The 225,040-nt window shown below is 62.8% G+C and carries 206 protein-coding genes, 2 tRNA genes and 11 pseudogenes (2 of these 219 running past the window's edge); 87 read left to right on the plus strand and 132 right to left on the minus strand.

The window, feature by feature from the left end:
- The 4 genes and pseudogenes from AC56QP_RS03955 to AC56QP_RS03970 form a co-directional block, all read left to right on the plus strand.
- Positions 1–345, plus strand: partial view of a flagellar basal body-associated protein FliL gene (locus tag AC56QP_RS03955; protein WP_489860853.1) — the 3' portion only. 318 nt of this gene lie to the left of the window's left edge; only the last 345 of its 663 coding nucleotides appear in the window; its start codon lies beyond the left edge, outside the window; its stop codon occupies positions 343–345.
- Between the two features lie 65 nt (positions 346–410).
- Positions 411–2,486, plus strand: coding sequence for a bifunctional DedA family/phosphatase PAP2 family protein (locus tag AC56QP_RS03960; RefSeq protein ID WP_489860852.1), 2,076 nt, complete (start codon positions 411–413; stop codon positions 2,484–2,486).
- 369 nt (positions 2,487–2,855) lie between these two features.
- Positions 2,856–3,622: pseudogene (locus AC56QP_RS03965) on the plus strand (alpha/beta fold hydrolase); the annotation flags it as partial.
- The gene (locus tag AC56QP_RS03970) at positions 3,507–5,207 is read left to right on the plus strand and encodes an ATP-binding protein (protein ID WP_489860851.1); all 1,701 of its coding nucleotides are present in this window, start codon (positions 3,507–3,509) and stop codon (positions 5,205–5,207) included. The pseudogene AC56QP_RS03965 and the gene AC56QP_RS03970, both read left to right, overlap by 116 nt.
- Positions 5,208–5,240: 33 nt before the next feature.
- Here AC56QP_RS03970 and AC56QP_RS03975 read toward each other — a convergent pair.
- The 7 genes and pseudogenes from AC56QP_RS03975 to AC56QP_RS04005 form a co-directional block, all read right to left on the minus strand.
- Positions 5,241–5,822 (minus strand): annotated as a pseudogene (locus AC56QP_RS03975) (transposase); the annotation flags it as partial.
- 129 nt (positions 5,823–5,951) lie between these two features.
- Complete coding sequence (gene istB / locus AC56QP_RS03980; RefSeq protein WP_489858710.1) at positions 5,952–6,680, minus strand: IS21-like element helper ATPase IstB; 729 nt, start codon at positions 6,678–6,680, stop codon at positions 5,952–5,954.
- Positions 6,681–6,685: 5 nt separating this feature from the next.
- Positions 6,686–8,179: pseudogene (gene istA, locus AC56QP_RS03985) on the minus strand (IS21 family transposase); the annotation flags it as partial.
- 115 nt (positions 8,180–8,294) lie between these two features.
- Positions 8,295–8,465, minus strand: a pseudogene (locus AC56QP_RS03990) (helix-turn-helix domain-containing protein); the annotation flags it as partial.
- An 82-nt stretch (positions 8,466–8,547) separates the two neighbouring features.
- Positions 8,548–11,173, minus strand: a pseudogene (locus AC56QP_RS03995) (bifunctional diguanylate cyclase/phosphodiesterase).
- A gap of 297 nt (positions 11,174–11,470) precedes the next feature.
- Complete coding sequence (locus tag AC56QP_RS04000) at positions 11,471–12,337, minus strand: class I SAM-dependent methyltransferase (RefSeq protein ID WP_489863229.1); 867 nt, start codon at positions 12,335–12,337, stop codon at positions 11,471–11,473.
- A gap of 915 nt (positions 12,338–13,252) precedes the next feature.
- Complete coding sequence (locus tag AC56QP_RS04005; protein ID WP_489860848.1) at positions 13,253–13,909, minus strand: ThuA domain-containing protein; 657 nt, start codon at positions 13,907–13,909, stop codon at positions 13,253–13,255.
- Positions 13,910–14,146: 237 nt separating this feature from the next.
- Here AC56QP_RS04005 and AC56QP_RS04010 point away from each other — a divergent pair, with 237 nt between their 5' ends.
- The gene (locus tag AC56QP_RS04010; protein WP_489860847.1) at positions 14,147–14,647 is read left to right on the plus strand and encodes a VOC family protein; all 501 of its coding nucleotides are present in this window, start codon (positions 14,147–14,149) and stop codon (positions 14,645–14,647) included.
- Positions 14,648–14,671: 24 nt separating this feature from the next.
- On the opposite strand, the gene AC56QP_RS04015 is transcribed toward AC56QP_RS04010, so the two are convergent.
- The 5 genes from AC56QP_RS04015 to AC56QP_RS04035 form a co-directional block, all read right to left on the minus strand.
- The gene (locus AC56QP_RS04015) at positions 14,672–15,472 is read right to left on the minus strand and encodes an IclR family transcriptional regulator (RefSeq protein ID WP_497100775.1); all 801 of its coding nucleotides are present in this window, start codon (positions 15,470–15,472) and stop codon (positions 14,672–14,674) included.
- Positions 15,473–15,681: 209 nt separating this feature from the next.
- Complete coding sequence (locus AC56QP_RS04020; RefSeq protein ID WP_489860846.1) at positions 15,682–16,485, minus strand: ABC transporter permease; 804 nt, start codon at positions 16,483–16,485, stop codon at positions 15,682–15,684.
- Between the two features lies 1 nt (position 16,486).
- Positions 16,487–17,398 (minus strand): ABC transporter permease, encoded by a 912-nt coding sequence (locus AC56QP_RS04025; RefSeq protein WP_489860845.1) that lies wholly within the window; start codon positions 17,396–17,398, stop codon positions 16,487–16,489.
- Positions 17,399–17,400: 2 nt separating this feature from the next.
- The gene (locus AC56QP_RS04030; protein WP_489860844.1) at positions 17,401–18,453 is read right to left on the minus strand and encodes an ABC transporter ATP-binding protein; all 1,053 of its coding nucleotides are present in this window, start codon (positions 18,451–18,453) and stop codon (positions 17,401–17,403) included.
- A 54-nt stretch (positions 18,454–18,507) separates the two neighbouring features.
- Positions 18,508–19,554 (minus strand): ABC transporter substrate-binding protein, encoded by a 1,047-nt coding sequence (locus AC56QP_RS04035; protein ID WP_489860843.1) that lies wholly within the window; start codon positions 19,552–19,554, stop codon positions 18,508–18,510.
- A gap of 216 nt (positions 19,555–19,770) precedes the next feature.
- On the opposite strand from AC56QP_RS04035, the gene AC56QP_RS04040 reads away from it, so the two are divergent.
- The 6 genes and pseudogenes from AC56QP_RS04040 (at position 19,771) to AC56QP_RS04065 (ending at position 26,356) form a co-directional block, all read left to right on the plus strand.
- A complete protein-coding gene (locus AC56QP_RS04040) occupies positions 19,771–20,166 on the plus strand; it encodes a hypothetical protein (RefSeq protein ID WP_489860842.1) in 396 nt (131 codons plus the stop codon).
- Entirely contained in the window at positions 20,159–20,803 is a 645-nt protein-coding gene (locus tag AC56QP_RS04045; RefSeq protein WP_489860841.1) for a 4-carboxy-4-hydroxy-2-oxoadipate aldolase/oxaloacetate decarboxylase, read from the plus strand. Before AC56QP_RS04040 ends, AC56QP_RS04045 begins: the two co-directional genes overlap by 8 nt.
- Before the next feature lie 65 nt (positions 20,804–20,868).
- A complete protein-coding gene (locus AC56QP_RS04050; RefSeq protein WP_489860840.1) occupies positions 20,869–22,506 on the plus strand; it encodes a GMC family oxidoreductase in 1,638 nt (545 codons plus the stop codon).
- Positions 22,493–23,680, plus strand: coding sequence for a serine hydrolase domain-containing protein (locus AC56QP_RS04055; protein WP_497100774.1), 1,188 nt, complete (start codon positions 22,493–22,495; stop codon positions 23,678–23,680). Before AC56QP_RS04050 ends, AC56QP_RS04055 begins: the two co-directional genes overlap by 14 nt.
- A 314-nt stretch (positions 23,681–23,994) precedes the next feature.
- Entirely contained in the window at positions 23,995–24,615 is a 621-nt protein-coding gene (locus AC56QP_RS04060) for a hypothetical protein (RefSeq protein WP_489863689.1), read from the plus strand.
- 56 nt (positions 24,616–24,671) lie between these two features.
- Positions 24,672–26,356, plus strand: a pseudogene (locus tag AC56QP_RS04065) (hypothetical protein).
- Between the two features lie 42 nt (positions 26,357–26,398).
- Here the strand turns inward: AC56QP_RS04065 and AC56QP_RS04070 are convergent.
- Complete coding sequence (locus AC56QP_RS04070; RefSeq protein WP_091577621.1) at positions 26,399–27,085, minus strand: D-lyxose/D-mannose family sugar isomerase; 687 nt, start codon at positions 27,083–27,085, stop codon at positions 26,399–26,401.
- A gap of 292 nt (positions 27,086–27,377) precedes the next feature.
- Between AC56QP_RS04070 and AC56QP_RS04075 the strand changes: the two genes are divergently transcribed.
- Together AC56QP_RS04075 and AC56QP_RS04080 are read left to right on the plus strand one after the other, a co-directional pair.
- Complete coding sequence (locus tag AC56QP_RS04075) at positions 27,378–28,436, plus strand: D-TA family PLP-dependent enzyme (RefSeq protein WP_489863688.1); 1,059 nt, start codon at positions 27,378–27,380, stop codon at positions 28,434–28,436.
- A 146-nt stretch (positions 28,437–28,582) separates the two neighbouring features.
- On the plus strand, positions 28,583–28,873 hold the full coding sequence (locus AC56QP_RS04080; RefSeq protein WP_091577505.1) for a hypothetical protein: 291 nt from the start codon (positions 28,583–28,585) through the stop codon (positions 28,871–28,873).
- 57 nt (positions 28,874–28,930) lie between these two features.
- Here the strand turns inward: AC56QP_RS04080 and AC56QP_RS04085 are convergent, their stop codons facing one another.
- The 9 genes from AC56QP_RS04085 to hutI all read right to left on the minus strand — a co-directional run bounded on the left by AC56QP_RS04085 (position 28,931) and on the right by hutI (position 47,212).
- Positions 28,931–29,689: a heme ABC transporter permease gene (locus tag AC56QP_RS04085; protein ID WP_489860838.1), complete on the minus strand. Its 759-nt coding sequence runs from the start codon at positions 29,687–29,689 to the stop codon at positions 28,931–28,933.
- Positions 29,690–29,796: 107 nt separating this feature from the next.
- Positions 29,797–31,578 carry a glucan ABC transporter ATP-binding protein/ permease gene (locus AC56QP_RS04090; RefSeq protein WP_489860837.1) on the minus strand — a complete coding sequence of 594 codons (1,782 nt, stop codon included), beginning with the start codon at positions 31,576–31,578 and terminating at the stop codon, positions 29,797–29,799.
- 517 nt (positions 31,579–32,095) lie between these two features.
- Positions 32,096–40,684 carry a glycoside hydrolase family 94 protein gene (locus AC56QP_RS04095; RefSeq protein WP_497100773.1) on the minus strand — a complete coding sequence of 2,863 codons (8,589 nt, stop codon included), beginning with the start codon at positions 40,682–40,684 and terminating at the stop codon, positions 32,096–32,098.
- 267 nt (positions 40,685–40,951) lie between these two features.
- Positions 40,952–41,539, minus strand: coding sequence for a HutD/Ves family protein (locus tag AC56QP_RS04100; RefSeq protein WP_489860835.1), 588 nt, complete (start codon positions 41,537–41,539; stop codon positions 40,952–40,954).
- A gap of 12 nt (positions 41,540–41,551) precedes the next feature.
- Positions 41,552–43,225, minus strand: coding sequence for a urocanate hydratase (hutU, locus tag AC56QP_RS04105; protein WP_489860834.1), 1,674 nt, complete (start codon positions 43,223–43,225; stop codon positions 41,552–41,554).
- Positions 43,222–43,596 carry a hypothetical protein gene (locus AC56QP_RS04110; protein WP_489860833.1) on the minus strand — a complete coding sequence of 125 codons (375 nt, stop codon included), beginning with the start codon at positions 43,594–43,596 and terminating at the stop codon, positions 43,222–43,224. Before AC56QP_RS04110 ends, hutU begins: the two co-directional genes overlap by 4 nt.
- Before the next feature lie 27 nt (positions 43,597–43,623).
- Complete coding sequence (gene hutG / locus AC56QP_RS04115; protein ID WP_489860832.1) at positions 43,624–44,442, minus strand: N-formylglutamate deformylase; 819 nt, start codon at positions 44,440–44,442, stop codon at positions 43,624–43,626.
- Positions 44,442–45,983: a histidine ammonia-lyase gene (gene hutH, locus AC56QP_RS04120; protein WP_489860831.1), complete on the minus strand. Its 1,542-nt coding sequence runs from the start codon at positions 45,981–45,983 to the stop codon at positions 44,442–44,444. Before hutH ends, hutG begins: the two co-directional genes overlap by 1 nt.
- On the minus strand, positions 45,980–47,212 hold the full coding sequence (hutI, locus tag AC56QP_RS04125; RefSeq protein ID WP_497100772.1) for an imidazolonepropionase: 1,233 nt from the start codon (positions 47,210–47,212) through the stop codon (positions 45,980–45,982). The genes hutH and hutI overlap by 4 nt, the downstream gene beginning before the upstream one ends.
- 98 nt (positions 47,213–47,310) lie before the next feature.
- Between hutI and AC56QP_RS04130 the strand changes: the two genes are divergently transcribed.
- Both AC56QP_RS04130 and hutC read left to right on the plus strand, forming a co-directional pair.
- Positions 47,311–48,663, plus strand: coding sequence for a formimidoylglutamate deiminase (locus AC56QP_RS04130; RefSeq protein ID WP_497100771.1), 1,353 nt, complete (start codon positions 47,311–47,313; stop codon positions 48,661–48,663).
- Positions 48,660–49,400 (plus strand): histidine utilization transcriptional repressor HutC, encoded by a 741-nt coding sequence (gene hutC, locus AC56QP_RS04135; RefSeq protein WP_489860829.1) that lies wholly within the window; start codon positions 48,660–48,662, stop codon positions 49,398–49,400. Before AC56QP_RS04130 ends, hutC begins: the two co-directional genes overlap by 4 nt.
- A 36-nt stretch (positions 49,401–49,436) precedes the next feature.
- Here the strand turns inward: hutC and AC56QP_RS04140 are convergent, their stop codons facing one another.
- Positions 49,437–49,781, minus strand: coding sequence for a RidA family protein (locus tag AC56QP_RS04140; RefSeq protein WP_091577489.1), 345 nt, complete (start codon positions 49,779–49,781; stop codon positions 49,437–49,439).
- Positions 49,782–50,007: 226 nt separating this feature from the next.
- Here AC56QP_RS04140 and aztA point away from each other — a divergent pair, with 226 nt between their 5' ends.
- The 6 genes from aztA to AC56QP_RS04170 all read left to right on the plus strand — a co-directional run bounded on the left by aztA (position 50,008) and on the right by AC56QP_RS04170 (position 54,092).
- Positions 50,008–50,829: a zinc ABC transporter ATP-binding protein AztA gene (aztA, locus tag AC56QP_RS04145; RefSeq protein ID WP_489860828.1), complete on the plus strand. Its 822-nt coding sequence runs from the start codon at positions 50,008–50,010 to the stop codon at positions 50,827–50,829.
- Positions 50,829–51,704 (plus strand): zinc ABC transporter permease AztB, encoded by an 876-nt coding sequence (gene aztB / locus AC56QP_RS04150; protein ID WP_489860827.1) that lies wholly within the window; start codon positions 50,829–50,831, stop codon positions 51,702–51,704. The genes aztA and aztB overlap by 1 nt, the downstream gene beginning before the upstream one ends.
- Before the next feature lie 32 nt (positions 51,705–51,736).
- Entirely contained in the window at positions 51,737–52,678 is a 942-nt protein-coding gene (gene aztC, locus AC56QP_RS04155; RefSeq protein WP_489860826.1) for a zinc ABC transporter substrate-binding protein AztC, read from the plus strand.
- A 143-nt stretch (positions 52,679–52,821) separates the two neighbouring features.
- Entirely contained in the window at positions 52,822–53,244 is a 423-nt protein-coding gene (locus AC56QP_RS04160) for a YeeE/YedE family protein (RefSeq protein ID WP_489860825.1), read from the plus strand.
- Positions 53,245–53,248: 4 nt separating this feature from the next.
- Positions 53,249–53,686 carry a DUF6691 family protein gene (locus AC56QP_RS04165; protein ID WP_489860824.1) on the plus strand — a complete coding sequence of 146 codons (438 nt, stop codon included), beginning with the start codon at positions 53,249–53,251 and terminating at the stop codon, positions 53,684–53,686.
- Between the two features lie 67 nt (positions 53,687–53,753).
- Positions 53,754–54,092, plus strand: coding sequence for a protein tyrosine phosphatase family protein (locus AC56QP_RS04170; protein ID WP_489860823.1), 339 nt, complete (start codon positions 53,754–53,756; stop codon positions 54,090–54,092).
- 10 nt (positions 54,093–54,102) lie between these two features.
- Here AC56QP_RS04170 and AC56QP_RS04175 read toward each other — a convergent pair whose 3' ends face one another.
- A complete protein-coding gene (locus AC56QP_RS04175) occupies positions 54,103–54,570 on the minus strand; it encodes an Lrp/AsnC family transcriptional regulator (RefSeq protein ID WP_013896076.1) in 468 nt (155 codons plus the stop codon).
- Positions 54,571–54,709: 139 nt separating this feature from the next.
- Between AC56QP_RS04175 and hppD the strand changes: the two genes are divergently transcribed.
- Positions 54,710–55,819: a 4-hydroxyphenylpyruvate dioxygenase gene (gene hppD / locus AC56QP_RS04180; RefSeq protein ID WP_489860822.1), complete on the plus strand. Its 1,110-nt coding sequence runs from the start codon at positions 54,710–54,712 to the stop codon at positions 55,817–55,819.
- Between the two features lie 55 nt (positions 55,820–55,874).
- On the opposite strand, the gene AC56QP_RS04185 is transcribed toward hppD, so the two are convergent.
- From AC56QP_RS04185 to hmgA, 5 genes are all read right to left on the minus strand, one after another.
- Positions 55,875–56,417 (minus strand): DinB family protein, encoded by a 543-nt coding sequence (locus AC56QP_RS04185; protein ID WP_489860821.1) that lies wholly within the window; start codon positions 56,415–56,417, stop codon positions 55,875–55,877.
- Between the two features lie 4 nt (positions 56,418–56,421).
- The gene (locus AC56QP_RS04190) at positions 56,422–56,715 is read right to left on the minus strand and encodes a hypothetical protein (protein WP_489860820.1); all 294 of its coding nucleotides are present in this window, start codon (positions 56,713–56,715) and stop codon (positions 56,422–56,424) included.
- Positions 56,716–56,730: 15 nt separating this feature from the next.
- The gene (locus AC56QP_RS04195; protein ID WP_497100770.1) at positions 56,731–57,744 is read right to left on the minus strand and encodes a fumarylacetoacetate hydrolase family protein; all 1,014 of its coding nucleotides are present in this window, start codon (positions 57,742–57,744) and stop codon (positions 56,731–56,733) included.
- Between the two features lie 91 nt (positions 57,745–57,835).
- Complete coding sequence (locus AC56QP_RS04200; RefSeq protein WP_489863687.1) at positions 57,836–58,690, minus strand: MBL fold metallo-hydrolase; 855 nt, start codon at positions 58,688–58,690, stop codon at positions 57,836–57,838.
- An 11-nt stretch (positions 58,691–58,701) separates the two neighbouring features.
- Entirely contained in the window at positions 58,702–60,015 is a 1,314-nt protein-coding gene (gene hmgA / locus AC56QP_RS04205; protein WP_489860818.1) for a homogentisate 1,2-dioxygenase, read from the minus strand.
- Between the two features lie 121 nt (positions 60,016–60,136).
- Here hmgA and AC56QP_RS04210 point away from each other — a divergent pair, with 121 nt between their 5' ends.
- Complete coding sequence (locus tag AC56QP_RS04210; protein ID WP_091577614.1) at positions 60,137–60,574, plus strand: MarR family winged helix-turn-helix transcriptional regulator; 438 nt, start codon at positions 60,137–60,139, stop codon at positions 60,572–60,574.
- Between the two features lie 82 nt (positions 60,575–60,656).
- On the opposite strand, the gene tdh is transcribed toward AC56QP_RS04210, so the two are convergent.
- Both tdh and AC56QP_RS04220 read right to left on the minus strand, forming a co-directional pair.
- Complete coding sequence (gene tdh / locus AC56QP_RS04215) at positions 60,657–61,691, minus strand: L-threonine 3-dehydrogenase (protein ID WP_489860817.1); 1,035 nt, start codon at positions 61,689–61,691, stop codon at positions 60,657–60,659.
- 52 nt (positions 61,692–61,743) lie between these two features.
- Positions 61,744–62,931, minus strand: coding sequence for a glycine C-acetyltransferase (locus tag AC56QP_RS04220; RefSeq protein WP_091577468.1), 1,188 nt, complete (start codon positions 62,929–62,931; stop codon positions 61,744–61,746).
- 310 nt (positions 62,932–63,241) lie between these two features.
- Here AC56QP_RS04220 and AC56QP_RS04225 point away from each other — a divergent pair, with 310 nt between their 5' ends.
- The gene (locus AC56QP_RS04225; RefSeq protein ID WP_497109022.1) at positions 63,242–65,338 is read left to right on the plus strand and encodes a putative bifunctional diguanylate cyclase/phosphodiesterase; all 2,097 of its coding nucleotides are present in this window, start codon (positions 63,242–63,244) and stop codon (positions 65,336–65,338) included.
- 47 nt (positions 65,339–65,385) lie between these two features.
- On the opposite strand, the gene AC56QP_RS04230 is transcribed toward AC56QP_RS04225, so the two are convergent.
- Positions 65,386–65,814, minus strand: a complete 429-nt coding sequence (locus AC56QP_RS04230) for a MarR family winged helix-turn-helix transcriptional regulator (RefSeq protein ID WP_489860814.1) — start codon at positions 65,812–65,814, stop codon at positions 65,386–65,388.
- A gap of 114 nt (positions 65,815–65,928) precedes the next feature.
- Between AC56QP_RS04230 and AC56QP_RS04235 the strand changes: the two genes are divergently transcribed.
- On the plus strand, positions 65,929–66,336 hold the full coding sequence (locus AC56QP_RS04235) for a hypothetical protein (RefSeq protein ID WP_489860813.1): 408 nt from the start codon (positions 65,929–65,931) through the stop codon (positions 66,334–66,336).
- A 141-nt stretch (positions 66,337–66,477) separates the two neighbouring features.
- Here the strand turns inward: AC56QP_RS04235 and AC56QP_RS04240 are convergent, their stop codons facing one another.
- On the minus strand, positions 66,478–68,523 hold the full coding sequence (locus AC56QP_RS04240) for an oxidoreductase (protein ID WP_489860812.1): 2,046 nt from the start codon (positions 68,521–68,523) through the stop codon (positions 66,478–66,480).
- A 140-nt stretch (positions 68,524–68,663) separates the two neighbouring features.
- Between AC56QP_RS04240 and queF the strand changes: the two genes are divergently transcribed.
- Entirely contained in the window at positions 68,664–69,125 is a 462-nt protein-coding gene (queF, locus tag AC56QP_RS04245; RefSeq protein WP_489860811.1) for a preQ(1) synthase, read from the plus strand.
- Positions 69,126–69,154: 29 nt separating this feature from the next.
- Here queF and AC56QP_RS04250 read toward each other — a convergent pair whose 3' ends face one another.
- From AC56QP_RS04250 to AC56QP_RS04280, 7 genes are all read right to left on the minus strand, one after another.
- The gene (locus tag AC56QP_RS04250; protein WP_489860810.1) at positions 69,155–70,339 is read right to left on the minus strand and encodes a mandelate racemase/muconate lactonizing enzyme family protein; all 1,185 of its coding nucleotides are present in this window, start codon (positions 70,337–70,339) and stop codon (positions 69,155–69,157) included.
- 8 nt (positions 70,340–70,347) lie between these two features.
- The gene (locus tag AC56QP_RS04255) at positions 70,348–70,956 is read right to left on the minus strand and encodes a hypothetical protein (protein ID WP_489860809.1); all 609 of its coding nucleotides are present in this window, start codon (positions 70,954–70,956) and stop codon (positions 70,348–70,350) included.
- A gap of 4 nt (positions 70,957–70,960) precedes the next feature.
- The gene (locus tag AC56QP_RS04260) at positions 70,961–71,440 is read right to left on the minus strand and encodes a DUF3828 domain-containing protein (RefSeq protein WP_489860808.1); all 480 of its coding nucleotides are present in this window, start codon (positions 71,438–71,440) and stop codon (positions 70,961–70,963) included.
- 179 nt (positions 71,441–71,619) lie between these two features.
- Entirely contained in the window at positions 71,620–72,729 is a 1,110-nt protein-coding gene (locus AC56QP_RS04265) for a mandelate racemase/muconate lactonizing enzyme family protein (protein ID WP_489860807.1), read from the minus strand.
- Between the two features lie 99 nt (positions 72,730–72,828).
- Complete coding sequence (locus tag AC56QP_RS04270) at positions 72,829–73,521, minus strand: corrinoid protein (RefSeq protein ID WP_489860806.1); 693 nt, start codon at positions 73,519–73,521, stop codon at positions 72,829–72,831.
- Positions 73,522–73,617: 96 nt separating this feature from the next.
- A complete protein-coding gene (locus tag AC56QP_RS04275; protein ID WP_489860805.1) occupies positions 73,618–75,267 on the minus strand; it encodes an ABC transporter substrate-binding protein in 1,650 nt (549 codons plus the stop codon).
- A gap of 32 nt (positions 75,268–75,299) precedes the next feature.
- Positions 75,300–76,850: a trimethylamine methyltransferase family protein gene (locus AC56QP_RS04280; protein WP_489860804.1), complete on the minus strand. Its 1,551-nt coding sequence runs from the start codon at positions 76,848–76,850 to the stop codon at positions 75,300–75,302.
- A gap of 92 nt (positions 76,851–76,942) precedes the next feature.
- Between AC56QP_RS04280 and AC56QP_RS04285 the strand changes: the two genes are divergently transcribed.
- Entirely contained in the window at positions 76,943–77,845 is a 903-nt protein-coding gene (locus tag AC56QP_RS04285) for a LysR substrate-binding domain-containing protein (RefSeq protein ID WP_256749812.1), read from the plus strand.
- A 73-nt stretch (positions 77,846–77,918) separates the two neighbouring features.
- Positions 77,919–79,808 carry a DNA mismatch repair endonuclease MutL gene (gene mutL, locus AC56QP_RS04290; RefSeq protein WP_489860803.1) on the plus strand — a complete coding sequence of 630 codons (1,890 nt, stop codon included), beginning with the start codon at positions 77,919–77,921 and terminating at the stop codon, positions 79,806–79,808.
- Positions 79,809–79,850: 42 nt separating this feature from the next.
- Here the strand turns inward: mutL and AC56QP_RS04295 are convergent, their stop codons facing one another.
- Both AC56QP_RS04295 and AC56QP_RS04300 read right to left on the minus strand, forming a co-directional pair.
- A complete protein-coding gene (locus tag AC56QP_RS04295; RefSeq protein WP_489860802.1) occupies positions 79,851–80,609 on the minus strand; it encodes a hypothetical protein in 759 nt (252 codons plus the stop codon).
- 117 nt (positions 80,610–80,726) lie between these two features.
- Complete coding sequence (locus tag AC56QP_RS04300) at positions 80,727–81,620, minus strand: DMT family transporter (protein ID WP_489860801.1); 894 nt, start codon at positions 81,618–81,620, stop codon at positions 80,727–80,729.
- A 90-nt stretch (positions 81,621–81,710) separates the two neighbouring features.
- On the opposite strand from AC56QP_RS04300, the gene AC56QP_RS04305 reads away from it, so the two are divergent.
- On the plus strand, positions 81,711–82,637 hold the full coding sequence (locus AC56QP_RS04305; RefSeq protein ID WP_489860800.1) for a LysR substrate-binding domain-containing protein: 927 nt from the start codon (positions 81,711–81,713) through the stop codon (positions 82,635–82,637).
- On the opposite strand, the gene AC56QP_RS04310 is transcribed toward AC56QP_RS04305, so the two are convergent.
- The gene (locus AC56QP_RS04310) at positions 82,634–83,224 is read right to left on the minus strand and encodes a hypothetical protein (RefSeq protein ID WP_489860799.1); all 591 of its coding nucleotides are present in this window, start codon (positions 83,222–83,224) and stop codon (positions 82,634–82,636) included. The two genes, AC56QP_RS04305 and AC56QP_RS04310, sit on opposite strands and share 4 nt — an antisense overlap.
- A 114-nt stretch (positions 83,225–83,338) precedes the next feature.
- On the opposite strand from AC56QP_RS04310, the gene AC56QP_RS04315 reads away from it, so the two are divergent.
- The gene (locus AC56QP_RS04315) at positions 83,339–83,572 is read left to right on the plus strand and encodes a DUF2093 domain-containing protein (RefSeq protein WP_489860798.1); all 234 of its coding nucleotides are present in this window, start codon (positions 83,339–83,341) and stop codon (positions 83,570–83,572) included.
- Positions 83,573–83,628: 56 nt separating this feature from the next.
- Here the strand turns inward: AC56QP_RS04315 and lpxK are convergent, their stop codons facing one another.
- The 7 genes from lpxK to epmA form a co-directional block, all read right to left on the minus strand.
- The gene (gene lpxK / locus AC56QP_RS04320; protein ID WP_489860797.1) at positions 83,629–84,654 is read right to left on the minus strand and encodes a tetraacyldisaccharide 4'-kinase; all 1,026 of its coding nucleotides are present in this window, start codon (positions 84,652–84,654) and stop codon (positions 83,629–83,631) included.
- A 1-nt stretch (position 84,655) separates the two neighbouring features.
- Positions 84,656–85,972: a lipid IV(A) 3-deoxy-D-manno-octulosonic acid transferase gene (gene waaA, locus AC56QP_RS04325; protein WP_489860796.1), complete on the minus strand. Its 1,317-nt coding sequence runs from the start codon at positions 85,970–85,972 to the stop codon at positions 84,656–84,658.
- Positions 85,969–86,760, minus strand: a complete 792-nt coding sequence (locus tag AC56QP_RS04330) for a lysophospholipid acyltransferase family protein (RefSeq protein ID WP_489860795.1) — start codon at positions 86,758–86,760, stop codon at positions 85,969–85,971. The genes waaA and AC56QP_RS04330 overlap by 4 nt, the downstream gene beginning before the upstream one ends.
- Before the next feature lie 5 nt (positions 86,761–86,765).
- Positions 86,766–87,011, minus strand: a complete 246-nt coding sequence (locus AC56QP_RS04335) for a DUF4170 domain-containing protein (protein ID WP_137929775.1) — start codon at positions 87,009–87,011, stop codon at positions 86,766–86,768.
- Positions 87,012–87,087: 76 nt separating this feature from the next.
- Positions 87,088–87,891, minus strand: coding sequence for a 3'(2'),5'-bisphosphate nucleotidase CysQ (locus AC56QP_RS04340; protein ID WP_489860794.1), 804 nt, complete (start codon positions 87,889–87,891; stop codon positions 87,088–87,090).
- Positions 87,878–89,221 carry a TldD/PmbA family protein gene (locus tag AC56QP_RS04345; RefSeq protein ID WP_489860793.1) on the minus strand — a complete coding sequence of 448 codons (1,344 nt, stop codon included), beginning with the start codon at positions 89,219–89,221 and terminating at the stop codon, positions 87,878–87,880. Before AC56QP_RS04345 ends, AC56QP_RS04340 begins: the two co-directional genes overlap by 14 nt.
- Before the next feature lie 165 nt (positions 89,222–89,386).
- Complete coding sequence (gene epmA, locus AC56QP_RS04350) at positions 89,387–90,433, minus strand: EF-P lysine aminoacylase EpmA (protein WP_489860792.1); 1,047 nt, start codon at positions 90,431–90,433, stop codon at positions 89,387–89,389.
- A gap of 112 nt (positions 90,434–90,545) precedes the next feature.
- Here epmA and efp point away from each other — a divergent pair, with 112 nt between their 5' ends.
- Entirely contained in the window at positions 90,546–91,115 is a 570-nt protein-coding gene (gene efp / locus AC56QP_RS04355; protein WP_091577433.1) for an elongation factor P, read from the plus strand.
- Between the two features lie 222 nt (positions 91,116–91,337).
- Here the strand turns inward: efp and AC56QP_RS04360 are convergent, their stop codons facing one another.
- Positions 91,338–92,096: a TylF/MycF/NovP-related O-methyltransferase gene (locus tag AC56QP_RS04360; protein WP_489860791.1), complete on the minus strand. Its 759-nt coding sequence runs from the start codon at positions 92,094–92,096 to the stop codon at positions 91,338–91,340.
- A gap of 150 nt (positions 92,097–92,246) precedes the next feature.
- Between AC56QP_RS04360 and AC56QP_RS04365 the strand changes: the two genes are divergently transcribed.
- Positions 92,247–93,170 (plus strand): class I SAM-dependent methyltransferase, encoded by a 924-nt coding sequence (locus tag AC56QP_RS04365; protein WP_489860790.1) that lies wholly within the window; start codon positions 92,247–92,249, stop codon positions 93,168–93,170.
- A gap of 113 nt (positions 93,171–93,283) precedes the next feature.
- Here the strand turns inward: AC56QP_RS04365 and AC56QP_RS04370 are convergent, their stop codons facing one another.
- The 5 genes and pseudogenes from AC56QP_RS04370 to AC56QP_RS04390 form a co-directional block, all read right to left on the minus strand.
- Positions 93,284–94,138: a patatin-like phospholipase family protein gene (locus tag AC56QP_RS04370; RefSeq protein ID WP_489860789.1), complete on the minus strand. Its 855-nt coding sequence runs from the start codon at positions 94,136–94,138 to the stop codon at positions 93,284–93,286.
- A complete protein-coding gene (locus tag AC56QP_RS04375; RefSeq protein ID WP_489863686.1) occupies positions 94,135–95,430 on the minus strand; it encodes a M16 family metallopeptidase in 1,296 nt (431 codons plus the stop codon). Before AC56QP_RS04375 ends, AC56QP_RS04370 begins: the two co-directional genes overlap by 4 nt.
- A gap of 82 nt (positions 95,431–95,512) precedes the next feature.
- Positions 95,513–96,901 (minus strand): M16 family metallopeptidase, encoded by a 1,389-nt coding sequence (locus tag AC56QP_RS04380; RefSeq protein ID WP_489860788.1) that lies wholly within the window; start codon positions 96,899–96,901, stop codon positions 95,513–95,515.
- A 118-nt stretch (positions 96,902–97,019) separates the two neighbouring features.
- Complete coding sequence (gene rsmD, locus AC56QP_RS04385) at positions 97,020–97,574, minus strand: 16S rRNA (guanine(966)-N(2))-methyltransferase RsmD (RefSeq protein WP_489860787.1); 555 nt, start codon at positions 97,572–97,574, stop codon at positions 97,020–97,022.
- 13 nt (positions 97,575–97,587) lie between these two features.
- Positions 97,588–99,817, minus strand: a pseudogene (locus AC56QP_RS04390) (pseudouridine synthase).
- A 180-nt stretch (positions 99,818–99,997) separates the two neighbouring features.
- On the opposite strand from AC56QP_RS04390, the gene AC56QP_RS04395 reads away from it, so the two are divergent.
- Complete coding sequence (locus tag AC56QP_RS04395; protein ID WP_489860785.1) at positions 99,998–100,447, plus strand: nucleoside deaminase; 450 nt, start codon at positions 99,998–100,000, stop codon at positions 100,445–100,447.
- A gap of 46 nt (positions 100,448–100,493) precedes the next feature.
- On the opposite strand, the gene AC56QP_RS04400 is transcribed toward AC56QP_RS04395, so the two are convergent.
- Complete coding sequence (locus AC56QP_RS04400) at positions 100,494–101,174, minus strand: hypothetical protein (protein WP_091577423.1); 681 nt, start codon at positions 101,172–101,174, stop codon at positions 100,494–100,496.
- A gap of 211 nt (positions 101,175–101,385) precedes the next feature.
- Positions 101,386–104,364 carry an isoleucine--tRNA ligase gene (ileS, locus tag AC56QP_RS04405; RefSeq protein WP_489860784.1) on the minus strand — a complete coding sequence of 993 codons (2,979 nt, stop codon included), beginning with the start codon at positions 104,362–104,364 and terminating at the stop codon, positions 101,386–101,388.
- A 106-nt stretch (positions 104,365–104,470) separates the two neighbouring features.
- Here ileS and AC56QP_RS04410 point away from each other — a divergent pair, with 106 nt between their 5' ends.
- A complete protein-coding gene (locus tag AC56QP_RS04410; RefSeq protein WP_489860783.1) occupies positions 104,471–104,662 on the plus strand; it encodes a hypothetical protein in 192 nt (63 codons plus the stop codon).
- On the opposite strand, the gene AC56QP_RS04415 is transcribed toward AC56QP_RS04410, so the two are convergent.
- The gene (locus tag AC56QP_RS04415; RefSeq protein WP_489860782.1) at positions 104,652–105,458 is read right to left on the minus strand and encodes a MipA/OmpV family protein; all 807 of its coding nucleotides are present in this window, start codon (positions 105,456–105,458) and stop codon (positions 104,652–104,654) included. The genes AC56QP_RS04410 and AC56QP_RS04415 overlap by 11 nt on opposite strands.
- A 194-nt stretch (positions 105,459–105,652) precedes the next feature.
- Here AC56QP_RS04415 and AC56QP_RS04420 point away from each other — a divergent pair, with 194 nt between their 5' ends.
- Positions 105,653–106,207: an HdeD family acid-resistance protein gene (locus tag AC56QP_RS04420; RefSeq protein WP_489860781.1), complete on the plus strand. Its 555-nt coding sequence runs from the start codon at positions 105,653–105,655 to the stop codon at positions 106,205–106,207.
- Positions 106,208–106,222: 15 nt separating this feature from the next.
- On the opposite strand, the gene AC56QP_RS04425 is transcribed toward AC56QP_RS04420, so the two are convergent.
- From AC56QP_RS04425 to AC56QP_RS04435, 3 genes are all read right to left on the minus strand, one after another.
- Positions 106,223–106,549 carry a hypothetical protein gene (locus AC56QP_RS04425; protein WP_489860780.1) on the minus strand — a complete coding sequence of 109 codons (327 nt, stop codon included), beginning with the start codon at positions 106,547–106,549 and terminating at the stop codon, positions 106,223–106,225.
- A gap of 74 nt (positions 106,550–106,623) precedes the next feature.
- Positions 106,624–107,604, minus strand: coding sequence for a bifunctional riboflavin kinase/FAD synthetase (locus AC56QP_RS04430; protein ID WP_489860779.1), 981 nt, complete (start codon positions 107,602–107,604; stop codon positions 106,624–106,626).
- Between the two features lie 6 nt (positions 107,605–107,610).
- A complete protein-coding gene (locus AC56QP_RS04435) occupies positions 107,611–108,471 on the minus strand; it encodes a TIGR01459 family HAD-type hydrolase (RefSeq protein WP_489860778.1) in 861 nt (286 codons plus the stop codon).
- 305 nt (positions 108,472–108,776) lie between these two features.
- Here AC56QP_RS04435 and AC56QP_RS04440 point away from each other — a divergent pair, with 305 nt between their 5' ends.
- Together AC56QP_RS04440 and AC56QP_RS04445 are read left to right on the plus strand one after the other, a co-directional pair.
- Entirely contained in the window at positions 108,777–110,762 is a 1,986-nt protein-coding gene (locus AC56QP_RS04440; protein ID WP_489860777.1) for a TadE/TadG family type IV pilus assembly protein, read from the plus strand.
- A gap of 127 nt (positions 110,763–110,889) precedes the next feature.
- Positions 110,890–111,522 carry a LysE family translocator gene (locus tag AC56QP_RS04445; RefSeq protein ID WP_489860776.1) on the plus strand — a complete coding sequence of 211 codons (633 nt, stop codon included), beginning with the start codon at positions 110,890–110,892 and terminating at the stop codon, positions 111,520–111,522.
- Positions 111,523–111,576: 54 nt separating this feature from the next.
- Here AC56QP_RS04445 and AC56QP_RS04450 read toward each other — a convergent pair whose 3' ends face one another.
- A complete protein-coding gene (locus tag AC56QP_RS04450; RefSeq protein WP_489860775.1) occupies positions 111,577–112,401 on the minus strand; it encodes a DUF2189 domain-containing protein in 825 nt (274 codons plus the stop codon).
- A gap of 288 nt (positions 112,402–112,689) precedes the next feature.
- Here AC56QP_RS04450 and AC56QP_RS04455 point away from each other — a divergent pair, with 288 nt between their 5' ends.
- Positions 112,690–113,202: a CAP domain-containing protein gene (locus AC56QP_RS04455; RefSeq protein WP_489860774.1), complete on the plus strand. Its 513-nt coding sequence runs from the start codon at positions 112,690–112,692 to the stop codon at positions 113,200–113,202.
- 68 nt (positions 113,203–113,270) lie between these two features.
- On the opposite strand, the gene AC56QP_RS04460 is transcribed toward AC56QP_RS04455, so the two are convergent.
- The 5 genes and pseudogenes from AC56QP_RS04460 to AC56QP_RS04480 form a co-directional block, all read right to left on the minus strand.
- Positions 113,271–115,952: an EAL domain-containing protein gene (locus tag AC56QP_RS04460; protein ID WP_489860773.1), complete on the minus strand. Its 2,682-nt coding sequence runs from the start codon at positions 115,950–115,952 to the stop codon at positions 113,271–113,273.
- A 308-nt stretch (positions 115,953–116,260) separates the two neighbouring features.
- Positions 116,261–117,244, minus strand: coding sequence for an isopenicillin N synthase family dioxygenase (locus tag AC56QP_RS04465; RefSeq protein WP_489860772.1), 984 nt, complete (start codon positions 117,242–117,244; stop codon positions 116,261–116,263).
- 137 nt (positions 117,245–117,381) lie between these two features.
- A complete protein-coding gene (locus AC56QP_RS04470; RefSeq protein ID WP_489860771.1) occupies positions 117,382–118,917 on the minus strand; it encodes a DHA2 family efflux MFS transporter permease subunit in 1,536 nt (511 codons plus the stop codon).
- A 307-nt stretch (positions 118,918–119,224) separates the two neighbouring features.
- On the minus strand, positions 119,225–120,403 hold the full coding sequence (locus tag AC56QP_RS04475) for an HlyD family secretion protein (RefSeq protein ID WP_489860770.1): 1,179 nt from the start codon (positions 120,401–120,403) through the stop codon (positions 119,225–119,227).
- Positions 120,400–120,878, minus strand: a pseudogene (locus tag AC56QP_RS04480) (MarR family winged helix-turn-helix transcriptional regulator). The gene AC56QP_RS04475 and the pseudogene AC56QP_RS04480 overlap by 4 nt, the downstream one beginning before the upstream one ends.
- 261 nt (positions 120,879–121,139) lie before the next feature.
- On the opposite strand from AC56QP_RS04480, the gene AC56QP_RS04485 reads away from it, so the two are divergent.
- The 11 genes from AC56QP_RS04485 to AC56QP_RS04535 all read left to right on the plus strand — a co-directional run bounded on the left by AC56QP_RS04485 (position 121,140) and on the right by AC56QP_RS04535 (position 132,874).
- Complete coding sequence (locus AC56QP_RS04485; protein ID WP_489860768.1) at positions 121,140–121,748, plus strand: CDP-alcohol phosphatidyltransferase family protein; 609 nt, start codon at positions 121,140–121,142, stop codon at positions 121,746–121,748.
- A 39-nt stretch (positions 121,749–121,787) separates the two neighbouring features.
- Positions 121,788–123,572, plus strand: a complete 1,785-nt coding sequence (locus tag AC56QP_RS04490) for a bifunctional alpha/beta hydrolase/class I SAM-dependent methyltransferase (RefSeq protein WP_489863685.1) — start codon at positions 121,788–121,790, stop codon at positions 123,570–123,572.
- Positions 123,573–123,577: 5 nt separating this feature from the next.
- Positions 123,578–124,903, plus strand: coding sequence for a phosphatase PAP2/dual specificity phosphatase family protein (locus AC56QP_RS04495; RefSeq protein ID WP_489863684.1), 1,326 nt, complete (start codon positions 123,578–123,580; stop codon positions 124,901–124,903).
- Positions 124,900–125,343: a hypothetical protein gene (locus AC56QP_RS04500; RefSeq protein WP_489860767.1), complete on the plus strand. Its 444-nt coding sequence runs from the start codon at positions 124,900–124,902 to the stop codon at positions 125,341–125,343. Before AC56QP_RS04495 ends, AC56QP_RS04500 begins: the two co-directional genes overlap by 4 nt.
- Positions 125,340–126,002, plus strand: coding sequence for a lysophospholipid acyltransferase family protein (locus tag AC56QP_RS04505; RefSeq protein ID WP_489860766.1), 663 nt, complete (start codon positions 125,340–125,342; stop codon positions 126,000–126,002). Before AC56QP_RS04500 ends, AC56QP_RS04505 begins: the two co-directional genes overlap by 4 nt.
- Positions 126,002–126,937, plus strand: coding sequence for a phosphatidate cytidylyltransferase (locus AC56QP_RS04510; protein ID WP_497100768.1), 936 nt, complete (start codon positions 126,002–126,004; stop codon positions 126,935–126,937). The genes AC56QP_RS04505 and AC56QP_RS04510 overlap by 1 nt, the downstream gene beginning before the upstream one ends.
- Before the next feature lie 334 nt (positions 126,938–127,271).
- Positions 127,272–128,639: a glycosyltransferase family 2 protein gene (locus AC56QP_RS04515; protein WP_497109057.1), complete on the plus strand. Its 1,368-nt coding sequence runs from the start codon at positions 127,272–127,274 to the stop codon at positions 128,637–128,639.
- Positions 128,636–130,312 (plus strand): glycosyltransferase, encoded by a 1,677-nt coding sequence (locus tag AC56QP_RS04520; protein WP_497100767.1) that lies wholly within the window; start codon positions 128,636–128,638, stop codon positions 130,310–130,312. Before AC56QP_RS04515 ends, AC56QP_RS04520 begins: the two co-directional genes overlap by 4 nt.
- The gene (locus tag AC56QP_RS04525; RefSeq protein ID WP_497100766.1) at positions 130,309–131,193 is read left to right on the plus strand and encodes a glycosyltransferase; all 885 of its coding nucleotides are present in this window, start codon (positions 130,309–130,311) and stop codon (positions 131,191–131,193) included. Before AC56QP_RS04520 ends, AC56QP_RS04525 begins: the two co-directional genes overlap by 4 nt.
- Positions 131,184–131,945, plus strand: coding sequence for a glycosyltransferase family 2 protein (locus AC56QP_RS04530; RefSeq protein ID WP_489860761.1), 762 nt, complete (start codon positions 131,184–131,186; stop codon positions 131,943–131,945). Before AC56QP_RS04525 ends, AC56QP_RS04530 begins: the two co-directional genes overlap by 10 nt.
- On the plus strand, positions 131,942–132,874 hold the full coding sequence (locus AC56QP_RS04535; RefSeq protein ID WP_489860760.1) for a glycosyltransferase family 2 protein: 933 nt from the start codon (positions 131,942–131,944) through the stop codon (positions 132,872–132,874). Before AC56QP_RS04530 ends, AC56QP_RS04535 begins: the two co-directional genes overlap by 4 nt.
- 285 nt (positions 132,875–133,159) lie before the next feature.
- On the opposite strand, the gene AC56QP_RS04540 is transcribed toward AC56QP_RS04535, so the two are convergent.
- The 4 genes from AC56QP_RS04540 to AC56QP_RS04555 all read right to left on the minus strand — a co-directional run bounded on the left by AC56QP_RS04540 (position 133,160) and on the right by AC56QP_RS04555 (position 137,792).
- On the minus strand, positions 133,160–134,152 hold the full coding sequence (locus AC56QP_RS04540; RefSeq protein WP_489860759.1) for a substrate-binding domain-containing protein: 993 nt from the start codon (positions 134,150–134,152) through the stop codon (positions 133,160–133,162).
- Between the two features lie 78 nt (positions 134,153–134,230).
- Positions 134,231–135,280 (minus strand): ABC transporter permease, encoded by a 1,050-nt coding sequence (locus AC56QP_RS04545; RefSeq protein WP_489860758.1) that lies wholly within the window; start codon positions 135,278–135,280, stop codon positions 134,231–134,233.
- Positions 135,280–136,797: a sugar ABC transporter ATP-binding protein gene (locus AC56QP_RS04550; RefSeq protein WP_489860757.1), complete on the minus strand. Its 1,518-nt coding sequence runs from the start codon at positions 136,795–136,797 to the stop codon at positions 135,280–135,282. The genes AC56QP_RS04545 and AC56QP_RS04550 overlap by 1 nt, the downstream gene beginning before the upstream one ends.
- A complete protein-coding gene (locus AC56QP_RS04555; protein WP_489860756.1) occupies positions 136,794–137,792 on the minus strand; it encodes a LacI family DNA-binding transcriptional regulator in 999 nt (332 codons plus the stop codon). The genes AC56QP_RS04550 and AC56QP_RS04555 overlap by 4 nt, the downstream gene beginning before the upstream one ends.
- A gap of 361 nt (positions 137,793–138,153) precedes the next feature.
- Between AC56QP_RS04555 and AC56QP_RS04560 the strand changes: the two genes are divergently transcribed.
- Entirely contained in the window at positions 138,154–138,987 is an 834-nt protein-coding gene (locus tag AC56QP_RS04560; RefSeq protein WP_489860755.1) for a GyrI-like domain-containing protein, read from the plus strand.
- 4 nt (positions 138,988–138,991) lie between these two features.
- Here AC56QP_RS04560 and AC56QP_RS04565 read toward each other — a convergent pair whose 3' ends face one another.
- Genes AC56QP_RS04565 through AC56QP_RS04575 form a run of 3 tightly spaced genes read right to left on the minus strand, consistent with a single transcriptional unit; the run spans position 138,992 to position 142,612 of the window.
- Entirely contained in the window at positions 138,992–140,137 is a 1,146-nt protein-coding gene (locus AC56QP_RS04565; protein ID WP_489860754.1) for an alanine racemase, read from the minus strand.
- Positions 140,134–141,414 carry a D-arabinono-1,4-lactone oxidase gene (locus AC56QP_RS04570; protein ID WP_489860753.1) on the minus strand — a complete coding sequence of 427 codons (1,281 nt, stop codon included), beginning with the start codon at positions 141,412–141,414 and terminating at the stop codon, positions 140,134–140,136. Before AC56QP_RS04570 ends, AC56QP_RS04565 begins: the two co-directional genes overlap by 4 nt.
- Before the next feature lie 10 nt (positions 141,415–141,424).
- The gene (locus tag AC56QP_RS04575; protein WP_489860752.1) at positions 141,425–142,612 is read right to left on the minus strand and encodes an MFS transporter; all 1,188 of its coding nucleotides are present in this window, start codon (positions 142,610–142,612) and stop codon (positions 141,425–141,427) included.
- 123 nt (positions 142,613–142,735) lie between these two features.
- Here AC56QP_RS04575 and AC56QP_RS04580 point away from each other — a divergent pair, with 123 nt between their 5' ends.
- Positions 142,736–143,362, plus strand: coding sequence for a TetR/AcrR family transcriptional regulator (locus AC56QP_RS04580; protein WP_489860751.1), 627 nt, complete (start codon positions 142,736–142,738; stop codon positions 143,360–143,362).
- A 9-nt stretch (positions 143,363–143,371) separates the two neighbouring features.
- Here AC56QP_RS04580 and AC56QP_RS04585 read toward each other — a convergent pair whose 3' ends face one another.
- The gene (locus AC56QP_RS04585) at positions 143,372–144,223 is read right to left on the minus strand and encodes an ATP-grasp domain-containing protein (RefSeq protein ID WP_489860750.1); all 852 of its coding nucleotides are present in this window, start codon (positions 144,221–144,223) and stop codon (positions 143,372–143,374) included.
- A gap of 73 nt (positions 144,224–144,296) precedes the next feature.
- On the opposite strand from AC56QP_RS04585, the gene AC56QP_RS04590 reads away from it, so the two are divergent.
- From AC56QP_RS04590 to groL, 3 genes are all read left to right on the plus strand, one after another.
- Positions 144,297–145,094: a class I SAM-dependent methyltransferase gene (locus AC56QP_RS04590; protein ID WP_489860749.1), complete on the plus strand. Its 798-nt coding sequence runs from the start codon at positions 144,297–144,299 to the stop codon at positions 145,092–145,094.
- A 238-nt stretch (positions 145,095–145,332) separates the two neighbouring features.
- Positions 145,333–145,629, plus strand: coding sequence for a co-chaperone GroES (gene groES, locus AC56QP_RS04595; protein ID WP_006203049.1), 297 nt, complete (start codon positions 145,333–145,335; stop codon positions 145,627–145,629).
- Positions 145,630–145,691: 62 nt separating this feature from the next.
- Positions 145,692–147,347 (plus strand): chaperonin GroEL, encoded by a 1,656-nt coding sequence (gene groL / locus AC56QP_RS04600; RefSeq protein WP_091577362.1) that lies wholly within the window; start codon positions 145,692–145,694, stop codon positions 147,345–147,347.
- A 137-nt stretch (positions 147,348–147,484) separates the two neighbouring features.
- On the opposite strand, the gene AC56QP_RS04605 is transcribed toward groL, so the two are convergent.
- Positions 147,485–148,387, minus strand: coding sequence for a LysR family transcriptional regulator (locus AC56QP_RS04605; protein ID WP_489860748.1), 903 nt, complete (start codon positions 148,385–148,387; stop codon positions 147,485–147,487).
- Positions 148,388–148,503: 116 nt separating this feature from the next.
- Between AC56QP_RS04605 and AC56QP_RS04610 the strand changes: the two genes are divergently transcribed.
- Positions 148,504–149,382 carry an EamA family transporter gene (locus AC56QP_RS04610; protein ID WP_489860747.1) on the plus strand — a complete coding sequence of 293 codons (879 nt, stop codon included), beginning with the start codon at positions 148,504–148,506 and terminating at the stop codon, positions 149,380–149,382.
- Positions 149,383–149,404: 22 nt separating this feature from the next.
- Here the strand turns inward: AC56QP_RS04610 and AC56QP_RS04615 are convergent, their stop codons facing one another.
- Complete coding sequence (locus AC56QP_RS04615; protein ID WP_489860746.1) at positions 149,405–150,040, minus strand: TetR/AcrR family transcriptional regulator; 636 nt, start codon at positions 150,038–150,040, stop codon at positions 149,405–149,407.
- 99 nt (positions 150,041–150,139) lie between these two features.
- On the opposite strand from AC56QP_RS04615, the gene AC56QP_RS04620 reads away from it, so the two are divergent.
- From AC56QP_RS04620 to AC56QP_RS04630, 3 genes are read left to right on the plus strand one after another with little or no spacing between them, the layout of a single operon-like run.
- Positions 150,140–151,150, plus strand: a complete 1,011-nt coding sequence (locus tag AC56QP_RS04620) for a zinc-dependent alcohol dehydrogenase family protein (protein ID WP_489860745.1) — start codon at positions 150,140–150,142, stop codon at positions 151,148–151,150.
- Positions 151,151–151,194: 44 nt separating this feature from the next.
- A complete protein-coding gene (locus tag AC56QP_RS04625; RefSeq protein ID WP_489860744.1) occupies positions 151,195–151,659 on the plus strand; it encodes an OsmC family protein in 465 nt (154 codons plus the stop codon).
- A gap of 32 nt (positions 151,660–151,691) precedes the next feature.
- A complete protein-coding gene (locus AC56QP_RS04630; protein WP_489860743.1) occupies positions 151,692–152,060 on the plus strand; it encodes a nuclear transport factor 2 family protein in 369 nt (122 codons plus the stop codon).
- 19 nt (positions 152,061–152,079) lie between these two features.
- On the opposite strand, the gene AC56QP_RS04635 is transcribed toward AC56QP_RS04630, so the two are convergent.
- The 10 genes from AC56QP_RS04635 to AC56QP_RS04680 form a co-directional block, all read right to left on the minus strand.
- The gene (locus AC56QP_RS04635; protein ID WP_256749747.1) at positions 152,080–152,691 is read right to left on the minus strand and encodes a LysE family translocator; all 612 of its coding nucleotides are present in this window, start codon (positions 152,689–152,691) and stop codon (positions 152,080–152,082) included.
- Positions 152,692–152,862: 171 nt separating this feature from the next.
- Positions 152,863–153,246, minus strand: a complete 384-nt coding sequence (locus AC56QP_RS04640; RefSeq protein WP_489860742.1) for a YkgJ family cysteine cluster protein — start codon at positions 153,244–153,246, stop codon at positions 152,863–152,865.
- Positions 153,247–153,250: 4 nt separating this feature from the next.
- Positions 153,251–153,418, minus strand: coding sequence for a hypothetical protein (locus tag AC56QP_RS04645; RefSeq protein WP_489860741.1), 168 nt, complete (start codon positions 153,416–153,418; stop codon positions 153,251–153,253).
- 1 nt (position 153,419) lies between these two features.
- Positions 153,420–153,827 carry a hypothetical protein gene (locus tag AC56QP_RS04650; protein WP_489860740.1) on the minus strand — a complete coding sequence of 136 codons (408 nt, stop codon included), beginning with the start codon at positions 153,825–153,827 and terminating at the stop codon, positions 153,420–153,422.
- Positions 153,827–154,054, minus strand: coding sequence for a hypothetical protein (locus tag AC56QP_RS04655; RefSeq protein WP_256749745.1), 228 nt, complete (start codon positions 154,052–154,054; stop codon positions 153,827–153,829). Before AC56QP_RS04655 ends, AC56QP_RS04650 begins: the two co-directional genes overlap by 1 nt.
- A 343-nt stretch (positions 154,055–154,397) precedes the next feature.
- Positions 154,398–154,607 (minus strand): cold-shock protein, encoded by a 210-nt coding sequence (locus AC56QP_RS04660; RefSeq protein WP_010915421.1) that lies wholly within the window; start codon positions 154,605–154,607, stop codon positions 154,398–154,400.
- A 387-nt stretch (positions 154,608–154,994) separates the two neighbouring features.
- A complete protein-coding gene (locus AC56QP_RS04665; protein WP_489860739.1) occupies positions 154,995–155,777 on the minus strand; it encodes an SRPBCC domain-containing protein in 783 nt (260 codons plus the stop codon).
- Complete coding sequence (locus AC56QP_RS04670; protein ID WP_489860738.1) at positions 155,774–156,094, minus strand: ArsR/SmtB family transcription factor; 321 nt, start codon at positions 156,092–156,094, stop codon at positions 155,774–155,776. Before AC56QP_RS04670 ends, AC56QP_RS04665 begins: the two co-directional genes overlap by 4 nt.
- Positions 156,095–156,162: 68 nt before the next feature.
- The gene (locus tag AC56QP_RS04675; protein ID WP_489860737.1) at positions 156,163–156,915 is read right to left on the minus strand and encodes an SDR family NAD(P)-dependent oxidoreductase; all 753 of its coding nucleotides are present in this window, start codon (positions 156,913–156,915) and stop codon (positions 156,163–156,165) included.
- Positions 156,916–156,998: 83 nt separating this feature from the next.
- The gene (locus AC56QP_RS04680; RefSeq protein ID WP_489860736.1) at positions 156,999–157,652 is read right to left on the minus strand and encodes a glutathione S-transferase family protein; all 654 of its coding nucleotides are present in this window, start codon (positions 157,650–157,652) and stop codon (positions 156,999–157,001) included.
- Between the two features lie 386 nt (positions 157,653–158,038).
- On the opposite strand from AC56QP_RS04680, the gene AC56QP_RS04685 reads away from it, so the two are divergent.
- Positions 158,039–158,227 (plus strand): CsbD family protein, encoded by a 189-nt coding sequence (locus AC56QP_RS04685; protein ID WP_489860735.1) that lies wholly within the window; start codon positions 158,039–158,041, stop codon positions 158,225–158,227.
- A gap of 57 nt (positions 158,228–158,284) precedes the next feature.
- Here the strand turns inward: AC56QP_RS04685 and AC56QP_RS04690 are convergent, their stop codons facing one another.
- A complete protein-coding gene (locus AC56QP_RS04690; RefSeq protein WP_489860734.1) occupies positions 158,285–159,418 on the minus strand; it encodes a metallophosphoesterase in 1,134 nt (377 codons plus the stop codon).
- A gap of 122 nt (positions 159,419–159,540) precedes the next feature.
- On the opposite strand from AC56QP_RS04690, the gene AC56QP_RS04695 reads away from it, so the two are divergent.
- Positions 159,541–160,134 carry a hypothetical protein gene (locus AC56QP_RS04695; RefSeq protein ID WP_489860733.1) on the plus strand — a complete coding sequence of 198 codons (594 nt, stop codon included), beginning with the start codon at positions 159,541–159,543 and terminating at the stop codon, positions 160,132–160,134.
- On the opposite strand, the gene AC56QP_RS04700 is transcribed toward AC56QP_RS04695, so the two are convergent.
- The 3 genes from AC56QP_RS04700 to AC56QP_RS04710 all read right to left on the minus strand — a co-directional run bounded on the left by AC56QP_RS04700 (position 160,115) and on the right by AC56QP_RS04710 (position 163,781).
- Positions 160,115–161,260 carry an NAD(P)/FAD-dependent oxidoreductase gene (locus AC56QP_RS04700; RefSeq protein WP_489860732.1) on the minus strand — a complete coding sequence of 382 codons (1,146 nt, stop codon included), beginning with the start codon at positions 161,258–161,260 and terminating at the stop codon, positions 160,115–160,117. The genes AC56QP_RS04695 and AC56QP_RS04700 overlap by 20 nt on opposite strands.
- Positions 161,261–161,352: 92 nt before the next feature.
- Positions 161,353–162,894, minus strand: a complete 1,542-nt coding sequence (locus AC56QP_RS04705; protein ID WP_489860731.1) for an amino acid ABC transporter permease/ATP-binding protein — start codon at positions 162,892–162,894, stop codon at positions 161,353–161,355.
- A 98-nt stretch (positions 162,895–162,992) separates the two neighbouring features.
- Positions 162,993–163,781 carry an ABC transporter substrate-binding protein gene (locus AC56QP_RS04710; RefSeq protein WP_489863683.1) on the minus strand — a complete coding sequence of 263 codons (789 nt, stop codon included), beginning with the start codon at positions 163,779–163,781 and terminating at the stop codon, positions 162,993–162,995.
- 288 nt (positions 163,782–164,069) lie between these two features.
- Here AC56QP_RS04710 and AC56QP_RS04715 point away from each other — a divergent pair, with 288 nt between their 5' ends.
- Positions 164,070–165,149, plus strand: a complete 1,080-nt coding sequence (locus tag AC56QP_RS04715; RefSeq protein ID WP_489860730.1) for a LacI family DNA-binding transcriptional regulator — start codon at positions 164,070–164,072, stop codon at positions 165,147–165,149.
- Between the two features lie 35 nt (positions 165,150–165,184).
- Here AC56QP_RS04715 and AC56QP_RS04720 read toward each other — a convergent pair whose 3' ends face one another.
- Positions 165,185–165,739: a TetR/AcrR family transcriptional regulator gene (locus tag AC56QP_RS04720; protein WP_489860729.1), complete on the minus strand. Its 555-nt coding sequence runs from the start codon at positions 165,737–165,739 to the stop codon at positions 165,185–165,187.
- A gap of 147 nt (positions 165,740–165,886) precedes the next feature.
- Between AC56QP_RS04720 and AC56QP_RS04725 the strand changes: the two genes are divergently transcribed.
- Entirely contained in the window at positions 165,887–166,675 is a 789-nt protein-coding gene (locus AC56QP_RS04725) for an NIPSNAP family protein (RefSeq protein ID WP_489860728.1), read from the plus strand.
- Here the strand turns inward: AC56QP_RS04725 and AC56QP_RS04730 are convergent.
- Positions 166,672–166,857 (minus strand): alpha/beta fold hydrolase, encoded by a 186-nt coding sequence (locus AC56QP_RS04730; protein ID WP_489860727.1) that lies wholly within the window; start codon positions 166,855–166,857, stop codon positions 166,672–166,674. The genes AC56QP_RS04725 and AC56QP_RS04730 overlap by 4 nt on opposite strands.
- Before the next feature lie 22 nt (positions 166,858–166,879).
- On the opposite strand from AC56QP_RS04730, the gene AC56QP_RS04735 reads away from it, so the two are divergent.
- A complete protein-coding gene (locus AC56QP_RS04735; protein ID WP_489860726.1) occupies positions 166,880–167,056 on the plus strand; it encodes a TetR family transcriptional regulator C-terminal domain-containing protein in 177 nt (58 codons plus the stop codon).
- Between the two features lie 49 nt (positions 167,057–167,105).
- Here the strand turns inward: AC56QP_RS04735 and AC56QP_RS04740 are convergent, their stop codons facing one another.
- Positions 167,106–167,909, minus strand: coding sequence for a glycosyl transferase family 90 (locus AC56QP_RS04740; RefSeq protein ID WP_497100765.1), 804 nt, complete (start codon positions 167,907–167,909; stop codon positions 167,106–167,108).
- 420 nt (positions 167,910–168,329) lie between these two features.
- Between AC56QP_RS04740 and AC56QP_RS04745 the strand changes: the two genes are divergently transcribed.
- Both AC56QP_RS04745 and AC56QP_RS04750 read left to right on the plus strand, forming a co-directional pair.
- Positions 168,330–169,103: an SDR family NAD(P)-dependent oxidoreductase gene (locus AC56QP_RS04745; protein WP_489860724.1), complete on the plus strand. Its 774-nt coding sequence runs from the start codon at positions 168,330–168,332 to the stop codon at positions 169,101–169,103.
- Between the two features lie 117 nt (positions 169,104–169,220).
- On the plus strand, positions 169,221–170,201 hold the full coding sequence (locus AC56QP_RS04750) for a glycosyltransferase family 10 domain-containing protein (protein ID WP_489860723.1): 981 nt from the start codon (positions 169,221–169,223) through the stop codon (positions 170,199–170,201).
- Positions 170,202–170,284: 83 nt separating this feature from the next.
- On the opposite strand, the gene AC56QP_RS04755 is transcribed toward AC56QP_RS04750, so the two are convergent.
- The gene (locus AC56QP_RS04755) at positions 170,285–171,250 is read right to left on the minus strand and encodes a LysR family transcriptional regulator (protein ID WP_497100764.1); all 966 of its coding nucleotides are present in this window, start codon (positions 171,248–171,250) and stop codon (positions 170,285–170,287) included.
- 118 nt (positions 171,251–171,368) lie between these two features.
- Between AC56QP_RS04755 and AC56QP_RS04760 the strand changes: the two genes are divergently transcribed.
- From AC56QP_RS04760 to AC56QP_RS04775, 4 genes and pseudogenes are all read left to right on the plus strand, one after another.
- Positions 171,369–171,848: a cupin domain-containing protein gene (locus tag AC56QP_RS04760; protein WP_489860721.1), complete on the plus strand. Its 480-nt coding sequence runs from the start codon at positions 171,369–171,371 to the stop codon at positions 171,846–171,848.
- A 167-nt stretch (positions 171,849–172,015) separates the two neighbouring features.
- Positions 172,016–173,414, plus strand: a pseudogene (gene fumC / locus AC56QP_RS04765) (class II fumarate hydratase).
- A 107-nt stretch (positions 173,415–173,521) separates the two neighbouring features.
- Positions 173,522–173,944, plus strand: coding sequence for a DoxX family protein (locus AC56QP_RS04770; protein ID WP_489860719.1), 423 nt, complete (start codon positions 173,522–173,524; stop codon positions 173,942–173,944).
- 190 nt (positions 173,945–174,134) lie between these two features.
- On the plus strand, positions 174,135–174,539 hold the full coding sequence (locus AC56QP_RS04775; RefSeq protein ID WP_489860718.1) for a DoxX family protein: 405 nt from the start codon (positions 174,135–174,137) through the stop codon (positions 174,537–174,539).
- Between the two features lie 21 nt (positions 174,540–174,560).
- On the opposite strand, the gene ppx is transcribed toward AC56QP_RS04775, so the two are convergent.
- Positions 174,561–176,096, minus strand: coding sequence for an exopolyphosphatase (gene ppx, locus AC56QP_RS04780; RefSeq protein ID WP_489860717.1), 1,536 nt, complete (start codon positions 176,094–176,096; stop codon positions 174,561–174,563).
- Entirely contained in the window at positions 176,096–178,297 is a 2,202-nt protein-coding gene (locus tag AC56QP_RS04785) for an RNA degradosome polyphosphate kinase (RefSeq protein WP_489860716.1), read from the minus strand. Before AC56QP_RS04785 ends, ppx begins: the two co-directional genes overlap by 1 nt.
- Positions 178,298–178,441: 144 nt before the next feature.
- Here AC56QP_RS04785 and AC56QP_RS04790 point away from each other — a divergent pair, with 144 nt between their 5' ends.
- Both AC56QP_RS04790 and AC56QP_RS04795 read left to right on the plus strand, forming a co-directional pair.
- A complete protein-coding gene (locus AC56QP_RS04790) occupies positions 178,442–178,687 on the plus strand; it encodes a zinc-finger domain-containing protein (RefSeq protein WP_489860715.1) in 246 nt (81 codons plus the stop codon).
- A 20-nt stretch (positions 178,688–178,707) separates the two neighbouring features.
- Positions 178,708–179,958 (plus strand): FAD-dependent monooxygenase, encoded by a 1,251-nt coding sequence (locus AC56QP_RS04795; RefSeq protein ID WP_489860714.1) that lies wholly within the window; start codon positions 178,708–178,710, stop codon positions 179,956–179,958.
- Here the strand turns inward: AC56QP_RS04795 and AC56QP_RS04800 are convergent.
- From AC56QP_RS04800 to AC56QP_RS04830, 7 genes are all read right to left on the minus strand, one after another.
- Complete coding sequence (locus tag AC56QP_RS04800) at positions 179,930–180,595, minus strand: TIGR02117 family protein (RefSeq protein WP_489860713.1); 666 nt, start codon at positions 180,593–180,595, stop codon at positions 179,930–179,932. The two genes, AC56QP_RS04795 and AC56QP_RS04800, sit on opposite strands and share 29 nt — an antisense overlap.
- 116 nt (positions 180,596–180,711) lie before the next feature.
- A complete protein-coding gene (locus AC56QP_RS04805; RefSeq protein WP_031240865.1) occupies positions 180,712–181,461 on the minus strand; it encodes an amino acid ABC transporter ATP-binding protein in 750 nt (249 codons plus the stop codon).
- Between the two features lie 78 nt (positions 181,462–181,539).
- A complete protein-coding gene (locus tag AC56QP_RS04810) occupies positions 181,540–182,697 on the minus strand; it encodes an amino acid ABC transporter permease (protein ID WP_489860712.1) in 1,158 nt (385 codons plus the stop codon).
- 4 nt (positions 182,698–182,701) lie between these two features.
- Positions 182,702–183,889: an amino acid ABC transporter permease gene (locus AC56QP_RS04815; RefSeq protein WP_489860711.1), complete on the minus strand. Its 1,188-nt coding sequence runs from the start codon at positions 183,887–183,889 to the stop codon at positions 182,702–182,704.
- 63 nt (positions 183,890–183,952) lie between these two features.
- The gene (locus AC56QP_RS04820) at positions 183,953–184,981 is read right to left on the minus strand and encodes an amino acid ABC transporter substrate-binding protein (protein ID WP_269903981.1); all 1,029 of its coding nucleotides are present in this window, start codon (positions 184,979–184,981) and stop codon (positions 183,953–183,955) included.
- Positions 184,982–185,415: 434 nt separating this feature from the next.
- The gene (locus AC56QP_RS04825; protein WP_489860710.1) at positions 185,416–186,291 is read right to left on the minus strand and encodes a DUF2182 domain-containing protein; all 876 of its coding nucleotides are present in this window, start codon (positions 186,289–186,291) and stop codon (positions 185,416–185,418) included.
- Between the two features lie 10 nt (positions 186,292–186,301).
- Positions 186,302–186,937 (minus strand): DUF1326 domain-containing protein, encoded by a 636-nt coding sequence (locus tag AC56QP_RS04830; protein WP_489860709.1) that lies wholly within the window; start codon positions 186,935–186,937, stop codon positions 186,302–186,304.
- A gap of 485 nt (positions 186,938–187,422) precedes the next feature.
- Between AC56QP_RS04830 and AC56QP_RS04835 the strand changes: the two genes are divergently transcribed.
- The 5 genes from AC56QP_RS04835 to AC56QP_RS04855 all read left to right on the plus strand — a co-directional run bounded on the left by AC56QP_RS04835 (position 187,423) and on the right by AC56QP_RS04855 (position 191,685).
- Positions 187,423–188,607 (plus strand): cystathionine beta-lyase, encoded by a 1,185-nt coding sequence (locus tag AC56QP_RS04835; protein ID WP_489860708.1) that lies wholly within the window; start codon positions 187,423–187,425, stop codon positions 188,605–188,607.
- 253 nt (positions 188,608–188,860) lie between these two features.
- The gene (locus tag AC56QP_RS04840; protein ID WP_489860707.1) at positions 188,861–189,949 is read left to right on the plus strand and encodes an HPP family protein; all 1,089 of its coding nucleotides are present in this window, start codon (positions 188,861–188,863) and stop codon (positions 189,947–189,949) included.
- 103 nt (positions 189,950–190,052) lie between these two features.
- A complete protein-coding gene (locus AC56QP_RS04845) occupies positions 190,053–190,724 on the plus strand; it encodes an RNA polymerase sigma factor (protein ID WP_489860706.1) in 672 nt (223 codons plus the stop codon).
- 116 nt (positions 190,725–190,840) lie between these two features.
- A complete protein-coding gene (locus tag AC56QP_RS04850; RefSeq protein ID WP_489860705.1) occupies positions 190,841–191,365 on the plus strand; it encodes a DUF4142 domain-containing protein in 525 nt (174 codons plus the stop codon).
- Positions 191,362–191,685, plus strand: coding sequence for a cupredoxin domain-containing protein (locus tag AC56QP_RS04855; protein ID WP_489860704.1), 324 nt, complete (start codon positions 191,362–191,364; stop codon positions 191,683–191,685). Before AC56QP_RS04850 ends, AC56QP_RS04855 begins: the two co-directional genes overlap by 4 nt.
- 85 nt (positions 191,686–191,770) lie before the next feature.
- Here the strand turns inward: AC56QP_RS04855 and AC56QP_RS04860 are convergent, their stop codons facing one another.
- The 4 genes from AC56QP_RS04860 to AC56QP_RS04875 form a co-directional block, all read right to left on the minus strand.
- Entirely contained in the window at positions 191,771–192,625 is an 855-nt protein-coding gene (locus tag AC56QP_RS04860; RefSeq protein WP_489860703.1) for a LysR substrate-binding domain-containing protein, read from the minus strand.
- An 84-nt stretch (positions 192,626–192,709) separates the two neighbouring features.
- Complete coding sequence (locus tag AC56QP_RS04865; RefSeq protein ID WP_489860702.1) at positions 192,710–193,825, minus strand: branched-chain amino acid ABC transporter substrate-binding protein; 1,116 nt, start codon at positions 193,823–193,825, stop codon at positions 192,710–192,712.
- A 52-nt stretch (positions 193,826–193,877) separates the two neighbouring features.
- Positions 193,878–195,200, minus strand: a complete 1,323-nt coding sequence (gene glyA, locus AC56QP_RS04870) for a serine hydroxymethyltransferase (protein ID WP_489860701.1) — start codon at positions 195,198–195,200, stop codon at positions 193,878–193,880.
- A 131-nt stretch (positions 195,201–195,331) separates the two neighbouring features.
- Entirely contained in the window at positions 195,332–196,255 is a 924-nt protein-coding gene (locus tag AC56QP_RS04875; protein WP_489860700.1) for a crotonase/enoyl-CoA hydratase family protein, read from the minus strand.
- Between the two features lie 87 nt (positions 196,256–196,342).
- Here AC56QP_RS04875 and AC56QP_RS04880 point away from each other — a divergent pair, with 87 nt between their 5' ends.
- Complete coding sequence (locus AC56QP_RS04880) at positions 196,343–196,930, plus strand: TetR/AcrR family transcriptional regulator (RefSeq protein WP_489860699.1); 588 nt, start codon at positions 196,343–196,345, stop codon at positions 196,928–196,930.
- On the opposite strand, the gene AC56QP_RS04885 is transcribed toward AC56QP_RS04880, so the two are convergent.
- From AC56QP_RS04885 to AC56QP_RS04910, 6 genes are all read right to left on the minus strand, one after another.
- Entirely contained in the window at positions 196,927–198,153 is a 1,227-nt protein-coding gene (locus AC56QP_RS04885; protein WP_489860698.1) for an anion transporter, read from the minus strand. The two genes, AC56QP_RS04880 and AC56QP_RS04885, sit on opposite strands and share 4 nt — an antisense overlap.
- A 154-nt stretch (positions 198,154–198,307) precedes the next feature.
- Positions 198,308–199,270 carry a glycosyltransferase family 4 protein gene (locus AC56QP_RS04890; RefSeq protein WP_489860697.1) on the minus strand — a complete coding sequence of 321 codons (963 nt, stop codon included), beginning with the start codon at positions 199,268–199,270 and terminating at the stop codon, positions 198,308–198,310.
- A gap of 221 nt (positions 199,271–199,491) precedes the next feature.
- Complete coding sequence (locus AC56QP_RS04895; protein WP_489860696.1) at positions 199,492–200,280, minus strand: GGDEF domain-containing protein; 789 nt, start codon at positions 200,278–200,280, stop codon at positions 199,492–199,494.
- A 276-nt stretch (positions 200,281–200,556) separates the two neighbouring features.
- On the minus strand, positions 200,557–200,778 hold the full coding sequence (locus AC56QP_RS04900) for a hypothetical protein (RefSeq protein WP_489860695.1): 222 nt from the start codon (positions 200,776–200,778) through the stop codon (positions 200,557–200,559).
- Positions 200,779–201,048: 270 nt separating this feature from the next.
- A tRNA-Arg gene (locus tag AC56QP_RS04905) sits at positions 201,049–201,125 on the minus strand.
- Positions 201,126–201,177: 52 nt separating this feature from the next.
- Positions 201,178–201,483 carry an ETC complex I subunit gene (locus tag AC56QP_RS04910; RefSeq protein ID WP_091577283.1) on the minus strand — a complete coding sequence of 102 codons (306 nt, stop codon included), beginning with the start codon at positions 201,481–201,483 and terminating at the stop codon, positions 201,178–201,180.
- Between the two features lie 124 nt (positions 201,484–201,607).
- Between AC56QP_RS04910 and AC56QP_RS04915 the strand changes: the two genes are divergently transcribed.
- Positions 201,608–201,684 (plus strand) — tRNA-Pro (locus AC56QP_RS04915).
- A 382-nt stretch (positions 201,685–202,066) separates the two neighbouring features.
- Here the strand turns inward: AC56QP_RS04915 and hdaA are convergent.
- Genes hdaA through AC56QP_RS04930 form a run of 3 tightly spaced genes read right to left on the minus strand, consistent with a single transcriptional unit; the run spans position 202,067 to position 204,541 of the window.
- The gene (gene hdaA, locus AC56QP_RS04920; RefSeq protein ID WP_489860694.1) at positions 202,067–202,771 is read right to left on the minus strand and encodes a DnaA regulatory inactivator HdaA; all 705 of its coding nucleotides are present in this window, start codon (positions 202,769–202,771) and stop codon (positions 202,067–202,069) included.
- Between the two features lie 47 nt (positions 202,772–202,818).
- A complete protein-coding gene (locus tag AC56QP_RS04925) occupies positions 202,819–204,012 on the minus strand; it encodes an AI-2E family transporter (RefSeq protein ID WP_489860693.1) in 1,194 nt (397 codons plus the stop codon).
- The gene (locus tag AC56QP_RS04930; protein ID WP_489863682.1) at positions 203,984–204,541 is read right to left on the minus strand and encodes a CDP-alcohol phosphatidyltransferase family protein; all 558 of its coding nucleotides are present in this window, start codon (positions 204,539–204,541) and stop codon (positions 203,984–203,986) included. Before AC56QP_RS04930 ends, AC56QP_RS04925 begins: the two co-directional genes overlap by 29 nt.
- Before the next feature lie 170 nt (positions 204,542–204,711).
- Between AC56QP_RS04930 and purM the strand changes: the two genes are divergently transcribed.
- The 5 genes and pseudogenes from purM (at position 204,712) to AC56QP_RS04955 (ending at position 207,668) form a co-directional block, all read left to right on the plus strand.
- Complete coding sequence (gene purM / locus AC56QP_RS04935; RefSeq protein WP_489860692.1) at positions 204,712–205,806, plus strand: phosphoribosylformylglycinamidine cyclo-ligase; 1,095 nt, start codon at positions 204,712–204,714, stop codon at positions 205,804–205,806.
- A pseudogene (gene purN / locus AC56QP_RS04940) lies at positions 205,803–206,515 on the plus strand (phosphoribosylglycinamide formyltransferase). Before purM ends, purN begins: the two are co-directional and overlap by 4 nt.
- 58 nt (positions 206,516–206,573) lie before the next feature.
- The gene (locus tag AC56QP_RS04945; RefSeq protein WP_489860690.1) at positions 206,574–206,843 is read left to right on the plus strand and encodes a type II toxin-antitoxin system ParD family antitoxin; all 270 of its coding nucleotides are present in this window, start codon (positions 206,574–206,576) and stop codon (positions 206,841–206,843) included.
- Between the two features lie 6 nt (positions 206,844–206,849).
- Positions 206,850–207,143 (plus strand): type II toxin-antitoxin system RelE/ParE family toxin, encoded by a 294-nt coding sequence (locus tag AC56QP_RS04950; RefSeq protein WP_489860689.1) that lies wholly within the window; start codon positions 206,850–206,852, stop codon positions 207,141–207,143.
- Between the two features lie 3 nt (positions 207,144–207,146).
- Entirely contained in the window at positions 207,147–207,668 is a 522-nt protein-coding gene (locus AC56QP_RS04955) for a SixA phosphatase family protein (RefSeq protein ID WP_489860688.1), read from the plus strand.
- Positions 207,669–207,712: 44 nt separating this feature from the next.
- Here the strand turns inward: AC56QP_RS04955 and AC56QP_RS04960 are convergent, their stop codons facing one another.
- From AC56QP_RS04960 to AC56QP_RS04970, 3 genes and pseudogenes are all read right to left on the minus strand, one after another.
- On the minus strand, positions 207,713–207,946 hold the full coding sequence (locus tag AC56QP_RS04960) for a DUF680 domain-containing protein (RefSeq protein WP_489860687.1): 234 nt from the start codon (positions 207,944–207,946) through the stop codon (positions 207,713–207,715).
- A 218-nt stretch (positions 207,947–208,164) separates the two neighbouring features.
- On the minus strand, positions 208,165–208,392 hold the full coding sequence (locus AC56QP_RS04965; RefSeq protein ID WP_489860686.1) for a DUF680 domain-containing protein: 228 nt from the start codon (positions 208,390–208,392) through the stop codon (positions 208,165–208,167).
- A gap of 65 nt (positions 208,393–208,457) precedes the next feature.
- Positions 208,458–208,655: pseudogene (locus tag AC56QP_RS04970) on the minus strand (DUF680 domain-containing protein); the annotation flags it as partial.
- Positions 208,656–209,243: 588 nt separating this feature from the next.
- Between AC56QP_RS04970 and AC56QP_RS04975 the strand changes: the two are divergent.
- Positions 209,244–209,912: a response regulator gene (locus AC56QP_RS04975; RefSeq protein WP_091577266.1), complete on the plus strand. Its 669-nt coding sequence runs from the start codon at positions 209,244–209,246 to the stop codon at positions 209,910–209,912.
- Positions 209,902–211,260, plus strand: a complete 1,359-nt coding sequence (locus AC56QP_RS04980) for a sensor histidine kinase (protein WP_489860685.1) — start codon at positions 209,902–209,904, stop codon at positions 211,258–211,260. Before AC56QP_RS04975 ends, AC56QP_RS04980 begins: the two co-directional genes overlap by 11 nt.
- Before the next feature lie 12 nt (positions 211,261–211,272).
- Here AC56QP_RS04980 and AC56QP_RS04985 read toward each other — a convergent pair whose 3' ends face one another.
- The 10 genes from AC56QP_RS04985 to AC56QP_RS05030 all read right to left on the minus strand — a co-directional run bounded on the left by AC56QP_RS04985 (position 211,273) and on the right by AC56QP_RS05030 (position 221,609).
- Positions 211,273–212,151: an ABC transporter permease gene (locus AC56QP_RS04985; protein ID WP_489860684.1), complete on the minus strand. Its 879-nt coding sequence runs from the start codon at positions 212,149–212,151 to the stop codon at positions 211,273–211,275.
- An 11-nt stretch (positions 212,152–212,162) separates the two neighbouring features.
- Positions 212,163–212,972, minus strand: a complete 810-nt coding sequence (locus AC56QP_RS04990; RefSeq protein WP_489860683.1) for an ABC transporter ATP-binding protein — start codon at positions 212,970–212,972, stop codon at positions 212,163–212,165.
- 106 nt (positions 212,973–213,078) lie between these two features.
- Positions 213,079–214,035, minus strand: coding sequence for an ABC transporter substrate-binding protein (locus AC56QP_RS04995; RefSeq protein WP_489863681.1), 957 nt, complete (start codon positions 214,033–214,035; stop codon positions 213,079–213,081).
- A 193-nt stretch (positions 214,036–214,228) separates the two neighbouring features.
- On the minus strand, positions 214,229–215,005 hold the full coding sequence (gene dapB / locus AC56QP_RS05000; RefSeq protein ID WP_489860682.1) for a 4-hydroxy-tetrahydrodipicolinate reductase: 777 nt from the start codon (positions 215,003–215,005) through the stop codon (positions 214,229–214,231).
- Between the two features lie 17 nt (positions 215,006–215,022).
- Entirely contained in the window at positions 215,023–217,116 is a 2,094-nt protein-coding gene (locus AC56QP_RS05005) for an ATP-dependent helicase (protein ID WP_489860681.1), read from the minus strand.
- An 83-nt stretch (positions 217,117–217,199) separates the two neighbouring features.
- Positions 217,200–217,373, minus strand: a complete 174-nt coding sequence (locus tag AC56QP_RS05010; RefSeq protein ID WP_489860680.1) for a hypothetical protein — start codon at positions 217,371–217,373, stop codon at positions 217,200–217,202.
- A gap of 106 nt (positions 217,374–217,479) precedes the next feature.
- Positions 217,480–217,692, minus strand: a complete 213-nt coding sequence (locus AC56QP_RS05015; protein WP_091577256.1) for a hypothetical protein — start codon at positions 217,690–217,692, stop codon at positions 217,480–217,482.
- Between the two features lie 300 nt (positions 217,693–217,992).
- A complete protein-coding gene (locus tag AC56QP_RS05020; RefSeq protein ID WP_489860679.1) occupies positions 217,993–219,159 on the minus strand; it encodes a M20 aminoacylase family protein in 1,167 nt (388 codons plus the stop codon).
- Positions 219,160–219,177: 18 nt separating this feature from the next.
- Positions 219,178–220,404 carry a Zn-dependent hydrolase gene (locus tag AC56QP_RS05025; protein WP_489860678.1) on the minus strand — a complete coding sequence of 409 codons (1,227 nt, stop codon included), beginning with the start codon at positions 220,402–220,404 and terminating at the stop codon, positions 219,178–219,180.
- Positions 220,401–221,609: a diaminopropionate ammonia-lyase gene (locus AC56QP_RS05030; protein WP_489860677.1), complete on the minus strand. Its 1,209-nt coding sequence runs from the start codon at positions 221,607–221,609 to the stop codon at positions 220,401–220,403. Before AC56QP_RS05030 ends, AC56QP_RS05025 begins: the two co-directional genes overlap by 4 nt.
- 105 nt (positions 221,610–221,714) lie before the next feature.
- Here AC56QP_RS05030 and AC56QP_RS05035 point away from each other — a divergent pair, with 105 nt between their 5' ends.
- Entirely contained in the window at positions 221,715–222,194 is a 480-nt protein-coding gene (locus AC56QP_RS05035; protein ID WP_091577249.1) for an Lrp/AsnC family transcriptional regulator, read from the plus strand.
- A 26-nt stretch (positions 222,195–222,220) separates the two neighbouring features.
- The gene (locus AC56QP_RS05040; RefSeq protein ID WP_489860676.1) at positions 222,221–223,408 is read left to right on the plus strand and encodes a flavin-containing monooxygenase; all 1,188 of its coding nucleotides are present in this window, start codon (positions 222,221–222,223) and stop codon (positions 223,406–223,408) included.
- A gap of 24 nt (positions 223,409–223,432) precedes the next feature.
- Here AC56QP_RS05040 and AC56QP_RS05045 read toward each other — a convergent pair whose 3' ends face one another.
- Positions 223,433–225,040 carry the 3' portion of a molybdopterin-containing oxidoreductase family protein gene (locus tag AC56QP_RS05045; RefSeq protein ID WP_489860675.1) on the minus strand. 501 nt of this gene lie beyond the right edge of the window, so the window shows 1,608 of its 2,109 coding nt (coding positions 502–2,109); its start codon lies beyond the right edge, outside the window; its stop codon occupies positions 223,433–223,435.

Below are 225,040 nucleotides of genomic sequence, written 5' to 3' on the forward strand. Positions count from 1 at the left end.
GAGCGTCTGACCCTGGAGCCTTTGAGCCGAGCGCTTGGGATTCCTCTGGATCTGAGATTCAGCGCCAAGGACATAGCAGGCCTTGTTCACGCCATTACGAGCGAAGCCCACGGAAAGTCCGTGCTTATTGCCTGGCATCACGGCACGTTGCCGCAGATCATAGAGGCACTTGGTGGTGACCCGCACGCAGTCCTGCCCGACGGTTATTGGCCGGACAACGTCTTCGACGCTGTCGTGGCGCTTCGCTACGACCATAGTGGGAAATTCGTTCCCGGCTCCGAGCAGCTCATTCACGAAGATTTCGCAAAGCCGCCGGGACGGATCAGGGGAGCGAATTCCCAATGAGCCCCTCCCCCGTAAAAAGCCTCCGCCGGGTGTTCCGGATCGTCGGCCAAAACGAGGGATGATGAATGTCCTTTTTCTCGGCGCTCACTGACTACATCGCTTCGCATCCCCACCTGGCGTATGCGGCGATCTTTCTGCTGGCTCTGTCAGAGTCCGTTCCGGTCATCGGCGCAGTCGTTCCTGGAACGGCCATCATCGTCGGCCTTGCCGCTCTTGTCCCGAGCGGGGTGCTGATGCTGTGGCCGATGTTGATTGCGGCCTTTTTGGGCGCGATCGTCGGCGACGGCCTGTCTTTCTGGCTGGGCCATCGCTACCACCGTGAAATCCTGCTGCGTTGGCCGCTGAACCGTTATCCCGAACTCATCGCGCGCAGCGAGGCATTCTTCGAGCGGCACGGAGGCAAGAGCGTCTTTCTGGCGCGCTTCACGCCAGGCGTGCGCGCGTTCATCCCGCTCGTGGCAGGCATGTTGCGAATGCCGTCCCGCCGATTCTACTACGCCAACATCCTCTCCGCGTTCGTTTGGGCGCCGTCGCACATCCTGCCTGGCGTGTTCGTCGGCGCATATTTCAGCGTTGCCGGCGCTGCCGCAGGCCGGCTCGCGGTGCTCCTTGTCGCACTGATTATTATCCTGTGGGCCATCGTTTGGGTTGTGCGTCACACGGTGCGCCGGGGCATTCCCATCCTTCTAGGCAATCTGGAGCAGCTGCGAGCCTGGTCGGGTGCTCGCGATACCTGGACGAGTCGTCAAATCCGCTCCTTGCTCGATCCGGCCCAGAAGGAAACGAAAATACTCGCGGCGCTGGCACTGTTGCTCGCCGCCGCCGCATGGACCTTCTTCGGCATCCTCGAGGATGTCGTCAGCGGCGATCCTTTGGTGCGTACCGATGCCGCCGTCTACCGCATCCTTCAAGACCTGCGAACGCCCGTGGGCGATTCCTTGATGGTCGGCTTCACTGAACTGGGCGACACGACGGTCGTGGTTGCGATTGCCGTCCTCGTGTTCCTATGGCTGGCCTGGAAGCGCGCCTGGCGCACGGCCGCTTACTGGGTAGCGGCCATCGGCGGTGCCGCAGCAATCAACACGGGCATCAAGGTGGCCCTCCACCGGGCGCGTCCCACCGAGAACCTCTATTCCGGTTGGAGCGATTTTTCCTTTCCCAGCGGCCACAGTACCGAAAACGCCGTCCTGTATGGTTTTCTGGCTTTCCTGGTCGCTCGGCGCGTCCGGCCGGCTTGGGGTCTCCCAGTTGCGGTTGCGTCGGCCGTTTTGGTGGCCTTGATCGCTTTCTCTCGGCTCTACCTAGGTGCCCACTGGTTCTCCGACGTGGTAGGCGGATTGGCTTTCGCGACGGCATGGCTGGCCCTCCTCTGCATAGCCTACTTGCATCATCAACCGTCCGAAAAGGGCGCCGGAGGTCTCCTGGTCGTGGCCTGTGCCGGCCTGGTCGTTGCAGGCGGATATCATGTCTATCGCAACCACACCAAGGACATGGAGCGTTACGCAGTCCAATACGAGGCACCGTCGATCGTCGCGGCGGATTGGTGGGCGCGGAATTGGCAGCAAATGCCTGCGCAGCGGATCGATCTCGCGGGCGAGACCGAGGAACCGTTGACATTCCAATGGGCCGGAAGCCTCGAACGCCTCGAAGCAGATCTGACGCAAAAAGGCTGGCGCCAGCCAGTTCCGTGGACGTTGGCCGGCGCTCTCGCCTGGTTCATGCCGCGCCCCGGTCCGATGGACCTTCCAACGTCGCCCTATATGGAGCGCGGGCGTCTGCCGAGCCTTACGTTGGTACATCCGCGTGACGATGCAGGCGGCACCACTTCGCGCTTCGTGGTTCGCATCTGGGCGATCGACATTGACCTGCGAGACGGCCGTCCGACGGAACTCTGGATCGGATCCGTTGTCGAGGAACAGTTGGGCAATCGCTTCCCGCTCTTCACGGTGGCGCAGGCGCAGCCCGATGCGAACGCGCCCCGTGACCTTCTGGCTGCGTCTCTCGAGCCCAGCCAACTGGTCAGCCGGCCCGATCGTAATCCGACCCCCGTTTGGGATGGCCAAGTTCTGCTCGCCCATGACCGAAGCATTCAAATTGATCAAGATGGCGGAACACTGCCGAGCGGTTCTGCCAGACGGTGATTTCAATACTACTGCCCGTCTGATTGGCCCGGCTGAGAGATGCGACAGGAGCTACGTTGGGACCCATGGCTGTAGGGGTACGGTCTGGCAGAGAAAGGTGGATGACCCGCCCATGACCGCGGAGCAAAATGCCAAATCCGAGGATAGTAGTGGCAGGTGGCAAGGCGAGGATATGTCACACCTGATCCTCCACCGCATGGCCGAATGACCCCGCCACGGTCACGCCTGACGCACGGTGAGGCATTGCTGGGAAAGGGTTGCTTCCACGCGGGGCTTCTGATGCCGCGCCCGGATCAGGGCACGAAATCTGGCTGGAGCGCCCACACAGGTCGTGCGTACTGGGAAAGGTCGGCACGCAAAGGACTAGTCTTGAACATTATGCAGCGCAATAACGTTAAGGTGGTGGGCGCCGGCAGTCGCGCGATGGTCTTCGCCCACGGCTTTGGCTGCGATCAGAACATGTGGCGCTTCGTTTGGCCTCCCTTTTCCGAACAGTATCGCATCGTTCTTTTCGATCACGTGGGCTGCGGAGGATCCGACCTTTCGGCTTACCAGCCGGAGAAGTATGCGTCTTTAGGTGGCTACGCCGCCGACGTCGTCGATGTCTGCCGCGCGCTGGGCGTCACCCATGGTGTGTTCGTCGGACATTCCGTGAGCGCAATGATCGGCGCCCTCGCTTCGCTCAAGGCTCCCGAGATTTTCGACGATCTGATCATGATTGGTCCGTCACCTCGCTACGTCGACGATGGTGACTACACCGGCGGATTCAGTGAGCAGCAAATTCATGAGCTATTGGATTTCCTTGATGACAACCACATGGGTGGTCGCGGGCTATGGCGCCCGTCATCATGGGCAATCCCGACCGGCCGGAGCTCGGGGAAGAACTTACCAATTCGTTCTGCATGACGGATCCAGAGATCGCAAAAAAGTTTGCGCGCGTTACTTTTCTTTCCGACAACCGCAGCGACCTGCCTTCAGTAAAGGCCCGCTGTCTTGTCCTGCAATGTTCGGAAGATGTGATTGCGCCGCAGACTGTTGGCAAGTATGTCGCTGACCGGCTGGCGAACAGCCATTTCATGCTGCTCAACGCAACTGGCCACTGCCCGAATCTCAGCGCGCCTGACGAGACTGTTTCTGTTCGACAATGCTCCATGCGGATATGTCGCCGCTGGCGCAGACGGACGTATCACCAAGGTGAACTGCACGTTTTCGAAATGGCTTGGTCGAGACAAAGCTTCCCTTCTGGGACAACGCTTTCAGGACTTCCTAAATATCGCGGGGAAGATCTACTACGAAACCCACTTTGCGCCGCTGATGCGCATGCAAGGTTTTTTCAACGAGGTCGCACTCGACTTGGTGCGAGTCGATGGATCGCCGCTTCCAGTTCTCGTCAATGCGGTCGAGCGGCGCGATGAGGCGGGTGACCTCCTCTTCATTCGCATCACCATCTTCAACGCTTCCGATCGCCGGCGTTACGAGCGAGAGCTTCTCGAAGCCCGTCGAGCCGCGGAGCAGGCGAGTGCTGAACTCCGCCAACTTAACCTCACGCTCGAACAACGTGTAGCCGAAGCCGTCGAAGCGCGCCTGAAAGCGGAAGAGGCCCTTCATCAGGCGCAAAAGATGGAAGCCGTGGGCCAGCTGGCGGGCGGTATAGCGCACGACTTCAATAACATGCTCGCCGTCATCGGCTCTTCGCTCAGTCTGCTTGAGAGACGGCTGGCCAAGGGCGAGGACGTCGCGCGCTTCATTTCTGCAGCACAAGAAGGCGTTAATCGCGCCGCCGGATTGACACGCCGCCTGCTCACCTTCTCGCGTCAGCAGAGCCTTGCACCTGAAGCGATCCAAACCAATCAGATGGTCTCCGAAATGTCGGAGCTTCTGCGCCGCACGTTAGGCGAAGAGGTACACCTCGAGACCGCCTTGGGGAGCGAGCTTTGGCAGATCAACGCCGACAAGAACCTCCTCGAAAGCGCTATCTTGAATCTCGCGATCAATGCGCGCGATGCCATGCCGGAGGGTGGACGATTGACCATCGAGACTGCCAATTGCGACCTCGATGAGAATTACGCCGCGGAGTACGCTATTACATCAGGGCAATATGTCATGGTAGCCGTTACAGACACCGGTACCGGCATGACTTCCGAGGTCATGGCCAAGGCCTTTGAGCCCTTCTTCACCACAAAGGGCGTAGGCAAGGGTACAGGCTTGGGATTGAGCCAAGTGTTCGGCTTCGTCAAGCAGTCGAATGGTCACCTCAAGATCTACTCCGAGGTTGGGCATGGTACTGCGATAAAACTTTACCTGCCTCGGCTGCGCTCCACTACCGAAATACCGAAGCCTCCGCCCACAGGCGCTTTGGCGTCAGCCTCCGATAATGAGGTCATACTCCTGGCCGAGGATGACGATCAGGTGCGGTCGCTGACGGCTCAGACGCTGCGTGAACTGGGCTATCGCGTGATCGAAGCAGGGGCTGCTGCCGAAGCATTGAACGCGCTCGCGCAGCACCCCGACATCTGCCTTCTTTTCACCGACGTGGTCTTGCCCGACTTGAACGGCCTTCGTCTCGCCGACGAAGCGCGACACCGCCGACCCCACCTCAAAATTCTTTTTACTACGGGCTACGCACGCCACACGGACCCGGACGTGCCCCTGCTGCAGAAGCCAGCCTCCTTGGAGCAGTTGGCGGCAAAAGTGAGAGAAATTTTGGATGGACCGGATTAATCTGATGACGGCATGCTACACAGACCGGCCATGCATCCATTGTTTGATTTTGGCGAAGGCTTGCTCGATCGGATTGAGGTCCGGAGAGTAGGGCGGCAGGTACCAAAGCTTGGCACCGGCAGTGAGCTGCTGCTCGACATAGGCGCGGAAGCACTGGCCGTTGATCGGCGCGTCGAAGACGCAAGGTGCCGCGAGCCGGTCCCAGCGCAGCGCGCCGAGGAAGGTCAGCGTGCGCCAGTGGCCGTGCGGAGCCAACCGCGCAGCCGCTTGCCCTTCGGCCCCCAACCTCGCAGCGGAGCCATGTTGGTCTTGATCCAGGTTTCATCGATGAAGACCAGTCTCTGCGGGTCCAGGCTGACCTGCCAGGATCGCCATCGTTGGCGCCTGCGGGCGATATCAGCACGCGCCTGCTCAAGGGCGAACAGCGTTTTTTGAAACTCAGCCCCTCGCGGCGCAGGAACATCCAGCCGCGTTGTGCGAGACCTTGACCCCGCGCGCGGCCAACTCGTCCTTCAGCCCATGCAGCGTCAGATCAGAAGTCTGATTGATCCGCTCCACGATGAAGGACCGATGCGGCTCAAGAATCCGCTTGCGGTGTCCGCCTATGTCAATCGGCCCGCAATTGGGACCCTGGATCGGCTCGCAAAAGGGACCCCTTTTTTGAGGCACAATGGTCAGCGCTCGCCGGGCGGAGCTGGTCTGGGTTGCGCAGCCCGGCGAGTGCGGATCGGCGTGATGGGGTGATCAGGCGCGGTTCTTGAAGCGCCAGGATTCGTTTCCGGTCTCGATGATCTCGCAGTGATGGGTGAGACGGTCGAGCAGCGCGGTGGTCATCTTGGGGTCGCCGAAGACGGCGGGCCATTCGCCGAATGCCAGGTTGGTGGTGACGATGATCGATGTGCGCTCGTAGAGCCGGCTGATCAGATGGAAGAGCAACTGCCCACCGGCCTGGGCGAACGGGAGATAGCCGAGCTCGTCGAGCACGACGAAGTCGAGCCGGGTGAGGTAGTCGGCGATGCGGCCTTGCTTGCCGCCACGGTGCTCGATCTCGAGCCGGTTGACGAGATCGACGACGTTGAAGAAGCGGCCACGTGAGCCGTTGCGGATCAGGGCGCGGGCAATGGCGATTGCCAGATGCGACTTGCCGGTTCCGGTGCCGCCGATGAGAACGGCATTGCGCTGATCGGCAACGAAGGTGCCGTTGGCAAGGTCCCGGACCAGCACCTCGTTGACTGGCGTGCCGTCAAAGTCGAACTCATCGATGTCCTTGGCGATCGGCAGCTTGGCGACAGTGAGCTGGTATTTGATGGAGCGGGCCTGCTTCTCGGCGATCTCGGCCGACAGCAGATCGCCGACGATCCTCGGCGGCTCGTGCTGGCGCTTGATGCCTGTCGCCATGACCTCGTCGTAGGCGCTGCGCATGCCATAGAGCTTCAGCGTCCCCATAAGATCCAGAACCTGGGTGCGTTCCATCAGCTTGCCCTCCTGAGGCTGTCGTAGCGGGCGCAGTCGGCCTGCGGCTCATGCTGCAGGCGGAGCGCGTCCGGAGTAAGAACGGTGATTGCCGGCGCCGGATCGCGCTGCCGTGCCAGGATGTTGATGATGACGGCTGACGAGCAGACGTTCTGGTCGAGTGCCTCTTGGCAGGCCGCCTCGACCGCGTCGAGACCGTCACTGAGAACGGTAGCCAGGATCGCCACCATCTGCCGATCGCCGTCGTCCGCGGACTTCAATCTGCGCCGGACCCGCTCCATTGCCGATGGCAGAACCCAGCCCTGGAACGGCGCGCCATTGCGCAACGCTCCGGGCTTGCGGGCAAGCACTGGGACATAGTGCCAGGGGTCGTAGATCGTCTCGCCGCGCCCGAACGAGCGGACATGTTCGGCGACGAGGCTGCCGTCCTGACGGATGACGATGCGATCGGCATAGGCCTGGACCTCGACGGGGCGGCCGACGGCCGTCGAGAGCACCGAGTATTTGTTGTTGTCGAAGCGCACCGTGCAGGTCTTCGACACCGAGGCGGGGACCGTGTGGAATCCATCGAAGGGCCCACGATACTCGACAAGCTTGCCGCGCTCTTCCTCGAACACGTTCCAGATCGTGCGCTCCGGCTGGTCAATATGACGGTGCGCCTTGGTGTAGGCGATGCATTTGTCGAGCAGCCAGGCGTTGAGTTCGTCATAGGATTTGAAGCGTAGCCGCGGCGTGAAGAAGCGCTCGCGCACCAGCCCGACCTGATTCTCGACCTGACCCTTCTCCCAGCCCGACGCCGGCGTGCAGGCGACCGGCTGCACCAGATAATGGCTGCACATCTGCAGGAAGCGGCGATTGTATTGGCGGTCCTTGCCGACGAACACCGTCTCCACCGCGGTCTTCATGTTGTCGTAGATGCCGCGCGTGCAGGCACCACCGAAGAAGGCAAAAGCGCGGTCGTGCGCGTCGAACACCATCTCCTGCGTCTCGCGCGGATAGGCCCTGACGAACATCATGCGGCTGTGGCAGAGCCGGACATGGGCGACCTTCACGGTCACAGTCACGCCATTGATCAGGACGATCTCGTGGCTCCAGTCGAACTGGTAGGCCTCGCCCGGCGGGAAGAACAACGGCACATAGGCTTCCGCCGTCGCTGATCCCTGCGCCTTCGACCAGCTCTTGGCGTATCGGCGAACCGCATCGTAGCTGCCGTCGTATCCGAGACCGCGAAGCTCCTCAAAGATCCGGATCAGCGTTAGCCGCTCGCGCCCAACCTTGCTGTGATTGCCGTTCAAAAATCCATCGAGCTGACCCTGCCAGGGACCGATCTTCGGCATCGGCTGCCGCTCGCGCTCGTAACGGAACTCAGTCGCATCAGATCGCAGAACCTTGCGGACGACCTTCCGGGAGATCCGCAACTCGCGGCAAATCTCCTTGATCGACTTCCCATGAACCAGCGACAGCCGGCGTATCTTCGCAATCGTCTCCACAACCAACATCCAAAACAAATGCCTCCGATGAACCCGGAGGCAGTGTGACAACCCCGCGTTACAGGGGTCCTTTTTGGACGCCGATCACCCCTGAAACGGGGTCCTTATTCCACGCCGAAACACATCCGCCTATCTTGCCCGGCGCCACCGAGCCGGTCGTCCCATGGCGCTGCAACAGCTTCACCGCGGCCGAAACCGAAATGCCGAACCGTTTCGCGGCCGACCGGCGACTCTCGCCACTCAAAACCGCCGCCACAACCCGCTCGCGAAGATCATTGGAAAGAGGTCGAGTCATCAGATGCTGGCCTCCACTCCAGCCAGCATCTTGAATCACAAAACCAGCAATCCCTTTCGATTCCATCAAGTCGTGAGCCGCTCTAGCTGGCCGCGCGCAGGCGTTGAGAGCGAACCAAGACCTTCAGCCCCTCGGAATCCAACGCCTGCCCGAAGGCATAACCCTGCAGTATGTCGCAGCCCAACTCCTTCAGTATGCGAGCGTGCTCCATCGTCTCGACGCCTTCCGCTATGACCTTGATACCTAGGGATTTGCCGATCTCGATGATCGACGAGACAATCTGCCTTCGTTGCGGAGATTCGACTATTGGAATGACCAGCTGCCGATCAATCTTCAGTCGGCGCGGCTGTATCTTGAGCAGGCTGACTATGGAGGCATAGCCCGTACCAAAATCATCTATCTCTATATCAATGCCCAGTTGCTTGATTTGATCGACATTCCATGTCACCAAATCATCGTTTTTGTCAAGGAAAATGGACTCAACAAGCTCAAATGAAACTGTTCCCTTCTTGATATTCATATCTCGCAAGCTCTTTATGAGTTCTTCATCTTGGAGCCGCCGTGCCGAAACGTTGACTGATACACGCGGTATATGAAGATTCGCAGCAGACCAGTTTTCAAAATCTGAAAGCGCTTGGTCCAGTATGGTTCGATCGATCATCGAAACGACGTTTAGTTCTTCTGCAATCCTTAGAAAGACATCCGGTGCTAAGATGCCCTTCTTTGGGTGCCTCCATCGCGCAAGCGCCTCGACTCCGACAATTTCGAGAGTTTTTGCACCAAATTGGGGTTGGTAGAAGGCTATGAACTCATTGCGCTCAAGGCCGCCAAGAATTTCGTCGGCCATCCGCTTTGTGTCGACGATTTCGCTTTGCATCGCTTCAGTGAAGAATTCGTGCCGATTGCGCCCACGGTTCTTTGCTCGGTAAAGCGCGATGTCGGCGTTCACCAGGAGGTGCTTGGCTTCGACGTCTTTTCCGTTGTCGACCGCAATTCCCACGCTAACACCAAACCGGCATCGGTGGCCTTGGTAGTAGACGGGCTCGCTCATCTGGCTGATGAGGCGGTCGGCCAGCAGTGCCAGTCGCTTGATATCGTCATTCACCGTGCACAGGATGACGAATTCGTCTCCTCCGATCCGAGCGACGAATCCTCCATCCTCGACCTTGGATCGAAGGACGGTGGATGCGTGAACCAACATCGCGTCGCCCGCAGCGTGGCCGAGCGTATCGTTGATGTGCTTGAACCGATCCAGGTCGATGTGAAGCAGGGCCGCTTGACCGCCGTCGCGCCTGCAGTTGGCTGCGTACTGTTCCATTACCTGGTCGAGGTAACGACGGTTGGGCAAACCGGTGAGCAGAATCATGAAGCGCGATATGCTCGATGCGGGCCTTGGCCGCCTCGAGTTCGACATTTCTCGACTCGGACAGTTGTTTCGAGCGAACCAGATCGCTGTTTAGCAGGACGTCGGCTGTGACGTCCCATTCCGCACCAATCATTTTGGGCGTCTCATTTGGGGCTTGGTATATGGTCGCCTTAGATCGGACATGACGAATCTCGCCATCCGGACGAACAATTCGGTATTCCGACGAATATGTTCCGCGGCTGGCCACGGCATGGTCGAAATCTGCGTGGGCGGCGGCCAAGTCCAGGGGGTGAATTGCGCCTGCCCAATCCGAGTAGCCTCGACGTCCTCCATCGCTGGGTCTGCCATATATTTCATTGACCCGATCGTCCCACGACAGGTCATTGGTCGCGAGATCGTGTTCCCAAACGCCAATAGCCGATGCCTCCAAAGCGAGTTCTAGTCGTCTCGACAATTGACGCAGTTCCGCATAGTTACGCTGTCTCTCGCCAATCAGACGACCTGTGACCAAGAATGGGATCACAATCAGCGCCCCGGCCACGGCCATGATTGCGCGCAGGAACCACGCGTTGCTGGGAGTCGAAGGCCAGCCGTTTTTGGGGATTGCTGCGATTTGCCACGATCCTGACGGGAGCAGAACTTCGGCCGTCACTGGATTGTTTTTGCGGACGCCCACATCGCCGAAGAATTGATCTCCGCTTGGGCCGAGGGCGTCTTTACCAATGAGCGCGACGTCAATCCCGAGATCATCGTCAAGCAGGCCGCTCGCCTTGTAAAGGCGCTGCACGTCGACAACGGCGGAAATGATGCCCCAGAATCTTTCAGTGTTGCCCGCGCTCGGCACAAAAACCGGAAAGCGGCCGATGAAGCCTTGGCCGCCCTGCTTCAGGTCGACCGGACCGGCAAGAATCAACTTGCGCTCGTCTCGCGCCCGCAGCGCGGCGTTACGCTGCCGATCGTCCATTCGGTAATCGAGGCCTATCGCTTTCTCGTTGCCCTTCAGAGGGTACATCAAGGAAACGACCAGATCGGGCGCGCCAGCAATATTGTTCAATTGCGAGTCGCCGCCAAAGAGGTTGCTCGCGAGCGAAGCGAAGCGCTGCTGTCCCATATAGGGTTCAGTCACGACCGTCGCGACAACCCCATGCACGAGTTGGAGGTTCCCGTTGATGTTCCCCTCTAGCTTGGCGCGGATCAGATTGACCTTGGCCAGGACATCCGCACGAGCGGCCTGGTCCGAAACGATTTTGTTCTGATGGTCCGCATAGGCCGCGCTGATGGCAATAACCAAAATCGCCACTGCGGCCGGAATATTTGCCGACGAAAAAACAGCTTCCTTTATGCCGCTGAACCTACCGCCGAAAAGAGCCAATAGGGTGGAACTCCCCTGTGTTAATCAGGTTCTCGGATCGACCCGCCGACAGAACATTAGCTTCCATTAATTAATTTTGAACTTCTTAGTCGTGAAAACTTTGCACTTCCGACCGTGTGTCGACACCACTGTCCATGCAGGAACAGCCAGGATGGACACGCCGCCGTCGGCACTTGACGCAGGAGCAGCCATCGGTCTCGAGGAGCCGTGCGTTTCCAGCCAGCCCCTCGGCTAGCGGTGAGCACTGGAGCTACTTGGGGTGCGGCCCTAGTGTCCCTCGATAACCTTAGGAGCAACAAGGTATGGTATCTTGCCGACGCTTCGCTTCGTCGCGCCAATGGAATAGGCCATTGGGATCTTGGGGGAGTTGTTTGGCAGGCCGTACATATCCTTGCCTGCCCTCACTGCAAATGAAAAGTGCTGCCACGAAACCGTGTCATGCTCATTCAGAAAATCGAGCGTCAGCCCCGCCGAAATCAGTGCGTTCACCACGTCGCTGATCGGATGGATCCACTCATAATACCGAGGATGCTTCAAAATGCGGTCGTCGCCGGTATAGGTCCGTTCCTCGTTCCATGCGAGCGGCCGAGCTATAGGCGTTCTCCAATCGTGCTTAAACTCCAGCGCCGCGGCCTTACGATCACACTGAAACATCAACGGATGGCCCTCGGCCATATAGAGCCGGCCACCTGGTCTCAGGAGATCCGCAACGACCCGCGCCCATCGGAACACATCGTCCAGCCAATTTACCGAACCCCAGGTAACGTAGGCGATGTCAAAGGTCCGGCCGAGCGCTTCAACTGCCTCGAATAGTGGCGCTTCCACGAAGCGCACATCAGTACCTGCCTTCGCGGCGAAATCCCGCGCAGCTGCGATCGCGGTCGGTGAAAAGTCGAGACCGATCACGCTGCCAGCACCGAGATTCTTCAAGCTGATCGTGTCGAGCCCGATGTGACATTGCAAATGGACGATATCCTTGCCGACGATATCGCCGACCTCGCCCGTTTCCAGCTCATAGAGATTGGATCCGCCTGCCAGCACATTTTCAATCTGGTAGCTGCCCGTCGTGTCGGTCGAATGCAGTTCGGCCCGATCATCCCAATTCAGGCGATTTGCTCCCAGAAACGGTTCCAAATTACCCCCCTGCTTTCAGCGGCGACTGACACTTGGTTAACAAATCGTTAATATACCTTTGCAGCGAAAGAGTCGCGCGTCAATGTGGGCCGGCGGGCGGGTGCGCCTACGTCGCAAAGCCCACCCTGCCTCTGCGGCCAGTGTCAGCTCAGCATCCAGTCGTGGAGGATAGCGGCGGCGGCTCCTCAAAAATCGCCCCGGTGATGGCCTAAACGCGCCAACCTCTGGCGTCGGGCGTTCCAGCAGCAGCGTAGACGGTTTCCGGTGACAACGCTAAACGGCTCCGCGGGAAGCGACTTGTAGTCGTTTGGCCGGTCAGATGCTTGGCGGTTCCTCGATCAAGTCAGTTTCCCTCCTTTTTGAGTTCGACGGTGCTCATTCCCGATCGCCGCCTTGGTTGGGGTGCCAGATTCATGCTTAGCGACCGAGATTGAGACGCACAGCTGTCATTTAACACGTAGCGTTTCGTGCTGCTGACGGTGACGACCTGCGAAGTCACCCGCGCCAGAGTGGCGATGCCTCAGACTTCTCCAAAACCGAATCTAATGGCCTAATTTGGGCCATAAGCACTCGCAATTCGGGCTGAGATGTCGGACGAGGCCGCACCGTAGTGAAAAGAGACCCCGCCAAGTCGCCGCCTTCAAAGCTATCCAAAACCGAACCTAGTGTCCCACTTTGTCCATAAGCAACCGAAATTCGGGCTGACGCGCGACGCAGAAAGTTCGAAAAGCTTCCAGGAACCCCAGTCAATCCCTGATTGTAGAACTGTACAAGGACCTCTTCGGGCCGCAAGCGGAATGTCCGCCCTTGGGTTATGTGTGGCTGAAGGTCGACCTTTCACATCCAAGGCTGTGCTGACCGCTAGCCTCTGAAGCCGGCATCGGTTTCTCCAGCGCCGCGCGACTGTTCTATCTACTAAGGCCGAGAACTCGTGCGGCTAGCCCAATTCAACCCCCGCCGAAGGATTATACTCATCGACGCATTGTCGAATTCCTCCGGCACATGGCCAAGCGCGCTGAAGAAGACGCGCCCATTGCCGAACGGCTTCTTCCACACTGTCGGCATCACGACCCCGTCGATCCAGGGATAGTTCAGCCCGTTGAAGCGGGTACTCGCCAGCACTTCGTTGGCCGGGTCAACATGCATGTAATATTGCTCCGAATGGTATTCGAAATCGGGAATACCGGCCATGATCGAATCGTCCGGGCGCGCGTTCTCGACCGTGTAACGCGTTATTCCGCCGGGCTCGCACACATAGGCGCCGCCGACCATGTAGCGGAACCGGTCATTGTCGCGGAAGCCGTCAGCCATGCCACCATGAAAGCCGCCAAGCCCGACGCCCGACCAGATCGCCTGCCAAAGCCGTTTCGACGTGTCGACGCTCATCTGGCCCACCGTCCAGTTGGGCACAATCAGGTCATAGGCCGCGAGGTCTTCCCTGTCATAGGCATCGAGCGTTTCGCTGTGCGTCACCACGAATCCGTCTTCTTCGAGCATGGACCGGACGCGCTCGCCCGCCTCGAACGCGCGGTGCGGCGCATAGCCCCCGGAAATGATCAGACACCGCCTCATGCAATCCTCTCGCGTTTGATTCTTCACACGGCGATCTACATACATCTATTAGGACAACGATTGTACCGAAATATCAAAGCGTCGGATGCCTGATTTCAACACTTTCGGGCACTAAACCGGAAAACACCCCACGCAAGCATATCTACTAGAACAATAATCGTTGATATTTTTTATCAATGCGCGATATTGCCCCAGATTTCAGCCGGCAAAAGCCGCAACACGCCCGAGGAGCGAACGATGAGCCAACAACCCCAGTCAGCCACGCTGAACCATGTCAGCATTCCCGCTCACGACCTTGCCGAGTCGGAAGCTTTCTATCGCGAAGTCCTGGGATGCGAGCGCGTGCAGGCACCGAATTTCGGTTTCCCGGTGTGCTGGATGCGGCTCGGCAATTTGCAGCTCCACCTCCAGCAGGTCGGCCCGACTACCGGCGTGCGCACTTACCAGCATTTCGCGGTTGAGGTGACCGACTTCATTGGCGCCTACCGGGCATTGCGGGCGCGGGGTGCCTTCGAGGAAGGCACGCGCTATGCCGACCTGTGGCTTCTGCCGTCGGGCGAATTGCAGATGTTCGTGCGTGATCCCTCGGACAATTTGTTCGAGATCGACCATCCCGATGCCACGCAGCTTGACCTGTCGGCCTTCGAGACCCCCTTGCGCCGGCTGGAGAACGAGCACGAACAGTCGCAGCAGAACCGGCTTGCCACCCTCTTCCTCTACCGCAAGGCGGCAGCCTGATCGCGGGCGCGCGAGGCGCGCGTGCTAGACGGCAAGATTCGTGGTGATCTCGTTTCCCATCGCCTGGATGGAATGGATCAGATGCTCGAACTTGCCGGGCTCCGCGCCGACCAGCGCCGTCACGCAGGTAATGCCGATCGAGGCGACGGGAATGTTGTCCTTGCCGAAGATCGGGCGGGCCACGCAGGTCAGCCCCTCATGCGTCTCGTTGGCGTCGATCGCATAGCCGCGCTCGCGCGTGACCGCCAGGTCGATGCGCAGCGCATCGGCGTTCATGATCGTGTTGCCGGTGAGACGGACGAACTCGATGTTGTTGATCAGCGTCTCGCGCTGCTCATGCGGCAGGAAGGCGAGCACCGCCTTGCCCACGGCGGAACTGTAGAGCGGCTCCAGGACGCCGATGCAATGGCGGATCGAGATGATCGAATCCGACAGCGCGAAATCGGCCAGCAGCACCCGGTCGTTGACGAACAACCCCAGATGCGTGGTCTGCTGGGTGATGCTGGCCAACCGCTGCAACTGGTCGTGGAAGGAATCGATCAGCCGCGTCTTCTCACGCAGCCGCGACGCCCAATAGTAGATGCGCCCGCCGACGTCATACTCCTTGGTCGTGGTGTCCTTGCGCAGGAAGCCGCGATGCTCGAGCGTCTGCAGGAAGCGGAAGGCGGACGCCCTATCCATGTTGAAGCGCCGCACGATGTCCGACAGCTTGAGCGGCGCCGGCGCCTCGATGATCTCGTCCAGGATGCGCAGGCCCTTTTCGAGGCTCTGGATGTGGCCGGCCGGACTCTCGACCTCGTTCACGGGGTTCGGATTGTCCAACATCGTCTCCTGAAAGTTTGATTATGAAACAATGCAATAGGCCGTCGGCCCTCACCTGTCAAACGAACAATCCGGGGCACGCCTGGTGGAGTTCTGTGCAAATGCGGGCAGTATGAGCACGCCGTGACGCCAGATCGTCAGATACTTATAGTCTCCTCCAGACAACAATTGTTTCTCAATGGTATTGCAAATGCGCGTGAAGTCATGCGACCTCAGGCCTTCAGCGCCGCCGCGCCCTTGCGCAGGATGACGATCACCGCCACGGTCGCGACCACCAGCAACACCGTCGACACAACGGCGATCGTCGGGTCGATCTTGTCGCGCAGCGCGGTGAACATCACCTTCGGCAGCGTCGCATTGTTGCCGCCGGACACGAACATGGCCACCACCACCTCGTCGAGCGAAGTGACGAAGGCGAGCAGGCCGGAAGCGACGATCGGTCCGCTCACCTGCGGCAGCACGACTCGGAGCCAGGCCTGGTGCCAGCGCGCGCCCAGGCTGCGCGCGGCGCGTTCCTGGTTGAAATCGAACTGGCTGAAGGCGGCGCTCATCACCACGAACACCACCGGGATCGCCAACGCCACATGGCCGAGCACTAGACCGGTCATGGTGCCGACCATGCCGATGCGGGCCAGTACGAAGAACAGGCCGATGGCGATGAGGATAGAGGGGATCACCGCCGGCAGGACGATGAGCCCGCTGACCAGCAGCCGCCAGCGCTGGCTGAGCTGCACTGCGCCATAGGCGGCGAAGATGCCGATCGGCACCGACACCAGCGTCGTCAACGTTCCGGCGGTCAGCGAGGCGCGTGCCGCCTGCGTCCAGGTGATGGACTCCAGGAAATACCGGTACCAACGCAGCGATAGCGACGGCGGCGGAAACGCCAGGAAGTCCGACGACGAGAGCGACATCGGTATGACGATGAAGGACGGCGCCGCCAGGAACACGACCAGCAGGATGGCAAGCACCCATTTCAGCCGCTCGATAAGCGACGTTTCCTCGAACCCATCAAGCATGTCAGCTCCTCTGCCGCGAAAGCAGGACACGCTGCACGCCATAGCTCAGCGCGAACAGCAAGGCCGTGAACACCAGCAGCAGCACGCCGAGCGCGCTGGCGGCGCCCCAGTTCGAATAGTTGGAGAGGCTGCGCGCGATGCGCATCGAGATGACGTTCACGTTGCCGCCGCCAAGGATGGCAGGCGTAACGTAGAAGCCAAGGCTCATTACGAAGACGAGGATAGCACCGGCAGCGATGCCAGGCGCGGCGAGCGGCAGGAAGATCCGGCGATAGGTATAGGACCGGGACGCCCCCATGCTGGCCGCAGCGCGGATCAGAGCACGATCGATGTTGCGCATGGCACCCAGCACCGGAAGGATGAAGATGGGCAGCATGATGTGGGTCATGCCGAGCACCGTGGCGAAATGGTTGAAGGCAAGCTCTAGCGGTGCCTTGGTGATCCCAAGCCACATCAGCATCGAATTGATGATGCCGGTGCGCTGCAGCAGCACCAGCCAGGCATAGGCCCGCACCAGCAGCGAGGTCCAGAACGGCAGCAACACCGCCGCCAGGAAGATCACGGAGCGCCTGGGCGGCAGGCCATTGATGAAGGTGGCGAAGGGCACGCCGATCAGCACGCAAGCCGCCACCGTTGCCAGCGCGACCTGGAAGGTCGTAACGAAGATGCGCGCGTAGCTCGCTCCGTCCAGGATGCGCTGATAGTTCTCGAAACTTGGCCTCCCGTCTGAGCCGAAGGCCGACAGGAAGAATAGCCAGGCGCAGGGCACGAGCACGCAAAGCGCCACGACCGCTAGGCAAGGCAGCGTGAAGGCCAAGGAGACGAAGCGCTCAAGCCTGGCGTCCCATGCCAGCCGCCCGCCATTGTCGGCATGCGCCGCGGAGTTCGAAATGGTCGCATTCAGGGCGGACATGTCTACACCTGAAGGAAATGCACGCGGTCGCGCCGGACGTACAGGTCGATGGGCTGCCCCACCTGAAGCTCGGCGACCTCGGAGCTGAAATGCTTCTGCGCGCGCGCCGTCATAGCCTGGCCGCCTGCAAGGTCGACCTGCAGCAGCCAGCTGTCGCCTTGGAAGACGACGCCTCGCAACAGGCCGGCCACCGCAAACCAGGCGCTTTCGTCGCCGCTCCTGGCCAGGCAGAAATCCTCGCTGCGCACCATCAGCGCATGTGCCGAAGGCGCCACCGCACCGAGATCGCCAGACACAACGCCGCGCGCCTCGGCCAGCGGCAATATGGTCGCCTCGCCGATGAAGCGGGCGACGAACTCGTTGATCGGCCGCCGGTAGATGGTTTCGGGACTGTCGAGCTGGACGATCCTGCCCTTGTCCATGACGGCGACACGATCGGCGATTGTCAGCGCCTCGCGCTGGTCATGGGTCACGTAGAGTGTGGTGATCTGCAGCTTGTTATGCAGCTCGCGGATTTCGATCTGCATCTCCTCGCGCAGGATCTTGTCGAGGGCCGATAGCGGCTCGTCCATCAGGAGCACCTTGGGCTCGAACACGATGGCGCGGGCGAGCGCCACGCGCTGACGCTGGCCGCCCGAGAGTTCGCCGATGCGCCGCGATCCATAGCCGCCAAGCTTGACGACGTCGAGCGCCGCCAGTGCCCGCTTGCGCGCCGCGTCCTGCGGCACGCCGCGAACCTCCAGCGGAAACGTCACATTGGCCAAGACGTCCATATGCGGAAACAGGGCATAGCTCTGGAAGACGACGCCGAAGCCGCGCTGGTTGGCGGGAAGCCTGACTATGTCGCTGTCGCCGAAGAAGATCCGCCCGCGATCGGGGCGGATGAAACCGGCGACGGCCATCAAGAGCGTGCTCTTGCCTGAGCCCGACGGGCCGAGAATTGCGACGAATTCGCCGGCCTCCACCGTCAGGCTGACATCGTCGAGGGCGCGGAAATCGCCATACATCTTGGACACGGCCTCGATGCGGACCGATTCTGCGGAACGACTGCTCATATGACCTGTCTGGCTGTGGGTGGAGGCCGGGGAAAGAAGCATAGGGGACAGCGCCTATTCGGTCATCATGTCTTCGAACAACTGCTGGACGTGGTCATTGTTCTTCGCCCACCAGTCGATGTCCTGCACGATCATCGCGCCCGAATTGGCCGGGCTCGTCGGCAGCACGGCCTCGGCTTGCTTGCTGATGATGCCGGTCTTGTAGGCGCCCTGGTTCAGCGGACCGTAGGAGACGTATTTGGTGAGGCCGGCCTGCGACTGCGCCGACGACATCTCGTTGATCATCTTCATCGCATCGGCCTTGTGGGTCGAGCCCTTGGTTACCGCGAAACAATCGTAAGTCAGGATGCCCTGGTTGTAGGTGTAGTTCACGGGGCCGCCGGCTTCCTTGGCGGTCTGGAAACGGCCGTTCCATCCGGTCGTCATGTCCACCTCGCCGTCCTTCATCAACTGCCCATGCTGCGCACCCGAAGACCACCAGACGGAGATATTGGGCTTCAGCGTCGCGATCTTGGCGATGGCGCGTTTGATTCCGTCCTCGGTGCCCAGCACTTTATAGACATCCTTGGGCGCCACGCCGTCGGCCAGCAGCGCCATCTCGACCTGCGCCTCCGCGTCGGAACGCATCGACCGCTTGCCCGGAAATTTCTCGACATTCCAGAAATCGGCCCAGATCGAGGGCGCCTCCTTGGCATAGGTCTTGGTGTTCCAGGCCATCACCGCCGCGTAGCCGTAGATGCCGACGCAATAGGGCGCCGCCGTCCCCGGCAGGAACCCGGAAGCGTCAACGGTCTTGTAGTCGATCGGCTCCAGCATGCCTTCGGCCCCGGCGATCGCCGCCTGGTAGCCACTCATGATAATGATATCGGTCTTGACGGAATTGGAGCCAACCTCGAGCCGAAGCACGTCGAGGGCGTTGTCGGCCGTCTCTTCTTTCACCTGGACGCCGAGCTTCTTGGCCGCCGGCCCCCAGAGCACGGCGCGCCCGCCTTCCTGTACGGCGCCGCCGGGCGTGTTGAGCGTAAGCGTTGCCTCCTCGGCGGACGCCGTTCCGGCAAACGCGGCCGCAAGAATGCCTGCAGCCAGTATCGAACCACGCATAAGTCGTCTCCCATTCTTGTTGAGGTCGGCAACCATTGTTTTTAACACAACATTTATGCCTAACAGCCCGATGTAAGGCCACCATCCTACCGATTGTCAAGCAATTTTGTTGGGTTTTTGCGCTTATCGCAATTTTTTGTTCTTATAAAACAATTTCTGTTGATCAAAATTCCGGCGGTCGATATGGGTGGTCCTGACTAAGGAGGATGACGCCAGATGAGTGACGGCGAGGCAAAACTGATCAATCTCGCATTCCGCGTCGGCAGCGTCGCCGAAGCGGAAGCGCTGGTCGAAAGCACCGGCGGCTGGTCGAAGCTGGCCATGCACGACATCGATGGCGAACAGTTCCTGGAAGCCCGCTTTGGCGGCATCAGCATCAATTTCTTCGAGACCGCGCTCTATGACGGAAAGAACGCGCCTTCGGCCGGCGGCTTCCTGCACGCAAGCTTTGCCGTGCCGAGCCTCGCCGCCATTCTCGAAAATCCCGACTGGAGCGCCAGGCTCATTTGGGGCCCCTCTACGATTCGTGGCGGCTTCGGCCATCGACGGATCGCCTTTTTCGAACCACTGCCCGGCTGCCGCATAGAACTGATGGAGGAAATCGATGATTGAAGCATCGCAGCTGCGGTTCTTCGCCCGCGCAGGCGCGGCCACCGTCTACGAGGCTTACGGGCGCATCGGCGATGTCGACCCGGCCGTGCGGACGATGGTGCCAGGCCTCGCGATTGCCGGTCCGGCCTTCTGCGTCAGTTGCGAGCGCGGCGACAATCTGGCGCTGCACCGCGCGGTGGCCGAGGCTGCGGCCGGTGACGTGATCGTGCTGTCTGGTCACGGCGAGGCCTGCGGCTATATGGGCGACATCCTCGCCGAGGCGGCGGCATGCCGGGGCATTGCCGGCGTGGTGGTGGACGGCTTCGTACGCGACGTGGCGGAACTGACCAAGATGCGCTTTCCCGTATGGGCCCGGGGGCTGGCCATCCGCGGCGCGACCAAGATCCATGCCGGATCGATCGGTGCCCCGGTACAATGCGGCGGCGTCCGCATCGCGCCCGGCGACCTTGTGGTCGCCGACGACGACGGGGTGTGCGCGGTAGCAAGGGCCGATATTAGCCGCGTCTTCGAAAGCACCGGAAAGCGCCTCGCACAGGAAATCGCGATGCGCGACCGGCTGCGCCAAGGCGCGCTGACGCTGGACCTTCTCGATCTTCGCAAATATCTGTCGGCCGCCGGCGAGGAACAGCCGCGATGATCCATTGCCGAGACTGTCGCCGGCCGTCCGCATGCCAGTCCCGTTCGTGTCCGAGGTCCTAGACGATGCCCGATGCCCAGAATGCCCTACCGCTTGATGGCGGCCCCTATGACTTCATCGTCATTGGCGCGGGTTCGGCCGGTGCGGTGCTGGCCGCGCGCCTCAGCGAAAGCGGACACAAAAAGGTCCTGCTGCTCGAAGCCGGCCCCAGGGACCTGAACCCCTGGATCCATCTGCCTATGGGCTATTCGAAACTGTTCACCGACAGCCGCTACAACTGGATGTACGAGAGCGAGCCGGAGAGCGCCCTTCAGGAGCGCGTGCTCTACCAGCCGCGCGGCAAGGTGCTGGGCGGATCGAGCTCCATCAACGGCATGATGTATGTGCGCGGCAACACCCAGGATTTCGACGATTGGGCAAAGGCCGGCTGCGACGGCTGGTCTTATGACGAGGTCCTGCCCTATTTCCGCAAGGCCGAAGACCAGTCGCGCGGCGCCGACCATTGGCACGGTGTCGGCGGCCCGCTGAAAGTGTCAGACCAGTCGTTCGACCACGAACTGCCGAACGCACTCTGCGCGGCGGCGGCGCAGGCCGGGCTCGAGCGCAACGACGATTTCAACGGCGCCGCGCAGGACGGCTTCGGCTACTACCAGATGAACATCCATAGAGGCCGGCGCTGGAGCACGGCGCGCGGCTATCTGGCCACGGCTCGCAAGCGCGCCAACCTCAGGATCGTCACCGGTGCCAGAGTGGAGCGGATCGTCGTCGAGAACCGCGTCGCCACAGGCGTATTGTTCAGCCAAGGCGGGCAAAGGCGGATCGCGATGGCTGGCGAAATTATCCTGTCGGCAGGCACCATCGCCTCGCCGCAACTGCTTATGATGTCCGGGATCGGGGCCGCCGCGCCGATGCAGGACCTCGGTATCGGCTGCGTCCTTGACCAGCCGGAAGTCGGCCGCAACCTGCAGGACCATACCTGCATCCAGCTGATGTTCCGCTGCACCAGGCCGATCACCGTCAACGACATTGCCAACAGTCTGGCGAGGCGCATCGGCGTTGGCATGCAATATGCTTTCACCCGCAAGGGCTACCTCGCCGAGACCGGCATCTATGTCGGCGGCTTCGCCCGCAGCGACGACACGCAAGACCGGCCGGACATCCAGATGGCGATGGCGGCTTGGAGCGTCGGCGAACGCACGGCCAAAGGTGCGAAGCCGCATCCGTTTTCCGGCTTCAGCTTCAGCCCCGAACATGTCAATCCCGATGCGCGCGGTACAGTCACGCTGCGCTCAGCCGATGCCATGGCTGCGCCGAGAATCAGCTTCAACTTTTTCCAGACCGAATACGACATCCGCGCCATGACCTTCGGCATAAGGTTGGTGCGCAGGATTTCCGAACAACCCGCCATGAAGCCCTATGTCGCCTCCGAGCTGCAGCCAGGCAAGGATGTGCAGACCGACGACGAAATCCTCGACTTCATCCGCCAGAAGGCGGGTTCCGACATCCACGCCGTCGGCACCTGCCGCATGGGCGCCGATGCCGGCGCCGTCGTCGATCCGCGCCTGCGCGTCAACGGCATCGCCAGCCTGCGCGTGGTCGATGCCTCGATCATGCCGCGCATCGTGCGCGGCAACACCCATGCCGCCGTGGTCATGATCGCGGAAAAGGCGGCGGACATGATCCTGGCCGATGCGCGATCCTGAACCGGGGCGCGAGCCAACGCCCAGGGACCTGTTGTTGGCCGACTGGGACCGCGCGCCGCATAATCGCTGGGCCTACCAGCACATAAGCGATTTCCTGCCCACCGTCCCGATCGCTAGCGGAAAACCGATGGCCCTCATCGCGGCGGACACCGGCCTCGACCTCGCCGCCCTCACCTTCACCGATCATCGCGGCGACAGGGTCAATGCGGCCGCCGCGCTCGACGGCTCATGGACCGACGGCTTTCTCATCCTGCATCGCGGCCAGGTCGTCTTTGAGGAATATCGCAACGGTATGCGGCCCGGCAGCGTGCACCTGACGCAGTCGGTATCGAAATCGGTCGTGGCGGCGCTTACCGGAATCCTCCATCATCAGGGCTGTTTCCCCCTAGACAGGACCGTCGCGGCCTATGTGCCCGAACTAGCGGCCTGCGCCTATGGCGATGTCACCGTCAGCCATTTGCTCGACATGACCAGCGGCGTGCACTTCCCGGAGGACATGGCCGATCCCGTTTCCGGCATCGGCCTGATGGATATCGCGGTCGGCTGGAAGGCCGCGCCGCCCGGCAATGCAAGTCCGCGAACCGTGCGCGAACTGGTCGCCTCACTGCGCCGCCTCTCACGCCCGCATGGCCAGGAGTTCGAATATCGATCGATGGAAACCGAAGTGCTCGGCCTTTGCATCGAGGCTGCCGTCGGGCGAAGGCTCGCGGATCTCGTGTCCGAACTGATCTGGCAACCGATGGGCGCCGAGGACGAAGCCAATTTCGCAGTCGATCCAGAGGGATTTGCCATCGCCGACGGTGGCCTGTCGGCCAGTCTGCGCGATCTAGGCCGCTTCGGTATGATTTACGCGCGGGACGGCTGCGCCAATGGCAGGCAGGTCGTGCCGGAGCAATGGGTGGCGCACACGCGCATTGGCGACTCCTCACGATTTCCCGATCGATACCGCGCCGACCGCCCCAACGGGGCCTACCGCAACCAGTTCTGGATCGCCGATGTCGACGCGCCTGTCATCCTGGCGCTCGGCGTCTACGGGCAGATAATCTACATCGACCACCAGCGCGATTTCGTCGGCGTGAAGCTGTCGACGTGGCCGAAAGCGATCAATCCGGCGATGCGCATCGACATGCAGAACCTGATGGGAACGATCGCTGACACTCTCCATTCGGTGTGAAGGCGATCCGGGGATTCGTACTGACGTTCACGACCAAGGAGGGCACGCGCGCCAAAAATTCGATGCCTCGTCAAATTCTTTCTAAAACCGAATCTAATGTCCCAAGTTGTCCCACAAGCGCACGCAATTCAGGCTGAGGCGCGACCCAGAAAGTTCGAAAAGCTTCCAAGAACCCCAGCCAAACTTGATCAAGATCGACGGCCTAGCTCCAGTATTACCAAGGGTTCGCATTCCATTGCCTTAGCGAAAGATTGGTGGCGTTTGGTTCATTCCAATGGCTAAGCTCCATAAACTTTCAGGCACGAGGCCGCATGATGGTCACTGACACCGAGTTTATTCTCGACGGCATCAATCAGGGCTGCGTGATGCTTGCCGATGGCGAGTTCTTCATCGACAGGCTGGTGAAGTATGTCGGCAACGGAAGGATCCGGTGGCACGTCGAGTTTCGTGGGCATCGCGTCGAGTTCACGACCGGCCAGCTAAAGAAGCAGCCTGCCTTCCGAAGAAAGATGCTCGAGCAGGCCGGTGTGCTGCCGCCCCAGCTCGCCGGAGCCGACTACAGGCGATGGGCCATCGCGTTGAGGAAGAGTGCCATCGAGCTTCCCTGGCGGGATAGGCCGGTCGATACCGGCTTCGCCATCGACAGGCTTGTCGGTCATGGGGGCGACCGGTGGACGGTTGAATACCAAGGCAAGGCAATCAAGTTCACGACGACCAAGCTCCGCAGGCAAACCAGTTTCCGCAAGCGTATGCTGCTCAAGGCCAAGGTGCTGCCGCCCCAGCTGGATGCGGTTGCCTATCGGAAGTGGGTGGACTGGCTGATTCAAAACGCCACTGATGCCGCACCGCAGGCCGGCGATACCTCGATCACCGAGAAGAGTTGGCTTGACGACCTGCCAGAGCTGGCTGGCTGGCAAAACGAAGGGACCGACTAAGAGCGGCTGGCGCGCCGCCCTTCGCATCCCATCAGCACCAAAACAGAATGGAAGACATGGATCGCTTCGACCTCGGCACCTACCGCCGCCCCATCTCCACCCTCTCGGCGGAAACCCAGCGTTGGTTCGATATCGGCTTGAACTGGTGCTACGGCTTCAACCATGAGGAAGGCATCAAGTGTTTTGAGAAGGCGCTGGAAACCGACCCCGACTGCCCGATGGTGCATTGGGGCATCGCCTATGCCGCCGGGCCTTTCTACAATCTGACCTGGAAGGAGCATGGCGAGGCCGAGGCGAACAGCGCGACCAAGCTTTGCTTTAAGCATGTCCAGCTGGCGCGCGCCAATGCGGCCGCCGCCAGCGATGTCGAAGGGCGCTTGATCGAGGCGCTTGCTTGCCGTTTCCAGAAACCGCATCGGGTGACACTGCCCGAATTCGAAAAGTGGGATGACGCCTACGCCGCCGCGATGCGGCTGGTCTATGCCAGCTTTCCCAACGACCATGATGTGATGGCGCTTTTTGTCGAGGCGCTGATGATGCGCACCGTTCGGCGCCTGTGGAACCTCAAGACCGGCGAACCGGCGCCGAATTCCGATGTCGTCGAGGCGCTCGAGGTTTGCGAGCGATCGATCCGGCTTGCCGACGAGGCGGGCATCGCGCAGCATCCAGCGATCATCCACCTGCACATCCATCTGCTGGAAATGTCGACCATGCCGGAGCGCGGCATGCGCTCGGCGGATCTGCTCGGCGAGATGTGCCCCGATGCCGGGCACATGAACCACATGCCGGGGCACATCTATGTGCTGTGCGGCGCGTATGACAAGGCGAAGCTTGCCAGCGAAAAAGCGGTTCGCGCCAACGACCTCTACCTCGCCTATGCGGATGAGCCGACCTACTATCTGCTCGGCTGCTGCCACGACCTGCATCTGATGATGTTCACCTGCATGTTGTCAGGCCAGTCCACGCCGGCCCTGTGGGCCGCCGACAAGGTGCGCAGCCTGGTGACGCGCGACGTCGTCAGCCTCCCCGACCGGCCAAAGCTCACCCAGACGGTGGAAGGCTACCACGCGATGAAATCGCATGTGCTGGTACGCTTCGGCCGCTGGCAGGAGATCATCGACGAGCCCCTGACCAGGGAGCCGGCGCTCTATGTGCTGACGGCGGCCATGCAGCACTACGCCAAGGGTGTCGCGCATGCGACGCTCAGGAATTTTGCCGAGGCGGAGCGCGAGCGCGACCAGTTCCATCGGCATCTGGAAGGCATCGCGCCCGATCGGCGCTTCCTCAGCAACCCGACCCGCGCCTCGCTCGCCGTCGGCGCCGCCTTGCTCGATGGTGAACTTGCCTACCACCAGGGCCGGCATGACGAGGCCTATGGCCATCTGCGGCAAGCGGTCGAGCTTGACGACAATCTGTCCTACACCGAGCCGTGGGCGTGGATGCACCCGCCGCGCCATGCGCTGGCCGCGCTGCTTCTCGACCAGGGCCGCGCTCAAGAGGCCGAGCAGGTCTACCGCGACGATCTCGGCCTCAGCCGCAAGGTGCAGCGCTGCGCCCAGCTCCGAACAATGTCTGGGCTCTGCACGGGTTGGTGGAATGCCTGGAACGGCGCGGCGAGAACGAAGAACTGCCGGCGCTGCAGGCAAGGCTCGCGGTGGCGCTGGCCAAGGCGGACGTGCCGATCAGTTCATCCTGCCTGTGCCGGACGAGCGTGCAGCCAGCGCCGGGCTGCTGTCACTGAGGCGACGCCGGCCTTGACCAGGCGCCTGAATTCACAGCGAAACTAGCCCAGCCACTTCTCGTAGTCGGACACCAGTAGGTGCACCGGCGCTGTATCCTCGTCGATGTTGGAAAAACGGCCGATCGGTTCGCGGAAGACATTGTCGGTGAGATCGTCATTGACGGTCGACACCTCGCCGATCAGCACATCCTTGCCCTCGGCCCAGAAGGCGTGCCAGACGCCGGGCAGCAGCGTGACGCTCTGGCCCGGGTCGAGCTTCAACAGCCCGCCCGCCGGCAGCCTGTGGATGGTTCCGTCGACAGGCACCGACACCTCGGCCTTGGGATCGATGCCGCCATCGCGATCGTGCATGAACAGTTCCAGCACCAGCTTGCCGCCACCACGGTTGATGATGTCCTCGGCCTTGATGTTGTGGCGGTGCATCGGCGACAGCTGGTCCTTGCGCGAGATCATGATCTTCTCGGCATAGAGCATGCCCATGCCCTTCTTCATGTCCTCGTAGCGGCCGTTGCGAACGGTGAACAGGAACAGGCCGAGCTCCTTGAATTTCTCCTGGCCGTAGTCGGTGATGTCCCAGCCGAGCCGGGAGGTGAAGATGGCCGAGGAGTCGACCTGGCGCGCCTTCATTTCCTCGGGCGACCAATAGGCGAAGGGCGGCATGATGTAGCCGAACGAGCGGATGAAAGCGTCGGCTTCGCGGATGATGTCGTTGATGGCGGAGCGTTTCATGATCATGGTCCTTCGTGTCGACTTTGCTCAAGCGCGCGGCGTCTGGCGGGGTTCAAGCGATACGCTTCAGCTTGTTAGCACGCATGCCGTTGTCCCAAAACCGCTACGCACTTTTGGGCGACACGCATAGGCAAACCGCATAGCCGAACGCCGACGCGGTGTCGATCCGTCTTGCCGCCCTGCACGCGCCTTGCGGCTTGTGCGCATGGACCACAGATCCGCTCGGCTGGCCGCGTGACATCGCGCGCTTTCAGGATCATAACCCCTGCGGATTTTCACAGGGTGACAGATGATGCCGACCATCCACGACCTCGATACGCCCTCGATCCTGATCGACGCGGCGCGCGCCGAAGCCAACATTGCCCGCGCCCAGGCCCATGCCGACAAGAACGGGCTGAAGCTGAGGCCGCATATCAAGACGCACAAATTGCCCTACTGGGCGAAGAAACAGGTCGCGGCCGGCGCCGTCGGCATCACCTGCCAGAAGATCGGCGAGGCCGAGGTGATGGCCGACGCTGGGCTCACCGATATTTTTCTGCCCTACAACATCCTCGGGCGCGCCAAGCTGGAGCGGCTTCTGGCGTTGCATCGCCGTGTCACCCTGTCGGTGACGGCGGACAGCATGGAGACGCTGGAAGGGCTCGCGGCGACTTTCACCGACGCCGGCCATCGTCTGCCGGTGCTGGTCGAATGCGACACCGGCATGGGCCGCTGCGGCGTGCAGACGGCCGGCGAAGCGGTTGCGCTGGCAAGACAGATCGACAAGGCTGGCGGCCTCGCCTTCGGCGGGCTGATGACCTACCCGGCCGCAGGCCGCGCGGTCGAGGCCGAAGCCTGGCTCGCCAAGGCCAGGCAGGCGCTTGCCGCATCGGGCCTTGCCTGCGAACGCATCTCCAGCGGCGGCACGCCGGACATGTGGCGCTCCAGCGGCGCATCGGTCGTCACCGAATATCGCCCCGGCACCTATATCTATCTCGATCGCTATCAGGTCGCGAAGGGCGTCGGCAACCTCGACGATTGCGCGCTGACGGTGCTGTCGACGGTGGTAAGTCATCCGACGCCGACGCGCGCCATCCTCGATGCCGGCAGCAAGGCGCTGTCCAGCGACACGCTTGGGCTGCCCGATTTCGGCGAGTTGCTCGGCGTTGCGGGCGCGCGGGTAACCGGCTTGAGCGAGGAGCACGGCACCGTCACGCTTTCGGACCAGGCCAGGCTGCGCATCGGTGAACGCGTCCGCGTCGTGCCCGACCATTGCTGCGTCGTCACCAACCTGTTCAACGAGGTCAATCTGATCGACGGCGACAAGGTGCTGGAAACGTTGCCGGTGGCTGCGCGCGGCCGCACCGGCTGACGCGAACATCCAAACCCGTGTCCAGGGCATGGTGCATGGTCGACCCTGTCTAAGGTTCTGCTTGTCCCCGGTGTTCCCTTACGTCAATCTGGCTTCAGCAAGCCGGCCATTGGATGGTTTGCGGCTTGCTCGGGAGGAAAACAAAAATGGCTTACGCGATCACGCATTATTTTCCTGGCGGCACGAAGGAGCAGTACGAGGCGTCAATCGCTGCGGTGCATCCAGCAGGCGGAAAAAGCCTGCCAAAAGGCCAAGTCTTCCATGTTGCCGGCCCGTCGGCCGGTGGCTGGTCAATTGTTGCGGTTCACGAATCCAAGAAGAGTTGGGAGCAATTCCGGGACGATATCCTGATGCCTCAAATGAAAACGGGCATCAAGGGTGGGTTCACCTCGCCGCCTCAGGAGACCGCGTTCGAGGTTCACAATCTGCAGAAATGACAAGCTGTTCAGAGACGATGAACGCTTGATCTGTCAGTGCACCGGCGCAATGGCGCCTTAAATCCGCTCGGCCTGCCTGGCGGCGACGCGACGCATTGCAATGACCCGGCGGCGGCGGATTTCCGTGCGCATCGCCATCAGGTGCAACGCGAAGAACAGCACCGTGAAGCCGACGGCCATGACCAGCAGCGGCCACAGCAGGCTGGGATCGATGGTCGGCCCGCCGAGCCGGAACACCGAGGCCGGCTGGTGCAGCGTGTTCCACCAGTCGACCGAGAATTTGATGATCGGGATGTTGATGAAGCCGACCAGCGTGATGATGGCGGCGGCCCAGGCGGCGCGTCCGGCATCGTCGAGCGCGCGGGTCAGCGCGATGATGCCGAGATACATCAGGAACAGCACGAAGACCGAGGTCAGCCGCGCATCCCAGACCCACCAGGTGCCCCACATCGGCTTGCCCCAGATCGAACCGGTGACCAGCGCCAGCGCGGTGAAGACAGCCCCGATGGGGGCCGCGGATTTCAGCGCGACATCGGCCAGCGGATGCCGCCAGACCAGCGTGCCAAGCGCCGAAATTGCCATCAGCGTGTAGCACATCATGGCGAGCCAGGCGAAAGGCACGTGGAGGTACATGATGCGGACGGTGATGCCTTGCTGGAAGTCCTCGGGCGCCGCGAAGCTCATATAGAGCCCGATGGCGAGGATGAGCGCGGCGATCGTCGCCAGCCAAGGCACGACCCTGTCGGCCAGCCCGACGAAGCGTGTCGGGTTGGCAAGATCCATCCAGCCAGTCAGGCGTGAAGTCATGTCGCTCATGCGGCTCTACATAGACCGCCGGCGCGTTTGGGGCAATCGAGCGGTGGTGTCGCAGGCGCGTCTCGCCTTCTCCCTTTTGCGGGAGAAGGCAGAGGCACTACCCCCGATCAGGCGGCTGCTTCCTGCTGCTGCTGGACCGTGCGGCTGAGGCGGCGAACCTCCTCATCGTTGAGCAGGCCACCGGCACGCAGCAGGCTGGCAAAGCGGCCATTGCGCATCGACAGTTCCGCGAAGCCGCCCATCTCGACCACCCTGCCCTTGTCCATGAACACAACCAGATCGGCGTCGCGAACGGTGGTCAGGCGGTGGGCGATGATGAAGGTGGTGCGGTCGCGCCGCAATTCGTCGATCGCTTCCTTGACGCGGTCCTCGGTCTCGACGTCGAGGGCGCTGGTCGCTTCGTCGAGCACCAGGATCGGTGCATCCTTCAGCACGGCGCGGGCAATGGCGATGCGCTGGCGCTCGCCACCCGACAGCTGGCCGCCGCGTTCGCCAACCAGCGTATCGTAGCCGCTGCTCTTTGCCAGGATGAAGTCCTGCGCGGCAGCCGCATTGGCGGCGGCATGGATCTCGTCATTGGTCGCATCGGCGCGGCCGACGCGGATGTTGTCCTCGATCGAGCGGTTGAGCAGGCCGGCATCCTGGAACACGGTGGCGATCGAATGACGCAGCGAATTGCGGGTCACGGTGCGGGTGTCGATGCCGTCGATCAGGATACGCCCATGGGACGGCGAGAAGACGCGCTGCAGGAGGTTGATGAGCGTGGTCTTGCCGGCGCCCGTCGGGCCAACGATGGCGACCGTCTGACCGGCCTGAACCTCGAACGACACGTCGTCGATGCCTTGTCCCGAATTGGCGAATTCGAAGCCGACATTCTCGAAGCGGACATGGCCGGTGACGTTGGTCAGATCGCGCAAGCCATCCGGCTCGGCGGCGTCGGCGGCGGAGTCCTCGAGATGGTAGAAGTCCTCGAGCTTGGCGCGGGCCTCGGAAATCTGGTTGGCGAAGGCCGACATCTGGTCGAGCCGGGCGATCAGCAGCGTGGCAAAGCCGGTGAAGGCGATGACGTCGCCGATGCGCAGCTGGCCATGGGTGACTAGGTAGGCGCCGATCAGAAGCACCACCATCATTGAAATGGTCGACGACAGGCGGTGCAGCGCATTGGCCATCGCCCACCAGTCGAGCACCGGGTTCTGCGCGTCGAGCAGGTTCTTGACGTAGCGGCGCAGCGTATCGGCCTCATGGCCGAGGCGGTTGTAGCTCTGCAGCACGGCGACGTTGCTGACCGAATCCGTGACATGCGCGAACACCTGGTGATAGTGGCGCTCCACGGCGGCCTGGCCTGCCTTGGTGCGCTTCATCACCAGCCGGCCTATGCAGACATAGAGCGCGCCGAGCGCCAGCAGGACCAGCGACATGCGCAGATCCATGCTGATGGCCGTCGGCACCAACAGGACAAGGGCAACGGCAGTGGACAGATGCTGACGCATGAATTCGAGCCACAGGCTGAACAGCGTCTCGACCGCGCGCAACAGCGTGTGCAAGGCGTTGGAGGTGCCGCGCTGATGGTGCCAGGCGAGCGGCATGGTGATCACGCGTTCGAAAGACTGGCAAAGCACCTCGCTGCGCCGCTTGTGGGCGAAACGGTCGGCGCCGCGCGCCACCAGAACGAAGGCGACGATGTTGAAGGCGCCCAGGCCCGCCCACAGGGCAAGCGTGGTAAACACGGAACCGCGCTCGGAAATCGCATCGATCACCCGGCCGAACATGATCGGCTCGAGGATGGCGATGATGGCGAGAGCGACGTTGGCCGAACAGATCAACGCGACGCGTTTCCTGTCTTCGGCCAGATAACCGAGCGCTCTCCAGTAGATTTGCAGAAGGGTCACCCCAGTTACTCCGCCACGCTGTTTATTGTGCACTGCATCATTTGACTCGTACCGCTTGATACGTCGCAAAACAATGGCCGTGTACCTCTTCAGTTCCCTCTGAGCGAACAAAAGATGGCGACGTTCCGAAATCTGCCGTGATCACCTAACGGTTTGAGAAGACAGCTAAAATGTCAGGCATGCGGCAGAATCATGGCAGACGGCTAGTGCTGCCGCAATTTTAATCACCAAGGATGTCGGGCGGATGACGAGGGGCTGAAATCGCCTTCTTAACAGTACGCGCAAAGTAACGCGCCCTGGCGGCTCCCAAGGATCGCCGGGAGGCCAAGATTCACCTCGGGGGAACGCCTAGGCGTGATGCATCAAAGTATTGATTCTAAATAATTACCAGTCCCGATCCGGGCCGCGCTCTCGGACACGGCGCCAAGCGACTTGGCGCCGTGTTCCATCGTGCCGTCGTCCCCAAAGCCGCTTCACCCGGGAGTCAAGCCGAGGGCGTGCTGCCGGGCGACATGCGTCAGGCCGGGATTCTGATGACGACGTCAGCAACCTCGCCACTTTTTAGCTCAACCGTCGAAACCTTGGTCTTTGCCCCATTCAGCTCCAATGAAACCGTCTTGGTCTTATTGTCGCGGATGACGCGAACCCTGAGTTCCGCGCCCAGCATCTTGAGGGTCGCCGAATACCCATCCCAGTGGCTGGGGAGCTTCGGCTTGAACTGGACGCGCTTGCCACGCCGTTCGATGCCCAGGATGCCTTCGACCGCCGCCCTGTAGAGCCAGCCGGCGGAGCCGGTGTACCAGGTCCAGCCGCCACGGCCGCCCTTGTCGTCCCCGGCGTAGATATCGGCCGCAACCACATAGGGCTCGACGCGATAGTGCTCGGCCGAAGCCTCGTCGATCGCATGGTTGACCGGATTAAGCATCGAGAAACAGCGATAGGCCTCGTCGGTCAGCCCCATTTCGGCGAGCGCGATGACGAACCATGTGGCGGCGTGGGTGTACTGGCCGCCATTCTCGCGAACACCGGGTGGATAGCTCTTGATGTAGCCCGGATCCTTGTCCGTCTTCGAGAAGGGCGGCGTGAACAGCTTGACGATGTTGAGCTTGTCGTCGACGAGCAGCTTCGTCGCCTGCTCCATTGCCGTCGTCGACCGCGCCGGATCGCCCTCTCCCGAAAGCACGCTCCAGGACTGGGCAATCGAGTCGATCTTGCACTCCTGCGAGGATCGCGAGCCGAGCGGCGTGCCGTCATCGAAGCTGCCGCGCCGGTACCATTCGCCGTCCCATGCCGTACTCTCAAGCGCCCGCTTCAGCGCATCGGCGTGCTTTGCCCAGGCTTGCGCATGCTTGGCATCACCCTCGGTCTTGGCGACGGCGGCGAAGTCGCCCAGCGTCTTCAGCAGGAACCAGCCCAGCCAGACGCTCTCGCCCTTGCCCTCCTCGCCGACGCGGTTCATGCCATCGTTCCAGTCGCCGCCAAGGATCAGCGGTAGCCCGTCGGGGCTGCTGCGCTTGATGGCAAGATCGAGCGCTCGCGCGCAATGATCGTAGAGCGAGGCCGTCTTCTTCGAAACTTCCGGAGTGAAGAAGGCATCGTGCTCGCCCTCGCCCAGAGCCTGTCCGTCGATGAAGGGCAGTTGCTCCTTCAGGATGGTGGCGTCGCCGGTCACCAGCAGATAGCGCGCCGTGGCACGGGCCAGCCAGACCACGTCGTCGGAGATCATGGTGCGCACGCCGGCGCCGGTGCGCGGCAGCCACCAGTGCTGCACGTCGCCTTCGGGGAATTGCCGCCGCGCGGCGTTCAGGATCTGGTCACGCGCCAACTGCGGATCATGCGCCAGCAACGCCAGCGTGTCCTGCAACTGGTCGCGGAAGCCGAAGGCGCCACTTGCCTGATAGAAGGCGGAGCGGGCGCGGATGCGGCAGGCCAGGCTCTGATAGGGCAGCCAGTGGTTGACCATGGCGTCGAGCGCCTTGTCCGGCGTCTCGACCTGGATGGTGTCGAGGAAGCCGCGCCACTCGCGCTCGTTGTCGGCCAGCCGCTTGTCGAAATCCTTGGCCCGGTGCTGCTGCACCAGGGCGCTGGCTTCCTCGACGGACTCGGCATCGCCAAGCAGCCACAGCAGCGTCACGTCGCCGCCGGCCGGAATCTCGATGTCACGGGCGATCGCCGCGCAAGGGTCGTCTCCAGCTTCGACACGGCCCGTGAGTGCCGCGCCACTCAGCACCGCGTGCGGAAGCTCGCTGGTGCCGTGCCGGCCGAGGAACTCCGAGCGGTCGGTCGTCACCGAGTGCACGCCACCGTCGGCGGCCAGGAAGGCCACTCGCTCGCTGAAATCGAGCCCGTAGGGGTTTTGCGCCAGCAACGCACCGGTGGCAGCGTCGCGGGACGGGACGATGGTTGCCGCCGTGCGCGAGCGATGCCCGCCGAGCACCCATTCGGCATAGGTATAGACACGCAGCCGCGCCGGCACCGAACCGGAATTCTGGATGCGCAATCGCGAAATCTTCACCGGATCGACCGGGTCGACGACATAGGTGAGATCCATCGACAAGGGCCCGCGCCTCGAGCGGAAAGTCGAGAAACCCTGGCCGTGCCAGGCCTCGTAGGTCATCGAGGGATCGCGCACCACGGCGGCGAGCGGCGAGAACGCCTTGCCGCTGGCCTGATCGTAGATGTAGAGGCCCTCACCCGGCCGGTTCGAGACCGGGTCGTTCGACCACGGTGTCAGCTGATAATCGCGGCTGTTGCGGCTCCAGGTAAACGCAGCGCCCTCGGCCGAGATATGGAAGCCGAACGAAGCATTGGAGACGACGTTGATCCACGGCTGCGGCGTGGTGCGCCGGCCGGCGAGGCGCACGACGTAGTGCCGCCCGTCGCCGTCAAAACCGCCAAAGCCGTTCCACTGGCTGAGCCCGCTTCCGTCGGCGCTGGCATTCGCCACCGCCTGCGAGGCAAAGGCATGCGCCATCGGCGCAAGCGACGGCAGGTCGCGCGGGACCAGCGATCCTGCCGGCTGCAGGGGTTCGCGCGCCTGCAGGGCAGCCGCCTCCGCCCGCTCTATCTGATCGAAGATGGTGCCGTTGCGCGTGTGCAGGACGACGCGGGCGACGGCGAGCAGCGTCTTGTAGGTGGTCTCGTCCATCAGGTCGCGGCGGACCGCGAAAATGTGCTGGCGAGGCCCGAGTTCCTTGCCGCGCAGGCGGCTGTTTTCGCACAGCGTCTCGACCGCACGCTGCAGGTCCTGGACGTAGGAGGAGGCCTGCTCGTTGACGACGACGAAATCGATCATCATGCCGCGGGTGCGCATGTACTCCTGGAAACGCAGCGCCTGGGCGACGATCTCGAGGTCGGCGACGTCGCCGATCCTGACCAGGAAGATCGGGAAATCGCCCGAAATGCTGGTCGGCCACAGGCTCGACTGCTTACCCAGCCCCGAGGCGATGGATTCGGCGGGGAGACGCAGGAACGGATCCGGATAGATCAGATAGCGCGCCAGCTTCTGCACGTTTGCGGCATCGGTCAGGCTGAGGCCCATATGGCGGGTCTGCACCTGGCTGCGGGTCCAGGCGAGCATGGCCTGGCGAGCGAAACTCTCCGGATGGTCGAGCCGGGCGACGGCCTCCTCCAGTTCAGTGCGGCTGGCGCCGACGACGGTCCAGAAGGTCAGGGATATCTTCTTGTTGGCAGGCACGCGCACCTGGCGGCGCAGCGCGGCGACGGGATCGAGCGTGAAGCCCGAATGGCCCCCAAGCCTGGCGCCCGGATCGAACGCGGCCGCATCGACGATGGTGCGGCCACGGCCGATGAAGGCTCGCCTGTCGGTCTCGGCCTCGGCATCACGCGCCAATCCCGACGGATCGGTGACGAAATGCACCATGGCGACATCGGGCTCGCTGGTTTCGCGCTTGCGCCGCGTGGCGAAGATCGCACTGTTGTTCGATGCGATCTCGGTCTCGACGAACATCTTCGAGAAGGCCGGATGCGCATTGTCCGAGGCCTCCAGCCCGAGCACAAGTTCGGCAAAGGAGGTCACTTCGATGTGACGGTCGGATGGGCCGTCATTGTAGAGGGTGACCCGACGGCCCTCGCCATTTCCTTCCGAAATGACGATGCATTCGACCTCGGAGCGCAAGGTGCCCACCGATTTGACGAAGCTCGCCTTGTCGTCGGAGAACAGGGTCTGCGCCTTTTCCTCGGCCGCGTGCTTCGGCTCCGCGGTCGCCGACCACCAGTCGCCGGTGCCGGCATCGCGCAGGAAGATGTAGGAGCCGAGCCGGTCCTCGGTAGGGTCCGGCTGCCAGCGGGTGATGGAGAGATCGCCCCAGCGGCTGTAGCCGGACCCCGTGGCGGTGACCATCACCGAATAGCGGCCGTTGGACATCACACTGGTCGAACGCAGCGCCCGCAACGGATCGAGCACGATGCGGGTGTCGGGGCTCTCGATCTCGGTCTCGTCCTTGGCGCGTTCGTCGGCCTCGGTCCTGACGGTCGCGGTCGGGATGTCGCGCGGCGCCCGCTCCTGCAGCAAAAGTTCGGCGGATTCGATGACCGGATCGCTGTGGAACCGGTCGCGCATCCGGCCTTCGAAGATGGCGTCGGCAACCGCCACGATCGACATGCCAGAATGGTGCGCCATGTAGTTCTGCACGACGACATGATCGGTGCCTTCCGGCACGCGCTGCGGCGTGAAGTCGACGGCATCGTAGTAGCCGTGGCGGCCTAGCGCGCCGACCTCCCGCAACCGCGCGAGGTTCTGCACGGCTTCACGAGGGTTGAACTGCGCCGCCAGCACGGTCGCGTAAGGCGCGATCACCGTGTTCTGGCCGAGACCACGCTTCAGCCCGAGGCCAGGGACGCCGAAATTGGTGTACTGGTAGGTCAGTTCGCGGTCGCGGGCGTTGTAGGCTGCTTCCGAAATGCCCCATGGCACGTTCTTCTGGCGGCCGTACTGGATCTGACGCTTGATAATCAGCTTGCTGGTCTGGTTGAGAATGCTGCCTTGCGGCTCCTTCATCACCAGCGGCGGCATCAGATACTCGAACATCGAGCCGGACCACGACATCAGCGCGCCCTGGAAGCCGATCTCGACGATCGGTCGGCCAAGACGGAACCAGTGCTCGGTCGGCAGGTCGCCCTTGGCGATGGCGAACAGGCTGGTCAGCCGCGCCTCGGAAGCGAGAAGGTCGTAGCAGCTTTCATCGAGCTGGTGTTCCTCGACACGGTAGCCGATCGACAGCAGCTTGCGTTCAGGCCGCATCAGGAAGGAGAAATCCATTTCGAAGGCAAAGCGGCGCGTGCGCTCGCGCAAGGTCAAGAGCTTGGCGCGCAGGGCCTCGACGGCGTTGTCATCGCTGTGCGCGTCATGGACATGCGCCTCACAACTGGCTTCCAGCCTTGCCGCCCAATCGACGATGATGTCGCTCTGGGCCGATGCGGCCTCGGTGTGGATGGCAGCGGCGAGTTTGCGGATCTCGCCGGCCAGCACGGCCAGATTGATGGTGCGGATCGACGCCATTTCCGGCTGCGCCTTGATGGTCTCGACCGCGCGCCGCATGCCGTCGAGACGGTCGGCCAGGCGCTGACGCAACGGGCGCAGCTGGCGGCGGTCGTCGGGCAAATCGTCGAGGCTTTCGCTGAGGATGGTGACCGTGTCGAGGATGCCTTCGAAATCGCCCTGGAGGTGGACGGAGGGCGCTTCCGCCCACTCGGCACAGGCTGCCGCCACCGCCACCAGATGGCCGGCAAGATTTCCGCTGTCGACAGCGGAAATATAGAGCGGATAAAGCGGCTTCAGCGTCGTCGTGTCATACCAGTTGAAGAGGTGGCCACGGTCGCGCGGCATGCCCTCGATGGTGGTCATCGTGGCGTCGATGCGGGTAATGGCATCGGACAGGCTGATCCAGCCGAAGTCTCGCGCCGAGACGACGGACAGCAGATAGACGCCGATATTGGTTGGCGAGGTGCGTGGCGCCACGACCGGCGCCGGACTTTCCTGGAAATTGTCCGGCGGCAGATTGTGATGCTCGGCCGTTACGAAGCTCTCGAAATAGTGCCACGTGCGCCGCGCCACCGTGCGCAGCGCATGGATGTCGGCGGCTGAGATGCGCAGCCGGTCCTCGGTTTCGGCCGAGCGGCTGATCCAGGCGGCGATGGCCGGCGAGGCGATCCAGAACAGGGCGAAGAAGAAAGCGACGAAGGCGCCGGTGGAATCGGCAAGCACCGGTATGGCGAGACCGACGAAGCCGATGATCACGGCGCCATACATCATGCCGTAGTAGGAACCGAGATCATTGTCGCCGCTCTTGTGCGCCTGCGAGGCGGTGCGCCATTCCAGCAGGTTCTGGCGGCTGACCAACAGCCGGTAGAGCGTGCGCACGATGGCGTCGCCCATCATCCAGGCGTTATGCGCCATCAGCACGATCTTGAGCGCCACCATGGCGGTGCCGAAGGCGACGTCACGCGCCAGCGCCGAGAAATGACCGCGCGGCGTCTGGTCGCCGCTCTTGGGCAGGATGGCGTTGACGACGTCGAATGTCGGCGCCATGAACAGGCTGAGGATGAGCAGGGCCTGCCATTGCGCGGCCTGCGTGAAGGGCAGCAGCGTCCAGCCGGCGATCGCCGCCATCACCCAGAAGATCGGCGTCAGCGAGCGGCGCAGGTTGTCGACCATCTTCCAGCGCGACAAGGCCGGCACGCCGGGGCGCGGATCGAGGATGAAGCCAAGAAGCTGCCAGTCGCCGCGCGCCCAGCGATGGTGACGCGACGCGTCGACCGAGTAGCGTGTCGGGTAGTCCTCGACCAGCTCGACGTCGGTGACCAGCGCCGAGCGCGCCAGCGCACCTTCGAGCAGATCGTGGCTGAGGATGGTGTTTTCCTCGATGCGACCCTGCAGCGCCGCCTCGAAGGCGTCGACATGATAGAGGCCCTTGCCGGTGAAGGAGCCGTCGCCGAAGACGTCCTGATAGAGATCGGACACGGCAAACACATAAGGATCGAGGCCGCGATTGGCCGAGAAGACCCGCTGGAAGAACGACGCATCGTCACCACTGGTCAGCGACGCGGTGATGCGCGGCTGCAGGATGGTGTAGCCGGCCGTGACCACCCGCTTGGTCGCATCGAAATGCGGACGGTTGAGCGGATGGCAGAGCTTGCCGACGAGGGTCGCGACGGCGTCGCGGGTGGTGCGCGTGTCGGCATCGAGCGTCATCACATGGACGACGTTTTCCGGCAGCGGCACGTCGAGCGGCAGGAACGTGGTGTCGCTGTCGCCGCGCAGCAGGAGGTCGAGCTCATGCAGCTTGCCGCGCTTGCGCTCCCAGCCCATCCAGGCGCCCTGGGCGGCGTTGAAGAGACGGCGTCGGTGCAGGATGTAGAAGCGCGATGCGCCTTGCGAGGGATAGCGAGCGTTCAGGCGGGCGATCTCGGCGCGGGCGAATTCGAGTATCTCGGTGTCCGCAGCATCGATCTCGGTCTTGCTGTCGGGCCAGTCCGACAGCAGCGCGAAGTAGATTTCATCCGCCGTGTTGGCGAGGTAATGCACCTCGATGTTGCGGATGTTTTCCTCGACATCGTCGCGGGAGCCGATCAGTGATGGCACCACCACCAGGGTGCGCGCCTCAGGCGGTACACCGTGCTTGTAGTCGTAGCCGACGAGGCGCGTCGGCTTCAGGAACAGCGATGCGACGGTGTTGAAGAAGGCGAGCGCACCCTCGCTGGCCGGCACCGCGAACAGCGCCAGCATCAAGACGATCGACGGCACCGACAGACCCAGATTGGCCAGGGCGTTGCCGGAGAGGACGAGAAGCAGAGCCGTCAGCGCAAACACCGGTACGACGATGCCAAGCCATCCGGTCTTGCGGAACGCGCGTTTGGTCGTCTGGCTGACCGTCGGCCGGTAGCCGATCGCCTTTTCCAGTTCGAGCCGGCGCGGGCCGACAAGAAAGAAACCGACATCGGTGTGGGCGGACGCAGCCGGAGCGGCATCGCCTTCACTATGACCAATGATGGTCCCGCTGGCGGCGTGACCGGCCAGTTCGATGGCCTTCTCGGCGACGCGATATTCCGAAAGGTTCGAGCGGCGCGCCAGTTCCTCGATCGCGGTCCGGTACTGATCACGCGAGAAGAAGTCGAGCGCGGCGAAATCGGTGCGCTCGCGCAGCACGGTATCGATGCGGCTGACGCCTTCGAACCACACCGTCCAGTCGACGTCGTTGATGAGGCGCAGGCCGCGGATGATGTTTCCGGTCGTCACATTGCCGCTGGACAGCGTGTGATGTTCGGAAATGATGATTTCCTCGGCGTCGGAGCCGGTCTTTTCGAGCTCGCCTTCCAGCCACTCCAGGGCCTTGCCTGCGTTCTGCGATCCATCGCGCAAGCGGTAGAGCAGCTGGGTGGCGAAGGTGGTGTCCTGCGCGTGGGCGCTGAAGTTGGACAGGATCGCCTGACGGTCGGGGGTGTCGTCGGTCGCCAGAACCTTGTCCGCCACGTCGTTGGCGATCTGGCGCATCTGGCGGGTGCGATTGACCCTGACCGCCAGCCGGCGGAGATTTTCGATCAGGACGAAGCGCAACAATGAGGGCAGCGCCCAGAGTTCGCCGATCTTCAGCGGCTCGACCGACTGAAAGCCCTGGACGATCGACTTGAACATCGTCGCCGAGACGGAACTGTCCGAATGCGCCACATAGGTCCAGGCCAGCGCCAGCGCGCGCGGCACGCTGCCGCTATCGGGCAGTTTCAGGGTGGGCAGCTGGCGGTAGAAGCGGCGCGGCAGGTCGCGCTTGACCTGGAAGATGGTTTCTTCGACCAGATAGTTGTTGTCGAGAAGCCACTGTGCCGCCGGCGTGATCGTCTCGCCTCGCGCCTGCGCGGCGTTGGTCGAACGGTAGACCTCCAAAATCTTCTTGGCGCTGTCGCGGATACGGGCCTGAAAATCGAACGGCGTCAGGCCGAAGAGATCCGTCAGGTCGCCTTTTGCGAGGCTTTCGCCAAGCAGCCGAAGGCGGTCTTCGGGCAGGAAATTGGATCGGATCGGCTCTTCCGTGATTACCGGGAAGCTCGCGCTTGTCTTCTCGATTTGGGCAGGGTTCGTCTGAATATTCATTGAAAATTCCGTATGCGGCACTCAGCGGCGTCACCGCCACGGCAATGGCCCTAAAACCGATTCAAATGCAATTGGTTGCATAAACCCCAATTGCCGAAAGTTTGTTTCCGCACCACGACAGGGCGTCATCTCTCAGCAAAAATTCAAAGACGTGCGCCCCTGTTCCCGTCAAGATCGATCGACGAAGAGGATTCAGGCTTTTTCGTGATGCCGCTAGCAGCTTACGCTATATTTCGCCGGCATCGCGATCATGTTTGGAAACAAGCGTTAATCGTTGCCGGTGACGCCGCCGATCCGGATCACGAACAGCGTCGTGTCATGGACGGGTTGGACAAGCAGGCTGGCGGTATCCGGGCCAGGCAGCAGCGTGTCCAGCGGCCCGAGGCGAACCGGTTCGGTGCCGGGCACAGTGATTTCCCCATTCAGGCACAGGATGAGGTTTATCCTCGCCTTGGTCTTGATTTCCACCGGCGCCGAAACCGCCAGACGCTCGACCGAATGCGTCATCCGGCTTCGGCGGGTCATGACATTGAGATCGGTGATCGGCCCGCCAATCAGCGCGGCCGCGGTCGGCACGTCAGCCGGAAAGGAAAGTGGGGCGGTCGCCCTGGTGACTGATATCGGCGGGCGGCCGGCAATATCGAGGACGATGCCCTCGCCTTCGAGCACGGCAAGCGTGCGATCGATCCCGGCAAATTGCGAGAACGGGCCGCTGCCCTCGACGCGCGCCATCGAGACGCGCCAGTCGAAGTCTTCGAGCCCGGCGCCTGCAGGCGAGACGGCGATTTCCGTCGTCACGCCGCCGCCGTTCTTCCACGGCATCGACCGGTATTCAGATGCCCGCAGGACGCGCATCGGTTCAACCACTCACCCGAGAATGCCGGGGAGATTGAGCTGATGCTCCTTCGCGCACTCGATGGCGATGTCGTAGCCGGCATCGGCATGGCGCATGACGCCGGTCGCCGGATCGTTCCACAACACCCGCTCCAGGCGCCTGGCTGCCTCGGGCGTGCCGTCGGCGACGATGACCATGCCGGCGTGCTGCGAGAAGCCCATGCCGACGCCGCCGCCATGATGCAGCGACACCCATGTGGCCCCTGACGCCGTGTTGAGCAACGCGTTGAGCAGCGGCCAGTCGGACACCGCGTCCGAGCCGTCCTTCATCGATTCGGTCTCGCGGTTCGGCGAAGCGACCGAGCCGGAATCGAGGTGATCGCGGCCGATGACGACCGGGGCCTTCAGCTCGCCCTTTGCGACCATCTCGTTGAAGGCGAGCCCCAGCCGATGGCGGTCGCCAAGACCAACCCAGCAGATGCGGGCCGGCAGGCCCTGGAAAGCGATGCGCTCGCGCGCCATGTCGAGCCAGTTGTGCAGGTGGGTGTTGCCGGGGGTGAGTTCGCGCACCTTGGCGTCGGTCTTGTAGATATCCTCCGGGTCGCCGGAAAGAGCTACCCAGCGGAATGGGCCGATGCCGCGGCAAAACAGCGGGCGGATATAGGCCGGCACGAAACCGGGGAAAGCGAAGGCGTTCTCGAACCCCTCCTCCTTGGCCACCTGGCGGATGTTGTTGCCGTAGTCGAGCGTCGGCACGCCGGCGTTCCAGAATGCCACCATTGCCTCGACATGTTCGCGCATTGACGCGCGGGCGGCTTTTTCAACCGCTTTCGGGTCGGACGTCCGCTTCTCTCGCCACTCAGCCATCGTCCAACCCTTTGGCAGATAGCCGTTGATGGGGTCGTGGGCGGAGGTCTGGTCGGTGACCATATCGGGGCGGATGCCGCGTCTGAACATTTCCGGCACGATCTCGGCGGTATTGCCGAGCAGGCCGACAGACTTCGCCTCGCCGGCCTTGGTCCAGCGCTCGATCATCGCCATCGCCTCGTCCAGCGTCTCCGCCTTCTCGTCGACATAGCGGGTGCGTAGACGGAAATCGATCGAGTCCGGATTGCATTCGATGGCGAGACAGCAGGCGCCGGCCATGACGGCGGCCAGCGGCTGAGCACCACCCATGCCGCCGAGACCACCCGTCAGGATCCATTTGCCCTTGAGATTGCCGCCATAATGCTGGCGGCCGGCCTCGACGAAGGTCTCGTAGGTGCCCTGCACGATGCCTTGCGTGCCGATATAGATCCACGAGCCGGCCGTCATCTGGCCGTACATCATCAGGCCCTTCCTATCGAGCTCGTTGAATTTTTCCCAGGTCGCCCAGTGCGGCACAAGGTTGGAGTTGGCGATCAGCACGCGTGGTGCGTCGGGATGGGTGCGGAAGACGCCGACCGGCTTGCCCGACTGGACCAGCAAAGTCTCGTCATCGGCCAGCGTCCTCAGGGAGGCGACGATGCGGTCGAAGTCGTTCCAGGTGCGCGCCGCCCGGCCGATGCCGCCATAGACGACCAGTTCGTTGGGGTTTTCGGCGACGTCCGGATCAAGGTTGTTCATCAGCATGCGCAGCGGCGCTTCGGTCAGCCAGGAGCGTGCGCTGATTTCCGTACCACGCGGGCTGCGGACTTCACGGATGTTGTGGCGAGGATTGTTCATCATTGTCCCTTTCGAATGAGGTGCGCGGCGTTGCGGTGGCCGTCAGCGCTGATCCAGGTGACCTGCTCATGGGCAGGGTCGGATGTATCGATGGTCATGGCGTAGCAGGCCCAGATGTCCGAGGGCGGCCACAGCGAGCAGTATTGGTCGCCACGCACGTCCCAGCGACCCTGCGACTGGGCGCCGGCTTTCGTGTAGATCGTGGCGCCGCCATCGTCGAAGCTCTGCGCCCAGTCAGGGCCTTCGACACGGGCACCTTTCAAGGTGGCGAGAATGTCAGCGCCCTTCATGGCCACTTCGGCGGCGGCCGCCGGAACGACCGCGGCCGAGAGCAGCCCGACGGCAAGAACAAATCTCCTGGCATGTCCGGTCATGGCATCCATCCCGAAAGCGTTGCCTGATCAGCGTTGCGCCCAGGCAATCGCGGTCTTAAGAATCTTTTCCAGCGTTGCGCGGATCGGCGCCGCGAACTCGGCATCGTAGGGAACCGGCCAATTGTCAGGCGCGCCCTTGCCTTCCGGCTCGCGCATGTAGCCACGGTTTGACAGCTCCATCTGCAGCGCATGGATGCCATCTTGAGGCTGACCGAAATGGCGCGTGATCCAGCCGCCCTTGAAGCGGCCGTTGACGACAGAGCTTTCGCCGGTTTCGGCCATGATCCGGCCGACCATCGCCTGCAAGTCCGGGTCAGCGCTCTTGCCGTCATTGGTGCCGAGATTGAACACCGGCAGCGTGCCCTCGAACAGCCGCGGCAGCACCGAGCGGATCGAGTGGCAGTCGTAGACGACGATCGTCTGGTGCAAGGTTCGCAGCCTGTCGATCTCGTCTTGCATGGCGGCATGATAGGGCACGAAGAATTTCTCGCGCCGCTCATCGACCTCCGACGGCCCCGGCTCCTCGCCCTCGCGGTAAAGCGGATCGCCGTCGAAAGTCTCGGTTGGGCAAAGCCCGGTCGTCGTCTGGCCGGGGTAGAGCGAGGCGCCGGACGGATCGCGGTTGACGTCGATGACGGTGCGCGAGATCGCGGTGTGAACGACAGTCGCTCCGAGGCCCGCGGCGAAGTCATAGAGCTTGTCGATCCACCAGTCGCAATCGCGGCGGCCGAGCCAGGGCGACACCAGCCGATTCTCGAGGCCGGCGAGGTCGATGCCGGTGTGCGGAATCGACACCAGCAGCGGTGCCGTGCCGCGCGTTACCGTGAGCCAGGGCGTTCTGGACATCATGCCGCTCCCGAAATCGACGGCAGTGCTATCGCGCCGGCAGCCCTGACTGTCGCGCCGCTGCGCACCATGGCGATGGCCTTTTCCATGTCGGGATGGAAATGCCGGTCATTGTCGAGATGCGGCACCTCGGCCCGGACCAGCTTGCGCACCGCTTCGAGCGCGGCGCTCGACGCCAGCGGCTGATGGAAGTCGCAGCCTTGCGCGGCGGCCAGCAATTCGATGCCGATCACCGCCGTTGCATTCTCGATCATGCCGATCAACCGGCGCGCGCCATGCGCGGCCATCGAAACGTGGTCTTCCTGGTTGGCCGAGGTGGGAATGGAATCGACGCTGGCCGGATAGGCCTTCTGCTTGTTCTCCGAGACAAGAGCAGCCGCTGTCACCTGCGGGATCATGAAGCCTGAATTCAGGCCCGGCTTCGGCGTCAGGAAGGCCGGCATGCCCGACAGCGCGGGATCGACCAGCATGGCGATGCGGCGTTCCGACAACGAGCCGATCTCGCAGACGGCGAGCGCGATCATGTCGGCGGCAAAGGCCACCGGCTCGGCGTGGAAGTTGCCGCCGGAAAGTGCCGTGTCGTCCTCGGCGAAGATCAGCGGATTGTCGGTGACGCCATTGGCCTCGGTGCCGAGCGTGTCGGCTGCCTGCCGCAGCACGGTGAGTGCCGCACCCATCACCTGCGGCTGGCAGCGCAAGCAATAAGGATCCTGCACGCGCTCGTCGCCGACCCGGTGCGATTCACGGATGGCGCTGCCGGCCATCAGGTTGCGCAAGGCGTCCGCCGTCTCGATCTGGCCACGGTGCTTTCTCAGCAGGTGGATGCGCGGATCGAAGGGGGCGTCGGAGCCCCTTGCCGCGTCGGTCGACAGCGCACCGGCGACCAGCGCCGACTGGTAGAGCACTTCGGCCTCGAACAAGGCGGCGAGCGCATAGGCCGTTGAAAACTGCGTACCGTTGAGCAGCGCCAGCCCTTCCTTGGCGCCCAGCGTCACCGGCTCCAGCCCGTGCGAGACAAAGGCGACCTTGGCCGGGAAACGGCCATGCGGGGTAAAGCATTCGCCGACGCCGATCATCACCGCCGTCATGTGCGACAGCGGCGCCAGATCACCCGACGCGCCGACCGAACCTTGCGCCGGCACCACCGGGATGACGTCGTTGGCCAGCATCGCTTCGAGCAACTCGATGGTTTGCGGCCGCACCCCGGACGCGCCCTGCGCCAGGCTGGCGAGCTTCAGCGCCATCATCAGCCTGCAAACAGCTGATGGCATCGGCTCGCCGACACCAGCGGCGTGCGACAGCACGATGTTGCGCTGCAAGGTCTCGAGATCCTCGGCGGGGATGCGGACGCTGGCCAGTTTGCCGAAGCCGGTGTTGATGCCATAGACCGGCTCACCCTTGGCAACGATCCGCGCCACCGCCTCGGCACTCGCCTTGATTTTTGGCTTGCAGGCATCGTCCAGCTTCGGCACGGCGCCGCGATAGATGGCGCGCCAGTCGGCCAGCGTCGCATTGCCGGGCTTGAGGGTCAGTTCGGTCATTGTCCTCTCCAGATACGGGCATGCAGCGGGTTGAAACCCATGCGGTAGACGAGTTCGGCGGGGCGCTCGATGTCCCAGATCGCCAGGTCGGCGGATTTGCCGGCTTCGAGCGTGCCGGTTTCGCCAAGCAGGCCCAGTGCACGGGCGGCCTCGCGGGTGATGCCGGCAAGGCATTCATCGACCGTCAGGCCAAACAAGGTCGCCGCCATGTTCATGGTCAAAAGCAGCGAGGTCAGCGGCGAGGTGCCGGGATTGTTGTCGGTGGCGACGGCCATCCTGACGCCGTGCTGCCGGAACAGGCCGATCGGCGGTTTCTTTGTCTCGCGGATAAAGTAATAGGCGCCGGGCAGGATCGTCGCCACGGTTCCCGCCTTCGCCATCGCCGCCGCACCGGCCTCATCGGTGTATTCGAGATGATCGGCCGACAACGCGCCGTAGCGGGCGGCGAGTTCGGCCCCATGCAGGTTGGACAATTGGTCGGCATGAAGCTTGACCGGCAGGCCTGCCACCTTGGCGGCATCGAAGACGCGCGCCATCTGCTCCGGCGAAAAAGCGATACCTTCGCAAAAACCGTCGACGGCATCGGCCAGCCCTTCGGCGGCGACCGCCGGGAGAATTTCTTTTGCGACCAGATCGATAAAGGCGTCCTTGTCGCCCTTGGCTTCCGGCGGCAGCGCATGGGCGCCAAGGAAGGTTGTGCGGATCGTCACCGGGCGTCTGTCGCCCAGCTGGCGGGCGGCACGCAGCGACTTCTGCTCATTTTCGAGGTCGAGCCCGTAACCGGACTTTACTTCCACCGTGGTTACGCCCTCGGCGATCAGCGCATCGAGGCGAGGCAGCGACTGCGCGACCAACTCATCCTGGCTGGCGGCACGTAAAGACTTGACCGAGGAGACAATGCCGCCGCCCGCTTTTGCAACTTCTTCATAGGTGGCGCCGGCCAGCCGCATCTCGAACTCGTTTGCACGGTTGCCGGCGTGGACAAGATGGGTGTGGCAATCGATCAGGCCAGGCGTGATCCAGCGGCCCTCGCAATCGACCGTCTCGTCCGGAGCAAGCGTTGCGGGCATCTCCGATTCGGGACCGGCGTAGACAATGCGGCCGTCACGCGCGGCGACCGCGCCATGTTCGACAACGCCAAGTCCGGCAGAACTTTTGGCCATGGTGACAAGGCGCGCATTGCGCCACAGGCGAAGCCCCCCTGCCCGGCGTTTGCTCTCTGCAACCATCATCTTTTCCGTTTCAATCGGCAGCGATTATGTATATACATATTGAAACGCACTGCAAGCGCTATCATCGCATGAGAGACAGAGAACGGGAGAGAAAAGTGACTGATATCTTCGCGGAACAGGCACTCCTTCCCGATGGCTGGCACAACAATGTGCGCATCACCCTCGCCAAGGGATGCATCGCAACTGTCGAGCCTGAAAGCATTGCGTTGGCCGGCGACGAACGCCACTCTATCCTGCTGCCCGGCATGCCCAATCTGCACAGCCACGCCTTCCAGCGCGGCATGGCCGGATTGGCCGAGCTTCGCGGCCCCTCCGCCGACAGTTTCTGGAGCTGGCGCGAGGTGATGTATCGTTTCGCGCTGTCGATGACGCCCGATCAGGTCGAGGCAGTTGCCGCGCAGCTCTATGTCGAGATGTTGGAGGCGGGTTTTTCACGAGTCGGCGAATTTCACTATCTGCATCACGACCGCGACGGAAAACCCTACGCCAACCTCGCCGAGATGGCCGAGCGGATCGCGGCCGCGGCCAGCGAAACCGGTATCGGCTTGACGCTGCTGCCGGTGTTTTACGCACACTCCTCTTTTGGCGGCGCGGCCCCCAATGAAGGCCAGCGGCGATTCATCAACGATGTGAACCGGTTCTCCCGGCTTGTTGAGAAAAGCCGGGAATGCGTTGGCACTTTGAATCAGGCCGTCGTCGGCGTCGCTCCGCATAGTTTGCGTGCTGCGACACCGGAGGAGTTGACCCAGGTCGCCGCCATAGCGCCTGACGGACCAATCCACATCCACATCGCCGAGCAAGTGAAAGAGGTCGAGGATTGCCTTGCCTGGTCCGGCGCGCGTCCGGTCGAGTTTCTGCTTGGCCATGCCAAGGTCGACCAGCGCTGGTGCCTGATCCACGCCACGCACATGACAGATGCGGAAACGGTCGGGATGGCGAAGAGCGGCGCCATCGCCGGCCTTTGCCCGATCACCGAGGCCAATCTCGGCGATGGCACCTTCGCCGCGCCGCTGTTTAAAGAACATGGCGGCCGTTTTGGCGTCGGCTCCGATTCCAACGTTCTGATCGGCTTGCCCGACGAGTTGCGCCAGCTCGAATATTCGCAACGCCTCGCGCATCGTGCCCGCAATGTGCTGGCGGTCGCCGGTGGCTCGACAGGTCGCGCGTTGTTCGACGCCGCAGTTGACGGCGGCAGCGCCGCCCTTGGTGCCGGCGCGTCCGAGATTTCCGCTGGCGCATCCGCCGATCTCGTCTCGCTCGATGCCAATGCCCCCTCATTGGCCGGCAAGACGGGTGACGCGATCCTCGATGCCTGGATCTTCGCCAATGGCAGCGAGGTCGACTGCGTTTGGGTGCATGGCAAAAAACAGGTCAGCGGCGGCCAGCATGCAGGACGCGAGGCCATCGCCGAGCGTTTTCGCAACGTGATGACGGCGCTCTCGGCATGAGCGTGACCGAGACGGCGGATGCGGAAGGTGGCGGCTCGCTGCACCAGCGCATCCTGTCGGATATTAGCGAGAAAATCCTGTCCGGCGCCTGGGCGCCCGGTCACCGCATCCCGTTCGAACACGAATTGACGACCGAGTACAATTGCTCGCGCATGACAGTGAACAAGGCGCTGTCGCAGTTGGCCAAGGCCGGACTGATCGAACGCCGCCGCCGCTCAGGCAGCTTCGTCCGCCGGCCACAGTCGCAGGCAGCCGTGCTGGAAATCCACGATATCCGGATCGAGGTCGAGGCGCTTGGCCTGCCCTATCGCTACGAGCGCGTGGCGCGGCACAAGAGGCGCAGCAGCGCAGAGGATCGCGGTTTGCTGGAACTCGGTGCCGTCGGATCGGTGCTGGCGCTGGAATGCCGGCATTTCGCCGGCAAGCGGCCGTTCGCGCATGAGCAGCGGCTGATCAACCTGGCCGCCGTGCCAGAAGCGATCGACGAGGAATTCCTGGCTATCGCGCCTGGGCCGTGGCTGATCGGCCGCGTGCCGTGGAGCGAGGCCGAGCACCGCATCCGCGCGGTTGCCGCCGACAGGCAAATCGCGGCGGCGCTCGACATCGAGGCCGGCGCGCCTTGCCTGGTCGTCGAGCGTCGGACATGGAGCGCGGAGCACCCGGTCACCCACGTCCGCTTTATCTACGCGGCCGAGAGCCACACGCTGGTGGCCCGGTTCAGGCCCTCGCAGGGGTGACTACCTCCCCTTGCGGGAGGGTAATCGGGCCGCGGCTCAGATCGCCGCCGTGATGATGATCTCGACCAGATATTCCGGTCCGGCGAGCTTTGCTTCACCGGTGGCGCGGGCCGGGGTGTTGCCCTGGGGCACCCACTTGTCCCATTCCGAGTTCATCTCGGCAAAGGTGCTCATGTCGGCCAGCCAGATGATCGCCTGCAGAATCTTGGTCTTGTCCGAACCGGCCTTGGCCAGCAGTTCATCGACGGCCGACAGGATGTCCCTGGTCTGCGAAGCAACGTTCCCACCCGGCTGACCAACCTGACCGGCCAGATAGACGGTATCTCCGTGAATGACGATCTGGCTCATGCGCGGGCCAACATCGATGCGACGAATGCTCATGGGGCGTTCCTTCCTGTTATCGGTGGCGCCTCTTTAGAGTTGCCGCCGGCTTCGGGCAAGGCCGCCCGATCAAATCCCCTTGGGCCAACGGCGTGTGACATCCGTACACAGCAAGTTGACCCGGCAGCCGCAACTCCGCTCGAGCGGCTTGTTGACTAATGTAATAACATCACATATCCAATCGACCGCTGGCAGCAGCCGGATTTCGCCGCCCCCGTGGAACGACATGACCCAGACCTGCCTGACATTCCGCGACCTGACGCTTGGCTACGGCAGCCACCCGGCGATCCATCATCTCGATGGCACCATCCGCAAGGGCTCGCTGACAGCCGTGGTCGGCGCCAACGGCTCCGGCAAATCGACGCTGATGAAAGGCATTGTCGGCGTCTTGAAACCGATGGCCGGCGAGGTCATCCGCGCCCCCGGCGTGCGTGCCGCCTACCTGCCGCAGCAATCGGAACTCGACCGCTCCTTTCCCGCCCGCGTCGTCGATCTGGTCTCGCTTGGCCTGTGGCCAAGACGCGGCCTGCTCGGCCGCTACACCAAGGAAGATCGCGATGACGTCAGCCAGGCGCTGATGGCCGTCGGCCTAGCCGGCTTCGAAAAGCGTCCGATCGACACGCTGTCGGGCGGCCAGTTGCAGCGCACGTTGTTTGCCCGCGTGCTGTTGCAAGACGCCGACCTCATCCTGCTCGACGAGCCGTTCAACGCCGTCGACGCCAAGACGGTCGGCGACCTGATCGCGCTGATCAAGCGCTGGCATGGCGAGGAACGCACCATCATGGTGGTGGTCCATGATCTGGACCTGGTGCGCCAGAATTTCCCCGAAACGCTGCTGCTGGCGCGCCAGCCGATCGCATGGGGCGAGACCAGGGAGACACTGAAGCCGGAAAACCTGTTGCGCGCCCGCCGCTTCCACGAGGCCTGGGAAGAGAACGCGCCCTGGTGCGAGCCGGAGGGCCATGATCATGCCCATGATCACAGTCATGGGCATACACATGATCATAGCCATGATCACCATCACGACGCCGGACCGAGGGCTGCCTGATGGACATGCTTTACGGCCTCTTCATCGCGCCGTTCGCTGACTTCGGCTTCATGCAGCGGGCTCTTGTCGGCTCGCTGATGCTGTCGCTCGGGGCTTGCCCGGTCGGCGTCTTCCTGATGCTGCGGCGCATGAGCCTGTCGGGCGACGCCATGGCGCATGCGATCCTGCCGGGTGCGGCCGCCGGCTTCCTGCTCTATGGGCTGGAAATCCTGCCGATGACCATTGGCGGCCTGATCGCCGGTATCATCGTGGCGCTCGGCGCCGGTGCCGTCTCACGTTTCACCATCCAGCGCGAGGATGCCTCGATGGCGGCCTTCTATCTGATTTCGCTCGCCATCGGCGTGCTTATGGTGTCGATCCGCGGCTCAAGCGTCGATCTCATGCATGTGCTGTTCGGCACCGTGCTGGCGCTCAACAATGAAGCGCTGACGCTGATCGGCGGCATCGTCGCGGTGACTTTGGTCAGCCTCGCCATCTTCTGGCGGGCGCTGGTCGCCGAGTGCCTCGATCCGCTGTTCCTGCGCTCGGTCAGCCGCTTGGGAAGCCCCGTGCATTTCATCTTTCTCGGCCTCGTCGTGCTGAACCTCGTCGGCGGCTTCCAGGCGCTCGGCACCTTGCTGTCGGTCGGACTGATGATGCTGCCGGCCGCCGCCGCCCGCTTCTGGACCGTGCGCGTCGAGCCGATGTGCGTGCTGGCGGTGCTGATCGGCTTTGCTTCCTGCATCGCCGGGCTGCTCTTGTCGTATCACGCGTCGCTGCCGTCCGGCCCGGCCATTATCCTGTCCGCCGGCGTCGTCTATTTCGCCTCGATCCTGTTCGGTACGCGCGGCATTTTGCGTGCGCGCATCATCCATCACCGCCACAGAACGGCCTGATCCTCACCCCTGCGCCTAAAGGAGACCCGCTTATGCTGAAATCGATCCGTGCCGCCCTGGCGATGAGCGTTATAACATTAATCGCCTTCGGTGCATCGTCGGCCTTCGCGGCACCGCTGAAAGTGGTCGCCAGCTTCACCGTCATCGCCGATTTCGCCAAAAATGTCGGCGGCGACCGCATCAATGTGACCACCATCGTCGGGCCGGATGGCGACGCTCATGTGTATGAACCGAGCCCGGCCGACGCGGTGGCCATGGCCAAGGCCGACATCGTGCTGGTCAACGGCCTGCATTTCGAAGGATTTCTGCAGCGGCTGGTCGATGCCAGCGCCACCAAGGCCTCGATCGTCACCCTGACCAAGGGCGTGACGCCGATCGATTTCAAGCCTGAATTCGCCGACGCCGACGCGGCCGAGGGCGCCGGTACCGGCGGCGGCAAGACGGTCACGGATCCCCACGCCTTCCAGTCGATCGCCAATGCAAGGATCTATGTGAACAACATCGCCGAAGCCTTCTGCGCGGCCGACTCCGAAGGCTGTGTCAGCTACCAGACCAATGCCGCCGCCTACATCAAGAAGCTCGATGCGCTGGAAGGCGAAGTGAAAGCCGCGATCCAGTCGATCCCCGAGGAGAAGCGCGTGGTCATCACCTCGCACGACGCCTTCGGCTATTTCGAACACGAATACGGCCTGATCTTCCTCGCCCCGCAAGGCATCTCGACCGACTCCGAACCGTCGGCCGCCGATGTCGCCAAGCTGGTCACCCAGGTGAAGCAGGACAAGGCCGCGGCGATCTTCGTCGAGAACATCACCAACCCGCGGCTGATCGAGCAGATCGCCAGCGAAACCGGCATCAAGGTGGGCGGCACGCTCTATTCGGATGCGTTGTCGCAACCCGACGGCCCGGCTTCGACCTATATCGACATGATGCACAACAACATCCGTCAGATCAAAGGCGCCATTCTCGGCAGCTGACGCGGGCCCCCTCGGAAAGGCGGAGCCAATCTCCGCTTTTCCGTTTCCGCTCCGGGCAGCGCGAGTTGGATTCTCCGCCGGAAAAGTCTATCTGCGCTCTGGTATCGATCCGCGCGGATCGAAAGCGGATCGAAAGCGTTGCCATGACAGACTTCACGCCTTTCCAGTCGCTGCTTGGCGGCGCCCTCATCGGCCTGTCGGCAGTGCTCTTGATGGCGTTGCATGGACGGATTGCCGGGATGACCGGCATCCTGTCCGGCGTCATCCCGCCGCTTTCTCCTGAATGGCGTTGGCGGGCCGCCTTTCTCGCCGGCGCCGTGGTGGCGCCACTTCTCTATCAAGCCATTGGCGGGCACATCGCCTTCAGTGTGCCGGTGCCGACGCTGGCTCTTGTCGGTAGCGGCTTCCTGGTCGGCATCGGCGTGCATTTCGGCGGCGGCTGCCCGAGCGGCCACGGCATTTGCGGCATGGCGCGGCTGTCGCCACCCTCCATCATTGCCGTCGCGATCTTCATGATGACCGCCTTCGCCACCGTGTTCCTTGTTCGCCACGTGATCGGGAGCTGAGGCCATGAGCAAGCTCGTCTCGGCCTTCCTGATTGGCGGCGTCTTCGGCCTCGGCATTACCGTTTCCGGAATGATCAACCCAGCCAAGGTGCTGAACTTCTTCGATATTGCCGGCACCTGGGATCCAAGCCTGATCTTCGTCATGGGCGGCGGCCTCGCCATCGCCTTCGCCGGTTACCACCTGGTGTTCCGCCGCCGCAGGGCGCCCGTGTTCGAAGCCGCCTTCGCGCTGCCAACGAAGCGCGCCATCGACGCGGAGCTTGTCGGCGGTGCCGCCGTCTTCGGCATCGGCTGGGGCATTGCCGGCTTCTGCCCCGGCGGTGCCATCCCTGCGCTTGGCCTCGGCTATTCCGCGACACCGATCTTCGTCGTGGCGGTGATCGCCGGCATTATCGTTGCGCGTTTTGCCCGGGCGCGCCTTGCCCAGCCGGCTGCGACATAGGATTCAGTTGCCGGCCACGTCAGGGAGTGGCAAGACTCCCGCCAAATCAGATCGCGAGGACATCGTCATGGAATATCGTGAGATCAGCGAGGACTATTCGGTCTCGGGCCAGATCCAGCCCGAAGACGTCGCCGCCATCAAGGAAGCCGGTTTCAAGAGCGTCATCTGCAACCGGCCGGATGACGAGCAACCGGGCCAACCTTCGGCCGATACCGTCAAGCGGGCGGTGGAAGCCGCCGGTCTCGCCTTCCGCTATATCCCCGTGATCAGCGGACAGATCACGGCCGAGAATGTTGAGGATCAGGCCGAGGCGCTCGATGAACTTGACGGCCCGGTCTTCGCTTACTGCCGTTCCGGCGCACGCTGCACCAACCTCTATGGGCTGATCCAGCAGTCGAAGGGGTGACGGCCTAGGGTCAGATCGGCAAGGCGCCGGTTTCCTTCAGCGTTTCGAGCACGATCGCGGTCTTCACATGCTGCACGGATTCATGTGGCAGCAGCACGCCGTTGACGAATTCCGACAGCGACTTCAGGTCGGGGGTCACGACTTTCAGGATGTAATCCATCTCGCCGGTCAGCGCGTGCGCCTCCTGCACCTCCGGCAGCCGCGCTACCAATTCGCCGAAGCGCCGTGCGTTGTCGCGGTTGTGGGTAGCCAATGTCACCGAGATGACGTTGACCAGCGAGAAGCCGAGCTTGTCGCGGTCGAGCACAGCGCGATAGCCCTTTATATAGCCGTCTTCCTCCAGCCGCTGGCGGCGGCGCGAGCATTGCGACGCCGACAGGTTCACCCGCTCCGATAGATCGTTGTTGGTCAATCGCGCGTCGCCCTGCAAGAGCGCCATTATCTTGCGGTCAAACTGATCAATGCGCGCCTCATCCATGGTTTTTCCTCACATCATGCATGCTTCACGCATGAGATGATCATTTCAAGCGTTTGAATGCAAGCACCATGCAGCCCGTCCACGTTATCATTGGGGTCAAATGGCCGTTTCAGGCCAAGCCAGCTTCCGGAGGAATATCATGGGTCCTTTCCCGCACGACGCCCCGCCCGCCAAGATCAGCAAGGACAACCCGGCCGGCACCGATGGCTTCGAATTCGTCGAATTCGCGCATCCGGAGCCGGAGAAGCTGGCCGAGCTGTTCACCCGCATGGGCTATGTGGCGGTGGCGAAGCACCGCACGAAGAACATCACCGTCTGGCGCCAGGGCGACATCAACTATGTCGTCAATGCCGAGCCCGGCTCACATGCGATGAAGTTTGCCGACAAGCACGGACCATGTGCTGCCTCGATGGCTTGGCGGGTGGTCGATGCCAAGCATGCTTTCGATCACGCCGTTGCCAAGGGTGCCACGCCCTACGAAAGCAGCGACAAGGCTCTCGATGTGCCGGCTATTGTCGGCATCGGCGGCTCGCTGCTCTATTTCATCGAGACTTATGGCAAGAAGGGCTCGGCCTATGACGCCGAGTTCGAATGGCTGGGTGCGCGCGACCCGTGGCCGCAAGGCGTCGGCTTCTACTACCTCGATCATCTCACCCACAATGTCTATCGCGGCCAGATGGACAAATGGTGGGATTTCTACCGCAATTTGTTCGGCTTCAAGCAGATCCATTTTTTCGACATCGACGGCAAGATCACCGGGCTGGTCAGCCGCGCCATCACCTCGCCCTGCGGCAAGATCCGCATTCCGCTCAACGAATCCAAGGACGAGAACAGCCAGATCGCCGAGTATCTGAAGAAGTACAATGGCGAAGGCATCCAGCACATAGCCGTTGGCACCGACGAGATCTACGAGGCCACCGACAAGCTAGCCGCCAACGGGCTGAAGTTCATGCCCGGCCCGCCGGAAACCTATTACGACATGTCCTATGCCAGGGTGAACGGCCATGACGAGCCGATAGAGCGGATGAAGAAGCACGGCATCCTGATCGACGGCGAAGGCGTGGTCGACGGCGGCATGACCAAGATCCTGCTGCAGATTTTTTCCAAGACCGTGATCGGCCCGATCTTCTTCGAGTTCATCCAGCGCAAGGGCGACGAAGGCTTTGGCGAGGGCAATTTCCGCGCGCTGTTCGAATCGATCGAGCAGGACCAGATCAAGCGCGGCGTGATCAAGGTCCAGGCGGCGTAACAGATTTCAGGTCGAGCGGATTGCGCATGCCCCCCGGTTGGGATCATGCGTGAAATCAGATTTCGAACCCCAGCCGCTCGACCTCTTTCTCTCTGAGCTTCACATCGTAGTCGAGCAGGAACTCGTCGAGCTGCGGCGGCTTGACCGACGTGCCGGACAGCATCGCGTGCACCTGGCCGCGGTGATGGATGTCGTGCAGGAAGACATGCGCGAGGATGTCGCCGATGCGCTCGGGGATCATGCCGTCCTCGCGCCGGTCGGTGACGACGCGGCGGTCGAGATCGTCGGATGATAGGGCGTCGCAGAAGGCGATCAGCCGCCGGTCGGCCGCGACCTGCGCGGCAAACAGCGCATGGGGCTCGTCGAAAGGCACGAAATCATCATGGGCCGCGGCACCGACCCCGCCCTCCTCGAGAAAATCGAGATAGAGATGATCGACCGCAAGGATGTGGTTGAGCGTTGCCTTGATCGACGGGAAAAAGCTGGTGCGTTCGGCATCGAACTCACCAGGCTTGAGCGCGAGTACGGCACGATAGAGCCGGTCGTTCGACCAGAGATTGTTGCCGGCCATGCGGCGCAGATGCTCAAGCAAAGTCATCACGTCATCCTGTAGAGCGAACCAGATAAAGACCTGCCCACATCACCGCAAATCCGGCGAGAACGATTAATAGCAGCCCATTCATGCGCCGCCGCATGGCTTGCGTTTGTTCGTCCCGCGAGACTTTCATGTTTGTGATGGTGTGAAACAACATCGCCTTGCGGGGAAAGCCGCCGCGGTTGGTCAGGTCCGGCGAGCGTGACTCGATGCGATAGCTCAGTCGGATCGCCAGGATGAAGACGAGCAGTATGGCGATCGCCCAGACGCCGCACAGAAGATAGAATGCCTCGCCCTTCATTCCACTACTCCGCCCCTATCCCTCGTATTTCTCGACCTTCTGCTCGATGGCGCCGAAGATAGAGTGCCCGGCCTTGTCCTTCATCTCGATGCGGACCGTGTCACCGAAGCGCAGGAACGGCGTTTTCGGTTCGCCGCTCTCTATCCTCTCGATCATGCGCAGTTCGGCAATACAGGAATAGCCGGCGCCGCCCGCCGACACCGGCTTGCCCGGCCCGCCGTCGAGCTTGTTGGACACGGTGCCAGAGCCGATGATGGTGCCGGCGGTCAATGGTCTTGTCCTGGCGGCATGAACGATCAATGCCGGAAAATCGAAGGTCATATCGATACCGGCATTGGCCCGGCCGAAGGGCTTGCCGTTGAGATCGGCGAGCAGCGGCAGGCTCACCTTGCCGCCATCCCAGGCGTCACCCAGTTCGTCCGGCGTCACCGCGACCGGAGAGAAGGCCGAGGACGGCTTTGATTGAAAGAAGCCGAATCCCTTGGCCAGCTCCGGCCCGGTGAGCGCGCGCAGCGTCACGTCATTGACCAGCATGACCAGCCGGATCGCGGCGCGCGCTTCATCGAGGCTTGCGCCCATCGGCACGTCGTCGACAATAACGGCGACTTCCGCCTCCATGTCGATGCCGAAGGCTTCGTCGGCCATGCGGATCGGGTCGCGCGGCGGAACGAAACCGTCGGAACCGCCCTGGTAGATCAGCGGATCGGTCCAGAAACTTGCCGGCACCTCGGCGCCGCGTGCCTTCCGCACCAGTTCGACATGGTTCACATAGGCCGAGCCATCGGCCCATTGATAGGCGCGCGGCAGCGGCGAATGCGCGTCATGTTCGTGAAAGCGGGCTGACGGCACCGCATTGGTTTCCAGCGATTCCGCCAGTGTCGCGAGGTGCGGCGCGATGCGGCGCCAGTCGTCGAGCGCCGCCTGCAGCGTGCGTGCCAAGAACGAGGCATCGGTGTACTGCGTCAGGTCGCGCGAGACGACGACGAGTTTTCCGTCGCGCGTCCCGTCCTTCAAGGTGGCAAGCTTCATGCGGTTTCCTCTCCTGATACGGCTTTGGTGCCGTTTTGGATTTTTGTCCTACCCATGATCTTTTCCGAGAACCGGTTCCCGCCTTTAGGGATCATGCGAGTTCCACAACAAGGCCGTCGCGGGCGATCGTCAAGTCGCCAGCCCATGTTTTCCTGACAGCGGCAATCCAGTCGGCCTCGCCGATCTCGGCATCGTCGGCCGGGATGAGGTGGTTGAGCACCAGTCTCCTCACGCCAGCTTCACTGGCGATGCGCCCGGCCTCCTCGGCAAAGCTGTGGCTGGCGAGCAGATGTTCTTTCAGCCGCGCGCCATTGCCGGTTCTGGCCACCAGCCGCTCGATGCCTTCCTCCAGCATGGCTTCATGGACCAGAATGTCAGCACCTTCAGCAAAATCGGCGAGTGGTGGAAAGAAGGCTGTGTCGGCGGAAAACACCACGCTTTTCCCGCCATGCTCAAAGCGCAGCGCAAAACAGTCGGTCACCGGCGGATGGTCGACGCGCAGCGCCGAAACCTTCAGGCCGCGCTGCTCGACCACCTGTCCATCGCCGAATTCGACGATCGAAATCAGCTCGCGGATATCCGGCCGGCCCTCATCGACAATGCGGATCTCGATGTCGAATTCCATCGCCTGACAAAAGCGCTGCCAGTAGTGGCCCGCGCCGGGCGGGCCGAACACGCTGACTGGCGTGGCCAGACCCGCCGTCCAGGCGGTGTGAAGCAAAGGTCCCAGTTCCAGCACATGATCGGAATGCAGGTGGGTGATGAAGATCAGGTCGAGCGCCTTCAGGCTGATGCCGGTGTCGACGAGGCCGCGCGTCACGCCAAGCCCGCAGTCGACGACGAGGCCGCGGCCGCCGATCCGCAGCAGTGAGGAGCTCGGCCATGGTCCGCCCGGCCGCAGCGCCGGACCACCCTTCGAGCCCAACAGCACCAGCCGATCCGGCATTGGCTCACCGCTCAAGACCAGTCGCCCTCGGGCGTACCGTTGAAGCGCTTCTTCAGGTCTGCCCAGCAGTCGATGTAGTTGTCCTGCCGGGTTTCGAGTTCGGCGCCGTAGCGGGTCAGCATCTGTGGGAATCGGGTCTCGAACATGAAGGCCATGGTGTTGTCGAGCTTGACTGGTTTCAGGTCCGCGCGCGAGGCCTTTTCAAAGCCAGGCGCATCCGGCCCATGGGCCAACATCAGATTGTGCAGGCTGATGCCGCCGGGAACGAAGCCTTCTTCCTTGGCATCGTACTGGCCATGGATCAGGCCCATGAACTCGCTCATGATGTTGCGGTGATACCAGGGCGGCCGGAACGTATCTTCGGCCACCAGCCAACGCGGCGGGAAGATGACGAAGTCGATATTGGCGGTACCCTCCTCGCCGCTCGGCGCGGTCAGCACCGTGAAGATCGACGGATCGGGATGATCGAACAACAACGCACCGACCGGCGAAAAGGTCGCCAGATCATATTTGTAGGGTGCGTAGTTGCCGTGCCAGGCAACGACATCAAGGGGCGAGTGGCCGATCTCGGTGACATGGAAATTTCCGCACCATTTCACCGTCAGCCGGCACGGCGTTTCCTTCTCCTCGAACCAGGCGCAAGGCGTCCTGAAATCGCGTGGATTGGCCAGGCAATTGGCGCCGATCGGGCCTCGGTCGGGCAGCGTCAGCTTGGCGCCGTAATTCTCGCAGACATAGCCGCGGACTTCCTTGTCGACCAACTCGACCTTGAAGACGAGACCGCGCGGCAGCACGGCGATCTCGCCGGGCCTAAGTTCAATGACACCCATCTCGGTGACGAAGCGCAAGGCACCGACCTGCGGCACGACCAGCAGTTCGCCGTCGGCGTTGAAGAAATGGTCGTCGACCATCGAGCGGTTGGCGACATAGACATGTGCGGCCATGCCGGTCTGCCCCAACACGTCGCCAGCGGTGGTGATGCTGCGCATGCCGGCGATGAAATCGGTCGGCTCCTTCGGCATTGGCACCGGATTCCAGCGATACTGGCCGAGCGCCAGCTCATGATCGCCGACATTGGGCGCACTCTTCCAAATCGGATAGCTCGCGGCCTTGAAGCGGCCGGTGTGCTTGACGCTCGGCCGGATCCGATAGAGCCAGGAGCGTTCATTGGTGCCGCGCGGCGCGGTGAAGGGCGAACCAGAGAGCTGTTCGGCGTAGAGGCCGTAGGCCGGCCGCTGCGGCGAGTTCCGCCCCTGCGGCAGCGAACCGGACAGCGTCTCGGTTTCGAAGTCGTTGCCGAAGCCCGGCATGTAGGAAAAGGTCATCCGATCCTCCCTTGCGCATCCAGGAAGACGCGGCGCGTCCTGATGGATTGACCAAACTGGTTTCATTTGTAACCATTGAAAATGTAACTATCAATCTTGCGATGTGCCGGAATTCGAACCGATGGACGTCCTCGAACTCGAGAGTTTCCTGCCCTACCGGCTCTATCGTCTTGCCGACGCGGTTAGCCGCGAATTCTCGAAGGTCTACAAGGACCGCCATGGCCTGACCCGGCCCGAATGGCGTACCCTTTCCGGATTGGGACAGCGCGGCACAATGACCGCGACAGCACTCGGCGAGCAGTCGGCCATGCACAAGACCAAGGTGTCACGCGCCGTCGCCGAACTCGAACGGCGGCGCTGGCTCACCCGAACCACTGACGAAAACGATCGCCGCGTCGAACATCTGACACTGACCAAGGCTGGGCTTGCCGCCTATCGCGAAATGGTGCCGCTGGCGAAGGCCTTCGAGCGGGAACTGCTGGCGAAGCTGAGCGCCAGCGAGCGCGCAGCGATCAGCGATGGATTGGCTGCGCTGGAGGGCGCACTGGGCAAAGGTTAAGCCGGCAACAGAAATGGCATGTTGGCGCGACGGATCGCTGCCGAGGAGTTCTCCCCGGCCCTGCATTCTTCAACCAATTGCCTCACCAATCCATCACCACCTTGCCGGAACTGCCGCTGCGCATCGCGTCGAAGCCGGTCTGGAAATCGTCGATGCCGATACGGTGGGTGATCAGGCCGGTCACGTCGAGCGGCCCCTGCACCAGCGCGATCATCTTGTACCAGGTCTCGAACATCTCGCGGCCGTAGATGCCCTTGAGGTGAAGCATCTTGAAGATGACCTTGTTCCAGTCGATCTCGAAGCCGGTCGGGGCAATGCCGAGGATGGCGATCTTACCGCCATTGTTCATGGTGTCGATCATGTCGCGGAAGGCGGGTGCGGCGCCCGACATTTCGAGACCGACATCAAACCCCTCGGTCATGCCGAGCGCCGGCATCACATCACGCAGCCTTTCCTTGGAGGCATCAACGACATGCTGGACGCCGAGCTTTTTCGCCAGCGCCAGCCGCACAGGATTGATGTCGGTAATGACCACCTTTCGCGCCCCGACGCATTGCGCCACCAGCGCGCCCATGATGCCGATCGGCCCGGCGCCGGTAACCAGCACGTCCTCGCCGACCAGATCGAAGGACAATGCGGTGTGGACGGCATTGCCCAGGGGATCGAAGATCGCGGCGATCTCGTCCGGCACGTCGTCGGGGATCGGCACCACATTGTGCTGCGGGATCGCCAGATACTCGCCGAAGGCGCCCGGCCGATTGACACCGACGCCAAGCGTGTTGCGGCACAGATGTCCCCTGCCCGCGCGGCAGTTGCGGCAGTGGCCGCAGACGATATGACCTTCGCCCGACACACGCTGGCCGACCTTGTACTCAGTGACCGCGGCGCCGAAATCGGCGACCGTGCCGACGAATTCATGGCCGGTGACCATCGGTACCGGCACCGTCTTCTGCGCCCACTGGTCCCAATTGTAGATGTGGACGTCAGTGCCGCAGATGGCGGTCTTCCTGATCTTGATCAGCACATCATTGGGGCCGATCTCCGGCACCGGCACCTGTTCCATCCAGATGCCCGGTTCGGCCTTGGCCTTCACCAGCGCCTTCATCATGTTCGACATTTCATTGTCCCTTGAATCTCTTGATCCGGAATCGCTTTTCGATTTCGGGCTTTCAGGAAATCACCCCGAGTTCACGCCCGACGGCGGCAAACGCTTCCACCGCGCGGTCGATGTCGGCAGTGGAATGCGCGGCCGACATCTGGGTGCGGATGCGTGCCTGCCCCTTCGGCACCACCGGGAAGGAAAAGCCGATGACATAGATGCCGCGCTTCAGCATGCGAGCCGCCATCTCCTGCGCCAGGCTCGCATCGCCCAGCATGACCGGGATGATCGGATGGTCGGCGCCGGCCAGCGTGAAGCCGAGCTTGCCCATCTGCGACCTGAACCGCGCTGCGTTGGCATAGAGGCGCTCGCGCAAGGCGTCACCATTGCGGACCAGTTCGAACACCTTGATCGAGGCGCCGGCGATCGCCGGCATCAGCGTGTTGGAGAAGAGATAAGGCCGCGAGCGCTGGCGCAGCCAGTCAACCACTTGGCTCTTGCCCGAGGTGTAACCACCGGATGCGCCGCCGAGCGCCTTGCCGAGCGTGCCGGTGATGATGTCCACCCTGCCCTCGACGCCGCAATGCTCGGCCGAGCCACGGCCGTTCTTGCCAACGAAGCCGACCGCGTGGCTGTCGTCGACCATCACCATGGCGTCGTACTTGTCGGCGAGATCGCAGACCCCCTTCAGATTGGCGATGATGCCGTCCATCGAAAACACGCCATCGGTGGCGATCAGCCGGAAGCGGCAATCCCTGGCCTCCTTCAATCGGGCCTCGAGATCGGCCATGTCGTTGTTGGCGTAACGGAAGCGTTTGGCCTTCGACAGCCGCACGCCGTCGATGATCGAGGCGTGGTTCAGCGCGTCGGAAATGATCGCGTCGTCCTCCCCCAGCAACGTCTCGAACAGGCCGCCATTGGCGTCGAAGCAGGAGCCGTAGAGGATAGTGTCTTCCAGGCCGAGGAAGGATGAAATCGTCGCCTCGAGCTGTTTGTGCTCCTCCTGCGTGCCGCAGATGAAGCGCACCGACGCCATTCCATAGCCATAGCGGTCGAGCGCCTGCTTGGCGGCGTCGCGCAAGTCGGCGCTGTCGGCGAGGCCGAGATAATTGTTGGCGCAGAAGTTCAGCACTTTCTGCCCGCCGACCTCGATCTGTGCCGACTGGGTCGATGTGATCACCCGTTCGGATTTGTAGAGGCCAGCCGATTTCAGCCCCGCAAGCTCGCTGTCGATGTGGGAGAGAAATGCTGCGGTCATGATCGGGCCTCGTTTGATGTGGGCAGACTGTCGTCCCGCCCGCATGAAAAATCCATCGCAAAAACGACCGGATCGGTGGCTGTGCAGCACCAAACCCGAACGTCGGACGATCACGCACGCCTCACATCGACAATGTCGGCAGTCGATGACTGCTCAAATGCCATCGCGTCGCGAAAGGACCCGATAACCATTTCGCGATCTTTCGCTGTGTCGCGCCGGCCTGCCGGCTGTCCATTTCCGGACCTGTTAACATTTGCGGGCCAATGGTCCCCGCAGCAGGAATCCGTTGGCGAGAGGGCCGCCCCCGAAAATGTCGCAGCAGCCAGTGCATAGCGTTTCGCGCAAGCTCATACTGCTGATCAAGAGCGGCTACTGGCTGGCGCTGCTGATCATTGCCGCCATGGTGATGGCCTCCTTCATCCTGCTGCAGCAGATGATGGCCGCCCAGCAACGCAATGAGACGTTGCAAAATATCGTCAGCACGCAAAAGGCGCTGTCGCAGCGCATCGTCTTCCTTGCCGGCGCAACGGGCGCCGCATCGCCAGACAAGCAGCCGGCGCTGGTTGCCGCGCTCAAGCAAGCTACCGCCGAATTCGAGACGAATTACGATCTCCTGCTCGACCAGACGGGCGCCGATCCGATGTCGCAGGCACGGTTCGATCCCAAGTCGATCGAAAATGTGCTTTTCGCCAAGCCGTTCCACCTCGATTACTTCTCAGTCGGGCTGATCGCCAATGGCAAACGCTTGATCTCATCGTTCGAATCGAAGCTGGCGAACAGCGGCGAGGGCTACAAGGGCGGCGCCGAGCGCGTCAATCTCGACGCCTCCGTCGCCAATGCTACCCTGTCGGGCTATGCGGCACTTGGCCAACGCATCAGCGCCTATGCCGATGCGCGCTCGGAACAGCTGCTCGATCTCCACCGCACCCTGTTCTTCGCCACCATCGGCGTCATCGTGCTGGTTGCGCTGTTCATCTTCCGGCCGATGTCCAAGGCCATCCTGCGCAAGACGCATGAGCTTGTCGACGCGCGCAACTCGATGGCCTTCATTGCCGTGCATGACGGGCTGACCGGACTGCACAACCGCACCTTCCTCACGGATCATTTCGACACGCTGATCAAGGGCGCGCATCGCCGGCGCGAGCGGCTGGCGGTGATCCAGCTCGACCTCGACCGCTTCAAGCAGATCAACGACACGCTCGGCCACGCCGCCGGCGACTATGTGCTGGTCGTCACGGCACAGCGCATGCGCGATTCCTGCCGGGCGTCGGACCTCTGCGCGCGCCTTGGAGGCGACGAATTCGTGATGATCCTGAACGGCGCCGGCGGCACCGAGGACATCAACATGCTGGCCAGGCGCATCCTGGAGCAGATCAACGAGCCGATCACCTTCCAGGGCACGACCATCCTGCCTGGGGCCAGCGCCGGCATTGCCGTCTATCCGATCGACGCCGACAATGCACAGGATCTGCTGGTTCATGCCGATCTGGCGCTCTATTCCGCCAAGAAGACGGGTGGCGGCAACTTCTCGTTCTTCTCCGAGGAGCTGCGCCGCGAACTGGACTATCGCAAGCAGCTCGAGCACGACATCAAGGTCGCCATCTCGGAGCGGGCATTCCAGGTCTATTTCCAGCCGCAGGTTTCGCTGACAGATGGAACAATCAGCGGCATCGAGGCGCTGGTGCGCTGGAACCATGCCGAGCGCGGCATGATCCCACCGGGCGAGTTCATTCCGGTCGCTGAGAAATGCGGCTTCATGCCAGAGATAGGCCGCATCGTCATCAGCAAGGCGATCAACGAAGCTGCCGAATGGAACCGCGCCGGCATCGCCTTCGGGCGGCTTGCCGTCAATGTTTCGGGCACCGAGTTGCGCGAGCACGATTTCGATGCATTTCTGTTCGAAACGTTGGAAAAGGCCGGACTTCCGCCACAGAAACTGTCGCTGGAGATCGTCGAATCCGTCATTCTCGATGACGAGAAGACAGGCATCGCGGCAAAGCTGCGCCACATCAGGGCCGCCGGCGTCCATCTGGAACTCGATGATTTCGGCACCGGCTATGCCTCGCTCAGCCACGTCAATCCGAACGAGATCGACCGGCTGAAGATCGATCGTCGCTTCGTCCAGAACATCCATGAGAATGGCGACAACTCGAAGATCGTGCGCGCCATCACCGAGCTTGCTCGCGGCCTCGGCATCTCGATCGTTGCCGAGGGCGCCGAAACCGAGGCCGAACTCGATCTCGCTGATGGCGATCGGCTGCGACCAGGTGCAGGGCTATTCCATCGCCTTCCCGATGCCGCAGGACAAGGCGCTGGAATGGCTGACTGCCCGCATGCCGAAGAAGGCCAAGCTGACAGTGCTGCAAGGAAGCCTGGCATAGGCAACTGCCTGAAGCGTCGCGCTTGAACGGATTCGTGCAGCGCGCTCCGTGCCTGTGGTTGTCCTAATTCGGCCTATCCTTCGACATTGGCCCGCAACGCCGCCAGCACCTGTGCAAACTCCGCCAGCCTGTCGTCGGACAATCCCGTACGCAATCGCCTATCGAAGACAAGCGCGGCCTTGCGCAATGTCTCGAACAGCGCTTCTCCGGATTCAGTCAATTCGACCAGATGGACCCTTCGATTGACAGGATCGCGGCGGCGCGTCAGCAGGCCCTGCGCCTCCATAGCGTTGAGATGGTGGGTCAGCGTCGCCCCCTGGATGCCGATCATGCCGGCAAGCTCGCGCTGATTGGCAAGCGTGCTCGACTTCACCGACAGCAGCGTGAGCCAGACCGGCAACGTACCGCCAGCCTCGACCAGGGCAGCGTCAAAAGCCTGGGCAACCAGCTTGGCGGTGCGGCCGAGATTCATGCCGACTGGCGGGCGGTCAAAGGGCGTCATTGCCAGACACTAGACGGTGTTCCCGGCGGATGGAACTGGCTCCGGTTTATACATTGACATCTAACCATTTGATATCTATCTATCTCACGTGGCGGGCGAAAGAGGAATCCGGTCATGCAATATGTCTACATCGTTGTTATCGCTCTTCATGTCATGGCAGGCGTATTCTGGGCCGGCACCACGATCACGCTGGCGCGCGATCCCGATATCCGGGCCGAGCGCTTCATCCAGCCACAGATGGGCGCGGCCGGCATGGTTTTCCTGACCGGAGCGTTGCTCTGGTATTTCTTCCACGGCGGCTATTTCGGTTCGACGGAAATGGTGCTGACGCTTGGCATCCTGGCCGCCTTCGCCGCCGCTGGCGTCCTCGGCGCGATGGTCAGAGCGCCCAGCAGACGACTTGCCGGCGCGAATGCGGAAACCGAAACGCAACTGCGCGCCAGAATGGCAATTGGCGAACGCATTGCCGCATGGCTGCTGGTCGTCACGGTGCTGTGCATGGCCATCGCCAGGATGTTCTGAAGAGCACCACGCGAAACAAGCTCACAGAATCGTACGTCGTGCGGCAACGAGCCAATGACGTGCGGGCGCGCGGTCAGGCCAACGTACATGGGCTCTCGTACGCAAGTTCGACCGCGCGCCACCAATTCTCGCGACGAGGGATCAGATTCGCAAGCCGAACCTGATGCCGTCATAGATGGCGGCGTGGATGTTGCGCGAGGCGACCGCGTCGCCGATCCTGAACAGCGTGAAGCCGCCTTGCGGGTTGCGCGCCGGAAAGATGTCGCCGCCGCTCACCAGACGCTCGTAGTCGACCGCCCCGCCATTCTTCGACAGCGGCTTAAGCGCGAGATAGAGCTCGTCGAGCGGCGCCGTGCCGTGCTCGACCACCACCTGGTCGACCCGCCGCTCGCCGCGCCAGCCGTCGGCGAAATCCGAAGCCAGTTCGGCGATCAGCTGATTGCCCTCGCGCCGCACCGAGCGCAGCCGCGTGTTGATGGTTATGGTGACGCCCTTTTCCTGGAAGGCGCGCATGTAGGGCACGTGGTTCATGCCGCCCATTTCGGGAGCGAAGAAGCGCTCCGGCGAAACGAGTTCGAGCTTCGAGCCGGCATTGGCGATCAATTCGGCCGCGCCCATGCCCTGATGGCCGCCATTGTCGTCATAAAGCAGCACGTTTTCGGCTGGTTTCACGCTGCCGGCCATGATGTCCCAGCTCGAGGTCACAAGGTTGTCGCCAGCCGTCAATGGCGGGTTCTGCGGCAGGCCACCGGTGGCGACCACCACCACGTCTGGCGCCAGCGCCAGAACATCGTCCTTCTCCACCCAGGTATCATAGCGGATCTCGACGCCGAGCCGGTCGAGTTCGGCCAGCCGCCAGTCGATGATACCGATCAATTCCTTGCGGCGCGGGTTCTGCGTCGCCAACCGCACCTGCCCGCCCGCCTGTGACGATGCTTCCAGGATCGTGACGTAATGGCCTCTCTCGGCTGCGACACGCGCCGCCTCCAGCCCGCCGGCGCCGGCACCAACGACGATGACCTTTCTTCTCGGCCCCTCGGTCTTGACGATGATGTGCGGAATATCGGCCTCGCGGCCAGTCGCCGCATTGTGGATGCACAGCGCTTCGCCGCCCTCATAGATGCGGTCGAGACAATAGGTAGCGCCGACACAAGGGCGGATCTCGTGCTCGCGGCCTTCCATGACTTTGCGGATGATGTGCGGATCGGCGATGTGGGCGCGGGTCATGCCGACCATGTCGAGTTTGCCGGTGGCGATGGCATGGCGCGCGGTGGCGACATCGGAAATCCGTGCCGCATGGAAGGTCGGGAACTTTGTCGCCGCTCTCACCTCGCCGGCGAAATCGAGATGTGGCGAAGAGCGCATGCCGGCCACCGGGATGACCTTGGTCAGCGCCGCGTCGCTCTCGATCGAGCCGCGGATGATGTTGAGGAAATCGACCTTGCCGGAGTTGGCGAGCCGCCTGGCGATCTCGACGCCCTCTTCCTTCGACAGGCCCTTTTCGAAATCCTCGTCGGCGACCATGCGGATGCCAACGACGAATTTGCCGCCGACCGCCGCCCGCACGGCATCGAGCACCATGTTGGTGAAACGCAGGCGGTTGTCGAGCGAGCCGCCGAACTCATCATCGCGATGGTTGGTGGCCGGCGACCAGAAGCCGTCGATCAGATGGCCGTAGGCCTCGAACTCGATGCCATCGAGGCCGGCCGCCTGGCAGCGCTGGGCAGCCGAAGCATAGTCGGCGACAATGCGCTCGATGTCCCAGTCCTCGATGGTCTTCGGGAAAGCGCGATGCGCCGGCTCGCGCACCGGCGAGGCCGACAGCACCGGCAGCCAGTCGGCCTTGTTCCAGCCGGTGCGGCGGCCGAGATGGGTGATCTGGATCATCACCTTGCAGTCATGTTCATGACAGGCCTCGACGAGCTCGGTTAGCCACGGCACGATCCCGTCGTCATAGACATGCAGATTGCCGAAGGCGGCCGGACTGTCGCGCGAGACGATCGCCGAGCCGGCGGTCATGGTCAGCGCCATGCCGCCCTTGGCCTTTTCGGCATGGTAGAGGCGGTAGCGCTCCTTCGGCATGCCGTCTTCCGAATAGGCCGGCTCGTGGCTGGTCGACATCACCCGGTTCTTCAGCGTCAGATGTTTGAGCTGGTAGGGCTGGAGAAGCGGATCGTTGGAGGTCATCGTCTTCCTACTGTTTCAAATTGTGCTGGAGCAGCATGCGCTGCTGCATTTCCTATTTAAGCATCGGATTTATCCGAAAACCGCTGCACACTTTTCGGTCCGATGCTAATGAGCCGCAAAACCAAACAAGGCCACCACCCATGACCATCACCAAAGACCTTACCCAGCTCGGCGCGCACGTCGAGACGCCACAGAGCCCCGATCAGGCGGTCCTGGAAACCGTTCCGTTTTCGCGCGGCGACGGTCCACCGGCCATCGTGCGCTTCACCTGCCCGGAATTCACTTCGCTCTGCCCGGTCACCGGCCAGCCGGATTTCGCCCATATCGTCATCGACTACGCGCCCGATGCGGCTCTGGTGGAATCGAAGTCGCTGAAGCTGTTCATGACCTCGTTTCGCAACCATGGCGCCTTCCACGAGGAGTGCACGGTGATGATCGGGCGCCGCATCGTGGCGGCCACCAAGCCGCTGTGGCTGCGCATCGGCGGCTACTGGTTTCCGCGCGGCGGTATTCCGATCGATGTGTTCTGGCAGACCGGCGCGCCGCCCGAAGGCGCCTGGCTGCCGGACACCGGCGTCGCGCCCTATCGCGGGCGCGGCTGAGCGGCGGTTTCTGCGAGCGATAGGCCGCATCAGTTGAGCGGCAGCCGGCGGTAGCGGCCAGGATTGTTCGGATCGCTGAAATGCCCCATCGGCCCGTGCTCGGCGAAGTGACCGGCCCAGCGTTTCATCGCCGCCGGATCGAGTTCGACGCCCAGTCCATGGCCTTCCGGCACGCGCACCGTATTGTCGGTCTGCCGGAACGGACCATCCTTGATGACGTCGCCGACCTGCCAGGCAAACAGCGATTGCGACGCTTCAGTGATCCAGGGCGTCGCCGCCACGACATGCAGGTAGGCCGAAGTCATGATGCCGAGATCGTTCGAATAACACCAGAACCCCTTGCCCATCGCCTCGCAGGCGGCGACGAATTTCAACGTTCTCGACAACCCGCCAAGCGCCGCGAAATTGCAGACGAAGTAGTCCGGGGCGCCGAGCGCCACGGCGCGCCTGAGATCCGGAATGTGCGTTGAGAACGGGATGCGCGAGTGCTGGCGCAGCGCCGCCATCTCCTCGAAGGTGGCGACCGGATCCTCATAGTTGCGAATGTTGAAAGGCTCGATCTCGCACAGCACCCAGCGCGCCGTGGTCAGCGACCATTGCATATTGGAATCGAGCTTGATCTGCGCCTTTTCGCCGAGCGCCTCGCGCAGCATGCGCACCGTCCTGATCTCCAGCTGGGGATCGCCCATGATCAGCTTGCCCTCGAAAATGGTCGAGCCGTGCTCCTCGCGCATCCTCAGGCAATAGTCGACGATCGCTTCGGGGGTCATCTCGCCGCCTGCCCCTTCCTGCTCGGGGCGAAAGGCGAAATATTCCGAAAACGGAATATCCTTGCGCACTGCGCCGCCAAGCAGCTTGTGCAGCGGCATGCCGAAGACCTTGCCCCTGATGTCCCACAGGGCCAGTTCCACGGAGCCGAAAGCGACGGAGGCAGCGTTTTCCCCTGTGTTGGCGGTAATCTGCCAAGGCGGCACGCAGCGTGCCTCGCAGTCGGCTATGTCGAGCGGATCGGCGCCGATCAGCGCAGGCGCGATCTCGGCCTTTATCACCTCGCCGAAATGCCACCACGGCGCCTCGCCCAGCCCGACCACGCCTTGATCGGTCTCAACCTCGATGATCGATTTCGAGGCGCCGCCATAGAGACCAGCCGTCCACCAGAACGGCGCATCGAGGGGCACATTGACATGAGTGACGCGAATATTGGTGATTTTCATTTCGCCGCCTATTCGCACTGATATTGGCTGAGCGCCCATTCGCCGGTCACCGACAGCAGGTCCGATATCTTCCATTCGCCGTCGATCTTCTTGAATTTCCACTCAAGGCGGTGCGGGTTGCCGGCGACGACGAAGGCGACGATGACCTTGGCCTGGTCGCCATTGATCGCCTCGAGCGTCTTCAGACTCTTGTCGATCTCGGCCTTGTCGTAGTCCGCATTGTCCAGCGCCATGTTGGGGTCGAGACACTCGCCCTGCCCGGATTTGCGCAAGGCATCGCTCTTGTCGAGGACGGTTTTCGCCGGATCGACGAAATGACTGCGCTGCGCCGGATCGATCTCAAGGCCGACCTGATCGTAAAAGGGCCGCACGACCGCCGTCGGCGATCCCGGCTGGATCGGCGCGGGCGGCCCGCTGGGCGGCCATGCAACCGGCGGCGTTGCCGGTTCCACCGCACCGCCGGGTGCATTTGCGGGCGGTGCCCCGCTATCGCCCGGCGCGGTGTCGGCGGGCGCGTTTGCAGGCGGCGCGCCGAACAGCCCCTGGGCGGCGGCGCCGCTCAAACCCACAGCCAGCAGGCACATGACCGACAGTGCCAGGAGCGGGCGACGGCCCATCGCATCACTCCGGTGTCTGGCTGGCCATGCATTCCAGCGCGCTGAGCTTCCAGTCGCTGGTCTTCGAGGCGATGTCCGATATCTTCCACTTGCCGTCGATCTTCTTGAGCGACCAGACCATCTCACGTTTGGAGTCATCGCCTTCCGAGAAAAGGCTGAAGGACGCTGTAACCTCGGCGTTGTCACCATCTCGCTTCTCGGACAATTTCAGGGTTTTCGATACAGATTTCTGATCGAAATCCTGTGCGTCGAGACCCGGATCGAAATCGATGCAGGCGACCTCGTCCGGGTGCTTTTTCGTTGCCTGGTCGTTCAGCTCGAACAGTTTCGTCACCGGCTCGGTGAACCGATCCCGGTATTGTTCGTCGGCCTCGAACTTGACGGCCGGCACATAGAAGAATTTCACGGCGTCGGACGCCGGGCCGGCGAAGGCGGCCGCCGGCAAGGCTGTCGAAAGGACGGCAACGAGCACTGTCAGTCTCATGCAGAATCTCCGGCTTTTGATGGCTTGAGGCTATCAATACCACGCATCCTGCATATCGGCTTTTTTGCGGCTCATGAAGTCCCGGGGCGCCAGCCTTTGGTGCCCCGCCAGATGTTCTGGAGGTTCGCAATTGCCGACGATACTGGCCAGATGCAATCGCCGCGAACGTCACAGGATCCTCAACCTCCGAAAATCGCGACCGGCGCTTTGAGTCGAGAGCGCTCAGGTTTGACACCAAGCCCTGGCATCTGGGGGACGCGTATATGCCCGTTTTCGATGACGATGGGATTTACGGGATCGGTATGACCTTCGATGTATTCCTGCGCGATCCAGGCGCCCTCAAAGCGTCTCGGCTCGACGGTAGCGGCCAAGTGGACGCACGCCGCGGCGATGACGTCCCCACCCCAGGCATCGTCGCAGCTGTGCGGAAGAGATCGTATCGCACACAGGTCGCGGACCGTGACCATCTTGGTAAGGCCGCCAAGGCGTGTCACCTTCAATCCGAATCCGTCCGCGACACCTGAAGACACTGCCCGCAGGACGGCATTCAAATCCTCGGTGTTCTCGTCGAGGTAGACCGGGTGGGTAACGCGTCCCTTGAGGCTCGCGACTTCCTCCATGGTGTTGCAAGGCTGTTCGAATACGAACGGGATTGCCTGGCAAAGCCGGTCGATGTGCAGCGCCGCCGCGGCGGTGAGGCCACGATTGGCGTCGACGGCTATCCGGGCCTTGAAGCCAACCGCTTCCCATACCTTGTGCACGGTGGCGACGTCTTGTTCGAGATCCCGTCCGCCTATCTTGATCTGGAGTCGTGGGTATCCGGCCTTGACCTTGTCGACGGCAACACGCGCGGTCTCGTCCGGTGCACCGACAATAGTCGAGTAGTAAGAGGGCACACGATCGGTGAGCGCACCGCCCAGAAGTGTTGAAACGGGAACGCCCAGCCGCTGGCCGGCGAGATCGAGGAGAGCTATGTCCAAGGCCGCCTTGGCGTAGTTGTGACCATTCAACCGCTCGTCGATTCTTTGCGCGAGGCGGCGCATGGACGTAGTGTCCTCACCAACGAGCCCAGGCGCTATTTCAGCAATTGCCGCTCTCGCTCCCAGGGCATGTTGGGGCTGATAAACAGGGCCGACCGGGCAAGTCTCACCCCAGCCTGACAGCCCGTCCTCGGTGGTCACTTCAACGAGCGTGCTGTCCAGATCCTGCACTGTATCGCTAGCCATCCGGTAGGCCCCGCCTTTGACAGGCAGAAGCATTTGATAGATTTTGATCGACTCGATACGCATACGGACCTCAGCCCCCTTCGAGCCAAGCGATTCTGGCCATCTTGCCGTCCCCGTGCATTAGGGCATTCTCGGTCGCGAACCTGGATCGAACTGCTGTGCTCAAGCCCGCAAATTGTGCTTGCGCTTCATGAAGTCCTTGGCGGTCTCGACCGCCACCGCGGCGTCGCGGCAATAGGCGTCGGCGCCGACGGCCTTGCCGAATTCCTCGTTCAGCGGCGCGCCGCCGACCAGCACGACATAGTCGTCGCGGATGCCCTTTTCCTTCATCGTGTCGATGACGACCTTCATGTAGGGCATGGTCGTGGTCAGCAGCGCCGACATGCCGATGATGTCGGGCTGATGCTGCTCGATCGCATCGAGATATTTTTCGACCGCATTGTTGATGCCGAGGTCGATGACGTCGAAGCCGGCGCCTTCCATCATCATGCCGACGAGGTTCTTGCCGATGTTGTGGATGTCGCCCTTGACGGTGCCGATCACCATCTTGCCCTGCTTGGGCGCGCCGGTGGCCGCCAGCAGCGGGCGCAGGATGAACATGCCGGCCTTCATCGCATTGGCCGAAAGCAGCACTTCCGGCACGAACAGGATGCCGTCGCGAAAATCCTCGCCGACGATGCGCATGCCTTCGACCAGCGCCTCGGTCAGCACCTTGTAGGGCACCCAGCCGCGCTCGAGCAGGATCTGCGTGCCTTCCTCGATCTCTTCCTTCAGCCCGTCATAAAGATCGTCGTGCATCTGCTGCACCAACTCGTCGTCGGAAAGTTCGGAAAGGATGATCTCGTCGTCGGACATTTTGCCTGCGCCAATTGCCTGTCAGTGATTTACGGGCCGCCGGCACCTTTTGTAATAGGTGCCGGCGGCGGTTGCTTGCAAATCTCGGGAGCCAAATCAGGCGTCGAGCCAGACGTTCTGGAAGTCCATTTCGTAGGTCTGGTGCATCCCGTAGTTCTTCACCTTCTTGCTCATGTGGCAGTAGAGCTTCTGCCAGAACGGCTGGATGATGACGCCGGAATCCTGCAGGATCTGCTCGACGTCCTTCATGACCTCCTTGCGCTTGGCAGGATCCGCCAACGAAAGCGCCTGCTTCAGCTTGGCGTCGAAATCCGGGTTGGCATAGGCCGTTTCGTTCCAGGCCTCACCCGAGCGATAGCCGAGCGCCAGCACCTGGACGCCGAGCGGCCGCATGTACCAGATGGTCATCGAGTACGGATACTTCGTCCAGTCGTTCCAGAAGGTCGAGCCCGGCAGCACCGTACGCTTCACCTTGATGCCGGCATCGCGCAATTGGCCGGCGATCGCATCGCCGGTGTTCTTCTGCCATTCGTCCTCGACGGTGATCAGCTCGTGCTCGAAGTCGGCTTGCCCGGCATCCGCCATCAGCTTCTTGGCCGCGGCGGCATCGCGTGTCTTCTTGGGCAGCGGATAGTATTCGGGATGGATCGGGGCGACGTGGTGGTTCTCGCCGACCGTGCCGAGCCCCGCGTAGCCGAGCTGCATTACGGCATTGTTGTCCACGGCCATCTGCAGCGCATTGCGCACCCGCTGATCGTCATAGGGCTTGTGGGTGATGTTGGTGCGGGCAACGAGCGTGGTCGCCGTCGCGACCTCCGATTTCACCAGATCCATCTTATCAAGAGCGTCGATGAAATCGGCCGGTGTTTCGAAATCGAGGTCGATCTCGCCGGATTCGAAGGCATTCAGCGTGGCGTTGAAGTCGGTACCGTAGTCGATGAACTCGACACCGTCGAGCGGCGTTTCACCACCCCACCACTTCCCATTCTCGCGACGCTTGACGACCGCCTTCGAACCCACTGCATAGGACACCAACTCGAAAGGTCCGGTACCGATTGGCTTCTTGAGCGGGTCGGCGCCATCCTTGTCGAAGTCGCGATGCACGACCAGCGCCGGATAGTCGGTGAAGCCCGGTATGATCGCGATGTCGGGTTCGGACAGCTTCAGCTTGACCGTGAGGTCGTCGACCTTGGTGATGGCGCCATCCTTCGCCTTGCCGGTCTTTGTGTCGATCAGCGCGCCGACGCGTGCGGCCATGGAATTACCGGAAGCACCCTTCTCGCACCAGCGGTTCAGATTGGAGACCACGTCATCGGCGTTGAAGGCATCGCCATTGTTCCAGGTGATGCCTTTGCGCAGATGCAGTGTGTATTCGGTGGCGTCGTCATTGACGTCCCAGCTTTCGAGCAGGACCGGCTCGAAGGTGAACTGGTGCGTGTAGCGGACGAGCGGCTCCAGCCAACAACGGGTGACGTTTGCCATCTCGGTCCAGTCATAGGTGCGCGGATCCTTCTGTGCCTTTACCGACATCGCGACATGAAGCGTTCCACCCTTTTTCGGTTCGTCGGCCAGGGCTTTTGTCGGCGCGGCAAGGCCGATCATGCCATAGGCGAAAGCCGTCGAGGCGCCGAAGGCACTGGCCAGCGCCAGGAATTCGCGCCGGTCCATGCGGCCTGCACGCGTCTCTTTCGCCATAGCCTCGATAGCGCCCGGCACGCGGTCGCCATTGCTTCTGAAGAGTGTCATTTTTTTTCCTCCCTTTTGTTCCCGTTACGTCTTTAACTGACGCTGTCCGGCAGCCGCTCCTCGCGGCGCGCGATGAAATCCGTCAGGCCATCGGCGATGCCCTCATCGAGCTTCGGCTCTTCATAATCCGCGAGCATGTTGCGCGCTTTTTCGCGGCCGCGGGTGTCGTGGTCCTTTGCGCCTTCAGCCTTCCATTGTTCGAACGAGTTGAAGTCCATGATGGAGGGCATGAAGAAGGCCGACTCGAAATGTTCGAGCGTGTGCTGGGTGCCGAGGAAATGGCCCTGCGGCCCCACCTCGCGGATCGCCGCCATGGCCTCTTTGAAATCGTCGAATGGCAGCCCGCCCGCATATTTGTACCAGCCGACAAGCTGTTCGCAGTCCGTCGCGAATTTTGAATAGCCGCAGGTCAGGCCGGCCTCGAGCCACCCGGCGGAGTGCCAGATATAGTTGGCGCCGGACAGGATGGCGGCATGCATCAGCATGTTCGACTCGTAGCCGGCCTGGGCGTCGTTCAGCTTCGACCCGACATGGAAGCCCGAAGTGCGCCACGGCAGCCGGTATTTCCGTGCCAGTGCTCCCATCAGATACATCATCTGGGCCGCCTCCGGCGTGCCACCCATCGGAGCACCGGTTTTCATATCCACGGTCACCATGAACTGGCCGTAGAGCTGCGGAGACCCGGGACGCAGCAGCTGTGTGAACGCGACGCCCGCCAGCGCCTCGGCATTGACCTGCGCGACCGCTCCCACGGCGGAGGCCGAAGTCGAGGCGCCGCACAGCGCAAAGGGCGCCAGGATGAGCGGCTGGTTGTGGCGCGCATAGACCTTCATCGCGTCCAGCATGGTGGCGTCCCACACCAGCGGTGAATTGCAGTTGGTGATCGACACCAGCACCGGATTGTCTCGGACATAATCCTCGCCGAACACGATGCCTGCCATCGCCATCGTGTCTTCGGCTCGCTCCTTGGACGTCACTATGCCCATGAACGGCTTGTCGGAATGCTTCAACGCTGAATGGATGATGTGGAGGTGACGCTTCGGCACCGCAATTTCCATCGGCTCGCAGATCACCGAGCTCGACGAGTGCAGCGCCGGCGCCATGTAGGAAAGCTTGTGGAAGTTCTGCAGGTCGGCGAGCGTGCCGTAGCGCCTGTTGTTATCGAGGTCGCGCACATAAGGCGCGCCATACATCGGCACGAAGATCGAATTGTTGCCGCCCACCCGCACCGAACGCTGGGGATTCCTCGCATTGAGCGTGAATTCCGACGGGACCTTCGATACGAGCTCCATCAGGAGGGCACGGTCGATCCGGACGCGAGTTTCCGAGACGTCGGCTCCCGCCGCCTTCCACAGTGCAACGGCCTCGTCGTCGCGGAACTCGCATCCCACCTCTTCGAGGATCGAGAGCGATTCCTGATGGATAAGCTCCACCGCCTCATCCGGGACCATCTCATACACAGGGATCTTGCGGACCAGGGTCGGAAACGACGCCATGGGAATTCCCCGCAGTACTTTGCGCCCCAGGCGGCCACCAGCTCTACGGTTGGCAGGTTCGGTAACTTCAACGGCCGGTGCGTTCATGGAAACTCCATCCTCCCAGAGCCCGCCAATTTAGCGAGACAAAATACAGCTGTGACGCTGGAAAATCCTGATCGCTTGTATAAGCTGAGCTTATGCGAAGCCTGCGCCACCTACTGCCCTCCGCCGGCAGCCTGATCGTCTTCGAGGCGGCCGGACGACTGTCGAGCTTCACCGCCGCCGGGCGCGAGCTCGGCATGACGCAGGCCGCCGTGTCCTACGCCGTGCGCGGGCTGGAGGAGCAGCTCGGTGCCAAGCTCTTCCAGCGCCGCCACCGCCAGGTCATCCTGACGGAGGCCGGCGAGCGCTTCCACGCCGACGTCTCGCTCGGGCTGTCGCATATCCGCAAGTCGGCGGAGGATCTGCGCCTGCAGGCGACCGGCGGCCATGTCACGCTGGCCGCCTCGACCGCCTTTGGCTCGTTCTGGATGATGCCGCGCCTGCAGCAGTTCCGCGACGAACTGCCTGGCGTTGATCTCCGCATCCAGACCGCCGACCGCGACCTCGACATCATCGCCGAAGGCATCCCGCTCGGCGTGCGCGGCGGCGTGCCGCGCGACTGGCCGGACTATCATTCGCTGTCGCTCTCCGACGAGGAGATCTTCCCGGTCGCAGGCCCCAACTATCTGGCGAAGTTTGGGCTGCCGAAGACCGTCGAGGAACTGGCAACGCACCGCCTCATCCATCTCGAGGAGCCCTACCGCGAGGCCCCGAACTGGGACGAATGGTTCGCGTCCGCAGGAACCAGTCTCCGTAATGCCGAGCGCGGCTTGCGCATCAATGATTATGCCTTGGTGATTCAGGCGGTCATGGAGGGACAAGGCATCTCGCTCGGCTGGCGGCATCTGGTCGAGCGTCTCGTGGCATCAGGACTGTTGGTGCCGGTGACGGATCATGTGCTGAGGACCGGCATCGGATTCTACGTCATCTGGCCGAAGAACCGCGAGCTCAGCGACAATGCGCGCAAGGTAAGGGATTGGCTGGTGGCGCAGGCATAGGTCGTTTTCACTGATCCACCGCCAGCGCAATTCTGCCCCTCCCGCGCGGCCCGAATCCGCCTATAGTGTTCGCATGCCCATACGCCAGCTTTCCGAAACGATGATCAACCAGATCGCCGCCGGCGAAGTCATCGAGCGTCCGGCAAGCGTGGTCAAGGAACTGGTCGAGAACGCGCTCGATGCCGGAGCATCCCGGGTCGAGATCGTCACAGCCGGCGGCGGGCTGAATTTGATCCGCGTCACCGATGACGGCTCCGGCATCGCCGAGCAGGAGCTGGCGCTGGCCATTGCCCGCCACTGTACCTCCAAGCTTACCGAAGACATTCACGACATCCGCTCGCTCGGCTTCCGCGGCGAAGCGCTGCCGTCGATCGGCTCGGTGTCGCGGCTGTCGATCCGTTCACGCACTGCTTCGGGCGACAGTGCCGCCGAGATCGGCATCGAGGGTGGTCGCGTTTCGGCCGTCAGGCCGGCGGCGGCCAATCGCGGCACCACGGTCGAGGTGCGCGACCTGTTCTTCGCCACCCCCGCCCGGCTCAAATTCATGAAGGGCGAGCGCGCCGAAAGCTCGGCCACCAGCGACGTGGTCAAGCGCATCGCCATCGCTTTCCCCGCCGTGCGGTTCACGCTGGCAGGTTCGGATCGCTCGACGCTGGAATTGCCGGCGACCGACGGCAGTCCAGAAGGCAGTTTGCGCCGCGTCGCCCAGGTGATGGGCGCCGATTTTCCGAGCAATTCGATTGCCATCGACGCGATGCGCGAAGGCGTGCATCTGACAGGGCATGTCTCGATCCCGTCCTTCACCCGCGCCAACGCGCTGCAGCAATATGCCTATGTCAATGGCCGGCCGGTGCGCGACAAGCTGATCGCCGGCGCCATTCGCGGCGCCTTCGCCGACGTGCTGCCGCGCGACCGTCATGCGGTGACGGTGCTGTTCCTGACGCTCGATCCGGCCATCGTCGACGTCAATGTCCATCCGGCCAAGGCCGATGTGCGTTTTCGCGATCCCGGACTGGTGCGCGGACTGATCGTCGGTTCGATCCGCCAGGCACTGGCCGATGCCGGCATCCGTGCCGCCACCACGGGCGCTGCCGGCATGATGGCGGCGTTCCGGCCAGGTGCCGCATCCTACGGCCACGGCGGCCCGGCAAACGGCCATCGCAGCTATGAAGCGGCGTATCGCGCCTCCGGCTCGGCCGGCTTCGATCCTTCGCGCTCGCCGCAGCAGCCGCTCGACATACAATTCGAAGGCTCGGGCTTCGAGCGCGCCACTGCAAGGAATGGCGGCTTTGCTGAGCCTGACCAGCCGGCATTCGATGCCGGAGAGCTTGCCAGCGCCGATGCGCGCGCCGGACAGAGCGAAGCGGCCGAGACATTGCTTGGCGCGGTGCTCGGAGCGGCCCGTGCCCAGGTGCATGAGAATTACATCGTTGCCCAGACCAGGGATTCACTCATCATCGTCGACCAGCATGCGGCGCATGAGCGGCTGGTCTACGAGGCGCTGAAGAACGCGCTGCATTCGCGGCCGGTCCCCTCGCAGATGCTGCTCCTGCCTGAGATCATCGACCTGCCGGAAGAGGATGCCGAGCGGCTCGCAATGCATTCGGAAACACTGGCCCGCTTCGGCCTCGGCATCGAGCGCTTCGGCCCAGGCGCCGTCGCGGTGCGCGAGACGCCATCCATGCTCGGCGAGACCAATGTCCAGCAATTGGTGCGCGACCTCGCCGACGAGATCGCCGACAACGACACGGTCGACACGCTCAGGGAAAGGCTGGACAAGATCGCCGCCACCATGGCCTGCCACGGCTCGGTCCGCTCCGGCCGGCTGCTCAAAGCCGAGGAGATGAACGCGCTGCTGCGCCAGATGGAGGCGACGCCCGGTTCCGGCACCTGCAACCATGGCCGCCCTACCTATATCGAGCTCAAGCTCGCCGATATCGAGCGGCTGTTCGGCCGGCGGTAGGTTGGCGGTTCACCGACCCAGAGCAAAACTGGACGTCTCGCGTCATTTCTTTTGCTGGTATTTCCTGGTGTGACGATTGAAAACGTATTCCATTGTGTATCCGGCGCCGCCACCCCGAAAATTCACCGAAATGATGTCCTTGCCTCCCTCGACCCATTTCTGGACGTTCATGTAGATGGGCGTCATCAGCATGCCGGCATTGCAGTCATCGTCCTTGAAGGCGATCGCCTGAACGACCTTCCCGCTGCTCTTTTTGATGACCTGCATTTTCGCCATGCAAGTGCCTGAGTCGGTGTTCGTGTAAACACCGGCAAACCTGTCGGCTGCTGTTTCGGCCCAGAAGGGAATTTCCACGGCCCCGTCGATTTTTGTGTCGCCCGTATCGTCCAGGCTCGCGACCCTCTTGAGCGTGACGGGATATGTGTCTGTCCCTTTGCTCCAGGTGCCAGTGGCGCCGCCTTCAGCCATGTCGAGGGAAAACGGGCACCCGGTGGTGTCGACGGGAGTCTTTGATCCCATCACCAATATCCGGTCGAATTCCTTCTTGCCCGAGATCTCGCAGAGTGCGAGCGCAGTGCCGTTGAGCTTGCCGTACACCGCTATGGGGCTCTGCTTGGCGTCGTAGAAGTAACTTCCCTCGACCGTTATGCCGCTGCCGAAACTGTCATACGTCTGAAGCGAAACATGAACGGGTTGAGAGCCTATCATCCCCTCGTAATTTTCCACGTGGTACCAACCCGCGGAGGCGTTCCCGCTTAGCAGCAGCACGCAAAAAATAGCGAATATGAACCGTCTTGCCATCCCGACCCCGCCGCGCTTTACAAAAGCGGCTCACCATAGCCGCGCGCCTGGCGCATGTCTGTATCACAGCGGGGCGGGCCGACATTTTGCGTCCGGAAATGGCTCCAGCCTTTTGTTTTATCGCTTCAAATTCACCACGATGACGCCACCCAGCGCCAGTGCGCCGCCAAGCATGCCCAGCAGCGTCGGCACTTCGCCCAGCCAGAAGAAGCCGATCAGGGCAGACATCGGTGAGACAAGGTAGAGGAAGTTGGACGCACGTGCGGCCGGCAGACGCGATAGCGCGGTTGCCCAGGCGGCATAGGCGATCAGGCTGGGCACGATGCCAAGAAAGATGACGGCGCCGAGACCGGGGGTGTTGGCGACCGCTGCCTGCGCAAAACCGCTTGGCAGAAAGGGCGACAGACAAAGTGCTCCGAGCACCATGTTGGAGGCCGAGACGGTCAGCGGGTGGTGACGGGCAAACAGCGGCTTCTGGACGATGGTGTTGACGGCCGAGCAGAGCGCGGAGCCAAGCACCAGCAGCGCACCGGCATTGAAATGCAGGCCGTGCCCGTCTGCCATGGCTATGACGCCGATGCCGCCGAAGGATATCACCGTGCCAGCCCAGGCCCACCCGGAGAAGCGTTCACCGAGCAGAGCCATCGCCATGATGGCGGTGAAGATCGGACTGACGTTTATGATGAAGCCGGCCGCACCGGCCGAGACAGTCAGTTCGCCGAAATTGAGCATGACGGTGTAGAGCGCGACGAAGACAGCCCCGCCAAAGACGAGGCGCCACAACTCGTCGAGCCTGGGCAGCGCCGGGCGTTTGACGGCGAGAAAGATCGCCGCCGGCACGGCAGCGATGGCGAAGCGCAATGCGCCGAGTTCCAGCGGTCCAAAGGCGGCCAGGCCAGCGCGGATCGCCGGAAAGGCGGACGCCCAGCCAACCACCGTCAGCGCCATCGCGATGGCCGCCGTGGTGTCCATCCGCTGTGTCGGATTCAACGTACTGGTCATTACGCTCATCTCACTGCCCTCGCGTTCCTGCCTATAAAATGCAGAAAACGCCTTTTCGACCTACTTGACAAACGACCAAATCGAGGATCGCCTGTGACTATGGATCACAGCTCAGACACGATGTTGCCGCTCGAAACCTTGCGAGCCTTCGACGCGGCGGCACGCACTGGCAGTTTTTCGGCGGCGGCCGAAAAGCTCAACATCACCCATGGCGCCATCAGCCGACAGATCGCCAAGCTCGAGGACTGGCTTGGGCTCAAGGTGTTCGATCGTGGCGCGCGCGGTGTCTCGCTGACGATCGAGGGCAACAGACTGCATCTGCGCACGGCCGAAGCCTTCGCGCTGATATCAAGCCATTCCGACCGCTGGGTCGAGCCACGCGGCACCGCCGTGGTGCGACTGACCTCGATCCCCTCGGTGAGCGGCCTGTGGCTGATGCCGCGCATGGCGGCGCTGGAGAACAATCCCTCCAAGCTGCGCATCGTGCTCGATGTCGACATACGTCAGGCCGACCTTGCCGACGAAGGCATCGACCTGTCGATCCGCTGTGGGCGCGGCGGCATTCCGGGCCTCGTCTCGGTGCAGCTTTTCGAGGAACATGTCTTCCCCGTCGCCTCGCCGGAACTTGCGCGCGAGATCGGCCATGGCGACCCTGCCCGGTTGCTCAAATTTCCACTGATCAACGATTCCGACGCTTCGGCCTGGCGCGCCTGGTTCGCCGCGCAAGGCATGGATTACCGCCCGCGCCCGCAGGACCGTCGCTTCGAGGACTACAATCTGGTGCTTGACGCAGCCGCCTATGGGCTCGGCATCGCGCTGGCGCGGCCGCCCCTGACCGGGCATCAATTGAAATCAGGCCGTATCACCGCCGTCGACGAGCGCACCGCGCTCAATCCGGTGTCCTACTGGCTCGACCGGCCGATGGGACGGCCACGTGCGGCAGCGGCCGATCTCGCCCGCCGCATCGCGGCCGAGGCCGGACTGACGCCAGACAGGATCGAGGCGTTCATCGAAGCTGAGAGCTAGCCGAGGATCCTTATCGCCAGACCGAAGGCCGCTGCTGCCAGCAATCCTATCGTTGCCGAAACAAAGGCGATCTTCAGCAGCAGGCGCTCGTGATTCGGCGGCGGCGCGGCGTGGGCCCGGTTGGTCGGCTTGCTCGGCCCCGCCGATACATCGGGGATGGCTCCGTTGCGCGACACCGGGGCCTGTGGCGCAACAAAAGCCAGCAACGATAGCGCCACAGGTCCGGCGAGAGTGGTATCATTGGCCATTGCCAAAGGCGGCAATGTACCTCGCTGTGCTTCCGCTTCGGGCACCGCCTTTCTCGCGACGACCGGCGCCGGCGCCACCATTTCGTTCGACTCGACCGCCGCCAGATAGGCCTCGACAATCCCAGCCGAAGCGATCTGCTGCGATTTGGCGGCCATCGGCACCACCGGCAAAGCCAACAGCGCCGGTGCTGTCTGTTGCGCGAGCAGAGACGGAGCCGGCGGCTGGACCAGCGCCTTGACCAGCGCCGTCCTGACCGGATCGGCCTTTGGCTGCGGGACAGTCTGCGGCGTCATCGCTTGCCTGAGCAAGGCGGCAAGACGAGCAGAGGAAATGTCCATTCTATCCCCACTATAGCCGTTTCCAGGCTATGATTAGTCGCCCTGCGTTGCGCCAAGCTTGACCTTGCCGGCAATTTATGGCGATGAAATCCTCATGAACCTCAGCGTCCGTGCATGATGAACCGTTTCGAAGGCCCTGGCGGCAAGGAAGCCCGTATCCGCTATCTTGATGGCGACTTCCAGGTTACCAGCCCCGGCGCATTCGTGCGCTGCGCGGTGACCGGCGAAAGCATTCCGCTCGACGAGTTGAAATACTGGAGCGTCGCAAGGCAAGAGCCCTATATCAGCGCCGCCGCCTCGTTGCGCCGTGAGATCGAGGTTCACCCGGAGTTGCGCAGCCGGCGTTGACTTGGCGCATCTCGTTTGCCGCGAGAATGGTCGCGCCCTTCAAGACGACAGCTTGATCAGCCTTTGAGCTTGCGCTGACGCCACGCATCCAACGTCTCGTGGATGATGCGTTCCGGCACATTGTCGAGCTCGAACACAGCGTCGATTTCCAGCACGTCGAGCTTGTCGAGAAAGTCCCGTGACGCGCCATGGCGCAGCCGGGCGGCATCCTTGGCCGTGGTGATAAGGCCGAGCCCTTCCGCATGCGCTGTCGCCGCCAGTTCGGCAAGCTCGTCCTCGCCATAGAAATGATGATCTGGAAATGGGCGCGCCAACGCCAATTCGCCGCCGGCCTCCCGCACGGTGTCGAAGAATTTCTCGGGATGGCCGATACCGGCGAAGGCGAGGAACCGCTTGCCGGCAAGACGCTTTTTGCTGCTCGGCTCTGTATGAGCCTCGAAGATCGGCCGACCGGCGCGCGCCGCCTGGCGGACGACAGCGTCGGCGGCGGTGCCCTCGCCCATCTTCAACAGCCCACTGGTGAAGACCAGTTGGTCGACGATCTTGGCCCTGAGCGGACCGCCCGGAATGACGCGACCATTGCCGATCCCGTAGCGCGCGTCGACGACGACCAGCGCATAGTCGATGTGAATGCGCGCGCTCTGGAAACCGTCATCCATGATCAGGAAATCGCAGCCGTGCCGTTCCAGCAGCAGCCGGGCGCCGGCGGCACGGTGCGGCGTCACCGCCACCGGCGCGTGTTCTGCCAGGAGCAGCGGCTCGTCGCCGACATGCCTGGCGCTGTCGTGATGGGCATCGACGACATGCGGCTCGGCGAACGAGCCGCCATGGCCGCGCGACAGGAAGCCGGGTTTCAGCCGCATGCGCTTGGCCTGCTCGGAGAGCGCGATCGCCACTGGTGTCTTGCCGGTGCCGCCAACCGTGAAATTGCCGATGCACAGGACCGGCGCCTCGATCTTCTCGCGCCGGGCCCGCCGCATGCCGCGGCCGGCGGCGAGCGCGTAGATGGCCGACAGTGGCGACAGCGCCAGGACGCGCCAGTCCGGCTCTTCCCACCAGAATGGCGGTGCTTCGGAAGCCACGTTAGCGCCCGTTAGCGCCCTTCAGGCGCGACTTGACGACCAACGGCTGGATGTAGGGCTCAAGCGATTTCAGCGTGCGCGCCAGCGCGCCGCGCATCTCGTCGACGGTCGCTGCTCCCGCCGCCATCATCTCGTGGCGCGCCACTTCATTGGTCAGGAGGAAATTCACGGCACCGGCCAGCATGTCACGATCACGCACCAGCTTGGCGCCGCCGCTATCGATAAGGCGCTGATAGGCCTCGCGAAAATTCTGCACATTGCGCCCGGCGAGAACAGCCGTGTCGAGCATCGCCGGCTCTAAGGGATTCTGGCCACCCTCCGAGGTCAGCGAGCGGCCGACAAAGGCGATTTCGGTCAGCCTGAGATAGAGCCCCATCTCGCCGATCGTATCGCCAAGCAATATGTCGGTGTCGGCGACGATCCTGTCGCCCTTGCTGCGCCGCGCGACCTTCAGGCCCATGCCGGAAATCTGCGCGGCAAGCGCCTCGGCACGATCGGGATGGCGCGGAACGACGATCGTCAGAAGACCATGGTGGCGCTTGTGCAGCGTCGCATGGACCTCGGCTGCGACCACTTCCTCGCCGTCATGCGTCGAAATCGCGGCCCAGGTCGGGCGGGCACCGATCTGCCGCCTCAGCGTCGCCAGTGCCCGATCGTCGACGGGCGGCGGCGCGGTATCGACCTTGAGATTACCAGAGACGGTGACCGGCCGCGCGCCGAGCGAACGGAAGCGCTCGCCGTCGACGTCCGACTGGGCGACGACATGGGCGAGGTTCTCGAACAGCGCCTCGGCGATGTTGGCGCGCTTCTTCCACGACGTGAACGAACGGTCGGACAGCCTGCCATTGACCAGCACCTGCGGCACGCGGCGCGCGCCAAGCTCGAGGATGGTCATCGGCCAGATCTCGGATTCGGCGATGATCGCCAGATCGGGCTGCCAGTGATCGAGGAACCGGCTGACCGCCGGCTTGAGGTCGAGCGGCACATACTGGTGGATGATGCGATCGCCGAGCCGCTCATCGGCGACCTGCGCCGAGGTGACCGTGCCGGTCGTCAGCACGATGTTGACGCCGTAGTCGAGAATGCTTTCGACCAGCGGCACGACGGCTATGGTCTCACCGACGCTGGCCGCGTGGATCCAGATTACCGGCCCCTCGGGGCGGGGGCGGCCGGCGACGCCATAGCGTTCGCGGCGGCGGTTGCGGTCTTCCTTACCGCGCGATGTGCGCCAGGCGACGTAGGGGCCGACCAGCGGATAGGCCGCCGCACCGGCGAAACGATATGCCGACAGCATGGCTCGCGCCCAGCGACCGCTCATCGTGGACCATCCACGAGACGGTAGGCCTCGGCGGTCGCGGCATTGAGCGCGGCGGTGACTTCCTGGCGCTTGCGCTCCATTTCGGCATCGTCGGCGTCCGCCGCCACGAAGATCGGCGCGCCGATGGTCACGGCGGAACGGCCGAATGGCAAGTTGATGGTGGTCTTGTCCCAACTCTTCTCCAGCACCTTGCGGCGGCTGGTGGCGATGGCGACAGGCAGCAGCGGCCGGCCGGAGAGGCGTGCCAGGAGAACGATGCCAAGCCCAGCGTCGCGCGGGGTGCCGTGCGGAATGTCTGCGATCATGGCGACGTTCTTGCCGGCGGTGAGCGACTTTTTCAGGGCGATGAGCGCCTTGGCCCCACCTTTGTCGAGATGCCTGGCATTGTCACGCCCACCGGATCCGCGCACCGCCTCGATGCCGAACTTCTCCAGCATCAGCGCGTTGAGCTCGGCATCGGCGCTGCGCGAGACCATGGCGACCAACGGCTTGCGCTTGGGATAATAGGCTGGCGTCAGCAGATGCTGGCCATGCCACAGCGCGATGATGCCGGGCTCGAACTCGGCATAGGCGCCACCCGAAAAGCGTGCCGATCCGGCGACCAGAGGGCTGGTCATGCGAACCAGCCGCACGAACTGGGCGAGCAGGCTGGCTATGGCGTTCTTGACGAATCGCGACTGGGCAAGCGGTTCGCGAATCTTGCGCCAGAAAGTCTTGGTCGTGCGGCTGCCGCCCCTGCCCGTGGACGCGGCCTCGCTGGCTGGCCCTTTCGCCAGGTCATGCTCCATCGACGTCAACCGGCAGCCTTGCTGTCGGGGTCGAGCAGACGGTGCAGATGCACGACGAAATAACGCATGTGGGCATTGTCCACGCTGGCTTGCGCCTTGGCCTTCCACGCCGTGTGCGCGGTTTGATAGTCCGGATAGACGCCGACGATGTCGAGCGCGTCGAGGTCGCGGAACTCGGTGCCGCCAAGCTTCTTCAGTTCGCCGCCGAACACCAGATGCAAAAGCTGTTTCTTTCCGTCTTCCGCGGCCATGTCGGTCCTTCACATATTGTGAGTTTGTGACAGGTCTAGACCAAAGCCGCCGACTTTGGAACCTTCGAAAACGCTTTCACGCATCCAGTCCGGCGATGACATTGGCGAGCACGGCCAGCAATTCACCGCTGCCGGCGGCGAGCGCACCGTGGCGGATCACCTCGCCGGCATAGAGCGGCGAGCGGCCATGCCGGTCGAGCAACCGGCCGCCGGCCTCACGCAGGATGAGATCGGCGGCGGCGATATCCCAGTCATGCGCGTTCGGCTTGACGAAAGTAGCGTCAAGCGCGCCATTGGCGATCATGGCCAGCCGATACGCTAGGGAAGGACTGTAGGGAGCCCGTTTCAAGCGCGCCAGCCACTCGGCCGGCAGCAGGTCGATCAGCGGCTTGGGGCCGGAAATCTCGGCCATGTCCGCCGGATTGCGTACCGAAATGCTTTGGCCGTTGCGGAAGGCGCCTTCACCAGGCAGCGCCCAATAGGTTTCTTCGGTCGCGGGGCATTCCAGCACGCCGGCAAGTGTGCGGCCCTGCTCGACGACGGCAACGCTGACGCACCAAGTGCGCTGGCCTTCCAGGAAACCGCGCGTGCCGTCGATCGGGTCGACGACGAAGGTGCGGCGCGCCGTAAGCCGCGCCGGATCGTCGGCCGTCTCTTCCGACAGCCAGCCATAATCCGGCCGTGCCGAAAGCAGCGTCTCGCGCAGATAGGCGTCGGCGGCGTGATCGGCTTCGCTGACCGGCGATGTGCCGCCCTTCAACCAGACTTGGGGGTTGTTGCCGAAGTAGCGCATGGCGATGATCCCCGCATCGCGGGCGGCATCGCGCAGCAGCGGCAGATCCTCGACGGCACCGGCCGTGGTCAGGTCATGCTCCGGCAAGGGTCATGCCTTCGATCAGAAGCGTGGGAGCCGCGGTGCCGAAATTGCGGTCGAGGTCGCTCGCCGGCACCATGTTGAGGAACATGGTCTTCAGGTTCGAAGCGATCGTAACTTCGGCGACCGGATAGGCCAGCTCGCCATTCTCGATCCAGAAGCCCGACGCGCCACGGCTGTATTCGCCGGTGACCATGTCGACGCCCTGGCCGAACACTTCGGTGACATAGAACCCGGTCTTGAGCGACTTGATCAGGTCTTCCGGCGACCGCTCGCCTGGTTCGATGGCGAGATTGGTGGAGGACGGCGAGACGGAGGAGCCGCTGCGCGCGCCACGCCCGTTGGTGATGAGCCCCAGCTCGCGCGCGGCCGATGTCGACAGGAACCAGTGGTTGAGCACGCCCTTTTCGACCATGAACAGTTTCTCGCCCTCGACGCCCTCGCCGTCGAAGGGACGCGAGGCCTGACCACGCCGCCTGAGTGGCTCGTCGGTCACGGTGATCGCCGACGCGGCCACCTGTTTGCCCATCATGTCGCGCAGGAACGACGTCTTGCGCGCGACCGAGGCGCCATTGATGGCACCAGCAAGATGGCCGGCGATGCCGCGCGCGACGCGCGGGTCCAGCACCACGTCGATCGGTCCGGTCGCCGCCTTGCGCGCACCGATGCGGCGCACGGCGCGTTCGCCGGCCTTGCGGCCGATATCCTCCGGCGCGTCGAGATCGGCAAAATGCTGGCGCGAGGAGAATTCATAGTCACGTTCCATGCCGGTGCCCTCGCCGGCAATGACGCTGGCAGAGCGCGAGAAACGCGAGCCGATATAATGGCCAAGGAAGCCGTGCGAAGTGGCCAACACCAGACCGCCCAGACCGGCACCGGCACTGGCACCAGCCGAATTGGTCACACCCTTGACGGCAAGGGCTGCGGCTTCCGCCGCGAGTGCGGCTTCCTTCAACTGGTCGGCGGACACTTCGGTGGCATCGAACAGGTCAAGATCGCGGGTCCGTTTCGCCAGCAATGCCGGATCGGCAAGGCCTTGATAGGGATCCTCGGGCGAAACCCTCGCCATGGCGACCGCCCGTTCGGCCAGCGTTTTTGGGTCAGACGCAGCCGTCGCCGAGACGCTCGCCACCCTGCCGCCGACGAAGACGCGCAGTGCAACGTCCTCGCTCTCGGACGATTCCGTCGCCTCGACCTTGCCAAGACGCACCGACACGCCGGTCGAGCGGCCGCGCACGGCCACCGCGTCGGCGGCATCAGCGCCAGCCTTTTTGGCAGCCTCGACCAAAGCCGCGACACGGTCGGTCAATTTTGCAGCGTCTGATATATCGGTCATGCGCGATCCTGCTGGCGTGCGGCCAGCTTCGACCGCTGCCACCCATCTATTGTTCCGGTTCGGCTTCTGCAATGGCGAAGGCAGGAATCAGTGGAGTGATCGCCGGCGTGTATCCGCGCTGGCTCCCGGCGGGCAGATGAAGGGCAGCGCCAGTGTTTGGTGGTTTTAAGACTCCGCCACCGGCGTCCAGATCACGTCCTCTATCCTTTGCGCGCCGGTTGCCAGCATGATCAGCCGGTCGAAGCCGAGTGCGACACCGCTGGCCTGCGGCATGACGGCAAGGGCCGCCAGGAAATCCTCGTCCAGCGGGTAGCGCTCGCCATAGACGCGCTCTTTCTCGTCCATCTCGATGACAAAGCGCCGGCGCTGCTCCCCGGCGTCGGTCAACTCGCCAAAGCCGTTGGCGAGTTCGACACCGCAGCAATAAAGTTCAAAGCGCTCGGCGACGCGGGGATCGCGCGGGCTTGGCCGCGCCAATGCCGCCTCGGCCACCGGATACTCGCACAGAATGGTCGCCCGCCCCCGCCCGAGGAACGGCTCGACCTTTTCCACCATCACCCGGCTGAACAGGTCAGCCCAGCTGTCATCGGGCGCGGTGCGCAGGCCGGCCCGGGTCAAGGCGGCGTATAGCGCGTCGCGATCGGTGGCGCCGTCGGCGGCGACCGTGGCCAGCAGGTCTATATCGGCATGGCGGGTGAAGGCATCCGCCACCGTCAGCCGCTCCGGCTCGGCGAACGGATCGCAGTCGCGGCCCCGGAAGGAAAAGCGCGTCGTCCCCGACCTTGTCGCGGCCAGCGCCAGAAGGGCGGCGCAATCCTGCATCAAGCTTTCATAGGTCTCGCCCACCCGGTACCATTCGAGCATGGTGAATTCGGGATGGTGCAAGGGGCCGCGCTCGCGGTTGCGGTAGACCGGACCGAGGCTGAAAATGCGCTGTTCGCCGGCGGCGAGCAGCTTCTTGCAGGCGAATTCCGGTGATGTGTGGAGATAGAGCGGCGACCGCGCGCCGTCCGGCCCGACCGCTTCGGTGGCGAAAGCCGCCAGATGCGCCTCGTTGCCAGGCGAGACCTGCAGGGCCGCCGTTTCCACCTCGACGAAGTCGTGGCGGGCGAACCAGTCGCGCAGCCTGGCGGCGATGGCGTTGCGCAGCATCAGCCGCGGGCGGCGGTCGGCGTGGACGTGTGGCGTCCACCAGGGCGAGGCATCGGTCATGGGTTCAGATCATATGGAATGGGGCTGGCGGTTGCGGCCAAGATGCGCTAGTTCGCAGCGGACGGTTGCTGAAGCCGATTTGTACCAATCAACCATTTCAGGATTGTAAGCCGTGGTGAAAGTCATCGCCAGTTCGCTCCGCAAAGGCAATGTCGTCGACAAGGACGGCAAGCTTTATGTGATCCTCTTTGCCGAAAACATCCACCCAGGCAAGGGCACGCCGGTGACGCAGCTCGACATGCGCCGCATCGCCGACGGAGTGAAGGTTTCGGAGCGCTACCGCACCACCGAGCAGGTGGAGCGCGCCTATGTGGAGGAGCGCGAGCACACCTTCCTCTACAGCGATGGCGAAGGCTATCACTTCATGAACCCGGAGACCTACGACCAGGTGGCGGTGTCGGAAAGCGTGGTCGGCGACATGGCACCCTACCTCTCGGAAGGCATGGCGGTGCAGATCTCGCAGCACAACGGCATCGCGATTTCCCTGGTGCTGCCGCAGCGCGCCACCTTCGAAGTGGTGGAAACCGAGCCGACGACCAAGGGGCAGACGGCCTCGTCGTCCTACAAGCCGGCCGTGCTTTCCAACGGCGTGCGCACGCTGGTGCCGCCGCACATCGCCCCCGGCACCCGCGTGGTGGTGATGACGGCCGATGGGGCTTATGTGGAGCGGGCGAAGGACTGAGGGCGACAGTTTTGTTGGTCTCTTAGCCGCCGGCATTTCATTGACCCAGCTCGGTGCGCAGATGCCTGCCACACCCCGGGCATCACGATCCGCGCCCCGTCGGTCACGCCGATCTTCTCCCACCTTACCGAGTGGAAGCAGGGTTCAGGGCAGTTCTCGGGGAATGTTGTACGCAACAACAACGACTGACACGTGGTTCTGCGTTCATCGCGCTTCCGTGGCTCAGTTGTCGGTAATTGACTTCTGCCACCAACCGCCTGTCCAGTCTATCTCGTGCATCTGCGCGGTGATGTGGTTGCGTGCGCGGTAATCCTCGACTGCCTGCCGGCAGGTCGGCAGCGCCAGATCATCGATGATAGCGAAACCGCCCGGCGACAGCCTTGGATAGAGCGCTTCGAGGCTGTCCATCGTCGACTCGTACAGATCGTCGTCCAGCCGGATCAGGGCGAAAGGGCCGGCTTTCAGGCCGGGCAACGTGTCGCCGAACAGGCCTTTGACGAAGACCACCTGGTCATCCAGCAGGTCATAGGCGGCAAAATTCGCTTCAACCTGCCCCTGGTCGATTGCCAGTTGGCGGAACTCGTGCAGCCTGTCGCCCCGGTCGGCAGGAAAATTCTCGGGGTCAGGCGGCGGCAGACCGTCGAACGAGTCGGCGACATAGACCTTCCTGTCCGTGATCTCGTTGGCGGCCAGCACACCGCGCATGAGGATGCAGCAGCCGCCGCGCCAGACGCCGGTCTCGATGAAATCCCCGGGCACATTCTCATCGATGGCGCGCTGCACGAGGTCGCGCAGATTGGTCAGGCGCTTGATGCCCGCCATCGAATGGGCAACCGTTGGCCAATCCCGGCCATTGAGCCGATCCTCGCGATTGAACGGGGTCGACTCGCCAACCTTGGCGGGATCCATTACCTGCGAGCCGGAGCCGTAGATGGTATTGGCAATGATCTTGATCAGGAGATCTGTATAGAGGCGGTTCACAATCGACCTTTCAGTGCATCACGATTCCATATCGAAATATGCTGTTGCGGATATCCAGTTGAAGTGCAACGGAACAACCGTCAATTCGCGACGGTCTGTCCAAAGCGCCGTGCAAGCAAGTCGCAACCAATTGCCTAGGGAGACACCCCAATGCAAACCGCGGATCAAGCGATGGGCATGATCGAGACACTCGATATTGCCGTTTTCCAGGTCAAGACCGAGAGCACCCTTAGTGACCGCACCAGTTTCCTGCGGGTGCAAAACTTCGCTCGCGCGGCGTTAGGCCACTATGTTTACCTTGAGGTTGGCTCGCATATCGGCGGCAGCCTGTTCCCGCACCTGATTGATCCGGCCTGCGAGGCAGCGATATCGGTCGATCCGCGGCCCCCGGCGCAGCCTGACGAACGCTCGCAATTTTTTCACTATCCCGAAAACTCAGCTGCCCGAATGATCGCCGTACTGTCGGATTTACTTCCCCCGGCGGCAATGGCCAAGCTTACCACGATCGACAGCGACGTGTCCGATGTGCGCGCCGAAGCGATCGGCTTCAAGGCCACACTTGCGCTGATCGACGGCGAGCACACGAACAGGGCCTGTTTTTCGGACTTTGTCGGTGTTTTGCCACTTGTGAAACCGGACTGCATTGTTTGCTTCCACGACGCCAACCTGATCGCGGACGCAATCGTCAATGCGGAACGTCTTCTCGATCATCTCGGCATCACGCACGAAACAGTGTTCCTTCCAGACACAGTGGCCGTTATCGGCCTCGGCAGTCTGGCATCCGCGGTCCGAGATCAACTCCAGCCTCACGCATTCGACCGGGAGACTTACCTGGATCGATCACAACGGCAGCTATGGTCTCATATTGCCGAGGTGCATTCCCCAAAAATCCATGCCGAAATAGTGCGGCTGCATTCCGAGAACTCAAAGCTGATCGAAGAGATTGAATGCATGCGAAAGACGAGCCTGGACGCGCAGACCCATCTGGCCGCCATAACATCCAGCACGACCTGGCGCGCATCCGCCCCCATACGGGCAGTTGTCGATCGCATCAAACGTCGCTTCGCGCGATGAGTGCCTAGCCGGGAAAGCCTGCCTATGTTCAAAAATGAGAGCCCTGCGATGCCTTAGGCGGCCGGCTTGCCCGAGGCCCAGGCCGAGCCCGACCGGCGCGCATCCCGGATGCATCATCCAGCCACGCGCTTGCCCTTCCCGCCCCGCGTCTCAACTGCCTTCTGGATTTCCCGCTTCAGCTCGTCCTTGATCGCCACCGTCTCGTTCATCAGGGCGTCGATCTTCAGGAAATCGAGCACGCGGTATTTCGACACCGTCGGACGGACCAGGATGTCGGGCCGGCCCTGCTTCAGCTTGTTGGCGATGATCGACTGCATCATCAATTGCGTGGCGCCGAACATCAGATCGACGGAGGTTGGCTGCTTGCGATCGACTTCCACCGGCGCGCCGACCACGTCGACGGCGATGATGATGTCGGCGTCGTTCTCGATGAGGTCGAAGGGCACGGGGTTGTAGATGCCGCCATCGATCAGCAGCCTTCCATCGCGCGTCACTGGGCGGAACACGGCGGGAATGGCCGCTGAAGCCGCGAGCGCCGAATGCAGTTCGCCGTCATCGAAGACGGCAAGCTTGTGGCCGAAATAGTCCGTCGCCGTCACTTTCAGCGGGATCTTGAGCTCGGCGAAGCTGTCGGGAATGGCCTCGGGCAGAAAGGCCTTCAGGATGCGCTCGACATTGAACTGGCTGACGCGAATGCCGCTCTGCATGGCTTCCGCGATCGTGCCTGGCCGCGCCCGCCACATGCGGCTCGCCACTTCGGCGCGGCGGCCGAGGATCGAACGGGCATAGTCATGGATATCCCTGCCGGTCATGCCGGAGGCCATGCCGGCGCCCATGATGGCGCCGATCGACGAGCCGGCTATTGCCACGGGCCTGATGCCCAGTTCGTCGAGCGCCTCGATGACATGGATATGCGCCAGCCCGCGCGCGCCGCCGCCGCCGAAGGCGATGCCGAAAGTCGGGCTCATCCCTTGCCGGCCTCGGCAAGCTTCGGCCCGACGATCATGATGGTCGGTTCGGTGGACAGCAGCTTCTTCGCCGCCGCCTTGACCTGATCGAGCGTCACCGCGTTGATGAAGGCGGCGCGGCGCTGCATGTAGTCGATGCCGAGGTCGTCGAGCTGCAATTCGACCAGCGTCGCGGCAATGGCGTTCGAGGAGTCCAGATTGTTGATGGCGTAGGCGCCGATCATGTATTTCTTGGTCGCCGCCAATTCGGCCTCGGTCGGGCCTCCCTCGGCCAGTTGCCTGACCACGTCACGAACGATCCCCAGCGTCTCGGCCGCGCGGTCCGATCGGGTCCCGGTGCTGACGATCAGCGCGCTGGCGTGATCCTGGTTGACCAGCGAGGAGTTGACGCTATAGGCCAGCCCGCGCTTCTCACGCACCTCCTGGAACAGGCGCGAGGTGAAGGTACCGCCGCCAAGGATCTCGTTCATCAGCACGGCGGGAAAGAAATCCGCCGCCTTGCGCTTCACGCCGGGATAGGCGAGCTGCAACGAGGTCTGCGGCAAATTGTAATCGACCTCGACATGCTGCGCCAGCTTCGGGTCGATATCGGCCACGGGGGCGAGCGCCTGGCTTTGCGGCAGGTCGCCGAACACCATGTCCAGCTTCTTCTTCAGGGTTTCCGGGTCGATCGCGCCAACCACGGCGACATGCAGGCCTCCGCGCGCGAAAACCGCCTTGTGCAAGGCTTTCAAATCATCCGGCGTGATGGCGGCGATGCTCTGCCTGGTGCCCTGGTCGGACCGCGAATAGGGATGGTCGCCGTAGAGTACCCGCGCCCATTTGTTCTGCGCCACCGTATCGGGGTCGTTCTCGCCGGCGATGATGCCGGACAGGATCTGGGCGCGGATGCGGTCGATCGGCGCCTGGTCGAAGCGTGGCTCGTTGACCGCCAGCCGCAACAGATCGAACGCTTCGTCGCGCTGCTCGGCCAGCATGCGCATCGAGCCATAGATGCCGTCGCGGCTCTCCTCGAAGCTCATCTCGGCGCCGGCATCGTCGAGCTTTATCTGGAAGGCTTCGCTGTCGAGTGGGCCGGCGCCTTCGTCGAACAGGCCGGTCATCAGATTGGCCAGCCCCTCCTTGCCTGGCGGGTCCTGCGTCGAGCCGCCCCCGAAGACGAAGCGGATGGCGACGATCGGCACCGAATAGTCCTCCACCAGCCAGGCGGTGACGCCTTTTGGCGAGGTGACTTGCTGGATGTCCATGGCCCGGGCGGCAAGCGCCGGCAGGATCAGGAAGATGATGGACAGGAAGAGGGTTGCGAACGCGGCGCGCGCTTTTCCTTCCCCCTTGTGGGAGACGGAAAGCCGCGGCGGTGCTGGTTCATCATCATCAATTCTCCGCCTTGGCTTGCGGCAACAGGTAGCCGGTTGTCGACCGGTCAAGCACCAGATAGCGCGCGGCAACGGCCTTGACCTCGGCGGCGGTGATCTTGCGGATGCGGTCTGGCCATTGCAGGACGTCCTGCACGTTGCCGCCGGTGGCCAGTGTCGAGCCGTAGATGTTGGCCATGGAATCCTGTTTGTCGCGGGCAAAGATCATCGAGCGCACATAGCGGTCCTTGGCCTTTTCCAGCTCCGCCGGCGTGACGCCATCCCTGGCGATGCGCGCCACTTCCACATCGACCGCCGCTTCGACATCGGCGAGCCTGGCATCGCCGCGCGGCGTGCCATAAACGGTGAAATTGGTATCATCGAGCATGGTGCCCTGGAAATAGGCGCCGGCGCTGGAAGCAATGCCTTGCCGGACGACGAGCGCCTGGTAGAGCCGGCTGCGATTGCCACCGCCTAGGATTTCCGCAAGCAGGTCGAGCGCTTCGGCCTCGCCCGGCTTGCCCGAGTGATAGGACGGCACCACCCACTGCGTCGAAAAACTCGGCACGCTGACACGGGCATCGGAGAGCGTCACCGTGCGTTTGGTGTTCTGCTCCGGCTCGACCGGGCGGATGCGCGGCGGCAGATCGGGGCCGCGGGCCACCTTGCCATAGGTCTTCTCGGCCAGTGCCCTGACCGTGTCCGGCTCGACGTCGCCGGCAACGATCAGCACGGCGTTGTTGGGCCGGTAGTATTTGTCATAAAAGGCGGTGGCGTCGGTGCGGTTCAGCTGCTCCATCTCCTGCATCCAGCCGATGACGGGAACGCGATAAGGCTGGTTCTGCCACAATGTGGCGTCGACTTCCTCGTCCAGCACCGCCTCGGGATTGTTGTCGATGCGCGAGCGCCGCTCCTCGAGAATGACGTCCCGCTCGGTCTTGATGACATCGTCGGTGAGGATGAGATTACGCATGCGATCGGCCTCGAAGCCCATCATCAGCTCAAGCGCCGATGGCGCCACCGTCTCGTGGAAGGCGGTGTAATCGTAAGAGGTGAAGGCGTTGTTGGAGCCGCCGATGTCGGAGACGGCGCGGTCGAATTCACCGGCCGCATGGTGGGTCGTCGCCTTGAACATCAGATGCTCGAAGAAATGCGCGATGCCGGATTTGCCCGGCGGCTCGTCAGCGCTGCCGATCTTGTACCACACCATGTGGGTGACGATCGGCGCGCGGTGGTCCGGGATGACGACGACCTCCATGCCATTGTCGAGCAGGAAATCCGTGACCTTGAATTCGGCCGGCTTCGTGTTGGGCAACACGGGGCTGTCGGCCAGCACCGGGCCGGCCATGATGAAGGCCAGCGACGTCGCCAGCAGCGTTGTGCGCAGCCATTCAGCCTGAAATGTCATCAATGGCTCCGGTTCCTCGGCAAGACGATAGGCAGGGTCGGTACGACAAGCAAAGTGAATTGTTCGTCATGTCTCAGGCAAAGGCGGCGGCAAAGAGGCCGGCCATGCAGGCAGGCGGTCAGGCGGCCTCGATGAAACGGATAACGGTCTCGCCGTAGTTGCGCTCGTCAAGCACGGAAAAGCCGGGGCCGGGCTCGAAGGGAGCCGCTGCTGCCTCCTCGACCACGCACAACGCGCTGGGGCGAAGCCAGCCGCCGGCTTTCGCCGACTGCAAGGCACGCTCGCCAAGACCCTTGCCGTAGGGCGGGTCGGCGAAAACGAGGCCGAACGGCGCAAGCGTGCCCGCCTCGCCAAGACCCGTTGCATCGCGGCGGAATATCTTGGTGCGGCCGGTCAGGCCGAAGGCCTCGACATTGTCGCGGATCAGGCCACGGCCTTCGGCAGATTCCTCGATGAAGACACCATAAGAGGCACCACGCGACAGCGCTTCGAGACCAAGCGCGCCAGTGCCGGCGAACAGGTCTAGCACGCGCGCGCCGTCCAGCTGCTCAGCGAAGCGATGCGCCAGCACGTTGAAGACGGCCTCGCGGGTGCGATCGGTCGTCGGGCGAATGGCGCTGCTGCGGGGCGTCGCCAGCGGGCGCCCGCGAAACTCACCGCCGACGATTCTCATTTCAATCCGGGCCTCATCTCGTTCTGGGCCCCTTGGGGCCGCCACGCGGCCGCTCGCTGCCGCCCGGGCGCTCGCCGCGCGGCTTGCCGAACGGCTTGGCGCCGCCCGGTTTGCCATAGGACGGCTTGAACGATGCCTTGCGTGCCTTGGCGTCCGCGGCCTTGGCGGCGTCAGCCTCAGCCCGGCCTTTGCCGATCGGCCGTGCACCCGGCGCCATCCAGACATTGGCCTTGCGCTGGCCGGGCGGCTCGATGGGCCGCTGTTCGCGCTCGGATTTCTTGCCGCCACCACGGGGCTTGTCACCGAAGCCACCGCGCGGCTTGTCACCAAAATTGCCTCGGGGTTTGTCGCCAAAGCCGCCGCGTTCGGGTCGCGGGCCACGTTCGCCAAAGCTCTTCTCCGGCCAGGAGGCTCTGTCGGGACTTGTCGACAGCTTGCCCAGCGCTTCGTCGCGGCTGCCCTCGCGGCGCTTGCGGTTCTTGATCAAACCACCCTCGCCGATCGGCCGGCGCTCGCCATCGCGCGTGAATTTCGGCCGTTCCGGTTCAGGCTCGCGGATTTCGGTACGCCGCACCGGCTTGTTGGAAAACGGGTTCGTTATCTCGGCGTCGAAATTGGCGCCGGATTCCTCGACCAGGCGTTCACCAAGCTGGTCGCGCAGCACGCGGCCCTTGATCTCCAGCACATGGCCCTCGGCGAGATCGTCGAGCTGGAATGGACCGTAGGAGATCTCGGATCAGCCGCGTCACATCAAGGCCGAGCGAGCCCAGGATGTTCTTGACCTCACGGTTCTTGCCCTCGCGCAGGCCGATCGTCAGCCAGGCATTGGTGCCTTGCGCGCGGTCGAGCGTCGCCTCGATGGCGCCGTAGAAGACACCGTCGACGGCTATGCCTTCACGCAGGCCGGCAAGCGCACTTTCCTCGACCTTGCCATGCACGCGCACGCGGTAGCGCCTGAGCCAGCCGGTGGCCGGCAGTTCGAGCACACGCGACAGGCCGCCATCATTGGTGAGCAGCAGCAGGCCTTCGGTGTTGATATCGAGCCGGCCGATGGTCATCAGCCGCGGCAATTCGGCCGGCAGCACGTCGAAGACGGTCTTGCGGCCCTCGGGATCACGGTTGGTGGTGACGACGCCGGCCGGCTTGTGAAACAGGAACAGGCGCGTCCGCTCGATCGGCGGGATCTCCATGCCATCGAGATGGATGATGTCGCCTGGCATGACATTGAAGGCCGGCGAGGTCAGAGCGCGGCCATTGACCTTAACGCGGCCGGCGGCGATCAGCTCCTCGGCGTCGCGGCGCGAGGCGAGGCCGGCACGCGCCAACCGCTTGGCGATGCGCTCGCCTGCCTCCTCCGCCGCCCCGGGGGAACTGGAACGCGGCCTGAAGCCGCCGCCCGATGCCCCTTGCGGCCGATCGCCGAAATCACGCTTGGGCCTGTCGCCACCGAAGTCGCGCTTGGGGCGTTCAGCGAAATCGCGCTTGGGACGGTCGAAGCGCTGTTCGCCACCCGCCGCGGCAGCGGGCCGGTCGCCGCGCGGCGCGTAAGGCTTGCGCGGACCCTCGCGTTTTTCAAAGGGCTTGCCTGCGGGGCGCGGGCCGCTGTGGAACGGCCTCTCGGCGCGTCCGGCTTCACCGGCTTCGCGCGGCTTGAAATCGCGCTTTGGCCGCTCGCCCTCGGCAGCCATCGGACGATCGCCGCGCGGCGCGTAGGGCTTGCGCGGGCTTTCGCGCTTCTCATAGGGCTTGCCTTCGGGACGCGGCCCCTTGCTGAATGGCTTGTCGCCGCTCTTGAAGTCGCGCCTGGGCCGCTCGCCTTCGGCAGCCATCGGACGATCGCCACGCGGCGCGTAGGGCTTGCGTGGACCCTCGCGCTTCTCATAGGACTTGCCTTCGGGACGCGGTCCCTTGCTGAATGGCTTGTCGCCGCTCTTGAAGTCGCGCTTCGGCCGCTCGCCTTCGGCAGCCACCGGGCGGTCGCCGCGCGGCGCGTAGGGCTTGCGCGGGCCTTCGCGCTTCTCATGAGGCTTGCCTTCGGGACGTGGCCCCTTCGTGAATGGCTTGTCGCCGCTCTTGAAGTCGCGCTTCGGCCGCTCGCCTTCGGCAGCCATCGGCCGATTGCCGCGCGGCGCATAGGGCTTTTTCGTGCCGAAAGACGGCTTGCCGCCGCTGTCGCCTCGCGGAGCCGCAGGTTTCTTGCCCGGGCCTTTTTGGCGCGGAGATTTCTTGTCGTTGTCGTCCATGTGGCCTTTATCCGTTTGCGCTGCTACAGCGTGGCGCATCCTTTCGGGCGCGCAACGAACGCTGTGGCACTTTGATTTGGCGCATGATCATTTCCGGAAATCGAGTCCGATTTTCGGGTTGATGCGCTCAATAACAGGATCGCCGCCGGGTGGCGAGGAGATAATCGGAATGGAAACCGCGTGACGCGGCCGGATTTCATGGCGCTGGCGCTGAAGGAGGCCGAAGCCGCCGCCTTGCGCGGCGAGGTGCCGGTCGGCGCCGTCATCGCCAGCGGCGGCACGGTCGTTGCCAGTGCCGGCAACCGCGCCCGCGAATTTGCCGACCCGACGGCGCATGCCGAGATGCTGGCGATCCGCGAAGCCTGCCGCAAACTGTCAGCCGAGCGGCTGACCGGGCACGATCTCTATGTGACGCTGGAGCCCTGCGCCATGTGCGCCGGCGCCATTTCCTTCGCCCGGCTGCGCCGGCTCTATTTCGGCGCGGCCGACGAAAAGGGCGGCGCGGTGGTCAACGGTGTGCGTTTCTTCACCTCGCCAACCTGCCATCACGTGCCGGACATCTATCCGGGCATGGCCGAAACCGAAGCGGCCGTGCTGCTGAAGGGATTCTTCCGCGAACGTCGCGACTGAACCGGGCGCAATACCCGTCAGCCAATGCAATCAACGTCGCCAGTTATTACAGGGACGGCAGCCAGTCGAACCAGCCGCTGCCCTTCTTGCCTTCCGCCAGTTTCTTCAGGCGGCGTTCCTTCTTGTATTCGTCTTCACCGAGCTGATCCTTCGGCGCGGTATCGGCGGCCACGCGATACTGCACCGGCGGCTCGCTCAGATATTTGCGGGTGTTCGGGTCGCCCTGTTTGCTTTCGGCAAGGCGGCGCTGGATCTCGGCGGCGCGGCCCTTGTCGGAATCAGCCGGCGTCCAGCGTGGCGGATGGCTCGATCCGGAATCTGCCATCGCCTTCTTGACCGATTCCGGATCGGTCTGCACGTCGTCAACGATTTCCGACTGATAGGCTGGATCATTCTGGTGGGCGGTGGCGTCGGCACGCAAGCGGGCGCGGCGCTGCTCGGGCGATTCGGGCCATTCGGCGCTCGCCGTCTCGATGCTGTCCTGCGGCGCTGGCAGCGCTTCCTTCTGCCCTGGCGCAGGCTTCACCAGCGTCGGACGCGGCTTGTAGTCGATCTGTTCCTTGCGCTTGGGCGCAAACGAAAAGGCGCCGGAAATATCGCCGGCCAGCTGTTCGCCGGCGGTCTTGTCGGTCCCGTAGGTCGGAGAGCCGACACAGCCGGACAGAGCGAGGCCCGATGCGACAAGCGGCGCCAGCAGCGCAAGGCGCGCGTTATATCTCTCGGTCATGCCAAAAAGTCCCACTCTAGACAGCCTCTCGATTGCCACCGGCCCAATGTCCGATCCCCATCGTCCAAGCACTTGCGACGGAAATCCGGCGACAATTTGTCTTCCGGAGTTTCGCGTGTTTACCTCAACCGCTCGTTAAGGGCAACGCGCGGGCGGTTTTCACCCGCCCGGCGTGGCAATTGTGCACCGATAGAGGCTTCCGGCCGGCCGGTCAAAGCCGACCCAATGCCTTCAACTCATGCAGCACCGCCGCATCGCGCGCCGAAACGTCGGGAAATGCAGCGTCCTGCCCGACATCGGCGGTGTAGCGCCATGACCGCGCGCATTTCACAAGGCCGCGGTCCTCGGCCTTCTCGACCACCACGGCGACACCCTTGACGTCGTCCAGGGTGAAGGCGCCCGCCGGTGCATTGCCATGAGCGATGACCAGGTCGCTGGTGATCGCCATCTCGGCCATGTCGACATCCGATATCGCCGCCTCGAGCGCCGCATCGTTGATGGTGACGACCGGCACTGCTTCCAGCGACGAACCGATCACCTTCTGGGCGCGCGCGATTTCCAGCGCGCCGGTGACGACACGACGCACCTGCCGCACCTTGCGCCATTTTTCCGCCAGCGCCTCGTTCTTCCAGTCCGCCGGGATTTGTGGGAACTGGTCGAGATGCACCGAGACAGCGCCCGGATGCAGGTCGAGCCAGGCCTCTTCCATCGTAAAGGGCAGCATCGGCGCCAGCCATTTCACCAGACAGTCGAAGAGATGGCGCACCACCTGCACCGAGGCCTTGCGTTTCACGCTCGAGGGCCCGTCGCAGTAGAGCGCATCCTTGCGAATGTCGAAATAGAAGGCCGACAGCTCGACCACCATGAAATCGAGCAAGGTGCGGGTGACGCGCTTGAACTCGAAGGCGTCATAGCCCGAGCGCACGACGTCATCCAGCTCGGCCAGCCGGTGCAGCATCAGCCGCTCCAGCTCCGGCATTTTTTCCAGCGGCACCTCTTCGCCATCGTCATGGGCAAGCGTGCCCAGCATCCAGCGGATGGTGTTGCGCAGTTTGCGGTAGGCGTCGATGTTGGTCTGCAACACGTTCTTGCCGAGCCGCTGGTCTTCCCAGTAATCGGTCGTCACCACCCACAGACGTAGGATATCGGCGCCGGACTGCTTGATGACGTCCTGCGGCACGACGGTGTTGCCGAGCGACTTCGACATCTTGCGGCCCTCCTCATCCATGGTGAAGCCATGGGTGACGACGGTGTCGTAAGGCGCCCTGCCCCGGGTGCCGCAGCTTTCCAGCAATGAGGAGTGGAACCAGCCGCGATGCTGGTCCGAGCCTTCTAGATAGACGTCCGCCGGCCATTTCAGATCCGGGCGATCCTCCAGCGTGAAGGCGTGGGTCGAGCCCGAATCGAACCAGACATCGAGGATGTCCATCACCTGCTTCCATTTGGAGGCATCGTGATTGCCGAGGAAACGCTCGGTGGCGCCGGCTGCGAACCAGGCGTCGGCGCCCTCCTGTTCGAAAGCGTCCATGATGCGCTGGTTGACCGCCTCGTCCTTCAGCACATTGCCGTCGGCGTCGGCGAACACGGCGATCGGCACGCCCCAGGCGCGCTGGCGCGACAGCACCCAGTCGGGGCGCTCCTCGATCATGGCGCGGATACGGTTCTGGCCCGCCGCCGGCACGAACCGGGTGTCGTCGATGGCCTTCAGCGCGCGGCTGCGCAGCGTGGTGCCGTCGCCGAGGTCCTTGTCCATATAGACGAACCACTGCGGCGTGTTGCGGAAGATGATCGGCTTCTTCGAGCGCCAGGAATGCGGGTAGGAATGCTTCAACCGACCGCGCGCGAACAGCGCGTTGCGCTTTATCAGCTCATCGATGACGGCCTGGTTGGCGTTACCCTTCTTGCCGTTGTCGTCGATGACGCGCGCGGCCCCACCTTCACGATCAGGACCGACGCCCGGCGCATCCTTGGTGAAGAAGCCGGCATCGTCTACCGTGAAGGGGATGACGGCATCGATGCCGCGCGCGCGCAAATCCGCGGCCGCGTCCATCCAGGCGTCAAAGTCCTCGCGGCCATGGCCGGGCGCGGTATGGACGAAGCCGGTGCCGGCATCGTCGGTGACATGATCGCCGGCGAGCATCGGCACCGGAAATTCGTAGCCGCCGCCAAAACCCTTGAACGGATGCGAAAGTGTAAGGCTTCCAAGCTGTTCCGCCGAAACGCTGTGAAGGCGATTCAAGGTGACTTTGGCCTTGGCGGCGGAGTCTTCCGCCAGAGCATCGGCAAAGATCAGCTTCTCGCCCGGCTGCGGTCCGAAGGCGTTCTCGGCCGCCGTGACCTCGTAAAGACCGTAGCCGATGCGCGGCGAATAGCTGACGGCGCGGTTGCCGGGGATGGTCCAGGGCGTTGTCGTCCAGATGACTACATGGGCTTCCAGCAGGTCCAGCGACGCCTCAGTCAGCTTTGCCGGCTCTTCGGCATTGGCGACCTGTCGAGCAAGGCTGGCGACCGGAAACTTCACCCAGATCGTGTCCGACTCATAATCCTGGTACTCGACCTCGGCCTCGGCCAGCGCGGTGCGCTCGACCACGCTCCACATCACCGGCTTGGAGCCGCGATAGAGCTGGCCCGACATGGCGAACTTCAGCAGCTCGCCGGCGATGCGCGCCTCGGCATGGAAAGCCATCGTCGTATAAGGATTCTTGAAATCGCCGATGACGCCGAGCCGCTGGAACTCGCCGCCCTGCACCGTGATCCAGTGCGCGGCGAAATCGCGGCATTCCTTGCGGAACTCGTTGACCGGCACTTCGTCCTTGTTCTTGCCCCTGGCGCGATACTGCTCCTCGATCTTCCACTCGATCGGCAGGCCGTGACAGTCCCAGCCAGGCACATAGTTCGAGTCATAGCCGCGCATCTGGAACGAGCGGGTGATGACGTCCTTGAGGATCTTGTTCAGCGCATGGCCGATATGGATGTTGCCATTGGCATAGGGCGGGCCGTCATGCAGCACGTATTTTTCGCGGCCGGCCGCGCTCTCGCGCAGCTTGCGGTAGAGGTCCATGTCCTGCCAGCGCTTGACCAGCAGCGGCTCCTTCTCGGGCAAGCCGGCGCGCATCGGGAAATCCGTCTGCGGCAGATAAAGCGTCTTGGAATAGTCGATCGTTGAATTGTTGGGCGTTTCGTCGGTCATTGGTCTGCCATGTGCGTGCCCGGCCAGACGGCCTGCGGCGTTGAAGTCTTCGCTTTGACGCATATCGTTTTCCCAAAACGGAGCCACTTCTGGGCGATATGCGTTGATGATCTGGAAAGGCGCGAGGGTCGCGCGCAAGATTCCCGGCGGTTCCAGCGGCGCTCAGGCCGCCCGAAACACCGGGCCGGTAATTCGTATCGCAATGGCGACGGGACGCGAAAAGCTCGTCATTGGTGGGCTTTTAGCGGAGATGAGCGCAGGAATAAAGCGTCTCTCGTTCGATTCACTTACATCGTGAAGTCGAAGCGGTAGGTGGTCGACACGCCGATCATGAACTGATTGCGGTCACCGCGTTCCTTGACCAGACTGGAATCGGCCGCCGGCCCCATCAGGCGCGAATATTCGCCGAACAGGCTGGCGGTCATCGGCTCGGTCACCTTCCAGGTTATGGCGCCGCCGAGGCCGGTCGATTTCAGCCCGCCACCTGGATTATATTCGCTGAGGCCGGAGGCGACGGCCTCCTGCGCATCGACACCGTAATAGGCGTCGAAATAGTTCGCCGAGGCGAAAGAAACGCGTGGTCCGCCCGAAATCCTGACAGTTGGCGTCACATCGTAGAACGCGTCGGCGGCGATATCGGCGACAAAGCCGTTGTGAGCACGAATGCCGTGGCGCAGTTCGGCACGCGCGCGCAGCCAATCCGTCGGATAGAATTCAAAGAAACCACCCACTTCGCCGCCCCAGCGCACGGGATCGAGGCCCTTCAATTCATCGGCGTCGCCATCGTCACGGGAGAACAGGAATTTGCCGGTCAGACCGGCGCGGACGCCGCCGTCGTCGACCAGCGCCAGCGAGATGTTGTCGTTGCGCGAGGTGAAACGGGCCGCGGGACCGGCTTTGCCCAGCGAGATGATTGGCGAGGCGCTGAGCAGATACTTCTTGCCGCCCTCGAAATTCGGCGCGACCATGCCTGTGGCGCCAACAGTCAGATACCAGTCGCCGGACAGCCAGTTGCCCTCGCCCGCGTTGGCTGCGCCTGCCTCACCCAGCACCGCAACGGCCAACAGCACAGAGATTTTTCCGACCGGACTCATGGCCACTCCACTAACACAACGAACACGCTTACCGATGACAGCTTTGGCCGCCGCTTGGTAAATTTTGATTTAAGCCAGAGACATCCGGTCGCGGTTTCCCGCGATCCGGCCGTCGGTCATCGACTGGACGTTCCCCGACGCCGGGACTAACCTTTCCTTGGTAGTATCCCGCAGCCCTTGAGGAGACCGCGAAAATGACCCTGCATGGCGACGCCTTGAAAACCGCAATCAGCCAGACACGGGCGAAATGGGGGTGGTTCGTGGCGCTTGGCGTGCTGCTGCTCATCTTCGGCGGCATTGCCTTCGGCAATCTGTTCATCGCCACCGTGGCTTCGGTCTATGTCGTGGGCTGGCTGATGCTGATGGCCGGGGTCATCGAGATCGTGCATGCGTTCGGCGTCAAGACCTGGGGTCGCTTCTTCTACTGGCTGCTCAGCGGGCTGCTCTACGCGGTTGCCGGCTTCTTCGCTTTCGACAATCCGATTCTCGCTTCGACAGTGCTGACCTTCCTGCTGGCCGTCGCGCTGGTCGCGTCAGGCGTGCTCAGGGTCTGGGTCGGCTACGGTCACCGGCCGGAACCCGGCTGGGGCTGGATCGTCGCCGCCGGTATCATCAGCGCGCTTGCGGGCCTGATCATCGCCATGGGTTGGCCGGTCAACAGCCTGTGGGTTCTCGGGCTCTTTCTGGCGATCGACCTGATCTTCCAGGGCTGGAGCTTCATCGCCCTCGGCCTGGCTCTGAAGAGGTAGCCCCCGCCGGCCGGCTTACGAAAGATTCAGCAGCGTCACCGCAATCAGTGCCAGTCCGATCCCGACATACTGCAGCGAGGACACCTCTTCCTTGAAAACAATGACGCCAACCAGCATGGCGCCGGCCACGACGATGGTGTTGACCAGCGCGCCTGTCACGGCGAGGTTCAACCGTGTGTTGATGATGGCAAATGCCCCGTAGGAGATCGGCGACAAAAGCATGACATATGCCAGGCTGCGGCCGCTGCCGGTCTTGCCCCAGTGCGCGCTCAGTCCATCGCAAAGGATGAACAGTCCGGCGCAAACGAGCACAACGCTCCAGACGAATATGTCGATTTTCATCGATGAATGTTGGGCTTTCCGCCGGCCGCCTTCGATGAACTGGTTCACAGTTCGCGGCTGTTTCGGCGAAACCCTCAGGAGGCGATGGCGCGATCCAGCTCCGAAAGCGGCCTGACGCCGGCAAGCAGCGCCCTCGCCTCGGCTTCGTCGCACTTCATCTGCGCAACCAGCGTATCGAGACCGTCGAACTTGATCTCGCTGCGCAGGAAACCAAAGAAGGAAACCTGGCAGATTTCGCCATAGAGATCGCCGGAGAAATCGAAGACGAAGGTTTCCAGAAGCGGCGTGCCATTGTCATCGACGGTCGGACGACGGCCGAAGCTGGCGACGCCGTCATGAAGCGTGCCGTCGGCGCGACGAAAGCGGACGGCATAGATGCCCTCCTTCAGCGCGGCTTCCGGAGAAAGTCTCATATTCGCGGTTGGAAAGCCAAGGGTGCGGCCGAGCCGCTGGCCGCCCACCACCTCGCTTTCGACAGTGAAACGATAGCCGAGCAGGCCGGCGGCCTCGGCCACCTCGCCGTCGCTGAGCAAGCCGCGGATGCGGCTCGACGACACCACCTCGGCGCCCTCGTCACGAAAGGCGTCGACGAGCGTGACGCCGAAGCCATGGCGCCCGCCGGCCGCCATCAGGTAGGCCGGGCCACCTTGGCGGTCCTTGCCGAAATGGAAATCAAAACCGGTCACGGCATGGGTGATGCCAAGGTTCCTCTCCAGCACATCGGTCACGAACGCTTCCGCCGACAACGAGGCGAAGTCGCGCGTGAACGGCTGTTCGACCAGCGCGGCAAAACCCAGCAGCGACAGGAGCCGCGCCTTCATCGGCGGCGGCGTCAGCACGAACAACGGCATGTCCGGCCTGAAGATCTTTCGCGGGTGCGGTTCGAAAGTCAGCACCAGAGCCGGCACCCCGCGCCGCCCGGCCTCGGCCAATGCCTGCTGAAGCACCGCCTGATGGCCGCGATGGACGCCGTCGAAATTGCCGATCGCCACCACGCCGCCACGCAATTCGGCGGGTAGCGGCGCGGTTGCCAGAATGTGCTGGAAGGCTGCCATTGTCACCTACCGCAGTTTCGGAATGACGGCCACCGGACGATAGCCATGCCTGTCCAGGAAGGTCCCCAACCTTGCCGGATCCGGTTGCGATGCATCGCCATAGTCGCGGGCGTGGATGCCACCAGAGACATAAAGAACGTCAAAACCGTTGTCGACCGCACCCTTCACGTCGGTCATCATGCCGTCACCGATGGCCAGCACCCGCGAACGCTCGACCGGACGGCCAACAAGGTCCGCCACCTCCTTCATCGCGACCTCATAGACCGGCGCGTAAGGTTTTCCGGCGATCAGCGTCCGGCCGCCGAGCTGCGCATAGTCGCGAGCCAGGGCGCCGGCGCACCAGATGATGCGTTCGCCGCGCTCGACCATGATATCGGGATTTGCGCAGATGAACGGCAGGTTCCTGGCGCGCAACCGCCGCAGAAGCTCCGTGTAATCCTCGGGCTTCTCGACCTCGTCATCGAACAATCCGGTGCAAACGACGCCGGATGCCTCGAACTCCTCGACAAGCTCGACATCGAGACCATCATAGAGCGTGAAATCGCGGTCACCGCCAATATGGAAAATCCTGCGTGGGCCGTCGGCGATCAGGTCGCGGGTGACATCGCCGGAAGTGACGACACGGTCATAGGCTGACGATGGAACGCCGATCGCGTTCATCTGCGCCACGACATGGACATTGCGGCGCGGTGAATTGGTGATCAGGACGACGGGGATTTCTGCCTCTCTCGCCCTTGCCAGCGCCGAGGCAGCCGCCGGAAAGTGCCTTTCGCCGTTATGCACCACGCCCCAGACATCACACAGGATTGCCGAATAGGCTTTCGACACGTCCTCGAGCGAGCCGATGATTTCAGGCGAATCCGCCATGCCGGTTCCTTCAGTCATGATCGTTGCGAGTGCTGCGACCGACGGTTCGCCGCAGCCGGTTCGGATTAACCGAACCGCTCCGGCCTGTCACCAGCTTTCGCGGGCAGCCGCGCATCACCCGCAGGTCGGCATTATCCCGATGCGAGATGCCCCTGCCTGCCCGGATGAAGAACAAGCTTGCCGGATTGGTTAGCGGTTGGTGAAGCGCCGACCAAGCAATCGAGCGGTTTCCCAAACCCGTCCTTCAGCGTTTTGTGGAAAGCTGGCCTCGATCGAGAATCCGCCGGCGGGGGCCGCAGCAAGACATGCATGAACTCTGGGGTCAGTTCTGCCGCGACAGACGCGGCAACTATGCTCTTATGACGGCCGTTGCGATGATTCCGCTCATGGGCGGCCTGGCGATGGCGGTCGACTTCACCGAGATGAACCGCGAAAAGCAGATGGTGACGAATGCGCTCGACGCCGCCAACTTCGCCACCGCGCGCCGGCTGACGGAGGGCGCGACCGACGACCAGCTAAGAGCCTATGCGGTCGACTTCTTCAACGCCAACCTCAACAATATCGATCCCGCCAACACGACGCTCAGCGTCACCTTGCCAAGCAACACCAGCGGTGGCGGCTTGCTCAAGATGAGCGCGCGGCTTGACTACAAGCCCTATTTCTATCCTGTCTTTGCCCAACTCATCGGCAAATCCGAAGCCGACGCGAACCAGAAGATCAGCTTTGACGTCACCTCCGAAGTGCGGCTGAAGAACACTCTGGAAGTCGCCCTGGTGCTCGACAATTCCGGTTCGATGGTCACGCCCGGAACAGGCTCGGGACAAAAGCGCATCGATCTTCTCAAGGACGCGGCCAAACAGCTGGTCGACACGCTTGCCCAGCAGGCGGCGATGATCAAGCAGGTCGACAAGCCGGTGCAATTCGGCCTCGTGCCATTTGCCGCCTCGGTCAATGTCGGTCCTGGCAACGGCAACGCATCTTGGATGGACACCGAGGGCCTGTCGCCGGTATCGAACGAGAATTTCGACTGGTCGACGCTGAACGCGGCCGACAAATACGCCCAGCAGACCAACGGCATCTGGTACAAGCGCGGCACCGGTTGGGGCAGCGAGGAAGGCCAGATGCTGACCCGGTTTTCGCTCTACCACGACATGAAGGTCGTCACCAACCACGAGCGCGTCGTCAGCAGCAAGCGCGTGGTTTGCGACGAATACAACTGGAACAACACCTGCAAACGCAGCCACGACGAATATGACTATATCGATTCCTATGGTCCGTTCGCCAGCTGGCAAGGATGCGTGGAAGCCCGACCTTATCCCTATAATGTCAACGACGCCGCGCCCTCCGGCGGCTCGGCTAACACCGGCATAGGCGTCGGCGATCCGGCGACGATGTTCGTGCCGATGTTCGCGCCGGACGAACCTGGTAATCATTGGAAGCTCACCCAGGACCCCGATGAGGCCGCGCCGACGACCTACGGCGCCGTGAACAGCTGGTGGAACGACGACCCGTCGAGCACCACCGGTCAGTCCCGGCTGCGCAACATGGCCAAATATTTCCAGCCGCGGCCAATCAATGCGCCGGCGCTATCCGCCGGCAATGGCCCGAACTACAGCTGCACCACCAGTCCGATCACGCCGCTGACCGACGTCAGCAACACCAATGGGCTGACGGCGATCAAGGCAGCCATCGACCTGATGCAGCCGAATGGCGGCACCAGTGTTCCCGAGGGCATGGCGTGGGGCTGGCGGGTGGTTTCCAGCGGCGAGCCGTTTACGCAAGGGCGCCCCGAAACGGAAAAAGGCAACGACAAGGTGGTGATCGTGCTGACCGACGGCGCCAACACCTACTATACGCCTTCGTCCCTGGGCTATTCCGATCCCGCCGACTCCAAATCGACCTACGCGTCCTATGGCTACCTCAAGCCCGGCTACAACGGCACCTCGGTCGGCCGCATGTTCCTGGGCACGTCGAGCGCCATCGGTCAGTTCGACTATTCGAACGGCAACTACACCAACGCGCTCAACGAGCAGATGGCGACGCTCTGCAACAACGCCAAGGCGGCCAACATCATGGTGATGACGGTGGCGCTAGACCTGTCCACCACCAAGACCAGCGACAAGCAGGCGATCGACGCGCTGAAATCCTGCTCGTCGGACTCGCGCTTCCGCAAGGATCCGACGGACGCCAGCAAGCCGGCCAAACTGTTCTGGAATGCGACCGGCGCCACCTTGTCGAACGATTTCAAGGAAATCGGCAACGAATTGTCGAACCTGCGCGTCGTCAGCTGATCCGAAGGGCCGCGGTAACACTGGCGCAACAGCTGGCACCGCCATGCTCTTGCGCGCGCCCACCGGGGTGGGCACATGTTGGCCGCGTGCTGCCGCGCATCCATCGCGGCGCGCTGGGAGTGATCAGATGCCTGAAACCGCCAATCATCTCGCCTTCGCGCTGGTCTGCCTCGGCATGGTGCTGACCCCCGGCCCCAACATGATCTATCTGATCTCGCGTTCCCTGTCGCAAGGGCCCAAAGCCGGACTGATCTCGCTTGGTGGCGTCGCGCTCGGCTTTCTCTTCTATGTGCTGTCGGCCGCGTTCGGCATCACCGCCCTGCTGCTCGCCGTGCCCTTCGCCTATGACGCGCTGCGCTTTGCCGGCGCGCTCTACCTCTTGTGGCTGGCCTGGCAGGCGGTGAAGCCTGGCGGACGCTCGCCGTTCCAGGTGCGCGAATTGCCGAAAGACCGGCCGCGCAAGCTGTTCATGATGGGCCTGATGACCAATCTGCTCAATCCGAAGGTGGCCGTGCTCTATCTGTCGCTGCTGCCGCAGTTCATCAGCCCCGGCAAAGGCCATGTCCTGTCGCAACTCCTGGTGCTCGGCGCCACGCAGATATCGATCAGCCTCAGCATCAATGCCATCATCGCGGTGACGGCAGGCTCAATCGCCACCTTCCTCGCCGGACGGCCGCTCTGGCTGGTCATCCAGCGCTGGATGATGGGGACCGTACTGACGGCGCTGGCGCTGAAGATGGCGACCGACGCGCAACGCTGACGGCTTCTTGGTTTTCCGAAGAACGGCTCCCACTTTTCGGAATCGTGGTCCTGCCTACATTGGCCGCCTTATCTGCTGTGCTCGCTCCGGTTCGACCACCCTGCGGTAGAGGTGCCAGGTGGCATGGCCGAGCACCGGCATGACCACGGCGAGCCCGGCAAACAGCGGGATCGAGCCGACCACCAGAAGCACGGCGACCAACAGCCCCCACAATGCCATCGGCAGCGGATTTGCCATCACCACGCGGGCCGAGGTCTCTATGGCCGAGACCGCGCCGACGTCGCGGTCGAGCAGCAATGGAAAGGCAACCACGGTGGTGGCCAGCACGACCACGGCAAAGACGAAGCCGGCGGCGTTGCCGGCGAGGATCAGCGTCCAGCCCTTTCCGGTCGTCAGCACCTCGCGGACGAAGCTGCCGATCGAGGCCGGCGGCTGATCGCCGAACAGGCCGGTGTAGATCGATTGCGCGGTGTACAGCCACAACAGGAACAGCGCGACCAGCATGGCGCCGATCACCGCGATCGAGGGAACCGCCGGCGAGCGGCGCACGTCGAGTGCGTGCCGCCAGGAGGTGTTCATGCCGAGCTCGCGCCGGCGACTGATCTCGTAAAGACCGATCGCGGCGAACGGCCCGACCAGGGCGAAGCCCGACATCAAGGGATAGACGAGCTGGATGGCGTTAGAGCCCGACGTCCACTGCGTCAGGATCAGGCCGACAATCGGATAGATCAGGCACAGGAACACGTAATGCGACGGTTTTGCCCAGAAATCCTCGACGCCGAGCTTGAGCGCGTCCCAGAGATCCGTCGTGGTGATGCGACGCACCACGGGTTGCACATGCACCCCACGCGCGTCCGCCATGACATGAAAACCGGCCATAACCTTCCTCCCGTGTGTCGGGGCGGTCACCGCCGAGATGGCCGCCTGCAGCTGCCACTAGTAGATGTAGCACCATAGACGATTTGCCAGGGCTTGTCGCCGGATCGATGATCTCGGACACGCCCTCACGGGATTGTCATCACCATGTGGGCGAAAGCCGGCGGCGCGGACTCTATTGTGGCGCGTTGAAGGCGGCCTCGATGCGATGACCATCGGGATCGACAACGAAGGCAGTATTTTCACCGCCTTGCCCGGCAAAAGCCATGATCGCGACTATGTCAGACAGGCATGACAGCTGAAAACATCGAAATCCGTCAAGCAAGCCTGAACAGGCGCAGATGGCTCAAGGCAGCCGGCCTCGCGGCCTTGGCCGGGCTCGCTGCCTGCAGCACCGTTTCGCTGCCAACCGGTGAAGGCGCCGGGGTCTCCTCCTCCGCCACCGGCACGCTGACCAGTATCCGCGCCACGGCGGGTCTCGCGCCGCTGGTCCCCGACGCGCAACTCGAACAGGCAGCCTTGCAGCAGGCCGGCTATATGGCGCAGGGGGGCCGCATGACCCACACCACCGGCTGGGGCAAGGATTTCGCCTCGCGGGTCAAGGGCAACGGCATTGCTGGTGCGGCCGCCGAGAATATCGCCGAGGGCCGCTTCGACCTGCAGAAGCTGTTCGACATCTGGGTGCATTCGCCCGGCCACCGCCGCAATATGCTCGACCCGCGCTTCACTCGCTTTGGCCTTGCCTATGTGCGCGACGGCCGCGACAGCAGCCTCCGCTACTGGAGCCTCGTGCTCGGAAAATAAAAACAGGCGTGTCGCCGTCGGGTGTGGTTTTCGTCGAGCCGACGCGAGATCGCTTGCCGAGCGATCCGTCAATCCTCGTGGTTGAGCAATTTCTCGATGTCCCGGGCAGAGACCGGCTTGCTGAAATGGTAGCCCTGCATTTCGTCGCAATTGTTCTTGAGCAAGAAAGCCACCTGATCGTCTGTTTCGACGCCCTCGGCAATGACCCTCATGTTCAGCTTTTGACCCAACGAAATCACGGCGCTGGCAACAGCCTGATCGTTTTCGTCCTCGGCGACGTCGTTGATGAAAGACTTGTCGATTTTCAGCCGCGCAACTGGAAAGGTCTTGAGCGCGCTGAGGCTGGAATAGCCCGTTCCGAAATCGTCGATCGATATCTGAACGCCCAGGCCTTGCAGTTCGTTCATTGTCGCGACCGCCAATTCGATATCCTGCATGATAAGGCTTTCGGTCACCTCCAGCTCGAGATATCTGGCCTCCAGACCACTGTCCCTCAGCGCATTGACGACGCGACCGACCAGATTCTTTTCTCTGAACTGCCGTGCCGACACGTTCACACAGACAGTCATCGGCGGCAAACCCGCATCCTGCCAGGCCTTGTTCTGTCGACAGGCTTCATGCAGAACCCAGTCGCCGATCGGCACGATCAGACCTGTCTCCTCGGCCGTCGGGATGAAATTGGCCGGCGCTATCACGCCCTGTGTCGGATGGTTCCAGCGGATCAACGCTTCCACCGCGAAGACGCGCCCCGAGCGAAGATCGACTTGCGGCTGATAGAGCAGCACGAATTCTGAACGGGCCAGGGCGTTTCGCAACTCCTCCTGAAGCACGAATTTTTCATGCGCCCTGGTGTTGAATTCGGGAGCGTAGAACTGGAAATTGTCGCGGCCGATTTCTTTCGCGCGATACATGGCTGCATCGGCATTGGCCAAGAGCGTATCGGGGACCGCCCCATCCTTGGGATAGTTAGCGATGCCGATGCTGGCTGTCGCCCTCAGCCAATGCTCTCCAAGATGAACTGGCTCGGCAATCGCTGTGCGGATTTTCTGCAAGGTCTCCGAGATGAGATCGACGTTCGTTGGTTGATCAAACAGGACGATGACAAATTCATCGCCGCCAAGTCGGACCACGGTGTCAGTCGCCCTTACGCATTCAACCATGCGGCGGGCGACGATCTTCAGGAGTTCGTCTCCGGCATTGTGGCCGAGCGTGTCGTTAACAAGCTTGAAATTGTCCAGATCGATGAACACCACCGTCACCCAGCGATCGTATCGCTGCGCGTACAGGATCGCTTGAGAAAGCCGATCCTCCAGCAAGGCGCGATTGGGAAGTCCGGTAAGCACATCATGGTTGGCCATGAAGTGGATCTGGTCTTCGGCCAGCTTGCGCTCGATCGCGATTCCGGCAATGCGGGTCGTGAAATCAATCAGCCGGGTCTCGGCCTCGACCGGTTCGCGCACCGTCATCGAATACATCGCGAACACGCCCAGGACGGTGCCCTGGTGCGACAGGATCGGGGTCGACCAGCACGAACGATAGCCGAAAACCGACACCAGTTCGCGAAATTCCTCCCAGAGGGGGTCCTGCATGATGTCTGCGACAATGACCGGCTCCCGCCGGTAGACGGCGGTCCCGCAGGATCCCACCTTCGGACCGATAGCGACCCCGTCGATGGCGTTCGTATAGTCTTTCGCCAGGCTCGGCGCGGCGCCGTGCCGCAAGTGGCTGCCGTCCTTGTCGAGCAGCAAGACGGAACCGAATATGCCCGTCAACTGGGATTCCACGAGGCGCATGAGACGGTCGAGCACATCTTCAAGCGGAGCGCTCATCGCGATCATTTCCAGGATATGCGCTTGCCCGTTCCTAAGGACGTCCGCTTGCTTGCGGGCAGTGATGTCATGGGCAATGCCAACCAGACCGAAGATTTCGTTTTGGGCATTGCGCAACGGCACCTTCGTCGACGAGAGCCATTTGCCGTCGCCCGACGCATCGACAACGAACTCCTCCTCGTCAATCATCGGTTGTCCGCTGTTGAGGACGTTCTGCTCGATGAGGCGGAACTTCTGCGCAAGTTCCGGGGCATGGAGATCAAAATCGGTCAAGCCGATCATGTCGCTGGTCTTATCCCGACCGCTGTCGGCCGCAAGGGCGCTGTTGACCACGACAAAGCGGCTTTCCCTGTCCTTGACCCAGAGATAGTCGGGCACCCAGTCGATCAACGTTTGCAGCGAGATGCGCTCGTCGACGATCTGGCGATTGGCCGTCAGTTCCGTAATGTCCTCGTGCGTGGCCACCCAACTGCCATCGGGCATCGGCTGATGGCAAATCTGAATAGTTCGACCGTCGGTGAGTATGGCGGTCCAGATTTTCGAAGCGGTGCCCGAATTGACCGACCGGGCCAATGCGAGATAGGCATCGGCCGCCATCGCGGATGTCCCGGCGGCAACGCGGCGTTCGACGATTTCGCTCAATGTCAGGCCCGATTGCAATCGCCCAGGCGCGATGCGGTAGATCTCGGCATAGCGGCGGTTGGACAGGATCAGCCGCTCATCGGCACCGAAAAAGCAGATGCCTTGCGAGATGTTGTCGATCACCGTCTCGAACCGCAGCGCCTGTGCTTCGAGCGTTGCGATCGTCGCCCGAAGCTCCAGCTCAAGAGTTCCGTACGAAGCAGTCGCCAGTTTTGCCAGCACGGCCAGACTGGCCGACTCGGGCGCTTCGGCGACTTGCCTGGATGATTTCGTGGCCAAACAGAATTCCTCGGATTTTTGGACTTGGGAAAAAAGAGCGCCCATCGGCGGAATGAAAGTCGGCCCATAGTGTTACTGATGTACTAATGACAGATAAACCGGATCGAAATCGGGGCGCGGGGCTCGGATGCCTGAAACTCGATCGCGGTTCTGGAACCACCTTTGAGCTTTCAGGCTCGGTGTTCTTCGACATCAGGATGAATTGGCTGAGCCGCGCTTCAGCCGCGTCGGCCTCGACTATGCGCGAAACGATCGTGACAGCGCCATCCGCCACTGGAGCCTCGCGCCTGGGAATAGGGTGTTCTCCCCTACCTGGTCGTCGCCTTGAACTTGGCCATCAGATAGGGACCGGACAGCACCGGCTCGTATTTCGGCGCCTCACCGTCGGCAAGGCATACGTCCAGCACCCTGATCTGAGCATCCCAGTTCGGTTGGTGAAAGAAAGCCATGGACTGGCGCCGGTCCTTGCCGCCCTCACCGGCCGGCGGATTGACCACGCGATGCACGGTGGAAACCCAGCGATCGTTGGTCCAGCGCGCCATCAGATCGCCGATGTTGATGACGAAGGCGCCCGGAATTGGCGGAACCGGCGTCCACTCCCCGTCCGGGGTGATGATCTCGAGGCCGCGCGACCCGGCCTGCGGCAAGAGGATCGTCAGGCTGCCATAGTCGGTGTGGGCGCCGGCACGGATCTGGCCGGGTTTGGGCGCGACATGCTGTTCGGGGTAGTTGAGGGCTCGTAGCGCACTGATCGGCGCATCGAGATAGCTGTCGAAATAGCTCTGGGGCAGGCCGAGCGCGGTGGCGAAAACCCGCATGATGCGCACGGCGAGATCCTCGAGCGCGGCATAATAGGCCTTCCATGCCTCGATGAAGCCGGCGGGCTCGGCCGGCCAGATCGTCTCGGCGTAGCAGAAGGCCAACGCCTCCGGATCACGCAGGCCCGACGGTACGCGCAGCGGACCGCCGTTGAAGCTTTCCTTCAGGTCCGGCGGCGTGTCCACATTGCGCGGTTTGGCAAGCGCTTCGAGTTCGGGGCCGAGATAGCCGTAGGGGTAGCCCTTGTAGGGCGCCTTCGAACGCTGCTTTTGCTCCGGAAGGAGGTCGAAGAAAGCTCGCGCCTTCGACCAGGCGGCGTCGATCACGGGTTCCGGAATGCCGTGGTTCTTCACGGCCAGAAAGCCGGTGCCGCGGCAGATGCGGTCGACCTCGGCACCGAGCGCCTTCTTCTCCTCGTGGCCGGAGTTCTCGAAGCGCCCGAGATCAAATACTGGGAATGCCGGATGTTGCATCGCATCTCCTCCAGGCCGAAGCCAATGCTCGTGGAGCCACCAGCGATGCATGACGGCATCGTCGGGACGGAGGCAATATTTCTCCAGCCAACCTCGGTTGGCCAGTGCTTGGACGGCGGAAAACGCTGGCCAGCCTTCTAGTCCATATGCGCGGCGGGTGCCCCACCGGCCGCAGGCGCCCGCGCCGGCTTGCGCAGCAGGAAGACAAACGGGACCGCGATCAACGTCATCATCATCAGTATTTTGAAGTCGTTGACATAGGAGATCATCATCGCCTGAAGGTTGACCATGCGATCCACCTGGGAAAGCGCCATCTGATTTCCGCTCGCCGCCGCCGGTGAGACCGCCCATAGATTGGGGTTGAACGGGTTGATGAAGGCCGAAAGCTCGGCATGGTTGATCTGCGTGTTGCGCACCATCAAAACCGTCACGACCGACACGCCGATGGACGACCCGAGGTTGCGGACCAGACTGAACAAGGCCGTGGCATCGGTGCGGAAGCGTACGTCAAGCGTGGCGAAGGCCACGGTCGACAGCGGCACGAACACCATTCCCATCCCCAGGCCCTGGATGACGCCGGAGCTGATGATCAGCCAGTTGTCCATCTGAGGCGTGAAGCTGGACATGGTGTAGAGCGACTGCGCGGTCAGGAGAAAGCCGATGACGACGAGGATCCTGGCGTCGATCTTGCTCATGAGCCGCCCGACGACGAGCATCGAAATCATCGTGCCGACACCGCGTGGCCCCATGACGATGCCTATGGTGACGGTCGGATAGCCGAAGATGGTCGACAGCATCGGCGGCAGCAGCGACATGCTCGCCAGGATGAGCACACCCATGACGAAGATGAACGCCAGCCCGGTCACGAAATTGCGGTCGAGGAAAATCTTTGGATCGATGAATGGATGTTCTGATGTGACCGTGTGGATGATGAATACCCAGAACCCCGTGATCGAAAGGCCAAGCTCGATCCATATCTCGACCGAGGAAAACCAGTCGACCTCACCGCCGCGATCGAGCAGCAGCTGAAGCGCACCGACGCCGAGCGATATCATGGCGAAGCCGAAGAAATCAAAGCTGCGCACCCGCCGCGCAACGGCGGGCAAATAGGCGGCCATGCCGAGGAAGGCGACGATGCCGACCGGCAGGTTGATGAAGAAGACCCAGCGCCAGTTGAAATTTTCGGTCAGCCAGCCACCCAGGGTCGGGCCCAGAATTGGCCCCAGCATGATGCCGGCGCCCCAGATGGCCATCGCCTGGCCGTGGCGTTCCCTGGGGTTGATGTCGAGCAGGAAAGTCTGCGACAGCGGCACGATGGCGGCGCCGAACACGCCTTGCATCAGCCGGAAGAACACCATGGTCCCCAGGCTCCAGGCGATGCCGCACAGCATCGAGAACACGGTGAAGCCGACCACCGCCGTCAGGAACAATTCCTTGCGGCCGAAGCGGTCGGCGAGCCAGCCGGTCACCGGCGTCATGATGGCGGCGGCAACGATGTAGGAGGTCAGCACCCAGTTGATGTTGTCCGGAGAGGCACCGAGATCGCCGGTCATGGTCGGCAGCGCGACGTTGGCGATCGTCGTGTCGAGCGCCTGCATGATCGTCGCCAGCATCAGCGCGACCGTGATCAGGCCGCGATGCGGCACTTCGCGAAAGGGTTCTGGCGTGCTCATGATGCGGAACTTCCGACAGGTAACAAAATCGTGTACAGAGGGTTTCCGGGCGGCAGAGCCTTCCGTAAGGAGAGACTCTCATCGCGGTGGGACGCGAGTATCGATGTGGGGGTTACATCGACCGAGCGTCTCGACATGACGGACACCTGCCGCCCGGAAACCGAAGGACCAAAGGGTCCGGCGTCGAATGGTTCAGGGACCGAGCGAACCGCATCTTCGATGCAGCCCGGCCATCGGCCCCTTCTCCCTTCACACCCTCCCCTCGGACCAATCTTGCCATCTGTGTCACCCCAGCGCGGCGAGCGCCCTACTTGGCCTCACCCGCAGTGGCGTGGCCGAATATGGTGGGAAACCCGCGCGAAACGCCGGTGTCCACGGTGACGGCGGTGCTCATGCCGGTGCGCAACGCCATCTTGGCGTCGGCATCGGTCAGCTCCAGGCGCACCGGAATACGCTGCGTGACCTTGACCCAGTTGCCCGTGGCATTCTGGGCAGGCAGGAGCGAGAATTCGGCTCCCGTGCCGGCGCCGATCGCCTTGACCGTCGCCTCGAAGGTGCGGCCCGGATAGGTATCGACCACGATCTCGGCCTTCTGGCCGGGCTTCATATGGGTCAGCTGGGTTTCCTTGAAATTGGCTTCGATCCAGGTGTCGCCGGTCTCGACAAGTGAAAACAGCGGCGTGCCGGAGCCGACATACTGACCGACCTTGAACGACGAGGCCTGGCTGATGACGCCATCGGCCGGAGCCTTGACCGTGGTCTGCGCCAGGTCGTAGGCCGCCTTGTCGCGCGCGGCGAGCGCGGCCATCACAGTCGGATGCCTGTCAGTCTCGATGTCGGGATTGCCGGCAAGTGCTGCCTTGGCGCTGATGATGCCTTGCTGGGCAACAGCCAATTGCTGCTTGGCCTTGTCGAGATCGTTTTTCGCCTGGTCCAGCGCCGACTTGGTGTTGATGCCCTTCTGGGCGAGGTCGGCGGCGCGGTCATATTGCGACTGCGCATAGTCGACTTCGCTGGTGGCGGACTTTTCCTGCGCCGTCGCCTGACTGTAGGCGGCGCGCAACTGCTCGATACCAACCCGTGCGACAGCAACCGCCGCGTCGGCCTGGGCCAACGCGATCCGGTATGGCTCCGGGTCGATGGCAAACAGCACGTCGCCTTGCTTGACCAGTTGGTTGTCGGCGATGTCGACCTGAACGATGCGGCCGGCCGTATCCGAGGCGATCGACACCTTGGCCTGCTGCAGATTGGCGTTTTCCGTTTCCTGGTAGCGGCCACCGGTGACCCAGACATAGCCGCCGCCAACCACCAGTGCCGCAGGCAGCACAATCATCAGCAGGGAGCGGCCCAGCCGGCGCTTCTTCTTCACAGGCACCGGTGCCGGCTGGACCGGAGGTGCAACCGCCACGGGGGCAGCAGCCGGCTGTGCCGGCGCTTCCATTTCCAGCTTGGTCGCGTTCTCATCTATCTTGGCTACCGCGTTCATGCTGCTGCGCCTTCTGTATTCTTCATTTTTTCAATGGACGGCGTCTCGTCGTCCGCCAGGTTCTGGACCATCGCCTCAAGCCCCATGATCAGGACGCGGCGATCTTCCGGCGACACGCCGGTCAGCGATTCTTCGTAGACTTCGCCAGCAAGGCTCTTGATCAGGGCGTAGGCTTCGCTCGCCTTGGGTGTCAGGAAGATCATGCGGACGCGGCGATCGGTGGCGTCGGAACGACGCTCGATCCAGCCCCCTCCTCCATGCGGTCGACCAGACGAGAAACGCTGATCGGCTCGATTTCGAGAAGTTCGGCCAGCCGCGCCTGCGCGACACCATCTTCCTTGGCAACGCGGACCAGAAGCCGCCATTGCGCCGAGGAAAGCCCCAAACCACTGGCTCTCGCCTCGAAGCGCTTGCGCATCAAGCGCTGCACGTCGTGGATCAAGAAGCCCAACCTGTCTATGCCATCGGAAACCATGAGCGGGATATATAATAAGCGTGCTCACTATTCAAGATGCCGCATTGCGCCAGAAGCCGGCAAATGTGGATGGCAGCCCTGCGCTGCAGTCAGGGTTAGCGCTTGGTGAACATCTGGTCGGCGGCCGTCCCGGGCGGCGTGACCGCCTCCGCCACGTCAGGATGCACGCACTGGAGAGGCGCCGTTTCGGCCTCCGCAACCTACTGGTCGCATCTGACATATTGATGTACAGCCGCTGATCAGGATCGGGGGATCAACGAAATGCCGACGCTTTACGCTCTCAAGCCGGCTTTCCAGGGAAAACTGCGGCCGCTGGTCAATCGGCTGGCGGCAGTCGGAGTCACCGCAAACAGCATCACCCTCCTGGCGGCCCTATTGTCGATCGCGACCGGGACGGCCATCGCGATCTGGCATGAATGGCGCACGCTTCTGCTGCTCATTCCCGTGGTGATGTTCGTGCGCATGGCACTCAATGCCGTGGATGGCATGCTGGCGCGGGAACACGGGCAGGCCTCGACGCTCGGCATGTATCTGAACGAATTTTGCGACGTGGTTTCGGACCTCGCGCTGATCTTGCCGTTCGCCGCCTTTCCACAGTTCAGTCCATGGGGCGTCGTCGCCTTCGCCATATCAGCCGTGCTGGCCGAGTTCGCTGGCGTGCTCGGCATCGCCGCCAAGGTCGGACGAAACTATGCCGGGCCGTTCGGCAAAAGCGACAGGGCGCTGGCGCTGGGCGTGGTCGCCGTGCTGTGCGCCGCCGGGCTCTGGCCAGCATCCATCGCACCGCTTGTGTTTCCAGCCATGGCAACGCTTTCGCTGTTGACCGCCATAAACCGGATACGCGCCGGCCTTATTGGCAGCGCCAGCTGAGCATCGAGGCTCGCCATGCCGCCAGGGGGAAAGACCATGATGCACGAGCCAATCGCAGCCGCGGTTGCGGAAAACCTTGATCGGCAAGCGCAAGAGCGTGTCTTCCGCAGCCATGACGGGACGGAGATCTTCTACCGGTTCTGGCCGGCGGCTTCCGCCGATGCTAAGGGTGCGGTGGTGCTCTTCCACCGGGGCCACGAGCATGGCGGTCGCATGGCCCATCTCGTCGACGAATTGCAAATGCCCGACCACGCCTTCTACGCCTGGGACGCTCGCGGCAATGGCCGCTCGTCCGGCGAGCGCGGCTATGCCCCTTCCTTCTCGGCCCTGGTGCGCGACATCGACTGCTTCATGCGCGAGATCGCCGTCAAGGATGGCTTCGCCACGCAGGATATTGCGCTGATCGCCCAGTCCTTTGGCGCCGTGCTCGCCGCAGCCTGGGTGCACGACTATGCGCCAAAGCTGCGTGCCATGGTGCTGGCTTCACCGGCCTTTTCGGTGAAGCTCTATGTGCCCTTCGCCAAGGAAGGCATCGCACTCTGGCAGAAGCTCAAGGGCCGTTTCTTCGTCAATTCCTACGTCAAGGCGAAGTTCCTGACCCATGATCCCGTGCGTATCGCCTCTTTCGATAGCGATCCGCTGATCACACGGCCGATCGCCTCCAACATCCTGGTCGAACTCTACCAGCATGCGGCGCGCATCGTTGCGGACGCCCGCGCCATCACAGTGCCGACGCAGCTTCTGCTTTCAGGAAGCGACTGGGTTGTGCGCCACGGCCCGCAGCACGAGTTCTTCGTCAATCTCGGCAGCCGCGCCAAGGAACGCCATGTGTTGCCGGGCTTCTTCCATGACACGCTGGGCGAGCGCGACCGGGCGCAGGCCCTCGACCTGATCCGGCCGTTCCTTGCCAGGCAGTTCGCCGCGCCGGACGCGCCGGTCGACCTGAAGCAGGCGGATATCGCAGGCTACACGCGCGACGAGGCCGACAGGCTTGCCTCGCCACTAGAACCGCTGTCGCCCAAGGGCCTTTATTGGGCATTCAGCCGTGCCTCCATCCGCATGGGCGCCTGGTTCTCGTGGGGTATGAAGGCGGGCGTCACCACCGGCTTCGATTCGGGCTCGACGCTGGATTACGTCTACGAGAACGACGCACGGGGTCTTACACCTCTCGGTCGCTTCGTCGACCGCATCTTCCTGGAAGCCATCGGCTGGCGCGGCATCCGCCAGCGCAAGCTGCATCTGGAAGAACTGATCGGTACTTGCGTGGCGACACTGAAGGCCGCCGGCCGGCCAGTACACATTCTCGACATCGCCGCCGGCCACGGCCGCTATGTCCTCGATGCCATTGTGAAGTGCCCAGACCAGCCGGCGAGCGTGCGGCTGCAGGATTATTCCGACCTCAACGTCCAGCTTGGCCGCAAGCTGATCGCCGAGCGGCAATTGCCGGCAAGCGTCTCGTTCCAGCACGCGGACGCTTTCGATGCCGACATGCTCGCTGCCGCCGATCCGGCGCCCGACCTCGCCATCGTGTCGGGTCTTTACGAACTGTTCTCCGACAATGCGATGATCAACCGCTCGCTCGGTGGATTGGCCCGCGCCATGCAGCCGGGAAGCCTGCTGCTCTACACCAACCAGCCCTGGCATCCGCAGCTGGAGATGATCGCGCGCAGCCTGACCTCGCATCGCGGCGGCCAGGCCTGGGTCATGCGCCGGCGCACGCAAGGCGAAATGGACCAGCTCGTCGAAGCCGCCGGTTTCGAGAAACTCGACCAGCGCATCGACCAATGGGGCATCTTCACCGTCTCGGTCGCACGGCGGCGCTGAACAGGATGGTGTCATCGCTTGCATCCACGGAGCGCGCCGAACCTTACGGTCGGGTGGTCTTCAGGGCAGCCCTTTGGCTGGCCTTCCTGACGCCGTTCTTCTACCTGAGCTACGGTTTCGCCAACTGGTTGGCTTCACGGCGGGACGATGTCGGCAGCATCGTGTTTTCCTGGGAGCACAGCATTCCGTTCATCGCCTGGACCATCGTACCGTACTGGTCGATCAACCTTTTCTACGGCCTGTCGCTGTTGCTCAACGACAGCAGACAAGGAGTAGACCGCCTGGCCGGGCGTTATCTCACCGCACAGATCGTGGCCGTGGCCTGCTTCGTTCTGTTCCCGCTGACCGCGACTTTCGTGCGACCGGAAACGACGGGCGTGCCGGGCTTCTTGTTTGCCGTGCTTGGCGGTTTCGACAAACCTTTCAACCAGGCGCCCTCGTTGCACATCGCCCTGCTGGTGATCATCTGGGACCACTGGCGCCACCGGCTCGGCGGCCTTTTCCTGCCGCTCTGGCATGCCTGGTGCTTCCTGATCGGCGTCTCGGTGCTGACGACCTGGCAACATCATTTCATCGACATCCCCACCGGCGCGCTGCTCGGGTTTTTTGCGCTGTGGCTGTTTCCGCGCAGCGGCGACTTGCCGTTTTCGGGCGCCCGACTGACCGGCGATGCGAAAGCGCGCCGGCTGGCGCGGTTCTATGCGCTGGGTGCTGTCCTTGCGCTGGCGGGCGCCGCGTTCGGCGCCTTCTTTTCCGCTGTCGCGCTTTTCCTGCTTTGGCCGGCGCTGGCGCTCGTCATCGTCGCCTTTGTCTATGCCGGGGCCAGCGCCAAGGTGTTCCAGAAGACGGCGGAAGGTCATGTGTCCCTGGGAAGCCGCGTCCTGCTTTCGCCCTATCGATTGGGCGCCAGGGTCAATATTGCGATATGGACGCGCAAGCTCCCGCCGCTCGTGGCCGTCACCGATGGCGTCTTTCTCGGCCGCTTTCCGACGGCGCGCGAAGCCAACAGATTCGGCACGGTCATCGACCTCGCCGCCGAACTTGAAAAACCGGCGGGAGCAAATTGCCGTTGGATCAGCTTGCCGATGATCGATTTGTTGCCGCCGCCAGTGACGATACAGCAGCAGACCGCCAGCGCGCTGGAGAGCGCTTGCCGCGACGGCACGGTGTTGGTGTGCTGCGCGCTCGGTTTCCAACGCAGCGCCGGCGTTGTCGCCGAATGGCTGGTGGCGACAGGCAGGGCCAGGACGCTGGTGCTTGCCCGCGAGATGCTCGTCGCCGCCGGTCGGCCGATTCATCTTGCCAAGACGACGGAGCGGGCGGCGTCATGACGGACAATGCCTGCCGGGAACGTGCCAATCTTTTCGCCCGCATGCTGATGCAACAGGCCGCATGGCCGGCCGCAGTTGTGGTGGCCGGAAATATTCTCACGCCCTTGGCTGCTTCGGCGCGCGGCGCCTTCGAGACCTGGCCCGCAGCCATCGCCCTTTCGGTCGCCGCCGCGAGCGCTGTCGCCGTGCTAGCGCTTTCGACGCTGCTGGCATTCGACGCGCTGCTGTTCCGGTTGATGGCCAGCCACGACGACGAGGCTTCCAGCGGTGCCGCGGTGGATGACATGCTGGCGCGCATGCGCCTGAAACCCCTCCCGTCCGCCACACGCCAGTTCGATGACCGCATTGCCGGCACGCGCCGGCTGCTCACCCGGCAACGCGCCGCCCTTGGCCTGTTTGTGGTGATGCTTTTCGCTGCGGGATTTTGGGCGCCGCGATGAGCAAGCTTTCGCTCAAGACCTTCACCATGCTGCAGACGGCGACCTCCGTCGGCCTCTCGGCGCTGGCCTGGGTGGTGACCGGCGTGCGTCCGATCTGGAATGGCAGCTTGCCGTCGGACCGGCAGAGAATCTATTTCGCCAATCACACCAGCCATGGTGACTTCATCCTGCTGTCGGCCTGCCTGAGCGAAAAGGAGCGCGCTATCACCCATGCCGTGGCCGCCGGCGAATATTGGGGGAAGTCGCGGCTGCGCCGCTTCATCGCCGAAGACATGCTGTCGTCCGTGCTCATCAACCGGCAATGGACCAGGCCGGAGGAAAACCCGATCGAGATCATGCTGTCGGTTCTCGATCAGGGCCACTCGCTGATCCTGTTTCCCGAAGGCACCCGCAACATGACCGACCAGCCGCTGCTGGCCTTCCGTTCCGGACTATACAATCTGTCGATGGCGCGGCCGGAGGTCGAACTGATCCCGTGCTGGATCGAGAATATGTCGCGTGTGTTGCCCAAGGGCCAGTTCCTCCCGGTGCCGCTGCTTTGCCGTGTCGTCTTCGGCGCACCGGTGACGGTGGCCCCCGGCGAAGAACGCCGCGCCTTTCTCGACCGCGCCCACGCCACGCTTCTGGCGCTCAACCCGCGCCCCGAGCGAGACGATTGATGCGCCACGAAATCTCCATTCTGATCATCGGCCTGCTCGCGGTGCTGACGACCGCCAGCATCGTCGCCGCCATACTTTGCGCGCGGGCGCCGAAGCCACTCAGTTCGACGCTGGTCAATCTCACCCAGCGCATCAACGCCTGGTGGGTGATGGTGGCGCTGATGACGGTCGCCTTCTTCTTCGGTCGCTACGGCATGACCATCCTGTTCGCGCTGATTTCCTTCGCTGCCCTCCGCGAATTCGTGACGCTGACGCATACAAGCCGCAGCGACCATTGGGTGCTGCTTGGCATGTTCGGCATCATCATACCGTTTCAATACTGGCTGGTATGGACCGCCTGGTATGGACTCTTCGTCATCTTCATCCCGGTCTACTGCTTCCTGCTGATGCCGGCCATCACCGCGCTGCATGGCGACACTGAACGCTTTCTCGAGCGGATCGCCGCGCAGCAATGGGCGGTGATGATCTCGGTCTATTGCGTCAGCCATGTTCCCGCGCTGCTGACGCTCGATGTGCCAGGCTTCGAAGGCCGCAACCTGTTGCTGATCGCGTTCCTGATCATCGTGGTACAAGGCAGCGACGTGCTGCAGTACATCTTCGGAAAGCTTTTCGGAAAACACCGTTTTTCGCCGACCGTGTCGCCGTCGAAAACCTGGGAGGGCCTGATCGGCGGACTGGTGTCGGCGAGCCTGCTCGGCGCGCTGTTGTCGTTCGTGACGCCCTTCTCGCCACTGCAGGCGGCATGTGTGGCCTTCGTCGCCTGCTCGATGGGATTTCTGGGGGGGCTGGTAGCCTCCGCCATCAAGCGCGACCAGGGGGTCAAGGATTGGGGCCATCTCATCGAAGGCCATGGCGGCATGATGGACCGTACCGACAGCCTGGTCTTCGCTGCCCCGATCTTCTTTCACATCGTGCGCTATTTCTGGACGGTCTGAGCGGCGAACTCCTGCCCATCGCGCAACTGGGGCGAAAATACCGTGAGTCGGTATGGTTGACCTGCCGACTTTCATGGGAACACATAGCGGGACGATAAGAAGCACTGGGGTCGAGCTTCATGGCGAAAGGCTCGCGCGAAATGACTGATATTTGCGGTTTCCGGAGCTCGTCGGGTCGTTGAAACGGCAAGCGAGCGAGGGGCTGGTTTTCCGGATCGGGCGTTGGATTGACGCCAGATCGTCCTCGTCGATCGCGCCGGCAGGCCGAGCCGTGTTTACCGCAACGGACATTTCCACGGCGGGTCTCGCGTTCGACCGTCCGCCCGCACCCTGCGTGTCAATCATCATCAGTGCCTTCGGCGGCCTCGCCCAAACGCTGCACTGCCTGCGGTCGATCGCGGCAAATCCTCCTTCGGTTCCGATTGAGATCATCGTCGTCGAGGATGCTTCAGGTGATCCGGAGATGGGAGTGCTAGCCGGCATTCCCGGCTTGAGGTTTCATGACACCGGAGAAAACGTCGGTTATCTCCGTGCCTGCAATCTCGGGGCGACGCTGGCGAGCGGAGAATTCCTGCATTTTCTCAACAATGATACAGCCGTTTCATCAGGCTGGCTGGACGCAATGTTGGAGTTGTTCAACCGGCATCCGCAATGCGGTGCTGTCGGATCGAAGCTGCTCAATGCCGATGGCAGCCTGCAGGAAGCCGGCGGCGTCATCTGGCGCGACGGGTCCGCCTGGAACTATGGCCGCTCGGACCATGCCATGCTCAGCGACTACAACTATGTTCGCGAGGTCGATTACTGCTCGGCCGCATCGTTGCTGATCCGACGCGGCATTTTTGCAGCGCTTCATGGTTTCGACGAAGCCTTCGCACCTGCCTATTACGAGGACACCGACCTTGCCTTCCGCCTGCGGGAGAAGGGACTGCGAACTTTCTACCAACCACGGTCGATCGTCTATCATCTGGAAGGGTTTTCGCATGGCAAGGATCCCAAGGTCGGCATCAAGTCCTTCCTGCGCGTCAATCAGCGAAAGTTCATTGAGCGATGGGCGCATGTTCTGTCGCGTGAACATTTCATCACAGGCGAATTCAGGCTGCTGGCGAGCCAGCAGGCGGCGCTACGCAAAATTGTTCTTGTCGTCGCCCGGCCAGGAGCCCGCCTGAACGGGGGCTCTGGTTCAGACCGGATCCGGCGGATCATCGAGACTCTCGTCGATCATGGGCTGGTGGTGAAATTCTGGCTTCAGGGGGCCGGGCTCGAGCAGCATCATGTCGAGGCGCTTGAGCAACAAGGCGTTGAAGTATTCCAGGGCTGGCGCTACCGGGGCCACCTTGCGAAGTGGTTACGCGTGAATGGGCGCTGCGTCGATTTCGCCCTGCTCTTCGGCGCGGCAGCGTCGCCATCGCTGGTGGCGACAATCAGGTCGACGAGCGCTGCACGGATTCTTAGCCTCGGCGAGCAGAGGGATCAGAACTTGCATGGCGAGGGCAGCGGTGCCGAGGTGTTGGCGGCCGCCGACTGCTCGCCGGCGCAGCTTTGGCAGGTGCTGTCGCGCAGCATCAAGGAGCGACCGTACCGTTCGCTGACCGAGCGTTTCGGCCCGGAACAGATGGGCAATCTTGGTGCGCGGCCGAATCCGGATCTGGTGCATGCAGCGCCAGAGGTGCCGGCTGCCATGCGTGGCGGTCCGGCCGAATGAGCGAGCCGACGGCGGCAATTTGCATGCTTGCGGTGGGCAAGCCTGGCTATGCGCTGGCGGCACGCGAAGCGCTGACGTCCTTTCTCAGACACACCGACTTCGAGATCTATGTGACCGCCGATTCGGCGGTGGCGCCCTTCTTGCCCCAGTCGCCGCGCATCCATCTCAACCTGATCAGTCTCTCGGCCCCGGAACATCGATCCAGCTATTTCCGCGCCAAGTTCGATGCACTGGCGTGGTGCCTGGATCAGACCAGCGCGGCGATCATTCTCCAGGTCGATGTCGATGCCGTTCTATTGCGTCCGCTTGCAGCGGCAGAGATGATGGCGGCGCTGGGCGATCGTCGGATCGGCATGGTCGAGCAAACCGGCATTTCCGGATCCGGAATGAGCGGCGACGATTTTTTTGAGCACTATCGCAGCCAGTCGCTGGCCTTTATCGATGCCTCGGCAGAGCCGCCACCCCGACACGTCTTCCACTACTTCAACAGTGGCGTCGTGCTTGCCTGCAGGGACGAACTGCGACGGTTCCTCGGCTGGGCGGATGAAAGACAGCGCGTCTTGCCCGCGGATCACATGGCCGGAGCCTACATGCTCGGCGACCAGGCCTATTTCCAGGTCTGGGCGAACACCGTCGCGCCCCACAGATGCCGCGCCTTGCCCTGGCAGTGGAACCATTGCAGCCACTGGGATGAGGGTTTCCCACGCAAGGACGCGCTGATCGCCCATTTCAGCAATTTCCGCAACGGTCCAGAATTCGAGACGGTCATGGCCATGCACGCACTTGTTGGCGACGGCCCAACCGATTTCGTGCTGGAGCAAACGTCGACAGGACAGGCTGCCGAACTGGCTTTCATCATCATCACCTACAACTCCTGCAAGGTCATCGGTTACTGCCTCGACGCCCTGACGAACCGAAAGCATGAGATTATCGTCATCGACAATGCCTCGACCGATGGGACACTCGATCATGTGACGCGCGAGGGCGTGACAATCATCAGGAACACGCGCAATGAAGGTTTCGCCGCAGCAGCCAACCGGGCCGCGGCAGCGACCAGCGCCATGCATCTGTGCTTTCTCAATCCGGACTGCCTGATGACGCCGGCGGCGGTCGAGGCGGCTCTCACCACACTTCGCCAAAGACCCGATGCGATGGTCGTGCCGGACTATGTCGACTGGCACGGCAATCCCACAGCCGGCCGCCAACCCGGTTACTCCAGGCTCAAGCTGACGGCCGACATTCTTGACAACAATGGCATGGCCAAACTTGCCAGGCGCCTGAAGCGCTTGCCCGGCTATGACCTCGAAAGCTGGAGCTGGCCACTCGCCGCTGCTCTGTTCGTCAGGCGCGGTACGTTCCACGCCGTTGGCGGCTTCGATGAGCGCTACTTCTGCTACATGGAAGACGTTGCCATCGGCTTTGAAATGGCGCGACGCGGGCTCGAGATCATAAGGCTCGATCAGGTCTTGCCGCATTTTGGCCAGCACGGCGCGGATATCCCGTCCTCCGGCAGGATCCGGTTGATCGACGCTGCGCGGCTCAAATTTGCTCGACTGCACTACGGTCGAACTCTTGCCGCGGCGCTCGCGGTCATGCACTGGGTCCTGCTCCGCCGCCTCGCAATCAAGGGCGCCTGGCGTCGCCGGCGGCGGCGCAGGATGGAAAGCAGATGAACTATTACGTTCTGCCCGGCATCGGCATCCATGGCGGCATCAAGGTCGGCTTCCAGTTCGCGCAACTGTTGTCGGAGGCTGGCGTGCCGATTGCAGCCGCTACCCCTGGCGGCCTTGCGCCGTCGTCGTTCCGGTGCGCCCAACCGGTGGTCGACAGGCAATACGTGCTTGCCAATGCAGGCCCGCGCGACACGCTCGTCTTTTCGCTGCCGCACGACTATCCGGCACTGAAGGCAACCGGAGCGCGGCTGATCTTCCACTGCCAGGGCACCGACCCTCTGATAGACCCGGTGCTACACGACCGGGATGTGACCATTCTATCCTGCTGGGAACAGGCCGCACGCTATGCGAGGATCGTGGCCGGTCGCGAAGCCATCGACGTCGGCATCTCGATCGCCGATACCTTTTTCTACGACGGCGCCGCCAAGGACCCATGCTTGGTGGCCTTCATGCCACGCCAGGGCGCCATCGCCGAAAGGGCGATGAAACAGGCACACCGTCTGCGCTACGTGCCAATCGACAACGAGACCGAAGAGGTTTGCGCGGCAACTCTGAAGCGCAGTGGGTTCTTCCTGGCTATGGCGGTGGGGGAATGGTTTGGACTGCCGGCACTGGAGGCAATGGCAGCCGGTTGCGTCGTGGTGTCGGTCCCGGCGATTGCCACGGAACACCTAAGGGACGGCGACACCGCATGCGTTGCGGAGCCAGCACGCTTGCCGATGGTGCTTGACGACATCAGCGGGGAAGGCGCCGGTTTGCGGCGCGCCGCACTGCGTGATCGCGGCGCTGCAATGGCGTCCCGCTATCGCACTGCCTTGCATAGGAGGAAACTGGAAAGCGCCATGCTGGCTGGTTTGAAAGACGCCTTGTCATGGAACTGAGCGGCATTGAGCTGAGCGTCGTTATACCGTCTTACGGGCTGACCGCGCTCCTGCGGACCTGCGTCTTGCACGTCCAGTCAGGTCTGGCCCGAGCATTGCCCGGACGCGCGGCGATTGTCGTCGTCGACAACGGTTCCGCCATGCCCTACCAGGCAGACGATCTGGCAACGCCGGATGTCCGCATCCTACGGCTCGACCGCCGGCATTCCTTCTCCGCGGCGTGCAATCGCGGCGCCAGTGCCGTGCCGGCGGCGCGCTACCTGTTCCTCAACAACGACGTCTTCCTGCATCCAAACGCAATGGCTGAGATGCTCGAGATAGCAAGGCATGAAACGGTCGGCATCCTGGGCACCAGGCTGGTCCTGCCCGATAACACGATTCAGCATTGCGGCGTGCGTTTCGATGCCGGTGAGCGCGGCCCCTATCACCACGCCCATGGCAGGCCAAGCTCATCGGTCAGCCGCGCCACGACGTTTCCGCAGGCTGTAACGGGTGCGGCATTGATGATCGATCATGCAACCTTTACCGCCCTGCGCGGGTTCGACGAGACCTTTCCCTTTGGTTATGAGGATGTGGATCTGTGCCTGCGCGCGCGGCAGATGGGAGCGCGCATCGGCTGCGGCCAGAAATGGGATTCCCTGCACTTGGAATCGACCTCCGATCGGGGACCTGATCGCCACAGGGCATCGCGCAGGCTGTTCTTTGAACGCTGGCGCGGGCGCTATTCCATCGATGGAGACGAAGGCGCATGAGGCAAGATATCGCCATCTCGCTGATCGTTCATACGCGCAATTCAGCCGCGACTTTGCCACGGCTACTCGAAACCACAGGTTGGGCGGCCGAGCGCATCGTCATCGACATGCAAAGCAGCGATGCAACGGTCGAAATCGCGCGCGCGGCCGACTGCCGGGTGCTGTCTTGCGCCATCGTCGATGCCGTCGACGATATCCGCAACCAGTATCTTGCGGAAGCGCGGCATGACTGGGTCCTCGTTCTGGATTCCGATGAATACCTTGCCGACGATGCCTACGAAGCCATGCAGCAGCTTGTCGACGACCATGGCGACAAGATCGATGCCTTTGCCTTGCCAAGGTGGAATTCGGTAGCCGGCCAGACCATGCGTGGCTCGGGCTTTTACCCGGACCAGCAGATCAGGTTCTTTCGAAAGGGAACAGTGGCATGGCAGCCTGGCAATCACCGTGTGCCGCAAGTGCTGACTGGCGCCAGGCGCCTGCGCGTCCTGCAGCCACCGAATTGCATTCACATCCACCACGAAAACTACACCGACATCGTGTCGTTCATCACGCGACAACTGCGCTATGCACTGACCGATTCTTACGACCCCGATCCGGGCCATTTCGACTTCAGCGTCTACATTGCCGAGGCCTATGCCGAATTCGCGCGGCGCCACGAGCCGACCGAAGACGGCGACTTGTCGACCGCCGTGGCAACAGTGCTGGCATGGGACCGTATCATGCGCGGCCTGATCCATTGGGAGCGGCTGGGGCGGCAACAGCCGCTCAACGCCGCCTTCTCCTTGCCGATCGTTCCCATTCTGCCTGCGCCCGACAAACGCGCGCATGTTCCAGATTCGGGCGGCTGGCAAAGAACCTCATTTCGCCATCTGCCGCGCGAGATCGGGCGCTGGCTTCGCCGGCTCTTCCAGCCCGGGCGGCGCTAAGCGGCGCCATTTTGGGCCATGCGCAATTTCGATCAAACTGGGTCGAGACGGTTTGCCGGTTCGTCAAGGAACTGGATCCTGGACGCCTGCGCATGGCGCGCGCTGGGGTTCGCCGCTGGACAGCGAGCCGATGGTGCGGCCAAGCTGCGGCGGCACGCCGGTCAAGAAATAGCTAGCCAGCCCCCAGCCTGCCGATGCAGCCAACGAGCTGGAATCGCTCGAGAAAGGACCCACAGCGGGTTCGTGTGAACTCCGCTATGGGTCCAAGATGCTGGCAGCCAGGGTCTACTTGCCCATCAGCTGCTTTGCATTCTCGGCGGTAATTGCCGTGGTCTCGACGGTGACGACGGGTTCGACCGAAGAGGCACAATCGAGCAGGATCTTCTTCGACATCTCGATCGCTTCCTTGGCGCCGGTCGGATAGGTGAAGGTCGCCGCCCAGTCGCCCTTGGCTACCGCCTCGATGCCACCGGCCGGACCCGGCAGGCCGTCGGTGCCGATGATCTTGACCTGCTTGCCCGCTCCCTTTGCGGCGAGCAGCGCGCCAGCCGCCATCATGTCATTTGAGGCATAGAGCACCTTGATGTCGGGATGCGCCTGCAGCATCGCCGAGAACGCTGTCTGGGCTTTGTCCGGCACCCAATCCGCCGCCTGCTCGGCGACGACCTGGATCTTGGCATTCTCCTTGACGCCGTCCTTGAAGCCGTTCAGCCGCTCCACTGCCGGCGTTGAGCTCGGCAGGCCTTCCAGCACCGCCGCCTCGCCACCTTCAGGTAGCAAGGTCTTGGCGGTGTATTTGCCGGCCTCGAGCGCGATCTTGTAATTGTCGCCGCCGATGAAGGCGGTGTAGTCCTTGCCGGGGTCGCCCACCGTCTTGCGGTCGAGTTCGATGACCGGAATGCCGGCATCCATGGCGCGCTTCACCGCCGGCGTCAGCGGCGCCGCCTCGAAGGGCGAGATCAGGAGCAGATCGACCTTCTGGGTGATGAAGTTGTCGACCTGCGACGTCTGCGTGTTGACGTTGCCGGCGCCATCGGCAATCTGCAGCGTGAAGCCCGGCACTTCCTTGGCCGCCGCGGTCAGCTCGTCATTGACGTGCTGGCGATAGGGTTCGGCATTGTTGGCTTGCGAAAAGCCAATGATGAACTGGCCGTCCTTCGCACAGGCCTTGACCATCGGGTCGGCGGCTTGCGCAACACCTGCCATGCACATACACGTCCCGGCGAGCAGGCCAGCCTGCCAGCTTAGACGCCACGATCCTCTTTGAATGGCTTTCATAACTCACTCTCCTCCTCGTCGGGCCTCAGCAGCCAGACCTTGGTTTCACAGTCTTCCACTTGCGTGCCGCCGACCTCCCTAGCGACCCAAACCCTCGCGGCGGCGAACGAGGGATTGGAGTACTGCCGCCAGCACGATGATCGCGGCGGTCGCGAGCAGTTGCAGGGCTGGCGTGATATTGTTGAGCTGCAGAATGTTGGCTAGCGCACCCAGCATAATCGTGCCGGCGACGGTGCCGACCATCGAGCCGGCGCCGCCGAACAGGCTAGTGCCGCCGATGACCACTGCGGCGATTGCGGTCAGTTCGTAGCCCATGCCGTCATTGGCGCTGCCGAAATTGAACTGCCCGGCGTGAACGATGCCGGCGAGCGCGGCGGCGAAGCCGGTGATCGCGTAGACGCTGATCTTGACCATCGACACCGGCACGCCCGAAATGCGCGCCGCCCGCTCATTGCCGCCGACGGCAAAGACATAGCGACCGAAGCGCGTGGTGTTGAGCACGATCGTTGCAATCGCGGCAAAGACGATGAAGACGATGGTGGCGACCGGCACGGTGTTGTTGAACAGCCGCTCGCCGAGGATCGCAAACACCGGCGGTGCCAGTCCCGGCCCGTCTCCATAGGAAATGTTGATGTACTGGTTGCCCGAGACGACCAGCGCCAGGCCACGCGCCGCCTGCAGGCCGGCCAGCGTGACGATGAACGGCTCCAGCCGGAAACGGCTTGAGATGGTGCCTTGGATCGTGCCGAAGACGATGCCCATGATGAGCACGGCAAGGATGGTGGGGATCAGCCCGAAGCCGCCGGAGATCATCATCGTCGCGGTGACGACGCTGGACAGCCCCAGCACCGCGCCAACAGAAAGGTCGATGCCGGCGGTGATGATGACGAAGGTCATGCCGATGGCGATGATTCCGGTCTCCGACACCGCGCGCACGATGTTGGCAATGTTGTCGGGGTCGAGGAACAGTATCTCTCCGTGACGGCGCGGCGAGAAGATGACACCGCCGATCGCCACCAGCACCAGGCCGATCAGGCTCTGGAAGCGCACGATCAGCGCCAGCGGATCGCGATGTACCGGTGCGGCGGCCACAGGGCCGCTTGCCTCCGAAATCTTCTGTTCAGACATCAGGCCTCCCTGCCATTTGCCGCGTCAAGCACCGTGTGCTCGTCGACGCCGCCGATGAATTCCGCGACATTGCGCCCCTGGCGCAGCACCACGATCCGGTCGCACAGGCCGATCAGCTCCGGCATCTCGCTGGAGGCGACCAGTATGCCGAGCCCCTGCGCCGCCAGTTGCCGCAGCCGCGCGTATATCTCGCCCTTGGCGCCGACATCGACGCCGCGCGTCGGCTCGTCGAGCAGCAGCAGCCGCGGATTGCCGAGGATCTCCTTGGCCAGCACCACCTTCTGCTGGTTGCCGCCCGAAAGCGCGCCGACGGCGATGTCTGGATTCTTCGGCCTGATGTCGAACTGGCCGAAGGACTGCTTGACCGCTTCCGCTTGCCGCCGCGCCGACATCAGCCCGAAGGGCGAGATGCGAGAGATGACCGACATGACCAGGTTGAGGCCGAGCGCCATGCGCAGCATCAGGCCGCTGCCACGGCGGTCATCAGTGACGAAGGCAATGCCGGCGGCTCGCGCCGCCTTGATCGAATCCAGCTTGACCGGGCGGCCGTCGATGGCGACGTCGCCTTGCCAGCGGCCGGACAGGCCGGTGCCATAGAGCGCGCTGAGCAGCTCGGTGCGCCCTGCCCCCATGATGCCGGCGAGGCCGACGATCTCGCCCTCATGCACATCGAGCGACACGCCTGTCGGCGCCTGCCAGCCGGCACTTTCGCGCGACAGGTGGAAGGTGGCGTCATGCAGATGCAGCAGCGCCCTGCCTGTCGCCTTGGCGCGCGCTGGAAAGAGCTCGTTGAGCGGGCGCCCGACCAGCAGCCTGACCAGTTCGGCCTGCGGCGCGTGTGGCTCGGTGATACCGGCCACCCGTCCATCGCGCATGACCGTCACCCGGTCGGCGATCTGCGGCACCTCCTCCAGGCGATGCGAGATATAGACAATGCCGACGCCGCTGGCGGCGAGCTTGCGCATGACATCGAACAGCCTTTCGACCTCGGCCACCGTCAGCGCTGCCGTCGGCTCGTCCATGATCAACACACGCGATGCGTAGGACAGCGCCTTGACTATCGCCACCACCTGGCGCTGGCCGATCGACAGGTCGGCTACCAGCCTGGCGGGATCGATGGCGAGTTCGATGGCTTCGAGCCGCTTGCGCGCCTCACTGCGCATGGCCGGCACATCGAGGAAGCCGCCCGGCCGCATCAGCTCCCGGCCAAGGAAGAGGTTGGCCGCCACGTCGAGCGTCGGCACCAGGTCGAGCTCCTGGAAGATGGTGGCGATGCCGGCAGCTTGAGCTTCACGCGGATTGTTGAAGGCTACCTGCTTGCCGTCGATCTGGATGGTGCCTTCGTCGGGCGTGTAGACGCCCGACAAAAGGTTCATCAATGTCGACTTGCCGGCGCCGTTCTCACCAAGCAGCGCGTGAATCTCGCCCGCCCTGAGGTCGAAATCGACGCCACGCAGCGCCTGTACGCCGCCGAAGCGCTTGACGGCGCCGGTGACCGACAGCAGCGGCGCGCTCATGCCGGTCTCCCGCAGGATTCACGGGCATGCAGCGTCGCCTGCAGCCGCACCGCTTGCGGCTTCAGACCACTGTAGGCGATGCGGGCGGACAGCAGTGCCGCGGCCTGCCGTCCGATCTCGGTGCAAGGTTGTGCGACAAGGGTCAGCCGCGGCTCGAAACAATCGGCCCATTCGAAGTCGTCGAACCCGGCGAGCGAGATGTCCCCCGGTATCGAGAGGCCCCTTTCGCGGATCGCCCGCACCGCTCCGATCGTCGTCATGTTGTTGCCGGTGACCAATGCCGTGGGCGGCGAAGGCAATGACAGAATGGCATGGGTCGATGCCGTTGCGCTCGCCGTGTCGACGTTCTCCGACGACACATAGTGCGGCAATAAAGCAAGTCCATTGGCCGCCAGCGATGACTGGAAAGCCTCGATGCGTTCGCGCGTCGTCGCCAGTCCCGGCTGGCCGGCGATGTAGCCGATGCGTTTGTGGCCGAAGGAGGCGACGTGATCGATGAGGGCCCGCATCGACGACTGGTTCTCGACGCCGATCTGGTCGAAGCGATCGTCGGCGAAGCGGTCGATCAGCACGCAGGGCAGCTTCTTCTCGGCCAGATAGTCGATGGCTCGCTGCGGCGCGCCCGACGGCGCCAGGATGACGCCGTCGACCCGCCTCTGATGGAAGGCGCGCACCACCGAAAGCTCGCGGTCTGGATCCTCCTGCGTGTCAGAGAGGAACACCATCAGGCCGAGGCGCGCGCATTCCGCTTCGACCGCGCAGATGATGTCGGTGAAATAGGGATTGGAAATCGCCGAGATCGCCAGGCCGACGCTGTTGGTCGAGGCCACTTTCAGCGACCGCGCCAGTTCGTTGGGCTGATAGCCCATCGCGGCGATCGCGTCGTTGACCACCCTGGCCTTGGCGGGCGAGACAAAACGCGTTCGGTTGATGACGTGAGAAACAGTCGACACCGACACTCCAGCGCGGCGTGCGACTTCAGCCATGGTTGCCATTACAACCCGATCGGAGCCCAACGCGCACGCGCTTCTCCCTGTCTTGAGTGTTTCCATTGCGCTCTGTTGATGGCGCATTGGGAGTCACCCTATGACCATCGAAACGTTTGCGCAATCGCTTCGATGGCTATTTCCGACTAATTTCTCGTCTCAGGCGCCGCTGAGGAAATTCGGTTGCGAGGCCGGTCAGCGACGCTAACCGTGATCGCGTGGCCATGCAGCGAGATCGGCTGGCGACAGCTTCGTTTGGATTTGCGAGAGGCACAATTTCGATCAAACTGACCTCGCAGAAAGACGGCACCCTGGTCCTGCCAATGCGAGAGCTGCTAATTCGAAAATTGGGCCAATCAAGAGGGAACACATGAACCCGACAGAGAAAGCTTTATGGTTTGTCGAAAGCCATCTGCCGGAAGCGGTCTCGCTCGACGATGTGGCGCAAAGCAGCGGCGTGTCGCGGTTTCATGTGACACGGGCTTTCGGTGCTGCCACCGGCCGCTCGGTGATGGGCTATATGCGCGCGCGCCGGCTGACCGAAGCGGCCCGCAAGCTGGCCGCCGGGGCGCCCGACATCCTCCGCGTCGCGCTCGATGCCAGCTACAACTCGCATGAGGCTTTCACCCGTGCCTTCCGCGATCAGTTCGGCACCACGCCGGAACTGGTGCGCGCGCAAGGCACGCTCAACAATCTCGACCTCGTGGAGCCGATCCTGATGGACCAGTCCTTTCTTGCCAAGCTCGAACCGCCGCGCTTCGAGACCAGCCGGCCGTTCCTGATCGCCGGCCTCGGCGAACGCTACAGTTGCGAAACCAGCGCCGCCATTCCGATGCAATGGCAGCGCTTTGGCCCCTATATCGGCAACATACCGGGCGAAACCGGCGACGTCGCTTACGGCGTCTGCGTCAACGGCGACGATACCGGCAATTTCGATTACATCGCCGGCGTCGAGGTGACCGACTTTTCCGACCTTCCCAAGGAATTCAGCCGCGTGCGGGTGCCGGCGCAGAAATATGCCGTGTTCACCCATCGCGAGCACGTCTCGACAATCCGCCGCACGGTCAACACCATCTGGAACAAATGGCTGCCGGCCTCCGGGCACGAAATATCGGACGCCCCTGAATTCGAACGCTACGGACCCGAATTCGATCCGCGCAGCGGCAATGGCGGGCTGGAGATCTGGATACCGGTGAAGGCGTAACTGATCACGCCATCGGCAGTGCCGGCCAACGATCGGCGATCCTGCCGCCGGAAAACACGACGATCGACCCGAACTGCTGCAGCACGGCCTCGCTCTGTGTCGGCCGCAGGAATGCGTAGTCTCCCGGCCTTGCGGTCGCATCCGCCGGCAGGCCCATGAATTGCTGGTTGGAGGACAGGCCGAGCAGGCTGTTCGTCTTCATGCCTGCGGGAAACACCGGCTCGGCCATCCATTTGCCGCCGTAGAGGTAGCAGCCCTTACGCGGAAACCGGCCGAACGCCCGCAGCAGGCGGGAGACGGCGGGCGGACCAGGCAGCATCGGCTCGACCACTTTCAGGATCGGCGTGGCGACGAAGGCCGCCGGCACGAAGCCTTCGAGGCCAGGCGTATCGAAATCGCCAGGCAGCACGAAGGCCGAGCCCATCGACACCTCGTTGGCCACGCCGCCGTGGTGAAGCAGCGCGGTCTTGCTGCCGCCGATGTTCAAGATGCGGCGCTGGTCGGCGCCGAGGCAGGCAACGAAGGCGGCGGCACGTTTGGATGCTTCAGCCAATGCCTTGGCCGGCCCGCCGAACAGGCGGGGAATGTGCGGCGCATGCGCCTCATAGGCCATGACGCCTTCGCAATGCAGCCGTTCGTGGGCCGACAGCGTGTTCAACGCCTTCGACAAGGCCTCCGGTTGCCCGAACCCGCCGCGATGCAGCCCGACATCGATCTCGAAAGCGATGTGCAACTCGATGTTCAGTTCGGCCGCCAGAGCGCCATATTCCGCCAGCCTCTCCTCGCAGTCGATCAGCCAGCAAACGCGCGACCAGTCGGCCGCGCTGTTTGAAAGCACGGCCCTCGCCGCGCCGACCGGCATCGGCTTGCCGTACAGAATGTCCGCGTCGGGAAATGCCTTCAACACGGCTTGCGTGACGGGCGGATGGAAAGTCATGAAGCGGACGGTGCCGAGGGCTTCGCCGATATGCGAAAGCAGCGGCAGGCAGGCGAGCGACTTGTCGACCAGCCGCACGGCAAGATCTGGGTCAAGCCTTTCTTTCACCAGGGCGATGTTGCTGTCCAGCCGGTCGAGATCGAGCAGCAGGCAAGGTTGGAAGATGCCGGCGTCCTTCAGCGCATGCGAAAGAGTGGCGAAATAGGCGCTCATTGTTCAATGCCGAGCAGGCCGGCCATGTAAGGCGAGACGAAGCGGTTCTGTGGATCGATGTCGCGGCGCACCGCCATGGCGTCATCCCAGCGCGGATAGAGCTTTTTCAGATCCGCCGCCTTGAGGCTGTGCATCTTGCCCCAGTGCGGCCTGCCGCCATACTTGCGGAAGATCGGCTCGGCCGCGCGCATGAACGGCTGCGGGTCGCTCGCCGCATCGTGGTGGATGGCGATCGAACAGGTGAGTCTTCTGTAGAACGGCGAGAGCCAGAAATCGTCGGGCGCGACGGTGCGCACCTCCATCGGGAAATAGACCTCGGGAAAGTGCCTCTCGGTCAGCGCGATGATTTCGGCCAAGACCTTCGGCCCTTCCTCGTAGGGCAAGTGATATTCCATCTCGTTGAATTTGGTCTGCCGGTCGCTGGCATAGACGTTGAGCCAGTCCTGCACATAATCCTCGGCCGGCAATTTGGCGACGGCGCCCAGGATCAGCCGGCGGCGCAGCGCCGGTAGCCAGGCAAGCGCGGTGCGCAGCCGGCGCAGCGTCCTCAGGCCCGCCTCGTCTTCCTCCGGCGGCCGCGCGGTGGGTGCGGCGTCGCTCAAATCGCTCGCGATGAACTGCGCGTAGCCGGAGAACGGAATGTAGTAGAATTCGGCCGAACGATGCGCGGCCATCATCGTTTCGAAATCGCGCAGCATGTCGGCGATCGGCAGCACCCATTTGCGGCGGCGCAGCCGGTAGGTAGCAATGTTGTTCAGCGTCACTTCGCTCAGGATGCCGAATGCCCCTAAGGCGACGCCGATGGCGTGGATCATGTCCTGATCGCCTGCCCGCTTGAATTCACGGACCTTGCCGAGCCCATCGATGATCTCGACCGCTTCCAATTGGGTATGATAGGCGCCGAGCGTCGGTCCCGAGCCGTGCGTGGCGGTGCCCAGCGCGCCGCCTATCGCCTGGCGGTCGATATCACCCATATTGGGCAGGCCCTGGCCAAGACCTTGCAGGATGTGCATGAGCGGGCCAAGCCGCGTCCCTGCCCGCACGCGCGCTTGATGCCGCCCGGTATCGTGCAACACCAGACCCTCGAATTTCTCAAGCGACAGGATCGTCCCTTCGGATTTCACCAGCGGCGTGAAGGAATGGCCGGCACCGACGACGCGCACCGGGCCGGGTGCACTACGAACGAGATCGGCGAGCTCGCCGGCGTCATTGGGGCTGGCGATCAGCCGGGGCTCGGCAGTGACATAGCCCGACCAGTTGCTCCAGTTGTTCGACATCTTGCCTCGCTCAGGCAACGGCGCGGCGACGCCGCGACATGAGGATGAACAGGCCGAGCAGCGCCACGCTGGCGACGGCGCTGGCGGCGGCGAATTCCGGCACCGGCCGAAAATCCTTGCCGTCGATGAGCAGCGACGCAGCGATTGGCCCGATCGCCAGGCCAAAGAGCTGCGCGGCCGGCACCAAAAGCACGGCGGTGCGAGTCTCATCGGCGGTGATCGCCAGTCGGATCTGGTAGGGCACGATGAACAACAGAATGAAGCCCATGACCAAGGCGGCGACCCAGAATGTCGTGAGGCCCGGTCCGCTTGCGAGAACCAGGGAGCAGACAAGCGCCACGGCACCGATCGCGGTGATGGCCAGCCGATAATCGATGCGCGCCTCGAACATGGTCGCCGTCATCGCGCCCAGAACCTGTACCGCAAGGCTGGCCGAGACGATCAGGCCGACGGTGCGGCCATCGATGCCGAATTGCGCGCCAAGCGGCTCCAGAAACGCCCAGACCGCGCCAAAGAACATGAAGTAGCAAAAGACCGACAACAAAGCGGTGATCGAAGGAACCGTCACCACACTGGCGAGATTCTCGTCCTTCGGCAGGTCGTCATAGTCAGCGGGAACGATGAAGGCGACCACCAGCGACGCGACGCAGACGATGGCGAGAACGATGAAGCCACCCGCCGATCCGGCGGCGGGGATGACATAGAGTGCCAGCAACAGGGCAAGAACGCATTGCGCCAGCGTCTGCATGGTGACGAAATAACCGCCGATGCGTTCGGCGCGCCGCGAACGGGCAATCAGCTCGGTGGCGACCGCGACGAGGCCACCCTCGGCAAGGCCGGCCAGGGCGCGTGCCGCCATCAGCGTATCGGCGCCGGCAGCATAGGCTGTCCAGACGTTCGCCAGTGCCAGCAGAAGCAGCAGGGCCGCACTCTTCCAGCGCATCTTGTGAGCCGAGAGCAGCATCGCGACAATCGCCGAGCCGATCGCGATGGCGATCATTTCGGCGGTGGCGACCAACGCCAACTCATCGCCGCTGACATGGCCCTCGGTGTAAAGGGCGCCGAGCAAGACGGGCTGCAGACCGAGAATGAGCAGGCCGACCGACCCGATCCACAGGGCCGAGGCAAGCTGCCCGCTGGTCGGGTTGCCGACCAGCCAATCGCCATCGCCGGTGTATCCGGCATTTGTCGAAGCCAAAGGCGCCTCCCAACGTCCTTGCCGCGCGGCAAAAAAACTGACAATCTGTCAGCATTCCAGAAACTGATACTTGATCATATTTTTTGTCAATCGGAATTTGCAATCTCGCGAGAGAACGGGCGCATGGAAGAAGCACGGCGAACGGCCACCGAACCCAGGCGCAGACCCAAGCAGGAGCGCAGCCGCGAGCGCATCGACGCCATCCTGTCGACGACCATGCGGCTGATCGGCGAGAAGGGCATCGACGCCGTCACCATGAAGGAAGTCGGCATGCTGGCCGGTGGGCCGATCGCCACCGTCTATCACTACTTCCCCAACAAGTCGGCGATCCTGGCAATGCTCTATGAGCGGTTTTCAGAGGTCAGCCGCGCGCGATTGACAGCGATTATCGCCGACGTTCGCGAAGCGAAGGACGTGATCGCCGCTGCCGACCGGCTGCTCGACGACTATCACAGCCGCGTCGCCGGCGATCCGGCCATCCAGGATCTGCAGAACGCTATCCAGGCCGACAAGGCGCTCAAGAATCTCGACATCGCCGAAACCCGGCATCAAGCCAAGATGTTCTGCGACCATGTCATCGCCTTGCTGGAGCCGGAGAAGCACGAGCAGTTCGAACGCATGGTTCTGCTGATCTTCCAGCTCGCCGGTGGAGTGGTGCGCCTGGCGCTTGCGGAAGGCGAAGCGGCAAGCCGCCGGACCATCGAGGATTACCGGTCGATCATCCACACGCAGTTGCGGCTGTTTCTTTAGAGTATCCGTCTATCCGGCCCGACGGATCAGACCTTCAAAACCGTCCGCCAGATTGGCGGTGCCGGCAGCGACGATCTTCGACAGGTTCCTGGCGCGGCCGGGCGTCTTGTTGGCATCGAGCAACACCGCCCTGCCCCCATGCATGACAAAGTCGAATTTGCCGTAGTCGAAGCCAAGCCGATGGCGCAAGGCGCGCAATTCTTCGGGTACGGGAACAGCCTCTCGGCGGATCGTGTCGTCGCCTTTTACGAGGCGCTGCGGTGAGACATAACGAGTGCAGCGCTCACGATCGCCGCAGAATATCCAAAACCGGGCCGCAAAACCGTCAGGCGCCGGTTCGGGAATGAACTTCTCCACGACCAGGTCGGTACGCACACGCATTTCCGGCGGAACTTCGGCCAGCGAAGCGTGGACTTGGTATTGATCGAATATCCGCACGCCCGGAAAAGGCTCGGCCTTGCCGGCGCGCTCGGCTTGCCGATTGAGTTGCTGCTCGGGTGTCCCCCAATGGTTGAGGTTGCTCTTGACGATGACGGGGCCGTCCCAATGGTCACCGTCCTTGAGGACCGCGCCGCTGATCCGACGCTTGGAAATGTCGGCCGCGCCAAGATTGAGGCAGAACGGAAATCCGCGCGCATACTCGACATAGTCGGCCGGTGTCACCGTCGCATCGACATGCAGCACAGCGATATCGGCATCATGCCTTGACGAAGGCCCGCGCAGAATCTGTGTCGAGTGGCCACGCCTCTTCAACTCGGCCAGAAGGTCGAACAGCATGTAGGGACTGTCCTGGCGCAATAGAAGGCCGCGCCGGCTCTGGAACCGGTCATACTCATGCGTTATCACGGCAATGCGAGCCATGGCCTCTCTATACCCAGCAGACAACCAACAGTTTCGAAGAAACCATGCCCCCACATCCCCCAAGTCGTTTTGCATGACAAATCATTGGGATGCAATTCGCCGCCATTGGCGGCTTCTCGGGCCGCCGCTCTGTCCGCCGCCGGAAGCGGTCGCCACTTATGAGCGCGAACTCAGTCTGCAATCGCTCGACGTGGTGCTGCTCGGGGTCACGCCGGAACTTGCCGGTCTCGGCAGGACGATGCTGGCGGTCGATGAATCCCCCACCATGATCTCCGGCATCTGGCCAGGCGACACCGCCACACGCAAGGCGGTGGCAGGCAACTGGCTGGACATGCCGGTTGCCGGAGCAAGCATGGATGCGGTGATCGGTGACGGCTGCCTGTCGGCACTCGGCCTTTCCGTCGCGCGGCGGGCGTTGTTCGCGGAGATCGCGCGCGTGCTCGGGCCCAACGGCCGCGCAGGTCTCCGGCTCTATGCCAGCCCGGAAACGCCGGATGATCCGCAGGCGGTGCGAACGCTCGCCCTTTCGGGCGGCGTCCCGACCTTCCATGCACTCAAATGGCTCGTTGCAATGACAGCCACGAGGGGCCTGCCCGATCACGCCATTCCGGTGCAGGCAATCCTCAAGAGATTCGACGAATTGTTTCCCGACCGCGACGAGCTTTGCGCGCGCACGGGCTGGGACATACCGGTCATCGGTACCATCGACGTCTACAGGAATTCGCCGGCCATCTACAGCTTCGCTCCGGTTGCGACGCTGGTGCATGAAGCAGAGGCCTTCTTCGGCGACGTTCGCATCGTGGCGACCGGCACCTATGGGCTCGCCGAGCGATGCCCGCTGCTGGTGCTGCGATCACCCCGGCACCGATAGAATCCGAATGATGGACAAAATTCCTCGTCGCTCCCAAGCGGCAACCGACGCATTCTGCAACCCGTCGCCTGCGCGAACAAAATTTCGCGCGATCGCGCCCTCTCGCGCGCCTTGACTCTCACAGGCCGGCAGCCTATCTCAGCGCCACGTTAGCACTCGCCCTCGGTGAGTGCTAACCATGTGTCCGGCGCCGCCGGACGGAGGAACTGTTCTCACCGTTCTCATCGAGGAAGAAAAAATGGCAAAGTCGAAGTTCCGCCCGCTTCATGACCGCGTGGTCGTTCGCCGGGTCGAATCCGAATCCAAGACCGCCGGCGGGATCATCATCCCGGATACGGCAAAGGAAAAGCCGCAGGAAGGCGAGATCATCGCTGTCGGCTCCGGCGCTCGTGACGAAGCTGGCAAGCTCGTCCCGCTGGACGTCAAGGCTGGCGACCGCATCCTGTTCGGCAAGTGGTCGGGCACCGAAGTCAAGCTCAATGGCGAAGACCTTCTGATCATGAAGGAATCCGACATCATGGGCATCATCGGCTGAATATCGGCCTCACCCTCAACTGAATTCCCGGGCTTACTGCAAGCCCCTGCCAGGAGCTAAAAATGGCTGCCAAAGACGTAAAATTCTCCCGCGACGCCCGTGAGCGCATGCTGCGCGGCGTCAACATCCTCGCCGACGCGGTGAAGGTCACGCTCGGCCCCAAGGGCCGCAACGTCGTCATCGACAAGTCGTTCGGGGCCCCGCGCATCACCAAGGACGGCGTCACCGTCGCCAAGGAAATCGAGCTTGAAGACAAGTTCGAGAACATGGGCGCGCAGATGGTGCGCGAAGTCGCTTCGAAGACCAACGATATCGCCGGCGACGGTACCACGACCGCGACCGTTCTGGCGCAGTCGATCGTCCAGGAAGGCCACAAGGCGGTTGCCGCCGGCATGAACCCGATGGACCTGAAGCGCGGCATCGACCTGGCCGTGACCGAAGTCGTCGCGGCGCTCGGCAAGGCTGCCAAGAAGATCAAGACCTCCGAGGAAGTTGCCCAGGTCGGCACGATCTCGGCCAATGGCGATGAGTCGGTCGGCAAGATGATCGCGGAAGCGATGCAGAAGGTCGGCAACGAAGGCGTCATCACGGTTGAGGAAGCCAAGACCGCCGAGACCGAACTCGAAGTCGTCGAAGGCATGCAGTTCGACCGTGGCTACCTCTCGCCCTACTTCGTCACCAACGCCGACAAGATGGTTGCCGAACTCGAGGACGTCTACATCCTCCTGCACGAGAAGAAGCTCTCCAACCTGCAGGCCATGCTGCCGGTCCTCGAAGCCGTCGTGCAGACCTCGAAGCCGCTGCTCATCATCTCGGAAGACGTCGAAGGCGAAGCCCTGGCCACGCTGGTCGTCAACAAGCTGCGTGGCGGCCTGAAGATCGCCGCCGTCAAGGCGCCGGGCTTCGGTGATCGCCGCAAGGCCATGCTGGAAGACATCGCCATCCTCACCGGTGGCCAGGTCATCTCGGAAGACCTCGGCATCAAGCTCGAGAACGTCGGCCTCAACATGCTCGGCCGCGCCAAGAAGGTGTCGATCTCCAAGGAGAACACCACCATCGTCGACGGCGCCGGCAAGAAGGCCGAGATCCAGGGCCGCGTTGCCCAGATCAAGCAGCAGATCGAAGAGACCACCTCGGATTACGACAAGGAGAAGCTGCAGGAACGTCTCGCCAAGCTGGCGGGCGGCGTTGCGGTGATCCGCGTCGGCGGTGCGACGGAAGTCGAAGTCAAGGAAAAGAAGGACCGCGTCGATGACGCCCTCAACGCGACCCGCGCGGCCGTGGAAGAAGGCATCGTTGCAGGCGGCGGCGTTGCCCTGCTGCGCGCTTCGGCCAACATCAAGGCCACCGGCGCCAATGCCGACCAGGCTGCTGGCATCAACATCGTGCGCCGCGCGCTGCAGGCTCCGGCCCGCCAGATCGCGTCGAACGCCGGTGCGGAAGCATCGATCGTTGCCGGCAAGATCCTTGAGAACAAGGGCGCGACCTTCGGCTACAACGCCCAGACCGGCGAATATGGTGACATGATCGCCATGGGTATCGTCGATCCGGTCAAGGTCGTGCGCACGGCTCTCCAGGACGCGGCATCGGTCGCAGGCCTGCTGGTCACCACCGAAGCCATGATCGCGGAGGCTCCGAAGAAGGAGTCGGCTGGCGGCGGCATGCCTGGCGGCATGGGCGGCGGCGGCATGGGCGGCATGGGCGGCATGGACTTCTAAGAAGTCCATAAAGCACGCCCATGAATCCAGGGTTGCTCAAGCCCGCAAGCGGGCTTGAGTGGCGGCATGGATTTCTAATCCAGCTACTTTGGCTTATGCATATAAAGGGCGGCAGAAATGCCGCCCTTTTTCATTGATCAGACGCCGAACGACTCAACGATCACATCGCGCACCTGCATCACCGTTGGCGTTCGAACGGTATCGAAACGCCAACTCACCCCGAATGCATAACGCGGAAACTGCAAGGGACAGGCCCCCATCTCAAATGGGCCCTGGCCGCACAGTGCGCGCGCGGCATGGCTTGGAATCGTCGCCAGTGCATCGCTGTTCCACAAGAGAAAAGACAGGGCGGAGAAATGCGTGGTCGCGGCAAGGACCCTGCGCCGCAGTCCATGTTCGGCAAGCACGTCGTCGGTGACGCCGCTCAGGCCGGAATAGGAAACCAGGATATGATCTCGTGAAAGGTATTCTTCCACCGTGAACGGTTCTCGCCCGGGTCTGGAGCGAGGATCATAGACGATCATGTAGTCCGAGCTCCCAACCGAGATGTGTTTCAGCCGGCTATCGGTGACGCCACCCGAGGTGATGGCGAGGTCGATTTCCTTGTCGTTCAGCGCTTGCGCCGCCACGAAGCTGTTGGTCTGGCGCAGGATGATCCTGACATTGGGCATTCTCTGCTTGGCCAGTTTGATGATGCCTGCGCCGAACGCCATTTCGAAATCGTCGGAAAGGCCAACCCTGACGACAACGACTTTCGCCCGATCTTCCGCCTGCGGGCTCGTGCTATCCAGCGTTCCACTGATGATCCCCAGCGCTTCCTCGATCAGTGGTCGCAGGATCACAGCGCGCGGCGTCGGCAGCAGGCCGCGCTGTGTGCGCGTGAACAGCGGATCGCTATAGAGCGCCCGCAGCCGCCTCAACGATGCGCTGACCGCAGCCTGACTAAGCCCCAGCCGTGCGGCGGCTCTCGTTGCGCTCAACTCGCTCATGAGCATCTGGAACACCACAAGCAGATTGAGATCGACAGACTTGTTTTCCATTCTGTTTATATCTGCATTCCAGTTACGTTGTTTCAGTTATGTCATGTAACGCGATATTCTCCCGGGATGGAAGACGAATAATCGTCACCGCATCCTCAGCGAGGGACCGCGAAATCATGAGACCTCGGCATATGCTTCTGGCGCTGTTGGTGGCGGCGATCTGGGGGATAAACTTCACCGTCATCAGCATTGGTCTCGGCAGCTTCCCGCCGCTGCTGCTCGCAGCACTGCGATTTGTCGTCGCCTCGCTGCCGGCGTTGGTCCTGCCCCGCCCAAATGTGCCGTGGCCCCGCTTGTTCTGGATTGGCGCAACCTTGTTCCTTGGCCAGTTCGCCCTGCTTTTCACGGGAATGGCACTTGGGCTGCCCGCGGGGCTCGCATCCGTGACGCTGCAGTCGCAGGCCTTTCTGACCATTCTCATCGCCTCAATCGTGCTGCGGGAAAAGCCGACGGCCCGTCAGGTCGCCGGGTCCCTGGTTGCATTTGCCGGGCTGGGCGTGATCGGGCTCACTGTCGGAGGCGATTTCTCCACCGCCGGCCTTGGTCTGTGCCTCGCGTCGGCGCTGTGCTGGGCATTCGGTAATGTGTTGCTGCGTGGCGCCGGCAAGGTCGACATGCTTGCAATGGTGGTCTGGCAGAGCCTGATCCCACCCGTTCCACTCTTCGCGCTGTCAATGCTGCTCGACGGACCGACGACGATCGCCCACGCCCTGACGGCAATGCGCTGGAGCGGTGCGGGCGCGGTCATCTACATATCTGTGCTCTCGACCATTCTAAGCTATGCCATTTGGGGCCATTTGCTGAAGCTATATCCGGCCGGAACCGTCGCGCCATTTTCGCTTCTGGTACCGATCTTCGGAGCGCTTTCCGCCAGGATGGTGCTGGGCGAGCAGTTTGAAGCGACCCGCGTCCTAGGAATGATGCTGATCCTTGCCGGCTTGGTGGTCGTTGTGGCGCCGCTGAGGTGGACAATGCTGGTGCAGAAGCACGCCTGATCCAGTCGGGCGCATCGCTATATCAGGCTCCTTGCGACGGTGTTTCGGTCGCGGAAATCGCCGCGTCGCGGTTGCGGCCTCCTCCAGTCAGCACGGCACCTTCGATCAACGCCGCGACTTCATCGGCCACCGCCCACAGCGGGGCGCGGTCGCGGGTGGCACGGGCGATCACCATCAGTCCTTCCAGTGACGATTCGACCAGCAGCGCCAAAGCGTGGGCGCGGCGCTCGGGCACCCCTGCCCTGACGAAGGCCTCCCGCAGCAACCCTATCCACTGCTCGAAAGCCGAGCGGCACAAGTCCGCCAGTTCCGGTACGTCTGTCGGCGAGTCCAGCACGACAGGCGCGATCGGACAGCCGAGCGAAAACTGGTTGTCCTCCAGCATGCGCGCCACCGACTGGTAGATATGATGGACGGCCACGGCCGGATCCTTTTCGGCGGCCAGCGCCTCGCCCAGCCTCTCCGTCACCCCGGCGACGCTGTCGCGCGTCACCTCGATGACCAGTTGGTCCTTGCCGCCGGGAAAATGGAAATAGAGCGAGCCACGCGGCGCGCCGCTGGCGCTCAAAATGTCGTTGAGCGAGGTGCCATGGTAGCCGCGCTGCCTGAGCAGCAGCCCGGTCGTCTCGAGTATGCGGGTGCGGGTGTCGTTCGCCATGTCAACCTCTGTCAGCAGCCATCACTATAGGCCTTGCGCTGAATATGACAATCGGTCTACATAATATGTAGATCAGTCTACATATTCGAGGAACCAGGCATGCGCATTTATCGTCTTGAAGGGTCCGGCGGGGCCGAGTGCCTGGTGATGCGCGACGAGGCGCAGCCGCAGCCGAAACCGCACGAGATCGTGGTGCGCGTTCGCGCAACCTCGCTCAACCGGCGCGACACGATGATCCTCAACGGCACCTATCCACTAACGCCGCGCCTCGGCGTCGTTCCGCTGAGCGATGGAGCGGGCGAAATTGTCGCCATCGGCGATGCCGTGACGCGGTTCGCTGTCGGCGATCGCGTGACCGGCAGCTATTTCGCGCGCTGGATCGATGGGCGCATCAATGCCGGGCTCATCGATCAGCTCGGCTGCACGCTGGACGGCATGCTGGCCGAATACGCCGTTCTCGACGAGCAATGGGCAGTACGCCTGCCCGACCATCTCGACTGGCATGAAGCGGCAACGCTGACCTGCGCCGGCCTGACCGCCTGGAATGCGGTGACGGGAGCCGGAATTCCCAAGCCCGGCCAATGGGTTCTGGTCATCGGCTCGGGCGGCGTCGCGCTCTTTGCACTGCAGTTCGCCAAGCTGCTCGGCTGCCGCGTCGTCGCCGTCACCTCACGTGGCGAGAAGACTAACAGGCTACGGGTGCTAGGCGCCGACCTTGTGATTTCGACATCGGACATGCCCGAATGGGGTGCGACCGTCCGCGGCCAGACCGGCGGCGTCGATCTCGTCGTCGAGACCGGTGGCCCTGCGACCTTCGCGCAGTCGCTGATCGCCAGCACGCTTTACGGGCACATCGTGCTGCTCACACTGCAGGATGCGAAGGGCGGATCGATCCAGATGCCGGCAGCGCTCTACCAGCGCAGCCTCGCCACCATCAGCCGCCTCTTCGTCGGCAACCGGACCAATCTCGAAGCCATGCTGCGCGCTGTCTCGCAACACCGCCTGCGGCCCGTCATCGACAAGGTCTTTGCCTTCACCGAGGCAGGTGATGCCTACCGCTATTTCCAGCAGGGCGACGTCTTCGGGAAAGTGGTCGTCGACGGCGCCTGACCCATCGATTTCTCAAGATAAGGGAGAACGAACAATGACAATTCGTGAAGCCTCGGCCGAGTGGCAAGGGACGCTGCGGGAAGGTGTGGCAAGGGACGCTGCGGGAAGGTTCAGGTCGGCTGCGGCTCGGCAGCGGCGTTTTCGAAGGCGCCTATTCCTTCCCGTCGCGTTTCGAGAATGGCCCCGGCACCAATCCGGAGGAACTGATCGCGGCGGCGCATGCCGGCTGCTTCTCGATGGCTCTGAGCGCCATACTGGGCAGGGCCGACCATATCCCGGCAAGCATCAGCACCGTGGCCAAGGTGCATCTCGGCGCAACCGCTGCCGGGCCGACGATCACCCGCATCGAGCTTGAGACGCAAGCCGAGGTCCCGGGCCTCGCCCCGGATGAGTTCCAGGATCTCGCAGAGACGGCGAAAGCGTCATGCCTTGTCTCCCGCGCCCTCGCCGGCGTGGCAACCATCACGCTCAAGGCCGAACTCGTCGCGACCGCCAGCACGAGGCAATGAAACCAGGAGATGAGATGATACAGGACAGCGTCATGACCCTCCATCCAGATGACCGCTCCACGCAGACGGCCGAAATCATGCGGCGCTTCAATGACGTGTTCCAGCTGCACGATCCGTCGGCACTCCCCGCATTGGTCGCCGAGCAGTGCGTGATCGAAAACACCGGCCCGGCTCCGGATGGCGCCCGTCATGCCGGCCGGGAGGCCTGCGTAAAGCTGTGGTCGGCGATCGCCACCCAGCCGGGCACGCGTTTCGACCTCGAGGAGACATTCGTTGCAGGCGAACGGGGGACGATCCGTTGGCGCTACTGGCTCGCCGACGGCAACTCGGTCCGCGGCGTCAATCTGATGCGCGTCGAGAACGGGCTGATCGTCGAAGCGATGGGATACGTCAAGGGATAGTCGCCCTCACCTGGTGCCGCTATCGGTCCGCCAACGCCAGCTTGGCGCCAAGCATGACGAAGGCGCCGGCGAAGGTACGGCGCATCCAGGTCAGCACCATTGGCCGCGACACGACATGGGTGCGGATCGAGGCCGCGAAGATGCCGTAGCCGACAAAAACGACGAAGGTCAAAAGCATGAAGACGCCGCTCAGCTCCAGCATCTTTGACAGCGCATGCGGCTCGGTGGTGCTGACGAACTGCGGCAGGAAGGCAAAGAAGAAGATCGACAGTTTCGGATTGAGCACGTTGACGAGGATGCCGGTGGCAATCACCTTGCCAGCCGAACGCGGCGCGACATTGTCCTCGACGCTCAGGCCGCCCTTTTCCTTCAGCGTGTTCCAGGCCATGTAGAGCAGATAGGCGACTCCGATGTATTTCAGCGTCTCGAAGGCGACCGCGCTGGTGTGCAGCAGCGCTGCCAGGCCGGTGATGGCCGCCGCCATATGCGGGATGATGCCGAGCGTGCAGCCGAAGGCGGCAATGATGCTGGCGCGGGCGCCGCGCGAAAGGCCGGCGCTCAGCGTATAGAGAACGCCGGTGCCGGGCGAGGCCACGACGATCAGCGACGTCAACAGGAATTCGATGCTCAAGGGATGATCCTCCACGGCCCTGCCCTCTTGCAGCCTAGCCAGCAAGGGCTGCGAGCACAACCACCGGCGGTCCGTGTGAATGCATGTGGTGCTCAGCATTTTTTGGGAGAACGACATGCACAAAACAAGGGCTTGAACCGCGTCGACCGAATCCGTTCAACGCGATGCGCTTCAAGCCGTCGGCAATCCATGCGCGCGGCGCGCCATCAGGCAATCATCATCGCCCGGCATGCAAGCGCGGCAGACATCCGGGCGCACCTCGTAAATGCCGCAAGCGGTCGACTTGCCGACCTCGCCGGACAGCGCCGAGCAGCGCACGCCCTCGCAGCGCATGCCGGATTCGTTGGCTGCTACGTATTTCGCCGGGATGCGGTCGAGTTGCGCGTCATCCTCGGTGGAAAAACGCGGCCACTCCGCCGAGTAGGAACAGCAGGCGCCACAGCTCTGGCAGTCGAAGAGAGGAGCGGTGCTCAGTCGCGACGACGAAAGGCCTGCGGCGGCCACCTGGGCGAACAGCCCCGGCGCGGCGGGATTACGATCAGCGTCCTGCGGCAACGCGCTATTTCTTCTTGCCCGTCTTGCCCTTGGGCGAATCCACCGGCGACTTGAACAGATCGGTCGGGGCCTCGGCGGTATCAGCGGTTTTCGGTGCGGCAACCGGCTTGGCCGGCTTTGCGGCGACAGCGGGTGTTGCCGGCTGGTGCTTGGCGGAGAATTTTATGGCCATGTCAGTCCTCGTCGACGAAACGCGGTGATGGCGCGCGCGGATTGCGCAAGCGGCCGATCAGGGCCGAAACCGCGGTGATGTTCATTTCCTCGGGCGACCAGTTCTTCACCGCCTCGATGTGATGAGGCGCCAGTTCGCGATGCGTGCTGCCGCTGTAGGCGGCATCCTGGTGGGTCACCCGTTCATGGGTCTTGGCGTCTTCGCGGACATATTCGATCAGATAGTTCGGGCATTCGGCGCGACCGCGTACACCGAGCCGCACCTGTGCATCGCCATGGGCGCGTTTGCAGCGCTCCAGCTTTTCCAGCACCCGGCGTACGTATTCGACCGGCTTGTTGAGGCCTTCGACCACGTCGGCGATCGTCGAGTCGGCGGCGATCATCTTTGGAGGCACGCGCTTGGAGGCCATCAGCGTCTTCCGGCTCGCTTTGGCAAGGCCGCAAGCGCCGCGGCCGCGGCCATTTCGTCAGCCTCCTTCTCCAGGCGCTGTTCGCGCAGGCGCGCGGTCTTGGCTTCCCGTGCCTCGCTGACGGCATCGCGTTCGGAAATGATGCGGTTGAGCGACATCGACTGGGTTCGCGTCTTGCTGAACAGGGACACGGGCTGATCGACGGCTGTCTTTGAACTGGTGGTCAAAATCTTTCTCCTGTCAGGAGTCTGGTGCCGATAGGACGAGACCGGGTCGTCGGTTAGACCACGCACAAAGAAATACGGCAGCGGGTTCAAGTTGCTGGAGCGTTCCCTTAGCACGTTCCGGCCGAGTGCGGCGCACTTTCGGCGGCAAGAAACACAAAATGAAAAAGGCCAGGCACCGCCTGACCTTCCATGGGAGCGCCGCGCATCCAGATGGACGCAGAAGGCATACTCCTCTCATGCGCATGACATGCCGTGGAAACTCAGGTCTCCGCGGCCATGCGCCCGAATTCGCCATTCACCAGTGCCAGTACATCCGTGGTCACCGGGAAGGCTGAATTCTTTTTCAGGCCGCCTTCAACTGGTCGGCGGACATCTTGCCCGACTTGTTGTCGCGGACCATCTCGTAGCCGAGCTTCTGGCCCTCGACGATGTCGCGCATGCCGGCGCGCTCTACGGCCGAGATGTGGACGAAAACGTCGGCCGAGCCGTCGTCAGGCTGAATAAAACCAAAACCTTTGGTGGCGTTGAACCATTTAACTGTGCCGGTGCTCATGACGAACCCTTTCCATGGCAAATATTCGTTCGCCGTCATGCGGATGCACAACGTCGTTTGTCTCGATTTTTGATGTGGGAAGTTCGTCAAAGGCGCGCTGCAAAGCGCGGATAACAAAAGTCAGTCAAACAAATATCGACAGAGGTCTTTTATGCTCCTAATGCCGCCTTGTCAATTCTTAGTTTGATCCGCGCTTTGCACTCGCATTATCGAAGGCGCAGCATCGAGCGCGGCGTTTAAAAAATTGACATGCCGGGGAACCATTTCGGAACACGCACATTTCATGATTGTCGTAAGCAGTTCACGAGCAATCGAAGGAAGGCTAACGGCAAAGACGCCCCCGCACTATAGTAGGTGCGAGGGCGTTTTCTTTTGGTGCTCCGAACCTCACATCACAGCCGTCATCATCGGCAGTATTTCGTAGCGAAAGCCCAACCCTGAACGAACCGTCGGGTCCGCGTCGGTCAGCGCCCGGACGGCGGCCTCGTCGTTGGCGCGCACGATGCCGAGCCCCCAGGGGCCGGCAGGATCGGCGACCGGCCCGAACAGGATGACACCTCCCTCGCCCAACTTGCCGCGTAAATAGTCCGAATGCTGTTTCATCAGCGCCTTTTCCGCATCGGTCAAAGTGAACGCAAAGTCTGGCCGCGGCGGGATCAGCCGGCAGTGGAACACGCTTTGCGGTTTGCCGCCTACCCCATCGGACAGGAAGGTGGCCAGCCAACCGAGCACGCGTTCCCAGCCGAAGCCGTGATCGCGGCAAGCGGCTTCGCGAGCGCCGAACCCCTCGTGGCGCAGCGTCAGCCGCGTTCCGGCATCGACCGCTTCGAGCGTATAGGTGACGGTGGTGACGTTATCGCCGTCCCATGGCGCTTTCCATGTCAGCACCAGAAGGTGCGGCGGCTCGACCTTGAGATATTCCCCCTGGACATGAAACTCTCGGCCGTCGACCCCCTTGCCTTCCGATCGCCACGCCCCGCCCGGCCGCACGTCGGCGGTATGTCTCGTCGTCCGGTAAAGTTCGTCCGATCCCCACCAGAGCGGTATCTGGTCATCCGCCGTCAACGCGCGAAACACCCGCTCAGGCGGCACCGCGATCGTCACCGTGGCGAGAATCGTGCCCACCGACACGTCAGCGATAGCGCGAGGTCCATCATTGATCGCCATCATTCGTTCTCCAGATAGGATTTCAGATTGCCGAGGCTCGCTTGCCAGAAATCGCGATAGGGCAAGATCCAGTCGGCCACGTCCTTCAATTCCGCCGGCTCCAGCCGATAGAGCCGCTCGCGGCCATGCCTCTGTTCGGACACGACCCGCAACTCACGCAGAATCCTGAGATGCTTGGAGATAGCGGGCCGGCTCTGCGAAAAGGCCGAGGCCAGTTCGTTGACCGGCGCCGGCCCCTGCCGCAAGCGGTCGAGAATGGCGCGGCGGGTCGGATCGGCAATGGCGCGGAAGATGGAATGGTCGGATTGAGCTTGCGGCATAATACGTATCCATTTGGTTACATATTATGCCTGTCCTTGGCTTTCGTCAACTCCGGGACAGGCCGGAGTTAGCGCTCCTGGTCGGTCGGCCTGATGACGATCTCGTTGACGTTGACGCGAGCCGGCTGACTGACCGCGTACAGGATGGCGGCGGCAACATCCTCGGCAGTCAGCGCTTCCATGGTGGCGAGGCGCTGATCGAGCCCCGCTTTCGAGGCGGCGTTGGTGATGTGATCGCCGAGCTCGGTGCGCACCAGTCCGGGTTCGATGACGGTGACGCGGACCTTGTCGGCATAGACTTCACGGCGCAGCGACTCGGAAAAGCCGACGACGCCGAACTTGGTCGCCGCATAACCACTGGCGCCGGGATTGGCGACGCGGCCGGCAACCGACGAGACGTTGACGATATGACCCTTTGCGGCCCTGAGATGCGGCAGCGCTGTCTTGGTGACGCCCATCAGCGCCAGCAGGTTGAGTTCCACCATCTGGCGCCAGTCGTCGAGCGTCGCCTCGGACGCCGGCGACAGAAGCATCACTCCGGCATTGTTGACGAGAATGTCGAGCCGGTCCCATTCGGCCACCACCTTGCCGATCATGGCGGTGACATCGTCATTGCTGGTGACGTCGGCCTCGATGCGCAGCGCCATGCCGCCGGCCGTTTCAATGCGCGCCGCCAGCGCCTCGAGCCGATCGGCTCGGCGGGCGGCGATCGCCACCTTTGCCCCGGCAGCGGCCAGCGCCGTAGCCGTGGCCTCGCCGATACCAGACGAAGCGCCCGTGACGAGGGCGACCTTGCCGGCGAGTGTAGAAGAAACAGTCATTGCGACATCTCCAAAAGACGCAGCCCCGATGCCCTTAGATAGGCCGCCCGCGGCCTCCTGGAAGCCCGCTTCGCGGTCAGATCTTATTCGTCGGGACCAGGCTCGGGCCAGGTTTCCTTGGCGGCTTCGGCGTACCAAAGGCGCATCGCGGGTGTTGAAAGCACGGCATCGACATAGGCACGGGTATCGGGCGCCAGCGTGCCGCCATAGGTGTCGAACCGAGTGACGACCGGCGCATACATGGCATCGGCCGCGGTGAAGTGACCGAACAGGAACGGGCCGCCCTTGCCGTATTTTTCGCGACACTCGCGCCACAGCGCCTTGATGCGCGCCCGCTGCGCCTCGCCTTCGGCGTCGAGCGGCTTGTGGTCCTTCGGTCGCCGCAAATTCATCGGCCAGCCATAACGCACCTCGCGGAAGCCGGAATGCATCTCGGTCGCCGCCGAGCGCGCCAGCGCGCGGGCGCCGATATCGGCCGGCCAGAGATTTTTCTCGGGAAACAGATCGGCAAGATATTCAAGGATGGCAAGGGTTTCCCAGACGATCCTTCCCTTGTGATTCAACACAGGCACCTGACCGGTCGGTGACACCTTTGCCAGGTTGGCGGCCGTCTCAGGCGTGCGCAGCCGTACAAGACTTTCCTCGAACGGTATCTCCAGATGTCTCATCGCCACCCATGGCCGGAGCGACCATGACGAAAAGCATTTGTTGCCGATGTAGAGCTTGAATTCCGCCAAGATGGTCTCCCCAAAATTTCGTCACATCAATCATTTGCGGCCTGGCAGCGGCCCTTGTGCCGCCGGAGAAGGCGAGGCCAACGACGGTCGAGCCATCGTCGCCCCGATCGGGAATGAAGGTCGGCGAAGGGTGGCCTGCTTCAGATGTCAAAACATTGACCGGCTCGACATCGTCGGCGACACAGCCGGCCGCCAGCAGGGAGACCGCTATCGCAAAGGCAAGACGAAGACGCATCGAATACCCCGGGCAGCCCTCACATCCGGCCCGCGCGGAACCTAGCCGCATTGCTCTGCCTTAGGCAACCAGTCGCGCGGCGGCAAATTGCGAGAGTTCGGAACCTAACGGGTTCAGGCCCGTTCTTGTCGGCGAATGAAAATCCCGGGAGATGCGCAAAATGGTGAACAAGGATCAGGTCGCGGGCGTGGCCAAGCAGGTCAAGGGCTCGGTCAAGCAGGCCGCCGGCAAGGCGACCGGCAACAGACAGACCGAGGTCGAAGGCGCGGCCGACAAGGTTGCCGGCAAGGTGCAGAAGGCCTATGGCGACGCGAAGGAAAAGGTCAAGAAGGCGCTCTGAGCCCCGGCGAGGAGTGCTTCTTTACAAAGGGAAAGGCGGCCGCCAAGGTCGTCTTTTTCATGTGCTCCAGCCCTTGCTGAAAGCATTGGTGAAGACGATCTCGCCATGGTCACCCGTCGCCTCGCCCAGCGCCACGTCCATGCCGTCGCTGGTCACCCTGGCCACGGCGAACCCACCCATATAGGCAGCCTTCGGCTTGAACAGGTCGAGCCCGTCACGGCGGTAGATCAGCGGCGTGTCGTGCTGGTGGCCGTGGAAGATGCCGGCGATGTTGTAACCCTTCAGAACCGCCAGCAGCGCCTGCCGGTCGGCCTCGCTCCACCAGTGCGGCGCGCCGGCGCCGTCATCGTCGTAGACCCTTTTGGCGGCATCCCACCGTTCTATTGAGAACTTGTCCCAGCCATAGTGCTGGAACAGGATTACCGGGCGCCCATCCGCCGCGTAGGTCGCCAGATCCTGCTTCAGCCAGGGCAGGCTCGAGTCGGCGCCATGGCCGGTATCTCCGGCGAAACGATGCATCTGGACGAGATGCAGGCCGCCCCAGTCCCATGAATAGCAGTCGGTGTCGACGTCGTAGTCGGTGGCAGGGACCGGCGGCTTGAAGAACACACCGGCGCGGTGATTGACCTCGACATAGTCGCGCAGTTCACGCCGGTACCAGTCGACATGATGGGGCGGTCCGTTCTGGTCGAGATCATGATTGCCAAGTCCGATGTAGACCGGCATGTGCACGCGATCGGGACCGACGCCTTGCTGATAGCGCTGGCTGAACTGGAGAAGCTGCGTGCCCTCGCTTGGTTGGGTGATCTGGCCGCCACCGTCGTCGGTCATGTCGCCGCCGACGACAAGGCCGAGCGGCGTGCCGATCCGGCTGCCAGCCGAACGCAGGCCAGTGGCGACGCCGCCAATCTCGACCGGCCAATCCTTGTCGCCGAGGCCGTTGAGCGCCGCAACATTGCGCAGCAATGCTGCGTCGGTCTTGCCCTCCTGCTGGCAGTTGGGACTCAAGCCGCTTGCCATGCGGCAGGCATGGACATCGGCGATAAACAGGAAGGTGGCGTCGATGGGCTGAACGCGCTGCCCGGTCTGGCCGAGCGCCGGGCGCGAAAGCGCACCAGTGGCAGCGAAACCCGCAGCCTGCGCCAGAAAGCTGCGTCGGGAAAACAATCGAGGCGAACGGCAATCCATCATGACTCGAATTTCAGCATGGAGAGCGGCCAGCCGTCCAGCGCGTCTCATCGCCGCCGTCATCGACATGGTCCCACGGGTCTGGCATGTTCCCCCTCAACTTGTGCGAGCATTGAGAGGACAAGATGAGAACGGCCTTTACCGGCATGATGTTGACCGCGATGCTGACCTCGAGCGCCGCGCATGCCGCTGGTTGCATCGACGCGAAGTCCGCCAAGAATGGTTTCGTTCTGGCGAGGCCCGGAATTCAGAGCGAGTTCCGGCCTGTGGCCGGCGGAATGGTTTCCGTCGTCAACACATACGAGTCGCAATCGCCGCAGACCCAGTTCCTCTTTGCCGGCCTGATCGAGGTGTTTCGCGACAGCGACACCGGCCGGCTGGCGATGATCCCGTTTTCCGATCTCAGAAAACTGTTTCCGCTGAAGACAGGCGCCAAGAGCACAATAGAGTTCGTCGAGCTGTCGCCGGACAAACAGCCGAAAAGCACCAAGACGCTGACCCTTGTCGTCAAGGGCAAGGAGACGTTCAGCCTGGGCGACTGCAAATACAATGTGCTGGCCGTCAACGAGACCTTCAAGAACGGGTCCGGCGAGACGCTGGATGCGTTCACCACGCTCTATGCGCCGGACCTGCAAGCTGCGCTGGCCAGACGCTACGATGAAGGCACTAGCGCGCAATCGGTGAACGGCTACGAGACGATCAAGCCACTGGCTGAGTAGAGACACTAAAGCGGCTTGGACGGAAGTTCGCAAGCAGCGGATTCTCAATGCCGCTGGCGATCTCGCCAGCAAGCAGTTCGCCCGCGATCAGGCCAAGCGTTGCGCCGCTGTGGCTGAAGGCAACGTAGTATCCCTCGATGTCCTTCAACTGGCCGAATACCGGCTCGCCGTCTCCGGGAATCGGCTTGGGGCCAACACCATAGCTTTCCAGTTCCAGCTTCGGATGGCCCTCGAGAACCTTCGAGGCTTCGTCGAGAAGCCCCTGAACAGTCGAATCCTTCACGCCATAAGTGCCGTCCGAATTGACGACCACCTCTTCTTCCGACCAGGCGGAATCGAGCGCGAGGGCTCCGTCCGGCGTCGGGCGGATGGCGACGCGCGGCGTGTTGAGCACGGCCCGAAGAGGCAAGCTCACCGGCTTGGTCCTGACCAGCAGCGCGATCGGCGTCCCATCGGCGATATGCTGGCCGGAGTCCGCAACCATTCGCGGCACATCACCGCCGGTCGCCAGCAGTACCGCGTCGGCGGCAAAGCTGATGCCGCTTGTCGTGGTGACGCCAGTGGCACGACCGTTGACGACAGTGACCGCGGCGCTTCCGGCATCGGTGACCAGTTGGCCGCCACGCTCCACGAATTCCGCAATCAAGATCTCGATCAGCCGCGGCAGGTCGACCCAGCCTTCGCCCGGATTGAAGATCGCACCCTGATGCGTGACAGCGCTTGCAGCGATACCCGGCGTGGCTGAAGCTACCGCGCCTGCGGACAGATGTTGGGCATCATAACCGAGGGCCTTTTCATGGGCGAAGACGTCCGCGATCTCATTCGAGGCGTCGTCCGCATCCCATGTCAGGCCGCCATCGAAACGCAGCCAGTCGGCATCCGGATATCGCGCCGACAGCGTCCGGTAGCGGTCGATGCCGATCATGCGCAGGCGATGATATTCAGCCGACCGCCTGCGCGCGGAATTGAGCCAGGCGAGCGAGCGGCCGGAAGCTCCCTTGGCGAGCGGTCCATCATTGACCAGGACGGTTTCGATACCGAGCCTTGCAAGATGAACGGCCGAGGAGACACCGAAAATGCCGCCCCCGACAACAATGACCTTTGAGACCGAAGGTAATGTAGCCATGGGATATTCTTTCACTGTGTGGAGGTTGGATTGGCGGCCGGGGCGAAGGCGTCTTGGTTTCCATGCGTCTCGGGGGCCGTGCGATGGTGCGATCAAAGCACTTCGGCAAGGAAGTGCTTCAGACGCGGGCTTTTCGGGGTGTCGAAGATCGCAGCAGGCGTGCCGACCTCGATGACGCGGCCTTCGTCCATGAAGACGACCTGATCGGCGACCTTGCGGGCAAAACCCATTTCATGGGTCACGACGACCATTGTCATGCCGCGCCGGCCGAGGTCCGCCATCAGGTTCAGAACGCCCTTCACCAGTTCCGGATCGAGGGCGCTCGTCACCTCGTCGAAGAGGATAACCTCCGGGTCCATCGCAAGCGCGCGGGCGATTGCCACGCGCTGCTGCTGGCCACCCGAAAGACTGCCGGGACGATGGTGTTTGCGGGCGGCAAGGCCAACATCGGCGAGGCGCGCCTCGGCGATGCGCTCGGCCTCCTGCACCGGCATGCCCTTGACCTTGGTCAGCGAGAGCATGACGTTTTCCAGGGCTGTATGGTCCGGAAACAGGTTGAAATGCTGGAATACCATGCCAACACGGCGGCGCAATTTTTCAGGCTTCATCGCCAGGATGCTCGCGCCATCGAGCAGCACGTCGCCGCCTTTGGGCTCGACCAGGCGGTTGAGGCAGCGCAACAGGGTCGACTTGCCCGAACCTGATGGACCGATGACGCATGTGACCGTGCCCGGCTTGACCGTCAGGCTGACGCCCTTGAGGACATCGAGATCGCCGTAGGCCATGTCGAGATCGGTGATGGCGAGACTGCCGCCCTTGAACCGGTGAAGCGCCGGGCTGCCTTCAGGGCTGGTCTCCGAAGGTGGACCGCTGACGGCGCTTTCCAGTTCGCTCACCTCGGCAAGGCCACTGGCGACGAGGCCGGCCTTTTGCTTTCCGACCCGCAGCGAGTTGTCGATGTGATTGACCACATGGGTCAACGGCACGGTGATGACGAGATAGAACACGCCGGCCAGAAGCAATGGCGAGAGGTTTCCGGTGACCACCGCCTGGTCCTGGCCGACGCGGAAAATCTCGCGCTCCGACGCGAGCAGACCGAGGAAATAGACAAGGCTCGAATCCTTGACGTTGCCGATGAACTGATTGACCAGAGCCGGCAAGACGCGGCGGATGCCTTGCGGTATCACGATCAGGCGCATGCCCTGCCCGTAGCTCATGCTGAGCGCCCTGCAGGCTTCCATCTGCCCGCGCTCGACGCTCTGGATTCCCGAACGGAAGATTTCGCCGATATAGGCGCCGGCGATCAGGCTGAGGGCGAGAATGCCGAGCGGATAGGGCGAAGGCCCGAAGATTTCACGGCCGATGCGGGCGAAGCCCTGGCCAATCAGCAGAATCGTGACGATCGCCGGAAGGCCACGGAAAATATCGGTGTAGATCCGGGCCGGAATGCGCAACCAGCGCGATTGCGAGATGCCCATGACCGCGAGGATCATGCCGAGAACAACGCCAAGCACCGTGGAAGTGGCGGCGAGGATCAAGGTGTTCTTCAATCCGATGGTGATCATGCTCGGCAGCACGTCGGCCATGGCCTGCCAGTCGAGGAAACTGCGGCGCAAGTTTTCAAGCCAGTTCATTCGGTCCCCTTTTCGATCGCGCTATTCGAGCCATCCGGAAATCAGGCGCAACAGCGTGTCGTCCTGCCGCCGGCCATCAAGGCCGGCGGCAGACGCGGTTACTTCTTGGGGAGATATTGGTCAGGCATCGGCGAGCCGGGGAACCACTTCTCGTAGAGCGTCTTCCAGGTGCCATCCTGCATCGCCGCATGCAGGGCAGTGTTCAGCGCGTCGCGAAGCTTGTCGTTGCCCTTACGCACGACGAAGCCTGCTGGCGCGTCGAAGGAAGGGATGTTCACTGCGATCTTCAAGTCCGGATAACGAACCCCATAATCCTTGGCTGCCTCATAGTCGAGGAAATGAGCGTCCACCGTGCCATTGTTGAGCGCCGAGACGGCCGAATTGTTGTCAGGAAATTTGACGAGATCCGTCCCGACAAAATTCTTCGCTGCATAGATTTCCTGCAGCGTACCCTGCACGACGCCAAGACGCTTGCCCTTGAGCCCGTCCGCCGAAGTTATCGCCTTGTCGGCGGTAAGCACCGACAGGTAGCCTGCGAGATAGCCGTCGGAAAAGTCGACGGTCTTCTTGCGCGCATCTGTCGTACCGATCGCGGCGACCGCCACGTCGAAACGCTCATTGGCAACCGAAGGCATCAGGGCCGAGAACTCCTGACCGGTGAAGATCACCTGATCCGGTTTGAATCCAAGGCGGCTCGCGACGTTCCGAAAGAGTTCAATATCGAACCCCGTGAACGTGCCATCCGCCTGCGTGAAAGCGTAGGGCTTCGCGTCTCCCATGGTCCCGACGCTGATAACCTTCGCATCGATAAGGCCATAGGGATTGTCATCCGCCGCGGCAGCCCGCGAAACCAAACCTGCTGCGATGCACACAATCATAAGAGCCATTGCGCCGGTCTGGGCCGGCGACATCAACGACTTGAGAATTCCAATCCTGCTCATGTCTTCTCTCCACTCTGAAGGTTTGTTCTTCTTGGCATTTGCGTTGAGCCCGTAATTTCACGCCTCATAACGTTCGTCGCCGCGACAGCGGCTTGCACGGCAGGCTCCCATCACGCCTCTTGGCTCACTCATTTTTTGAAAGAGACCGGTCTCTTGTTGTATGAGACCGGTCTCTTTGATAATCGTTATCGTCAGATTGACCTTCCGTCAACAACTCTTGTAGTCGTTTGTCCAATGAAAAAAACCGCGCCCAAGACCCGGTCGATAACAGTCAGCGACGTCGCCCGCGCGGCAAACGTGTCGAAAGCGACAGCCGCGCGCGTGCTCGGCGGATACGGCGTCGTCAGCGATATGATCCGCGCGGACGTCATGGCCGCGGCCAAGGCACTGGACTATCGTCCGAACGAGTTGGCCCGCAGCATGACGACCGGCCGGTCCGGCATCATCGGAGTGGTTGTCGGCGACATCGAGAACCCGTTCTTCAGCCTCGCGGTGCGTGGCATCAGCGACGCGGCAAGAGCAGCCGGTTTCAACGTCATTCTGGCCAACTCCGGCGAGAGGATCGAGGTTGAAAAGGCAGCCGTGCGGCTGTTGATCGGCAAGCGCGTCGACGGACTGATCGTCACGCCATCGGAATCGCGTGACATCTCACACCTGCGCGACATCCATCGTTCAGGCCGGCCGCTTGCCCTGCTTGACCGGGCGCTGCCCGATCTGGATGTCGATACGGTCACGGTCGACGATCGCGGCATCGCCATGCGGGCGACCCGCATTCTTGCGAATGCCGGCCACCGCAACATCGCCTATGTGACCGCGGTCGACGCCGAAGGGCATGAATACCGCGATCTCGGGCAAATCTACACCTCGTCGGTTCGCGAGCGTATCGACGGTTTCCTCACCGTGTGCCGAGATGCCGGAATTGAGCGGCCGGAAAGTTATGTTCGGCTTGGTGCAACAAGCCCCGCCGAAACACGCAGGGTTGCCGACAAATTGCTGTCCGGACCAAATCGGCCGACGGCAATCCTCGCCTCCGACAGCGTCATAGCGCTGGAGATCTTCAGGGTGATCCGCCAGCGCGGCCTGCGGATTCCCGAGGACATTTCGCTGATCACCTTCCATGATGCGGACTGGACGAGCGTGACAACCCCGCCCATTACCGTCATCGACCAGCCCGTCTATGCACTTGGCAAGAGTGTCGCGGAATTGCTCATCCGACGGCTGAAGGGAGATCAGCGCCCGGCGGAAAGGCTCATTCTGCCAACATCGATCGTCGAGCGCGGGTCTGTCGGCCCACCCTCGAACAGGAAGTTGTAGATGCCATCGTCAAGCGCGAGCAGCGCGGCCGCGATCTAGGTTTCACCCAGCGCCGCCAGGCAGTCGCGCAGCACGGCGGCGTCCTGCGCCGCCTTGGCCATCGACATGGCGCCGGAATAAGTGGCCACAACGAGCGCGGCGAAGCTCTGCGGGTCGATGCCCTGCTCCCTGCCCGCCCGCTGGTCGGCGCTGATCTTGTCGGCGATGGCCTGGCGCCACGCCGAAAAGATACCGGCAAGGGCGGCACGAAAATCCGGATCGGCCAGCGACAGTTCATGCGCCAGATTGTTGAGCGGGCAACCGCGCACGAAGCCCTGCTGCTCCAGTTGCGCCGCCACGGCCTCGAACACCGTTCGCACGCCCTCGCGTGCCGAATCCGCCGCCAGCACCGGCGCGATCCATGTCTCCTCGACCGCCGCTGCCACGCGCTCCTCGATCACCGCCAGCGCCAGCGCCCTCTTGGTCGGGAAATGGTGATGCAGCGCGCCGCCGCTGACACCCGCCGCCGCCATCAGATCGCCGAGGCTGGAAGCATGATAGCCTCGGACCTGAAACGACTCTTCGGCGACATCGAGCACTTTCTTGCGCATGCCTTCGGGGTCGTTGATGCGTTTGCGTGACCGAAGCCTTGGTTGAGCGGCAATCTCTGCTGACATTGCTCAACAATAGCATGTTGACAAAACAGGACAACCGGTCTGTTTATAAACAGGATGATCATCCTGTTTTGGAGACTGTCGATGGACCTACCTCGGAAAATCCCGCCGGAACTCGCAATGCCCGCCTCACCCGTGGTCGAACTGAGGCAGTACACATTGAAGCCCGGCAAGCGCGAGACACTCATCGACATCTTCGACGGCAAGCTGATCGAAGGCCAGGAAGAGGCCGGCATGACTGTCATCGGCCAGTTCCGGGATCTCGATCGCCCGGACATGTTCGTCTGGCTGCGAGGCTTCGACGGCATGGATGCGCGCAAGGATGCACTCGCCGCCTTTTATGGCGGGCCGGTCTGGGCGGCGCACAGCAATGCGGCCAATGCAACGATGATCGATTCCGACGATGTGCTGCTGCTGAGGCCTGCGTGGCTGGGCGCCGGCTTCGACCTCTCTGGTGCGTCGCGGGCCGGCATGCCTGCCGGCGAAAAACCAAGCCGGAACAAAGCTGTGGCTGGCATCGTTGTCATCCGGATTCATCACTTGCGGCGCGGCACCGAAATCGGTTTTGCCAATCGCTTCGAGGTTGAAATGGCGCCGCTGATGACGGCACCCGGTATACGCCAGCTCGCCGCTTTCATCACGGAGCATGCCGAAAACAGCTTTCCACGCCTGCCGATACGGGCGAGCGAGAACGTCTTCATTTCCGTTACCGGCTTCGACAGCACCGAGGCGCATGCCAGCCATGAAGCCGCCCTCGCCGCCTCGCCAGCGTGGCAGGCCTTTTGGCAGGCCGCGCGGCCTGACCTGACCAAACCAACGGAGACCTTGCGGCTATCGCCCACTTCGCAATCGTTGGTCGGGTGGAACTCTTAGCCTGTAAAGGCGTCAATGACGGCCCTGGCGACAAGGGCCGGATCTTCCCAATGCGGGTTGTGGCCACAGTTCTCGGCTCGGACGAGGACGGCTTCGGGAAGAGCCCCCAGCAATGCCTGCTGATGCGCCTTGCCGAACAGCGGATCGCGCGCGCCGGCGATGATCAGAGTTCGGGCCCGCACTTGTTGTCCGGCCTGCACGGCCTTGCCGCCGAGGGATGCCGACGAAATCGCACTTGGCGTCACCGCGCTGATCGACGGGCTTTGGCTGCGGCTCGGCTCGCAGCCGGGCAGCGTCTCGCGCGAACAGGCGATCCTCCAGGTCAAGAATTATGTCGCAGGGCGGCTGGCCACGAGGGAGCCCGTGACCGCCGGCGCGTAATCAGTCTCGACTGGCTGGCCGGCCGAATTTGATGCGGGTGACAAACGCCCTATCGCGCCGGCCAACCAGTCGCAGGCTTGCGCCGCTGGAGACCGGACTTCAGATTGCCACCGGCAGCCATATGGCTTTCGAGCAGACGGGCCCATGCCGCCACCGCAGCCGAGCGCGTCAGGTGGGTTTGCGCGAAGCGCTGCGCTTCTTCCGCTATTTCGGCCTCCATCTTCGGATTGGCACGCAACCACTCGATGCGCTCGACCAGATCGGACATGTCGCGTGCCACCGGGACATAGTGACGAAACGGCTCGATACTGTCGAAGAACCATTCCCGCCAGGGCCGGTCCTGCAACAGCACGACGCGTTTCGTGTGCAGCAGCATCTTGAAGCGGCCACTGTAGCCCGCACCCTCGACATCGATCATATATCGGTAGGTGGCAACCTGGTCTTCCATCGACCTGAACGTTGCCGAATATCGATTGATGGCAACGTCATAGTTTGGCTCGGTGTCGTACGCCTCCAGGAGATCGGGCCGGGCCGCTGCGATCTCGACTATCCTTCTGCGGGCGCCGTTCATGCAGCGCCCTGCCCAGAACAGCCTGTTATCGCGTGGCGGCCCGTCCGACGCAGCCGCCATCGCCCGCGTCTTCTGATCGTAGTCGTCGAATTTTGCGTCCGGCCAACCATCGAAAACGAAATCCGGCGCGGCCACTTCGCCATAGCCGTCTGCCTGGGAGAATGCGAAGCGAGTGCGGAAATAGCGATGCCTTCTACGGGAGGGCGTATCGCCGAGGAGCATGTGGAATGGCGGTACGCTGCGGACGCCAAGGGACGCCAAGGCCTCGGCAACGAGGGCCAATACTTGCCTGTGCCTTTCTAGCCAGGCGGCGCGAGAGCGCACCAAGAGCTTTCCGTTGTCGAGATCGGCAGTAGATCTCGCCTCGATTAAGCCCGGGCAGCAGGCGCCTCTCAACTTCGACAACATCGACCGGCAAGGGAAGCTTCTGGGCTCCCGTCTCAAGAGGTACCATTTTCAGCAATGCTCTTGCAGAAAGTATTTCGATCGGAAGCCCGCGTTGCCTGACTTAAACTTGCGCGGCTCCTCGATCAAGGCGGCTATCCTGTTCGCGCCCCAGATGCAAGCTGCGTCATCTGGCAATTCAACACACCAGAAGGCTGGCAAGGGTCGAAGTTCATACCGTGGGATAGGTCGATACCTTGACCACGGCCGTGAATCCGCGGTGCTCTCGAGGTGACCAGAGCGGTCCCGGAGCGTCCAATGAGACTGAACAACAAACGCGCGCTGATTACCGGCGGATCGGACGGCATCGGCCTTGCAATCGCCGAAGCTTTCTTGCGTGAAGGCGCCGACATCACGATCGTCGGTCGCGACGCCGGGAAACTCAACGGCGCTCGCGAAAAACTGACGGCTTCCGGCTCGGTTGGCACTGTGGAGATATTGTCGGCCGATCTTGCCGCCGGCATCGGCATCGAGGCCGTCATCGATCTGGTGAAAAGGTCCGGCCGACGTCTTGACATTCTTGTCAACAATGCGGGAGTGGCTTTCCTGGTGCCGTTCGCTGATGTCAGCGAGGTTCAGTTCCAGCAATCCTTCGCTCTCAACGTGACGGCGGTGTTCTTCCTCACCCAGGGCCTGCTGCCACATCTCGCAACCGGCGCATCGGTGATCAACATTTCCTCCTATTTCGCCAACAAGATGATCCCAAAGCGGCCATCAAGCCTCTATTCGCTGTCGAAGGGCGCGTTGAACTCACTGACCAAATCGCTGGCCTTCGAGCTCGGCCCACGCGGCATTCGCGTCAACGCAATCGCGCCTGGCACAGTCGATACCGCCATGCGGCGCAGGACAGTCGACAATCTGCCTGCCGAGGCAAAGGCGGAGCTGAAGGCCTATGTCGAGCGCAGCTATCCGCTGGGCCGCATCGGCCGTCCCGATGACCTCGCCGGCATGGCGGTTTATCTGGCCAGCGATGAGGCCGCGTGGACCAGCGGTGGCATCTTCGCTGTCGACGGCGGCTATACCGCCGGGTGACTGTGCGGATCAGTCCCTTGCGTCCGCCTCGGACATGCCAAGGCGCTTGACCAGACTTCCCATCCCGCGTCCCGCACCGTTATAGATCCGAGGCGTAGTTCAGACACTCGTTGTGCCATGTCATCAAACGATCCGCTGATCCTTTTCTACACGACGTTCTTCGGCAAGCCTGTCGACATCGCGTCCATCCATTGTGAAGGGCGGTGGACGCTGGACAAGCGTCGGCTTTCCGAGGCGGCGGCGGTCGTCTTTCATATTCCGGACTTTCGCGAATTCGGCGACGCCTACAAATACCCCGGCCAATATTGGGTGGCCCGGTCGATGGAAAGTCGCCAGAACTACAAACGCGTCACCAATCCGGATGTCATGAGGCATTTCGACATGACGATGACGCACGAAACATGTTCCGATGTCTGGATGCCCTATCTTCCCCGGGCTCGCGGATGGCAGGAGATGGTTGCCAGACCGATCGCCGCGAAGACGGAAGAGGCGCCCGTTGCGCTGTTCCAGTCCGCGCCCGTCAACCGCAGCGGCCGCATTGATTTCACGGCCGAGCTTTCGCGCTATATCAAGATCGACTCCTACGGCCGACACTTTCACAATCGAGCGATCAGTGGCCCGGATCTTGGCCGGGAATCCAAGATTGAAACCATTGCGCGGCACAGGTTCTGCCTGGCGCTGGAAAATTCAATCGAGCCCGACTACGTCACCGAGAAGATCTACGATGCATTCGACGCTGGCACGGTACCGATCTACCTTGGCGCGCCGAATGTCGATGAATTCGTGCCTGCCAATTCTTACATCGACGCCAGCGCCTTCCCGAGCGCCAAGGAGCTGGCGGCCTATCTCCAGCACCTGATCGAAACGCCTGAGGACTACGAGGCCTATTTCGCCTGGCGCTCGAAGCCGCTGCCCGACAGCATCGTGAAACGTCTGCCGGGACTGGAAACCCCCACCTTCTGCCGATTGATGAATCTCGTGCGTCAACGCCGGGAAGAGCGGCCGCATCCGCCATCCGGACGGCCGACTCTTCCTTTCGGCCGCGTCTCCTTCCTGCGCACCCGGTTGCGCCGCTGGAAGAAAACGATCCCGAGCTGACGATTGAGGCATAAGGGTGAAGGAGGAATGCTCCTTCAGCCGTTTGCATTCCTGCCGCCCGCAATCTGCCATGCGGCAGGCCGCTAGGCGCCGGCAATTTCAGTGGCGGCGCTTTCCACAAATCCAAGAGCACCGACCGCCTCCAGGATCTGGTTACGAACCCAGCGATGAGGTGGCTCGTCGTCGTGGCGCGCGTGCCAGTACATCCTGATTTCAGGAACAGCAATGGGAAGCGGCGGTTCGAAGATGACGAGCGGAAGGGTCCTCGCGGCCCAAACGGCGAACTGCCTGGGAACCGCTGCAAGGTAGTTTCCGTTTGCCACTGCCAACGCGACAGCCTGAAAGTGCGGCAGTGCCAGGCTTACACGACGCGTTCGTCCGAGCTTGCCGAGCGCCTCGTCGGTGGAACCCGACATCGAGCCGTCGATAGAGCGAAGAACGTGGGGCAGTTCGCAGAAAAGCTCGATCGGCAGAGCTGCGCCGTCCGCGATCCCCGCCTGTCTGATCGCAGCATTGTCCCCCGCGGCGATGATGACGAATGGTGAATGGAACAGAGGCGTGCTGGAGACCCAGTCGGAGACCTCCAGCGGACGCTCCAGTGCTGCGTCGATTTCATCCTCCTGGAGCAGCCGCGAAACGTCGCCGCGCGCGCTATCGAGAAACCGCAACGACACACGCGGCGCGATACCCGCGATGCGCGCCGCCAGCGTTGGCATCAGCAGCATGGAAAAGAAATCCGCACCCATCAGCGTGAAGGTTCGCTCGAGTTCCGCCGGATCGAAGTTTTTCGTGGACTGGAAGACACGTTCGATTTCCCGCAGCGCCACGCGCAACGGCTCCGCCAGGCTCTCGGCGCGCGGCGTCGGCATCATTTCGTTGCCGTGGCGCACGAACAGCTGGTCGTTGAGAGCATGCCGCAAGCGATTGAGCGCGGCGCTGACGGCAGGCTGGCTGAGGCCGATCTGCTCGCCGGCACGCGTAACGCTTCTTTCCCGAAGGAGGGCGTCGAACACCCTGACGAGATTGAGGTCGAGCGCGTTCAAATTCATCGCATCAATTCGCCCCATACGATCATTCGATTTCCGTCGCCGGCATGTCCTTGGTTAGGTCGCCATCGGCGCCGCCCAGTCGGCACAGGCAACAATAGGAAATAGGAGCATAGAACTCATGACAATGACCCCTGGGACGATCACAGGCAAGGAACTCTTCTGGTTCAACAACACGCTCGTCGCGATCCACATCTCATCGGCCGCGGGAGAAGACGGCATCTGCGTCGTCGAACATCGCATGCCGTATGGCGACTCTCCGCCGCTTCATGTGCATCGCCGCGAAGACGAAGTGTTTCACGTCCTGGACGGGAGATTGCGCTTTCAGATCGCCGGCCACGAACACATTGCGGACGCCGGCGAAACCGTCATTGCGCCGAAAGGCCTGCCGCACACCTACAGGGTCGAGTCGCGCGAAGGAGCGAGTACCCTGACCGTCACGCGCGGTGCGGATTTCGAAACGCTCCTGCGCCAGGCGGGCCGCCCCGCCGAACAGCCGGAGCTGCCGCCGCAAGTGGAACCGACGCCGGAAATCATCGCGGCACTGGTGCAGCTCTGTGCAAAGAATGGCATCGACATCGTAGGCCCACCGCTTGCCTGACTGGCCGTTCAGGGCATTCACTTCGGCAAGCCGACGCGCCTTCCCTTCTCCCTTGCGGGAGAAGGTGGAGGCGTTCAACCGATTTGCATCATTTGCGCCCGAAATCTCCGCTTGAAGCCGTTTGTGCAACGCGATACGCCGTTGCCGACTTCGACAAGGAGAGAGCCGTGAGCACGCCAAAGACCAGAACCGAAACCGATACGTTCGGTCCCATCGAGGTCGCCGCCGACCGCTATTGGGGCGCGCAGGCGCAGCGTTCCCTCGGCAATTTCAAGATTGGCTGGGAAAAGCAGCCGGCTTCGATCGTGCGCGCGCTCGGCATCGTCAAGCGGGCGGCGGCGGAAGCCAATATGGAGCTGAAGCGGCTCGACCCGGCGATCGGCAAGGCGATCATCGCGGCGGCGCAAGAGGTGATCGACGGCAAGCTCAACGAGCATTTCCCGCTGGTGGTCTGGCAGACCGGCTCGGGCACGCAGTCCAACATGAACGCCAATGAGGTGATCTCCAACCGGGCGATCGAGATGCTGGGCGGCGTCATGGGCTCGAAGAAGCCGGTGCACCCCAACGACCACGTCAATATGAGCCAGTCGTCGAACGATACTTATCCGACGGCCATGCATATTGCCTGCGCCGAGCGCATCGTGCACGATTTGTTGCCGGCGCTGAAGCATCTGCACAAGGCGCTGGACGCCAAGGCCAGGGCCTTCAACCACATCATCAAGATCGGCCGCACGCACACGCAGGATGCCACCCCGCTCACCCTGGGCCAGGAATTCTCGGGCTATGCGGCGCAGGTCGCCTCCTCGATCAAGCGCATCGAGATGACGCTGCCCGGCCTGCAGGAACTGGCGCAGGGCGGCACCGCCGTCGGCACCGGCCTCAATGCGCCCGTCGGCTTCGCCGAAAGGGTGGCGGACCGCATCGCTGCCATTACCGGCATCGCCTTTGTCACGGCACCGAACAAGTTCGAGGCGCTCGCCGCCCACGATCTCGATGGTGTTCTCGCACGGCGCCATCAATGCGGCGGCGGCGGCGCTGTTCAAGATTGCCAACGACATCCGCTTCCTCGGCTCGGGCCCGCGCTCGGGCCTCGGCGAACTGTCGCTACCGGAAAACGAGCCGGGCTCCTCGATCATGCCGGGCAAGGTCAATCCGACCCAGTGCGAGGCGATGACGCAGGTCTGCGTGCAGGTGTTCGGCAACAATGCCGCACTCACCTTCGCCGGCAGCCAGGGCCATTTCGAACTGAATGTCTACAACCCGCTGATGGCCTACAATTTCCTGCAGTCTGTGCAGTTGCTCTCCGACGCTTCGGTCTCCTTCACCGACAACTGCGTCGTCGGCATCGAGGCGCGTGAGGACAACATCAAGGCGGCACTCGATCGCTCGCTGATGCTGGTGACGGCTCTCGCCCCGACCATCGGCTACGACAACGCCGCCAAGATCGCCAAGACCGCGCACAAGAACGGCACCACGCTGCGCGAGGAAGCGCTGGCAACCGGGCTGGTCAGCGAAGCCGACTACGACCGGCTGGTGCGGCCGGAGGACATGACGCACCCGGGATGATCGCAGGAACGTTACCTACGGTGAACGATGTGTCGCCGCATTCGCGTCTTTGGTGAACAGTCGACATGGGCTATCTGCAGGGCATCAACCCCATTCGGAGTACCACCATGTCCCTCAACACTTCCGTCGCCGGTTCCGGCACCGCTTCCAATGCCTCGGCCACGATCCTGGTCGGCCGGGTGCTCCTGTCGATCCTTTTCATCCTGTCGGGCTTCGCCAAGCTGACCGCGATCTCGGCCACCGCCCAGTGGTTCGGCAGCATCGGGCTGCCGCTGCCGACGGTGGCTGCCGTTGGTTCCGGCCTGCTTGAATTGTTCGGCGGCCTCGCCATCCTTGTCGGCTTCCAGACCCGCATCGTGGCGATCGTACTCGCCATCTTCACGCTGGCCGCCACGGCGGTCGCGCACCTCAACTTCGCCGACCAGATGCAGATGCTGATGCTGCAGAAGAACCTCGGCCTCACCGGCGGCTTCCTGCTCCTGGCAGTGCTCGGTGCCGGCGCCTATTCGGTCGACGCCAGGCGCGGCTGAACAACACCTTCAAATACCTGAAACAAAGGCGGCGCGGAATTTTCCGCGCCGCTTTTTCGTTGTCGATGCACAGGCCCACACGTCTCGATCCGCCAGGCGGGATTTGCGACCGCATTGCTGATAGGATCAAGGCGTCGAGGTGAGCAGTCGGCCGATCGGCCCTGCCTGATCGACATCGGAGGTGACAAGCATGCCCCGCAACGCCCTGCTTCTGCTTTCCCGGCTGCTGCTCGCCGCCCTTTTCGTGCCTTCCGGCTTCCAGGCGCTTTCCGATATTGCCGGAACGACGAGCTATTTCGCCAGCCTCGGCCTGCCGCTGCCGACGCTCGCCGCATGGGGCACGGGCCTGTTCGAGCTGATCGCCGGGCTGCTCATCCTGGTCGGTTTCCAGACCCGGATCGCGGCGCTGCTGCTCGCCGCCTTCTGCATCGTCGCCGGCTTCATCGGCCATTACGGCCAGGGTGGCGGTGACGCGATGCTCGCCTTCCTGCACTCGCAGATGCTGATGAAGGACATCGCCATATCAGGCGGTTTCCTGGCGTTGGCAATGGCCGGCGCCGGCGCCTGGTCGGCCGACGGGCGCGCTTCGGCGTAAGGCTTATTTCACCGAGACGCTCTATTTGACCGAGACGCTGGGGCCGCCCTCGACGGCCAGCACAAGCCGGCGGTTGGTGATCCTTGCCAGCTGCGCCAGCCGGCCGGCCGGCCGCTCGCCGTAAAGATCGGCCAGCGACGCAGGCAACACCAGCGCCAGCACGCCGTTGGCGCGCTGTTCCCATTTCAGCCTGGGCATGATGCCGGGCATCGACGCCGTCAGCAGATAGACGACACGCATCATCGCCGCCAGCACGCGAGCCCGCTCCAGATAGCGTGGCGTCGCCAGCGCCTTGATTTCCGGCGCGATGGATTCGTTGAAGATGCCGTCGTGACGATAGGCGTTGGCCAAAGCCAGGAAGGCGCGGCCAGGATGGTCGACGCCGAAGAAGGAGGCATGGGCAATGATGTTGAGCGATTGCTTGCCGCGATATTCTGGATGCGCGCGCCAGCCGATGTCGGCCAGCAATGCGGCCGCGTGGCGGTAGCGCGCCTCGTCCTCGGTCTCGTCGATGCCGAAGGCGGCAAAGGCCTTGCCGGTCCATTCGACCAGTTCGTGCGCATGGTGGACCGAGCGCGAGCGCAGCACTGCAAGTTCCTCCGAGGCCGAGATCAACGGATCGGCCTTCTGCTCAGCCTCGTCGAGGAGCGAATAGAGAAAGCCTTCGCGCACACCGAGTGCCGAAACGATGATCTTCGACGGCTGCATCGCCGTCATGATCTCCTGCAGCACGATGGCGCCATAAGGCAGCAGCGAACGGCGGTTCTTGGAGACGCCCTCGATGCCCTTGACCTTCTCGATTTCGGCTTTGGCCACCTGTTTCAGGAAGGTCGTGGCACTGTCGGCGCTGATCTCATAGTGGTGCATCACGCCAAGCGGATAATTGGTCATTTCCATGTGCAGCCGGGCGAGATTTCGCCAGGTTCCGCCCACGGCGTAGAAGGGCCTGCCTTGCCCACCCTTCAACAACTTCGCCTTCGCCAGTTCGTCGCGCGCGATCTTCGCCGCCTGGGCCAGCGAGTTCTTCGCCATGTCCTGCAGGCGCAGGCCACCCAACGGCAGCGTTATACCGTCGCCGATCGCTTCGCCATTGACGTCGACCAGTTCGAGACTGCCGCCGCCCAGATCGCCGGCGATGCCATTGGCAGGATGGAAGCTTGAAATGACGCCGAGCGCCGAATAGTAAGCTTCCTGGCGCCCGCTGATCACCCGGATCTCGGTCTTCAGCACCTCCTCGGCGCGGTGGATGAAATCGGGACCATTGACCGCTTCGCGGGCGGCGGCTGTCGCCAGCACATACATATGCTCGGCGCCGGCCTGGTCGGAGAGCGCGCGAAAGCGGCGGAACTCTTCCATCGAGCGCGTCACCGCCTCGGGGTCGAGTTTGCCGGTCGAAACGATGCCGCGGCCAAGACCAGCCAGCATCTTTTCGTTGAACAGCATGGTCGGCGAGCGCGCCAGCCCCTCATAGACAACGAGACGGATCGAATTCGACCCGATGTCGATGATGGATAGCGGTCGGCGGTCCTGCAGCCGGCCCTGGGAATCAGACAGCATCAGGTGGACGCTGCGGCGTTCTTCTTGCGGCGCTTGAACTGCGCGATGCGCTTGGGCGCATGCGACTTCAGCGCGTCACCCCGTCCGGACAGGCTCGGATTGGTCATGAAATATTCCTGCGCGTTGAACGGTTCCTCACCCTCCTCCAGCACCACGCGCCGGGAGGTTCCATCAGCCAATACGTCGAAACTTTGCTGATTGTCCATGATGTTGCCCAGCATGATCTGGCCAAGGACCTGTTCATGCACAGTTGGATTGGTGATCGGCACCATGGTCTCGACACGGCGGTCGAGGTTGCGCGGCATGAGGTCGGCCGAAGAAATGTAGACGATCGCCTCGTCCGAGGGCAGGCCATGGCCATTGCCGAAGCAATAGATGCGGCTGTGTTCGAGGAAACGGCCGACGATCGACTTCACCCTGATGTTTTCCGACAGGCCCGGCACCTGCGGCCGCAGGCAGCAGATGCCGCGCACGACGAGGTCGATCTCGACGCCAGCGCGGCTGGCGTCATAGAGCGCATCGATGATGATCGGGTCGACGAGTGCATTCATCTTCATCCAGATGCGCGCCGGCCTTCCCTCCAGCGCGTGGGCGACCTCATCGGAAATATGCTTGAGAATGCGGCTTCTCAGCGTGAACGGCGAGATCGCCAACCGCATTTCATCCGTCGGCTCGGCATAGCCGGTGATGAAATTGAAGAGTTGGGCGACATCGCGGGCAATCGTCGGATCGGTGGTGAAGAAGGACAGGTCGGTGTAGATGCGCGCGGTCACCGGATGGTAATTTCCGGTGCCGAGATGCACGTAGTTGCGCAGCTTTCCGTCCTCGCGCCGCACCACCAGCGACATTTTCGCATGAGTCTTCAACTCGAGGAAACCGAACACGACCTGCACGCCAGCGCGCTCCAGGTCGCGCGCCCAGCGGATGTTGGCTTCCTCGTCGAAACGCGCCTTGAGCTCGACCAGCGCCGTCACCGACTTGCCGGCCTCGGCCGCATCGACCAGCGCACGCACGATCGGGCTGTCGTTGGAGGTGCGGTAAAGCGTCTGCTTGATCGCCACCACTTCGGGATCGGCCATCGCCTGGCGCAGGAATTGCACCACCACGTCGAAGGATTCATAGGGGTGGTGGACGATGATGTCCTTCTCGCGGATGGCTGCGAAGCAGTCGCCGCCATGCTCGCGGATGCGCTCGGGAAAGCGCGGATTGTAGGGGGTGAATTTCAGATCATCGCGGGGGACGGCGACAATCTCGGATATCTGGCTGAGTGCCAGCGGGCCGGTCAGGACGCTGATGCGGCTCGACGAGACGCCAAGCTCACCGGCGACGAAGTCGCGTAGTTCCGACGGCATCAGCCTGTCGAATTCAATGCGGATCACCGAACCGCGGCGGCGGCGCTTCAGCGCCGTCTCGAACAGGCGCACCAGATCCTCGGACTCCTCCTCGACCTCGATATCGCTGTCTCGGATGATGCGGAACGTGCCGGAGCCCTTGACTTCATAGCCAGGAAACAGCTTGCCGATGTAGAGGCCGACCGCCTCTTCCAACGGGATGAAGCGGACATGGCGCTTGCGGTCCGGCAAACGGATGAAACGCTTCAGAGCTACCGGCAGGCGCAGAAGTGCGCTCATCTCCTCGCCGTTCTTGCGATGGCGCAGCTGCAGCGCCATCGAGAAGCCGAGATTGGGAATGAACGGGAACGGATGCGCCGGGTCGATCGACAGCGGGGTGAGTACCGGAAACACCTGTTCCTGGAAATGGTCTTCCAGCCAGATCTTTTCGTCCTTGGTCAGCGCATCGCGGGTGATGCTTTCAATGCCTTCCTTGTTGAGCAGCACGGTAAGGGCCGAAAGGCTCTTCTGCTGGTCTTCCTGCAGCCTTTCGACCTCACGCAGCAGCTGTTCGAGCTGCTGTTCGGGGGTGCGTCCGTCGGGGCTCTTCAGCACGATGCCCTCGCGCACCTGGCCGGCGAGGCCGGCGACGCGCACCATGAAAAACTCGTCGAGATTGGCGGCCGAGATCGACAGGAAGCGGACACGCTCCAGCAGCGGATGATTGAGGTTGAGCGATTCTTCGAGAACACGCCGGTTGAACTGCAGCCAGGAAAACTCGCGATTGACGAAACGGTCGGGATTGCCGCCTTCCGGGCTCGCTGCCTCGACATTGATGAATTCGCTCTGCACCGGCTTCAGTTCGTTCATGGTTCCTGCTCTTCCCGCGCCTAAAGCCGGTTAACCGGCTTAACTTATCCTCTGACAGGCTTTTGCGACAGTTTCATTTCATCGATCTTGCAAAGAGACCTGATATGATCCAGATGCAGATGAGACTGCGTTAAGGAGATGACGATGGCAGGCGGTTCCATTCCCCATTTTCAGAACGATGCGGGCCACCCGGCGATCGACATCGGCGTCAAGGAATTCATGTGCACGGGCGCCAATCCGCCTTTCGACCACCCGCATGTGTATCTCGACATGGGCGACGACAATGAAAAAGTCTGCCCCTATTGCTCGACGCTCTACCGCTATTCGCCAAAGCTGAAGGCGACGGAAACGCAGCCGGGTGGCTGCATCTATATCGACCAGGCCGCCTAATCTCCAGCGACCGGCTGCAAATGGACGACACGCGTTCCCGTGAAGTCATCATCGCCGGGGCGGGCATAGCCGGGTTGACCGCGGCGCTGGCCTTCGCCGAACACGGTTACCCCGTGCAAGTGTTCGAACAGGCGCAACGCATGGATGCGGTTGGCGCCGGCCTCCAGCTTTCTCCCAATGCAACACGCATCCTTCGCCAGCTCGGTGTGCTCGACCGCCTGCTGCCAACAGCGGTGCGGCCGGAAGCGGTGGTGCTGAAGGACGCCGCGACGTTGCGTGAACTGGCGCGCGTGCCACTTGGACAGACCGCTGAAGCGCGCTGGCGGGCACCCTACCTCGTGGCTCACCGCGCCGACCTGCAGGCGGCGCTGATGGCGCGCCTTGCCGAGGTGCCGGATATTCAGCTTACCACCGGCGGGCGCGTCGGCAGCCTTGCCATCGGGACCCATGGCATCACGGCGAGTGTCGAGACCGACGACGAGACTGTCGAGGTGGAAGGCTCCCTGCTGGTCGGCGCCGATGGCGTCTGGTCGTCGGTGCGCACGCTTGTCGATTCGACCAGGGGGACGGCACCGCCAAGAAGCCGTTTTTCCGGTGAGCTGGCCTGGCGCACCACCGTCGCGGTTGACAGTGCCGCCGGGCAAGCCTTTGCCGCGGTCGGCGCGGCCGATTGTGTGACGACCTTTCTGCATCCTGGCTTCCATATGGTCGCCTATCCCGTCAGCAAGGGCGACGCCTTCAACCTCGTCGCCTTCACCAGGGGCGAGCGTATCGCCGAGGGCTGGTCCGGCCATGCCGATCCCGGCATCCTCGCCGCCGCAATGCGCGGCACCGCGCCGGGCCTTGCAAGACTACTGGAAATGGCCGGCCCGTGGCTGACCTGGCCGCTCCATACGGTCGAGCAGAAGCAGCCTTGGACGACGCCGGACGGCATCGCGCTGATCGGCGACGCGGCGCATGCGATGACCCCATTCGCGGCACAAGGCGCGGCGATGGCGATCGAGGATGCGGCGACGCTTGCCGGCTCTTTTGCTGCCTTTCCTGCCGATCCGGCGCGATGCCTCCTCGTCTGGGAAAATCTGCGGCGGCCGCGCGTCGCCAAAGTCGCCCGGCGCGGCGCCCTCAACCACCTTGCCTGGCATGCTGTGGGACCGGTGGCAATCGCCCGTAACCTGTTCCTCAAGATGCGCTCGCCGGAAAAGCTCGCGACGGATCTCGACTGGCTCTATGGTTGGCAGCAAACTAATTATACAGCCGTATCGACAGGCTGAGCGAAGCCGGCAGCGGGTTCCACCAGCCAGTGCGCAGGCCGGCGGTTCGCAAGGCCGCCGCCGCCCAGGTGTTGCAGCCAACCAGCGCGTTGAAACGGCCGTTCGCCTCATAGAAGCGGTCGAACCTGGAATAGGCCGCGTTCTCGACGGCGACTGGGCCGGTCGGTCCCCGCTGAAAACTCGCCTCGATGAAGTCGAGCAGCGCCATAAAACGCTCCTCGCCAATGTCGAAGCCGACAACGTCGGCACGCGTCTCGCTTATGAAGCCAGCGACATCGACATGCATGACCGATGTGTCGAGGGTTAGCGCCTTCATCACCGGCGCAGCCTTGAGCTGCGACCATGTCGGCGTTTCCAGATAGAAGGCACGGCCGCCCCAGCCGAAGACGATGTAGCGCACCTCGGGAATGTCGACGGGGACACCGGCATCGGCCAGGAAATGGAAGCGCTGGCGCACGGCATCATCAACCGGAATGGCGATGTCGGTGTGGATCGGGTTCTTCAGCACCAGGATGTGGCGTTTACCCTCACCCGAGGCAGCAGCCGGCCAGAGCGGGCGCGGCACCAAGGTGCCCAGCGTCCCAGCCAGCACCGCCACGATCAACAGGAGGCCTAGAAAACGTCCGAGCTTTTTCATGAATGGCGGCCCTGCAAACGCGTCCCGGCGCGACAAGAACCGCCCGCCTCCTGCCCGTCCATACGCAAAAGAGCCCGGCACTGTTTCAGCCGGGCTCTTTTGCAGCCATCGAAGGCCTAATGCAGGATCTGCGACAGGAACAGCTTCGTGCGCTCGTGGCGCGGATGGTCGAAGAATTCGGCAGGCGTGTTCTGCTCGACGATCTGGCCCTGGTCCATGAAGATCACGCGGTTGGCGACCTTGCGGGCAAAGCCCATTTCGTGGGTGACGCAAAGCATGGTCATGCCTTCTTCGGCAAGACCAACCATGGTCTCCAGCACTTCCTTGATCATTTCCGGATCGAGCGCCGAGGTCGGCTCGTCGAACAGCATGATGCGCGGGTTCATGCACAGCGAACGGGCGATCGCGACGCGCTGCTGCTGGCCGCCGGAGAGCTGACCCGGATATTTGTTGGCCTGTTCCGGAATCTTGACGCGCTTGAGAAAATGCATGGCGATTTCCTCCGCCTGCTTCTTCGGCGTCTTGCGTACCCAGATCGGCGCCAGCGTGCAGTTCTCCAGGATGGTGAGATGCGGGAACAGGTTGAAGTGCTGGAAGACCATGCCGACCTCGCGGCGCACCTCGTCGATCTTCTTGAGATCGTTGGTCAGTTCCTTGCCGTCGACGATGATCTTGCCCTTCTGGTGCTCTTCCAGCCGGTTGATGCAGCGGATCATCGTCGATTTGCCGGAGCCGGACGGACCGCAGATGACGATGCGCTCGCCGCGCATCACTTTCAGGTTGATGTCCTTCAGCACATGGAACTCGCCGTACCATTTGTGCATGGCGATGATGTCGATGGCGACATCGGTGGTCGAGATATGCATTTTGGCGGCGTTGACCTTGATCTCTTCCGCGCTGACGGCATTTTCGATGGCCATGGCAGGGTCCCCTTGTTCTTTTGTTTAGCGTTTGTGGCCGGTGTCGAGTCGGCGTTCGGTGTACATTGAATAACGCGACATGCCGAAGCAGAACAGCCAGAAGACGAAGGCAGCGAAGATAAGGCCGGACCTGGCCGTCTGCGCCGTTGCCCAGTTGGCGTCTGAGAAGTTCTGCTTGACGACGCCGAGCAGGTCGAACATCGAAATGATCGAGACCAGGCTGGTGTCCTTGAACATGCCGATGAAGGTGTTGACGATGCCTGGGATGACCAGCTTCAGCGCCTGCGGCATGACGATCAGCACCATCTTCTGCCAGTAGCCGAGGCCGAGCGAATCGGCGCCTTCATACTGGCCCTTGGGGATCGCCTGCAGGCCGCCGCGCACCACTTCGGCCATGTAGGCCGCGGCAAACAGCGAGACACCGATCAGCGCACGCAGGAACTTGTCGAAGGTGACGCCGGCCGGCAGGAACAGCGGCAGCATGACGCTGGCGAAGAACAGCACGGTGATCAGCGGGATGCCGCGCACCGTCTCGATGAAGATCACGCACAGTGTCTTGACGATCGGCATCTTCGAACGTCGCCCCAGCGCCAGCAGGATACCGAGCGGCAGCGACACCGCGATGCCGACGAAGGACAGGCTGAGCGTGACCAGCAGGCCGCCCCACAGCGACGTCTCGACATGCGGCAGGCCGAAGACGCCACCGACCAGCAGGACGAAGGCGACGACCGGCAGCACCAAAAACAGCAGAATCGCGTTCAATCCCTTGCGCGGCACGCGCGGGACGAGCAGCGGTACCAACAGCACGACGGTGAGGATGGCCACAAGGATCGGCCGCCAGCGCTCCTCAATCGGATATCGCCCGAACATGAACTGGCCGAACTTGGCATTGACAAAGGCCCAGCAGGCACCGCTCCAGCCATCCGGCTGGATGCCGCCCTGCCCCACGGTGGCACAGAAGGTACGGTCGGTGCCGGTCCACTGGGCGTTGATGAACGCCCAGTTGATGACCTGTGGGAGGATCATCGCGACAAGCACGAGGCCGACGATGGTCAGTATGGTGTCGCCAGTAGAGGCGATCAGGTTCTTGCGCACCCAGGCGCCGAGGCCGCTGACGCTTGCCGGCGCCGGTTGCGCCAGCACCATTTCGGTGCGTACCCAGGACATATCGTGTTCTTGCATGTCCCTACCTTTCCACCAGCGCCATTCTGGCATTGACGACGTTCATGACCGCCGACGTCACCAGGCTGAGCGCGAGATAGACGACCATCATGATCAGCACGCCCTCGACCGCCTGGCCGGTCTGGTTCAAGACCGTGCCGGCGGTCGCCGTCAGGTCCGGATAGCCGATGGCGATGGCCAGCGACGAGTTCTTGGTCAGGTTGAGATACTGGCTGGTCAACGGTGGAATGACGATACGCATCGCCTGTGGCACGACGACGAGCCGCAGGATCGATCCCGGCCGCAGCCCGAGCGCACCGGCTGCTTCGGTCTGCCCCTTGCTGACACCCATGATGCCTGCGCGCACGATCTCGGCGATGAACGCCGCCGTATAGCAGGACAGCGCCAGATAGAGCGACAGGAACTCCGGCTTGACCTGGAAGCCGCCGGTCAGGTTGAAGGTCGATTGTTTCGGAAAATCGAAGCTCAGCGGAAAGCCGCTCAGCACGTAAGCGAGCAGCGGCAGGCCGACGATCAGCGCCACCGATGTCCAGAACACCGGAAATTGCTGGCCAGTCGCCATCTGTCGCTGGCGCGCCATGCGGGCAACGAACCAAGCCATGGCAATGCCGACGATGAATGCCACCAGGATTAGCCAGGAGCCGTCGCCCCAGACCGCGCGTGGAAAATAGAAGCCTCGTTGATTGAGGAAGGAACCGAACGGCAGGTTGATGCTGTCGCGCGGCGCCGGCAGCACGGAAAGCACGCCGGAATACCAGAAGAAGATCACCAGCAGCGGCGGGATGTTGCGGAAGATCTCGACATAGACCGTGCAGATCTTTCGAATCAGCCAGTTGTGGGACAGCCGGCCGATGCCGACTATGAAGCCGATAAGGGTCGCGGTGACAATGCCGGCGACCGCAACGATAATGGTGTTGATGAAGCCGACCACAATGGCGCGGCCATAGGTCGAGTCGGATGTATAAGCGATGGCGCTGTCGCTGATGTCGAAGCCGGCGCGACCTTTGAGGAAGCCGAAGCCCGACGCGATGTGCAAGCGGGTCAGATTGTCGACGACATTCTGGACGATCCACCAGACCGAAACCGCCAGCAGGACGACCACCACCGCCTGGTAGAATATCCCGCGGACCCTGGGATCATTGATAAAGGAACCGCGGCTGGGCTCCTCGCGAAGAACTTCCTGCGATGCCATTCGACCGTCCCCGGGAAAGAGAAGCCGGGAGGCAGACGATCTGCCTCCCGGATCACATTTCGATCAGCGGATCGGCGGAGCGTATTGCAGGCCGCCCTTGGTCCACAGCGCGTTGATGCCACGCGCGATCTTGAGCGGGCTGCCCGAACCGACATTGCGGTCGAACATTTCGCCATAGTTGCCGACGGCCTTGACGATGTTGACGACCCAGTCGTTGGAGACGCCGAGATCGGTGCCGATCTTGGTATCGGCTTCCTGGCCGAGCACGCGCTTGATCTCCGGGCTGGGGGAGTTCTTCATTTCGTCGACATTGGCCTTGGTGATGCCGAGTTCCTCGGCGTCGAGCAGCGCGAAATAGGTCCACTTGACGATGTGGTACCACTGGTCGTCGCCTTGGCGCACGGCCGGTCCGAGCGGTTCTTTCGAGATGATCTCGGGCAGCACGACATGGTCGGCCGGCGAGCCCAGCGTCAGGCGGATGCCGTAGAGGCCCGACTGATCGGTGGTGTAGACGTCGCAGCGGCCGGCGTCATAGGCGGCGTTGACCTCTTCGAGCTTCTCGAAGACGACCGGGTTATACTCCATCTTGTTCGCCTTGAAGTAATCGGCGAGGTTGAGCTCGGTGGTGGTGCCGCTCTGCACGCAGACGGCGGCTCCGGAAAGCTGCAGCGCCGAATTGACGCCGGGCAGCTTCTTGGCGTTGATCATGAAGCCCTGGCCGTCATAGTAGGTGGTGCCGACGAAATTCAGGCCAAGCGCCGTATCACGATTGATCGTCCAGGTTGTGTTGCGCGACAGGATGTCGACCTCGCCGGACTGCAGCGCGGTGAACCGCTCCTTAGCGCTGAGGGGCGTGAACTTGACCTTGGTGCCGTCACCAAAGACGGCAGCAGCGACCGCGCGACAGAAATCCGCATCGATGCCTTGCCAGTCACCCTTGTCATCCGGCGCCGAGAAGCCGGCCAGGCCGGTCGAGACACCGCACTGGATGAAGCCTTTCGCCTTGACGGTATCGAGCGTGGTTGCCGAAGCGGCCGAAGCCATCAATCCAAGCGCGCCAGCTCCAAGAATGCCAATTGCAATGTGTTTCATAACCCACAGACCCTTTTCTCTGTTTTCAGGCAAACCCTGATCTTTGTTCCTGCGTGAACGCAGCCCCCTTCGGGTTTATTCCGAGAACCCCTGCATCGTTGTCGACGCGCTGCCTCCCATTCACGAACTGCATCGAAGGCGATTATTCCTGTGAGGTCAAGGGAAATGACCGAATCCGAAAGAGTTTGAAAACCAGTTGCCGCAAATGCCTGAATTGCAGACAAACGCGCCCGCGATTTAGTCAGCAGCGCAAACAAAGGAGGCAAAACTCGTTCAACGCAAATGCAGGCCGGGGCAGCGAAGTCCATGCTTGCAATACCTTCGCGTTACTACCTTGGTGCGGAATGAATTGGCACGTCCAAAGCTGTCATCTGACGATTTGCCGGGTGGTTTCAGGTCAACAACGCCCGGAAACGCGACGCAGCCGTGCGTTGTCAGAGTGCTTCAAGGATGACCCAGGCGCCGGTCGCCGCCATCAGCGCTCCGGAAACGCGCGGGATCAACTGCCCGGTGGGGACTGTCTTTTCCAGGAGAACAAGGATGGCGATGCCAGCGATCCACAGAACGTTCATGACGCCGCCGACGAACAGCAGAGCCATCAGCGCCCAGCAGCAGCCGAGGCAATAGGCGCCGTGATCGATGCCCAGTCGAAGCGCGCCGAGCGGAGCGGAACGGAACCCGCCATGACTGGCCAGGAACGCGATCGGTGCCTGGCATTGACGCAGGCAGACACCCTTCATCGGCGTCCATTGATAGAGGCCAGCGGCGATCAGAACGAGGCCGCCGAGAATCGCGCTATCGGTCGCCATCGAGGGATCGAGCAAGGCGAGACGGGCGAGCAGCCATTGGGCTCCGGTCGCCGCGATGCTGAACACAACCCAGACGGTGAGATAGCCGGTAAAAAACCACCCCGTCGAAGCGATGGGACGCCCATCCGCTTGCGCCTTGCGGCCGACGCCAGCATAGAGCAGCAACATCGGCGCGACCGACGGCGTCATCATGCCGACCATCATCACCGCCCACATTGTGAAGATGAAAGCGAAATCGGCCGTTGCCCAAGCCCGGAAACCGGGAGCCACCGTGGCGCCCATGTCCATGCCGCCCATGTCCATGCTCGACATGTCCATGTTCGACATGCCCGTTGCGGCCACGTCGCCTGCGCCGCCGCTCGGTACGGAAGAACCGGGCATGACCATTCCTGCGGCGAGCCACAGCACATAGGCCCAGGCAAGCACGGCAATCACGACGAGTGCGGCCGTCACGACCGCACGATCGCGACGCAGCACCGCCTCGAGGGCTGTGTCGCCCATTTGGATCAGGTCAATGCACGACGCCGCTCTGCGTGAGATGCAGATTGGCGAAATGGCTGTGCGTATCGGACAGCTCGAACTTGATCGGGCCCGTCGCCTTGGTCCAGCCACGCCCAACCTCGGCGACCGCGTATTCGAAGCCGTGCGGCAGGTCGATACGCGCATGATGCTCGGCGCCGGTGACCGGATTTTTGATTGGCTCGCCATGGCCGTCGGTTACGCCCTTGACGTACAGCCGGCCGGTTCGTGCGTCGACGTCGACCTTGAAATCGATCGCGGCAAAGATCGGATCGTGGAATTTCTCCAGTGTGGTCGAAAAGACCTGGAATATCGTTGCGCCTGGTTCGGTGTCCTGACCACCCAATATACGAAGCAGCGCCTCACGCTGGGCTTCGGTCGCCCTCTCGTCGATAACCACCGCGGCTTCGCCCCTGCCCTGGTGTATCGCGCCGGGCCAGCGGAAAATCCCGACGAACCGCAATCCATCGAGCTTGGTGCTGCCGTGATGGCCGCTCTCGATTTCCATGCCAGCAACCGCCTGGCAGGATCCGTGGGTCGGCAAGGCATTGAACTGGCACGGGCAGCCATAAGCGCAATTGCAGTTGATGAATTCGCGCGCCTTCATTGTCCATTTGACGTCGGGCATGGCATTCCTCCCCTTGCCGCGCTCATGCTCCGTGAGCGCGATATCCGGATCGTGGGGAACCAGGGGGTCAACCGGCAACAACCATCCGGCAGCATCTGGTCGAGGCAATCCGGCGATTAATATTAGGACCTGATTATATTCCTTTCGCAGCCACCCACAATAGGCCGATCGGTGGAGGCCATCGCAGCCGCATACAACGAACTGCCGATCCGCGCAGGACACAGAACCCGGACCCGCGTTGCCGCCGCGACGATGGCGGCCTCCATCGCCACGGGCAATATCGTCCCGCTGCTGACGGCTTCGGGGATCGGGCTGCTCGCCTCGGCGCTACCGCACGTGGTCGGCCAGATTAGGATCCGACCCTGGCTGCGATATTCACACGGGAGAATTGGCATATTCGAAGTCGTCCGCTGGCGGACGGTGGCTGTTGCGCGGTCCATGACGCCGCACTATGGCTAGCGCCTTGTAAAACAAGGCGACGAAGAATGGCGAAAGACGGCAGCGAGCAAGTTAGCGACAAGCTGGGCATCAACACGCGGCTTGCCCATTCGGGGAACAACCCGCATGACTATTTCGGCTTCGTCAATCCGCCGGTGGTGCATGCCTCGACCGTGCTTTTTCGTGACGCGGCGTCGATGGCGGCACGCAGCCAGAAATACACTTACGGGACGCGCGGCACGCCGACGACCGATGCCCTTGCCCAGGCGATCGACGCGCTGGAAGGCTCGGCCGGAACGATCGTGGTGCCGTCGGGCCTTGCGGCGGTGACCGTGCCGCTACTCGCCTTCGTGTCGGCGGGCGACCACCTGCTGATCGTCGATTCCGTCTACCACCCGACCCGCAATTTCGCCGACACGATGTTGAAGCGGCTGGGTGTCGAGGTCGAATACTACGCTCCCGATGTCGGTGCCGGCATCGCGGCGTTGATCAGGCCCAACACCAAGGTGGTGTTCACGGAATCGCCGGCCTCCAACACGTTCGAGGTGCAGGACATCCCCGCCATCGCCAAGGCGGCGCACGCCGCGGGTGCCATCGTCATGATGGACAACACCTGGGCAACGCCACTCTATTTCCGCCCGCTCGACCACGGCGTCGACATCTCGATCCATGCGGCGACGAAGTACCCGGCCGGCCATTCCGACGTGCTGCTCGGCACGGTGTCTGCCAATGAGAGCCACTGGAAGCAGCTCTACGAGAGCTTTTGCACGCTTGGCTGCTGCGCCGGGCCCGACGACGTCTACCAGGTGCTGCGCGGCCTGCGCACCATGGGCGTGCGTCTGGAGCACCATCAGCGCAGCGCGCTCACCATCGCCTCATGGCTCGAGGGCCAGAAGGGCGTGGCGCGCGTGCTCCACCCGGCCCTTCCCAGCCATCCGGACCATGGCCTGTGGAAGCGTGACTTTTCCGGCTCGAGCGGCATCTTTTCCATCGTGCTTGCCGGCGGCGGCCAGAAACAGCAGCACGCCTTCCTCGATGCGTTGCAGATCTTCGGCCTCGGCTATTCCTGGGGCGGCTATGAAAGCCTTGCCGTGCCGGTCTGGCTCGGCGACCGTGTCGTCGCCAAGGGTTCCTATGACGGCCCGCTGATCCGCCTGCAGATCGGCCTCGAGGATGTCGAGGATCTGAAGACCGACATCCTGCGCGGCCTGACCGCCGCGGCGGCGGCCTGAACGATCGAGGCGCTGCCAAATTGAGTCAACGGACCGGCGCAAGCGCCTCGAAGGACTGATGAAACGCTCGCCTTGCCCTGCGCAACCCAACTCATCGGGCCGACGGATACCGCGGTGACATCAGGGAATTCTATTCCTTCAAACCGCGGCTTCGCGGATCAGTTTGGCTTTCAAATTCAACGATGCCGCGTCATTGCGGTGCGATCATCACGGTTTCGACCTCCCCTGGAATACCGGCAGAGTTTCCCACGTCATGGCTTTCCGCCTTTTTGTTCCCATTCTTGCCGGCGCGACGCTGCGCGAGCGGATCATCGCCTGCATCGGCGCGACGATCGGCATTGCCCTGACTGGCGCGATCGGAGGTCTGGTGCTCGGCAACGGCCCGCATGTGCCGCTGCTGGTGGCGCCGATGGGAGCGTCGGCCGTGCTCCTGTTCGCGGTGCCGGCAAGCCCGTTGGCGCAGCCATGGTCGATCATTGGCGGAAACACGATATCGGCGCTGGTCGGCGTGATCGTGGCGCATTTCATCCATGAAACAGCCCTTGCCACCGGCATTGCGGTGGCGCTTGCCATTGCAGCCATGTCGTTCACACGCTGCCTGCATCCGCCGGGCGGGGCCGCGGCGCTGACCGCGGTATTGGGAGGACCTGCCGTTATCAGCGCCGGCTTCCTGTTTCCATTCGTGCCGGTGGCGCTGAATTCAATCCTGCTGGTGGCGCTGGGCTACGGTTTCCACAAGCTGGCCCGGCGCAATTATCCGCACGTGCCGGCACCGGTGCCGGCGAACAGCCACGGCACCATCGATCCGCCCGCGCAGTCGCGCATCGGCTTCCGCTCCGAAGACATCGACGCCGCGCTTGGCGCACTCGAAGAGACATTCGACATCGACCGTGACGATCTCGACCGGCTGCTGCGGCAAGTCGAATTGCAAGCGCTGGTGCGCGAGCATTCAACGTTGCTCTGCGAGGACATCATGTCGCGCGATGTCATCTCGGTAGATGAACACACCCCTGCCGACAGGGCGCGCAAATTGCTGCTCGACCATAACATCCGCATCTTGCCAGTCGTCAATGCAGAGGCAAGGCTGGCGGGAACCGTGGGATTGCGGGAACTGGCGCTGGCCACCGAGATGGTCGGTTCCGTCATTTCGCCGGCGGCGACCGCCACGGCCGGTTCCGCCGCAATGGGACTGCTGCCCGTGCTCACCGACGGCCGCAGCCACGCGGTCATCGTGGTCGACGACGACAAGCGGATCCTCGGGCTGATCACCCAGACCGATCTGCTGGCGGCAACGGCACGGCTGCGGGCTGCTGACAAGCTGTCGGCGGAAGCGGTACAGTAACCGCTGCCGGACCCGGAAAAATAGCCGGGAACCTTTTGCCTGCCATGCCATCCAATCCTTCAATCGGGGTTCCGGTCCGGAGATTGGGTTGAGGAAACTGGCCATGCCTGCTGTGTCGACCGCCGCGCCTTCCGCTGCTTCAGGCGACATGCATCTCGTGCGTCGAGCGCTGACACGCGAGAGCGACGCCTTCCGCGCCATCATGAAAGCGCACAATCAGCGGCTCTACCGCATCGCGCGCGGCGTGGTGCGCAATGACAGCGAGGCCGAGGACATCGTCCAGGAGGCCTATGTCAGGGCGTTCGCCAGCCTGGGGGCCTTTCGCGGTGACTCGTCGCTGGCCACATGGCTATCCCGCATCGTCATCAACGAAGCGCTCGGCCGCCTGCGCAAAAGGCGGCGAACGGTGGCGATGCCGGAACCGCAAGCCGAGATCATCCAGTTCCCTCTCAACCCCAGCGACGATCCGGAGCGGACGATGGCGCAACGGCAAATTCTCAAGCTGGTCGAACGGGCGACCGACAGCCTTCCCGATGTCTACCGGACGGTGTTCGTGGCGCGGGTGATCGAAGGGCTAAGCATCGAGGAAACCGCCGATCTTCTTGGCGTGCGGCCTGAAACCGTCAAGACAAGGCTGCACCGCGCCCGTGCCCTGGTGCGCAAGGCGCTGGACGACCAGATCGGACCGGTGCTGCTCGATGCCTTCCCGTTTGCCGGCCGGCGCTGCGAAAGGCTGACCAGTGCCGTCATGCGGCGGCTCGGGCTGGAAAGCTGATCCCCGTCGGATTCAGTTGATTTTGGCGGGAACGTTTGCCGCCGCACCGCATCCAATGACCGTCAACCGAAACCACTGCCCGGCGCGCTTCCCGCGTCCGGGAGAAGGAGAATCCCATGCTTGTTCGTCACACTGCGGCCCTGGCCGCCCTGCTTCTGTTGGGAGCGGCGCCGCTGGCCCATGCCGCCGACAAACCGACCGACCCGCAGATCGCCCACATCGCCTATACAGCCGGCGTCCTCGATGTCGAGGCAGCCAAGCAAGCGCTCAAGACGTCAAAGAACAAGGAGGTTCTCGACTTCGCCAAGGACATGGTGCGCGACCACGAGGCGGTAAATGCGCAGGCGCTCGACCTGGTCAAGAAACTCAGGGTGACGCCGGAAGACAACGCCACCAGCAAGGCGCTGACCAAGGCAGCGGCGGAGGAGCGGGCCAAACTGGCCACGCTCAAGGGCGCGGCCTTCGACAAGGCTTATGTCGACAACGAGGTTGCCTATCACAAGCAGGTCAACGGCGCGCTCGAAACGCTGCTCATCCCGTCGGCCAGCAATGCCGAACTGAAGAGCCTGCTGGAGACCGGCCTGAAGATATTCCTGGGCCATGAGCAGCATGCCGAACACGTCGCCGGCATGCTGAAATGAGGCCGTACGCCTTGGATCGGCGACTGTGGATCGCCTCCCTGGCGCTGGCCGTCGCGGTGACGCCGGCAGCGGCCGAAACCATAGAGGTCACCATCGACAAGCTTGTCTTTTCGCCGGCGACCGTCGAGGCGAAGGTCGGCGATACGATCGTGTGGGTGAACAAGGATGTGTTCGCCCACACGGCGACGGTGAAGGGTGGCTGGGAGGTGATCATCCCGCCGAAAAAATCTGCGAGCCTGACATTGAAGGCCACGGGAGCGGTCGATTATTTCTGCCGCTTCCATCCCAACATGAAAGGCCGTTTGGTGGTGGCGCCCTGATCCAGCGAGAGAACCGAAATAGGTCGGCGGCGAAGCGATTTCCTTGCCGTCGATCTGCTTGCGGTGGGGCGCAGCTGAGCGATCGCTACGTCTGCAAAAGCAGCCATTCGATCATTTGCGCGGCCTGGGCGGGCGGGCGGTCTGGCGCAAGGATCGACAGGCTGAGGCCAGTCGGGACGCGCTGCGGGAACGGCGCCACGAGCGAACCGGCGGCGAGGGCGCGCGCGACCAGAGGCTCATGCCCCATCAGCACCCCGGCGCCGTCGACGGCCGCCTGCAGCGCCATGCTGTAGAGCGAGAACTCGGAGCCGGACTCGATCGACGGGCCTTTCAGCCCCGCAGCCTCGAACCACAGGCTCCAGTCGCCGGTCCATGTCGTGTCCCAAAGCAGGAGCTGCGATGACAGATCCGCCGGCGTTTGCAGCTGCCGCGCCAACGCCGGCGCGCAAACCGGAAAGATCACGTCGTCGCAGAGCTTGAACGAGCGGCTGCCGGCGGGCGCCTGCCTGGTCAGAAAGATGGCGAGGTCGAAGGGCTCGCGCCGGAAATCCGGCGGCTCCTCCAGCGCGTGGATGGACGGGCGAAGGGCAGGATTCTCGGCACGAAGTGCCGGCAGGCGCGGCGCCAGCCAAAGCTGGGCGATCGACGGCAAGGCGGCAATGCTGACCTGCGGCCTCGGCGCCCAGATGCGCAGTTCCTGGACGGCGAGGCCCATGGCGTCAAATGCCGTGGAGAAGGCCGGCAGGGCCGCGCGCCCTGCCTCGGTCAGATGCAGCCCCTGGGCATGGCGCACGAACAGCGGCGAGCCAAGCCAGGCCTCCAGGGACTTGACCTGATGCGACACCGCCGCGGGAGTAACCCCGAGTTCATCCGCGGCTTTGGCAAAGCTCTCATGGCGAGCCGCAGCCTCAAAAGCCCGCAAGGTGTTGAGGGGCGGCATTCGAGGTCGCGGCGGATTTACTGCCATCGTCCAGCGTTCCAGGACGGCATCGGCGGCCGATGTCCGGCCGCCGATGCAAAGTTTCTACTTGAGGGCGACCGGAGTCAGCTTGCCGTCGACCTTCTGCCACTCAAATACGACGAAGCCCGGCTGCTTGATATCCCCCTTGTCGTCATAGGAGATCGAGCCGAGCACCGTCGAGATGCTGGCGCCGGAATGAAGGACTTCGGAAGCGGCCTTGGGATCGTCGGCCTTGGCTTTGGCAATGGCCTGGGCAAGAATCTGCGTTGCCGCGTAAGCGTAGAGGGTCACCGCTTCCGTGGGCACGTTTTTGGCCTTCAGATCGGCGACGGCGTCCTTGGCTTCCGCAAACGTTGCCGGGTCCGGGAACGACGTCATCAGGGTTCCGACGGCACCATCGCCGCCGATAGCACCGAACTCGCTGTTGGAGATGCCGTCACCGCCCATCAGGATCGTGGTGACGCCCTGATCATGCATCTGACGGACAATGAGACCAGCCTCCGTGTGTTGACCGCCATAGTAGACAAGGTCGGCGCCCGATTGCTTGATCTTCGCCACAAGAGGACTGTAGTCCTTCTCGCCCGGGTTGACCTCCTCGTGGAGAACTTCCTTGCCGCCGCCGGCGTTGTAGGCCTTGGCCATTTCGTCGGCGAGACCCTTGCCCGCCGTCGACTTGTCGTCGACGATCGCAATCTTCTTGTACTTGAAACGGTCGAGAATGAATTTGGCGGCGATCGTGCCTTGCTGATCGTCGCGCCCGCATGCCCTGAAAGCGTTCCACAGGCCTCGTTCCGTCACCATCGGGTTGGTGGCCGTCGGCGTGACGAACAGAACGCCATTCTCCGCATAGACCTCGGAAGCGGGGATGGTGACGCCAGAATTATAGTGTCCGACAACGTAATGAACGCCGTCGGCTACGAATTTGTTGGCGATCGAAACGCCCTGCTTCGGGTCGGAGACATCATCACCGACCGATACGGTAAGCTTCTGGCCGAGAACGCCGCCATTGGCGTTGATGTGTTCCACCGCGGTCTCGACACCGACGCGGTACTGTTCTCCATAGGCGGCGTTGGGCCCCGACATCGGGCCTGCGACGCCGAACACGATATCCGCCCTCGCAGCGCCGACAGCGGCGACGGTCATAAGGGCAGCAGTCATCATCTGCACGATCATGCGCATTTTTATTCCCCTGTTTTTTGAGAAAGGCGGGGTTCTCCCGCCGCTTCAGGCGTCAGTTCACAAAGTGAAGCTTGTTGAACCGACGCCTGAATACCGTGACATCTGCCGCGATTTGTTCGCTGGTGTCGTTGCCTCGCAGCCCCCTGGCGATGAGGGACGCGAGCTCAGGCATGTCGTCCTCGGTCATGCCCCAGCGGACGATCTCCGGTGTGCCGAAGCGCAACCCGTTCATGTCGCCTTCGACGGCCTCTATCGGCAAGCCGATGCCGCAGGTCAGGATGTTGGCCAGCCGCAACTTCCTTGCCGCCGCCTGGCCGCCACCGAACTCCGCCGCCTTGATCGCGAACTGATGTGATGTCGTGTAGCCCCTGCCGGTCGAAAACACCGGCAGGCCGCGATCGGCAAGGCTTTCGGCCAGCGCCTTTGCGGCCCGCGCCATCGTCGAGGCGTAGGCCTTGCCATGGTCTTTCCAATCCAGAAGCGTGATAGCCAAAGCTGCCGATTTGGCGGCATCGAAGTTGGCGGTCATGCCGGGAAATGCGATCTTGTCGAGCTTTTCGGCAACAGCGGCATCGTTGGTGACGATCAGCCCCGATGGAGGACCGCCGAGACTTTTGTAGGTGCTCATCGTCATCAGATGGGCACCTTCCCGCAAGGGCTGCTGCCAGGCGTGTCCGGCGATCATGCCGCACAGATGTGCCGCATCGAAGAGAACCAAGGCGCCGACCTCGTCGGCGATCTCCCGTATCTCGCGAATGGGATGGGGCAGCAGGTTGAGGCTGCTGCCGATCGTTATCATCTTCGGCCTTATTGATCTGGCCAGGTCGCTCAATTTGCCGACGTCGACGGTGTAGCCGTCGACATCGACCGGCGCGGTGTGGATATCGAGCCCGTAGAGACCGGCGCAGCCGGCCATATGGTGGGTTACATGCCCTCCGATCGCCGGCGACGGGACAATGATGCTGTCGCCTGGCCGAGCTGCAACCATGAACGCATAGAGATTGGCGATCGCGCCGGAAGGCACCCGGATTTCGGCATAGCTGGCGCCGAAAACTTCAGCCGCCAGCTCAGCCGCAATGACCTCGATCTGCTCGACACCCTCCAATCCCATCTCGTATTTTTCGCCGGGGTAGCCAAGCGACGGGCGCGACCCCAAGCCAGAAGCCAGCGCGGCTTCGGCCTTTGGGTTCATGATATTGGTGGCCGGGTTGAGGTTGATGCAGTCGGCTTCATGGATCGACCGGTTCAGTTCGATGGCTCTGTCAATTGCCGCCATGATCTCGCCGGTTGCCTGACCGCTCGTCTTGCGCGCCAGCTCTTGGGCAAAGGCTTCGCAATCCGATGGAATCCAAGGCCTGCGAGCGAGAGCAACCATCGATGTCTCCATTGCCATTCGCCGATAATCCGGCTCCGAATGGTGCCCAGGATCACGCTGGTCATTGCCTTGGCGCAAACGAGTAGTTCTAGCGCCTAGGCTTAGGAAAACTAGGTCTATCCCGCCCGCCCTTATTTGGAGGGTCGTTTCCATCCAGACATTAAAGGCCATGTGCCGACGACGGCGGCGCCAGAATCCCGTTTGGCAAGCCGATCCTCCTCCAGCGACGCTCGCCTGGCCTCATCCGGTCGGGTGATGTGCGTCCACGAACCGGAATAGCCCGGCGTCCGGCGCCCGATCCAGGCATCGAGCCCTTCGCGCAGATCGGCGGTCGGGGCCATGCGGGCGAACTGCTCGGCCTCGACCAGCAATCCTTCCGCGATGGATTGGTTGAGGCCGCGCGCCACCGCCGTGAGGATGCTGGCGACCGCCGACCCGGAGTGCCGCAGAATCCGCCTGGCCAGGCCGATTGCCGCCGGCATCAGATCGTCATGCGGCACCACCTGGTTGACGAGGCCAAGTTCAAGGGCGCGCTGCGGCGGAAACCAGTCGCCGGTCAAAAGCAGTTCGAGCGCGCGCTTGCGCCCGGCGAGCCTGGGCAGGCGCTGCGTGCCGCCAAAGGTCGGCGGCATTGCCAGGTTGATTTCCGGTTTGGCGAACAAAGCGCGTTCGCTGGCAATGGCCAGCGGCACGGCCTCGGTGATTTCACATCCACCACCGAAAGCCAGGCCATTGACCGCGGCGATGACGGGCTTGCGGAATGCTTCCAGCCTTGCTGTCAGACGCTGCCCGCGCATGACGAAGTCACGCATCGCGATATCGGCGCCAAGCGCCAAACTGGCCGAGAATTCGTGGATATCACCGCCCGCCGAAAACGCCCGCTCCCCTGCTCCGGTAAGAATGACCGCCCGAACGGCGTCATCGACTTCAATGTCGTCGAGGAGTGCAAGCAGGCGATCGATCAGGGCATAGTTCAGCGCGTTGAGTTTTGCCGGCCGGTTGAGGGTGAGGACGGCTATCCCATCCCTGGTTTCGTTCAGGACAAGATCGGTCATCTGGCTTCCTTCTCCATTGTGCTGATAGGCTGGAAGGTGACGCGCTTTGCCGCTTGTGTATATTCACTAGTCGGTATACTTAGGCTCATGCCCGAAGCACAGAGCCCTACTCGCAAGCGCATTGTCGATGCCGCTACCAGGCTGTTTTACGCGGAAGGTATCGGCCGTGTCAGCGTCGATGCCGTTGCCGAGGAAGCGGGGCTCACCAAGCGGACGCTTTATTACCACTTCAAGAGCAAGGACGACCTCATCGCCGCCTATCTCGATGGCCGCGACCAACCCAATCTGAAGCGTATGGCCGGCTGGTTCGATGCCGCCGAAGGCGGCGCGGATCGCAAGGCCGAGGCGATCTTCACCAATCTGGCACGGGCCGCGCGCCATCCGAAGTGGAAAGGATGCGGCTTCCTGCGCACCGCCGCGGAACTCGCCTCGATGCCTGGGCACCCGGCGATCAAGGTCGGATCGCGACACAAGTCAAATTTCGAAACCTGGCTGGCTGGCGCATTGTCCAACCATGGCGTCGAGGAGCCGCAAGCCTTGGCGCGCGAGATCGTTCTGCTGATCGATGGCTGCTTTTCGATCATGCTGATCCACCGCAATCCCGACTATATCGAAGCCGCGGGACGAGCCGCGGCGACCCTGGTCCGGGCGCGAACTTCAAGTGGCAAGGCTTAGAAGCCGAACGCCAGCCATGCCGTGCCGGCGACGAGCGTTATCAGTGTCAGCGGCAAGCCGACCTTGAAGAAGGCGCCGAAGGACAGCTGTGTGCCGGCGTTCTTGGCCTGCTCGGCGACGATCAGGTTGGCGACCGAGCCGAGCAGCGTGAAATTGCCCGCCAGCGTCGAGCTCATCGCCACCACCAGCCAGGCGCGCTCCGGGTTTTCGAGGCCGGGTATGAACGGCCGCAGCGCCAGCACGGCCGGCACATTGCTCATGATGTTGGAGAGCACCGCGGTGAAGCCGGACAGCCGCCAGACATCGTCCAGCCCGAGCCCCTTGGCGGAGGCGATGAGGTCGGGGGTAAGCAGCGTCTTTTCGGCGCCGGCGACCACCACGAACAGACCGGCGAACATGAACAGCAACGGCCCGTCGATCTCGCGGTAGATGCGTTCCGGCTTGATAGCACGGGTGAGCAGGAGAATGGCGCCGCCGATCAGCGCCGCCTTGGCGACAGGCAAGCCGGCGAAGAAGGCGATGGCCAGCCCGACGCAGACCACCACCGCCTTCAACACCTGTCCCCGGTGCATGCGGCCGCGTGACACCTCAGGTGTCAGTTGGGCGGTGCGGGCGAATTCGGCGCGATAGACGATGCGCACGATGGCGATGACCGCGACGAGGCCAAATAGCGCGACCGGAGCCAGTGCCGCCGAAAAGGCCGGATACGAAATGCCCGACAGCGCGCCGATGACCATGTTCTGCGGATTGCCGGTGATGGTGGCGACGCTGCCGCAATTGGATGCGGTGGCGGTGGCGATCAAGTAGGGGATCGGGTTGCGTTTGATGACGCGGGTGACGTGTACCACGATCGGCGCCATGACAAGGCAGATAGCGTCATTGACCAGGAAAGCCGACAACACGCCGGTCAGCAACGTCACCATGACCAGCAGCATGAAAGGCGCATGCGCGTGCTCGATGGCGATGGCGCCAAGGCCACGAAAGGCGCCGGAGACCTTCAGATGCGCCACCACTATCATCATGCCGAGCAACAGCGTGATGGTGTCGAAATTGATCGCGCGGTAGGCATCCTCCATGCTGAGCGCGCCAATGGCGATCATCGCGGCCCCACCAAGCAGCGCGATCCCCGCCCTGTCCAGGCGCAGGCCAGGGATGCGGCCAATGGCGACACCGGCATAGGTCAGGACAAGGATCAGCAGTGCCGCGCCGCCCATTGGTGTCATCGGTAGAAAGTCCCATTCAATCTGTTGGCGCGCCGATATCGTCCGCCCGGCGATTCACACCTGCTTGCCCACCTTTAGCGCGATGTCGAGATCCATGCCAAACGGACAGGACACAATGTCGCGCGGCCAGGAGAGGGAGGACGGCGAAGAGCCGCTAACGCAGATAGAAATCCAGCCGCTGCCGCAGCGCCTGCGACGAAAACAGCTGCTCCACGGTCTGTCGTGCCTTGTGGCCCACTGTCGCCCGCAGCGCCGGATCGGCTTTGAGTTCGGCCAGAATCCGCGCCGCCTGCTGGGTCGTTTCGAACAGGAAACCATTTTCGCCATGCCTGATATGATCGGCGTAGCCGCCATGCGAATGGCAGACCACGGGCAAACCGCAGGCCATTGCCTCGAACACCACGCGGCCGAATGTCTCCACATGCGAGCCGGTGCGATAGTAGAACACGTCGAGCGTCGGAAGGAACTGTTCGGCCGCGAATTGGCCCTGCGCCAGGAGTTCGAGTTGCGGATGCGGCGCGAACCTGTCCTTGAGAGGCATCCCGCCCTGAATTCGCACCGCAACGCCATCCGCCAGCAATGCCTCGTAGAGCGCCACGTCATCGGCGTGATGCTTGTCTGGCGTATCGCGGCTCAACCGCCCCACCGTGAACGGACCATTCGGGCGGGTCACCCGCGGTGCAAAGCGGTCGATATCGATCGGTGACGGGTGCACGACGCCGTCGACCCGCAGCATGCGCCGTTGAAAGTCGGAAATCAGCACCAGTTCGGCGTCGGGCCACCCCAGCATGCGTGGCATGCGCGTCGTCAACGCGATGACTTTCGGGTGAAAGGTGTTGAAGACGTAGATCAGCCGGCGCGGCCGCGGGATCAGGTAGGGCCACACCTTGTTGCGCCAATGCGCGCCGAGGAAGACATAGGTGCCGCCGTCCGGCACGTTCCGCGTTGGCGGCGAAATGCGGCGAATCGGAAAATGTCGCGTCAGCTCATCGGACACCCTGGAGGAGGTTGCCCACAGACGCACCCGCGAGTCGGCGCCCAACAGCCGGTACAGTTCCAGGGTTTCGAGTTCGCTGCCGCCAAAGGGGTTCTGAAAGCCGTTGAACAGATGGATCATGATCGCTGTGCTTACCTGGCCTTGCCCGGGCCCGTCTCGCCATTCCTTCGCCGGCATCCAAAGAGGCCGTGGCTGTACCACTGGCCAGCACTCGAGCAACTCAGGAAAGCAGGAACGTCCCTAGCGATGCCCCATACATCATCTAGCCGGAGGAAGCACACCGGTAAGGGAGCGTCAAGGAAGCGGTCGGCGGCAGCTTCCACCCTCTGGGAGAGCGTGGATCAATGCACGGTGGCGGCGCTCGGCGGTGGCGCCTGCAAGGGGTTGACCGGATCGAAACTGACCTGATCCCGTCCATTGGACTTGGCCGCATAGAGCCGTCTGTCGGCTGCCGAGAAGATCGCTTCGTAGGTGGTCGGCCCACTGAAGCTCGTGCCGCCAATGCTGACGGACAGCGGGCATGGACGCCCGCCGGGAGAAAAGTCCATCTCACGAATGCGTCGGCGGATGCTCTCGGCAACCACCCAGGATTGCGAGGGATCCACGCCGGGAAGAAACACGCCGAATTCCTCGCCGCCGATACGGCCGACGATATCGCCGCCGCGCAGCTGGCCTTTGATCGCCTGCGCTATCAGCTTGAGCGCCTGGTCGCCGCAGTCATGGCCAAGGCGGTCGTTGATCAACTTGAAATGGTCGGCGTCGATGATCAACAGCGCGCTCGAATGGGGCTGCTCCAGCTTGCGGGTCTGCTCAAGATAGGCCTCGACCAACATCGAGAAGGCGCCACGGTTCAGCACCGCCGTCAGGCTGTCCGTCGCGGCAATGACGCTGAGGTCACGCTGGGCTATGGCCAACTGGCGGATCTTCCACATGAGGAAAAACAGAAACGACCCGCCCAGCCCCAAGGGAAGCAGCAGGTCGGTCATCTGTGCGCGCCAGACGGCCTCGGAGGAGAGATAGGGGAAGTTGAAGGAATCGACGAAAAACGCCACCGCAATGAAGAATGCCGTCCCGGCGGCAGTGACAGCGATCACCCTGCCCCAGCTCGTCGACGACAGATCAAGCTTCATCCCGTTCAACTCCGTTAGCCGTCTCTACTATGACGTACCAACGCAAACAAAGTGCTAAGACTTTGCTTCCAATTCGACATCCGCTGGCACGGCGCGGATGACAGGTGCCCGCGGTCAGCGGCTTTGCGGCGGATCATCGCCACTCCCTTGGAAGCAATCCCCAACGCCAAAGGACGGCCGCCGAGAGGCGACCGCCCGGATTCCTGGCTTGAAGGCTTGGACCAAGCTGTTGGCTGAGCAAGGGCAAGCAGCGCTCGAAACTGGACCGCCTCGCCGTCAGTTGAGCGTTCGTTCACCCAGCGCGTCGACGACGAAAGATGCAGCGATCAGGTCGTCGGCATCAAGACACAGGAAGTCTTCGCCTCCGCCCATGACGGAAGCCACTTTCTGAAAGGTCTTCATTTCGTATTCTGTAATCCGGGCGTCCTGTATCCTGGCCTTGAGGTCGGCGATGCGCCGATCCAGGGCCGGGGACACTGCTATTTCTCGTTTCGACATGGCAACACTCCTCCCCACCCGTGTTTGCCTCCCACCTACCCGTCTTTTGTATGAGGCTTTGCGAATACAGGCGCCGAAACGCGTCGTGCGCGGGAAGGTTCCGAAAAGGCGGTGTCACGAAATAATACGATGGCATGTGCCATTCAGGGGCATGGACCGACGCCGTGTCGGCGCAAGCGCATCCGTGACAGCGAAACAGTTGAGCAGCGGGAATTTCGGCTCGGCCGGGTCGGAATTCCGTCGCCAGAACGACTAAGTCGTTGAAATTACTGGCGATCCCGACAGGATTCGAACCTGTGACCATCGGCTTAGAAGGCCGGTGCTCTATCCAGCTGAGCTACGGGACCGCTGGCCGGCCGCTGGGCCGGCTGGATACTTGGCGCGGGCACTGGCCGCCGTTCAGTGCGTCCAGGGCGTCCTGCGGTCATAGCGGAAATTCTCCGCGTAGGAAATCTGGCGGCGCTTGGCCTCTTTCGGCTCCTCGACGCGGTAGGCAAGCCCTTCCTTTTCGGCGTAGGCCACGGCCTCTTCCCTGGTGTCGAAGGCGAGCCTGATCTGGCTTCTCATGTCTCCCGACGTGGTGTAGCCCATCAGAGGGTCGATCTTCTTGCGCGTCTCGGGGTCGAATTCCAGCACCCAGTGGCCGGTCTTTGCCTTGCCGGACTGCATCGCGGTTTTGGCTGGGCTGAAAATGCGCGCGGACATGGCCACCTCATTGCTGTGCAAGGCAGCATCGCCACCCTTTGCCCGTCATTACTGCGCAATGCGCACGGCGGCAAGGTTTTTGCACTTGCCATGCAACACTGAAATGAATAGGCAACAGATCGTTCGGAGTGTAGCGCAGCCTGGTAGCGCATCTGGTTTGGGACCAGAGGGTCGGGAGTTCGAATCTCTCCACTCCGACCATCCCCGAAAATGCAATGTCCGATAGCCACTGGCGCGGTGCCAGTGGGCGCTTTCAATATCAATCTTCGTCGCTGGCATAGAGCAGGTGGCGGGCTTGTTCCTTCGCCACCTCATCGGCAATGAGATGGCTGGCGTCCAAATGCCAGCGGCGCCGACGATCTCTGGATGCATTCTGGATGCATTGAAGGCAAGCTCGCCGGGCGAGAACCCCAACCGCCTCACTCCCGGCGAGCCTACAACCTGATTTGGAACGCAATCAGGACCGGGGTCAGCCGGCGAGACTATACCAGCAAGACCGATGCCAGCTGCTTTTTCCCGAAATGGGACAGGGGACGCGGGAACCCGCCGTTTGCAGGCCGGCATCACCTGATATCAAGGCCCTCTAGATTTCGAACTCGCCCTGCCCCTCATCCATGGCGCTGACGGCTTCGGCGGCGAGCGCCCTGGTGATCGGCGTCTTGCGCTCAAGCGCGGTGCGGTCGAGCCGCTCGACCACGCGCATGGCTGTCGCCAGCGAGCGTTCGATGCGCCGCACCAGATACTGAACGACATGCGGTTCGACCTCGATCTGGCGGTCGGCGAAAAGCTTGGTGATGACGCCAGCGAGCAGGAGGTCGTCGGGTTCATGGATCTCGACCGTCGCCGCCGCCTTGAGCCGCGAGGCGAGGTCGGGCAGCGAAACACCCCAGGCCGAGGGAAAACGCCGCGCCGTCAACAGCAGCGTCGAGCTCGCACTGCGCACGGCATTGATCAGGTGGAACAGGCCTTGTTCATCGACCATCCCGGCATCGACATCGTCGATCAGCGCCGGCCGGGTGCCGAGATTTGCGATGCTGTCGCCAATGCGTCTGGCGTCGACCGCCACCGCGTTGGCGCGCATACGCCAGATCGAGGCCAGATGCGTCTTGCCGGAGCCGGCCGGACCGGCCAGCACCACCACCGGCGAGGGCCAGTCCGGCCAGCGGTCGACCAGCGCCACCGCCTGGCCGTTGGTGCCGGAGACGACGAGGTCGTCGCGCGAATAGCCGGTGCCGTGGCCGAGATCGAGCGGCAACTGGCGCGGCGGGTCGGTTTTCTGGTCGCTCATGCGGGCTCAGCCGAGCGGGCCGGCAAGGCATCTGGTCACCAGCCTGATCATGGCTTGATGGCCTTGCGACGACCGGCCGGGAGCTGCGGCACAGACGCTTCGCCGTGGCCCTTGTAGAGCGGCGATTCGAGATAGCGGGCTATGGCAAACCGCACCAGCACGGCAACCGCGGCGGACGCCGGTACCGCGATCAACAAGCCGACAAAGCCGAACAGCGCGCCGAAGGCAAACAGCGAAAACATCAGCCATACCGGGTGCAGGCCGACGCTTTTGCCAACCAGCCTGGGCTGCAGGATATTGCCTTCGATGAACTGGCCGATAACGAAGACCACGGCGACGGCGACGATCATGGTCCAGTCCGGCCAGAACTGAACGAAGGCAACGCCGATGGCCAGCACCAGTCCGGTCAGCGAGCCGACATAGGGAATGAAGGAGATCAGCCCGGCGAACAGGCCGATGAGGATGGCGAAATTCAGCCCGGTCAGCGTCAGGCCGGTGGCATACATGGCGCCGAGCACCAGGCACAGCGTGCCTTGGCCGCGCACGAAGCCGGCCGTTGCGCTGTTGATGTCCTTGGCGATGGCGCGCACCGTCGCGACATTGTCGCGCGGCACCCAGCTGTCGATGACCGCCACCATGCGATCCCAGTCGAGCAGCATGTAGAAGGCGACGACCGGTGTCACCACGAACAGGCTGACCACGGAGACCAGCGCCACGCCGGAACTCCAGATCGAGGTGAAGACCGTGGTGAGCAGGCCGAAGCCGGAGGTCAGCAGCGAGTTCAGCCCGTCGCGCAGACCATTGGCGTTGACGCCGAATTTCTGTTCCAGCCATTTCGGATCAAACGACGTGATCAGGGTCTGCAGCCGGGTCAGGTACTCCGGCAATTTGCCGGCGAAATCCGCCATCTGCGTGGCCAGAACCGGAATGAGGATGACGAAGGCCAGCACCAGCACGATGAGAAAAGTGATGAGGATGACCACCGTCGCCATGAAGCGGGAAAGGCCGAGCCGCTGCAGCCGGTCGGCGACGGGATCAAGGAAATAGGCAAGCACCATGCCGGCAACGAAGGGCAACAGGATGGCGCTGAAGATATAGAGGAAAAGTGCCAGGATCGCGGCGCCGGCCAGCCAGAAGAAGATCTGGCGACGGAAGGCGGCTGATGCGGCAAGATCGGCGGCCTCAGCCTCCACCGCTGCTGCTGCTTCTGTCTCAGATGTCCGGAGTGGAGCCTTCGCCATAGCCGCTCATATGCCTCAGCCAAGCCACGAGATAGGCCGCGGCCGAAGCCACGGTCAAGACCCCGGACAGCAATATGAGGGTTGGCCTCAGCGGGTGGAGGTTGACGACAAGGGCAAGTTCGCCCAGCACAACCGCCGCCAGCACGATCTGGACGGCGGTGTTGGCCTTCGACACAAAAAGCGGCTTCATCTCGACCGGATGGGCCATGACGGTGGACAACACAACCGCGCAGACGATCAATGCGTCGCGCGACACCATGATGACCACCAGCCAAAGCGGCAATTGCCCGATGAAGCCCATGACGACGAACACCGAGACCAGCAGCAGCTTGTCGGCCATCGGGTCGAGATAGGCGCCGAGCCTGGACTGCTGGTTGAAACGGCGGGCGATGAAGCCATCGACGCCATCGGAGATGCCGGCGATGAGGAAGCCGGCAAAGGCCCACTCCCAACGCGCCTGCAGCATCGCCAGCACCACCGCTGGCACCAGAAAAAGGCGCAGAATGGTGATCAGGTTGGGGATGGTCAAATGCGTGCCTATCGGGTTTGCTTGTTGATACATGATGGAGACGCAGGGCGGGTGCAAGGGACAGGCTGCTGTCCACGGTTTTGTCACATCGAAACGCACCTCGGCCGCCGTTATCCTTGCGGACTGAAACCGTTCATGCGAAGAGCCCGCAAACGAGCAGGAAAATTGCGATGAGCAAGCGCGACACGAGCCAGCAAAAAACAGGCAAGCGCAAGAACGGGCTCACCTATGCCGAGGCTGGCGTCGATATCGACGCCGGCAATCTGATGGTCGAGAAGATCAAGCCGCTGGTGCGCGCGACGCGGCGGCCAGGCGCCGATGGCGAGATCGGCGGTTTTGGCGGTCTGTTCGACCTCAAGGCGGCGGGCTTTACCGATCCGGTGCTGGTCGCGGCCAATGACGGCGTCGGCACCAAGCTGAAGATCGCCATCGATGCGGGAAAACATGACACGATCGGTATCGATCTCGTCGCCATGTGCGTCAACGACATCGTCGTCCAGGGCGCGGAACCGTTGTTCTTCCTCGACTATTTCGCCACCGGCAAGCTCGATCCCGATCAGGGCGCGGCGATCATCGGCGGCATCGCCGCGGGCTGCCGCCAGGCCGGCTGCGCGCTGATCGGCGGCGAAACGGCGGAAATGCCTGGCATGTATCATGGCAACGACTACGATCTTGCCGGCTTTGCCGTGGGCGCGGCCGAACGCGGCCAGTTGCTGCCGACCGACGACATCGTCGAAGGCGACGTGTTGCTGGGGCTGGCCTCCTCGGGCCTGCATTCGAACGGATTTTCGCTGGTGCGCCGTATCGTCGCCGTCAGCGGTCTCGCCTGGAGCGACCCGGCGCCGTTCAACGACGAGGCGACGCTTGCCGAGGCGCTGCTCGAACCGACCCGCATCTACGTCAAGTCGATCCTCAAGGCTATCCGCAACACGCATGGCATCAAGGCGCTGGCCCACATCACCGGCGGGGGCTTCCCGGAAAACATTCCGCGCGTGCTGCCCAAGGACTTTTCGGCGGAACTCGACCTCGAGGCGATCGACGTGCCTGCGGTGTTCTCGTGGCTGGCAAGGACCGGCGGCGTGGCGCCGGAAGAAATGATGCGCACCTTCAATTGCGGCATCGGCATGATTTTGGCGGTGGCCTCCGGCCAGGCGGCGCAGGTCGCCGCCGTGCTGCAGGAAGCCGGCGAGACCGTGACGCCGATCGGCCGCATCGTGCCGCGCCGCGACGCCGGTGTCATCTATCGGGGCTCGATCGGCCTATGAGCGTGCAGAGGAAACGTACCGTTGTTCTGATCTCCGGGCGCGGCTCCAACATGACCGCGCTGATAGCGGCGGCCAGCGACCCGGCTTTCCCGGCCGAGATCGTCGGCGTCATTTCCGACAGAGCGGACGCCGCCGGCCTCGGCATCGCCAAAGCGCGCGGCATCGCCACGCAGGTCATTTCCCGCGCCGGCCATGGCAGCAAGCAGGCGCATGATGCGGCGATCGACGCAGCACTTTCGGCATTCAATGCCGAAATCGTGGCGCTGGCCGGCTATATGCGCATCCTCACCACCGGCTTCGTCGAGAAATGGCAGGGCCGCATGATCAACATCCACCCTGCCCTGCTGCCGGCATTCAAGGGTCTTGACACGCATCGCGCGCGCTTGCCGCCGGCATGCGAATCCATGGCTGCACGGTGCATTTCGTCACGTCGGAGATGGATGACGGCCCGATCATCGCGCAGGCGGCGGTGCCGGTGATGGTCGGCGACAATACCGATTCACTGGCTGCCCGCGTGCTGAAAGCCGAGCACCGGCTCTATCCGCTGGCGCTGGGGCTGGTCGCCGAAGGCAGGGCGCGGATGGAACGCGGACGCACCGTCTTTGCCCGCTTCGCCGACGACGCCGACAACGCAACCGCGATGATCATCACGCCGACCCCGCTGCGCGAGGGGATCGATCTCGAACAGCTGGCGCGCATCACGCCGTAAGCCTTGCTATTGAGAATGGTAGCAATATTTGCTACCATTTGGGTAAGGAGACAGGTCGATGTCAACAGTCGAGAAAGTTAGCGTAGCACTTTCCCCGGACCTGCTTGATATGGTCAAGGGCGCCGTAGCCAGCGGGCAGTACGGATCGGCGAGCGAAGTAATCCGCGAAGCCTTGCGAGAGTGGCGGCTGCGGCAGCCCTTGCGCGAAGCCGAAGTGGAACGGCTGCGCAGGGCTTGGTCGGAAGGACTAGAAAGCGGTCCGTTCGAACCTTTCGACATCGAGGTCATCAAGCAGAAAGCCCGTAGTCGGCTCGCTGGCGCAAAGTAGCAGCGGATGGCCGGCATCCCGATTGTCCGCAGCCCGGCGGCCGAGAACGACCTGATCGACATCTGGTTTGCCATCGCCACGGACAGCCCGCTTGCCGCCGACTGCTTTCTGAACGCTGTGTCGGAGCGCATTTTGCAACTCGCCGATTTCCCTGAATCCGGCCCGCTAAGACCGGACATCGCTGCCCAAGCGCGAGCGCTCACGATAGGCAATTACCTCGTGCTCTATCGTATTGCCCAAAAGCATATCGAGATCGTTCGTGTCGTGCATGGCGCGCGCGACGTGTCGACATTGTTCTGATCCATGTCTGCCTCCCGGAAACAGCTGCTCCTGCTTCGCCACGCCAAATCGAGCTGGGATGATCCCGACCTCGATGATTTCGACCGCCCCTTGGCCGAACGCGGATTGAAGGCTGCCCAGTTGATGGGGCGCGCCCTTGCCGCGCGCGATTGGCTGTCGGATCTGGCGCTGGTGTCGTCGGCGCTGCGAGCCCGTGACAGCTGGCGGCTGGTGGCGATGGAATTGCCCGCGCTGCCCGAAGTCGCATTCGCCAGGGCGCTCTATGGTGCTTCAGCGGCGGAAATTCTGAACCAGATTCGTCAAGCCGACCCATCGAGCGGCAGCTTGCTGGTGGTCGGCCACAATCCGGGCCTGGAAGATCTGGCGAAACAGCTTGCGGGGCCAATGTCGGAGATCAAGGCCCGCAAGAGGCTCGAGGAAAAGTTCCCGACGGGAGCCCTTGCGCGCTTCGTGTTCGAGGGTGACTGGTCCGGACTGTCCTCCGCCCGGCTGACGCATTGTCTGCGGCCGAAGGATTTGGACTAGAATCCAGATGCGGCAGGCCAGGCCCGCCACATCCGCTCGAGACATCAGTTGCCCCAGATGCCCTGGCCGGGTTCGGGCCAGTCGGTTGTGGTCTTCATCTTGGCATCCGCAGCCTTGTGCCCAGCCAAGGTCTTGACCGAGCCAGTGACGGCATGATCGACGCTGGCTGCCGAGCCAACCGGTTGGTTGGCGTTGTTGGAGCCATAGTGGTCGCTGCCGGCGAAAGCGCTGCCCGTGGCAACGAGGATGGCGGCGGCAATGAGGGTGGTCCTGTTCATCTTCAAGTCTCCTGGTTCTTCCGTTGGGCGGCGTCTTGGGAGGACGGTTCCGCTACGGACAAGACCATGGACAGTCCGGTTTTATTCCCGAACTTGGAGATGCTTTGTAGATCGGCGAATTTCGGGGTCGGATGGCGACTGCGCATCGGCGTCGCGCTCAAAAAACAAGAGCGGCGGGCCGAGCCCACCGCTCTTTGTGGTCGAAGACTTTTCAGAAATCAACGACCCCAGATGCCTTGGCCAGACTGGGCCGGCACGTTGGCATTGGCGTCGCCCTGTGCCCTTACAGACTTCGGAATCGAGCCGGTGTGCGAGGTGTCGATGTTGGAAACCGACTGGTTGGCAACCGGCTGGTTGACATTGTTGGAGCCGTAGTTGTCGCTGCCGGCGAAAGCGGTGCCCGTGGCAACGACGATGGCGGCCGCTGTGAGTGCGATCTTGGTCATTTTAAGTACTCCTGATTTGAATATTTGGCTGATTGCGACTGGTTCGGGAAAGGCGATTGGCGGTTGCCGAACAGGTTGCGGTCGCTGCCCAGCGTTACCGGCTTCTCGACGGTCAAGTTGGACTTCTGGATCGAAGCCGTGAACGAGTTGTCGACGGTGGCGGTGGGCTGGTTGGCGTTGGCCGAGCCATAATTGTCGCTGCCGGCAAAGGCAGTGCCCGTGGCAACGAGGATGGCAGCGGCGGTAAGAGCGATCTTGGTCATTTTAAGTACTCCAGTATTCTTTGTCCTGTCCGTCTAGTGGCGTGCCCTTGGGAGGAATTTCGCGTCGCTCGGACCACCCCGAAGTGGGTTTGTCGGTCGACGACTTCCAATCACGAAGATGTTCCCTCGCGGCTCGAATCCGGCCCTTGAAAATTGGCCAAGGTCTTAAGCGGTCATAATTTTCTTATTCGAAAACAAATAGTTATCAGAAAGCACCCATCGGGTGGCGTAGCCATTCACTAAGCCGGCGTTCACCACGTACTGGACGGTCCGTCAACAGAAAACGAACCGATCGGTTCGATTTACGGCGACGACCGGTTCGGGCACTTTTTTCAGAGCATCGAACGGCATGAATTGCGCGAGCCCGAAATCCGTCGGGACGATAACCCGGCTTGTTTTTGAGCTTCGAACCTGTCGCGTCTGGAGACGGCAATCCACGGGGTCGGAAACGACGATGGGCGCATTTGCCTTGTGGCTGGATCGATATTATCGATTGTGCACGATCATCAATCGGACGCGACCTGGCTATGCCGGTCGAAGGAACGGACAGATTTCCGGGTGACTTGCATCCCAGGACAGCGATAGAAAATGCGGCTGCTGCTTGTCGAGGACAATCGCGAACTGGCGGATTGGTTGGGCAAGACCTTGCGCCAGGCGAACTATGTCGTCGACATCGTCCATGACGGCGAGGATGTCGAGCACGCGCTGGCCGCCGGCGACCATGCGCTTGTCATCCTCGACCTTGCGCTGCCGCGCATGGGCGGGCTGGAGGTGCTGCGCATGCTGCGGGCGCGCGGCAACCGTGTGCCGGTCATCGTGCTGACCGCGAATGCCAGCCTCGACGGCAGGGTCAAGGGCCTCAACGAGGGGGCCGACGACTATCTGGCGAAACCCTTCCAGATCGAGGAACTCGAGGCGCGCATCCGAGCCCAGCTACGACGCGCCAATGACCGCACCGCGCCTGTCGTTTCGTGTGGCGATCTCGTCTTCGACACCAACACGCGGCTGTTTTCGCTCGCGGGCGAAACGCTGGCGCTGACGCCGCGCGAGCATGCCGTGCTGGAGCAGTTGATGGTCAAGGCCGGGCGCACGGTGAGCAAGGCGGCATTGTCGGCGGCAATCTACGATTTCGAGACCGATGCCGACCCCAGCGCCATCGAGATCTATGTGCACCGTGTGCGCAAGAAACTGGAAGGCTCGCGGGTCCGCATCGTCACGCTGCGCGGCCTCGGCTATCTCCTGCGCCATGAGGATTAACAGCCTTCGCTTGCAGCTTCTGGCCTGGGTGGTATTGCCTCTCGTCGGGCTCGCCACCATCAATCTGTGGACCAGCCACCGCAACGCGCTGGCAACCGCGGATCTCGTCACCGATCGCATGCTGATGGGCTCGGCACGCGCCATTGCCGAGCGTGCCGCCGTCACCGACGGCGTGCTCGACGCCACGATACCGCCGGCGGCGATCGAGATGTTCGATACCGGCGATCGCGACAGCGTCTACTACCAGGTCAAGGCTGCCGGAGGGCGGCTGCTGACGGGCTATCCGGACCTGCCCGCAGCGCCCGGGCACGCCAGCGTCGGGGCCAGATATCGCGACCACCCGTTGCGGCTTCTGACCCTCAGCCATGCCGTGATCGGTGCCGGTGCCGATTCCCCCATAACGGTCACCGTGGGCGTTACGCTCGCCGGCCATGACGCGATGGTGAGACGGCTCTGGCTCAGCGCCTTTACCCAGCAGCTGGCGCTGGTGGCGATTGCCGGCTTGTTCGTTCTGCTGGGGCTGCATCGCGGCCTCGCGCCACTGATCCGGTTGCGCGACGCGGTGCGTTCGCCAAACCGCAGCGAGCTCGATCCGGTCGAAGTGCCGGGGGCTCAAAGCGAGATCCGCCCGCTGATCGATGCACTGAACGCCTATATGGAGCGCGTGCGGGCACAGATGGCGGCCCAGCGCCGCTTTATCGCCAATGCGGCGCACCAGTTGCGCACACCGTTGGCGTTGCTGTCGACACAGGCAAGCTACGCGTTGCGCGAAAGTGCGGCTGACGCGCGTCAGGAAGCCTTGGTGGCGCTGCAGGCCAGTTCCGGCCGGCTGGCACGGTTGGCCGAACAGCTGCTGACCCTGTCCCGGGCGGAACCAGGTAGCAGGCGGCCACGCGCCGACCGCATCGACCTGACCGAGGCTGCCCGCCATGTGCTGGAAACGCAGGCGCCGACAGCGATCAGCCGCAAGATCGATCTCGGCCTCGAGGAGGCCGGCCCTGTGTCGGTCATCGGCGACGGCACGATGCTGCGCGAGATGATCGTCAACCTCGTCGACAACGCGCTGCGCTATTCGGCAGTCGGCGGCACCGTCACAGTCAAGCTGGCGGCCGTCGATGGCGAAGCCGTGCTGACTGTCGCCGACGACGGGCCCGGCATTCCGGTGGACGAGCGAGACCATGTTTTCGAGCGCTTTTACCGCATCGCCGGTTCGACCGAGGAAGGCAGCGGGCTTGGTCTCGCCATCGTACGTGAGGTCGTCGAAAATGCTGGCGGCCGCGTCACCCTAGGGGATGGCGCGACCGGCGGTCTGGTGGTTGAGGTAAGGCTGCCGCTGGCGGACAGCTAGGTCTGTCGCCGCTCACTGCGTCTCATTCAATGGTTGGGGACGCCATTTTGCCAGGCGATCCTCGACCATCGTCATCAGATATTCGGCACCGAGCGCCACCACCATGACGATGACGATCGCAGCATACATGCCGGCGGCGTCAAAGGATCCCTTGGCGATGTTGATCAGCAGACCGATGCCGTAGCGCGAGCCGACGAACTCGCCGACGATCGCGCCGATGATGGCAAAGCCGAAGCTGACATGCAGGCTGGCGAAGATCCAGCTCATCGCCGAAGGGACAATCACCGAGCGGGTCAATTGCCAGTTGGACGCGCCCAGGATGCGGGCATTGGCTATCATTGCCCTGTCGGCTTCCCGCACGCCCTGAAAGGCGTTGTGGAAGACAACGAAGAAAACCATCACGAATGCAAGCGCCACTTTCGAAGCGAGGCCAAGGCCGAGGATCATGATGAAGATCGGTGCCAGAACCACGCGCGGAATGGAATTGATCACCTTGATGTAGATCGAGAAAATGTCGGCAGCCATCCGGTTGCGGCCGAGCGCGACGCCGATGATGATACCGGCAACCGAGCCGGTCACGAAGCCGATGACCGCCTCCTCCATGGTAACATAGAGATGATACCAGAGCGGCCCCTCGGACGTTCCTTCCGTGATCCACTCATAGAGCCGCAACGCGATCGCGCTTGGCATTGCGTAGAAGAACGGATCGATCCAGGCGAGACGGGCGGCGACTTCCCACAGAACCAGGAAGGCGACGAGGATGGCGACACGCCAGAACATCACGGTGCGCCGGCGATGCCTTGCCGCCTTCGCCGCGGCCGCTTCGATTTCCGCATCGGAGGTGCCCGGCCTGAAAGCTCTTGAACTGATGTCCATGGTGGCGTCGGTCATGGCGTTCCTCCTCAGGCAGCGGCGCGCGCGTAGCTGGTCTCGACCTCTTCCTTGAGGTCGGCCCAGATGGTGCGCGAGTAATCGATGAAGCTCTGCTCGTAGCGGATATCAGCGACCACGCGCGGGCGCGGCAGGTCGATCGTGTAGACAGACTTCACAGTGGCCGGCCCGGCGGTCAGCACATAGACCTTGTCGGCCAGCGCAATTGCCTCTTCGAGATCGTGGGTGACGAAGACCACGGATGCCTTGGCCTCGGACCAGAGGCGCAACAGCTCCTCATGCATGAGAACGCGTGTCTGCACGTCGAGCGCGGAAAACGGTTCGTCCATGAGCAGGATCTCGGGGCCGTTGATGAAGGTCTGGGCGAGCGCCACGCGCTTGCGCATGCCGCCAGAAAGCTGGTGCGGATAGTGCTGCTCGAACCGAGACAGGCCGACGCGCGCAAGCCAGTCGCGTGCCGAGGCCTGGGCGTGCGGCCTGGGCTTGCCGCGGAACAGCGGCCCGGCCATGACGTTCTCGATCACCGTACGCCAGGGGAACAGGGCGTCGGTCTGGAATACGAAGCCGATGCGCGGGTCTATTCCCTTGACCGGACCACCCATGACGCGAACCTCGCCGGCACTTGGGCTGGCCAACCCGGTGATCAGGTTGAGGGTGGTCGACTTTCCGCAGCCGGTCGGACCGACGACGGCGACGAATTCGCCGCGCTCGACCGTCATGGTGAAGTCGCGCAGCGCCGTCAGCGATTTGCCAGTGGGCGATAAGAACCGCCGACTGACATTGATCAGTTCAATCGCTGGTGTGGTCTTTTCATGGGCCATGGTGAAACTCCGGGTTCGAGCGAACGCCCGCCGTCGGCCAGAGCCGCCGGACGTTAAGGACTGACGATTGCCGACGCGATGCCTCCATCGCGCCGGCATGGGTCGGCTACTTGGCGTTTTTGACGAATTCCGTGGTGTAGGTCTTGGAAAGGTCGATCTGCTTGCCTTGCAGGTCCTTCTTGAAGGCCGAGAGCACTGTCAGCACCGTTTCCGGGCCGCCTTCGGGCATGACCCCGTCGGCGGTGAACATCGCCTTGCCGGCGCCCAGCGCCTTCACATAACCTTCCTTGTCGCCGACATAGTAGTCCTTCGGCATCTTGTCGGCGATTTCCGCACCGCTATGGGTGTTGATGAACTTCAGTGTCTTGACGAAGGCATTCGCCAGTTTCTGCACCGTCTCCTTGTGCGCGTCGACCCAGTCCGTCTGCATGTAAAGGGAGGCAGCCGGGTAGGTGCCGCCGAGCGCGGCCTTGGTGCCTTCAATCGTGCGCATGTCGATAAGAACGGACGCTTCGCCGGTCTTCAGCAACCGAGTGATCGTCGGTTCGGTCGTCATGCCGGCCTGGATCTTGTCCTGCTGCATGGCAGCGATGAAGGTATTGCCGGCGCCGACGGGAACCGAGGTGAATTCGCCGAGCTTCAGTCCGTTTTTGACGGCAAGATATTCCGTCAGGAAATTTGTCGAGGAGCCGAGGCCGGTGACGCCAAGGCTCATGCCCTTGAAGTCGGCGGGCGACTTGATCTCGGGATGCTTGGTTGAAACAAGCTCGACTTCACCAGGCGCCTGGCTGAACTGGACGACAGATTCGACGAATTTACCTTTCGCCTGCAGGTCGATGCTATGGTCATAGAAACCGACCACCCCTTGCACGGCCCCGGCAAGCATCTCATTCTCCGCATCGACGCCGGCCGGCTCGTTCAGCAGCTCGACATCGAGACCTTCGTCCTTGAAGTAGCCGAGCGCTTCCGCCAACTTGGCGGGCAGGTAGATCTGCTTTTCGTAGCCACCCACCATGATGGAGATCTTTTCGTCGGCGCGTGCGGACGGCGCGGACAAGGCCATGGTGGCGACGAGTGCGGTTGTGGCGGCTGAATCGAGCAGAATTCGCGCGAGCGACATGGCCTCTTCCCTTTGTTCGTTTCCCGCGCCCCTCTCTCTCCCATCGCTTTCCGCGACAATATGGGGGCGCCCGTCAACACTTAGGTCACCAACCTTTCAGCCACCTTTCAAGGCAACCGGGAAAGTCACCGCAAACCTAGGCGTTCAATCCCAGCACGTCGTGCATGTCATATTCGCCGGGTACACGCCCCGCCACCCAGAGGGCGGCGGCGATGGCGCCGCGGGCGAACATGATGCGGTCGCCGGCCGAATGCGACAGGGTCACGGTCTCGCCCTCGGCGCAGAAGCTGACGCCGTGCTCGCCGACGATGCTGCCGCCGCGTAGCACCGCGAAACCGATTTCGCCTGCCGGCCGCGCGCCGGTGAGGCCGTCGCGGGCGCGCCTAGCGACGGTGTCCAGTTCGATACCGCGACCGCCAGCCGCGGCTTGCCCAAGCATCAGCGCCGTCCCCGACGGTGCATCGATCTTGTGGCGATGATGGGCCTCGACAATCTCGACATCCCAGTCATCGCGGTCGAGTGCTCTCGCCGCCTGCTCGACCAATCCAGCCAGCATGTTGAGCCCGAGCGAAAAGCTGCCGGAGCGCACGATGGCGATGGTTTTCGCGGCATCGGCGATGGTGGCCAACTCGGCAGCATCGAAGCCGGTCGAGCCCATGACCAGTGCTGGCCCGCCATGGCCAGCGCAAGACCTGGCCAGATCAGCCGATGCCACCGGCGTGGTGAAATCGATCACCACATCGGCCATGGCAAGCGCCTCGTCGCGGCTCACCAGCCCTTCGCCAACGATGCCCGGCCGGTGGAAACGGGCGACGAGCGCCAGCCGCGGATCGGCCTGGACGGCATCCACCATCTGGCGGCCCATGCGGCCCAGCGCCCCGGCTATGGCGATCCTGATCGGCGGTTGGGACATGGGGCTATCCCTTGCTGCTATTTCCACATGCCGCGCATGCGCGCGCCAATGTCGACGCGCACCTCGGGTCGCGGCGCCCTGCCCTGTGCAGCTTGCGCGCTCGGCCACGACATCTGCTGGAATGCAGCGAGGATCGAAGCCGGGATGAAGCGGGTGCGCGAGGCATAGAGGTGGCGGTCGCCTCGTGCCGCCTGGCCGTGCGGAAAGAAGCGCTGCGGCATGACCAGGCTGAGATTGTCCTTGGCCCTTGTCATCGCCACGTAGAGCAGGCGGCGCTCCTCGTCGATATCCTCCTTGGTGCCGACGCCGAGATCGGCCGGAATACAGCCGTCGACCGTGTTGAGCACAAAGACATTCTTCCATTCCTGGCCCTTGGCCGAGTGGATGGTCGACAGGATCAGATAGTCCTCGTCGCGATGCGGCGGGCCGGCCTGATCGCTGGTGGCGTCCGGCGGGTCGAGCGTCAGTTCGGTGAGAAACCGTTCGCGCGAGGCATAGCCCGAGCCGATCTGCTCGAGCTGCAAAAGGTCCGCGCGCCTGGTCGTCGCGTCCTCATGAATGCGTTCCAGATGCGGCTCGTACCACAGCCTGACCTGTTCGAGGTCGGCCGGCCATTTGGCGCCGGCTCGCAGACCGGAATAAAGCGCGACAAAACCCGGCCAGTCGTCCGCCGCGCGTTGCGGCGGGCGCCAGCCGGCAAGGCCCATCGCCTCGTCCAGCGCCGACGTCATCGTCTCGACGATCTGCGCGGCAGCCGAAGGGCCGATGCCTGGCATGAGCTGCAGCACACGGAATCCGGCGACACGGTCGCGCGGGTTTTCGGCAAAACGCAGCACCGCCAACACATCCTTGACATGAGCGGCATCGAGGAACTTCAGGCCGCCGAACTTGACGAAGGGAATGTTGCGCCGCGTCAGTTCGATCTCCAGCGGGCCGCTGTGGTGCGAGGCGCGAAACAGCACCGCCTGTGATTTCAACGCCGTGCCGGCCTCGCGCTCGGCCAGGATGGCATCGCAGACGAAGTTGGCCTGCTCGACCTCGTCGCGCACGGTCACCAGTCTTGGCTTGTCGGATGATTTGCGCTCCGACCACAGGTTCTTCGTGAAGCGCTCCGAAGCCTCGCCGATCACCGCATTGGCGGCGGCCAGGATGGTTTCGGTCGAGCGATAGTTGCGTTCCAGCATCACCACATCGGCGGCCTGCGCGAACTGTTTCGGGAAATCGAGGATGTTGCGCACCTCGGCGGCACGGAATGAATAGATCGACTGCGCATCGTCGCCGACCACCGTCAGCCCGGCGCCGTCGGGTTTCAGCGCCATGAGGATCGACGCCTGCAGCCGATTGGTATCCTGGTATTCATCGACCAGCACATGGTCGAAACGCCCGCTCAGATGCGCCGCTATTTCAGGCTCGGCCGCCATCTGCGCCCAGTAGAGCAGCAGGTCGTCGTAATCGAGCACATTCTGCGCCTGCTTGGCTTCGACATAACCGGCGAACAGCTGCTTCAGCTGCTCCGCCCAGCCAACGCACCAGGGGAAGGCGGACCCCAACACCTCGTTAAGCGGAGCCTGCGCATTGACGGCACGCGAATAGATGGCAAGGCAGGTGCCCTTGGTCGGAAAGCGCGCTTCCGTCTTCGAAAATCCCAGCTCGTGCCGCACCAGGTTCATCAGGTCGGCGGAATCCTCGCGGTCATGGATGGTGAAGGCCGGGTCAAGGCCGATCTCCAGCGCATAGTCGCGCAGCAGCCGCGCGCCGATGCCGTGAAAGGTGCCGGCCCAGGTCAGCGCATCCGCGATCACCGCGGCATCGCGGCCGAGCACCTCGCCGGCGATACGCTCGACGCGCCTGGCCATTTCGGATGCGGCGCGGCGCGAAAAGGTCATCAGAAGGATGCGGCGCGGGTCGGCACCCCTGACGATCAGATGGGCGACGCGGTGCGCCAGCGTGTTGGTCTTGCCCGAACCGGCCCCGGCGATGACCAGCAGCGGTCCGCCGATCTTGCCGTCGCCGTGCTCGACGGCCTGGCGTTGGGCATCGTTGAGCCGGCCAAGATAGGCCGGCTGGACGGTCGGCTCCCGAAAGGACGAATCAGGGGTGGCGAGGTTCATCGCCCATCAAGCATCGTTTCTGCTTTGTTCGCAACGTCGATGCGAGGATGTACTCGCGCAGACTCGGGGCCGACAGATCGCCCCTAGCGTTGGGGATCGACCCCCATCGCCGCCGACTGCCGGCGCAAAGCTTCACGATCATATTGCGATGGCGGAAGCAGCAGCGGGTCGATTGTATCGGGCACGTCGTCGATCATCTGCCGGGTGATGCGGTACGTGACATAGGCCAAAGCGCCGGCGATAAGCAGACGAAACATGGTTGCATACTCCATTGGAACAGGACCAACCCGAGGGGACGGCATTTGGTTCCCTCGCCGAGTATCCAGGCTGCGTGATGTTGATCGAGAGCCGCAGCGACCGCCGCTAATGCTCAGCCCGTTCCGGTATCTGGGCGATGCATTCCTCGAGACGCTCCAAGCGGAACTTTGCATTGCGAAGTTCGTGTCCGGCTTCAAACCGCCGATGACGTCCCTGAGGTGTGGCCGCCATCAGGTCGCGCTCCAGTTCGGCAATGCGCGCACGCACCTGCCGGGCCTCGTCCTGGCGCAACGCCTTGATCCATCCACGCCCACGCATTGGTCTTCCTGCCAAAACCCCAGAAGGCATGCCCGGGTCATGCCAGAGAAATCCTAATTTCCCGCAAGTCCAAAAACTCTAAATTTAACTTTCGCTAATTTAGCGTCAGCAACGGGGCCGCTTCGGGAAGAAGGCCGGCGCCGCTTGGGAGGTGAAGGCGCCGGCCGAGCGGATATCAGGTCCGCCGCACAGCGGAGGATAGCTGAGTCTTGCCCCCAGGTCATGGCGGTTGTGATTGCCTACCGCCTTTCTGAGGCAGGTTGGGCCAACGGCGAGCGGTGCCTGGCGATCAAACCGCGATCATCTGCCGCCTTCCAGTCTCTGCCTGGCCACCGCGACATGGAAGTTCGTGCCGAACAACAGCCCGTCATCGTTGAAGTCGTAGCTGGAATTGTGCAGCGGCGCGGAGGCTTCGCCATTGCCAAGGAAGACGAAGCAGCCAGGCACATGGTCGAGGAACCGAGCGAAATCCTCCGAGCCGGTCATCGGCTCGCGGGCGACGGCGATGTTGCCGGGCTCGAAGACGCTTTTTGCTGCGGCAAAGGCCTGCTCCACCAGTTCGGCATCGTTGCGCAGCGGCACGAATTCGCGGCTGTAATTGACCTCGGCGGCGACATTGTATGCGGCAGCGATGCCGTCGGCGATGATGCGCATCTGCCGCTCGATCTCGGCGCTGACCTCGGGGCGGAAGCTGCGTGCGTCGCCAAGGATGCGGGCAAGACCGGGCAGTGCGTTGCGGGTGCCGTCGGTGATCAGCTCGGTCACCGAAACCACGGATATGTCGGCCGGGCTCAGCCGGCGCGAGACGATGGTTTGCAGATTGGTGACCAGTGCGCATGCGGCAACCAGCGTTTCATGCCCCGCATGCGGCCGCGCCGCATGGCCGCCAAGCCCCTTCAGCACGATCTCGAAATTGTCCTCGGCCGACATGATAGGGCCGGTGCGCGTCTCGAAATGCCCGACGGGCAGGCCGGGCATGTTGTGCAGGCCAAAGATCTCGTCGAAGGGAAAGCGCTGCATCAGGCCATCGTCGAGCATGGCCAGCGCGCCCCTGCCCCATTCCTCGGCCGGCTGGAAGATGAACCGCACGGTGCCGTCGAAGCCGCCTTCGCTGGCCAAGACTTTTGCCGCACCGAGCAACATGGTGGTGTGGCCGTCATGGCCGCAGGCATGCATGATGCCGGGGTTCTGCGAGCGATAGGCGGCCGCCGACTGCTCGGTAATGCTCAGCGCGTCCATGTCGGCCCTGAGCGCAATCGCCCGATTGCCGCTGCCTCGCTTCAACGTGCCAACGACACCGGTTCCGCCGACCCCCTCGGCGACATCGTCGAGGCCGAATTCGCGCAGCTTGGCCGCGACGAAGGCTGCGGTGCGCCTTTCCTCGAAGCCGAATTCGGGATGCTCGTGCAGGTCACGCCGCCAGAGAACCATCTCTTGCTTCAGCGCATCACGATCGAACTCAGACATTCTTCTTCCCCTCCTGACCTAGCTTGCAAGTTGGGTGACGACATCAAGCAGAATGTTGGCGCCGGCGACAAGCTCGGCATCTTCGGTATGCTCGCGCGGATTGTGGCTGATGCCGCCGGCGCTCGGCACGAAGATCATCGCTGCCGGCGCGATACGCGCCATCATCTGCGCATCATGGCCGGCACCGGACGTCATACGCCTGGCGCCAAGACCGCGATTTCTCGCGGCGACCTCGATTCGTTCGACGATCCGGACGTCGAACAGCACCGGCTCGAAGCGGGCCAACCGTTCGACCGAAACCGTCACATTCTCGGCGGCAGCAAGCTGCTCGAGATAACTGGCCAGCGCCGCCTCCGCCGCCCGCAGGCGCTGCTCGTCGGGATCGCGCAGATCAACAGTAAAGACAGCGCGCGAGGGAATGACGTTGATGGCATTCGGCTCGAAACGGATAGAGCCCACGGTGGCCACGGTCGGGGCATTCGAGCCCTTGGCCCGGTCGCGCAGGAAGGTGATGACCCGGGCCGCGGCATGGCCGGCATCGCTGCGCATCGACATCGGCGTGGTGCCGGCATGGTTTGCGACGCCGTCGATGGTGATACGCTGCCAGGAAATGCCTTGCAGATTTTCCACGGCACCGATCGGCACGCCCTCACGCTCCAGCACCGGCCCCTGCTCAATATGCAATTCGAGATAGGCGTGCGGCTTGAGAAAGCCAGGCTCTTCGTCACCGGCATAGCCAATGCGGGCAAGCTCCTGCCCGAGCACGCTGCCATCGGTGCCGACAGCCGCAAGCACGGTATCGACGCCGATGCCGCCGGCATGGACCAGCGAGCCCATCATGTCGGGGGTATAGCGCACGCCCTCTTCGTTGGTGAAAGCGGCGACCGCGATCGGGCGCGACGGCAAAAAGCCGGATGCCTTCAGCGTCTCGACCACCTCCACCCCGGCAAGCACGCCGTAGCAACCGTCATAGATGCCGGCGTCTATGACGGTATCGATGTGCGAGCCGATGAGCAGCGGCGCCTGCCCGGCATTGTCCGCGCTTTGCCAGAGGCCGAAGATGTTGCCGACGCGGTCGATGGCGACATCGAGCCCGGCCTGCCGCAGCCAGCCGGCGAACAGGTCGCGGCCCTGCTTGTCTGCGTCGGAAGCGGCCAGCCTGGTTAGTCTGTTTTGATCATCACGGCCGACGGCGCCGAGTTCACGGATACGGCCAAGCAGGCGCGGCGCGTCGACCGCGATCACGACAGCGTTCCGGCAAGCAGTTTGCCGGCCAGCACATCGGCCGGGCTCATCCCAACCAGCTCGGCATAGCGATGCGGATCGGTGGCACCTTCGGTGTTGATCACCAGCACCCGGGATCGGCCGTCGAGCCCAAGTGCGACCTTGTTGTTGGCCACTGCCCGGATCAGCCCGGCAAGACCGACGCCGCCGCTTTCACCGGCGACGATCACCGGATCACCGTCGCTCGGCTGGGCCAGCCGCCGCATCGCCGCGATGGCGTCGTCCTCATCCACGGTCATGAAGGCGTCGGCGGCACGCGCCAGCACGCGCCAGGCAACCGGCGAGGCCTCGTAACATTCGAGCATCGCCATCACTGTCGGCTGGTCGTGCGCGACCTTGACCGGATGCCCCGCCATTGCGGCTGCGACGATGCATGCGGCACGCGCGGGCTCGACCACGATGAAAGTCGACCTGGCATCGCCGAGCACGATGGCCAGATGGCCGGCCACCGCAGCGGCTATGCCACCAACGCCGGCCTGCACGAAGACGTGAGTCGGCGGTTCGGCGAGCTGGCGCAACGCTTCGCGCACGATCGTCGTATAGCCCTGCATCACCAGGCCGGGAATGCGTTCATAACCCGCCCACGAGGTGTCGGAGACCACGGTCCAGCCTTTCTCGGCCGCGACGCGCGCGGCTTGCCTGACCGAATCATCATAGTTGCCGTCGACGCGGACCATCTCGGCGCCGTAGCGGGCGATCGCTGCTATGCGTTCATCGCTGACGCCGGCGTGGACGAAGATCGCCGCCCTGGCACCGACGAGTTGCGCGCCTTGCGCGACCGAGCGGCCGTGATTGCCGTCGGTGGCGCAGGCCACCGTCATCGTCGCGGCGACGGCCCGAACATCGGGACGATCGAGATCGGCCACATCGATGGGCCGGCCAAGCGACCGGCTGGCCTCTTCCAATACCAGCCGGAAGACAGCATAGGCGCCGCCCAGTGCCTTGAAGCTGCCAAGTCCGAGGCGAAAGCCCTCATCCTTGACATGCAATGCACCGAGGCCGAGTTCAGCGGCCAGCGTCGGCAGGGCATGCAGCGGCGTTATCAAGTGATTGTCGCGATGAGCCAGAAAACGCTCGACGGTGTCGGCCCCGGCGACCCCCAGGGTTTCGGCATCGACCGGATCGAGCGGCTGGCGGTGCATTGCATTGTGATTGAGCAGGAACACTGGTTGCCTCCTTGGCGTCTGGCGAGAACATATTGCAGGACCGGCGCAAAGAGCGCTGTAATACGGCCCTCGAAATGCAAGTTTGTTTCGTCAGGATATGTTCCCTTGCCAGCATCGCCGCCCTCGCTCGACAGCTTCGATCTCGCCATCCTTGCCATCCTGCAACGGGACAACACGACGCCGCAGCGGCTGATTGGCGAAGCGGTGAACCTGTCGGCGCCGGCTGTGCAGCGCCGCATCAAGCGCATGGAACAGACCGGCGTCATTGCCGGAAATGTCGCCGTGGTCGAGCCGGCGGCGGTCGGCCAGCCCATCACCATCTTCGTCGAGGTGGAGCTGGAGAGCGAGCGCACCGAATTGATCGACGCCGCCAAGCGGCAATTCTCGGAAACGCCTGAAGTGCAGCAATGCTACTACGTCACCGGCGAAGCCGACTTCATCCTCGTCCTCACCGTGGCCGACATGGGCGCCTATGAGGCGCTGACGCGAAAACTGTTCTTCGACAGCAACAATGTCCGGAAATTCCGCACCTTCGTGGCCATGGACCGCGTCAAGGTAGGGCTGACGGTGCCGTTGCCGGATTGAGCCTTGCCGGCAGGGCAGGTCCTGCCATGCTTTTGACATTCTCCGGACGCGAATTGAGGTGGGAGGCGCGCTTGGACGACACCACACCCGTTGCGATCATCGGTGCCGGGCCGGCGGGCCTGGCCGTTGCCGCATGCCTGCGACAGGCCGGCGTCGACTTCATCCTTTTTGAAAAAGAGCGGCAGGCCGCACCCGCGTGGCGGCGCCACTATGAGCGTGTCCATCTGCATACGACCAAGCGCTATTCGTCCCTGCCCTTCGTGCCCTTCCCGAAGCACTATCCACGTTATGTGCCGCGCGATCTCTTCGTCGAATATCTCGATGCCTATGCGCAACGCTTCGACCTCAAGCCCCGCTTCGGAGAAACAGTCAAAGCCGTCACCCGGGACGGTCGCGGCTGGCGTGTGGACGCGACATCCGGGCCGTTGCGGTCCAGGCATGTGGTGATCGCATCAGGCTACAATGCCGAGCCCTTGCGGCCCGGATTTGCCGGCATAGACACCTTCACCGGCAAGACGCTGCACAGCGCCGACTATCGCAATGCCACGCCTTTTGCCGGTCAGTCGGTGCTGGTCGTCGGCATGGGCAACACCGGCGCGGAGATTGCGCTTGATCTGGCGGAAAACGGCGCAAAGCCGACGCTTTCCGTGCGCGGCGGCGTTCATATCGTGCCGCGCGAACTGTTAGGCGTTCCCATCCAGATGGTCGGCATGGCGGCGCGCCTGGGGCCGCAACGCTTCAATGACGTCCTCTTCCCCATCATCCTCGACCTGGTGCTGGGCAGGCTGGAAAAATATGGGCTTAAACGGCCGAGACAGGGACTGCTGGAACAGATTGCGATTGCATCGCGCATTCCGGTGATCGACGTGGGCACCATCGGCAAGATCCGCGAGGGCGCGATCAAGATTGCCCCCCATATCGCCGAGATCTCGGAACGCGGCGCCCGTTTTGCCAACGGCAAACACAGCGAATTCGACGCGATCATCTTCGCGACCGGTTTCCGGCCGGGCTATGCCAGATTTCTCGAGCCAGGCATCCAGCCGGACCGTAGTGGCGTTACCGCGCAAGCTTCGGATCTCGGCCTCTACCTTGTTGGTTTCCACAATGCAGTCACCGGATTGCTGCGCGAAATCGGGATCGAAGCCCAGGCGATCGCCGACGACATCCGCCACCGCCAGAACAGAAAGAAGGCGGCCGAAATCCTGCCGGTATAGTCGACCCGCAGGGCTTCGCCCAGCTCAACTTGCCTTGCGCAGCCAGACCTTGTTGTCGTGGAAGGCAGCACCGCCATAGGGCGCCGGTGCGTCGGCCCCGGTCAGCACGTTGATGCCCTCGCCGCGTTCATGGGCGCTGTTCGGCCAGATACCTTCGGCGATCACGACGCCACGCTTGATGCCATCGAACAGCTTTGCGTGCAGCACCACCTCTCCGCGCCCGTTGCCGACCTCGACACGGTCGCCATCTGTCAACCCTTGCGCCGCAGCATCGTCGGGATGGATAAGCAATTCTGGACGGCCCTCCTTAGCCTTCGAAACCGGTGTCTCCGAAAAGGTCGAATTGAGGAAGTTGCGTGCCGGCGAGGTCGTCAGCCGGAACGGATGCGCCTCGTCCGCCACTTCAATCAGGTCGACATGATCGGGAAATTCCGGCAGTCGCGCCACCGGCCCGAACAGGCCCATGCTCTTAGGCGGCCGGTTGGGTGCGGCCTGCCCGGTCCAGTCGGCGCGGAAGCGGAACTTGCCATCGGCATGGCCAAAGCCCTTGATGAAGTGCGCGGTCTCGAAATCGGGCTGCAGGTCGACCCACTTGTCTTCCTTCAAGCTTTCGAAGCTGCCCAGCCCGCGCTTGCCCAGGATGATGTCGATATGCTGCTGTTCTGTCAGGCCGAAGCCCGGGCGGTCCGCGACGCCAAGGCGCTCGGCCAATTCCTCGATGACGAAATGGTTGGTGCGAGGCCCCTCCGGCGGGTCGATCAGCTTGGGACCGAGCGTAATGTGCTGGTTGCCGCCACCCTTGTAGACGTCGTCATGCTCTAGGAACATCGTTGCCGGCAGCACGACATCGGCGAGTTTTGCCGTGTCGGTCATGAACTGCTCGTGCACGCAGGTGAACAGGTCGTCGCGCAGGAACCCCTGCTTCACCAGCCGCTGTTCCGGCGCGACGTTGGCCGGATTGGTGTTCTGGATCAGCATGGCCGTTACCGGCGGGCCGCCATAGAGCGCGTCAGGGGCGCCGGTCAGCACCGGGCCGATGCGCGAATGGTCGAGATAGCGGATCGAGGGATCGCGCATCTTCGTGCCTTCCAGCACATCCTGGTTGAGCTTGAAGATGCCGGAATTCGAGTGGAAGGCGCCGCCGCCCTCATACTGCCAGCAGCCGGTGACCGCGGCGATGGAGGCGGCCGCGTGCATGTTGACCGAGCCATTGCGCTGGCGCGCAAAACCATAGCCGAGGCGGAAATAGGTCTTCTTCGTCGTGCCGACGAGGCGGGCGAAGGCCTCGATCTCGGCGACCGTCAAACCGGTGATATCAGCCGCCCATTCGGGGGTTCGGGTCTGAAGATGCGCTTCGAGTCCCTTCGGGTCGTCGGTGTATTTTTCCAGATAGGCGCGGTCGGCGAGGCCTTCCCTGAACAGCACATGCATGACCGCACAAGCCAGCGCGCCATCGGTTCCGGGCCTGAGCACCAGGCCGAGATCGGCCTGCTTCATCGTAGCGTTCTCGTAGACGTCGATGACGACGATCCTGGCGCCGCGTTCCTTGCGCGCCTTTATGGCGTGGGTCATCACATTGACCTGGGTGACCACGGCATTGGTGCCCCAGATCACCACACAGTCGGATTTCGC

Source organism: Mesorhizobium sp. RCAM 05104 (assembly GCF_059683645.1).

Excerpts from the sequence above, each read along its gene's own strand:
- AC56QP_RS04100 (WP_489860835.1), bottom strand. The coding sequence starts at position 41,539 with ATGCGCGTCCTGCGGGCATCTGAATACCGGTCGATGCCGTGGAAGAAC.
- AC56QP_RS04615 (WP_489860746.1), bottom strand. The coding sequence starts at position 150,040 with ATGGCGAACGACACCCGCACCCGCATACTCGAGACGACCGGGCTGCTG.
- hmgA (WP_489860818.1), bottom strand. The coding sequence starts at position 60,015 with ATGACCTTTTCCTACATGCCGGGCTTCGGCAACGACTTCGAAACCGAG.
- AC56QP_RS04540 (WP_489860759.1), bottom strand. The coding sequence starts at position 134,152 with ATGAAAGCCATTCAAAGAGGATCGTGGCGTCTAAGCTGGCAGGCTGGC.
- hutH (WP_489860831.1), bottom strand. The coding sequence starts at position 45,983 with ATGACCGAACTGACCCTCAAGCCCGGCAATGCGACGCTGGCCGACTGG.
- aztA (WP_489860828.1), top strand. The coding sequence starts at position 50,008 with ATGACCCAGACCTGCCTGACATTCCGCGACCTGACGCTTGGCTACGGC.
- AC56QP_RS04465 (WP_489860772.1), bottom strand. The coding sequence starts at position 117,244 with ATGCAACATCCGGCATTCCCAGTATTTGATCTCGGGCGCTTCGAGAAC.
- AC56QP_RS04165 (WP_489860824.1), top strand. The coding sequence starts at position 53,249 with ATGAGCAAGCTCGTCTCGGCCTTCCTGATTGGCGGCGTCTTCGGCCTC.
- AC56QP_RS04885 (WP_489860698.1), bottom strand. The coding sequence starts at position 198,153 with ATGACACCAATGGGCGGCGCGGCACTGCTGATCCTTGTCCTGACCTAT.
- istB (WP_489858710.1), bottom strand. The coding sequence starts at position 6,680 with ATGGAACGCACCCAGGTTCTGGATCTTATGGGGACGCTGAAGCTCTAT.
- AC56QP_RS04580 (WP_489860751.1), top strand. The coding sequence starts at position 142,736 with ATGGAAGAAGCACGGCGAACGGCCACCGAACCCAGGCGCAGACCCAAG.
- AC56QP_RS04860 (WP_489860703.1), bottom strand. The coding sequence starts at position 192,625 with ATGCCGCCCCTCAACACCTTGCGGGCTTTTGAGGCTGCGGCTCGCCAT.
- AC56QP_RS04060 (WP_489863689.1), top strand. The coding sequence starts at position 23,995 with ATGGTCACTGACACCGAGTTTATTCTCGACGGCATCAATCAGGGCTGC.
- AC56QP_RS04980 (WP_489860685.1), top strand. The coding sequence starts at position 209,902 with ATGAGGATTAACAGCCTTCGCTTGCAGCTTCTGGCCTGGGTGGTATTG.
- AC56QP_RS04270 (WP_489860806.1), bottom strand. The coding sequence starts at position 73,521 with ATGTCCGACGACGAGATCATCCTTTCCGAACTTTCCGACGACGAGTTG.
- AC56QP_RS04785 (WP_489860716.1), bottom strand. The coding sequence starts at position 178,297 with ATGAACGAACTGAAGCCGGTGCAGAGCGAATTCATCAATGTCGAGGCA.
- AC56QP_RS04830 (WP_489860709.1), bottom strand. The coding sequence starts at position 186,937 with ATGCCCGACGTCAAATGGACAATGAAGGCGCGCGAATTCATCAACTGC.
- AC56QP_RS04485 (WP_489860768.1), top strand. The coding sequence starts at position 121,140 with ATGCCGACGCTTTACGCTCTCAAGCCGGCTTTCCAGGGAAAACTGCGG.
- epmA (WP_489860792.1), bottom strand. The coding sequence starts at position 90,433 with ATGACCGATGCCTCGCCCTGGTGGACGCCACACGTCCACGCCGACCGC.
- AC56QP_RS04345 (WP_489860793.1), bottom strand. The coding sequence starts at position 89,221 with ATGACCGATATATCAGACGCTGCAAAATTGACCGACCGTGTCGCGGCT.
- AC56QP_RS05020 (WP_489860679.1), bottom strand. The coding sequence starts at position 219,159 with ATGTCTGAGTTCGATCGTGATGCGCTGAAGCAAGAGATGGTTCTCTGG.
- AC56QP_RS04995 (WP_489863681.1), bottom strand. The coding sequence starts at position 214,035 with ATGGCCTTGTCCGCGCCGTCCGCACGCGCCGACGAAAAGATCTCCATC.
- AC56QP_RS04330 (WP_489860795.1), bottom strand. The coding sequence starts at position 86,760 with ATGGAGCATGACCTGGCGAAAGGGCCAGCCAGCGAGGCCGCGTCCACG.
- AC56QP_RS04265 (WP_489860807.1), bottom strand. The coding sequence starts at position 72,729 with ATGCGTATCGAGTCGATCAAAATCTATCAAATGCTTCTGCCTGTCAAA.
- AC56QP_RS04890 (WP_489860697.1), bottom strand. The coding sequence starts at position 199,270 with ATGATCCATCTGTTCAACGGCTTTCAGAACCCCTTTGGCGGCAGCGAA.
- dapB (WP_489860682.1), bottom strand. The coding sequence starts at position 215,005 with ATGTCCCAACCGCCGATCAGGATCGCCATAGCCGGGGCGCTGGGCCGC.
- AC56QP_RS04185 (WP_489860821.1), bottom strand. The coding sequence starts at position 56,417 with ATGACTTTGCTTGAGCATCTGCGCCGCATGGCCGGCAACAATCTCTGG.
- AC56QP_RS04865 (WP_489860702.1), bottom strand. The coding sequence starts at position 193,825 with ATGCGCATGATCGTGCAGATGATGACTGCTGCCCTTATGACCGTCGCC.
- AC56QP_RS03960 (WP_489860852.1), top strand. The coding sequence starts at position 411 with ATGTCCTTTTTCTCGGCGCTCACTGACTACATCGCTTCGCATCCCCAC.
- AC56QP_RS05015 (WP_091577256.1), bottom strand. The coding sequence starts at position 217,692 with ATGCGTGGGCGTGGATGGATCAAGGCGTTGCGCCAGGACGAGGCCCGG.
- AC56QP_RS04820 (WP_269903981.1), bottom strand. The coding sequence starts at position 184,981 with ATGAAACACATTGCAATTGGCATTCTTGGAGCTGGCGCGCTTGGATTG.
- AC56QP_RS04760 (WP_489860721.1), top strand. The coding sequence starts at position 171,369 with ATGACAATGACCCCTGGGACGATCACAGGCAAGGAACTCTTCTGGTTC.
- AC56QP_RS04055 (WP_497100774.1), top strand. The coding sequence starts at position 22,493 with ATGCGCGATCCTGAACCGGGGCGCGAGCCAACGCCCAGGGACCTGTTG.
- AC56QP_RS04975 (WP_091577266.1), top strand. The coding sequence starts at position 209,244 with ATGCGGCTGCTGCTTGTCGAGGACAATCGCGAACTGGCGGATTGGTTG.
- AC56QP_RS04800 (WP_489860713.1), bottom strand. The coding sequence starts at position 180,595 with ATGAAAAAGCTCGGACGTTTTCTAGGCCTCCTGTTGATCGTGGCGGTG.
- AC56QP_RS04415 (WP_489860782.1), bottom strand. The coding sequence starts at position 105,458 with ATGAGTCCGGTCGGAAAAATCTCTGTGCTGTTGGCCGTTGCGGTGCTG.
- AC56QP_RS04305 (WP_489860800.1), top strand. The coding sequence starts at position 81,711 with ATGGATCACAGCTCAGACACGATGTTGCCGCTCGAAACCTTGCGAGCC.
- AC56QP_RS04510 (WP_497100768.1), top strand. The coding sequence starts at position 126,002 with ATGCGCCACGAAATCTCCATTCTGATCATCGGCCTGCTCGCGGTGCTG.
- AC56QP_RS04410 (WP_489860783.1), top strand. The coding sequence starts at position 104,471 with ATGATCTGGAAAGGCGCGAGGGTCGCGCGCAAGATTCCCGGCGGTTCC.
- AC56QP_RS04070 (WP_091577621.1), bottom strand. The coding sequence starts at position 27,085 with ATGAAACGCTCCGCCATCAACGACATCATCCGCGAAGCCGACGCTTTC.
- AC56QP_RS04285 (WP_256749812.1), top strand. The coding sequence starts at position 76,943 with ATGCGAAGCCTGCGCCACCTACTGCCCTCCGCCGGCAGCCTGATCGTC.
- AC56QP_RS04445 (WP_489860776.1), top strand. The coding sequence starts at position 110,890 with ATGCCTGAAACCGCCAATCATCTCGCCTTCGCGCTGGTCTGCCTCGGC.
- AC56QP_RS04815 (WP_489860711.1), bottom strand. The coding sequence starts at position 183,889 with ATGGCATCGCAGGAAGTTCTTCGCGAGGAGCCCAGCCGCGGTTCCTTT.
- AC56QP_RS04170 (WP_489860823.1), top strand. The coding sequence starts at position 53,754 with ATGGAATATCGTGAGATCAGCGAGGACTATTCGGTCTCGGGCCAGATC.
- AC56QP_RS04715 (WP_489860730.1), top strand. The coding sequence starts at position 164,070 with ATGAAAAAAACCGCGCCCAAGACCCGGTCGATAACAGTCAGCGACGTC.
- AC56QP_RS04500 (WP_489860767.1), top strand. The coding sequence starts at position 124,900 with ATGACGGACAATGCCTGCCGGGAACGTGCCAATCTTTTCGCCCGCATG.
- AC56QP_RS04665 (WP_489860739.1), bottom strand. The coding sequence starts at position 155,777 with ATGATGGCGATCAATGATGGACCTCGCGCTATCGCTGACGTGTCGGTG.
- AC56QP_RS05005 (WP_489860681.1), bottom strand. The coding sequence starts at position 217,116 with ATGAACCTCGCCACCCCTGATTCGTCCTTTCGGGAGCCGACCGTCCAG.
- hutI (WP_497100772.1), bottom strand. The coding sequence starts at position 47,212 with ATGGTTGCAGAGAGCAAACGCCGGGCAGGGGGGCTTCGCCTGTGGCGC.
- AC56QP_RS04990 (WP_489860683.1), bottom strand. The coding sequence starts at position 212,972 with ATGGCCCATGAAAAGACCACACCAGCGATTGAACTGATCAATGTCAGT.
- AC56QP_RS04505 (WP_489860766.1), top strand. The coding sequence starts at position 125,340 with ATGAGCAAGCTTTCGCTCAAGACCTTCACCATGCTGCAGACGGCGACC.
- AC56QP_RS04650 (WP_489860740.1), bottom strand. The coding sequence starts at position 153,827 with ATGGCCTCCAAGCGCGTGCCTCCAAAGATGATCGCCGCCGACTCGACG.
- AC56QP_RS04110 (WP_489860833.1), bottom strand. The coding sequence starts at position 43,596 with ATGACCGGACATGCCAGGAGATTTGTTCTTGCCGTCGGGCTGCTCTCG.
- AC56QP_RS04960 (WP_489860687.1), bottom strand. The coding sequence starts at position 207,946 with ATGAACAGGACCACCCTCATTGCCGCCGCCATCCTCGTTGCCACGGGC.
- AC56QP_RS04670 (WP_489860738.1), bottom strand. The coding sequence starts at position 156,094 with ATGCCGCAAGCTCAATCCGACCATTCCATCTTCCGCGCCATTGCCGAT.
- AC56QP_RS04805 (WP_031240865.1), bottom strand. The coding sequence starts at position 181,461 with ATGCATATCTCGACCACCGATGTCGCCATCGACATCATCGCCATGCAC.
- AC56QP_RS04005 (WP_489860848.1), bottom strand. The coding sequence starts at position 13,909 with ATGAGGCGGTGTCTGATCATTTCCGGGGGCTATGCGCCGCACCGCGCG.
- AC56QP_RS04725 (WP_489860728.1), top strand. The coding sequence starts at position 165,887 with ATGGACCTACCTCGGAAAATCCCGCCGGAACTCGCAATGCCCGCCTCA.
- AC56QP_RS04700 (WP_489860732.1), bottom strand. The coding sequence starts at position 161,260 with ATGGCTACATTACCTTCGGTCTCAAAGGTCATTGTTGTCGGGGGCGGC.
- AC56QP_RS04900 (WP_489860695.1), bottom strand. The coding sequence starts at position 200,778 with ATGTCGAAACGAGAAATAGCAGTGTCCCCGGCCCTGGATCGGCGCATC.
- rsmD (WP_489860787.1), bottom strand. The coding sequence starts at position 97,574 with ATGAGAATCGTCGGCGGTGAGTTTCGCGGGCGCCCGCTGGCGACGCCC.
- AC56QP_RS04910 (WP_091577283.1), bottom strand. The coding sequence starts at position 201,483 with ATGTCCGCGCGCATTTTCAGCCCAGCCAAAACCGCGATGCAGTCCGGC.
- AC56QP_RS04260 (WP_489860808.1), bottom strand. The coding sequence starts at position 71,440 with ATGAGACTGACAGTGCTCGTTGCCGTCCTTTCGACAGCCTTGCCGGCG.
- AC56QP_RS04250 (WP_489860810.1), bottom strand. The coding sequence starts at position 70,339 with ATGAAAATCACCAATATTCGCGTCACTCATGTCAATGTGCCCCTCGAT.
- AC56QP_RS04675 (WP_489860737.1), bottom strand. The coding sequence starts at position 156,915 with ATGACTGTTTCTTCTACACTCGCCGGCAAGGTCGCCCTCGTCACGGGC.
- AC56QP_RS04525 (WP_497100766.1), top strand. The coding sequence starts at position 130,309 with ATGAACTATTACGTTCTGCCCGGCATCGGCATCCATGGCGGCATCAAG.
- AC56QP_RS04850 (WP_489860705.1), top strand. The coding sequence starts at position 190,841 with ATGCTTGTTCGTCACACTGCGGCCCTGGCCGCCCTGCTTCTGTTGGGA.
- AC56QP_RS04025 (WP_489860845.1), bottom strand. The coding sequence starts at position 17,398 with ATGTCCGCCCTGAATGCGACCATTTCGAACTCCGCGGCGCATGCCGAC.
- AC56QP_RS04160 (WP_489860825.1), top strand. The coding sequence starts at position 52,822 with ATGACAGACTTCACGCCTTTCCAGTCGCTGCTTGGCGGCGCCCTCATC.
- AC56QP_RS04315 (WP_489860798.1), top strand. The coding sequence starts at position 83,339 with ATGATGAACCGTTTCGAAGGCCCTGGCGGCAAGGAAGCCCGTATCCGC.
- aztC (WP_489860826.1), top strand. The coding sequence starts at position 51,737 with ATGCTGAAATCGATCCGTGCCGCCCTGGCGATGAGCGTTATAACATTA.
- AC56QP_RS04400 (WP_091577423.1), bottom strand. The coding sequence starts at position 101,174 with ATGACCGAGAGATATAACGCGCGCCTTGCGCTGCTGGCGCCGCTTGTC.
- aztB (WP_489860827.1), top strand. The coding sequence starts at position 50,829 with ATGGACATGCTTTACGGCCTCTTCATCGCGCCGTTCGCTGACTTCGGC.
- AC56QP_RS04190 (WP_489860820.1), bottom strand. The coding sequence starts at position 56,715 with ATGAAGGGCGAGGCATTCTATCTTCTGTGCGGCGTCTGGGCGATCGCC.
- AC56QP_RS04045 (WP_489860841.1), top strand. The coding sequence starts at position 20,159 with ATGATTGAAGCATCGCAGCTGCGGTTCTTCGCCCGCGCAGGCGCGGCC.
- AC56QP_RS04530 (WP_489860761.1), top strand. The coding sequence starts at position 131,184 with ATGGAACTGAGCGGCATTGAGCTGAGCGTCGTTATACCGTCTTACGGG.
- AC56QP_RS04435 (WP_489860778.1), bottom strand. The coding sequence starts at position 108,471 with ATGGCGGATTCGCCTGAAATCATCGGCTCGCTCGAGGACGTGTCGAAA.
- AC56QP_RS04450 (WP_489860775.1), bottom strand. The coding sequence starts at position 112,401 with ATGGCCGGTTTTCATGTCATGGCGGACGCGCGTGGGGTGCATGTGCAA.
- AC56QP_RS04985 (WP_489860684.1), bottom strand. The coding sequence starts at position 212,151 with ATGACCGACGCCACCATGGACATCAGTTCAAGAGCTTTCAGGCCGGGC.
- AC56QP_RS04495 (WP_489863684.1), top strand. The coding sequence starts at position 123,578 with ATGGTGTCATCGCTTGCATCCACGGAGCGCGCCGAACCTTACGGTCGG.
- AC56QP_RS04050 (WP_489860840.1), top strand. The coding sequence starts at position 20,869 with ATGCCCGATGCCCAGAATGCCCTACCGCTTGATGGCGGCCCCTATGAC.
- AC56QP_RS04745 (WP_489860724.1), top strand. The coding sequence starts at position 168,330 with ATGAGACTGAACAACAAACGCGCGCTGATTACCGGCGGATCGGACGGC.
- AC56QP_RS04720 (WP_489860729.1), bottom strand. The coding sequence starts at position 165,739 with ATGCGCAAGAAAGTGCTCGATGTCGCCGAAGAGTCGTTTCAGGTCCGA.
- AC56QP_RS04195 (WP_497100770.1), bottom strand. The coding sequence starts at position 57,744 with ATGAAGCTTGCCACCTTGAAGGACGGGACGCGCGACGGAAAACTCGTC.
- waaA (WP_489860796.1), bottom strand. The coding sequence starts at position 85,972 with ATGAGCGGTCGCTGGGCGCGAGCCATGCTGTCGGCATATCGTTTCGCC.
- AC56QP_RS04630 (WP_489860743.1), top strand. The coding sequence starts at position 151,692 with ATGACCCTCCATCCAGATGACCGCTCCACGCAGACGGCCGAAATCATG.
- hutG (WP_489860832.1), bottom strand. The coding sequence starts at position 44,442 with ATGTCCAGAACGCCCTGGCTCACGGTAACGCGCGGCACGGCACCGCTG.
- groL (WP_091577362.1), top strand. The coding sequence starts at position 145,692 with ATGGCTGCCAAAGACGTAAAATTCTCCCGCGACGCCCGTGAGCGCATG.
- AC56QP_RS04520 (WP_497100767.1), top strand. The coding sequence starts at position 128,636 with ATGAGCGAGCCGACGGCGGCAATTTGCATGCTTGCGGTGGGCAAGCCT.
- AC56QP_RS04565 (WP_489860754.1), bottom strand. The coding sequence starts at position 140,137 with ATGAGCGCCTATTTCGCCACTCTTTCGCATGCGCTGAAGGACGCCGGC.
- AC56QP_RS04710 (WP_489863683.1), bottom strand. The coding sequence starts at position 163,781 with ATGGCTCTTATGATTGTGTGCATCGCAGCAGGTTTGGTTTCGCGGGCT.
- ppx (WP_489860717.1), bottom strand. The coding sequence starts at position 176,096 with ATGCTGTCTGATTCCCAGGGCCGGCTGCAGGACCGCCGACCGCTATCC.
- AC56QP_RS04770 (WP_489860719.1), top strand. The coding sequence starts at position 173,522 with ATGTCCCTCAACACTTCCGTCGCCGGTTCCGGCACCGCTTCCAATGCC.
- AC56QP_RS04380 (WP_489860788.1), bottom strand. The coding sequence starts at position 96,901 with ATGACATTTCAGGCTGAATGGCTGCGCACAACGCTGCTGGCGACGTCG.
- AC56QP_RS04475 (WP_489860770.1), bottom strand. The coding sequence starts at position 120,403 with ATGAACGCGGTAGCCAAGATAGATGAGAACGCGACCAAGCTGGAAATG.
- hdaA (WP_489860694.1), bottom strand. The coding sequence starts at position 202,771 with ATGAGCGACCAGAAAACCGACCCGCCGCGCCAGTTGCCGCTCGATCTC.
- mutL (WP_489860803.1), top strand. The coding sequence starts at position 77,919 with ATGCCCATACGCCAGCTTTCCGAAACGATGATCAACCAGATCGCCGCC.
- AC56QP_RS04040 (WP_489860842.1), top strand. The coding sequence starts at position 19,771 with ATGAGTGACGGCGAGGCAAAACTGATCAATCTCGCATTCCGCGTCGGC.
- AC56QP_RS04590 (WP_489860749.1), top strand. The coding sequence starts at position 144,297 with ATGACAAATCATTGGGATGCAATTCGCCGCCATTGGCGGCTTCTCGGG.
- AC56QP_RS04200 (WP_489863687.1), bottom strand. The coding sequence starts at position 58,690 with ATGCCGGATCGGCTGGTGCTGTTGGGCTCGAAGGGTGGTCCGGCGCTG.
- AC56QP_RS04810 (WP_489860712.1), bottom strand. The coding sequence starts at position 182,697 with ATGCAAGAACACGATATGTCCTGGGTACGCACCGAAATGGTGCTGGCG.
- groES (WP_006203049.1), top strand. The coding sequence starts at position 145,333 with ATGGCAAAGTCGAAGTTCCGCCCGCTTCATGACCGCGTGGTCGTTCGC.
- AC56QP_RS04875 (WP_489860700.1), bottom strand. The coding sequence starts at position 196,255 with ATGACCGATCTTGTCCTGAACGAAACCAGGGATGGGATAGCCGTCCTC.
- AC56QP_RS04855 (WP_489860704.1), top strand. The coding sequence starts at position 191,362 with ATGAGGCCGTACGCCTTGGATCGGCGACTGTGGATCGCCTCCCTGGCG.
- AC56QP_RS04420 (WP_489860781.1), top strand. The coding sequence starts at position 105,653 with ATGACCCTGCATGGCGACGCCTTGAAAACCGCAATCAGCCAGACACGG.
- AC56QP_RS04085 (WP_489860838.1), bottom strand. The coding sequence starts at position 29,689 with ATGAGCGACATGACTTCACGCCTGACTGGCTGGATGGATCTTGCCAAC.
- AC56QP_RS04370 (WP_489860789.1), bottom strand. The coding sequence starts at position 94,138 with ATGAGCCCGACTTTCGGCATCGCCTTCGGCGGCGGCGGCGCGCGCGGG.
- AC56QP_RS04845 (WP_489860706.1), top strand. The coding sequence starts at position 190,053 with ATGCCTGCTGTGTCGACCGCCGCGCCTTCCGCTGCTTCAGGCGACATG.
- AC56QP_RS04310 (WP_489860799.1), bottom strand. The coding sequence starts at position 83,224 with ATGGACATTTCCTCTGCTCGTCTTGCCGCCTTGCTCAGGCAAGCGATG.
- AC56QP_RS04750 (WP_489860723.1), top strand. The coding sequence starts at position 169,221 with ATGTCATCAAACGATCCGCTGATCCTTTTCTACACGACGTTCTTCGGC.
- AC56QP_RS04210 (WP_091577614.1), top strand. The coding sequence starts at position 60,137 with ATGGACGTCCTCGAACTCGAGAGTTTCCTGCCCTACCGGCTCTATCGT.
- AC56QP_RS04030 (WP_489860844.1), bottom strand. The coding sequence starts at position 18,453 with ATGAGCAGTCGTTCCGCAGAATCGGTCCGCATCGAGGCCGTGTCCAAG.
- AC56QP_RS04945 (WP_489860690.1), top strand. The coding sequence starts at position 206,574 with ATGTCAACAGTCGAGAAAGTTAGCGTAGCACTTTCCCCGGACCTGCTT.
- AC56QP_RS04560 (WP_489860755.1), top strand. The coding sequence starts at position 138,154 with ATGAACCCGACAGAGAAAGCTTTATGGTTTGTCGAAAGCCATCTGCCG.
- AC56QP_RS04570 (WP_489860753.1), bottom strand. The coding sequence starts at position 141,414 with ATGTCGAACAACTGGAGCAACTGGTCGGGCTATGTCACTGCCGAGCCC.
- tdh (WP_489860817.1), bottom strand. The coding sequence starts at position 61,691 with ATGTCGAACATGATGAAGGCGCTGGTGAAGGCCAAGGCCGAACCGGGC.
- AC56QP_RS04965 (WP_489860686.1), bottom strand. The coding sequence starts at position 208,392 with ATGACCAAGATCGCACTCACAGCGGCCGCCATCGTCGTTGCCACGGGC.
- AC56QP_RS04425 (WP_489860780.1), bottom strand. The coding sequence starts at position 106,549 with ATGAAAATCGACATATTCGTCTGGAGCGTTGTGCTCGTTTGCGCCGGA.
- AC56QP_RS04620 (WP_489860745.1), top strand. The coding sequence starts at position 150,140 with ATGCGCATTTATCGTCTTGAAGGGTCCGGCGGGGCCGAGTGCCTGGTG.
- AC56QP_RS04545 (WP_489860758.1), bottom strand. The coding sequence starts at position 135,280 with ATGTCTGAACAGAAGATTTCGGAGGCAAGCGGCCCTGTGGCCGCCGCA.
- AC56QP_RS04705 (WP_489860731.1), bottom strand. The coding sequence starts at position 162,894 with ATGAACTGGCTTGAAAACTTGCGCCGCAGTTTCCTCGACTGGCAGGCC.
- ileS (WP_489860784.1), bottom strand. The coding sequence starts at position 104,364 with ATGACCGACGAAACGCCCAACAATTCAACGATCGACTATTCCAAGACG.
- AC56QP_RS04295 (WP_489860802.1), bottom strand. The coding sequence starts at position 80,609 with ATGGCAAGACGGTTCATATTCGCTATTTTTTGCGTGCTGCTGCTAAGC.
- AC56QP_RS04440 (WP_489860777.1), top strand. The coding sequence starts at position 108,777 with ATGCATGAACTCTGGGGTCAGTTCTGCCGCGACAGACGCGGCAACTAT.
- AC56QP_RS04020 (WP_489860846.1), bottom strand. The coding sequence starts at position 16,485 with ATGCTTGATGGGTTCGAGGAAACGTCGCTTATCGAGCGGCTGAAATGG.
- AC56QP_RS04235 (WP_489860813.1), top strand. The coding sequence starts at position 65,929 with ATGCAATATGTCTACATCGTTGTTATCGCTCTTCATGTCATGGCAGGC.
- AC56QP_RS04645 (WP_489860741.1), bottom strand. The coding sequence starts at position 153,418 with ATGGCCATAAAATTCTCCGCCAAGCACCAGCCGGCAACACCCGCTGTC.
- AC56QP_RS04175 (WP_013896076.1), bottom strand. The coding sequence starts at position 54,570 with ATGGATGAGGCGCGCATTGATCAGTTTGACCGCAAGATAATGGCGCTC.
- hutU (WP_489860834.1), bottom strand. The coding sequence starts at position 43,225 with ATGATGAACAATCCTCGCCACAACATCCGTGAAGTCCGCAGCCCGCGT.
- queF (WP_489860811.1), top strand. The coding sequence starts at position 68,664 with ATGACCATCACCAAAGACCTTACCCAGCTCGGCGCGCACGTCGAGACG.
- AC56QP_RS04695 (WP_489860733.1), top strand. The coding sequence starts at position 159,541 with ATGAGAACGGCCTTTACCGGCATGATGTTGACCGCGATGCTGACCTCG.
- AC56QP_RS04840 (WP_489860707.1), top strand. The coding sequence starts at position 188,861 with ATGGCTTTCCGCCTTTTTGTTCCCATTCTTGCCGGCGCGACGCTGCGC.
- AC56QP_RS04610 (WP_489860747.1), top strand. The coding sequence starts at position 148,504 with ATGAGACCTCGGCATATGCTTCTGGCGCTGTTGGTGGCGGCGATCTGG.
- AC56QP_RS04240 (WP_489860812.1), bottom strand. The coding sequence starts at position 68,523 with ATGACCTCCAACGATCCGCTTCTCCAGCCCTACCAGCTCAAACATCTG.
- AC56QP_RS04335 (WP_137929775.1), bottom strand. The coding sequence starts at position 87,011 with ATGGCCGCGGAAGACGGAAAGAAACAGCTTTTGCATCTGGTGTTCGGC.
- AC56QP_RS04950 (WP_489860689.1), top strand. The coding sequence starts at position 206,850 with ATGGCCGGCATCCCGATTGTCCGCAGCCCGGCGGCCGAGAACGACCTG.
- AC56QP_RS04470 (WP_489860771.1), bottom strand. The coding sequence starts at position 118,917 with ATGAGCACGCCAGAACCCTTTCGCGAAGTGCCGCATCGCGGCCTGATC.
- AC56QP_RS04685 (WP_489860735.1), top strand. The coding sequence starts at position 158,039 with ATGCGCAAAATGGTGAACAAGGATCAGGTCGCGGGCGTGGCCAAGCAG.
- AC56QP_RS04430 (WP_489860779.1), bottom strand. The coding sequence starts at position 107,604 with ATGGCAGCCTTCCAGCACATTCTGGCAACCGCGCCGCTACCCGCCGAA.
- AC56QP_RS04835 (WP_489860708.1), top strand. The coding sequence starts at position 187,423 with ATGGCGAAAGACGGCAGCGAGCAAGTTAGCGACAAGCTGGGCATCAAC.
- AC56QP_RS04895 (WP_489860696.1), bottom strand. The coding sequence starts at position 200,280 with ATGAAGCTTGATCTGTCGTCGACGAGCTGGGGCAGGGTGATCGCTGTC.
- AC56QP_RS04075 (WP_489863688.1), top strand. The coding sequence starts at position 27,378 with ATGCCGACCATCCACGACCTCGATACGCCCTCGATCCTGATCGACGCG.
- AC56QP_RS04095 (WP_497100773.1), bottom strand. The coding sequence starts at position 40,684 with ATGAATATTCAGACGAACCCTGCCCAAATCGAGAAGACAAGCGCGAGC.
- AC56QP_RS04755 (WP_497100764.1), bottom strand. The coding sequence starts at position 171,250 with ATGAATTTGAACGCGCTCGACCTCAATCTCGTCAGGGTGTTCGACGCC.
- AC56QP_RS04660 (WP_010915421.1), bottom strand. The coding sequence starts at position 154,607 with ATGAGCACCGGCACAGTTAAATGGTTCAACGCCACCAAAGGTTTTGGT.
- AC56QP_RS04010 (WP_489860847.1), top strand. The coding sequence starts at position 14,147 with ATGAGCCAACAACCCCAGTCAGCCACGCTGAACCATGTCAGCATTCCC.
- AC56QP_RS04795 (WP_489860714.1), top strand. The coding sequence starts at position 178,708 with ATGGACGACACGCGTTCCCGTGAAGTCATCATCGCCGGGGCGGGCATA.
- AC56QP_RS05010 (WP_489860680.1), bottom strand. The coding sequence starts at position 217,373 with ATGTTTCGTCTGCTTATCGCCGGCGCTTTGGCCTATGTCACGTACCGC.
- AC56QP_RS04535 (WP_489860760.1), top strand. The coding sequence starts at position 131,942 with ATGAGGCAAGATATCGCCATCTCGCTGATCGTTCATACGCGCAATTCA.
- purM (WP_489860692.1), top strand. The coding sequence starts at position 204,712 with ATGAGCAAGCGCGACACGAGCCAGCAAAAAACAGGCAAGCGCAAGAAC.
- AC56QP_RS04300 (WP_489860801.1), bottom strand. The coding sequence starts at position 81,620 with ATGAGCGTAATGACCAGTACGTTGAATCCGACACAGCGGATGGACACC.
- AC56QP_RS04585 (WP_489860750.1), bottom strand. The coding sequence starts at position 144,223 with ATGGCTCGCATTGCCGTGATAACGCATGAGTATGACCGGTTCCAGAGC.
- AC56QP_RS05040 (WP_489860676.1), top strand. The coding sequence starts at position 222,221 with ATGCTTTTGACATTCTCCGGACGCGAATTGAGGTGGGAGGCGCGCTTG.
- AC56QP_RS04955 (WP_489860688.1), top strand. The coding sequence starts at position 207,147 with ATGTCTGCCTCCCGGAAACAGCTGCTCCTGCTTCGCCACGCCAAATCG.
- AC56QP_RS04690 (WP_489860734.1), bottom strand. The coding sequence starts at position 159,418 with ATGATGGATTGCCGTTCGCCTCGATTGTTTTCCCGACGCAGCTTTCTG.
- AC56QP_RS04555 (WP_489860756.1), bottom strand. The coding sequence starts at position 137,792 with ATGGCAACCATGGCTGAAGTCGCACGCCGCGCTGGAGTGTCGGTGTCG.
- AC56QP_RS04490 (WP_489863685.1), top strand. The coding sequence starts at position 121,788 with ATGCACGAGCCAATCGCAGCCGCGGTTGCGGAAAACCTTGATCGGCAA.
- AC56QP_RS04275 (WP_489860805.1), bottom strand. The coding sequence starts at position 75,267 with ATGACACTCTTCAGAAGCAATGGCGACCGCGTGCCGGGCGCTATCGAG.
- glyA (WP_489860701.1), bottom strand. The coding sequence starts at position 195,200 with ATGGTTGCTCTCGCTCGCAGGCCTTGGATTCCATCGGATTGCGAAGCC.
- AC56QP_RS04225 (WP_497109022.1), top strand. The coding sequence starts at position 63,242 with ATGTCGCAGCAGCCAGTGCATAGCGTTTCGCGCAAGCTCATACTGCTG.
- AC56QP_RS04015 (WP_497100775.1), bottom strand. The coding sequence starts at position 15,472 with ATGTTGGACAATCCGAACCCCGTGAACGAGGTCGAGAGTCCGGCCGGC.
- AC56QP_RS04255 (WP_489860809.1), bottom strand. The coding sequence starts at position 70,956 with ATGGGCCGTCGCCCGCTCCTGGCACTGTCGGTCATGTGCCTGCTGGCT.
- AC56QP_RS04080 (WP_091577505.1), top strand. The coding sequence starts at position 28,583 with ATGGCTTACGCGATCACGCATTATTTTCCTGGCGGCACGAAGGAGCAG.
- AC56QP_RS04230 (WP_489860814.1), bottom strand. The coding sequence starts at position 65,814 with ATGACGCCCTTTGACCGCCCGCCAGTCGGCATGAATCTCGGCCGCACC.
- AC56QP_RS04220 (WP_091577468.1), bottom strand. The coding sequence starts at position 62,931 with ATGACCGCAGCATTTCTCTCCCACATCGACAGCGAGCTTGCGGGGCTG.
- AC56QP_RS04550 (WP_489860757.1), bottom strand. The coding sequence starts at position 136,797 with ATGAGCGCGCCGCTGCTGTCGGTCACCGGCGCCGTCAAGCGCTTCGGC.
- AC56QP_RS04035 (WP_489860843.1), bottom strand. The coding sequence starts at position 19,554 with ATGCGTGGTTCGATACTGGCTGCAGGCATTCTTGCGGCCGCGTTTGCC.
- AC56QP_RS04925 (WP_489860693.1), bottom strand. The coding sequence starts at position 204,012 with ATGGCGAAGGCTCCACTCCGGACATCTGAGACAGAAGCAGCAGCAGCG.
- AC56QP_RS04455 (WP_489860774.1), top strand. The coding sequence starts at position 112,690 with ATGACAGCTGAAAACATCGAAATCCGTCAAGCAAGCCTGAACAGGCGC.
- AC56QP_RS04775 (WP_489860718.1), top strand. The coding sequence starts at position 174,135 with ATGCCCCGCAACGCCCTGCTTCTGCTTTCCCGGCTGCTGCTCGCCGCC.
- AC56QP_RS04140 (WP_091577489.1), bottom strand. The coding sequence starts at position 49,781 with ATGAGCATTCGTCGCATCGATGTTGGCCCGCGCATGAGCCAGATCGTC.
- AC56QP_RS04365 (WP_489860790.1), top strand. The coding sequence starts at position 92,247 with ATGCAAACCGCGGATCAAGCGATGGGCATGATCGAGACACTCGATATT.
- hppD (WP_489860822.1), top strand. The coding sequence starts at position 54,710 with ATGGGTCCTTTCCCGCACGACGCCCCGCCCGCCAAGATCAGCAAGGAC.
- AC56QP_RS04790 (WP_489860715.1), top strand. The coding sequence starts at position 178,442 with ATGGCAGGCGGTTCCATTCCCCATTTTCAGAACGATGCGGGCCACCCG.
- hutC (WP_489860829.1), top strand. The coding sequence starts at position 48,660 with ATGAGCGTGACCGAGACGGCGGATGCGGAAGGTGGCGGCTCGCTGCAC.
- AC56QP_RS04880 (WP_489860699.1), top strand. The coding sequence starts at position 196,343 with ATGCCCGAAGCACAGAGCCCTACTCGCAAGCGCATTGTCGATGCCGCT.
- AC56QP_RS04280 (WP_489860804.1), bottom strand. The coding sequence starts at position 76,850 with ATGAACGCACCGGCCGTTGAAGTTACCGAACCTGCCAACCGTAGAGCT.
- AC56QP_RS04825 (WP_489860710.1), bottom strand. The coding sequence starts at position 186,291 with ATGGGCGACACAGCCCTCGAGGCGGTGCTGCGTCGCGATCGTGCGGTC.
- AC56QP_RS04605 (WP_489860748.1), bottom strand. The coding sequence starts at position 148,387 with ATGGAAAACAAGTCTGTCGATCTCAATCTGCTTGTGGTGTTCCAGATG.